Annotated in this window: 210 protein-coding genes, 1 other RNA gene and 3 pseudogenes (1 of these 214 running past the window's edge); 121 read left to right on the plus strand and 93 right to left on the minus strand. The window is 60.4% G+C overall.

All coding sequences use genetic code 11. The features are described from left to right. Nucleotides 1-62: 62 nt before the first annotated feature. The 10 genes and pseudogenes from atpG to ACQKEN_RS00050 all read left to right on the plus strand — a co-directional run bounded on the left by atpG (nt 63) and on the right by ACQKEN_RS00050 (nt 9362). Nucleotides 63-905, plus strand: coding sequence for a F0F1 ATP synthase subunit gamma (atpG, locus tag ACQKEN_RS00005; protein ID WP_427683759.1), 843 nt, complete (start codon nt 63-65; stop codon nt 903-905). 28 nt (nt 906-933) lie between these two features. Beyond that, nucleotides 934-2310, plus strand: coding sequence for a F0F1 ATP synthase subunit beta (gene atpD / locus ACQKEN_RS00010; RefSeq protein ID WP_037016914.1), 1377 nt, complete (start codon nt 934-936; stop codon nt 2308-2310). Between the two features lie 44 nt (nt 2311-2354). Further along, complete coding sequence (locus tag ACQKEN_RS00015) at nt 2355-2780, plus strand: F0F1 ATP synthase subunit epsilon (RefSeq protein ID WP_133774003.1); 426 nt, start codon at nt 2355-2357, stop codon at nt 2778-2780. Nucleotides 2781-2901: 121 nt separating this feature from the next. Continuing rightward, the gene (gene glmU / locus ACQKEN_RS00020; RefSeq protein ID WP_427682753.1) at nt 2902-4269 is read left to right on the plus strand and encodes a bifunctional UDP-N-acetylglucosamine diphosphorylase/glucosamine-1-phosphate N-acetyltransferase GlmU; all 1368 of its coding nucleotides are present in this window, start codon (nt 2902-2904) and stop codon (nt 4267-4269) included. 173 nt (nt 4270-4442) lie between these two features. Next, nucleotides 4443-5213, plus strand: coding sequence for a DeoR/GlpR family DNA-binding transcription regulator (locus tag ACQKEN_RS00025; RefSeq protein ID WP_206079319.1), 771 nt, complete (start codon nt 4443-4445; stop codon nt 5211-5213). A 9-nt stretch (nt 5214-5222) separates the two neighbouring features. Then, nucleotides 5223-7058, plus strand: coding sequence for a glutamine--fructose-6-phosphate transaminase (isomerizing) (gene glmS, locus ACQKEN_RS00030; protein ID WP_427682755.1), 1836 nt, complete (start codon nt 5223-5225; stop codon nt 7056-7058). Nucleotides 7059-7247: 189 nt separating this feature from the next. Then, nucleotides 7248-8024: pseudogene (locus tag ACQKEN_RS00035) on the plus strand (PAS domain-containing protein); the annotation flags it as partial. Between the two features lie 111 nt (nt 8025-8135). Further along, nucleotides 8136-8564, plus strand: a pseudogene (locus ACQKEN_RS00040) (methyl-accepting chemotaxis protein); the annotation flags it as partial. 70 nt (nt 8565-8634) lie between these two features. Beyond that, the gene (locus ACQKEN_RS00045) at nt 8635-8892 is read left to right on the plus strand and encodes a hypothetical protein (protein ID WP_427682756.1); all 258 of its coding nucleotides are present in this window, start codon (nt 8635-8637) and stop codon (nt 8890-8892) included. A gap of 125 nt (nt 8893-9017) precedes the next feature. Further along, nucleotides 9018-9362 carry a helix-turn-helix domain-containing protein gene (locus ACQKEN_RS00050; RefSeq protein WP_427682758.1) on the plus strand — a complete coding sequence of 115 codons (345 nt, stop codon included), beginning with the start codon at nt 9018-9020 and terminating at the stop codon, nt 9360-9362. A gap of 70 nt (nt 9363-9432) precedes the next feature. Here the strand turns inward: ACQKEN_RS00050 and ACQKEN_RS00055 are convergent, their stop codons facing one another. Together ACQKEN_RS00055 and ACQKEN_RS00060 are read right to left on the minus strand one after the other, a co-directional pair. Further along, a complete protein-coding gene (locus tag ACQKEN_RS00055) occupies nt 9433-10365 on the minus strand; it encodes a LysR substrate-binding domain-containing protein (RefSeq protein WP_427682759.1) in 933 nt (310 codons plus the stop codon). Between the two features lie 178 nt (nt 10366-10543). Then, complete coding sequence (locus ACQKEN_RS00060) at nt 10544-11467, minus strand: DMT family transporter (RefSeq protein ID WP_427682761.1); 924 nt, start codon at nt 11465-11467, stop codon at nt 10544-10546. 156 nt (nt 11468-11623) lie between these two features. Here ACQKEN_RS00060 and gcvA point away from each other — a divergent pair, with 156 nt between their 5' ends. The 9 genes from gcvA (at nt 11624) to ACQKEN_RS00105 (ending at nt 22219) form a co-directional block, all read left to right on the plus strand. Continuing rightward, on the plus strand, nt 11624-12532 hold the full coding sequence (gene gcvA / locus ACQKEN_RS00065; protein WP_427682763.1) for a transcriptional regulator GcvA: 909 nt from the start codon (nt 11624-11626) through the stop codon (nt 12530-12532). 415 nt (nt 12533-12947) lie between these two features. Beyond that, nucleotides 12948-13391, plus strand: coding sequence for a cupin domain-containing protein (locus ACQKEN_RS00070; RefSeq protein ID WP_427682765.1), 444 nt, complete (start codon nt 12948-12950; stop codon nt 13389-13391). Further along, nucleotides 13391-14899, plus strand: a complete 1509-nt coding sequence (locus ACQKEN_RS00075) for a methionine--tRNA ligase (protein WP_427682767.1) — start codon at nt 13391-13393, stop codon at nt 14897-14899. Before ACQKEN_RS00070 ends, ACQKEN_RS00075 begins: the two co-directional genes overlap by 1 nt. Before the next feature lie 20 nt (nt 14900-14919). After that, complete coding sequence (locus tag ACQKEN_RS00080; protein WP_427682769.1) at nt 14920-16044, plus strand: NAD(P)/FAD-dependent oxidoreductase; 1125 nt, start codon at nt 14920-14922, stop codon at nt 16042-16044. Then, a complete protein-coding gene (locus ACQKEN_RS00085; protein WP_427682770.1) occupies nt 16041-16988 on the plus strand; it encodes an ABC transporter substrate-binding protein in 948 nt (315 codons plus the stop codon). The genes ACQKEN_RS00080 and ACQKEN_RS00085 overlap by 4 nt, the downstream gene beginning before the upstream one ends. A gap of 54 nt (nt 16989-17042) precedes the next feature. Further along, a complete protein-coding gene (locus tag ACQKEN_RS00090) occupies nt 17043-18401 on the plus strand; it encodes a SidA/IucD/PvdA family monooxygenase (RefSeq protein WP_427682771.1) in 1359 nt (452 codons plus the stop codon). Beyond that, nucleotides 18398-19417 carry a 2,3-diaminopropionate biosynthesis protein SbnA gene (sbnA, locus tag ACQKEN_RS00095; protein ID WP_427682773.1) on the plus strand — a complete coding sequence of 340 codons (1020 nt, stop codon included), beginning with the start codon at nt 18398-18400 and terminating at the stop codon, nt 19415-19417. Before ACQKEN_RS00090 ends, sbnA begins: the two co-directional genes overlap by 4 nt. Further along, nucleotides 19410-20417, plus strand: a complete 1008-nt coding sequence (gene sbnB, locus ACQKEN_RS00100; RefSeq protein ID WP_427682775.1) for a 2,3-diaminopropionate biosynthesis protein SbnB — start codon at nt 19410-19412, stop codon at nt 20415-20417. The genes sbnA and sbnB overlap by 8 nt, the downstream gene beginning before the upstream one ends. Further along, nucleotides 20408-22219 (plus strand): FAD/NAD(P)-binding protein, encoded by a 1812-nt coding sequence (locus ACQKEN_RS00105; protein ID WP_427682777.1) that lies wholly within the window; start codon nt 20408-20410, stop codon nt 22217-22219. The genes sbnB and ACQKEN_RS00105 overlap by 10 nt, the downstream gene beginning before the upstream one ends. 36 nt (nt 22220-22255) lie before the next feature. Here ACQKEN_RS00105 and ACQKEN_RS00110 read toward each other — a convergent pair whose 3' ends face one another. From ACQKEN_RS00110 to lpdA, 5 genes are all read right to left on the minus strand, one after another. Beyond that, nucleotides 22256-22957 carry a substrate-binding periplasmic protein gene (locus ACQKEN_RS00110; RefSeq protein WP_427682778.1) on the minus strand — a complete coding sequence of 234 codons (702 nt, stop codon included), beginning with the start codon at nt 22955-22957 and terminating at the stop codon, nt 22256-22258. 221 nt (nt 22958-23178) lie between these two features. Continuing rightward, complete coding sequence (locus tag ACQKEN_RS00115) at nt 23179-24462, minus strand: hypothetical protein (RefSeq protein ID WP_427682780.1); 1284 nt, start codon at nt 24460-24462, stop codon at nt 23179-23181. Between the two features lie 13 nt (nt 24463-24475). After that, nucleotides 24476-25780 carry an O-antigen ligase family protein gene (locus tag ACQKEN_RS00120; RefSeq protein WP_427682782.1) on the minus strand — a complete coding sequence of 435 codons (1305 nt, stop codon included), beginning with the start codon at nt 25778-25780 and terminating at the stop codon, nt 24476-24478. 459 nt (nt 25781-26239) lie between these two features. Next, the gene (locus ACQKEN_RS00125) at nt 26240-27859 is read right to left on the minus strand and encodes a glucan biosynthesis protein D (protein WP_427682784.1); all 1620 of its coding nucleotides are present in this window, start codon (nt 27857-27859) and stop codon (nt 26240-26242) included. Between the two features lie 194 nt (nt 27860-28053). Beyond that, nucleotides 28054-29454: a dihydrolipoyl dehydrogenase gene (gene lpdA, locus ACQKEN_RS00130; RefSeq protein WP_427682786.1), complete on the minus strand. Its 1401-nt coding sequence runs from the start codon at nt 29452-29454 to the stop codon at nt 28054-28056. A gap of 421 nt (nt 29455-29875) precedes the next feature. On the opposite strand from lpdA, the gene hflK reads away from it, so the two are divergent. From hflK to cfaB, 5 genes are all read left to right on the plus strand, one after another. Then, on the plus strand, nt 29876-31843 hold the full coding sequence (gene hflK / locus ACQKEN_RS00135; RefSeq protein ID WP_427682788.1) for a protease modulator HflK: 1968 nt from the start codon (nt 29876-29878) through the stop codon (nt 31841-31843). A gap of 11 nt (nt 31844-31854) precedes the next feature. Next, nucleotides 31855-32886 (plus strand): protease modulator HflC, encoded by a 1032-nt coding sequence (gene hflC / locus ACQKEN_RS00140; RefSeq protein WP_427682790.1) that lies wholly within the window; start codon nt 31855-31857, stop codon nt 32884-32886. Continuing rightward, nucleotides 32883-33950: an SPFH domain-containing protein gene (locus ACQKEN_RS00145; protein ID WP_427682792.1), complete on the plus strand. Its 1068-nt coding sequence runs from the start codon at nt 32883-32885 to the stop codon at nt 33948-33950. Before hflC ends, ACQKEN_RS00145 begins: the two co-directional genes overlap by 4 nt. After that, nucleotides 33947-35902: a cation-translocating P-type ATPase gene (locus tag ACQKEN_RS00150; protein ID WP_427682793.1), complete on the plus strand. Its 1956-nt coding sequence runs from the start codon at nt 33947-33949 to the stop codon at nt 35900-35902. Before ACQKEN_RS00145 ends, ACQKEN_RS00150 begins: the two co-directional genes overlap by 4 nt. A gap of 277 nt (nt 35903-36179) precedes the next feature. Then, the gene (cfaB, locus tag ACQKEN_RS00155) at nt 36180-37367 is read left to right on the plus strand and encodes a C17 cyclopropane fatty acid synthase CfaB (protein ID WP_427682795.1); all 1188 of its coding nucleotides are present in this window, start codon (nt 36180-36182) and stop codon (nt 37365-37367) included. 52 nt (nt 37368-37419) lie between these two features. Here the strand turns inward: cfaB and cls are convergent, their stop codons facing one another. Beyond that, complete coding sequence (gene cls / locus ACQKEN_RS00160) at nt 37420-38859, minus strand: cardiolipin synthase (RefSeq protein ID WP_427682797.1); 1440 nt, start codon at nt 38857-38859, stop codon at nt 37420-37422. Between the two features lie 177 nt (nt 38860-39036). On the opposite strand from cls, the gene ACQKEN_RS00165 reads away from it, so the two are divergent. Further along, nucleotides 39037-39558: a DUF3617 domain-containing protein gene (locus ACQKEN_RS00165; RefSeq protein WP_427682799.1), complete on the plus strand. Its 522-nt coding sequence runs from the start codon at nt 39037-39039 to the stop codon at nt 39556-39558. Between the two features lie 244 nt (nt 39559-39802). Beyond that, complete coding sequence (locus tag ACQKEN_RS00170; RefSeq protein ID WP_427682801.1) at nt 39803-41041, plus strand: N-acetylmuramoyl-L-alanine amidase; 1239 nt, start codon at nt 39803-39805, stop codon at nt 41039-41041. Nucleotides 41042-41107: 66 nt separating this feature from the next. Here ACQKEN_RS00170 and ACQKEN_RS00175 read toward each other — a convergent pair whose 3' ends face one another. Further along, nucleotides 41108-41497 carry a glutamine synthetase gene (locus ACQKEN_RS00175; RefSeq protein ID WP_427682803.1) on the minus strand — a complete coding sequence of 130 codons (390 nt, stop codon included), beginning with the start codon at nt 41495-41497 and terminating at the stop codon, nt 41108-41110. A gap of 86 nt (nt 41498-41583) precedes the next feature. Here ACQKEN_RS00175 and zigA point away from each other — a divergent pair, with 86 nt between their 5' ends. After that, nucleotides 41584-42786: a zinc metallochaperone GTPase ZigA gene (gene zigA, locus ACQKEN_RS00180; RefSeq protein ID WP_427682804.1), complete on the plus strand. Its 1203-nt coding sequence runs from the start codon at nt 41584-41586 to the stop codon at nt 42784-42786. A 7-nt stretch (nt 42787-42793) separates the two neighbouring features. Here the strand turns inward: zigA and ACQKEN_RS00185 are convergent, their stop codons facing one another. Next, nucleotides 42794-43171 carry an NADH:ubiquinone oxidoreductase gene (locus tag ACQKEN_RS00185; protein WP_427682806.1) on the minus strand — a complete coding sequence of 126 codons (378 nt, stop codon included), beginning with the start codon at nt 43169-43171 and terminating at the stop codon, nt 42794-42796. 51 nt (nt 43172-43222) lie between these two features. Here ACQKEN_RS00185 and ACQKEN_RS00190 point away from each other — a divergent pair, with 51 nt between their 5' ends. Next, on the plus strand, nt 43223-44185 hold the full coding sequence (locus ACQKEN_RS00190) for a CobW family GTP-binding protein (RefSeq protein WP_427683761.1): 963 nt from the start codon (nt 43223-43225) through the stop codon (nt 44183-44185). 20 nt (nt 44186-44205) lie between these two features. Here the strand turns inward: ACQKEN_RS00190 and ACQKEN_RS00195 are convergent, their stop codons facing one another. Beyond that, nucleotides 44206-44598, minus strand: coding sequence for a DUF3301 domain-containing protein (locus tag ACQKEN_RS00195; RefSeq protein ID WP_074886003.1), 393 nt, complete (start codon nt 44596-44598; stop codon nt 44206-44208). Nucleotides 44599-44732: 134 nt separating this feature from the next. Between ACQKEN_RS00195 and pdxY the strand changes: the two genes are divergently transcribed. After that, nucleotides 44733-45599, plus strand: a complete 867-nt coding sequence (pdxY, locus tag ACQKEN_RS00200) for a pyridoxal kinase PdxY (protein WP_427682809.1) — start codon at nt 44733-44735, stop codon at nt 45597-45599. An 18-nt stretch (nt 45600-45617) separates the two neighbouring features. On the opposite strand, the gene ACQKEN_RS00205 is transcribed toward pdxY, so the two are convergent. Next, on the minus strand, nt 45618-46103 hold the full coding sequence (locus ACQKEN_RS00205) for an acyl-CoA thioesterase (protein WP_122534219.1): 486 nt from the start codon (nt 46101-46103) through the stop codon (nt 45618-45620). 318 nt (nt 46104-46421) lie between these two features. Here ACQKEN_RS00205 and ACQKEN_RS00210 point away from each other — a divergent pair, with 318 nt between their 5' ends. After that, the gene (locus ACQKEN_RS00210; protein ID WP_427682811.1) at nt 46422-48176 is read left to right on the plus strand and encodes a cation:proton antiporter; all 1755 of its coding nucleotides are present in this window, start codon (nt 46422-46424) and stop codon (nt 48174-48176) included. Between the two features lie 60 nt (nt 48177-48236). Here the strand turns inward: ACQKEN_RS00210 and ACQKEN_RS00215 are convergent, their stop codons facing one another. The 3 genes from ACQKEN_RS00215 to uvrD all read right to left on the minus strand — a co-directional run bounded on the left by ACQKEN_RS00215 (nt 48237) and on the right by uvrD (nt 52016). Continuing rightward, complete coding sequence (locus tag ACQKEN_RS00215; RefSeq protein ID WP_074885991.1) at nt 48237-48644, minus strand: SMI1/KNR4 family protein; 408 nt, start codon at nt 48642-48644, stop codon at nt 48237-48239. A 128-nt stretch (nt 48645-48772) separates the two neighbouring features. Beyond that, on the minus strand, nt 48773-49627 hold the full coding sequence (locus ACQKEN_RS00220) for a Tim44 domain-containing protein (protein WP_427682814.1): 855 nt from the start codon (nt 49625-49627) through the stop codon (nt 48773-48775). Between the two features lie 205 nt (nt 49628-49832). Beyond that, nucleotides 49833-52016 (minus strand): DNA helicase II, encoded by a 2184-nt coding sequence (gene uvrD, locus ACQKEN_RS00225; protein ID WP_133773942.1) that lies wholly within the window; start codon nt 52014-52016, stop codon nt 49833-49835. Between the two features lie 172 nt (nt 52017-52188). Here uvrD and ACQKEN_RS00230 point away from each other — a divergent pair, with 172 nt between their 5' ends. From ACQKEN_RS00230 to ACQKEN_RS00240, 3 genes are all read left to right on the plus strand, one after another. Next, entirely contained in the window at nt 52189-54255 is a 2067-nt protein-coding gene (locus ACQKEN_RS00230) for a putative bifunctional diguanylate cyclase/phosphodiesterase (protein ID WP_427682816.1), read from the plus strand. 117 nt (nt 54256-54372) lie between these two features. Beyond that, on the plus strand, nt 54373-55239 hold the full coding sequence (hexR, locus tag ACQKEN_RS00235; protein ID WP_065988147.1) for a transcriptional regulator HexR: 867 nt from the start codon (nt 54373-54375) through the stop codon (nt 55237-55239). A 109-nt stretch (nt 55240-55348) separates the two neighbouring features. Next, a complete protein-coding gene (locus ACQKEN_RS00240; protein ID WP_074885980.1) occupies nt 55349-55579 on the plus strand; it encodes a PA3496 family putative envelope integrity protein in 231 nt (76 codons plus the stop codon). Here ACQKEN_RS00240 and ACQKEN_RS00245 read toward each other — a convergent pair. Next, nucleotides 55533-56483: a LysR family transcriptional regulator gene (locus tag ACQKEN_RS00245; protein ID WP_427682818.1), complete on the minus strand. Its 951-nt coding sequence runs from the start codon at nt 56481-56483 to the stop codon at nt 55533-55535. The two genes, ACQKEN_RS00240 and ACQKEN_RS00245, sit on opposite strands and share 47 nt — an antisense overlap. A 195-nt stretch (nt 56484-56678) precedes the next feature. Between ACQKEN_RS00245 and ACQKEN_RS00250 the strand changes: the two genes are divergently transcribed. After that, nucleotides 56679-58094: an acetyl-CoA carboxylase biotin carboxylase subunit gene (locus tag ACQKEN_RS00250; RefSeq protein ID WP_074885974.1), complete on the plus strand. Its 1416-nt coding sequence runs from the start codon at nt 56679-56681 to the stop codon at nt 58092-58094. 103 nt (nt 58095-58197) lie between these two features. Beyond that, nucleotides 58198-60006 carry a sodium-extruding oxaloacetate decarboxylase subunit alpha gene (oadA, locus tag ACQKEN_RS00255; RefSeq protein ID WP_427682819.1) on the plus strand — a complete coding sequence of 603 codons (1809 nt, stop codon included), beginning with the start codon at nt 58198-58200 and terminating at the stop codon, nt 60004-60006. 132 nt (nt 60007-60138) lie between these two features. On the opposite strand, the gene ACQKEN_RS00260 is transcribed toward oadA, so the two are convergent. Genes ACQKEN_RS00260 through ACQKEN_RS00270 form a run of 3 tightly spaced genes read right to left on the minus strand, consistent with a single transcriptional unit; the run spans nt 60139 to nt 61908 of the window. Continuing rightward, nucleotides 60139-60810 carry a GNAT family N-acetyltransferase gene (locus ACQKEN_RS00260; protein ID WP_427682821.1) on the minus strand — a complete coding sequence of 224 codons (672 nt, stop codon included), beginning with the start codon at nt 60808-60810 and terminating at the stop codon, nt 60139-60141. A gap of 17 nt (nt 60811-60827) precedes the next feature. After that, nucleotides 60828-61274 carry an N-acetyltransferase family protein gene (locus ACQKEN_RS00265; protein ID WP_427682822.1) on the minus strand — a complete coding sequence of 149 codons (447 nt, stop codon included), beginning with the start codon at nt 61272-61274 and terminating at the stop codon, nt 60828-60830. Then, entirely contained in the window at nt 61267-61908 is a 642-nt protein-coding gene (locus ACQKEN_RS00270) for an FMN-binding negative transcriptional regulator (RefSeq protein ID WP_427682824.1), read from the minus strand. The genes ACQKEN_RS00265 and ACQKEN_RS00270 overlap by 8 nt, the downstream gene beginning before the upstream one ends. A gap of 89 nt (nt 61909-61997) precedes the next feature. Here ACQKEN_RS00270 and ACQKEN_RS00275 point away from each other — a divergent pair, with 89 nt between their 5' ends. Beyond that, nucleotides 61998-63545, plus strand: a complete 1548-nt coding sequence (locus tag ACQKEN_RS00275) for a PLP-dependent aminotransferase family protein (RefSeq protein WP_427682826.1) — start codon at nt 61998-62000, stop codon at nt 63543-63545. A gap of 91 nt (nt 63546-63636) precedes the next feature. Next, the gene (locus ACQKEN_RS00280; RefSeq protein WP_427682828.1) at nt 63637-64848 is read left to right on the plus strand and encodes a YeeE/YedE family protein; all 1212 of its coding nucleotides are present in this window, start codon (nt 63637-63639) and stop codon (nt 64846-64848) included. Between the two features lie 64 nt (nt 64849-64912). Here ACQKEN_RS00280 and tkt read toward each other — a convergent pair whose 3' ends face one another. Beyond that, on the minus strand, nt 64913-67024 hold the full coding sequence (gene tkt / locus ACQKEN_RS00285) for a transketolase (RefSeq protein ID WP_427682830.1): 2112 nt from the start codon (nt 67022-67024) through the stop codon (nt 64913-64915). Between the two features lie 269 nt (nt 67025-67293). On the opposite strand from tkt, the gene ACQKEN_RS00290 reads away from it, so the two are divergent. From ACQKEN_RS00290 to ACQKEN_RS00300, 3 genes are all read left to right on the plus strand, one after another. Next, entirely contained in the window at nt 67294-68160 is an 867-nt protein-coding gene (locus tag ACQKEN_RS00290; RefSeq protein WP_427683763.1) for a bestrophin family protein, read from the plus strand. A gap of 253 nt (nt 68161-68413) precedes the next feature. After that, nucleotides 68414-68788, plus strand: coding sequence for a type II toxin-antitoxin system RelE/ParE family toxin (locus ACQKEN_RS00295; protein ID WP_427682832.1), 375 nt, complete (start codon nt 68414-68416; stop codon nt 68786-68788). Then, on the plus strand, nt 68778-69083 hold the full coding sequence (locus ACQKEN_RS00300; RefSeq protein ID WP_427682834.1) for a helix-turn-helix domain-containing protein: 306 nt from the start codon (nt 68778-68780) through the stop codon (nt 69081-69083). The genes ACQKEN_RS00295 and ACQKEN_RS00300 overlap by 11 nt, the downstream gene beginning before the upstream one ends. 14 nt (nt 69084-69097) lie before the next feature. Here the strand turns inward: ACQKEN_RS00300 and ACQKEN_RS00305 are convergent, their stop codons facing one another. The 3 genes from ACQKEN_RS00305 to ACQKEN_RS00315 form a co-directional block, all read right to left on the minus strand. Beyond that, the gene (locus tag ACQKEN_RS00305; RefSeq protein ID WP_427682836.1) at nt 69098-70102 is read right to left on the minus strand and encodes an asparaginase; all 1005 of its coding nucleotides are present in this window, start codon (nt 70100-70102) and stop codon (nt 69098-69100) included. 30 nt (nt 70103-70132) lie between these two features. Continuing rightward, nucleotides 70133-71587, minus strand: a complete 1455-nt coding sequence (locus ACQKEN_RS00310; protein WP_427682838.1) for an alanine/glycine:cation symporter family protein — start codon at nt 71585-71587, stop codon at nt 70133-70135. A 199-nt stretch (nt 71588-71786) separates the two neighbouring features. After that, entirely contained in the window at nt 71787-73211 is a 1425-nt protein-coding gene (locus ACQKEN_RS00315; RefSeq protein WP_427682840.1) for an aspartate ammonia-lyase, read from the minus strand. A 211-nt stretch (nt 73212-73422) separates the two neighbouring features. Between ACQKEN_RS00315 and ACQKEN_RS00320 the strand changes: the two genes are divergently transcribed. From ACQKEN_RS00320 to ACQKEN_RS00340, 5 genes are all read left to right on the plus strand, one after another. Continuing rightward, nucleotides 73423-74334, plus strand: coding sequence for a LysR substrate-binding domain-containing protein (locus ACQKEN_RS00320; RefSeq protein ID WP_427682842.1), 912 nt, complete (start codon nt 73423-73425; stop codon nt 74332-74334). A 212-nt stretch (nt 74335-74546) separates the two neighbouring features. Then, on the plus strand, nt 74547-75038 hold the full coding sequence (gene purE, locus ACQKEN_RS00325; protein WP_074885928.1) for a 5-(carboxyamino)imidazole ribonucleotide mutase: 492 nt from the start codon (nt 74547-74549) through the stop codon (nt 75036-75038). 7 nt (nt 75039-75045) lie between these two features. Further along, complete coding sequence (locus ACQKEN_RS00330) at nt 75046-76128, plus strand: 5-(carboxyamino)imidazole ribonucleotide synthase (protein ID WP_427682844.1); 1083 nt, start codon at nt 75046-75048, stop codon at nt 76126-76128. A gap of 226 nt (nt 76129-76354) precedes the next feature. Continuing rightward, nucleotides 76355-76600 (plus strand): GlsB/YeaQ/YmgE family stress response membrane protein, encoded by a 246-nt coding sequence (locus ACQKEN_RS00335; protein ID WP_037016790.1) that lies wholly within the window; start codon nt 76355-76357, stop codon nt 76598-76600. Nucleotides 76601-76679: 79 nt separating this feature from the next. Beyond that, nucleotides 76680-77216 carry a DUF3299 domain-containing protein gene (locus ACQKEN_RS00340; RefSeq protein ID WP_427682845.1) on the plus strand — a complete coding sequence of 179 codons (537 nt, stop codon included), beginning with the start codon at nt 76680-76682 and terminating at the stop codon, nt 77214-77216. A 167-nt stretch (nt 77217-77383) separates the two neighbouring features. Here ACQKEN_RS00340 and ACQKEN_RS00345 read toward each other — a convergent pair whose 3' ends face one another. After that, on the minus strand, nt 77384-78295 hold the full coding sequence (locus ACQKEN_RS00345; protein WP_427682847.1) for a D-hexose-6-phosphate mutarotase: 912 nt from the start codon (nt 78293-78295) through the stop codon (nt 77384-77386). A 106-nt stretch (nt 78296-78401) separates the two neighbouring features. Further along, a complete protein-coding gene (locus ACQKEN_RS00350; protein ID WP_093466337.1) occupies nt 78402-78803 on the minus strand; it encodes an acyl-CoA thioesterase in 402 nt (133 codons plus the stop codon). 380 nt (nt 78804-79183) lie between these two features. Here ACQKEN_RS00350 and ACQKEN_RS00355 point away from each other — a divergent pair, with 380 nt between their 5' ends. Continuing rightward, nucleotides 79184-80479 (plus strand): MFS transporter, encoded by a 1296-nt coding sequence (locus tag ACQKEN_RS00355; RefSeq protein ID WP_427682849.1) that lies wholly within the window; start codon nt 79184-79186, stop codon nt 80477-80479. A 60-nt stretch (nt 80480-80539) separates the two neighbouring features. Here ACQKEN_RS00355 and ACQKEN_RS00360 read toward each other — a convergent pair whose 3' ends face one another. Next, nucleotides 80540-80893 carry a hypothetical protein gene (locus ACQKEN_RS00360; protein WP_427682850.1) on the minus strand — a complete coding sequence of 118 codons (354 nt, stop codon included), beginning with the start codon at nt 80891-80893 and terminating at the stop codon, nt 80540-80542. Beyond that, nucleotides 80881-81909, minus strand: coding sequence for a hypothetical protein (locus ACQKEN_RS00365; RefSeq protein WP_427682852.1), 1029 nt, complete (start codon nt 81907-81909; stop codon nt 80881-80883). Before ACQKEN_RS00365 ends, ACQKEN_RS00360 begins: the two co-directional genes overlap by 13 nt. 402 nt (nt 81910-82311) lie before the next feature. On the opposite strand from ACQKEN_RS00365, the gene ACQKEN_RS00370 reads away from it, so the two are divergent. The 7 genes from ACQKEN_RS00370 (at nt 82312) to ACQKEN_RS00400 (ending at nt 91417) form a co-directional block, all read left to right on the plus strand. Beyond that, entirely contained in the window at nt 82312-83292 is a 981-nt protein-coding gene (locus tag ACQKEN_RS00370) for a phosphate ABC transporter substrate-binding protein PstS family protein (protein ID WP_427682854.1), read from the plus strand. Nucleotides 83293-83477: 185 nt separating this feature from the next. Beyond that, entirely contained in the window at nt 83478-85763 is a 2286-nt protein-coding gene (locus ACQKEN_RS00375) for an ABC transporter permease subunit (protein WP_427682856.1), read from the plus strand. A 15-nt stretch (nt 85764-85778) separates the two neighbouring features. Then, a complete protein-coding gene (gene pstA / locus ACQKEN_RS00380; protein ID WP_427682857.1) occupies nt 85779-87449 on the plus strand; it encodes a phosphate ABC transporter permease PstA in 1671 nt (556 codons plus the stop codon). Between the two features lie 96 nt (nt 87450-87545). Further along, nucleotides 87546-88379: a phosphate ABC transporter ATP-binding protein PstB gene (gene pstB, locus ACQKEN_RS00385; RefSeq protein ID WP_065988194.1), complete on the plus strand. Its 834-nt coding sequence runs from the start codon at nt 87546-87548 to the stop codon at nt 88377-88379. Between the two features lie 51 nt (nt 88380-88430). Continuing rightward, nucleotides 88431-89189, plus strand: coding sequence for a phosphate signaling complex protein PhoU (phoU, locus tag ACQKEN_RS00390; RefSeq protein WP_133773894.1), 759 nt, complete (start codon nt 88431-88433; stop codon nt 89187-89189). Nucleotides 89190-89362: 173 nt separating this feature from the next. Continuing rightward, nucleotides 89363-90268, plus strand: coding sequence for a response regulator (locus ACQKEN_RS00395; RefSeq protein ID WP_427682860.1), 906 nt, complete (start codon nt 89363-89365; stop codon nt 90266-90268). A 240-nt stretch (nt 90269-90508) separates the two neighbouring features. Beyond that, nucleotides 90509-91417 (plus strand): peptidoglycan DD-metalloendopeptidase family protein, encoded by a 909-nt coding sequence (locus tag ACQKEN_RS00400; protein ID WP_427682862.1) that lies wholly within the window; start codon nt 90509-90511, stop codon nt 91415-91417. A gap of 95 nt (nt 91418-91512) precedes the next feature. Here the strand turns inward: ACQKEN_RS00400 and ACQKEN_RS00405 are convergent, their stop codons facing one another. From ACQKEN_RS00405 to phoB, 3 genes are all read right to left on the minus strand, one after another. Further along, nucleotides 91513-92853: a hemolysin family protein gene (locus ACQKEN_RS00405; RefSeq protein WP_122623573.1), complete on the minus strand. Its 1341-nt coding sequence runs from the start codon at nt 92851-92853 to the stop codon at nt 91513-91515. A gap of 100 nt (nt 92854-92953) precedes the next feature. Beyond that, nucleotides 92954-94213, minus strand: a complete 1260-nt coding sequence (gene phoR, locus ACQKEN_RS00410; protein ID WP_427683765.1) for a phosphate regulon sensor histidine kinase PhoR — start codon at nt 94211-94213, stop codon at nt 92954-92956. Between the two features lie 90 nt (nt 94214-94303). Next, the gene (phoB, locus tag ACQKEN_RS00415; protein WP_065988205.1) at nt 94304-94993 is read right to left on the minus strand and encodes a phosphate regulon transcriptional regulator PhoB; all 690 of its coding nucleotides are present in this window, start codon (nt 94991-94993) and stop codon (nt 94304-94306) included. A gap of 170 nt (nt 94994-95163) precedes the next feature. On the opposite strand from phoB, the gene ACQKEN_RS00420 reads away from it, so the two are divergent. Further along, nucleotides 95164-95544, plus strand: coding sequence for a COG4315 family predicted lipoprotein (locus tag ACQKEN_RS00420; RefSeq protein WP_427682865.1), 381 nt, complete (start codon nt 95164-95166; stop codon nt 95542-95544). Between the two features lie 36 nt (nt 95545-95580). Here the strand turns inward: ACQKEN_RS00420 and ubiA are convergent, their stop codons facing one another. Beyond that, on the minus strand, nt 95581-96471 hold the full coding sequence (ubiA, locus tag ACQKEN_RS00425; protein ID WP_427682867.1) for a 4-hydroxybenzoate octaprenyltransferase: 891 nt from the start codon (nt 96469-96471) through the stop codon (nt 95581-95583). Continuing rightward, nucleotides 96471-97049, minus strand: coding sequence for a chorismate--pyruvate lyase family protein (locus ACQKEN_RS00430; protein WP_427682869.1), 579 nt, complete (start codon nt 97047-97049; stop codon nt 96471-96473). The genes ubiA and ACQKEN_RS00430 overlap by 1 nt, the downstream gene beginning before the upstream one ends. Before the next feature lie 377 nt (nt 97050-97426). Here ACQKEN_RS00430 and ACQKEN_RS00435 point away from each other — a divergent pair, with 377 nt between their 5' ends. The 4 genes and pseudogenes from ACQKEN_RS00435 (at nt 97427) to ACQKEN_RS00450 (ending at nt 99939) form a co-directional block, all read left to right on the plus strand. Further along, a complete protein-coding gene (locus ACQKEN_RS00435; RefSeq protein ID WP_002555879.1) occupies nt 97427-97594 on the plus strand; it encodes a rubredoxin in 168 nt (55 codons plus the stop codon). A gap of 34 nt (nt 97595-97628) precedes the next feature. After that, the gene (locus tag ACQKEN_RS00440; RefSeq protein WP_427682871.1) at nt 97629-98777 is read left to right on the plus strand and encodes an NAD(P)/FAD-dependent oxidoreductase; all 1149 of its coding nucleotides are present in this window, start codon (nt 97629-97631) and stop codon (nt 98775-98777) included. Between the two features lie 188 nt (nt 98778-98965). Further along, nucleotides 98966-99235 (plus strand): annotated as a pseudogene (locus tag ACQKEN_RS00445) (HU family DNA-binding protein); the annotation flags it as partial. Nucleotides 99236-99564: 329 nt separating this feature from the next. Further along, nucleotides 99565-99939, plus strand: coding sequence for a helicase (locus ACQKEN_RS00450; protein ID WP_427682873.1), 375 nt, complete (start codon nt 99565-99567; stop codon nt 99937-99939). Nucleotides 99940-99960: 21 nt separating this feature from the next. On the opposite strand, the gene ACQKEN_RS00455 is transcribed toward ACQKEN_RS00450, so the two are convergent. The 6 genes from ACQKEN_RS00455 to exbB form a co-directional block, all read right to left on the minus strand. Beyond that, on the minus strand, nt 99961-101355 hold the full coding sequence (locus tag ACQKEN_RS00455; protein ID WP_427682875.1) for an HDOD domain-containing protein: 1395 nt from the start codon (nt 101353-101355) through the stop codon (nt 99961-99963). Between the two features lie 87 nt (nt 101356-101442). After that, on the minus strand, nt 101443-103518 hold the full coding sequence (recG, locus tag ACQKEN_RS00460) for an ATP-dependent DNA helicase RecG (RefSeq protein WP_427682876.1): 2076 nt from the start codon (nt 103516-103518) through the stop codon (nt 101443-101445). Between the two features lie 8 nt (nt 103519-103526). Further along, nucleotides 103527-104456: a hydrogen peroxide-inducible genes activator gene (locus ACQKEN_RS00465; RefSeq protein WP_065988216.1), complete on the minus strand. Its 930-nt coding sequence runs from the start codon at nt 104454-104456 to the stop codon at nt 103527-103529. A 91-nt stretch (nt 104457-104547) separates the two neighbouring features. After that, on the minus strand, nt 104548-105291 hold the full coding sequence (locus tag ACQKEN_RS00470; protein ID WP_074885868.1) for an energy transducer TonB: 744 nt from the start codon (nt 105289-105291) through the stop codon (nt 104548-104550). Next, on the minus strand, nt 105288-105713 hold the full coding sequence (exbD, locus tag ACQKEN_RS00475) for a TonB system transport protein ExbD (RefSeq protein ID WP_427682879.1): 426 nt from the start codon (nt 105711-105713) through the stop codon (nt 105288-105290). The genes ACQKEN_RS00470 and exbD overlap by 4 nt, the downstream gene beginning before the upstream one ends. A gap of 3 nt (nt 105714-105716) precedes the next feature. Next, on the minus strand, nt 105717-106694 hold the full coding sequence (exbB, locus tag ACQKEN_RS00480) for a tonB-system energizer ExbB (protein WP_427682881.1): 978 nt from the start codon (nt 106692-106694) through the stop codon (nt 105717-105719). A gap of 212 nt (nt 106695-106906) precedes the next feature. Here exbB and ACQKEN_RS00485 point away from each other — a divergent pair, with 212 nt between their 5' ends. Continuing rightward, complete coding sequence (locus tag ACQKEN_RS00485) at nt 106907-107767, plus strand: SDR family oxidoreductase (protein WP_427682883.1); 861 nt, start codon at nt 106907-106909, stop codon at nt 107765-107767. Between the two features lie 128 nt (nt 107768-107895). On the opposite strand, the gene ACQKEN_RS00490 is transcribed toward ACQKEN_RS00485, so the two are convergent. From ACQKEN_RS00490 to ACQKEN_RS00515, 6 genes are all read right to left on the minus strand, one after another. Beyond that, nucleotides 107896-108633, minus strand: coding sequence for a hypothetical protein (locus tag ACQKEN_RS00490; protein ID WP_427682885.1), 738 nt, complete (start codon nt 108631-108633; stop codon nt 107896-107898). Nucleotides 108634-108690: 57 nt separating this feature from the next. Next, entirely contained in the window at nt 108691-109071 is a 381-nt protein-coding gene (locus tag ACQKEN_RS00495; RefSeq protein ID WP_427682887.1) for a RidA family protein, read from the minus strand. 24 nt (nt 109072-109095) lie between these two features. After that, complete coding sequence (gene spoT, locus ACQKEN_RS00500) at nt 109096-111204, minus strand: bifunctional GTP diphosphokinase/guanosine-3',5'-bis pyrophosphate 3'-pyrophosphohydrolase (protein WP_427682889.1); 2109 nt, start codon at nt 111202-111204, stop codon at nt 109096-109098. Nucleotides 111205-111264: 60 nt separating this feature from the next. Continuing rightward, complete coding sequence (rpoZ, locus tag ACQKEN_RS00505) at nt 111265-111528, minus strand: DNA-directed RNA polymerase subunit omega (protein ID WP_025257879.1); 264 nt, start codon at nt 111526-111528, stop codon at nt 111265-111267. Nucleotides 111529-111658: 130 nt separating this feature from the next. Then, nucleotides 111659-112279, minus strand: a complete 621-nt coding sequence (gene gmk, locus ACQKEN_RS00510; protein WP_133774209.1) for a guanylate kinase — start codon at nt 112277-112279, stop codon at nt 111659-111661. Between the two features lie 13 nt (nt 112280-112292). Further along, nucleotides 112293-113156 carry a YicC/YloC family endoribonuclease gene (locus tag ACQKEN_RS00515; RefSeq protein WP_427682891.1) on the minus strand — a complete coding sequence of 288 codons (864 nt, stop codon included), beginning with the start codon at nt 113154-113156 and terminating at the stop codon, nt 112293-112295. Between the two features lie 288 nt (nt 113157-113444). Between ACQKEN_RS00515 and rph the strand changes: the two genes are divergently transcribed. Then, nucleotides 113445-114167 carry a ribonuclease PH gene (gene rph / locus ACQKEN_RS00520; RefSeq protein ID WP_427682893.1) on the plus strand — a complete coding sequence of 241 codons (723 nt, stop codon included), beginning with the start codon at nt 113445-113447 and terminating at the stop codon, nt 114165-114167. A 43-nt stretch (nt 114168-114210) separates the two neighbouring features. Beyond that, nucleotides 114211-114579 carry a DUF4870 domain-containing protein gene (locus ACQKEN_RS00525; RefSeq protein ID WP_065988228.1) on the plus strand — a complete coding sequence of 123 codons (369 nt, stop codon included), beginning with the start codon at nt 114211-114213 and terminating at the stop codon, nt 114577-114579. An 84-nt stretch (nt 114580-114663) separates the two neighbouring features. Here ACQKEN_RS00525 and ACQKEN_RS00530 read toward each other — a convergent pair whose 3' ends face one another. Beyond that, nucleotides 114664-115443: an exodeoxyribonuclease III gene (locus tag ACQKEN_RS00530; RefSeq protein ID WP_065988229.1), complete on the minus strand. Its 780-nt coding sequence runs from the start codon at nt 115441-115443 to the stop codon at nt 114664-114666. A gap of 82 nt (nt 115444-115525) precedes the next feature. Here ACQKEN_RS00530 and pyrE point away from each other — a divergent pair, with 82 nt between their 5' ends. Beyond that, on the plus strand, nt 115526-116167 hold the full coding sequence (pyrE, locus tag ACQKEN_RS00535) for an orotate phosphoribosyltransferase (RefSeq protein WP_427682896.1): 642 nt from the start codon (nt 115526-115528) through the stop codon (nt 116165-116167). A 12-nt stretch (nt 116168-116179) separates the two neighbouring features. Then, a complete protein-coding gene (locus tag ACQKEN_RS00540) occupies nt 116180-116791 on the plus strand; it encodes a DUF4124 domain-containing protein (RefSeq protein WP_427682898.1) in 612 nt (203 codons plus the stop codon). An 83-nt stretch (nt 116792-116874) separates the two neighbouring features. Here ACQKEN_RS00540 and argB read toward each other — a convergent pair whose 3' ends face one another. The 4 genes from argB to coaBC all read right to left on the minus strand — a co-directional run bounded on the left by argB (nt 116875) and on the right by coaBC (nt 122175). Further along, on the minus strand, nt 116875-117780 hold the full coding sequence (gene argB, locus ACQKEN_RS00545; protein WP_065988232.1) for an acetylglutamate kinase: 906 nt from the start codon (nt 117778-117780) through the stop codon (nt 116875-116877). A gap of 22 nt (nt 117781-117802) precedes the next feature. Further along, nucleotides 117803-120394: a phosphomannomutase/phosphoglucomutase gene (locus ACQKEN_RS00550; protein ID WP_427682900.1), complete on the minus strand. Its 2592-nt coding sequence runs from the start codon at nt 120392-120394 to the stop codon at nt 117803-117805. A gap of 110 nt (nt 120395-120504) precedes the next feature. Next, on the minus strand, nt 120505-120960 hold the full coding sequence (dut, locus tag ACQKEN_RS00555) for a dUTP diphosphatase (protein WP_265387661.1): 456 nt from the start codon (nt 120958-120960) through the stop codon (nt 120505-120507). Nucleotides 120961-120966: 6 nt separating this feature from the next. Next, the gene (gene coaBC, locus ACQKEN_RS00560) at nt 120967-122175 is read right to left on the minus strand and encodes a bifunctional phosphopantothenoylcysteine decarboxylase/phosphopantothenate--cysteine ligase CoaBC (protein ID WP_427682901.1); all 1209 of its coding nucleotides are present in this window, start codon (nt 122173-122175) and stop codon (nt 120967-120969) included. A gap of 131 nt (nt 122176-122306) precedes the next feature. On the opposite strand from coaBC, the gene radC reads away from it, so the two are divergent. Next, the gene (gene radC / locus ACQKEN_RS00565) at nt 122307-122981 is read left to right on the plus strand and encodes a RadC family protein (RefSeq protein ID WP_065988236.1); all 675 of its coding nucleotides are present in this window, start codon (nt 122307-122309) and stop codon (nt 122979-122981) included. Between the two features lie 252 nt (nt 122982-123233). Here radC and ACQKEN_RS00570 read toward each other — a convergent pair whose 3' ends face one another. Further along, nucleotides 123234-124823: an ABC transporter substrate-binding protein gene (locus ACQKEN_RS00570; protein ID WP_427682902.1), complete on the minus strand. Its 1590-nt coding sequence runs from the start codon at nt 124821-124823 to the stop codon at nt 123234-123236. 363 nt (nt 124824-125186) lie between these two features. On the opposite strand from ACQKEN_RS00570, the gene rpmB reads away from it, so the two are divergent. Both rpmB and rpmG read left to right on the plus strand, forming a co-directional pair. Beyond that, entirely contained in the window at nt 125187-125423 is a 237-nt protein-coding gene (rpmB, locus tag ACQKEN_RS00575) for a 50S ribosomal protein L28 (protein ID WP_037016669.1), read from the plus strand. An 11-nt stretch (nt 125424-125434) separates the two neighbouring features. Continuing rightward, a complete protein-coding gene (gene rpmG, locus ACQKEN_RS00580; protein ID WP_010225867.1) occupies nt 125435-125590 on the plus strand; it encodes a 50S ribosomal protein L33 in 156 nt (51 codons plus the stop codon). Nucleotides 125591-125668: 78 nt separating this feature from the next. On the opposite strand, the gene ACQKEN_RS00585 is transcribed toward rpmG, so the two are convergent. Beyond that, nucleotides 125669-126031, minus strand: a complete 363-nt coding sequence (locus ACQKEN_RS00585) for a cupin domain-containing protein (RefSeq protein ID WP_427682905.1) — start codon at nt 126029-126031, stop codon at nt 125669-125671. A 260-nt stretch (nt 126032-126291) separates the two neighbouring features. On the opposite strand from ACQKEN_RS00585, the gene ACQKEN_RS00590 reads away from it, so the two are divergent. Together ACQKEN_RS00590 and ACQKEN_RS00595 are read left to right on the plus strand one after the other, a co-directional pair. Then, complete coding sequence (locus ACQKEN_RS00590) at nt 126292-127785, plus strand: aldehyde dehydrogenase (RefSeq protein WP_427682907.1); 1494 nt, start codon at nt 126292-126294, stop codon at nt 127783-127785. A 109-nt stretch (nt 127786-127894) separates the two neighbouring features. Then, nucleotides 127895-129040 (plus strand): MFS transporter, encoded by a 1146-nt coding sequence (locus tag ACQKEN_RS00595; protein ID WP_427682908.1) that lies wholly within the window; start codon nt 127895-127897, stop codon nt 129038-129040. On the opposite strand, the gene ACQKEN_RS00600 is transcribed toward ACQKEN_RS00595, so the two are convergent. Then, on the minus strand, nt 129037-130611 hold the full coding sequence (locus ACQKEN_RS00600) for a phospholipase D family protein (RefSeq protein ID WP_427683767.1): 1575 nt from the start codon (nt 130609-130611) through the stop codon (nt 129037-129039). The two genes, ACQKEN_RS00595 and ACQKEN_RS00600, sit on opposite strands and share 4 nt — an antisense overlap. A gap of 104 nt (nt 130612-130715) precedes the next feature. Further along, entirely contained in the window at nt 130716-132143 is a 1428-nt protein-coding gene (locus ACQKEN_RS00605) for a PLP-dependent aminotransferase family protein (RefSeq protein ID WP_427682910.1), read from the minus strand. Nucleotides 132144-132321: 178 nt separating this feature from the next. On the opposite strand from ACQKEN_RS00605, the gene ACQKEN_RS00610 reads away from it, so the two are divergent. Further along, complete coding sequence (locus tag ACQKEN_RS00610; RefSeq protein WP_427682911.1) at nt 132322-132555, plus strand: DUF1127 domain-containing protein; 234 nt, start codon at nt 132322-132324, stop codon at nt 132553-132555. A gap of 35 nt (nt 132556-132590) precedes the next feature. Here ACQKEN_RS00610 and ACQKEN_RS00615 read toward each other — a convergent pair whose 3' ends face one another. Further along, nucleotides 132591-133901, minus strand: coding sequence for an NAD(P)/FAD-dependent oxidoreductase (locus ACQKEN_RS00615; RefSeq protein ID WP_427682913.1), 1311 nt, complete (start codon nt 133899-133901; stop codon nt 132591-132593). A 153-nt stretch (nt 133902-134054) separates the two neighbouring features. Here ACQKEN_RS00615 and ACQKEN_RS00620 point away from each other — a divergent pair, with 153 nt between their 5' ends. Continuing rightward, nucleotides 134055-134408, plus strand: a complete 354-nt coding sequence (locus ACQKEN_RS00620; RefSeq protein WP_427682915.1) for a YkgJ family cysteine cluster protein — start codon at nt 134055-134057, stop codon at nt 134406-134408. Between the two features lie 34 nt (nt 134409-134442). Here the strand turns inward: ACQKEN_RS00620 and dadR are convergent, their stop codons facing one another. Next, nucleotides 134443-134931: a transcriptional regulator DadR gene (gene dadR, locus ACQKEN_RS00625; protein ID WP_065988245.1), complete on the minus strand. Its 489-nt coding sequence runs from the start codon at nt 134929-134931 to the stop codon at nt 134443-134445. 154 nt (nt 134932-135085) lie between these two features. Between dadR and dadA the strand changes: the two genes are divergently transcribed. From dadA to ACQKEN_RS00655, 6 genes are all read left to right on the plus strand, one after another. Next, on the plus strand, nt 135086-136387 hold the full coding sequence (gene dadA, locus ACQKEN_RS00630; RefSeq protein WP_427682917.1) for a D-amino acid dehydrogenase: 1302 nt from the start codon (nt 135086-135088) through the stop codon (nt 136385-136387). Further along, nucleotides 136359-136712: a RidA family protein gene (locus ACQKEN_RS00635; protein WP_427682919.1), complete on the plus strand. Its 354-nt coding sequence runs from the start codon at nt 136359-136361 to the stop codon at nt 136710-136712. Before dadA ends, ACQKEN_RS00635 begins: the two co-directional genes overlap by 29 nt. A gap of 182 nt (nt 136713-136894) precedes the next feature. Beyond that, nucleotides 136895-137968 carry an alanine racemase gene (gene alr, locus ACQKEN_RS00640; RefSeq protein ID WP_427682921.1) on the plus strand — a complete coding sequence of 358 codons (1074 nt, stop codon included), beginning with the start codon at nt 136895-136897 and terminating at the stop codon, nt 137966-137968. Nucleotides 137969-138128: 160 nt separating this feature from the next. Further along, nucleotides 138129-138677 carry a cupin domain-containing protein gene (locus ACQKEN_RS00645; protein ID WP_037016647.1) on the plus strand — a complete coding sequence of 183 codons (549 nt, stop codon included), beginning with the start codon at nt 138129-138131 and terminating at the stop codon, nt 138675-138677. An 8-nt stretch (nt 138678-138685) separates the two neighbouring features. Next, the gene (locus tag ACQKEN_RS00650; protein ID WP_427682923.1) at nt 138686-138988 is read left to right on the plus strand and encodes a DUF2845 domain-containing protein; all 303 of its coding nucleotides are present in this window, start codon (nt 138686-138688) and stop codon (nt 138986-138988) included. 106 nt (nt 138989-139094) lie between these two features. After that, complete coding sequence (locus ACQKEN_RS00655; RefSeq protein WP_427682925.1) at nt 139095-141017, plus strand: acetyl-CoA hydrolase/transferase C-terminal domain-containing protein; 1923 nt, start codon at nt 139095-139097, stop codon at nt 141015-141017. Between the two features lie 456 nt (nt 141018-141473). Here ACQKEN_RS00655 and ACQKEN_RS00660 read toward each other — a convergent pair whose 3' ends face one another. The 4 genes from ACQKEN_RS00660 to rep all read right to left on the minus strand — a co-directional run bounded on the left by ACQKEN_RS00660 (nt 141474) and on the right by rep (nt 146006). Then, nucleotides 141474-142289 carry a sulfite exporter TauE/SafE family protein gene (locus tag ACQKEN_RS00660; RefSeq protein WP_427682927.1) on the minus strand — a complete coding sequence of 272 codons (816 nt, stop codon included), beginning with the start codon at nt 142287-142289 and terminating at the stop codon, nt 141474-141476. An 82-nt stretch (nt 142290-142371) separates the two neighbouring features. Next, a complete protein-coding gene (locus ACQKEN_RS00665; protein ID WP_427682929.1) occupies nt 142372-143256 on the minus strand; it encodes an MBL fold metallo-hydrolase in 885 nt (294 codons plus the stop codon). A 131-nt stretch (nt 143257-143387) separates the two neighbouring features. Next, the gene (locus ACQKEN_RS00670) at nt 143388-143957 is read right to left on the minus strand and encodes a xanthine phosphoribosyltransferase (RefSeq protein WP_427682930.1); all 570 of its coding nucleotides are present in this window, start codon (nt 143955-143957) and stop codon (nt 143388-143390) included. 39 nt (nt 143958-143996) lie between these two features. Beyond that, nucleotides 143997-146006 carry a DNA helicase Rep gene (gene rep, locus ACQKEN_RS00675; protein WP_074892658.1) on the minus strand — a complete coding sequence of 670 codons (2010 nt, stop codon included), beginning with the start codon at nt 146004-146006 and terminating at the stop codon, nt 143997-143999. A gap of 202 nt (nt 146007-146208) precedes the next feature. Here rep and ACQKEN_RS00680 point away from each other — a divergent pair, with 202 nt between their 5' ends. Further along, entirely contained in the window at nt 146209-147879 is a 1671-nt protein-coding gene (locus tag ACQKEN_RS00680; RefSeq protein WP_427682933.1) for a putative bifunctional diguanylate cyclase/phosphodiesterase, read from the plus strand. 166 nt (nt 147880-148045) lie between these two features. Here ACQKEN_RS00680 and ACQKEN_RS00685 read toward each other — a convergent pair whose 3' ends face one another. Then, on the minus strand, nt 148046-149428 hold the full coding sequence (locus ACQKEN_RS00685) for a NorM family multidrug efflux MATE transporter (RefSeq protein WP_427682934.1): 1383 nt from the start codon (nt 149426-149428) through the stop codon (nt 148046-148048). Between the two features lie 166 nt (nt 149429-149594). Here ACQKEN_RS00685 and ACQKEN_RS00690 point away from each other — a divergent pair, with 166 nt between their 5' ends. After that, on the plus strand, nt 149595-150515 hold the full coding sequence (locus ACQKEN_RS00690; RefSeq protein ID WP_108121193.1) for a LysR substrate-binding domain-containing protein: 921 nt from the start codon (nt 149595-149597) through the stop codon (nt 150513-150515). A gap of 219 nt (nt 150516-150734) precedes the next feature. Further along, nucleotides 150735-152711 carry a methyl-accepting chemotaxis protein gene (locus ACQKEN_RS00695; protein WP_427682936.1) on the plus strand — a complete coding sequence of 659 codons (1977 nt, stop codon included), beginning with the start codon at nt 150735-150737 and terminating at the stop codon, nt 152709-152711. Nucleotides 152712-152926: 215 nt separating this feature from the next. Here ACQKEN_RS00695 and ACQKEN_RS00700 read toward each other — a convergent pair whose 3' ends face one another. Continuing rightward, entirely contained in the window at nt 152927-154420 is a 1494-nt protein-coding gene (locus tag ACQKEN_RS00700; protein ID WP_427682938.1) for a YifB family Mg chelatase-like AAA ATPase, read from the minus strand. A 118-nt stretch (nt 154421-154538) separates the two neighbouring features. Here ACQKEN_RS00700 and ACQKEN_RS00705 point away from each other — a divergent pair, with 118 nt between their 5' ends. Next, nucleotides 154539-155084: an N-acetyltransferase family protein gene (locus ACQKEN_RS00705; protein WP_427682940.1), complete on the plus strand. Its 546-nt coding sequence runs from the start codon at nt 154539-154541 to the stop codon at nt 155082-155084. A 187-nt stretch (nt 155085-155271) separates the two neighbouring features. On the opposite strand, the gene ACQKEN_RS00710 is transcribed toward ACQKEN_RS00705, so the two are convergent. Next, entirely contained in the window at nt 155272-155556 is a 285-nt protein-coding gene (locus ACQKEN_RS00710; RefSeq protein WP_427682942.1) for an accessory factor UbiK family protein, read from the minus strand. Nucleotides 155557-155971: 415 nt separating this feature from the next. On the opposite strand from ACQKEN_RS00710, the gene glnK reads away from it, so the two are divergent. From glnK to ACQKEN_RS00730, 4 genes are all read left to right on the plus strand, one after another. Next, nucleotides 155972-156310 carry a P-II family nitrogen regulator gene (gene glnK, locus ACQKEN_RS00715; protein ID WP_002555808.1) on the plus strand — a complete coding sequence of 113 codons (339 nt, stop codon included), beginning with the start codon at nt 155972-155974 and terminating at the stop codon, nt 156308-156310. 34 nt (nt 156311-156344) lie between these two features. After that, entirely contained in the window at nt 156345-157682 is a 1338-nt protein-coding gene (locus ACQKEN_RS00720; protein ID WP_237250068.1) for an ammonium transporter, read from the plus strand. Nucleotides 157683-157931: 249 nt separating this feature from the next. After that, on the plus strand, nt 157932-158363 hold the full coding sequence (locus ACQKEN_RS00725) for a secondary thiamine-phosphate synthase enzyme YjbQ (RefSeq protein WP_285349477.1): 432 nt from the start codon (nt 157932-157934) through the stop codon (nt 158361-158363). Between the two features lie 93 nt (nt 158364-158456). Then, nucleotides 158457-158786: a hypothetical protein gene (locus tag ACQKEN_RS00730; RefSeq protein WP_192171409.1), complete on the plus strand. Its 330-nt coding sequence runs from the start codon at nt 158457-158459 to the stop codon at nt 158784-158786. A 224-nt stretch (nt 158787-159010) separates the two neighbouring features. On the opposite strand, the gene ACQKEN_RS00735 is transcribed toward ACQKEN_RS00730, so the two are convergent. From ACQKEN_RS00735 to lptM, 6 genes are read right to left on the minus strand one after another with little or no spacing between them, the layout of a single operon-like run. Next, the gene (locus tag ACQKEN_RS00735) at nt 159011-159706 is read right to left on the minus strand and encodes an HAD family hydrolase (protein WP_427682945.1); all 696 of its coding nucleotides are present in this window, start codon (nt 159704-159706) and stop codon (nt 159011-159013) included. Beyond that, nucleotides 159696-160601 (minus strand): tyrosine recombinase XerC, encoded by a 906-nt coding sequence (gene xerC / locus ACQKEN_RS00740; RefSeq protein ID WP_427682947.1) that lies wholly within the window; start codon nt 160599-160601, stop codon nt 159696-159698. Before xerC ends, ACQKEN_RS00735 begins: the two co-directional genes overlap by 11 nt. Nucleotides 160602-160603: 2 nt before the next feature. Then, nucleotides 160604-161341 (minus strand): DUF484 family protein, encoded by a 738-nt coding sequence (locus tag ACQKEN_RS00745; protein WP_427682949.1) that lies wholly within the window; start codon nt 161339-161341, stop codon nt 160604-160606. A 13-nt stretch (nt 161342-161354) separates the two neighbouring features. Then, nucleotides 161355-162185 (minus strand): diaminopimelate epimerase, encoded by an 831-nt coding sequence (gene dapF / locus ACQKEN_RS00750; RefSeq protein WP_427682950.1) that lies wholly within the window; start codon nt 162183-162185, stop codon nt 161355-161357. A gap of 4 nt (nt 162186-162189) precedes the next feature. After that, nucleotides 162190-163437, minus strand: a complete 1248-nt coding sequence (lysA, locus tag ACQKEN_RS00755) for a diaminopimelate decarboxylase (RefSeq protein WP_427682952.1) — start codon at nt 163435-163437, stop codon at nt 162190-162192. 9 nt (nt 163438-163446) lie between these two features. Continuing rightward, a complete protein-coding gene (gene lptM / locus ACQKEN_RS00760; RefSeq protein ID WP_037016591.1) occupies nt 163447-163608 on the minus strand; it encodes an LPS translocon maturation chaperone LptM in 162 nt (53 codons plus the stop codon). A gap of 288 nt (nt 163609-163896) precedes the next feature. Between lptM and cyaY the strand changes: the two genes are divergently transcribed. Next, the gene (gene cyaY, locus ACQKEN_RS00765; RefSeq protein ID WP_065987497.1) at nt 163897-164253 is read left to right on the plus strand and encodes an iron donor protein CyaY; all 357 of its coding nucleotides are present in this window, start codon (nt 163897-163899) and stop codon (nt 164251-164253) included. Then, nucleotides 164250-164483: a DUF1289 domain-containing protein gene (locus ACQKEN_RS00770; RefSeq protein WP_427682954.1), complete on the plus strand. Its 234-nt coding sequence runs from the start codon at nt 164250-164252 to the stop codon at nt 164481-164483. Before cyaY ends, ACQKEN_RS00770 begins: the two co-directional genes overlap by 4 nt. Nucleotides 164484-164651: 168 nt before the next feature. Here ACQKEN_RS00770 and ACQKEN_RS00775 read toward each other — a convergent pair whose 3' ends face one another. The 4 genes from ACQKEN_RS00775 to argH all read right to left on the minus strand — a co-directional run bounded on the left by ACQKEN_RS00775 (nt 164652) and on the right by argH (nt 169874). After that, on the minus strand, nt 164652-167501 hold the full coding sequence (locus ACQKEN_RS00775; RefSeq protein ID WP_427682956.1) for a class I adenylate cyclase: 2850 nt from the start codon (nt 167499-167501) through the stop codon (nt 164652-164654). Nucleotides 167502-167700: 199 nt separating this feature from the next. Further along, complete coding sequence (locus ACQKEN_RS00780; protein ID WP_074892677.1) at nt 167701-167952, minus strand: TIGR02647 family protein; 252 nt, start codon at nt 167950-167952, stop codon at nt 167701-167703. A 170-nt stretch (nt 167953-168122) separates the two neighbouring features. After that, nucleotides 168123-168416, minus strand: coding sequence for a hypothetical protein (locus tag ACQKEN_RS00785; RefSeq protein WP_427682958.1), 294 nt, complete (start codon nt 168414-168416; stop codon nt 168123-168125). Between the two features lie 63 nt (nt 168417-168479). Beyond that, nucleotides 168480-169874, minus strand: a complete 1395-nt coding sequence (gene argH / locus ACQKEN_RS00790) for an argininosuccinate lyase (RefSeq protein ID WP_427682960.1) — start codon at nt 169872-169874, stop codon at nt 168480-168482. A gap of 143 nt (nt 169875-170017) precedes the next feature. Here argH and ACQKEN_RS00795 point away from each other — a divergent pair, with 143 nt between their 5' ends. From ACQKEN_RS00795 to rsd, 8 genes are all read left to right on the plus strand, one after another. Continuing rightward, the gene (locus ACQKEN_RS00795) at nt 170018-171100 is read left to right on the plus strand and encodes a sensor histidine kinase (RefSeq protein WP_427682961.1); all 1083 of its coding nucleotides are present in this window, start codon (nt 170018-170020) and stop codon (nt 171098-171100) included. After that, nucleotides 171097-171843, plus strand: a complete 747-nt coding sequence (locus tag ACQKEN_RS00800) for a LytR/AlgR family response regulator transcription factor (protein ID WP_133773782.1) — start codon at nt 171097-171099, stop codon at nt 171841-171843. Before ACQKEN_RS00795 ends, ACQKEN_RS00800 begins: the two co-directional genes overlap by 4 nt. Nucleotides 171844-172003: 160 nt before the next feature. Beyond that, on the plus strand, nt 172004-172945 hold the full coding sequence (hemC, locus tag ACQKEN_RS00805; RefSeq protein ID WP_427682962.1) for a hydroxymethylbilane synthase: 942 nt from the start codon (nt 172004-172006) through the stop codon (nt 172943-172945). Next, nucleotides 172942-173715, plus strand: coding sequence for a uroporphyrinogen-III synthase (locus tag ACQKEN_RS00810; protein ID WP_427682964.1), 774 nt, complete (start codon nt 172942-172944; stop codon nt 173713-173715). Before hemC ends, ACQKEN_RS00810 begins: the two co-directional genes overlap by 4 nt. A gap of 49 nt (nt 173716-173764) precedes the next feature. Beyond that, nucleotides 173765-174907, plus strand: coding sequence for a uroporphyrinogen-III C-methyltransferase (locus ACQKEN_RS00815; RefSeq protein ID WP_427682966.1), 1143 nt, complete (start codon nt 173765-173767; stop codon nt 174905-174907). Next, nucleotides 174904-176151 (plus strand): heme biosynthesis protein HemY, encoded by a 1248-nt coding sequence (locus ACQKEN_RS00820; RefSeq protein ID WP_427682967.1) that lies wholly within the window; start codon nt 174904-174906, stop codon nt 176149-176151. Before ACQKEN_RS00815 ends, ACQKEN_RS00820 begins: the two co-directional genes overlap by 4 nt. A 251-nt stretch (nt 176152-176402) precedes the next feature. Then, on the plus strand, nt 176403-176930 hold the full coding sequence (locus ACQKEN_RS00825; protein ID WP_427682969.1) for a disulfide bond formation protein B: 528 nt from the start codon (nt 176403-176405) through the stop codon (nt 176928-176930). A 183-nt stretch (nt 176931-177113) separates the two neighbouring features. Further along, nucleotides 177114-177572 (plus strand): sigma D regulator, encoded by a 459-nt coding sequence (gene rsd, locus ACQKEN_RS00830; RefSeq protein ID WP_427682970.1) that lies wholly within the window; start codon nt 177114-177116, stop codon nt 177570-177572. 81 nt (nt 177573-177653) lie between these two features. Here the strand turns inward: rsd and ACQKEN_RS00835 are convergent, their stop codons facing one another. Further along, nucleotides 177654-178331, minus strand: a complete 678-nt coding sequence (locus ACQKEN_RS00835) for an FKBP-type peptidyl-prolyl cis-trans isomerase (protein WP_427682972.1) — start codon at nt 178329-178331, stop codon at nt 177654-177656. A 179-nt stretch (nt 178332-178510) separates the two neighbouring features. On the opposite strand from ACQKEN_RS00835, the gene ACQKEN_RS00840 reads away from it, so the two are divergent. Beyond that, on the plus strand, nt 178511-179539 hold the full coding sequence (locus ACQKEN_RS00840; RefSeq protein ID WP_427682973.1) for an AlgP family protein: 1029 nt from the start codon (nt 178511-178513) through the stop codon (nt 179537-179539). Here the strand turns inward: ACQKEN_RS00840 and ACQKEN_RS00845 are convergent. Continuing rightward, a complete protein-coding gene (locus tag ACQKEN_RS00845; protein WP_427682975.1) occupies nt 179536-180003 on the minus strand; it encodes a TIGR02444 family protein in 468 nt (155 codons plus the stop codon). The two genes, ACQKEN_RS00840 and ACQKEN_RS00845, sit on opposite strands and share 4 nt — an antisense overlap. A 46-nt stretch (nt 180004-180049) precedes the next feature. Here ACQKEN_RS00845 and ACQKEN_RS00850 point away from each other — a divergent pair, with 46 nt between their 5' ends. The 4 genes from ACQKEN_RS00850 (at nt 180050) to ACQKEN_RS00865 (ending at nt 186060) form a co-directional block, all read left to right on the plus strand. Next, on the plus strand, nt 180050-181960 hold the full coding sequence (locus ACQKEN_RS00850) for an ATP-binding cassette domain-containing protein (RefSeq protein WP_427682977.1): 1911 nt from the start codon (nt 180050-180052) through the stop codon (nt 181958-181960). A 139-nt stretch (nt 181961-182099) separates the two neighbouring features. After that, a complete protein-coding gene (locus ACQKEN_RS00855) occupies nt 182100-182726 on the plus strand; it encodes a LysE family transporter (protein WP_265387613.1) in 627 nt (208 codons plus the stop codon). 931 nt (nt 182727-183657) lie between these two features. Beyond that, nucleotides 183658-185550 carry an FTR1 family protein gene (locus ACQKEN_RS00860; RefSeq protein WP_427682979.1) on the plus strand — a complete coding sequence of 631 codons (1893 nt, stop codon included), beginning with the start codon at nt 183658-183660 and terminating at the stop codon, nt 185548-185550. 27 nt (nt 185551-185577) lie between these two features. Continuing rightward, nucleotides 185578-186060 carry a YaiI/YqxD family protein gene (locus tag ACQKEN_RS00865; protein WP_427682981.1) on the plus strand — a complete coding sequence of 161 codons (483 nt, stop codon included), beginning with the start codon at nt 185578-185580 and terminating at the stop codon, nt 186058-186060. A gap of 47 nt (nt 186061-186107) precedes the next feature. Here the strand turns inward: ACQKEN_RS00865 and elbB are convergent, their stop codons facing one another. Beyond that, on the minus strand, nt 186108-186788 hold the full coding sequence (elbB, locus tag ACQKEN_RS00870; RefSeq protein ID WP_427682983.1) for an isoprenoid biosynthesis glyoxalase ElbB: 681 nt from the start codon (nt 186786-186788) through the stop codon (nt 186108-186110). 132 nt (nt 186789-186920) lie between these two features. Beyond that, a complete protein-coding gene (locus ACQKEN_RS00875) occupies nt 186921-187550 on the minus strand; it encodes a DedA family protein (RefSeq protein WP_427683769.1) in 630 nt (209 codons plus the stop codon). A gap of 518 nt (nt 187551-188068) precedes the next feature. Between ACQKEN_RS00875 and ppk1 the strand changes: the two genes are divergently transcribed. Continuing rightward, the gene (gene ppk1, locus ACQKEN_RS00880; RefSeq protein WP_427682985.1) at nt 188069-190291 is read left to right on the plus strand and encodes a polyphosphate kinase 1; all 2223 of its coding nucleotides are present in this window, start codon (nt 188069-188071) and stop codon (nt 190289-190291) included. Here the strand turns inward: ppk1 and ppx are convergent. The 5 genes from ppx to ACQKEN_RS00905 all read right to left on the minus strand — a co-directional run bounded on the left by ppx (nt 190278) and on the right by ACQKEN_RS00905 (nt 194833). Then, nucleotides 190278-191780 (minus strand): exopolyphosphatase, encoded by a 1503-nt coding sequence (gene ppx, locus ACQKEN_RS00885; protein WP_427682987.1) that lies wholly within the window; start codon nt 191778-191780, stop codon nt 190278-190280. The two genes, ppk1 and ppx, sit on opposite strands and share 14 nt — an antisense overlap. A gap of 210 nt (nt 191781-191990) precedes the next feature. Then, on the minus strand, nt 191991-192725 hold the full coding sequence (locus ACQKEN_RS00890; protein WP_427682989.1) for an amino acid ABC transporter ATP-binding protein: 735 nt from the start codon (nt 192723-192725) through the stop codon (nt 191991-191993). Then, a complete protein-coding gene (locus tag ACQKEN_RS00895; protein WP_427683771.1) occupies nt 192712-193362 on the minus strand; it encodes an amino acid ABC transporter permease in 651 nt (216 codons plus the stop codon). Before ACQKEN_RS00895 ends, ACQKEN_RS00890 begins: the two co-directional genes overlap by 14 nt. Next, nucleotides 193359-194024, minus strand: coding sequence for an amino acid ABC transporter permease (locus ACQKEN_RS00900; RefSeq protein ID WP_427682991.1), 666 nt, complete (start codon nt 194022-194024; stop codon nt 193359-193361). Before ACQKEN_RS00900 ends, ACQKEN_RS00895 begins: the two co-directional genes overlap by 4 nt. Nucleotides 194025-194047: 23 nt before the next feature. Continuing rightward, on the minus strand, nt 194048-194833 hold the full coding sequence (locus tag ACQKEN_RS00905; protein WP_427682993.1) for a transporter substrate-binding domain-containing protein: 786 nt from the start codon (nt 194831-194833) through the stop codon (nt 194048-194050). A 266-nt stretch (nt 194834-195099) separates the two neighbouring features. Between ACQKEN_RS00905 and ACQKEN_RS00910 the strand changes: the two genes are divergently transcribed. The 7 genes from ACQKEN_RS00910 to ACQKEN_RS00940 all read left to right on the plus strand — a co-directional run bounded on the left by ACQKEN_RS00910 (nt 195100) and on the right by ACQKEN_RS00940 (nt 203191). Continuing rightward, nucleotides 195100-195804 (plus strand): FadR/GntR family transcriptional regulator, encoded by a 705-nt coding sequence (locus ACQKEN_RS00910; protein ID WP_427682995.1) that lies wholly within the window; start codon nt 195100-195102, stop codon nt 195802-195804. Between the two features lie 123 nt (nt 195805-195927). Continuing rightward, a complete protein-coding gene (gene trxA / locus ACQKEN_RS00915; protein ID WP_427682997.1) occupies nt 195928-196257 on the plus strand; it encodes a thioredoxin TrxA in 330 nt (109 codons plus the stop codon). A 228-nt stretch (nt 196258-196485) separates the two neighbouring features. Then, nucleotides 196486-197745, plus strand: a complete 1260-nt coding sequence (gene rho, locus ACQKEN_RS00920; RefSeq protein WP_037016529.1) for a transcription termination factor Rho — start codon at nt 196486-196488, stop codon at nt 197743-197745. Nucleotides 197746-197841: 96 nt separating this feature from the next. Continuing rightward, nucleotides 197842-199800 (plus strand): acyltransferase family protein, encoded by a 1959-nt coding sequence (locus ACQKEN_RS00925; RefSeq protein ID WP_427682999.1) that lies wholly within the window; start codon nt 197842-197844, stop codon nt 199798-199800. A 70-nt stretch (nt 199801-199870) separates the two neighbouring features. Continuing rightward, entirely contained in the window at nt 199871-201337 is a 1467-nt protein-coding gene (ubiD, locus tag ACQKEN_RS00930) for a 4-hydroxy-3-polyprenylbenzoate decarboxylase (protein WP_427683001.1), read from the plus strand. After that, a complete protein-coding gene (locus ACQKEN_RS00935; RefSeq protein ID WP_427683002.1) occupies nt 201337-202305 on the plus strand; it encodes a CDP-6-deoxy-delta-3,4-glucoseen reductase in 969 nt (322 codons plus the stop codon). The genes ubiD and ACQKEN_RS00935 overlap by 1 nt, the downstream gene beginning before the upstream one ends. Before the next feature lie 211 nt (nt 202306-202516). After that, complete coding sequence (locus ACQKEN_RS00940; protein ID WP_133774197.1) at nt 202517-203191, plus strand: gamma-glutamylcyclotransferase; 675 nt, start codon at nt 202517-202519, stop codon at nt 203189-203191. A gap of 162 nt (nt 203192-203353) precedes the next feature. On the opposite strand, the gene glpT is transcribed toward ACQKEN_RS00940, so the two are convergent. Then, complete coding sequence (glpT, locus tag ACQKEN_RS00945; RefSeq protein ID WP_192130697.1) at nt 203354-204703, minus strand: glycerol-3-phosphate transporter; 1350 nt, start codon at nt 204701-204703, stop codon at nt 203354-203356. Between the two features lie 361 nt (nt 204704-205064). On the opposite strand from glpT, the gene ACQKEN_RS00950 reads away from it, so the two are divergent. Beyond that, nucleotides 205065-205910 (plus strand): hypothetical protein, encoded by an 846-nt coding sequence (locus ACQKEN_RS00950; protein ID WP_427683004.1) that lies wholly within the window; start codon nt 205065-205067, stop codon nt 205908-205910. Here the strand turns inward: ACQKEN_RS00950 and ACQKEN_RS00955 are convergent. After that, entirely contained in the window at nt 205907-207049 is a 1143-nt protein-coding gene (locus ACQKEN_RS00955) for an acyltransferase family protein (protein ID WP_427683006.1), read from the minus strand. The genes ACQKEN_RS00950 and ACQKEN_RS00955 overlap by 4 nt on opposite strands. Nucleotides 207050-207367: 318 nt before the next feature. On the opposite strand from ACQKEN_RS00955, the gene ACQKEN_RS00960 reads away from it, so the two are divergent. Next, nucleotides 207368-207937, plus strand: a complete 570-nt coding sequence (locus ACQKEN_RS00960; protein WP_427683008.1) for an energy transducer TonB — start codon at nt 207368-207370, stop codon at nt 207935-207937. Nucleotides 207938-208002: 65 nt separating this feature from the next. Here the strand turns inward: ACQKEN_RS00960 and ACQKEN_RS00965 are convergent, their stop codons facing one another. Then, a complete protein-coding gene (locus ACQKEN_RS00965; protein WP_427683009.1) occupies nt 208003-208980 on the minus strand; it encodes an NADPH:quinone oxidoreductase family protein in 978 nt (325 codons plus the stop codon). Between the two features lie 135 nt (nt 208981-209115). On the opposite strand from ACQKEN_RS00965, the gene ACQKEN_RS00970 reads away from it, so the two are divergent. Further along, a complete protein-coding gene (locus tag ACQKEN_RS00970; RefSeq protein WP_122623502.1) occupies nt 209116-209526 on the plus strand; it encodes a flagellar basal body-associated protein FliL in 411 nt (136 codons plus the stop codon). 17 nt (nt 209527-209543) lie between these two features. On the opposite strand, the gene ACQKEN_RS00975 is transcribed toward ACQKEN_RS00970, so the two are convergent. Beyond that, nucleotides 209544-209993, minus strand: coding sequence for an EVE domain-containing protein (locus ACQKEN_RS00975; RefSeq protein WP_427683011.1), 450 nt, complete (start codon nt 209991-209993; stop codon nt 209544-209546). A 194-nt stretch (nt 209994-210187) separates the two neighbouring features. On the opposite strand from ACQKEN_RS00975, the gene ACQKEN_RS00980 reads away from it, so the two are divergent. Further along, a complete protein-coding gene (locus ACQKEN_RS00980) occupies nt 210188-210337 on the plus strand; it encodes a hypothetical protein (RefSeq protein WP_427683013.1) in 150 nt (49 codons plus the stop codon). A gap of 51 nt (nt 210338-210388) precedes the next feature. On the opposite strand, the gene ACQKEN_RS00985 is transcribed toward ACQKEN_RS00980, so the two are convergent. From ACQKEN_RS00985 to ACQKEN_RS01000, 4 genes are all read right to left on the minus strand, one after another. After that, nucleotides 210389-211018 carry a 5-formyltetrahydrofolate cyclo-ligase gene (locus ACQKEN_RS00985; protein ID WP_427683773.1) on the minus strand — a complete coding sequence of 210 codons (630 nt, stop codon included), beginning with the start codon at nt 211016-211018 and terminating at the stop codon, nt 210389-210391. A 100-nt stretch (nt 211019-211118) separates the two neighbouring features. Continuing rightward, a non-coding RNA gene (ssrS, locus tag ACQKEN_RS00990) (6S RNA) lies at nt 211119-211297 on the minus strand. Between the two features lie 31 nt (nt 211298-211328). Beyond that, nucleotides 211329-211652, minus strand: a complete 324-nt coding sequence (locus ACQKEN_RS00995; RefSeq protein ID WP_065987460.1) for a cell division protein ZapA — start codon at nt 211650-211652, stop codon at nt 211329-211331. Continuing rightward, entirely contained in the window at nt 211649-211858 is a 210-nt protein-coding gene (locus ACQKEN_RS01000; protein WP_037016503.1) for a TIGR02449 family protein, read from the minus strand. The genes ACQKEN_RS00995 and ACQKEN_RS01000 overlap by 4 nt, the downstream gene beginning before the upstream one ends. Nucleotides 211859-212007: 149 nt before the next feature. Between ACQKEN_RS01000 and ACQKEN_RS01005 the strand changes: the two genes are divergently transcribed. From ACQKEN_RS01005 to gcvH, 8 genes are all read left to right on the plus strand, one after another. Next, a complete protein-coding gene (locus ACQKEN_RS01005) occupies nt 212008-212565 on the plus strand; it encodes a YecA family protein (protein ID WP_108121163.1) in 558 nt (185 codons plus the stop codon). An 81-nt stretch (nt 212566-212646) separates the two neighbouring features. After that, nucleotides 212647-213981, plus strand: a complete 1335-nt coding sequence (gene pepP, locus ACQKEN_RS01010; RefSeq protein ID WP_427683775.1) for a Xaa-Pro aminopeptidase — start codon at nt 212647-212649, stop codon at nt 213979-213981. After that, entirely contained in the window at nt 213978-215165 is a 1188-nt protein-coding gene (ubiH, locus tag ACQKEN_RS01015) for a 2-octaprenyl-6-methoxyphenyl hydroxylase (protein WP_427683016.1), read from the plus strand. Before pepP ends, ubiH begins: the two co-directional genes overlap by 4 nt. 49 nt (nt 215166-215214) lie before the next feature. After that, nucleotides 215215-216435, plus strand: a complete 1221-nt coding sequence (locus ACQKEN_RS01020) for a 2-octaprenyl-3-methyl-6-methoxy-1,4-benzoquinol hydroxylase (RefSeq protein ID WP_427683018.1) — start codon at nt 215215-215217, stop codon at nt 216433-216435. A 271-nt stretch (nt 216436-216706) separates the two neighbouring features. After that, complete coding sequence (locus tag ACQKEN_RS01025; protein WP_427683020.1) at nt 216707-217708, plus strand: extracellular solute-binding protein; 1002 nt, start codon at nt 216707-216709, stop codon at nt 217706-217708. A gap of 140 nt (nt 217709-217848) precedes the next feature. Further along, nucleotides 217849-219465 carry an ABC transporter permease gene (locus ACQKEN_RS01030; protein WP_427683022.1) on the plus strand — a complete coding sequence of 539 codons (1617 nt, stop codon included), beginning with the start codon at nt 217849-217851 and terminating at the stop codon, nt 219463-219465. 154 nt (nt 219466-219619) lie between these two features. Continuing rightward, nucleotides 219620-220702, plus strand: coding sequence for a glycine cleavage system aminomethyltransferase GcvT (gene gcvT, locus ACQKEN_RS01035; RefSeq protein ID WP_427683024.1), 1083 nt, complete (start codon nt 219620-219622; stop codon nt 220700-220702). A 66-nt stretch (nt 220703-220768) separates the two neighbouring features. Further along, nucleotides 220769-221152 (plus strand): glycine cleavage system protein GcvH, encoded by a 384-nt coding sequence (gene gcvH, locus ACQKEN_RS01040; protein ID WP_427683026.1) that lies wholly within the window; start codon nt 220769-220771, stop codon nt 221150-221152. 98 nt (nt 221153-221250) lie between these two features. On the opposite strand, the gene ACQKEN_RS01045 is transcribed toward gcvH, so the two are convergent. The 3 genes from ACQKEN_RS01045 to ACQKEN_RS01055 all read right to left on the minus strand — a co-directional run bounded on the left by ACQKEN_RS01045 (nt 221251) and on the right by ACQKEN_RS01055 (nt 223034). Continuing rightward, entirely contained in the window at nt 221251-221568 is a 318-nt protein-coding gene (locus ACQKEN_RS01045; RefSeq protein ID WP_065987516.1) for a DUF2388 domain-containing protein, read from the minus strand. A 77-nt stretch (nt 221569-221645) separates the two neighbouring features. Continuing rightward, on the minus strand, nt 221646-222092 hold the full coding sequence (locus ACQKEN_RS01050) for an NfeD family protein (protein WP_427683027.1): 447 nt from the start codon (nt 222090-222092) through the stop codon (nt 221646-221648). A gap of 3 nt (nt 222093-222095) precedes the next feature. Next, nucleotides 222096-223034 carry an SPFH domain-containing protein gene (locus tag ACQKEN_RS01055; protein ID WP_265387586.1) on the minus strand — a complete coding sequence of 313 codons (939 nt, stop codon included), beginning with the start codon at nt 223032-223034 and terminating at the stop codon, nt 222096-222098. Between the two features lie 145 nt (nt 223035-223179). Here ACQKEN_RS01055 and ACQKEN_RS01060 point away from each other — a divergent pair, with 145 nt between their 5' ends. After that, entirely contained in the window at nt 223180-223950 is a 771-nt protein-coding gene (locus ACQKEN_RS01060) for a glucose 1-dehydrogenase (RefSeq protein ID WP_427683029.1), read from the plus strand. A gap of 14 nt (nt 223951-223964) precedes the next feature. Beyond that, complete coding sequence (locus ACQKEN_RS01065; RefSeq protein ID WP_427683031.1) at nt 223965-225014, plus strand: L-idonate 5-dehydrogenase; 1050 nt, start codon at nt 223965-223967, stop codon at nt 225012-225014. A gap of 286 nt (nt 225015-225300) precedes the next feature. On the opposite strand, the gene ACQKEN_RS01070 is transcribed toward ACQKEN_RS01065, so the two are convergent. After that, nucleotides 225301-226679, minus strand: the 3' portion of a protein-coding gene (locus ACQKEN_RS01070) for a GspE/PulE family protein (RefSeq protein ID WP_427683033.1). 406 nt of this gene lie beyond the right edge of the window; 1379 of the gene's 1785 nt are visible here — the last part of the coding sequence; its start codon lies beyond the right edge, outside the window; its stop codon occupies nt 225301-225303.

The following is a 226679-nucleotide window of genomic DNA, read 5'->3' on the forward strand; positions in this document are numbered from 1 at the left end:
GACGCCTCCGCCGAGCAGGCCGCGCTGTCCCTCGGTGCGACCCAGGCGCAAGTGATGAAGAGATTCGCAGCAAGATTGCGAGCATCAAAAGCACGCAAAAGATCACCAGCGCCATGGAAAAAGTGGCGGTCAGTAAAATGCGCAAGGCTCAAATGCGCATGGCTGCTAGCCGTCCTTACGCGGAGCGCATCCGCCAGGTGATTGGTCATCTCGCCAACGCTAACCCGGAATACCGTCACCCCTTCATGATCGAACGCGAAGTAAAGCGCGTCGGTTACGTCGTGGTGAGCAGTGACCGTGGTCTGTGTGGTGGCTTGAATACCAACCTGTTCAAGGCTTTGGTCAAGGACATGGCGAAGAACCGTGAAAACGGCGTAGAGATCGATCTGTGCGTGGTCGGCAGCAAAGGTGCGGCGTTTTTCCGCAACTTCGGCGGTAACGTTGTCGCTGCGATCAGCCACTTGGGCGAAGAGCCGTCGATCAACGATTTGATCGGCAGCGTCAAGGTGATGCTGGATGCCTACCTGGAGGGCCGTATTGATCGCCTGTCCGTGGTATCCAACAAGTTCATCAACACCATGACTCAGCAACCAACGGTCGAGCAGTTGATTCCGTTGGTCGCGACCCAGGATCAAGAACTCAAGCACCACTGGGATTACCTGTACGAACCCGACGCCAAAGAGCTGCTGGACGGCTTGATGGTCCGTTACGTGGAGTCGCAGGTCTATCAGGCGGTGGTCGAGAACAACGCGGCTGAACAGGCTGCGCGGATGATCGCGATGAAGAACGCCACTGACAACGCCGGTGATCTGATCAGCGATTTGCAGCTGATCTACAACAAGGCGCGTCAGGCAGCGATCACCCAAGAGATCTCGGAAATCGTCGGCGGCGCTGCCGCGGTTTAACGGTTCAAATATTCAGAGGATCCAGCTAATGAGTAGCGGACGTATCGTTCAAATCATCGGCGCCGTGATCGACGTGGAATTTCCACGCGACAGCGTACCGAGCATCTACAACGCGCTGAAAGTACAAGGCGCGGAAACTACTCTGGAAGTTCAGCAGCAGCTGGGCGACGGTGTAGTTCGTACCATTGCGATGGGTTCCACCGAAGGCTTGAAGCGCGGTCTGGACGTTATCGACAGCGGCGCAGCCATCTCCGTACCGGTCGGTAAAGCGACACTGGGCCGGATCATGGACGTACTGGGCAACCCGATCGACGAAGCGGGCCCGATCGAAACCGAAGAGCGCTGGGGCATTCACCGTCCTGCGCCTTCGTTCGCGGATCAGGCTGGCGGCAACGACCTCCTGGAAACCGGCATCAAGGTCATCGACCTGGTTTGCCCGTTTGCCAAGGGCGGTAAAGTCGGTCTGTTCGGTGGTGCCGGTGTCGGCAAGACCGTAAACATGATGGAACTGATCCGTAACATCGCCATCGAGCACAGCGGTTATTCCGTGTTCGCCGGTGTGGGCGAGCGTACCCGTGAGGGTAACGACTTCTACCACGAGATGAAGGACTCCAACGTTCTGGACAAAGTAGCACTGGTCTACGGTCAGATGAACGAGCCGCCGGGTAACCGTCTGCGCGTCGCCCTGACTGGCCTGACCATGGCTGAGAAGTTCCGTGACGAAGGTAACGACGTTCTGTTGTTCGTCGACAACATCTACCGTTACACACTGGCCGGTACTGAAGTATCCGCACTGCTGGGCCGTATGCCTTCTGCAGTAGGTTACCAGCCGACGCTGGCTGAAGAGATGGGCGTGCTGCAAGAGCGCATCACTTCGACCAAGGAAGGCTCGATCACTTCGATCCAGGCGGTATACGTACCGGCGGATGACTTGACCGACCCATCGCCAGCCACGACGTTTGCTCACCTGGACGCCACCGTCGTTCTGTCCCGTGACATCGCTTCCCTGGGTATCTACCCAGCGGTTGATCCACTGGATTCGACTTCGCGCCAGCTGGACCCGAACGTGATCGGTCAGGACCACTACGACACCGCCCGCGGCGTTCAGTATGTTCTGCAGCGTTACAAAGAGCTGAAAGACATCATCGCGATCCTGGGTATGGACGAGCTGTCGGAAACCGACAAGCAGTTGGTATCCCGCGCTCGTAAGATTCAGCGCTTCCTGTCGCAGCCGTTCTTCGTGGCTGAAGTCTTCACGGGTGCCTCGGGTAAATACGTTTCCCTGAAAGACACCATTGCTGGCTTCAAAGGCATCCTCGCCGGTGACTACGACCATTTGCCTGAACAGGCGTTCTACATGGTCGGCGGCATCGAAGAAGCGATCGAGAAAGCCAAGAAACTGTAATCCAGGCGCCCGGCAACGGGCGCTAATCAGGTTGAGGCAGGCAAATGGCTATGACAGTCCATTGCGATATCGTCAGCGCGGAAGGAGAGATTTTCTCCGGTCTGGTCGAGATGGTGATTGCACACGGTAACCTGGGTGATATCGGTATTGCTCCAGGTCACGCACCGTTGATCACTGATCTGAAGCCGGGTCCGATCCGCCTGATCAAGCAGGGTGGCGAAGCCGAGGTGTTTTACATCTCCGGTGGTTTCCTTGAGGTTCAACCGAACATGGTCAAAGTGCTTGCCGATACCGTGCAACGTGCTGCTGATCTGGACGAAGCCTCAGCTCAGGAGGCCGTCAAGGCTGCCGAGCGTGCTCTGAATGAAAAAGGCGCAGATTTCGATTACGGAGCTGCTGCTGCACGTCTGGCGGAGGCCGCAGCTCAGCTGCGCACCGTTCAGCAAATTCGCAAGAAGTTCGGCGGCTAACCCCGTCGGCTCGTTGCGCGATTGAGTAAAAGGGTAGCCTCGGCTACCCTTTTTCTTTTTTCGGCTTTCCCGCCTGAATCATCAGCCTGGCTAATGTGGCCTGCTCGTCTGGAATCCCTTCATGTCTCTCGATATCGTCATTCTTGCTGCGGGTCAGGGCACTCGCATGCGTTCAGCTCTGCCCAAGGTTCTGCACCCTGTGGCCGGTAAATCGATGCTCGGCCATGTTATCCACAGCGCACGCCAGCTTTCGCCACAGGGCATTCATGTGGTTATCGGCCATGGCGCCGAGCGGGTCCGCGATCAACTGGCGGGAGATGATCTGAATTTCGTGCTTCAAGACAAACAATTGGGCACTGGCCACGCTGTTGCTCAAGCGTTGCCCGCGCTGACGGCCGAGACGGTGCTCATTCTTTATGGCGACGTCCCGCTCATACAAGTTGAGACCCTGCACCGACTCCTCGCGCTGATAAATGATCAGCAGTTGGGTCTGCTGACGGTCGCGCTGGAAGACCCGACCGGTTATGGCCGCATCGTTCGTGACACGCAGCACCGCGTCAGCGCCATTGTCGAGCACAAGGATGCAACCGAAGCGCAGAAGACTATCAAGGAAGGGAACACCGGGATTCTCGCCGTACCGGGCAAGCGCCTGGCCGACTGGCTTGGCCGCCTTTCCAATAACAACGCTCAAGGTGAGTATTACCTGACCGATGTTATCGCAATGGCCGTCAGCGATGGCTTGGTAGTCGCCACCGCACAACCTGAAGATGCGATGGAAGTGCAGGGCGCCAACGATCGTAAGCAGCTTGCCGAGCTCGAGCGTCATTACCAGCAACGCGAAGCCCGCCGACTCATGGCGTTGGGCGTCACGCTGCGCGACCCGGCGCGCTTCGACGTTCGTGGCGACGTCACCGTTGGCCGCGACGTGATGATCGACGTAAACGTCATTCTTGAGGGGCGAGTCGTCATCGAAGACGACGTCTCGATCGGGCCGAACTGCGTGATCAAGGACAGCACCTTGCGCAAGGGCGCCATCATCAAGGCGAATAGTCACCTTGAAGGCGCGATCGTTGGCGAAGGCGCGGATGCAGGGCCTTTCGCTCGTCTGCGCCCGGGCAGTGTGCTCGACGCCCGTGCTCATGTGGGTAACTTCGTTGAACTGAAGAACGCTCATCTGGGCGAGGGCGCGAAGGCAGGTCATCTGACCTACCTGGGTGACGCCGTCATCGGCGCGCGCACCAACATTGGCGCTGGCACCATTACGTGCAACTACGATGGCGCGAACAAGCACAAGACGGTGATGGGCGAAGACGTATTCATCGGCTCGAACAACTCGCTGGTCGCCCCTGTGCATATCTCGTCGGGCGCTAGCACTGCCGCCGGCTCTACCATCAATCAGGATGTACCCGCCGAACAGCTTGCGGTCGCCCGTGCGCGCCAACGCAACATCGAAGGGTGGAAGCGTCCGGTGAAAATCAAGAAAGACTAAGTTATCCACAGATCAAATCGGCTGCTTGCCATTCAGGCAGCCGATACCGGTCTCTGAGCGGCAATCGTTCAAATGCATCCTCTTTCATCCACCGAATGCCCAATCCCTCTTGACGTATATCTTTCGATGAGCTTTCATTGCGTTCGTTAACTTTCGAAACGAAACTTAAGCCCATCATGTCGAAACGTAATACGCCTCAACGCCGCCATAACATTCTTGCTTTGCTCAATGAGCAGGGTGAAGTGAGCGTGGACGAGTTGGCAAAACGCTTTGAGACCTCCGAGGTGACAGTCCGTAAGGATCTGGCTGCGCTCGAAAGCAATGGGTTGCTGCTCCGTCGTTACGGCGGTGCCATCCCCATGCCCCAGGAATTGATCGGCGAACCCGGGCAGCCCGTTTCCAGGTTCAAACAAGCCATCGCCCGCGCGGCTGTTGCGCGCATCCGGGAACATGCACGGATCATCATCGACAGCGGCAGTACTACGGCTGCGATGATTCCGGAACTGGGTCTACAGCCGGGCCTCGTGGTTATGACCAATTCCCTGCATGTCGCCAATGCGCTGGGTGAATTGGAGCACGAACCGGTCCTGCTTATGACGGGCGGGACGTGGGACCCGCATTCGGAGTCGTTTCAGGGCCAGGTGGCTGAACAGGTGCTGCGTTCCTACGACTTCGATCAGCTGTTCATCGGTGCCGACGGCATTGATCTGACCCGCGGTACGACCACATTCAACGAACTGCTCGGCCTTAGCCGGGTGATGGCCGAAGTCGCCCGGGAAGTGATCGTGATGGTCGAGGCCGACAAGGTCGGTCGCAAAATTCCCAATCTGGAGCTGCCGTGGAGCAGCGTCCATACCCTCATTACCGATGACCGCCTGCCTCAAGAGGCACGCGAACAAATTCAGGCTCGCGGCGTAACCTTGATTTGCGCTGCTGTTTCCTAGGAGAAGACCATGTGTGGAATTGTCGGCGCTGTTGCTGAACGGAATGTCACTGCCATCCTGCTGGAGGGCCTCAAGCGCCTGGAATACCGGGGCTACGACAGTGCTGGCGTAGCGTTATTCAACAACGCCGGCGTGCTCGAGCGTCGCCGTCGGGTCGGCAAGGTCAACGAACTGGAGCGGGCACTCGCGGGCGAGCCGGTCACAGGCCGCCTCGGCATTGCCCACACCCGCTGGGCAACCCACGGTGCACCGCTGGAGCACAACGCGCACCCACATTTCTCCAACGAGCAACTGGCTGTGGTGCACAACGGCATCATCGAAAACCATGAGCCGCTTCGCGAGCGTTTGAAGGGTTTGGGTTACGTGTTCACGTCTGACACGGACACCGAAGTCATCGTCCACCTGCTGCACCATAAACTGCAGGACACACCCGATCTGGCCGCTGCCCTGAAGGCTACGGTCAAGGAACTGCACGGTGCTTATGGCCTGGCGGTAATCAGTGCAAAACAGCCGGATCGCCTGATTGCCGCTCGCAGTGGCAGCCCGCTGGTTGTGGGTCTGGGCCTTGGGGAAAACTTTCTCGCCTCCGATCAGCTGGCGTTGCGTCAGGTGACGGACCGCTTCATGTATTTGGAAGAGGGCGACATCGCCGAGATCCGTCGCGACAGCGTGCAGATCTGGGACGCATCCGGCCTCCCTGTCGAGCGTGAGATTGTTCAGTACCACGAGGGTGCAGAAGCGGCGGACAAAGGCGAGTACCGCCACTTCATGCTCAAGGAAATCCACGAGCAGCCAAAAGTGGTGCAGCGCACTCTCGAAGGCCGCTTGGGTCAGCAGCAGGTGCTGGTGCAGGCATTCGGGCCGCAAGCGGCGGAGCTGTTCGCCAAAGTGCGCAACGTGCAGATCGTCGCCTGCGGCACCAGCTATCACGCCGGCATGGTCGCGCGTTACTGGCTCGAGGGCCTGGCCGGCATACCCTGCCAGGTCGAAGTCGCCAGCGAATTCCGCTACCGCAAAGTCGTGGTCCAGCCGGACACGCTGTTCGTTTCGATCTCCCAATCCGGCGAGACCGCCGATACCCTGGCCGCGCTGCGTAACGCCAAGGAACTGGGTTTCCTTGCCAGCCTGGCGATCTGCAACGTGGGCATCAGTTCGCTGGTGCGTGAATCCGATCTGACCCTGCTCACTCAAGCCGGCCCGGAAATCGGTGTCGCGTCGACCAAGGCGTTCACCACCCAGTTGGTCGCGCTGATGCTGCTGACGTTGTCACTGGGTCAGGTCAAAGGCACTCTGGGCGCTGGTGTGGAAGCAGAACTGGTTGAAGAACTGCGCCGCCTGCCGACCCGCCTGGGTGAAGCGCTGGCGATGGACACGACGGTGGAAAAAATCGCCGAACTGTTTGCCGAGAAGAACCACACCCTGTTCCTGGGCCGTGGCGCGCAATTCCCGGTGGCGATGGAAGGGGCGTTGAAGCTCAAGGAGATCTCTTACATTCACGCCGAAGCCTATCCGGCCGGCGAACTGAAACACGGCCCGTTGGCACTGGTGGACAGCGACATGCCCGTCGTCACCGTCGCACCTAACAACGAGCTGCTGGAGAAGCTGAAATCCAATCTGCAGGAAGTCCGTGCACGGGGCGGCGAGCTGATCGTCTTCGCTGATGAACAGGCCGGGCTGGTCAATGGAGAGGGCACCCATGTGGTTTCCATGCCCCATATCCTCGACGCCCTGACGCCAATTCTGTACACCATCCCGCTGCAACTGCTTTCGTATTACGTGGCAGTGCTGAAGGGTACGGATGTGGATCAGCCGCGTAATTTGGCGAAGTCTGTGACTGTGGAATAAGTTATCCACAGTGTACTGCGGTGGTTCTTGGGAATAAGAGCAGTCGCAGGTTGTTAATGTGTAGGAAAAGGACGGCCTACAGATTGGACCCAATGCTTGATCTGCACCAGCCATCAGGCATGCTGGCCATGCTACTCAAGGTTTCCCTCGCCGCGTCGATAGCTTCTCAAGTCAACGCGAGCGGCCCCCATGTTCAACACCCGGTTAAAAGACAAAATCCAGCAATTGGAAAAACGGCTGGGGGCTCTTGAGCAGGTCAAGGCCACGCTGGATCTCGAAACCGTGTCGGTCACGTTGGATGCGGGAGGCGTCATCCTGGAGGTGAATGCTCTGTTTGAAACAGAGCTGGGATTCACCCAGGCTGAATTGTCCGGTCGTGCCCTGCGTGAATTAAGTCCGTCTGAACTGAGCGGTGACGTACATCAGCGGCGGGCTCTTGATGCAGTTGCCCAAGGCAAGCATTACAGCGGCACGTTGCGCCTGTGCAGCCGTGAAGGGCGACACGTCTGGCTACGGGCAATCGTTATCCCCTTCGCAGGAGACAGCGGCCGGGTCGAACGAATCGTTTTGTATTCAAGCGTGCTGACCAGGACCATTGAAGCCTCTAGGGAGAACGAAGCACTGGTGGGCGCTCTGATGCGCTCCACGGCCGTTATCGAGTTTTCTCTGGATGGGTTAGTGCTGACAGCCAATCAGAACTTTCTGGACGCTATGGGCTATACGCTTCCCCAAATCCTGGGCAAGCACCACCGAATCTTTTGCGCGCCATCCGACGCTCAGTCAGAAGAATATGATCAGTTCTGGGGGACCCTTAGACAGGCATCCTATGTCGCGGGAAGGTTTTGCCGGGTGGATAAATATGGCAACGAGGTATGGCTGGAGGCTTCCTACAATCCAATTGTGGATGCCAATGGCAAGCTGTACAAGATTGCCAAAATAGCCACCGTTATTACCGACCAGGTCACCCGCGAGCGCGCTGTCTCCGAAGCAGCCGGCATGGCCCACGGCACGTCGGTTCGAACCAATGCCAGCGCACAGCAAGGTCGCGAAGTCATTCAGAGCACCGTCACGACCCTCAATACGCTTTCGGCGCTGATGGACGATGCTGCCCATGGCATTGAAGCGCTGGATGCCCAGAGCCAGGAAATCGGCACCATCGTCAAAACCATCGGCAGCATCGCTGACCAGACCAATCTCTTGGCCTTGAACGCAGCAATCGAAGCCGCACGTGCCGGGGAACAGGGCCGGGGTTTTGCTGTAGTCGCCGACGAGGTCAGAAATCTGGCCCTTCGAACCACTAAAGCGACGGCGGAAATCTTCGAGGTCGTGAAAAACAATCAGGTTCTGGCGTCCAGCGCGGTGACCCTGATCGGAAACAGCAGACAGCAAGCCGGGGCGGCGCTGGGTTTGGCCAGTGAGGCGGACGAGGTGATCAAGGACATTCAGCAAGGTGCCAACAGTGTTGTGGTCGCCGTTGAGCAGTTCTCGGGTCAAGCCGGGCAGTAATGGTTGCTGCAATGCTTCACGTCTGCACCTCTGAGTGACCCCAAGGTAAAGCGCGATCCAGGTGATCTTTATGCTCGATGCTCTCAAGCAATCCATAAACGATCTGCATAAGGTCGACCGGCCCAGACTGGAAGATGAGTGCGACGCGCTACTCACTCGGATTGAGCAGGCACGAACAGAAGGGACTGTGACTGGCGAGCAGGCCACACAGCTGTTCTATGATGTCCGTAACGAACGTTCACGGTGCTTTCGTAGCGCAAGCCAGTGGCGCATGGGCAATCCCGCAGCTGAAGTCGCATCGCGCGAATCAGTGGGCATTCAAACATAAAGCTGACCACGATAAGCGTCAGGTCATATAACGCGCATTTAAGCGCGCATTATGGAGCTATCAGATCGTTTTAAAGCGCCAGCTGGTTTACCTTAAGCCTCATAAGGTTAACCTAGGTGCGTTTTATGGATGACTTCTTCCCCGTCGCCTGCTCCGATAGCCTCGCTAGAATCGGGCTTTTGGTAAAGGCTCGACGCTTATCACAAGGCTTGCGCCAGGCTGATCTCACTAAGGCAGTCGGCATCTCCGCGCACACGCTACGCAAAATCGAAAACGGCTCGGAGCGCGTCGATTTAAGATCGTTTATGTTGGTGCTGTGGCGCTTGGGCTTGAACGATCTGGTTTTCTCGCCATTGGACGGTATCGAAAAAACGTCGGAAATTATCCGCTATGCCAGCGACGAAGACGCAAAAGACAGCATCGCAGGGCGACGGGTACGGTTGGCGAAACCCAAGTCGGAGGACTTTTGATGTCTCGCGACTATATCTATGGTCAAGCATTGGCGCCGATCGACTGTCTGCTCAAGTCGCCGAACAACGATCAAGCCACCTGGCTCGCGCTTTCAATCTCCCGCACATGCCCCTTCGCGGTCTTACCCGCCTGCTGCACGGCCCATTTCATGAACTCCGCAATCGCCCACTCCTCGCGCCGTTCTTTCGCGCAATACACGAAATAGTCGAACTTGAGCTCTGCCGTGGCATTGGTGACCTGCACCAGCCTCTTGCTTTGCAGGGCCTCGGAAGCGAAGACGCTGTTGACCAGCGCGATGCCCTGGCCGGCGCAGGCCGCACTTATCAACAGGGACTCGTCGCCATAACTGGAACCCTGAATCATCTTGCGGTTGCTCATGCCGAACGCGTTCATCCACACCTTCCAATAATTGCGCTCGGTGTCCTGTAGCAGCGGGAACGTCAGGCAATCCTGCGGGCTCTCGATGTTGCGCTGGGTTCTGAGCAGATGCGGGCTGCACACGGGAATCAGATAGGACGACCACAAATGCGTGGCGTGGTTTTCGCAACTGGCTGCCATCTCGCGCTGAATGCAGATATCCACATGGCCGTGCTTGAGCTCAGAAAGACCGTTACAGATCTGAATCGAGATTTCGACGTTGGGGCAACGCTCCTTGAAACCACCCAGTGCCGGGATCAGCCACGAACTGGCGATGGTGGACGTTGTGCTGATCACCAGGCGCGTCTGACGTGGCGCCTTGAGTGCGGCGCGCGACCAGGCTTTTTCGATGACGTCGAAAGTGCCTGCGAGTTCGTCGAACAGGCTGCGTCCGGAAGGGGTGAGCTGGATGCCCTTGGCATCTCGCTCGAACAGGCGCCTGCCGATCTGGTCCTCCAGCCCTTTGATCTGCTGACTGATGGCCGCCGGCGAGACGCACAGCTGATCCGCTGCACGTTTCATACTCCCGGCCTTGCACACCTCGACGAACGTGCGGAGGGCTATCAACGGGATCGCTCTGCTCATCCTGCATACCTCGCCGTGAGAGTGCTGCCAGTGCGCCAAGTGACGAAAAAGCGTCTTGGAGTTGCCATCGGATAAATCCCCAAAGCGTTCTTATCACCCGACGCTGGATATTTCAGGCGCAGCCGGGCCCGGCCAGGTGTTCGTCCGGCGCCGAAATCAGGTGTGGATAACGTTGCTATCAGGTTGTGGCGGCGCGTTCCTGAGGAACAGGTGCCGGCTTCGGCTTGCTTTGGCTCAACACGAACCAGACCGCCAGGCAGATGAGGCCGCCGCCGTATAGGTGCCCGGCGGATACCTTTTCACCGAGGAACATCACACCCCAGAGGACGCCGAAGGGCGGAATCAGGAAAGTGACGGTCAGCGAGCGCACCGGCCCGATATCGGCGATCAGGCGGAAGTACAAAATGTAAGCGCAGGCCGTGCACACGAAACCAACCGCTGCCAGTGACAGCCATACGGTTGAGTCGCCCCACGTGGCCGGCGGGTTAACGGTTGCAGAGACGGCGAAGAAAGGCAGCAAAAACAGCGTTGCGCCAATCTGACTGCCGAACGCCACGAGCTTGGCATCCAGGCCTCCCCGGTCGCCGATCCACTGACGGGTCAGGAACCCTGCTGCGCCGTAGCAACTGGTCGCGACCAGGCAAGCGAGTGCGCCCATGACCACAGACGTGGTGAACGTCACCGGGCCTGTGGTGGTCAGCAACGTTATCCCCAGCAAACCGAGAAACACGCCGACCGCTTTTTTGGGTGTCAGGGAATCATTGAAAAACACTGAGCCTATTAATACGCCCATCAATGGAGTGGTCGCATTCAAGATGGCGGAATAACCCGCAGGTAATAACAGGGCCGCCATGCTGTACATCAAAAAGGGAATGCCGGAATTGATAATGCCGAGGATCAAAGTGGATTTGAACTTGCCGTTGAACTCATGCCGGGTTCTTAAAATAGCCAGAATAACCATTAAGCCAATGGCGCCGAGCAGTACCCGAAAAAAGGCGGTCGGCAATGCGCCCAGTACCGGGGCAGCCACGCGCATGAACAGAAAACTGGCTCCCCAAATGGCCGCCAGAACAATCAGTCGAACATAGTCGGAGACTTTCATTGCGCTTCCTTTCTTGATCCGTATCGCTGATCCGTTGACCGAGAAGTTGTTGATTGACGCTCGTCGAGTCAGGGTGTGATGATTTGAGCAGTGTCTGGGGCGGTGCTCAAGCGAGCTTTTCTTAAGCACATTAGATTTTCTTAACCGAGGTCAGGCATGAAATTTCCGCCCCTGCACGCGCTGTTGTGTTTTGAAGCGACGGGGCGCCACGCCAGCATGAAAGGCGCGGCGGGCGAGCTGTTCGTAACCCCTGCGGCCATTAGCCAACAGATCGCCAAGCTCGAAAAAGCCGTTGGTGTCACGCTGTTCATCCGCAATACAAAACGCCTGGAGCTGACCGCCGAGGGCAAGATTTACCTGCGGGCCATTCGCCCCGCGCTCGGGCAGATCTCCGACGCCACCCAGCGCCTGATGAGCGACAACGGCCCCAATACAATCACCGTCAGTTGCACCAGTGGCTTTGCCATGCAATGGCTGCTGCCCCGGCTGCCTGATTTTCAGGCCATCTGCCCCGGCATCGAGGTGCTGATCAGCACCACCAATAGGCTGGTTGATTTGCTCGGCGACGGCGTTGACTTCGCCGTGCGCCATGGCCTTGGGCGTTACCCCGGCCTGGAAGTGGAGATGCTGATCAACGACCGACTGCAACCTGTCTGCAGCCCTTCATTGCTGCCGGATTCCCGATATCTGTCGTCGCCCATTGATCTGAAAAGCTACAACCTCCTGCACGACGAACACCGCGAAGACTGGGCGTTATGGCTCCGTGCAGTGGGTATCGAAGACGGCGAGGCCGCGGTGCACAAAGGCTCGGTGTTCGTGGATTCCAACGGGGTCATCGAGGCCGCGCTGGCGGGAATGGGCATTGCGCTGGTACGCCGGTCGCTGATTCGGGAAGAGCTGGCGTCCGGCCGGTTGGTCGTGCCGTTTCGTGCGACGATCGACACGCCGATTGCCTATTACCTGGTGTATGACGAGACGGCCATTCTCCCCAGATCCAGCAAACAGTTTCGTGACTGGCTGGTGTCTCAGGCCACCGCCAGTCAGCGTGAGTTCACCACGCGATAGTTTGCGTTTACGCACCCTCGATTCTGCGTTGTAGCCATCGACGTTTTCCCGGTTAAAGCCGGTCCTACAGTGAGTACGCGGTGTGTCAGTAGGACTGGCTTCAGCCGGGAACAGGCCAGTACCTACACCCTCAATTTCTGCGGGGTAATGAAGTCTTGGTTAGTTATCAGGTCAGTTAAGTCCTGCTTCAGTGTCCGTGGGTGATACACCCACGCGGCTAAAGCCGGTCAACTTACTGATTATTCAAATAATTAAGCCAAGCACTGTTAAGTCAAACTTAACCGCTGATTGCGGATTTCTAGTTTGCCCCCTCGCGCACTTTTCTTCAGTTTATCCCTTAACTGGCACGTGCCCGTCAGCTCAGTCTGGCGCCGATAAAACAGCGAGCAGGATGCTCTGGCTGAAGGAAAACCTCATGACTGATTTCGATATTTTTCGCCCTATGGCGTGGGACAAACTGGTTCATGAATATGACCTGGATGGCGCGAGGTTACTGCCGTGGAACGGCTATCCGACGCCCATTGGTGGTGGCTGGTGCGTCGTGCGACCCCACACCAAATCCTTGTCGCACACGCAGATAGACCAGGAATTTTTTATCGGCATCAAAGGCACCGCACAGTTGATCGTGGGAGATCAGACGTACCCGTTCACTATGGGTGACATCGCCGCCATTCCCAAACACACCGATCACTATGTGTTCAACGACACGGACGAAGACTTCCATTTCTACGTGGTGTGGTGGGATCGCGATTCCGCCAACCGCTTCCTCGATGAGGACGCCCAGCAGGCGATGGCTGCCAACGAGTTTGCTCTGCAGCGGGCGACGGTTCATGACGTGTCCGATCAGAGGGCGTCGTAATGGGCAAGTTACTCGTTACGATCACGCCGCCGACGCCTAATGGTGATTTGCACATTGGTCATATGGCGGGGCCTTTTCTCGCAGCGGACATCTACACCCGCGCACAGCGCCAACGCGGCCACGATTGCACCCTCGTCTCATACTCCGATGACTATCAGTCCTACATGCTGCGTCGAGGTATCGAGCTGGACCGCGCGCCTCAAGCGCTGGCGCTTGAGAACACCGACAAGATCAACGACACGCTTGAGAAGATGGGCATCCAGGTGGATTTCTGGATGCGCCCGTACCGCAACAGCTACTTCAAGAACGCTGTCGAGGAGATGTACGAGTACGCGGTAAAGGCGGGGGCCATTTACAAAAAGGTCAGCCAGGAACCGTATTGCGAACACTGTGATAAGTGGGGCTACGAAGCGTTCGGGCGGGGTAACTGCGATCACTGTGGCTCGGACTCGGATGCCAGCCAGTGCGAAGAGTGCGCGCACACCCCCAATGCCTCGAAGATGAACAACTTCCGCTGCAAATTATGCGCGGCACCCATGATCTGGCGGCCGATAGAGCGTGAGTTTCTGGCGCTGTCCAACTTCCGCAACCACCTCAAAAGCACCTTCGAACATGCGCCGCTGCGGCCATTCATTCGCCGTTTTCTGGATGAAGAATTCGAAATCGGTCCTGTGGACTGGGGCGTTACCCGACCCCATGACGGCGGGCTGGACCTCAAACAAGATGGCAGCCGGCGCATACATACCTGGGTCATGGGGCTGTCGGGTTACCTGGCGGCCTTTCGCGAATACTTGAACGAACACAAGCTTGCGCCGTGGGAGTACGACGAATACTGCCGCTCCGGCAAAGGCCGGCTGGTGCATTTCCTGGGTTACGACTGCGCCTTCAGTCACATGATGGTTTACCCGTCTCTGCTGCAGACCATGCACGGCTATCGCATGCGCCAGACCTTCTACACCAACCAGTTTCTGACCTTGAACGGCAAGAACCTTTCCACCAGCCGCAACTATGCAATATGGGCGCGGGACTTGGTGGCAGAAGCCTGCACCGACAGCGCGCGCTTCTATCTGGCGCTGATCGCGCCGGAACAGGACACCGATGATTTCGATGTCGAGAAGTTCTCCGCCTGGCGTGAGCAAACCTTCAACGAAGTGCTGGTGAAGCTGGCCGCCCAGGCCGAGCGCGAACGGGTGGACGGCGACACCCTGAAAGTCAGTGCGGCGGACGCCGCGGCCCTCAAAATTCTGATAGCGCGCTGGTTCGAAGCGACGTCGGTGGATCACTTCAGCATGAAGGGACTCGCGGTGCTGCTGTCGGACATCATCAACGCCGCCCGTGATCGTCAAACCCTCGGCAAGCGGATTCTGCCGTACATGGCGCTGATCGGTGCCATCGGCGCGCCGGTGTTCCCGGATCTGGCGAAACAGATCCTGCGTCATTGCCGTTTTACTGAAAACGAAGTCCTGCAACAGCTGGTTTATGTCAGTGCGGTCGAGTACGAAATCTGACCGAGAGGCGCGCGACGACGATGAAAACTTCATTTGATGTGATCGTGATCGGAGCCGGCATCATGGGCGCTTCGATTGCAGCGGCGCTGGTCGAAAGCGGCCTCGATGTGGCGCTGATGGAGAAAGGCATCGCTGGCGCCCAGGGCGCAACGCGGGACACGGGCGGCATCGTTCGCGGTCTGGAGCTGGACGCCGCGCTGCGTCCGTTGACCCGGCGCGGATCACTTTACGGCAATCCAGGCATCGTCCACGCCCTCTACGAGAGCGCACTGAATCGCAGTGGCGTCGCTTACATCGCCAGCGCCGAAGTGTGTGGGCAATACCTGGAAGCGGTGGACAGCGAAGGGTCCGAGAGCATTGAGCTGCATGCTTCCGTCGACGCCCTGGATAACGGGCGTTTCTCGCCGTTTTGTGTCGGCGAATGCCTGCTTATCGAACGCAATGGCGGCACGGTCGATGCTCGCGTCGCGGTGTCGAATCTGTGCCGTTACGTCAGTGAAAAGGCGACGTACCTCGATCACCTGGCCGTCGACCGCTGCGTCGAACTGGACGGCTATGTTCAGGTTCATGCCGGCAAGCTGTGTCTGGAAGCGACATGGGTCGTCGATGCCTGTGGCGCCAGCGGTCCGTTGCCCCGGCCGAACAATGCGGTGCATGCGCGGACGATTCCGTTCACGCGCTTCGGCTGCGACCAGGCCCCGAGCATGCCGATTATCGCTCACCACCTGAATACCTACCTGCTGCCGCTGGGCCGCAATCTGGTGCAAGTGGGCGGCCAGCGGCGCCAGCGCGCAGAACATGCGGATCAGCTGAACATGTCGCCGCTGGATAACGAGCAGGACGTCATGGACCGCGTCTCTCGTCTGGGCTACGACCGGCACCACAATTTGCCGGTGGTCACACAGGTCGGCTGGGACGCATACACCGAAGACGGTCGCCCGCTGATTGGCCGCTCCAGCGCCAAGAGCCACCTGTTTCTCGCCACCGGGTTTTGCGGCATCGGCTTCAAAATGGCACCGAATGTTGCCGAGTTGCTGGCGTTCGAGCTGGGCGGATTGATGTCCGGTGTGTCGATGGATGCGGCTTACAAATCGGTCATGGAAGCGTTCCGCCCTTCGCGGTTCGCCGAGGTGGCGTTGTCATGATGCGCCTGGGTATCTGCGCGGCACTCGACGTCGGCACCACACTGCACGCGCGCGGTTTCTTGCGCAGCGTGTACCTGTCCAGCCATCTATTTCCCCATGTGCGCCGCGCGCGCCACTTCTACTTTGATGACGGCGCGAGCGCAGAGGGCGGCCGTGCGGCGGCCAGGTATTTCATCGACGCGAAGGTGGATGCTGTGATTGGGCATTTCGCGTCGGACTCAGCCGCCGTAGCGGTGGAAAGTTATGCACAGGCCGGGATTCCGCTGATCCTGCCCGCATCCACCTGCGCAGCCTTGACCCGCGCAGGGAACACCACGTTCCGCATTTGTGCGTCTGACCGACTCTTGGCCACGCGCCTGATTGAATTTGCCGAAACCCAAGGCTTGCACCGGCTGGCGCTATTCACCGACCCGAGCCTGCATGGGCGCCAGCAGATGCAGGAACTGCACGCGGCCGCGCAGTTATCCACAGTTGAGTTGGTAGATGATGCGAATAATGCCGACGCTGTAGTGTTTTGCGGACGTTTGCGAGCCAGCCGGCATTTCCTTGTGGATAAGCGCGCTGGTGGCTGTGAATTGCCGATTTTCTTCACCGACGACGCCGCTTCACCGGCGCTGGTGGAAGGCCTGGCGCGAACCGGGATTGTGTACGTCATCAGCTTTCCCATCGCGGGAGATTTGGCCGAGGCACAGTCATTGGATGCGACTTATCAACAGATCTACGCCGAACAGGCGCCGGTTTACGCCGTCGAGACGCTTGCAGCGTTTGCCCTGGTCGACCGAGCCGCCGCTGATCAGCGCGGACTGCTGGACGCGCTACGTTTTGATCACTTTGCCACCCCTGCCGGCCCTGTCAGTTTCAGCGACGGGGAGAACGATCATGCCCGGGTTTCGCTGTGGCTCTACACCGACGAGCACGTCCACGAGCGGCGTCTGCTGTGTTGAAGCGGTCTGCCCTAAAGCTCGTCACCTCTTTTGCAACTTTCAGGAAGAAAGACCATGACTCAGTATGAAATCGAAGGTGTGCGTGAAACGCTGGACGTCATCTCGGTAGGCTTCGGCCCGGCCGGTATCGCGCTGGCCTGTGCGCTGGAGGACGAAACAGAAGACGACGGTCGCAAGCCTTTCCAGCGCGTGCGCTTCTTCGAAAAAGGGCGTGACTCAACGTGGCACGGCGCGTTTCTGCTGGCGGGCACCGACATCAACCACCATGTCTTTCGAGACCTGGTGACGCCGCGCAATCCGCGCAGTCGTTTCTCCTTCGCCATGTACCTGAAGGAAAAGGGTCGTCTGCACACGTTCGGCCTGCTCGGGCGTCCGGCCAGCCGGGTCGAATGGTCCGACTACATCGCGTGGGTCGCTGCGCAACTCAAGGATTACGTTGCCTACGACGAAGGCGTACTCGACGTGTTGCCGGTGGCGGAACAGGGCATCCTGAAGGGCGTTGATGTCGTCACTGCAAAAGGCACGTATCGCACCAAACGGTTGGTGCTTTCCCATGGCAGCCTGCCCCGGATCCCGAACGCGTTCAGCCCGCATCTCGGCGGCCGGGTCTTCCACACGTCCCAGTACCTGAAAAACATCCACCTCGGCGGCGGTCCGATCGCCCAGCGCTGGCTGGTGCTGGGCTCGGGTCAAAGCGCGGGGGAGGCGGTCACGCACCTGCTCGGCGCCGCGCCCACCACGCAGGTGCATTCGGTGCACCGCGGCGTGGGTTTCAAGGTGGGGCAGCTGGGTCAGTTTCCCAACATGGCCTTCCTGCCAGAGCACATCGACTACTTCCACGACCTTGAGCCGGGCCGACGCAGCCGGGTGTTCGAAGAGATCCGGTCGACCAATTACGCAGGCATCGACGTCGACGAGAGTCAGGCGCTTTACTCCTTCCTGTACGAAGGCGAGGTGACGGGCCACCGACGTCTGAACCTGCATGCGTGGTCCGAAGTGGCCTCGGTGGAAAAAGTGGGCGACGCCTATTCGGTGGTGCTGCGTGACAGCAATACCGGCGTCGAAACCGTGCTCTACGTCGACGGCATTGTCTTGGGCACCGGCTACGAGCAGCTCGCAGTGCCGCCGCTGCTGACCCTGCTGCAACCCTGGCTGGTCCGCGACGAGGACGGTACGCTTGCGGTCGATCGGCATTACCGCGTCGCCCTGCAGCACAGCGAGAGCGTGCAGATTTTGGCTAACGGCACGTCGGAAAAGACCCACGGCATCAGCGACGCTCAGTCGTTTTCAATGGTTGCCGTACGGGCGCAGCACCTGACCGATGCGCTGCTGGCGACCCAGCCCCGGCAGCGTGCGCCGGTGGTGACCCTGCCGAGCTACACCCGGCCCGCGCCCGTCGAGGCACGGCCATGAACTTCATTTCCCACATCGTCGGCGATTCGAACTTCGTCAGGGTAAAAGGGCTGGGTTTTGAAAACCTGCACCTGAAGCTTGAGTCCTGCAACCCCGCGGGCTCGATCAAGATGAAGACGGCCATCGGCCTGATCGATTCCTACGCCGAGCGTCGACTTATCCACAAGGACACGGTGCTGATCGAGTCATCGTCCGGGAATCTCGGGGTGGCGCTGGCGATGATCTGTGCCGAGCGCGGCTATAAGTTCTGCTGTGTCGTTGATCCCAATACCAACCTGCACAACATCAAGATGATGGAAGCCTTTGGCGCACAGATCGTCATCGTCACCGAGCGCGACGACAACGACGGCTATCTGGGCACGCGCATCCGTTACATACGCGATGCCGTGGCCCGTGATCCCCGTCATCTCTGGCTTAACCAGTACAGTAACCCGGCCAACGCCAAGACCCATGAACACACCACGGCGCGCTCGATTCATATCGCCTTTCCGGCGCTGGACTATCTGGTGGTCGGCGCCGGCACGACCGGGACTTTGATGGGCTGCGTGCAGTATTTCCGCAAGCATTCGCCGCGCACCAAGATCATCGCGGTGGACAGCGCGGGTTCAGTGACCTTCGGTCAGGCCCCCGGCCCTCGTTTCATTCCGGGACTCGGCTCCAGTCAGATGCCGCCGATATTCCGCGCTCATCACTTGCACAAGCAGCAAGTAGTGGATGAGCGCGCCACCGTCGCCATGTGTCGCTGGTTGGCGAAATCCAATGGCGTGCTGGCCGGCGGTTCCACCGGGACAGTAGTGGCCGGGTTGGCAGCGCCCTCGCTGGGAATACCCAAAGACGCCGTTGTCGTGGCGATCTCGCCGGACGCCGGCGAGCGTTACCTGGAGACCATCTACAACGACGAGTGGGTCATGCAGAAGTTCGGGCGTGGCGAGCTGACTGCCCTCAGTTCGCAGCCGATCGCCCGGTATCTGAAGCAGTACGTCCACACCTTTGAAGGAGAAGCGCTGAATGTCTGACTTTCACGTGATCCCCGGCGCTGTGATCAAAGACATTCTCGACAGTCACGCCCACGACATGGTGCGGCGCATCGAGCAGGTGTATCTGCAGCACCATGACAGCCAGACCCTCAATCCGGACAGCTACTTTCTGCGTTTCCCTCAACAGCCCGCCAACCGGATCATCGCGCTGCCGGCGGCGCTGGAGGGAGAGGACGCCGTGGCGGGAATCAAGTGGATCTCTAGTTTTCCCGGCAATGTCGCGCAGCAAAAACCGAGAGCGTCGGCAGTGGTGATCCTCAATGACCGCGAGACCGGCTATCCCTACGCTTGCCTTGAAGGCGCGCAGATCAGCGCGGTGCGAACGGCCGCCTCGGCGGTGTCAGGCGCTTACTGGCTCAACGGTCAGTCACGTAAAGCGGCGTCAGTAGGATTTATCGGCGCAGGGGTGATTGCCCGCAACATCGCACGAATGCTCAGCGTCGAGGGATGGGACATCGGCCACGCCGTCGTGCACGATTTCGACGAGGCGTCTGCGGACGCTTTGACTGGCTTTATCGAAAACGCCGACTTATGCACAGCTCGGACTGACTCACTGGAGCAAGCGCTGGCAGCCGAGTTGGTGATCTTCGCCACCACGGCCGGCGAGCCGTACGTCAAACCGCCAATGGGGTTTCGCGCCGGCCAGGTCGTGCTGAACATCTCGTTGCGGGATATCGCCCCACAGCTGCTATTGGAGGCCAACAACTTGTGCGACGACGTCGAGCACTGCATGAAGGCCAACACATCGCCGCACCTGGCAGAACAATTGACCGGCGGCCGCGCTTTCATGAACGGCACGCTGGCCGGCCTCATCCGTGGCGAGGTCGAGCTTGATCCCGCAAAGCCCTCGATCTTCTCGCCTTTCGGCCTCGGCGTGCTGGACCTGGCGCTTAGCAAATTCATCGTTGACACCGCGCTGGCAGAATCCCGTGGCATCGCCATCGACTCGTTCTTTGGAGAAACCCTGAGATGGAACTGAGCACAGCGCTGCCGGGCGAAAAGTTATCCCCAAGTCTGGAAAAACCCGCTATCAGGATCGGCATCGTCGGTTGTGGCTCACGCGGGCTGACGGTGCTGGAGCGTATCTGTGCGCTGGCGGTCAACACGGCCCGGCGCATCGAAGTAAACGTATTTGACCCCCAGTCCCCGGGGCCAGGCTTGCACGCCGTCGAACAGCCCGAGTACCTGATGCTCAACACCGTTGCCTCGCAGATTTCGATGTTTCCGGACACGCCCGCGCTCGACGGACGCGAGGGACGCCAGGGACCCAACTTCTATGAATGGTGCCTGCGTTTTAAATCGGCGGAACGCAGCGTACAGCCCAATGAGTTCCTTCCGCGCCGCTGGCTGGGGGAGTATCTGGCGTGGACCTACGAGGAAGTCATTCGCAGCCTGCCGGCAAACGTGCGCGTCATTCATCATCCTCTCGCTGTGGATAACATAGAGCACACGGATATGGGGCAGTTTGTTCTGTCCACAGCAGAGGTGGAGTGTTCTGTGGATTGGCTGGCAATCACAGTGGGCCACGCGCAGCCGCTGCAATGTCCGAACGGATGGCTGCACTCAACCTCCGTCGCCTATTCACAATACGACTCGCTCGATTCCGAGTTATCCACAGAAGCGTTTGGTATTGAAGGGCTGGGTCTTACTGCGATGGATATTGTCGCGGGGCTTACGGTCGGGCGCGGAGGCCAGTTTCGCGAAGTGGCGGACGGCTTGCGCTATGTGCCGGGCGGAAGGGAGCCGACTATTTATATGTTCTCGCGTAGCGGTACGCCGTACCGCACTCGGCCGGACATCGTGCCCCATCGGACCTCAAATGCTGCGTTGATTTTCACATTGCCGGCCGTGGCACGTCTGCGTGCGGAAAACCCTGACGGCCTGGATTTCGAGCAGCAGGTCCTTCCGTTGATCAAAGCTGAAATGCTCGCGGAATACTTCGGGATGATTGCGTCCCAACAAGGCGAATCGGCAATCAAGATCAAAGCGGAGATTGCGCGCGCCCATTACATGGACCGGCTTGAGACCGTGTCGGCGGAAATGGCCGTACGTTTCTCGACGTTGCCGCTGGATGAGGCTGTGCATAACCCGCGTTTGTCGACCATGGATGCCGCGAATTATCCCCAAGCGATGCGTGCGTTTATCGAGCGCGACATCACGCAGAGTTGTTTGGGACTTGATGCAAGCCCGATCAAAGCCGCGATCGAAGTGTGGAGGAGTTGTCGTGAACAGCTCCGTCGGGTTGTGGATAACCGTGGGCTAACCACTGATTCATTCCGTGTCTTCTTCGAAGAGTACGCGCCCCATGTCAATCGAATGGTCGCCGGGCCGCAGAAGGAGCGTCATCAGGAACTGTTGGCCCTGGCCGATGCGGGAATCGTCCACTGGGTGCACCATTGTCAAGTTATCCACAGTGCTGACGGCGCCCCGGCCAAAATGGTTGTCATGGATAACCAAGCGACGCGTTCAAGTCCCCTGCAAGGCGTCATCAAGGCACATGTCAGCAATGCCTGTGACATTTCGTCGCTGCCCTCAATCATCCGCTCGCTGAAGAGCAACGGAATTATCCACAGCCTGAATGAAAATGGAGAGGGCGTGCTTGTCGACAGCGAAGGTAAGGCCCAACCCAATCTGTGGATAACCGGCCCTCTTGTCGAAGGCTCCACTTATTACAACCACTACGTCCCGTCCTCGGGCAGCTATTCCCGCGCCTTCGTCGACGCCGACCGAATCGCCCGCGAGATGTTGGGGCTGAATGTTGAGGTCAGGGCCATAGTTTGAGCGTTTTGCCAGCAGGACTGGCTTCAGCCGGCAAGATCACTTCGCCATCTGCGTCCCAGGCAGATACTTGCGTCGAATGCGCTCCAGTTCGCCCGTCTTGCTCAGGCTGTCGATCGCACTGTTGATCCGTGGCAACCACGAGGCGTATTGCGGCTGCAGCTTGAACACCAGCGGTGCTTCGCTGAGTCGTGCGCCCTGGGCGAACTGGCCGGGATCGAGCTCATTGCTTGAAATCAGCTCATCAAAAATGTCGTCGACCATGGCAATGGCGTCGACGCGTTTGTTCTGGAGCAGCTTGATCAGCGCTTCGTCCCTGGAGGTTTCCAGTCGGTTCAGGCGATGCTTCTCGATGGCCGGGTCCACGGCCCAGTAGTTATAGCCCCGGACCATGCCAATCGTAAGGTGCTCAAGTTGTGCGATGGGCTGGCCGCGCGCAGGATGGTCGGCGAGAAAGTACAGGTGCTCCTTGACCATGGAATAGGGCTTGGAGAACACGTATCGACGCTGCTCCTCGGGGCTGTTCCAGATCAGCGCGTCAGCGTAGTTGATATCGATCTCGCCTTTGCGCAGCATCGACTGCAGGCGGTTGACCGGGTAGGTGACGAAGGTAACGTCCAGGCTGGCCAGCTTCATCACACGTCGCGCGATGTCGATGGAGATCCCCACCAGATGGCCGTTCTTGTCCTCGTAGGCATAGGGCTTCCACTGGGCTCCGCCTGCGACGTACGGCTCAGCCACGGCTGGCAGCATGAGCAGCCCAAGCAAACAGCCAACGATGAATCTTCCTCGAAGCCCCATACGTTCCCCCCGGCAGCGTGTCTTGCCCAAGGTCGTAAGGTAGCAGTAAGACATGTCCAGTAAATGTCGTATTGCCAGTATCTGAATCTGCAGCACATAAAAAAACCCGCGCTGACAGGGTCAGGCGGGTTTGCACAGGTGCGGTCGTCAGGCGTCGCGGCTCAGAGGTCAGGGCTCAGACGAATGATTTTCGGAAACTCCGTCAGTGTCAGCCGGGCCGAGCAGCGCTGGGCATCGCACACCCACTGCTGCGGGGAGTCAGTCATGCCTTTGTCCGGCGTTTGCGTATCGAGCACGCGCACCGGCTTGTTTTTCATGGCTGGGGCGCTGATCGCGACTTCGTGTTCGCGACCGCTGACCCACGCCACCAGAATCCGCTCGCGGCCCTTGCTGAATGCCAGCTGGAAGACACCGTCGGACTGGAGGCTGTTGGTCGGCTCGTAGGTGAAATCAGGCAGGTAAGGACTGATGGCCTTGAGCACCGGATAAGCCGGTTTCGCGCGAAGGTCGGCATCGAGCAGGCCGAAGTTATGCTCCTGCTCGGTGCGGTTGGTGCCATCGTTGATCAGGTCATACCACCACATGCCTTTGACGTTCGGCACTGTGCGGATGAGGAAGTACGCACGCGCCAGATACGCGGACTGTCGTTCGGGGCTGACGCCGCAATTGCCATTGTGGCTCGGCCAACTCATCTCGGTCAGGTACAGCGGCACTGGCCTGCCGACCTTGGTGCTGATTCGGCGGTCCAGATCACGCATCCAACCGACCCAGCTTTCCGGCGTGTTGCGGTAGCTGCCTTCGCAGTGCACGTACGGGTGCAACGAGATGCCATCGGCATACTTCATCACCCCGGCCGCCAGGATGCGGTCGACGAAGCCACTCTTGATGCCCAAGTTCGTTACGGCGCCGGCGAGTACGAGCGCCTGGGGGTTGTTCTTGCGAATGATCGGTGCCGCTTCACGGACCAGCGTGACGTAGTCATTGCTCAGGCGAGGATCGGCCGGGCCGTCCAGGTCCCACTCGTTCCAGACCTCATAGAACCTGACCGGATTGCCCAGCTGGCGAGTCAGATAGTCCACGTATTTCAGGTACGGAATCTTGACCGCAGGTATGCGCGGCTTTGCGCCTCCCTGATACGAGCTGCCGTAGCCGAGAATGACCATTGGGGCGAGATTCAGTCCCTTGGCGGTGCTCAGCCATGCACGCCATGGCGCAATGATCTGCATCTGGCCCCGCACGGGTTCAGCGGTGGACCAGAAGGCGTCATCGCGAATGGACGTGACGCCAGCGTCGCTCGCCATCTGAAGGCTGCGCAGCGGTTGCCCGGTGTTATTCATTGAATGGGTGGCGACGCCGACGATAAAAGGCTCGGCCACGGCGACATTGGCAGCGCATAGGGCGGCCATCAGTGCCAGGCCGCTCAGGCCAATGCTGCGAAAGCTCATAGGATTGCCTCGGTCAACTCAGGCCCGGCAGGCCGTTCCACGTGGGCAACTCATGGGGCTTTGGGGCCCGCAGTCTTCCCCGAGATTTCATGGCCAGCGCATGGCCGATTGCCATGCCCAAGAACATGTTCGCGAGGGTAACTTCCAGCGTATCGGTCGTCCAGCTAACAATACAGATGCAAAAACTCGTCACCAGCAACGCCTGGCCATAACGGCTGACACTGTCGGCCAGTATGAAAAACAACGGGATGTGCAGGGCGTAGAGAAACAGTCCCATCAGGCCAAACGTCGCCCACAGATAAACCACGGTGCTGTCGGACACCATGAAGATGTCCGCGCCGGGAACCGGGAAGGCGGCCACGGCACTGCCAACCAGCCCGAAGCCCACACCCGTGAGCGTTCTGTCTTCCTCCATCAGCGTCCGAATGACGTTGGGCCAGGTGTTGATCAGCCGGTCGTAGATGGATGCGAGCGAACTGGTGGCCGAGATTTTGTTGGCATCGAAGTCGGTCATCATCGCCACGAAGGGCAGTGACATGCCGAGTACGACCGCGACAACGATGGTCGCCCGTGCCGTCCAGCGAAACCGCATGATCAGCAGCAGACCGGTCCCGCCGATAAACGCCAATGCTGGCGCCTTGCTGGTGGTCAATATCACGCCGGCGAGGCCTATCACGCAGACCAGCAACCCCAGCAACTTGGAGCGCAGGGTCGCCATCAGGTACAGGCTGAGAATCGAGATGATGATGGCCAGTGAGCTGGAGATTCGCGCGAATCCGGCCGGGCGGTCCATGTCTTCGGAGGTCCATGCGGTGTTGGCGCTCAGCTCGGTGCCGCCGACGGTGTAACTGTAGCCCTTCCACGGCAGACTGACATACCGGTCGAGGGCGATGCCGCCCAGCGAAGCCAGTAGGCAGAAGGCAATCGCCCACATGAACAGGCGCTTGTGGCGAATGATCTGGTCACCGCAGGCGATCCCGAAGAGCAGCGGGCTGATCCCGTACAGCGCGAACGCGAAATTCCCGGCCTGAGCGCCATTCAGCGCTGCCCATCCTGCCGACAGTAACAGCACCAGCAGGCTCAGCCAGACGCCCGGCCCGGCTTTGAAACTGCGCAGTTCCAGTGCGAAGAACAGCAGACACGCGACCTTTGGGGCGTAGAGCAATACGGAAATCCCTGCCTGATCCAGATAGAAACGCAGAGCTCCGTTGAAGGTCTCGACCAGCATCAGGCTAATCGCAACCAGCACGATCGCCATGGATTTCTCGAATGAAAGCAAAGAAGGTTTTTCAACGTAAACGGGGGAAGTCGACATCATGTGCAGCCCCTCGGGAGCATTTGTACGTGTGATAAGCGTTAGCGTGTGAGCAGGCCGCCGTGCGGAAGAAGCTACCGCCCACTCGCACGGCGTTGGCCGTCGATGGCGTGCAATTCGCGATGATTTGGGAGGTCGCAGCGGGGGAGGAGAAGGGCGTTTCGGTCCCCTCGCAAGCGGCGCGACAGGGATATATCAGCCGTAGATGGGAGGGCTGTCAATCAATTAGTCAAATTTACGGACATATTTAGCAGTGGCTCAATATCAGAATTCATAAGCTATTGATTTTTATGACGGATAGAAAATTGACGCTGTTAAAAAGAGAAAAAAATCGGGCTGCCTGGCGACTTTCTATGACTCATTTTCGTTACAAGTGCAGCGTATTCACCACTGAACATTCAGCGGCGAATACGCTATTCCGCGGGCAAGCCTGAATCCCGCAACGCTGTCAGCTGATCAAGCTCAGGTGTAGCGGCGCTTGTCCGGTGCGGGCGGGAAGTACTGGTACAGCCAGGTCTCACTCAGCGTGCGATCGCCAGTTTTGATGAACATGCGCATTTCCACCGGCTCCACGGAGTCGCTGGTCGGGTACCAATCGAACGTCACGCGGAACCCCTTGATGTCCGGCAGCACCAGCACATTGAAATCCTGCACTTTGCCGTGGGAGACGGTGACCACCGGCTCGATGCCCGAACCTTCCGGCAACCGGTCCAGCCCGCCGCCGTTGAAGTCCACGGCAAAACGCCGCGCCCAGACTTCCGGGTAGTGCTCACCCGGTGCCCAGCCTTCGATGAAGCCGCCCATGCCTGAACGCGTCGCGTGCACCTGTGCCAGCGGTGTGCTGACCGGGGGCAGCGGGCTCCAGTAGAGCTTATAACCGTAGTTCATCGACATGCCGGCCTTGACCGGCACTTTCGGATTCCAGAACGCAACGATGTTATCCAGGGTTTCGCCCGTGGTCGGCAGTTCCAGCAGATCGATGGAGCCCTCGCCCCATGCCGTCGTCGGCTCGACCCACAGGCTCGGTCTGCGGTGATACCAGTCCACGGTGTCCTGGTAGGTCTTGAAGTCGTGGTCGGTCTGCACCAGACCAAAGCCTTTCGGGTCTTTGTCGGCAAACGCATTGAACTGGATCTTGGCCGGGTTATTGAGCGGGCGGCAGATCCATTCGCCATTGCCGCGCCACATGGCCAGCCGGTCGGAGTCGTGGATTTCCGGGTGAAGGGTGTCGCACATGCGACGTTCGTGGGTGCCGCAGCTGAACATGCTGGTCATGGTCGCAATGCCCAACTGCTCGATGTCGGCCCGCGCATTGATGTGCGCGTCGATGTCCATCACCACGCGGTCAGCCTGGCAGTCGATGTCGAAGCGGTACGCCCCCGTTGCACTGGGAGAATCCAGCAGCGCGTAGACCACGAAGCGTGTGGCGTCTTTGGTCGGCTTCTCGAACCAGAACTGTGTGAAGTCAGGGAATTCTTCAGGGCTGTGGGCGTAGGTGTCGATCGCCAGACCCCGTGCGGAGAGGCCGTATTGCTTGTTGCTGTCGATGGCGCGGAAGTAGCTGGCACCCAGGAACGACAGGATGTCGTTGATGGCAATCTCGGGGGCTTTGAACAGCTTGAACCCGGCAAAGCCCAGGTCGCCCTTGAGCTGACTCTGGTCGATGCGACTGGCTTCGTAGTTGAACAGCTCAGGGCGGAAATGCACCTCGCGCGCCTGCTGGGTCGCCGGGTCAACGCTGTACATGCGCACCGGCGTCTTGAATCCTGCGCCGACGTGGAAGAAATGCACGTCCAGTTGGCCTTTCACGTCGTTCCACAGTGAGTGACCGGCGTCGTACTTGATCGCGTTGAACTGCTGAGGCGTCATGTTCGCCAAGGTAGGCGGCAGGTTCTGCTTGGTGCTGACGTAAGGCTTGCCGGCCATCTGTTTGGCGTTGTCCTGCAAGGACTTGAAGTCGAAGTGTTCGATGACGCCATCGGCCGCCGCAGCCAGCGCGCGTGCCGCGTAAAGACCTGAGGCGGGCAGCGCGCTATAGGCTGCCAGCGCCATGGACGCTTTCAAGAGATTCCTGCGATTCATATGGTGAAGCCTCTGAAGATGCTGTGCCTTCCTGCACAAAAAAGTGCGCTTTCCCAATCCTTGCTGAACGCAAATTACCAACAAACAGATAACAATCTCGGCATCTTGTTCGCGCAAAGGGAAAAAAATCGTTTCAGGGCACAACCGAGTTTGCTTCAAGGTGTTGCTCGTGCGGTCAAGTTTGGCGGCGCATTTCAAGCCTGCGTCATAGGCCCCCCGACACCCATGGCAGCCTGACGCAGCGCTTCGGACCGGGTCGGATGGGGATGGCTGGTCAGGGCGATGTCTTCGGCGGAGGCGGCGAACTCCATCGCCACGCAGTACTCCGCGATCATCTCGCTGACGCTTGGGCCGACGAGGTGTACGCCGAGAATCTCATCGGTGCGCTCATCCGCGAGCACTTTCGCGAAGCCGTCCGTTTCGTGATTGACCTTGGCGCGGCTGTTGGCGCTGAACGGGAATTTGCCCACTTTGTAAGCGCGACCCTCCTCCTTCAGTTGCTCTTCTGTCTTGCCAACACTGGCCAGCTCGGGCTGGGTGTAAATGACGTTGGGGATCAGGTTGTAATTCAGCTCGCCCTTCTTGCCGACGATGCGCTCGACACACACGGCGGCTTCGTCCTCTGCTTTGTGCGCCAGCATCGGGCCGGACGTGACGTCGCCAATCACCCAGATACCCTCCACCGCCGTGCGATGCCCGTTGTTGGGCAGGACGCCGCGCTTGTCCACTTCCAGGCCGACGGTTTCCAGGCCCAGCCCTTTCGTCACCGGGCGGCGGCCGATGGACACCAGCACGTAGTCCGCTTCAATCTGCTCGGCTTCACCACCGGCGGCGGGTTCGACGGACAGGGTGACGCCGGTTTCCGCAGCGACAGCAGAGGTGACCTTCGAGCTGAGTTTGAACGCCATGCCCTGACGCGACAGCGAGCGATGCAGCGTCTTGCCCGCCTCAAGGTCCGTGCCGTGGGCGACATGGTCGAGAAACTCGACCACTGTCACCTTCGCCCCAAGCCGGCGCCAGACCGAGCCCAGCTCAAGACCGATGACCCCCGCGCCGATCACCACGAGATGCCTGGGTACTTCGCTCAATGACAGCGCGCCGGTGGAATCGAGAATCCGTTTGTTGTCGATGGTCACGCCTGGCAGGGGCGTCGGCTCTGAGCCGGTGGCGATGATGATGTCCTTGGCGGTCAGCTCGGTTTCGGCACCTGCAGCGTCGGTGACGATGACCTTGCCGGGCCCTGAGAGGCGGCCCCAGCCCTTGATCCAGTCGGCCTTGTATTTGCGAAACAGAAACTCGATGCCCTTGGTCAGGCCAGTCACGCTTTCAGCCTTTTGCGCCATCATCTGGGTCAGGTTCAGCGTCGGTGTGACCTCGATGCCGAGCTTCTTGAATTCCTCGCCCGTTGCCGCCTCGTACAGCTCGGAGGCGTGGAGCAACGACTTCGAGGGAATGCAGCCCACGTTCAGGCACGTGCCGCCCAATGTTTCGCGGCCTTCGATGCACGCCACTTTCAAGCCTTTCTGGCCCGCATGGATTGCCGCGTTGTAGCCGCCGGGGCCGCCACCGATGATGACAACGTCGTACTGACTCATGAACGTACTCCTCGAGGAATCTCAGAATGGAGGGAAGCGTAGCCGTGTCTGAACAAATGTCGCGCGTTGCCCGGGCGGCTTAAATGATAGCTGTAATATTTCTCCCCGAGCACTTCAAAGTCAAGCGAGCGAGTTCGGTCACTGCACCGCGGGAAGTGTGTAGGACCGGCTTTAGCCGGGTAGGCACCTTCCACTATGTAAAGTGACTTAACTCGATACGATGGCAGGCGATGTCTACCTGTCTGCTGCCTGTCTGACCCCGCATCCAGCGCTGCGCAAACGAATAATCAGACGAAAATTTCACGACTTCTGTTATATCGTAACGCCCTGTGTCAGCGTGGCTTGAAGCAGTGTCACGCAACGCCACTGGGCGGGGCGGGAAGGGTGATGATTACAGCGTTAAACGGGCTTTGGAGTTGCAATGCGGGTTGATCTGGATGATGAGGGCGTTGCACCGGTGAGCCTGCCGCGATTTCAGCAGGCGGCTGTTCAATCGAGACGTCTTTCACGGCTGACGTACCTGACAGGAGCGATGGGCGTTATCGGCCTGGTGGTGTCGCTTTTCGTCGACCTTTTTTCTCCCAACTCGCTGTGGACGGCGGTGCTGACCAACAGCGCGGCCAGCCTGCTTGTGCTGGCGGCGGCATTGCAGTCGGCGCACGTAGTCAGCCAGTGGCGGGCCGGCGTTATTGCACCGCCCTCTGCAGCTGCCTCTGACGATGAAGCGCTGCTTCACGGCGAAGAGCTGGGCTGGTACGACCGCGTGCTCGGACGCATCAGCGGTGCCGGCACCTCAATGGTCGGCCAGGTGGGATTGCCAGTGTTCTGGCTGGCAGGCTGGGCGCTGCTGTCGCTGATCAGCATTGGCCTGATCTGGAACCTTGCGCTGTCGGGCAGTAATGTCGGCCTGGTCGGCAACGTGGTCGGCGGCCTGCTGCTGTTGGTCGCGTTCGCGCTGCTGGTGCTGGAGCGGCAATTCAGCAATGAGTCTGAGGCCAGTTGGCCTGAAGCCGAGCAGTTGGCGCAGATCACCAAGGTTGCCGTCGGTACGCTATTGGTCACGGCGTTCTGCCTGTTCTTCTCCTCCGTTGATCGTCTATGGCCCGCCCGGCTCGCGGTATTGATCGGCCTGTTGCCTGGGCTGGTTGCAGTCGAGTTCCTCATCCGCGCGCTCCTGTCCGTCTTCAGCCCGCGCAACGAACGCCTTGAACCACGCCTGATTGCCAGCAGCTTTGTCGCCGGCCTGTTGCGCTGGCCACCACGCCCGCTGTTGGCGCTGCAAAACGAATTGCACAACCGCTTCGGCATCGACCTGCGGCAGATCTGGGCGTTTACCTACATGCGGCGAGCCTTTCTGCCGGTGCTGGCGGTCATTGTCGGCCTCGGTTGGTTGCTGAGCGGTGTTCACGAAATTCCCATGCAGGGCCGTGGCATTTACGAGCGGTTTGGCAAACCGGTTGAAGTCTTGGGGCCAGGTCTGCATGCCGGTTTGCCCTGGCCGTTCGGAACAGTGCTGGCGGTGGAAAATGGCGTGGTCCACGAGCTGGCGACCAGCGTCTCGGAAGGAGCCGGTGTCGAGCAGACGCTTGACCCTGCCGAAGGCCCGCCGCCAGCCATTGCCAACCGGTTGTGGGACGCCACGCACATCAATGACAAATCGCAAGTGATCGCCAGCGGCTCGGGAGACAAACAGAGCTTTCAGATCGTCAACATGGACGTGCGCTTTGTGTATCGCATCGGTTTGACGGACGAAGCCGCGTTGGCCGCGACCTATAACAGCGCCGACATCCCCAGTCTTATTCGCAGCACCGCCAGCCGGGTGCTGGTGCACGACTTTGCCTCTCGCACCCTCGACGAATTGCTGGGCGAGCAGCGCAATGATCTGGCGGCTGACATCGGCGACGCCGTGCAGCGTGACCTGAAAAAACTCGACAGCGGCGTAGAAATCCTTGCGACCGTGGTCGAGTCAATTCATCCGCCAGCAGGGGCGGCCAACGCCTATCACGCTGTCCAGGCCGCGCAGATCAGCGCCCAGGCACTGATCGCCCGGGAGCGTGGCGCGGCGGCTGATCAGGCCAATGTGGCGCAGTTACACGCCAGCATGGCCCACGATCAGGCAGCGGCGACCTCGCGGGAAGTCATGGCCACCGCGCAAGGTGCGGACTTGCGTTTCAGCGCTGAACAGCAGGGCTACGCCAAAGCGGGCCAGGCGTTTCTTCTAGAGCAGTACTTCAGTCAGCTGACGCAGGGGCTGACCCACGCCAAGTTGCTGGTGCTGGATCACCGGCTCGGCGGCACCAGCGCGCCGACCATCGATCTGCGTTCCTTTACCCTCCCGGTCGACCCCGCAGCGTCGACCCCGTCAGCTGAACAGCCCTCGGCTGAATAAGGAGTCGTCTCTTGAGTCTGTTTCATTCCCACGATCATTCCGGTCATGACCATGCCGATCACGGCCATGGCGGCCACCATCACGGTCATCACCATGGCGAAGCCTCCGGCCCGACCGTGTTTCCGTGGCGTCGTGCTGCGTTGGCGGCGGTGCTGATTGCCTTCGCGGTCGCGGCCGCGAGTCTGGTGCAGGTGCGCTCCGGCGAGGCGACGGTCATCACGCGCTTCGGCAATCCGGCGCGGGTGCTGCTTGATCCGGGCCTGAGCTGGCGTTGGCCGGCGCCATTCGAAGCAGCGATCCCCGTCGACCTGCGTTTGCGCACCACCTCAAGCGGCTTGCAGGACGTCGGTACCCGTGACGGCCTGCGCATCATCGTTCAGGCGTACGTGGCGTGGCAGGTGCAGGGCGATCCGGACAACGTGAAGCGCTTCATGCGCGCCGTGCAAAACCAGCCCGACGAAGCCGCGCGGCAGATCCGCACCTTTGTCGGCTCGGCACTGGAAACAACTGCCGCAAGCTTCGATCTGTCGAGCCTGATCAACACCGACGCCAATCAGGTACGCATCGCCGATTTCGAAAACCAGCTACGTCAGCAGATCGACAAGCAACTGCTGACCACCTATGGCGTTCGCGTCCTGCAAGTGGGGGTCGAACGTCTGACGCTGCCGTCGGTGACCCTCAACGCGACGGTTGACCGCATGCGCGCCGAGCGCGAAACCATCGCCACCGAGCGCACCGCCATCGGCAAGCGCGAGGCGGCGCAGATCCGCTCTGCCGCCGAACGCGACGCGCGGATTGTCGAGGCCGACGCCACCGTGAAAGCCGCCGACATCGAAGCGCAATCCCGCGTCGAAGCGGCGCAGATTTACGGCCGCGCCTATGCCGGTTCGCCGCAGCTGTACAACCTGCTGCGCTCGCTGGACACCCTCGGCACTGTGGTGGGGCCGAGCACCAAACTGATTCTGCGCACCGATGCCGCGCCCTTCCGTGTGCTCGTAGACGGCCCGCCGACCTTGGATGGCAAGGCTGGAACGCAGCCATGAATGAGCAAGACGCGGCGCACATCGAGCGACCGGTGGTGAACAGCCCCTGGCTGCAGGCCAGCCGGCTGGCGTTTCTGGGGCTGTATGTCGTGACCCTGCTGGCGGCGCTCGGCTGGGCTGTCTCCAATGTGCGGGAAATCGATCCACAGAACCGCGCCGTGGTGTTTCGCTTTGGCGAGCTGGACCGCGTGCAGAACGCCGGCTTGCTGCTGGCCTGGCCACAACCGTTCGAGCAAGTGGTGCTGTTGCCTTCTGCTGACCGCGTGATAGAGCGTCATGTCGAGACGCTGTTGCGTTCACCCACGGCGTTGACAGCCGACAAGATCACCAGCTTTGCGACGCCGATGAGCGACGCGCTGGCAGGCTCGGGCTATCTGCTCACGGGCGACGCCGGCGTCGTGCAACTCGACGTGACGGCGTACTACAAAGTGACCGACCCACGAACGTTCGTGCTTCAAGGCGAGCATGTGCTGCCGGCGCTGGATCGCCTGGTCAATCGCAGCGCCGTCAGCCTCACGGCGGCGCGGGATCTGGACACCATTCTGGTGGCCCGTCCCGAGCTGGTGGGCTCCGACAGCCAGTCTGCCGAGCGTCGCGAACGTCTGCGTGGCGATCTGGTGCAGGGCATCAACACGCGGCTTGGTGAACTCGCTGCCACCGGCGTCGGCCTGGGCGTTGAAGTGGTGCGGGTCGACGTCCAGTCCAGTCTGCCGGCGGCTGCGGTGAATGCGTTCAACGCGGTGCTGACTGCGAGTCAGCAGGCCGATCAGGCGGTGGCAAACGCGCGCACGGATGCAGAGAAACTCAACCAGACCGCCAATCAGCAGGCTGATCGCACGTTGCAGGTCGCCCATGCCCAGGCGTCAGAACGGCTGGCCAAGGCGCAGACCGACACTGCGGCGGTGACGGGCTTGGCGCAGTCGATCCAGAACAAGAGCGATCCCGGATTGCTGCTGCGTATCTACCGCGAGCGGGTGCCTGCCATCCTGAAACAGGCGGGTTCAGTGACCACGGTCGACCCCCGCGACGATTCCCGCCTGATCATCCAGGGAGCTGACAAATGAGTAGCGAAGCCGTGCATAACCATTCCCACGACTCTTCTCACAAGCATGCCGCGCCCGTCGCGCCCGGCAGCATGCTCACCAGCCGCGAACAGCGCAGCGCCGCCCGACAGTTGACGCTGGCGATGCTTGCCCTGGGCTTGCTTGCGTTGGGGCTGGTCTGGCGATTCTTCTCGCCCGAGCAAGTCGGCGTCAGCCAGCTGCTGTTAGGCGCCGCCTCGCTGTTGGTGGCCATCCCGGTGGTCAGCGCCGGCTGGCACAGCCTGCGTTATCCCAGCCTGCACGGCATTACCGATCAACTGATTGCGCTGGCCATGCTCGGCGCCTGGGCGACGGGCGATCTGATGACCGCCGCGTTGCTGCCGATCATCATGATCTTCGGCCACGTGCTGGAGGAGCGCAGCGTGATTGGCTCCCAGGAAGCCATTCAGGCACTGGGCCGTCTGACCCGCAGCCATGCGCGATTGATCGATAAGGATGGCGTGATCCGCGAAGTCGACAACGGCACCCTGGTGGCGGGTGATCGCGTGGAAGTGCGCGCCGGCGACCGTGTCCCGGCTGACGGATTGGTGATCTCGGGGCAGGCCAGCCTCGACACGGCGCCCATTACCGGCGAGTCCGTCCCGCTTGAAGCGCGCGCAGGCATGGAAGTCTTCGGCGGCGCGATCAATCTCGACGGGCTGCTGCGTATCGAAGTGACGCGTATCGGCAACGAGTCGACCCTGGGCAAGGTTATCGCGCTGATGCAAAGCGCTGAACGCTCCAAACCGCCCATCACTCGACTGTTGGAAAAGTACGCCGGCAGCTACATGGTGCTGGTGCTGCTGATCGCGGCTGTTACCTGGTTCATCACTAATAACGCGCAGGCGATGCTGGCGGTATTGGTTGCTGCCTGCCCCTGCGCATTGGTGCTGTCAGCGCCAGCGACAGCCATCGCCGGTATTGCAGTCGCCGCGCGCCACGGCATCCTGATCCGCAGTTCGGCCTTTCTTGAAGAGCTGGCCGATCTGACTTCCTTGGTCGTCGACAAGACCGGCACGCTGACCTACGGCAGTCTGCGTCTGCAATCGGTCCAAGCCGAGGAGGGCGCGGGCGACGACGTTATCGAACTGGCGGCAAGCCTGGGTTCGGCAAGCAGCCACCCGGTGAGTCGCGCGCTGGCGACGTTGGTCGACAAAGATCATCTGCTCCCTCTGGACGACATTCGCGAGCGCCAGGGGCTGGGCGTCGTTGCGCAGACCGCCCGGGGTGAAGCGGCGTTAGGGCGGCCTGAGCTGTTCGCCCAGTTGGGCATTGCGACCTCGCCGATTCCCGATCACGACGGCCCGATTGCCGGCCTCGCGGTAGATGGGCACTTTCTGGCCTGGCTGCTGCTGGCCGACAGCCTCAAGCCCGAGGCCCGTCAGGCGCTGAGTGAGCTGCGCGAGCTGGGCCTGGGCCGGCAGTTGCTGCTGACCGGTGATCGCCAGAGTGTCGCCGACAGCCTGGGTCACGAGGTCGGCATCAGCGATATCCACGCTCAGGCGTTGCCCGAGGACAAGCTCAATCGGGTCATGAGCGAAATCAAAAAAGGCTTCCGTCCGATGGTCGTCGGCGATGGCATCAATGACTCCCTGGCGCTTAAGGCCGGGGTGGTTGGCGTCGCGATGGGAGCGGGCGGGGCGGACATCGCGTTGGCCTCCGCCGACATCGTGTTGATCGGCAGTGACCTGCGACGGTTGGGCACCTGTGTGCGGCTGAGCCGTCAGTGCCGCCACACCTTGCAGGTGAACGTGATCATCGGACTCGGCTGGACGCTGGCCATTGTCGCCATGGCAGCTTTCGGTGTGCTGGGTGCCGCAGGCGCCATGATTGCCGCGGTTTTGCATAACCTCAGCACGCTGCTCGTGCTGGGCAATGCGGGTCGATTGCTGCGTTTTCACGAGCCTATTGCGAAGTTTCACAATCCCTCCTAAGCCACATTCTCCGGCGCCAGCGCCGAAAGCGCCGGGTTAGAGGGCTCCACTAAGTATTAAAATTCGCTTGAGCTTTGAAGGACTCTGTTACAAATTAACTCCAGTCTTGTTCGGGGTGCTCCATTTGCAGGCGTCACATTGGCTCGAATTCTGGGGCACAGGGTTGTACCCGTTGTAGATTCGTTGTCGTTAAAACAAGCCGATCGCCTGACGGCTCCTGATCTGGAGTCGGTTATGGACTACCCTTTTCCGTGTGCCTGGATCAGGGGGATTTCATATGCTCGCGCAACTTCCACCGGCGTTACAGAACCTTCATCTGCCGCTGCGTCTCAAGCTCTGGGACGGCAACGAACTCGATTTGGGCAGTGATCCCCGCGTCACGATCGTGGTCAAGGACCCTTCCCTTGTTTCCGATTTCACCCACCCAAGTCTGGGCCTTCTTGGCAGTGCCTTCGTCGAGGGCCGGCTTGAGCTGGAAGGCTCGATCAGCGAAGTGGTCCGGGTGTGCGACGAGCTGACCAAAGCGCTGGTGGACGAAGAAGACGACAACAATCTCCCTGTGCGCACCGAGCACGACAAGGCCACTGACGCCGCGTCGATTTCCTACCACTACGACCTCTCCAACGACTTCTACCGGCTGTGGCTGGACCGGGAGATGGTCTACTCCTGCGCGTACTTCAAGACCGGCAGCGAGACGCTCGATCAAGCGCAACAGGACAAGTTTCATCATCTGTGCCGCAAGCTGCGCCTCAAACCGGGTGAGTACCTGCTCGACGTCGGCTGTGGCTGGGGAGGGCTGTCCCGCTTTGCCGCCAGTGAATACGGCGTCAAGGTGTTCGGCATCACGTTAAGCCGCGAGCAACTGGCGCTGGCCCGGGAGCGGGTGCGCGCGGACGGTCTGCAGGACCGTGTCGAGTTGCAGCTGCTCGACTATCGGGATCTGCCCAAGGACGGTCGTTTCGACAAGGTCGTCAGCGTCGGCATGTTCGAGCATGTCGGCCATGCCAATCTCGAGCTCTACGCGAAATGCCTGTTCGATGCGGTGAGGGAGGGCGGTCTGGTGATGAACCACGGCATTACCGCCAGGCACACTGACGGGCGGCCTGTCGGGCGTGGCGCGGGTGACTTTATTGATCGTTACGTGTTTCCCAACGGTGAGCTGCCGCACCTGTCGATGATCTCCGGATTCATCAGCGAGGCCGGTCTGGAAGTGGTCGACGTGGAAAGTCTGCGCCTGCACTACGCCAAGACGCTCGAACACTGGAGCGCCCGTCTGGAAGAGAAGCTCGACGTCGCCGCGGCGATGGTGCCGGAACAAGCGTTGAGGATCTTCCGGCTGTATCTGGCCGGCTGTGCCTACGCGTTTTCCAAGGGCTGGATCAACTTGCACCAGATCCTGGCGGTAAAACCGCATGCGGACGGCAGCCATAATTTGCCGCTGACGCGAGATGATGTGTACAGGTGATTGCCTGAAGCCTGTGGCAGTCAGCTCACTCCCACAGGCCTTGGATGCGCAATCAAAGAATGGGCGAAATCAGCCTGGCGACGCGCATTCCCAGCTGCTGCAAATGATGGGTTTCTTTGCTTTCTTCGCTTGAGATTTCGTGGGAGAGGGCGAAGTCATCGATCAGCATGGTTTCGACTTCGCGTGCGAAGTCCTCATCCACGGTCAGCAGCATGAGTTCGAAGTTGAGCCGGAACGAGCGGTTGTCCAGGTTGGCGCTGCCGATCGCCGAGATCGCGTTATCCACCAGCACCACCTTCTGATGCAGGAAGCCAGGTTTGTAGCGGAAGATGCGAACGCCTGCGCGGACTGCTTCAAACGCAAACAAGCTGGAGGCGGCATACACCGTGTAGTGGTCAGGACGCGATGGCAGCAGCAGGCGCACATCTACGCCGCGCAGTACTGCCAGTCTAAGCGCAGCGGAAACCGCCTCGTCGGGAATGAAATACGGTGTCGTGATCCACACCCGCTCGCTAGCCGCGTGAATGGCTTCGACGAAGAACAGCGAGCAGGTTTCCTGCGCATCGGCCGGGCCACTGGCGAGTAACTGGCACAGCACGCCGTCTTCCGGGTAACTGTCCGGCAGGATCAGCGGCGGGATTTCGCGGGTCGCCCAGAACCAGTCCTCGGCAAACGATTCTTGCAGACACGCCACGACAGGTCCGACCACGCTAACGTGGGTATCGCGCCACGGCGCCAGCGGCGGCTTGAGGCCCAGGTATTCATCGCCCACGTTGTGCCCGCCAACAAATCCTTTGACGCCGTCAACCACCACGATCTTGCGATGGTTGCGGAAGTTGATCTGGAAGCGTGTCAGCCAGCCGCCTCGTGTGGCGAAGGCCTTGATCTGCACGCCACCGGCACGCAGCTTGTCGATGTAGCGCGCCGGCAATGCATGGCTGCCGATCCGGTCGTAGAGCACATGAATCGCCACGCCCTCGGCGGCTTTCTCCAGCAACAGCCCTTGCAGGCGGCGACCCAGATCATCGTCGTGGATGATGAAAAACTGCACGAACACCACGTGTTTGGCGCCTTTTATGGCCTCGAAGATCGCGCCAAATGTTTCATCGCCGTTGATCAGCAGCTTTACTTCGTTGTTTGCCAGGCACGGCATGCGCCCCAGTTTTGGCATCGCGCGCAGGGAGCGATAAGCGTCCGAGCGCCGTGCTGCCACCGCTTCTTCAATCCATGGCTTCCAATTGAAATCGGCGATCGCCGCGCGCATTTCGGTGTTGGCCTGACGCCGCGCCTTGATGTAGGCGTCGAACGTACTCCGCCCGAAAACCAGATACGGAATCAGTGCGACATAGGGGATGAAAATGAGAGGCATCGCCCAAGCGATTGAGCCTTGAGCCGTACGCACAGTGAGTAAGGCGTGGATAGCTGCGACAATGCCCAGCAGGTGAGTGAAACCCAGCAAATAGCCAAAGAAATACGGGCTGTGGTAATCCATGCGCAACCTTGTGCCATAAGCTTATTGGTGTCTAACAGACCACACGGCGCCGGGATTGTCGCTATTTTATTGAGACTGCAACTGGCTGCCCGATCTGCCGTCTAACCGTCATCGTTCAGTGACCTGCACGCAGGTCGCCTCAAGAATGCCCAAGAGTCATTAAAGGAAACCCGATTCATGAAAAAGCGCGTACTGGCGTTGATGATTTGTCTGACTGCGCCCTTCGCCCAGGCACAGGTGTTGCAGCCCGGACTGTGGGAGCTGAGCTCCAGCAACATGCAGGTGGACGGCCAGCAGATGCCGGACCTGCAAGTAATGCTTTCGCAACTGCAAATGATGGCGCCGCAGCAGCGCGCAGCCATGGAGCAAATGCTGGAAAAACAAGGCGTTACTCTGGGCGGGAAGGGCGTTCGTATTTGCCTCACGCAGGAGCAGGTTAAGAATGAACAGATCCCTCTGACCGATCCGAAGTCTGGCTGCACCCAGCAGATCACCGAGCGCACCGGCGCCACCTGGAAATTCAAGTTCAGTTGCCCTCGCGCCCAAGGCACCGGGACTGCACAGTTTCTCAGTGACCGTGAATTCAACACCCATGTCATTGGCTCCTTCAACGCGACAGGCCAGCAGCAGAACGGCAGCATGGACACGCGCGCTGTTTGGCTGGGTCAGCAGTGCGGCACTGTTAAACCAAGAACCTGACACATCCTGCTCGTTAAGCGCCCTGACTCGTCAGGGCGTTTTTGTTTGTGCAAAGCGGTTCGTGTTCCACGTGGAACATGTTGTTGTTCCACATGAGCTTTGCGACGTTAGGCGTTGAACAAACTGATTAAAACCCCAGCCATTCTTATAAAAAGCTTCATCTTCGTCCGATATTCCGGCTGTTATATTGTAACTATTGTCCTCCATCTCTGAGCCGGGATGCTCTTCGCCTTCGGAACGTGCCATGCACCGACGTCAAATGCTGCTCAATATGCTTTTGGCCAGCGCCGCCTTTGCGCTTCCATTCTCAGTCAACGCGACGCAGATCCGAAACGCCCGCCTTTGGCGTTCCGATAGCAAGCTGCGTCTCGTGTTCGACCTGAGTGGCCCGGTGCAGTACAAGACCTTCACCCTCAGCGCGCCAGAGCGGATCATCATTGATGTCAGCGGCGCGCGGCTTGAGGGCAACTTCAGTCAGCTGGCGCTGGAAAACACGCCGATCAAATCCATTCGCTCCGGCCACTTCGGCCAGAGCGATACCCGCATCGTTCTTGATCTGACATCCCCCGTGCAGATCAACAGTTTCCTGCTGGGTCCAGAAGGCGCGCAGGGCAATCGGCTGGTTCTGGATCTGGGGCATGACGTACTTTCCCGTCCGCCGGTGCAGCTGGCCGCAGCCGCGCCGCTGGCGAAGGAGCCACCCACGCAGGCCACGGGAAGGGACCGTTCCAAACGCGACATCATGGTGGTCGTCGATGCAGGCCACGGTGGCAAAGACCCTGGCGCCGTTGGCTCGAAGGGTGAGCGCGAGAAAGACGTCGTGCTGTCCATTGCGCAGTTGCTCGCCAAGCGTTTGAAGCGCGAAAAGGGCTTTGATGTGCGCCTGGTTCGCAACGACGACTTTTTCGTGCCGCTGCGCAAGCGCGTGGACTTCGCCCGCAAGTACAACGCCGATATGTTCATCTCGGTTCACGCCGACGCCGCTCCTCGCCTCACGGCCTCCGGCGCGTCGGTGTTCGCGCTGTCGGAGAACGGCGCGACATCGGCGACGGCGCGCTTCATGGCCCAGCGTGAAAACGGCGCCGACCTGATCGGCGCGACCAGCCTGCTGAACCTGAAAGACAAGGACCCGATGCTGGCGGGCGTGATTCTCGACATGTCGATGAACGCCACGATCGCCGCGAGTCTGGATTTGGGTCACACCGTCCTGGGTAGCCTGGAAGGGATCACGACGCTGCACCAGAAACGCGTGGAACAGGCCGGTTTTGCGGTGCTGAAATCACCGGATGTACCGTCGATTCTGGTCGAGACCGGCTTCATCTCCAACAGCCGCGACAGTCAGCGCCTCGTCACCGCGCGCCATCAGCAGGCCGTGGCCGACGGTTTGTTCGATGGCATGAAGCGCTATTTCGAGCGCAATCCGCCGGCGGGCTCATACGTGGCCTGGCGGCAAGAGCAAAAGGCGAATGAGGCGTTGGTTTAAGGATCACGATGCTGAGCGCCGGGGAGAGCAGATTGCCTCTCCCCGGAAACGGGTCAGCCGCGCAGCTCACCGGCAACCCATCACCCGGTCGCAGGTGATCTTGGTCCTGCTCCCGCTCGAACTCGACACCCGGCTCATTGTCGTCCAGCCCACTTTCCGGGTATACCCCACCCAAGTCTCGCCGTTTGATGCCAGCCCGGTAAAAAACGTCAGCGAACCGTACCGGCTGTTGGTCTGTGCCCAGCGGCGATTGCCGACGCTTTCGAAGCCGCGCACAAACATGGTTTTCCCTGCCACCGCCACGCTGTACGTGTTGTTGTCGGCATCAATGCAGGCCAACAGCGTCGCGGTTCGCGTGCACAACGCCTTGTCCAGCGTGGGCGAGGGCGGCATAGCCAACGCCTGCGTGCTCAAGACCAGCAAGCACCCTGCAAACAACCGAAACAACCGAGTCATGAAGCTGCCTTAAAAAAGATTAGCGCCTGAGTATCGTTATACTATAACGTAAAAAGCGATCATATCCGCACTCTGGTGAAACCTTCATGAACCGCCTTCCCGTTACCGTTCTTTCCGGCTTCCTTGGCGCTGGCAAAAGCACGCTGCTGAATCACATCCTGCGCAATCGCGATAATTTGCGCGTCGCCGTGATCGTCAACGACATGAGCGAGATCAACATCGACGGGAGCGAAGTTCAGCGGGACGTCAGCCTCAATCGGGCGGAAGAAAAACTGGTGGAGATGAGCAACGGCTGCATCTGCTGCACCCTGCGCGAAGACTTGCTGGAAGAGGTCAGCCGGCTGGCCCATGAAGGCCGCTTCGACTATTTGCTGATCGAATCCACGGGCATTTCCGAGCCGCTTCCCGTGGCCGAAACGTTTACCTTTCGCGATGAACAGGGCCGGAGCCTGGCCGATGTCGCCCGACTCGACACCATGGTGACGGTGGTCGATGGCCTGAATTTTTTGCAGGACTTCAACGCCGCAGAAAGCCTGGCTTCACGAGGCGAAACCCTGGGCGAGGATGACGAGCGGGCAATCACTGATCTGCTGATTGAGCAGGTTGAGTTTGCGGACGTGATCCTTATCAGCAAGATCGACCTGATCAGCTCAACTGATCGCCGGGAGCTGATGGCGATCTTGCGGCGGCTTAACAGCCAGGCGGAGATTCTGCCGATGGTCATGGGCGCTGTGCCCCTGAGCAAGATCCTCGACACCGGCCGTTTCGACTTCGAGCGCGCGGCCCAGGCACCGGGCTGGCTCAAAGAGTTGCGCGGCGAGCACACGCCGGAGACCGAAGAATATGGCATTGCGTCCACGGCCTATCGGGCGCGTCGACCTTTTCACCCCCAACGCTTTTTTGACTTCCTGAATGCACCGTGGGAAAACGGGCGGCTGCTGCGCTCGAAGGGCTTTTTCTGGCTCGCCAGCAAACACGAGGATGCGGGCAGTTGGTCCCAGGCCGGCGGCTTGATGCGTCATGGTTTCGCCGGTCGTTGGTGGCGCTTCGTGCCCAAAGCTCAGTGGCCGCAGGACGATGAAAGCACGCAGGTGATCATGCGCAGCTGGGAAGCCGAGACCGGCGATTGCCGTCAGGAGCTGGTCTTCATCGGGCAGAACATCGACTTCGCTCGCCTGGCTGCCGAGCTCGATGAATGCCTGCTGACCGAGGCCGAGATGGCGGGCGGCATTGCAGACTGGCGCTCAATGCCAGATCCGTTTGGCGACTGGTACGGTGATGCAGCGTGAAAAACCGTCAGTCTTGCTGCGTTTTCCAGATGCCTTTGCTCTGCTGCTCGCAGAACGGTTTGAGAAACGCCGCGTCGCTGGCCACACCGTAATAGTGAATGTTCTGCCGATAAGGCATATTGGCCACCTGAGCGTTGCTGCACTGGCCAAATGACCCGGCAGGGCATTGCTCCAAGTAGGTGACCTCGGTTTTCTGATCCTTGAGCTGAGGTTTGCAGAATCCGTCGTGGAACAGATCTGGCGGGATGTTCAGATTTTCCTGACAGACTTTGACGTCCACGCGCTCGCCTTGGCTGTGCACAACGCACGACTCAGCCAAGACCTGCGTCGACGTCATCGCCATCAGCGCCCACGCCAGTCCCATGGGCCGCCAGATTGCTCGCATCAATTACCTCCGTCAGCGCTCATTTCAGGAGCGATCTCAAGAATGGCCGACATGCTGCAGAACATCCCCACTCATGTCATTGCAGGCCCGTTAGGTGCCGGCAAGACGAGCTTGATCAGGCATCTTTTGAAGCAGAAACCTGCGCACGAGCGCTGGGCTGTGCTGATCAATGAGTTCGGCCAGATAGGCCTCGATGCTGCGCTGCTGACGACCGGCGACGATGGTATCGCACTTGGTGAAGTGGCTGGCGGTTGCCTGTGCTGCGTCAATGGCGCGCCTTTCCAGATTGGCCTCGGCCGGCTGTTACGCAAAGCCAGGCCGGACCGCTTGCTCATCGAGCCCTCCGGACTGGGGCATCCGGTTCAGTTGATCAAGCAATTACATGAAGCGCCCTGGACCGGCGTGCTGTCGATCCAGCCCAGTGTCATGGTGCTCGACGCTCAGGCACTCGCCCACGGCAAAGTACTGCCTGACACCCAGCAAGAAGCTTTGGCGAATGCGGGTTTGTTGGTGCTGAACAAGTCTGACGGGCTGGACGCCGCGACGCGAAAGGCGATTGCCGATAGGCTGCCAGTCCGGATGCTGAGCTGGACTGAGCACGGGGCGTTGTCTCTGGATTCGTTGCCCGGCATCGACGTCAGCGCCCACGCTGGCTCCGACAATCCGGCCATCCCCCGGTCATTGGCGCAGCTCCCCTCAGCGTGGGCAGACCCGATGACGCCGGTCTGTCTGAGCCAGCAACAGGCGGACGGCTGGAGCATTGGCTGGCGCTGGCACCCTGAGCGGGTGTTCGATGCGGCAAAGGTGCAAGCCTGGCTGCAACCCTTGGGCTGGCGGCGCGCCAAGCTGGTTATCCACAGCGAAAAGGGATGGGTTTCAGGCAATGCGCTGAACGGTAGCATGTTGGAATGGGCGTCGAGTGAGTGGCGCAAAGACTCTCGCCTTGAGCTGATCTTCGACGGGCCTCAGGACGAGGCCGCTTTGCAGACCGCGCTGGCGGCCTGTCTGCTCTAAAGCGAGTTATCCACAGAGCATCACTGCTTCCACTTGTTGTGTTCCTGACGCCACTGGCTCAGCTGAATGATCTCGGCGGTGGGCTTCGGGTCTTTGATCTCGAACGGGTAGGGCGCCAGCTCGATCTGCGCCGCGTGGGCACCGAACATGGTGATCGTGCCGGGATGCCGATGCTCACCGGTGACCGTGAATTCGAAGTTATACACACGCGCCAGGCGCTTGCGGCCTTCATTGTCACGTTTGAAGGCGAGTCGCTTCAGCGCCACGTTGCCGTCGAGCAACTCGAGATCGAGTTTGGCGCAATGCTGTTTGACGCGTTCGAGCGCCCGTTCACGCAAGCCATGGGCGTGCCACAGCCAGGCGCCGGCAGTCGCCAGCAGCATGAGGACGAAAATGTTGCCCAGGGTCAGCATGGAAAAAGAACTCCAACAGAAGGCTTGCAGCTTAACTGCGTCGGGTGACAGACAGCCATAGCCCGAAAGTTTAATTTCGCTTCACTTCGTCCGGCATCGCCACTACTGTGCCTTCCCGGTCTCAGGAACCTGTCATGAAACGTACGCCCCATCTACTCGCCATCCAGTCGCATGTCGTGTTTGGTCACGCCGGCAACAGCGCAGCCGTGTTCCCTATGCAGCGTATCGGCATCAATGTCTGGCCGTTGAATACCGTTCAGTTCTCCAACCACACTCAGTATGGACACTGGGCAGGGGAAGTCCTGGCGCCGCAGCAGATCCCGGCGTTGGTCGAGGGGATTGCCGCGATAGGCGAGTTGGGGAATTGCGACGCGGTGCTGTCGGGTTATCTGGGGAGCGCAGCGCAGGGGCGGGCGATTCTGAGCGCCGTTGCACAGATCAAACGCGCCAATCCCCGCGCGCTGTATTTGTGTGATCCGGTGATGGGACATCCCGAGAAGGGCTGCATCGTGCCACAGGAGGTCAGCGATTTCCTGCTGGACGAAGCCGCTGCGGTGGCCGACTTTCTTTGCCCCAACCAGCTGGAGCTGGACAGCTTCTCCGGCCGTAAACCCGAATCGTTGCTCGACTGCGTGACCATGGCGCGAGCGTTGCTGGCCCGAGGCCCGAAGGCGGTAGTCGTCAAGCACCTGGCCTATCCGGGAAAGTCCGCGGACGGCTTTGAAATGCTGCTGGTGACCGAGCAGGAAACCTGGCACCTGCGCCGACCGCTGCTGGCATTCCCTCGGCAGCCTGTCGGCGTGGGCGACCTGACGTCCGGGCTGTTCCTGTCTCGGATTCTGCTGGGTGACGATCTGCGCAGCGCCTTCGAATTCGCGGCCTCAGCGGTGCATGAAGTGCTCCTGGAAACCCAGGCCTGCGGCAGCTATGAGCTGGAACTGGTGCGCGCGCAGGACCGAATCGCCCATCCGCGCGTCAAGTTCGAAGCGGTCCGGCTGTAAGCCGAAGCCCGTGCTGGCTTAAACCGGCTCATCCTTGATTTCACGATAACGCTTCTCCAGTTCCTGACGGATCTGGCGGCGTTGTTGTGCCTGCACGTAACGGCGCTTGTCTTCGCTGTTGGCCGGCGTTAGTGGCGGTACGCTGGCAGGTTTGCGCTGGTCGTCCACCGCGACCATGGTGAAGAAGCAGCTATTGGTGTGACGAACCGAGCGTTCGCGGATGTTTTCGGTCACCACCTTGATGCCTACTTCCATGGACGTATTGCCGGTGTAGTTGACCGATGCCAGGAACGTGACCAGCTCGCCGACGTGAATCGGCTCACGGAAAATCACCTGATCCACCGACAGCGTCACCACATAGCGTCCTGCGTAACGGCTTGCGCATGCGTAGGCCACTTCATCGAGGTACTTCAGCAGTGTCCCGCCGTGCACGTTGCCAGAAAAGTTGGCCATGTCCGGGGTCATCAATACAGTCATCGACAGCTGGGCGTTTCCGGGTTCCATAGCGTTGCTCACGGTCTAAAAGGGTCAGAAGGCACCTTGCTCGGGTGCTCGGGTGCGCGAATGCAGATTGGCGACAAAACCATCGATACCGGGACGCCAACGACCGCTCCGCCGTCACGCCCTGCACCCATCTGTTTCCATATATTGCACTGGCTTCTGCTGCTTTTGTGCGGTGTTAACCTGCGAAAGCCCTTGGATGGGGTAAATCCTGCGTCTCAGTCAGAATATTCAGGCTTCGTTGGCGAGTTTTCGTACAGCGGTCTTCTCTCTTTCAGGCGGATACGCGTATTTCATCGATTGCCAGCAGGAGCAGCGCCCGTGCATGCCATCAGTTTCATTCAAGACCTGGCTGTGATCATGCTCATCGCTGGCGTCGTAACGGTGGTGTTTCATCGGCTCAAGCAACCTGTGGTGCTCGGCTACATCGTCGCCGGCTTCATTATCGGCCCGCACACCCCGCCGTTCGGTCTCATTCACGACGAAGACACCATCAAGACCCTTGCCGAACTCGGCGTGATCTTTCTGATGTTCTGCCTTGGCCTGGAATTCAGCCTGCGCAAACTGTTCAAGGTGGGCGCAACGGCGTTCATTGCCGCGTTTCTTGAAATCATGCTGATGATCTGGATCGGTTACGAAATCGGCCAGTTCTTCGCCTGGAATACCATGGACTCGCTGTTCCTGGGTGCCATTCTGGCGATCTCGTCCACCACCATCATCGTCAAAGCGCTCAACGACCTGAAGATGAAAAACCAGCGCTTCGCCCAACTGATCTTCGGCGTGCTCATCGTTGAAGACATCCTCGGCATTGGCATCATCGCGCTCTTGTCAGGCATCGCCGTGAGCGGCACGGTCAGCTCAGGCGAGGTATTTTCCACGGTCGGCAAGCTGTCGCTGTTCATGATCGTGGCGTTGGTCATCGGCATTCTGGTCGTGCCGCGGGTGCTGGCCTATGTCGCGAAGTTCGAGAGCAACGAGATGCTGCTGATCACCGTGCTGGGTTTGTGCTTCGGGTTTTGCCTGCTGGTGGTGAAACTCGAGTACAGCATGGTGCTGGGGGCATTTCTCATCGGCGCGATCATGGCCGAATCCAGGCAACTGGCGAAGATCGAGCACCTGGTCGAGCCCATCCGTGACATGTTCAGCGCGATCTTCTTCGTCGCAATCGGCTTGATGATCGATCCGAACATTCTGCTCGATTACGCCTGGCCCATCGCGGTGATTACGGTCGCTGTGGTGTTGGGCAAGATGATTTCCTGCGGGCTGGGCGCTTTCATCGCAGGCAACGACGGCAAGACCTCGCTGCGGGTGGGGATGGGGCTGTCACAGATTGGCGAGTTCTCCTTCATCATCGCAGCGCTAGGTATGACGCTGCAGGTCACCAGCGACTTTCTCTATCCGGTCGCCGTGGCGGTCTCCGCAATCACGACGCTGTTGACGCCTTACCTCATCCGCGCAGCAGACCCGCTGTCCCACACGCTGGGCGCTATTGTTCCTGCACGCATGGCGCGGGTGTTTGGCCTGTACGGAGAGTGGCTGCGCAGTATTCAGCCGCAGGGGCAGGGCGCGGTGCTGGCGGCGATGATCCGGAAGATCCTGCTGCAAGTCGGGATCAATCTGGCGCTGGTCATCGCCATCTTCTTCACCGGGGCATTCTTCGCGGAGCGGATAGGCGTCTATTTCAGCGAATGGGTCAGCGATGTCGGGCAGCAAAAAGCCTGGATATGGGGCGCTTCATTGCTACTGTCGCTGCCGTTTCTGATCGCGGCTTATCGCAAGCTCAAGGCGCTGTCGATGCTGCTGGCAGAGATGAGCGTGAAGCCGGAAATGGCGGGCAGGCACACAGCGAGCGTCCGGCGGGTGATCGCCGAAGTGATCCCGCTGCTGTCATTGGTGGTGATTTTTCTGCTGATCGCATTGCTGTCATCCAGCATGCTGCCGACGCGCGAATGGTTAATGCTGATCGTCATCGTGGCGGCCGTGGTGGCTGCTGTGCTGTGGCGCTGGTTCATCCGTGTGCATACGCGCATGCAGGTCGCGTTGCTCGAAACTCTGGGCAATCATCCAGAGCCATGAGTGCTGAGTCAGCCTTGAGCTTTGTGGCTCAAGGCTGACTCAGGAAAGCATCTATGTTTCTCAGCTTTCCAGCCACACGTCACGCGCCCAGTGCCAGACGGATTCCCAGTTTTCTTCGGTGACGAGTTCTTCTTCGCCAGACCACAGCACCACAGTGCCGTCTTCTTCAACGCAGTAGTAATCCTCGCCGTCCTGACAAATCGGGATCAGCTCGCGGGGCACGCCGATGTCCCAGGCGGTCGCCGCCACCTCCGGCAGATACGTATGCGAGCCCGGATCAGTGACGGTGACAGGCTCAAGGCTGCCGTAAACCACGTCGCTGACGGTGAGCAAGAACTCCTTGAAGACGAAGGGGATATTGATGAACAGCTGCTCCTCAACTTCGACCAGCTGATCTTCATCAGGCAGTTCAAGCGGGACAGGGACCGGTTCATTGGCTTCACGGAGTTGTTCGATGACTTCTTCCACGACGTGGATCCTCTAACGATTTGCGCGGGTTATACAGTAGCTCAAAGGCATCGCCAAATTAACTTGGCTTCTATAGAAAGCAGAACCCCGGAACAAGTCCGGGGTTCATTTGCAGCAGCTCAGCGGTATTAGCCGTTCTGGCGGATACCTGCCACCAGCCAAGGCTGGTTGTCACCTTGGGCACGCTCCATGTTCCAGCTTTCGCTGAACACTTCGCCCTGATCGAAGCGCGACGTTTTCGACACACCGCTAAACGTCAGCGTGGCGATGGTCTTGTCGGCGCGATCGTCCAGACCGTCAAGTTGCACGGTGAGGTTGTCAATGAAGGTGGACTGGAAACCATCACCCAGATCGGCACGTTCTTTTTTCAGGAACTGCAGCATTTGCGGGGTCACGAACTCGGAGATCTTGTCCATCTCGTTCGCGTCCCAGTGCTGTTGCAGCGATTGGAAGTGGCTGCGGGCCGCTTCAAGGAAGCGTTCTTCGTTGAACCAGGCCGGCGCGTTGATCACCGGACGAGCTGCCGCTGCAGGAGCAGAACCACCGAAGATCGAATTCTGTGCCGGTTGTGGCTGTTCGAAGGTTTCACGCTGATAAGGAGCACCAGCAGGGGCCATCTGTGGCTGCTGTTTGCGTCGACGCGCCGCGATGAAGCGGAAGATCACGAAGGCGATGATCGCCATGATCAGGATATCGAAGAACTGCATGCCCTCGAAGCCACCGCCCATGAACATGGAAGCCAGAAGACCACCGGCGGCGAGACCGGCCAATGGGCCCAGCCATTTGGAAGCACCGCCCGCAGCAGGCGCAGGACGGCCAGCGGCGTTAGGTGCTGCGGCAGGAGCAGAAGGAGCTGTTTGACGCGCCTGGTGACTTGGCGCCGAGCCCATGCTCTTGCCACCACCGAAACGCGCAGCATTGACATCGAGGCTCATGGTGAGCCCGATCATCATTGCCAAAGCGATGCTAAGAAAACGTTGCATAAGGGAATTCCCGTTTGTGGATTGCACGCGCGCCATGTTGCACAGGACAAATGGGGATGACCAGCGGCCATATGTTTCCGGCTTTTGCGTGAATCTTCACCTGCCTGCCCTGCTTGGGTTGTAGGCAGGTGAAGAAAGTTCTGTAGGAAAGATGGGGGGTGGATGTGGGAATACAAGGGGTGCATCAACGCATCGTCGTTGCCGATCAAACTGGCTCGAGCTTCGCGTACCCCAGCATCAGCCACTTGCTGCCTTCCGAAAAATTCACCTGCACCCGCGCCTGAGCGCCTGAACCCTCGAAGTTGAGGATCACGCCTTCGCCAAACACCGCGTGCTGCACGTGCTGACCCAGGGAGAACTGGCTCTGCGGAATGGCTTCGCCGTCGAACAGACGACTCGGGGCCATGGTTTTGGAGCCGCCGAACGGACGGGTCACGCTGTTGGACAGCCGCACTTCCTGAATCAGATTGGGCGGGACCTCCCGAACGAAGCGCGAGACCTTGTTGTAGGTTTCGCTTCCGTAGAGGCGTCGGGTTTCTGCGTACGTCATCACCAGATGCTGCATGGCGCGAGTGATGCCCACATAAGCCAGACGACGCTCTTCTTCCAGGCGGCCCGGCTCTTCCAGGCTCATCTTGTGCGGAAACAGGCCTTCTTCCATCCCCACCAGGAACACGTACGGGAACTCCAGACCTTTGGCGCTGTGCAGCGTCATCAACTGAATGCTGTCTTCGTGCTCGTCCGCCTGCGTATCGCCTGCCTCCAGTGAGGCATGGCCAAGGAATGCAGCCAGCGGCGTCAGGTCTTCCTCTTCGTCGCTGTTCTCGAAAGCGCGTGCGGCGCTGACCAGTTCCTCAAGGTTTTCCACTCGGGCCTGGCCTTTCTCGCCTTTCTCTTCCTTGTGGTACGTGATCAGGCCGGACTGCTCGATGACCGTTTGGGTCATCAGATGCAGCGGCATGTCTGCGGCCTTGGCGGCGAGGTTTTCGATCAGTTCGATGAACGCCCCCAGTGCGCCAGCGGCACGACCGGTTAGGCCTTTGTTGGCGACCAGCAGGCGCATGGCTTCCCACATGGAAACATCGGCATGGCGCGCATGCTCGCGAATCGCTTCGACGGTTTTCTCACCAATGCCGCGGGGCGGAACGTTGATGACCCGCTCCAGCGCCGAATCATTACCGCGCCCGTCCAGCAGGCGCATGTACGCCATGGCGTTCTTGATCTCGGCGCGCTCGAAGAATCGCTGGCCACCGTAAATACGGTATGGGATGCGCTCGCGCAGCAATGCCTCTTCGAGGACCCGCGACTGGGCGTTGGAACGATACAGAATGGCGATGTCGCTGCGCGCCAGCCCGGTCTTGATCGCGCTCTCAATGGTCTCGACCACGTAACGCGCTTCGTCGTGTTCGTTGAACGCTGCATACAGATTGATCAGCTCGCCGTCGCCGACGTCCGTCCACAGCTCTTTGCCCAAGCGGCCGGTGTTATTGACGATCAAGCCGTTGGCGGCCTTGAGGATGCTCGCGGTGGAGCGATAGTTCTGCTCCAGGCGAATGGTCTCGGTGTCGGGGAAGTCTTCGGAATACTGATGAATATTCTCGATCTTCGCGCCACGCCAGCCGTAGATGGACTGATCGTCGTCGCCGACCACCATCAGGCTGTCGCCACCCTGTGCAAGCAGGCGCAACCAGGCGTATTGAACGGCGTTGGTGTCCTGGAATTCGTCCACCAGCACGTGACGGAAACGACGCTGATAGTGCGCAAGCAGGCTCGGATTGTCGCGCCACAGGTCCAGCGCGCGAAGCAGCAGCTCGGAGAAGTCGATAACGCCGGCGCGCTGACAGGCCGCTTCGTACGCCTCGTAGACCGACTTCATGGTCGTCAGAAACAGGTCGCCCGAGGCCTGAATGTGTTTCGGTCGCAGCCCTTCGTCCTTCTGGCCATTGATGAACCACTGCGCCTGCCGTGCCGGCCAGCGCTGCTCGTCCAGATTCAGCTCGCGCATGACGCGCTTGACCAGTCGCTGCTGGTCGTCGCTGTCGAGGATCTGGAAGCTCTGGTTCAGACCCGCTTCCTGCCAGTGCGCCCGCAGCAGGCGGTGCGCCAGGCCGTGGAAGGTGCCCACCCACATGCCGGCCGGGTTGATACCCATCAACTGCTCGATGCGATGGCGCATCTCGGCTGCGGCCTTGTTGGTGAACGTCACCGACAGGATCGAGTGCGGCGAGGCGTTCTCGACCTGAATCAACCAGGCGATACGGTGCACCAGCACACGGGTTTTGCCGGAACCAGCGCCGGCCAGGACCAACTGACGACCCACGGAGGCAGCTACGGCCTGGCGTTGGGCATCGTTGAGGGAGTTAAGCAGAAGGGAGAGGTCATCGCGCATCGGGGCATTCTAGGGTGCCGTGAGGGCATGGGCAAACCCTAACGCTGGCCGGTCGTGATGTTGTCGTCCCCATTTTTTGCCGTCTGTAGATTTTAATTGATGACTGTTTGGTCTCGACGGTCGCTTGTGTATCCTCCGCGAACGTTCAAGGCCACCAATTATAAGAAACGCCATGACCTTCAGCTCCGAAGCCCCGGCAGACTCCGTGGCGACACGTCGTGTCATCTGCAAGCAGTTTGCGAACCAGCTTGCCGCCGAGCGCACCCGCCTTCTTTATCAGGGATCGCTGCTGCCGACCCTGTTCATGTTCATCAATGGTTTGCTCTGTGCGTGGCTGCTTTGGAGCCCCGAGCGATACGTGCTGGTTGGCGTCTGGCTGGGATGGCTGTCAGCGCTGGTGTGCCTGCGCGTGCTGCAAGTCGCGGCGTTCAGGTCGGCATCACTCGATCGTCGATCGCAGCCGATCTGGAATCGCATGTTTCTGGCCGGCGCCTGCGTCAGCGGTTTCACCCTGTCCAGCGCCGCGCTGGTGTTGATGCCGGCGCAAAGCCTGGCTCAGCAGGCCTGGGTGTTCGGCCTGCTCGGCGCTGCGACGCTGTCTGCCAGTGTGGCCTATGCGGTGAGCATTCCGGCTTTTCTCACGTTCACGATGCCGTGCCTGCTGCCGCCCATCCTTTATCTGTTCTGGACCGGCGACCCTCAGTGCCATGGCTGGGGCTGGCTGGGACTGATCCTGCTGCTGGCGCTAATCGTGGTGGCCGCGCAGGTCAACCGTCTGATCGAGCGGGGCCTGATCCGCCGGTTTCAGAACGTGGCGCTCATTGAGCACCTGCAACAGGCCCAGGCCGAAAGCGACGAGCTTAATCGCGAGCTGAAGCGCCAATACGAGGAGCGTACGCGTTATCTGACCCATTACGATGAGCTGACCGGCCTTGCCAATCGGGCGCTGTTCAATGAGCGGCTGCGTGAGGCCAACCAGCGTGCGCGTCATGGCGGTCGCACGTTGGCGCTACTGCACATCAACCTTGATCGCTTCAAATTGCTCAACGACAGCCTGGGTCACGACATCGCTGATCAACTGCTGCGCCTCGTCGCGCGCCGGCTGAATGCCCACGTCGCAGACGCCGACACTGTCGCGCGGTTGTCGGCGGACGAGTTTGCCGTGCTGTTCGACAGCCACGGCAACCTGACCACGATGGCGCGAATCACGACGCGCTTGCTGGCGAAATTACGCTCGCCGATATCGGTGTCCGGCCATGAGCTGGTGATCAGTGCCTCGATCGGCATTGCGTTGCTGCCGGGCTCTGCCCGTGACATTCCCGCCCTGGTCAGCCAGGCGAATATGGCCATGCAGCACGCCAAGCACCTGGGCGGCGACAATTTCCAGTTCTACAGCGAGAGTCTTGAGGCAGGCACGCCTGGTCGTTTGCAGCTGGAAATCCAGCTGCGGCGCGCGATTGCAGAAGGGCAGCTGGAGGTTTTTTATCAGCCGAAGCTGGAGCTGGAAAGCGGGCGCCTCAATTCTGCGGAAGCACTGGTGCGCTGGCGTCATCCCGAGCGCGGTCTGATTTCGCCCGGCGAGTTCATCGGGCTGGCGGAGGAGACCGGCCTGATCGCCAACATCGGGGAGTTCGTGCTGCGCAAAGCCTGCCACCAGGCCTGTGAATGGCAGCGGGAGGGTCTCGCGCCGATCAGGGTTTCCGTCAATCTTTCGGTGCACCAGATGCGTCAGGGCAAGCTGGTCAGCCTTGTGCGGCAAGTGCTCGAAGAGACCGGGCTCAAGCCGGAATACCTGGAGCTTGAGCTCACCGAGAGTCAGCTGCTGGAGAGCGTCGAGCACATCATCACCACATTTCAGCAACTGCGCGCACTCGGCGTAAAACTGGCCATCGACGACTTTGGCACCGGCTATTCATCGTTGAGCTACCTGAAACGATTTCCGGTGCACTGCGTGAAGATCGACCAGGCCTTTATTCGTGGTTTGAATGAAGGGGCGGAAGACGCGGCGATTACCAAGGCGATTATCGCGATGGCCCACAGTCTTGACCTCAGGGTGGTGGCCGAGGGCGTTGAAGATTGCGAGCAACTGGAGTTTCTCAGGTCTCATGGTTGCGACGAGGTCCAAGGCTACTTGATCAGTCGGCCGGTGGAAGCCAGCGTCATGGGCGGCATCCTGCGCAGCCGGCAAACCGAAGCCTGGAGTCCTGTGCGAAAAGCCCTACACTACAAAGCGACCTGACCCTCAACACCGATCGGTTGACCGCGGGAAGATCGTTTAACTGTGCGGTTTGCAGGTCATGTAGTATAACTACAAGAAAGCTACAGCCCGGCCCATCCTTCATTTGAGTCCTGCCCTTTGAATCTGTTGCAGCACATCGCCCAGTCACGCCATCTCTTGCGCAAGTCGGAGCTGAAAGTAGCCGATCACGTGCTGCTTGATCCGGCGGCCGTGATGCACAGCTCCATGGCCGATCTGGCGCATGCGGTCGGTATCAGTGAGCCGACCATCGTGCGTTTCTGCCGCGCCATTGGCTGCACCGGTTTTCAGGATCTGAAACTCAAGCTGGCCCAGAGCCTCGCCGCCGGCGCGAGCTTCGGGCAGTTCGCCATCCACGAAGACGATTCCGTCGCCGATTACAGCCTGAAGATTTTCGACACCACGCTGCACACGCTGATAGAAGTGCGCGAAAAGCTCGACCCCCATGCCTTGCAGGCTGCGGTGACGGTCATGGCGGCGGCGCATCGGGTCGAGTTCTACGGTTTCGGCGCATCGGGTGCGGTCGCGGCTGATGCCCAGCACAAGTTCTTCCGACTGCTGCTGACGGCAGCGTCCTATTCCGATCCGCATATGCAGGCGATGTCGGCCGTGACACTCAAGCCTACGGACGTCGCGGTGTGTATCTCGCAGTCAGGTCGTTCGAAAGACCTGCTGATCACCGCCAATCTGGTGCGTGAAAGTGGTGCCAACCTGATTACGCTGTGCCCGAGCCAGACGCCACTGGCCGAGCTGTCCACGGTCAACCTCGCCATCGACGTGCATGAAGACACCGAGATCTACACGCCGCTGACCTCACGCATCGCGCATCTGGTGGTCATTGATGTGCTGGCGATGGGCGTCGCCATGGCGCGCGGTCCGAGCCTGGTCAATCACTTGAAAAGCGTGAAGCGCAGCTTGCGTAGCCTGCGGTTGTCGCCGAAGTCGATCAAATCGTCCGAAGATTGAGCCGATCCTGCACAGGGCTGAAACCTTCACCAACCTGTAACGCTTCCGACGTCTGATCGTCACCGCGCCCCGCCACTCTGTACTCCCGCACACGAATGGGAGACAGGATATGCCTCGGCACTACGATGACTCGCAGCAGCACAGCACCTCCAGCACCAAGACCCGCCGTCAGCAGGAAGACCAGCGCCGCATGGCGTTCCGGCGTGCGATCGAAAGCCATTCCGAAGAACGCCGCCTGAACCAGGAACTCTCGAACTACCTGGATGGCGCCACGGCCCACTTCTGGCAGAGCGCTAGCGCTTCGGAAGGTGGCCATCAAAGCGCGCGACCAGCTCGCTGATCTGCGTACGCTCCGTCCGAATGAATGACAGGAACGCGTGAGCCACCGGCGACAGACGTTTGTCCCGTGCCTGTACGACGCACCAGCTTCGGTACAGCGGCAATTCAGCCACTGGCAGCTCAACCAGCGTGCCAGTGGCAAGTTCCAGGCTCAGCGCATGGCGCGTCAGCAGTGCGACGCCAAGCCCCGCCACCACGCATTCACGCTGCGCTTCAGCCGAGGACACCTCCAGCGTGTGCTCGAAGTGAATGCGCTTCTCCTTGAAATATTCCTCGCACGCCTTGCGCGTCCCCGAGCCCTGTTCGCGGACCACCAGCGTTGCCGACTCCAGATCTTTCAACATTGGATTGGGCAACAGCGCCAACGGATGATCCGGCTGCGCCACGGCAATGATCGGGTTATTCAGAAAGGGCAAGAACTCCAGGCCCATGTCCTGCGGGACCATCGACATCACCACCAGGTCATCGCGGTTATCCGAGAGTCGCCGAATCACCTGCGCCCGATTGACGACCGTGAGGTTGAGCATGACTTCCGGGTACTTACGCTTGAAGGCCGCGAACAGGTGGGGCACGAAGTACTTGGCACTGGATTCGATCGCCAGTTTGAGCTGCCCCTGCAGCGAGCCCTGCATGTCGGAGAGCTGCATGTCGAGGTTCTCCAGCCGACCGAAGATGTCGCGGCTGGCGAGCTGCAGCGCCTCGGCTGCTTCCGTGAGATAGAGCTTTTTACCCACGTATTCGAACAGCGGCTGGCCGACCAGCTCTTCCAGCTGACGAATCTGCAGGCTCACCGCCGGCTGGGTCAGCGACATTTCTTCGGCTGCGCGACTGTAAGAGCGTAAATCACAGACCTCATTGAAGATCCGTAATTGACGCAACGTCATGCGCATCAATGACTTACGCATTTATCTACCTCTGGCTGCTTTGCTGATAGTGGTAACTATAAGGTTTTGCTTATGGTTCACCCAATATTTACTCATTTTTGTTAATTGCTGATTCGTCATAGGGTGGCTTGACCTGCGAGCAACATGCAGTAACGGAATGTCGCGCGGTATTGGCCAGCCATCTGGCCCGTCTGCTAATCGGTCGAGGAAATACCAGTGATAAAAAAAATCCTGATCGCCAACCGTGGGGAAATCGCTGTCCGGATCGTGCGCGCCTGCGCCGAAATGGGCATCCGCTCGGTGGCGATCTATTCCGACGCGGACCGTCACGCGCTCCACGTGAAGCGTGCCGACGAAGCGTATGGCATCGGCTCGGAGCCCCTCGAAGGCTATTTGAACCCGCGCAAGCTGGTGAACCTCGCCGTTGAAACCGGCTGCGATGCGTTACACCCCGGCTATGGGTTTCTGTCGGAGAACGCGGAGCTGGCGGATATCTGCGCCGAACGAGGGATCAAGTTCATCGGCCCGTCCGCTGAAGTGATCCGCCGCATGGGCGACAAAACCGAAGCTCGCCGCAGCATGATCAAGGCCGGCGTACCGGTGACGCCCGGCACGGAAGGCAACGTGGCTGACATCGCCGAAGCACTGGTGGAAGGCGATCGCATCGGTTACCCCGTGATGCTCAAGGCCACGTCGGGCGGCGGCGGTCGCGGCATTCGTCGCTGCAACAGCCGAGAAGAGCTGGAACAGGCGTTCCCTCGGGTCATTTCCGAAGCCACCAAGGCCTTCGGCAAGGCCGAAGTCTTTCTGGAAAAGTGCATCGTCAACCCAAAGCACATCGAAGCGCAGATCCTCGGCGACAGCTTTGGCAACGTCGTTCACCTGTTCGAGCGTGATTGCTCGATCCAGCGCCGCAACCAGAAGCTCATCGAAATCGCCCCGAGCCCGCAACTGACGCCGGAGCAGCGCGCCTACATCGGCGACCTCTCCGTACGCGCCGCCAAGGCCGTGGGCTATGAGAACGCCGGCACCGTGGAGTTTTTGCTCGCCGAGGGCGAGGTGTACTTCATGGAGATGAACACCCGCGTACAGGTGGAGCACACGATCACCGAGGAAATCACCGGGATCGACATCGTCCGCGAGCAGATTCGTATCGCCTCGGGGCTGCCGCTGTCGGTCAAGCAGGAAGACATCATCCATCGCGGTTTCGCGTTGCAGTTCCGCATCAACGCGGAGGACCCGAAAAACAACTTCCTGCCGAGCTTTGGCAAGATCACCCGTTATTACGCGCCCGGCGGTCCCGGCGTGCGCACCGATACGGCGATCTATACCGGCTACACCATTCCGCCGTATTACGACTCCATGTGCCTGAAGCTGATCGTCTGGGCGCTGACCTGGGAAGAGGCGATGGACCGCGGCCTGCGCGCGCTGGACGACATGCGTCTTCAAGGTGTGAAGACCACGGCCGCGTATTACCAGGAAATCCTGCGCAACCCGGAATTCCGCAGCGGCCAGTTCAATACCAGCTTCGTTGAGAGCCATCCCGAGCTGACCAACTACTCGATCAAGCGCAAACCCGAAGAGCTGGCCCTGGCCATCGCCGCCGCCATTGCTGCCCATGCGGGCTTATAAAAAAGCCAGCTGCAAGCGCTAAGCCGCAAGCTGCAAGTTGAAGCCGATCCGCTGTTACTTGCCGCTTGTAGCTTGCCGCTTGAAGCTAAAAGGAGATCCGAACATGTCCAAGAAAATCTTCGTCACCGACACCATTTTGCGCGACGCCCACCAGTCTCTGCTGGCGACCCGCATGCGCACCGAGGACATGCTGCCGATCTGCGACAGGCTCGACAAAGTCGGCTATTGGTCGCTGGAAGTGTGGGGCGGTGCGACCTTCGACGCCTGCGTGCGCTTCCTGAAGGAAGATCCGTGGGAGCGCTTGCGCCAATTGCGCGCGGCGCTGCCCAACACGCGTCTGCAGATGCTGCTACGCGGTCAGAACCTGCTGGGGTATCGCCACTACAGCGATGACGTGGTCAGGGCATTCGTCGCCAAGGCGGCGGACAACGGTATCGACGTGTTCCGTATCTTCGATGCCATGAACGATGTGCGCAATCTGCGCGTGGCGGTCGAAGCCGTGAAGGCGTCCGGCAAACACGCCCAGGGCACGATTGCTTACACCACCAGCCCGGTGCACACCATCGGCGCGTTTGTGGCGCAGGCCAAAGAGATGGAAGCGATGGGTTGTGATTCCGTCGCGATCAAGGACATGGCCGGTCTGCTGACCCCGTACGCCACGGGTGAGCTGGTCAAGGCATTGAAAGCCGAGCAATCCCTGCCGGTGTTCATTCACTCCCATGACACCGCGGGCCTGGCCGCGATGTGCCAGCTCAAGGCCATCGAAAACGGTGCCGACCACATCGACACCGCGATCTCCAGCTTCGCCTGGGGCACCAGCCACCCGGGCACCGAGTCGATGGTTGCGGCCCTTAAAGGCAGTGAGTTTGACACCGGCCTGGACCTGGAACTGCTGCAGGAAATCGGCCTGTATTTCTACGCGGTGCGTAAGAAGTATCACCAGTTCGAAAGCGAATTCACGGCGGTCGATACCCGTGTGCAGGTCAACCAAGTGCCGGGCGGCATGATCTCCAACCTCGCCAACCAGCTCAAAGAGCAGGGCGCTTTGAACCGCATGGGCGAAGTGCTGGCCGAGATTCCGCGGGTGCGCAAAGACCTGGGCTATCCGCCGTTGGTGACCCCGACTTCACAGATCGTCGGCACCCAGGCGTTTTTCAACGTGCTGGCCGGCGAGCGTTACAAAACCATCACCAATGAAGTGAAGCTTTACCTGACTGGCGGCTACGGCAAGGCGCCAGGGCAGGTGGACGAGACACTGCGCCGTCAGGCCATCGGCAGTGAAGAGCTGATCGACGTGCGTCCGGCCGACCTGCTCAAACCGGAAATGACCAGACTGCGCGGTGAGATCGGCGCCTTGGCGACCAGCGAAGAAGACGTGCTCACTTACGCCATGTTCCCGGACATCGGCCGCAAGTTTCTCGAAGAACGTGCGGCGGGCACCCTGGCGCCAGAGCCGCTGCTGCCGATTCCCGAGCCTGGCGCGGTGGCGAAATCAGGTGGCGAGGGCGTTCCGACCGAATTCGTCATCGACGTTCACGGCGAAAGCTACCGCGTTGATATCACCGGCGTGGGCGTCAAAGCCGAGGGCAAGCGTCACTTCTATCTTTCCATTGATGGCATGCCGGAAGAAGTGGTGTTCGAGCCACTCAATGAGTTCGTCGGCAGTGGCATCGGCAAGCGTGCGCAGGCCAGCAAACCGGGCCATGTCAGCACTTCCATGCCGGGCAACATCGTCGACGTGCTGGTGAAGGAGGGCGATGCCGTCCGCGCCGGTCAGGCAGTGCTGATCACCGAAGCGATGAAGATGGAGACCGAAGTCCAGGCTGCAATCGCTGGCAAGGTTGTGGCCATCCACGTCGCGAAAGGCGATCGCGTAAACCCGGGCGAGATATTGGTCGAAATCGAGGGCTGACACTGCCGCTGCACATTGACCGCCTGCCGCGCACAGACGCGGCAGGCTGAACGGTTACCTCTGGGGGAGCTCTCGTGGCTCCTCTTTTTTTGCCTGAAGCTGGGCGCCTCCGGCTGTTTCGTTTCGACGCACTCAGTTGCCGCGCAGTTGCTCCAGCGTTCTGATTTGCCGACCGTCCTTGAAGTTATCCACAGCCAGCCATGCTTCAAACGCTTGCTGTGCAGCCGGCCATTCGCTGTCGATCATCGAATACCAGGCGGTGTCGCGATTCTGCCCTTTGAACACCGAATGCTGGCGGAACGTGCCTTCGAAGCTGAACCCGAAGCGCTCGGCCGCGCGCCTGGAGCGGGCGTTGTTGGCGTTGCATTTCCATTCCAGACGGCGATTGCCCAGCGCAAAGGATTCCCTCGCCAGCAGGTACACCGCTTCCGTTGCCTTGGGCGTGCGTTGCATCGAGGCGCCGAAGGTCACATGGCCAATTTCGATGCGGCCCGCGCTCGGGAAGATGGACATCAAGCCCAGAAAGCCGTCGATGGCGCCGGTCTGTTGATCAATGACGGTGTAGAACCACGGGTCAGTCGAGCCTTCCAGGCCGGCGAGATAGTCATCGAATGCACTGCGCTCAGGAAACGGGCCCACGAACAGGTAATCCCACAATTTGCGGTCAGCGGCCGGACCTTCCAGCGCCTCCCACAAGCCATCACCATGGCGGGCGGCGTTGAGTTTCTCCAGACGAATAAAGTGTCCTTGCAGCGTGCGCGTGTCCGGCAGTTTGGCCGGTTGCCAGTGCGTGAGATCCGACATATCGAGGGTTCCTGGTCTTACAACGGTTTGCGAAATTGGATATAGCCCGGGCGCTCTGCGATGCGCTCGTAGAGCTGAATCGCGGTTGCGTTGGTTTCGTGGGTGAGCCAATGGACTTTGTCAGCGCCGTCCCTTTTGGCGGTCGCGTAGACGTACTCGATCAGTTGGCGACCAACGCCCGTGCCGCGCTGTTCCGGCACCACCAGCAAATCCTGCAAGTAGCAGGCATTGCTGATGCTCCAGTTCGAGCGGTGATAGATGAAATGCACCATGCCTACCGCCTTGCCGTCCTGCCAGGCGAGGGCGGCATTGGTGGGCTCGCTGTTGTCCAGAAACCGCTGCCAGGTGCTCTGTGTGACCGCATCGGCCAGCGTGGTTTTGTAGAAGGTCAGATAGGCATGCCACAACGGCAGCCAGGCATCGTGATCTTCGGCGGTGACGGGACGGATGTGGAGGTCAGACACGCGATGCTCCCTGGCTCATCAACTGAGCGATTTTCTGATCGGATGGGTCCTGGCTGAGTGCCAGGCCTTTGCTGACGCCGGCGATGTCTGCGGCGCTGCGGTTCTGGTTGAGCTTGCGTTTGCCCTCCAGCCGCTCGACGGGGATCGCGAAGCCGACGATGCCGTTGAGCATTTTTTCGATGTAATCGGCGGGTGCGTCGCTGACAGCCCAAGGCTCGGCGCGGCTGGCTTCGTGCTTGTCGGTCAGGCCGGTGACAACCCGCAACAGCCGTGCTGGATCAGTGAACACATCGGCGCGGCCATACGCGTGCACCGCCAGGTAATTCCAAGTGGGCACCACTTTGCCGTGCTCGGCCTTGGCGGCATAAAAAGAAGGGCTGATATAGGCGTCTGCACCCTGGAAAATCAACAATGCTTCGGCGCCCGTCTCCAGAGCCTTCCACTGCGGATTCGCCTTGGCCAGATGCCCATACAGCGTGCCTTGCGGACCTTGAGTCGGTTCGAGCAGCAAGGGGATATGACTCGCTTGCAAACCGGTCTCGTCAAACGTGACCAGCGTTGCCAGGCGCGTGGCTTCTATCTGCTTGTGCAGGCTGGCAAGGTCTTCATCTTTAAAATAGCTGGGCGTGTACATGAGATTTTCCTTGGCGGCTGAGCCAATCCTAGGCAGCCTAATGGTTCGTTGTAAGAGCCATTAATGGTCAATCTCATAGGGCCAATGCCATGCACGTACCCACGCCTGCGCTGACGTTCGATTTCGCCGGCATGGAGCTGAACCGCCGCCATGGTCTTAGCCGCCAGCTCTATCAGACCCTGCGCGAACGCATCCTCGACGGTCGCTTATCCGGTGGCACGCGCTTGCCGGCAAGCCGGGATCTGGCGTCGTCCCTCGGCATCTCCCGCAACAGCGTGGTGCGCGCCTATGACCAGCTCTACGCTGAAGGCTTTATCGAGAGCCGCGTGGGCGATGGTACATACGTGGCCCTGTTGAGGGAGAAACCGCTGGCTGCAAAAAAACTATCCACACACCTGTCCACAGGGTTATCACCAAGCTTATCAACAGGGTTATCCACAAAACCCCCGATTGTGGCGGCCGAATCGTCCAACAATGTTATCCACAGCACGGCAATGCATACGCTGGATCGGCATCATTTACGACCTCCAAAAAGCGGCCTGCCGAAGGCATTTCGAACAGGGGTTCCGGCATTCGATCTGTTCCCTTTCGACACGTGGGGCAAGCTGCACGCTGCTTTCTGGCGTAAACCAGGCCTGCAACATCTGGGCTACGGCGACCCGGCCGGCGAATGGCGACTGCGAGAGCTGATCGCTGCTTATTTGAGGACGTCCCGCGATCTGCGCTGCGCACCTGAGCAAATTGTGATCACCAATGGCGCGCAGCAGGCAATTACCCTTTGTGCACAGCTGCTGCTGGAGCAGGGCGACGTGGTAGCACTCGAAAACCCGGGGTACCGCGCGGCTGGCCATGCCTTCGGGGTGGCTGGCGCCAAGTTGCAGGGTATGCCGGTTGACGCCGAGGGCATGCGCAGTCCGGCTCTGGATGACTCAGGTTGCAAGTTGGCGTACGTGACGCCCTCTCATCAATACCCGCTGGGGGTGACGATGAGTCTGGCGCGGCGCCTGGAACTGCTCGCCTGGGCCGAGCGCAATCAGGGCTGGATCGTCGAAGACGACTACGACGGCGAATATCGCTACAGCGGCGCCCCGCTGGCGCCGTTGGCAGCGCTGGATCGGAGCGGCCGCGTGCTGTACGTCGGGACATTCGGCAAGGTGGCATTTCCGGCGCTGCGTCTGGGTTATCTGGTGTTGCCGCGCAACCTGGTGGAGCCCTTCAGCCGGCGCCGGGCCGTGGACATGCGTCATTCCGAGGTCGGCACGCAAATGGTCATGGCCGAGTTCATCGCAGCAGGCCACTTTCAGAGGCACATCCGTCGCATGCGCCGCGCTGCCTTGAGTCGACGTGACGCATTACTGGCCGACTGGCCCCATGAACTTGCGGGTTGCAGCCCGATGATCAAGCCGGTTGCAGGGCTTCATGTCACCGTCGCGGTGGACACGTTAGAGCGTGAGACGGAACTGGTGACCAAAGCAGAAAGCGTTGGCGTCGAGGTCGCGCCGTTGAGTGAGTATTGGCTACCGGAGTCAAAGACGCCGATGGATGATCGGGCCGGGCTGGTCCTGGGCTTTGCGGCGGTGCCCGAGGCCGATATCGCCTCGGCGCTGGCGCGGTTGCGAAGCGTCTGGCGGGTTTGATGGTGGTGAAGCCAATGGCGGCGTTGGCGCGTCACCAAGCAGGCACCGGCGTATACTCGCGCCCATCGCAATCCTTTTCCGAGATACGCCCATGAGTCTTCCCCTCTCTGTGGCGCCGCAGCGCAAGCTCGGCGCCCCGCTGATCGCCTTCCTCTTGTTGGTGGTCGGCGCTCTGTTTCTCCAATCGGCCGTTGGCGGCAGGCAAGTGCTGTTGCTGATCGTTGGCGCCGCGCTGGGCCTTACGCTGTATCACGCCGCTTTCGGCTTCACTTCGGCCTGGCGGGTATTCATCAACGAGCGACGCGGCGCCGGTCTGCGTGCGCAGATGGTGATGCTGGCCGTCGCGGTGGTGCTGTTTTTCCCTGCGCTGGGTGCCGGTACGCTGTTCGGCACGCCGGTCACCGGCCTCGTCGCCCCAGCTGGCGTGTCCGTTGTCTTCGGTGCCTTCATCTTCGGCATCGGCATGCAAATGGGCGGCGGCTGTGCGTCCGGCACGCTGTTCACCGTTGGCGGCGGCAATGCACGGATGCTGGTGACCTTGCTGTTCTTCATCATTGGCTCGCTGATCGCCACCCATCACGTCGATTGGTGGTTCTCGCTGCCGTCGTTCCCCGCCACCTCCATTGTCAAAAGCTTCGGCGTGATCCCTGCGCTGCTCATGAGCCTGGCGCTGTTCGCAGTCATTGCTTTTGTCACCGTCAAACTGGAAAAGCGTCGGCACGGAGAGCTGGAAGCGGCCGTCACCAGTGAGCACGTTGGCTTGCGCCGCTTCCTCCGTGGTCCCTGGCCGCTGGTGTGGGGGGCGGTAGGCCTGGCGCTGCTCAACTACGCCACACTGGCATTGGCAGGTCGCCCTTGGGGCATCACCTCGGCCTTTGCGCTATGGGGTGCGAAAGTCGCCGGTGGTCTGGGCGTGGATGTGGGCAGTTGGCCGTTCTGGCAGATGCCAGCGAATGCCAAGGCGCTGGCTGCTCCCGTATGGGAAGACATCACCACCGTCATGGATATCGGCATCATGCTGGGTGCGGCAGTGGCGGCCGGCCTTGCAGGACGATTCGCCCCGAGCCTGAAAATCCCGACACGCTCGCTGATCGCTGCAGTGCTTGGTGGACTGTTGCTCGGTTACGGTTCGCGCCTGGCGTACGGCTGCAACATCGGCGCGTACTTCAGCGGCATCGCCTCAGGCAGCCTGCACGGCTGGCTTTGGCTGATCGCTGCCTTTGCGGGCAACGCACTGGGCGTGCGGATTCGGCCGTTCTTCTTTGAGGGCGAACGTCGGCCCGCAGTTTTGACCGGGTGCTGATCGAGTGATCTGAAGGACGGAGGGCGCTTGCCCGCGAGGTGCGGGCAAACGCTCTTACACAGGATTAACCGGCGATCTGCTCGTTAGCCCGCTTGACGATATTCTCCGCGGTGAAACCGTACTTGGCCTGCAGCTTCTCGATGGGAGCCGACGCACCGAAGGTGTTCATCACAATCTTCGCGCCAGTCTGGCCGACGTACCGATCCCAGCCGACAGGCCCTGCCTGTTCCACCACCACCCTGGCTTTTACGTCCGGTGGCAGCACGCCGTCGCGATAGGCCTTGTCCTGGTCCTCGAAGAGCTCCCAGCTCGGCATCGACACCACTCGCGCCGCAACGCCTTGGGCTTTGAGCGTCTCGAACGCCTCGACGGTCATGCCGACCTCGCTGCCGGTGGCGATCAGGATGACGTCTACTTTGCCTTCCACCGCATCAGCCAGTACATAGGCGCCTTTGGTCAGGCCCTCGGCGCTGGCGTATTTCGAGCGATCAAGGGTTGGCAGCGGCTGACGTGACAGCACCAGGCAAGTCGGTCTGCTAGTTTGCGCCAGCGCGATTTTCCAGGCCTGCGCCGTTTCGTTGGCATCGCCCGGACGAATCGTCAGCACACCCGGCGTTGCGCGTAGTTGAGTCAGCTGCTCGATGGGCTGGTGCGTCGGGCCGTCTTCGCCGACGCCGATCGAGTCATGAGTGAATACGAACACCACTGGCAACTCCATGATCGACGCCAGACGAATCGGCGGCTTCATGTAGTCGCTGAAGACCAGAAACGTCGAGGTGTACGGGCGGATGTAGGACAGCGCCAAGCCGTTCGCAATCGAGCCCATGGCGTGTTCGCGCACGCCGAAGTGCAGGTTTCGACCGCCGTAATGGCCCGCTTCGAAGCTGCCCGCACCCTCAAATGTGAGGTTGGTTTTGGTCGACGGCGAAAGGTCGGCCGAGCCGCCGATGAGCCAAGGGATCTGCTCGGCGAAGGCGTTCAGCACCTTGCCACCGGAAGCGCGCGAGGCAATGCCTTTGGCGTCCGCTTCAAAATTCATCTGCTTGTCTTGCCAGCCTTCGGGCATTTCACCAGCACGCATGCGCTTGAGCTGGTCAGCGAGCTCCGGCTGGTCCTTTTCAAACTGGTTGAAGGTTGCGAGCCATGCGTCGTAATCGCTGCCGCTACGTTCCAGCAATGCATCCCGCAGGTATTGGCGAGCATCTTCCGGCACCAGGAAGCTGCTGTTTTCATCCCAGCCGTAGGCTTTCTTCGTCAGCTTGATTTCATCGTCGCCCAGCGGTTCGCCGTGGGCGGCAGACGTGTTGTGCTTATTGGGCGAACCGAAGCCAATGATGCTGTCGACCACGATCAGGGTCGGTGCATCGCTGGTGTGCTGAAAGGTCTGCAGCGCCTTCGCCAGCGCGTTGGCGTCATTGGCGTCTTTGACGTGCAGGGTTTTCCAGCCGTAGCCCTCGAAACGCTTCTGCACATCGTCGCTGTACGCCAGCTCGGTATGGCCTTCAATGCTGATGGTGTTGTTGTCGTAGATCCAGCACAGGTTCGACAGCTTGAGGTGGCCGGCAATCGACGCCGCCTCGGCGGTCACGCCTTCCATCATGTCGCCATCGCCACACAGCACGTAAACGCTGTAATCGAACAGCGTAGCGCCGGGCTTGTTGAAGTGCTCGCCCAGCCAGCGCTCGCCCATCGCCATGCCGACGCTGTTGGCGCAGCCTTGACCCAGCGGACCGGTGGTGGTCTCCACGCCGGTGGTCATGCGGTATTCAGGGTGGCCCGGGGTTTTGGAATCCATCTGGCGAAATTGCTTGATGTCCTCCAGGCTCACCGCGGGTTTGCCCGATGGTTTGCCATGCTCGTCGATCTCGACCACACCCGCCAGGTGCAGCAGTGAATAAAGCAGCATCGACGCATGACCGACCGACAGGACAAAGCGATCGCGGTTTGGCCAGTCAGGGTGTTCCGGGTGGTAGCGCAGGAAATCTTTCCACAGCGTGTAGCCGACAGGTGCCAGCGCCATCGGCGTGCCGGGGTGCCCGGAGTTGGCTTTTTGCACCGCATCCATGGCCAGGGTGCGAATGGTGTTGATGGTCAATTGGTCGCGGTCGGTGTGCGGCGTAAAAGCGCGCGCGGCGCCGGAGCGTTCGGTGGAGGGAGTATTGGCAGACGAGCTCATTAACGTTCTCCTCGTGACGGGTAGCGGAAGCATCCAGATAGGTGTTGAGCTCCCGGAGGCTGTGATCGTTCCATGAACAATCTGTCAGGCGACCCGGTGGAGAAGCGATTCAGCTTTCCGAGAGTATTTGGTTACATATAGCCTGTGGTCGTAACGAACGAACTTGCCCGCAGGCATTCGAAGCCTTGGGTCGAGCCTTTGCCGACTGATTCAACGTATTGCGACGGAGGTGGCTTTTGCAGGAATTGATCGTCAAGAAGTACCGGGCCATGATCCGGACGTTTACCTACATCGGTTGGTCCTTGTTCTGGCTGCTGATCTGGGATGTTGTCGTCACCGTCGACTTCATGCTGTTTCTCGATCGCAAGATCACCCTGCCATCGATGCCCCTGACCCTGCTGGGTTCTGCGCTGGTGGTGCTGACCAGTTTCCGCAACACCAGTGCGTACAACCGCTGGTGGGAGGCGCGCACCTTATGGGGCGCGCTGGTCAATAACTCTCGTAGCTTCGCCCGGCAGGTGCTGACGTTCATCGATGACGAGGACGGGCTGAACCCGGTCAAGGCCACGCTGTTGCGCCGGCATGTCGCCTATGTTGAATGCCTGTCGGCCCATTTGAAGGGCAGCGATTGCGGCGAGCAGGTCACCGCGATGATTTCCCGGGAAGAGTACGAGCGCCGCACGCGCACCAACAACTTCCCCAACGCGATTCTCAATGAGTCCGCTGCGATCATCTCTCAGGAATACAAGGCCGGCCGTCTGGACAGCATTCGCCTCGAACGGCTCGAAGCGACGCTGGTGGAAATCTCCAACAACCAGGGCGGAATGGAGCGCATCGCCAATACCCCGTTGCCTTACCCGTACGTCACGTTCCCGCGCCTTTTCATCACGCTGTTCTGCATCATCGTGCCCATCGGTCTGGTGGAAACGCTGGGATGGTTCACGCCGCTGGCGTCCACCGTGGTCGGCTTCATGCTGCTGGCAATCGAGAAAATCGGTACCGACCTGCAAAGCCCGTTCAAAGTCTCCGAGCACGAGATCCAGATGAAAGCGCTGTGCGAAAACATCTCCGGCAATCTTAACTCGATGCTGCAGGATGCAATGGATAAGCGACCGGTTGAGGTGGCTTATTCGTAGATATAGATATTCTCTGCGCCCCGGCCCTGCGAGGTCAGGATTGAGTGCTACATAGCGCTTGGGGCGTTTGTAATGACTGAGCCGCTAGCGGATGTGAAATGGCGTAAGACGTCGGCAAGCTGTATCACCTGGTGACGTTTGTCCCGGTGCAGATGATTTGTGTTGGCTATGGTTAAAGCCGTCGGGCGGGTTCATGGCGCTGACTACATAAATCATACCCGTAAGGGGTATACACTCAGAATCAGGTGATCGGATGGTGGTGCTGAAGCGAAGGGATTTCGCAAAGTGGCAAGCTGGCGAAAATCTTCCCGACAATGCGCTCTGCGATGCAGTTGCGGAGATGGAAAACGGTTTGGTCGATGCGGATTTGGGAGGAAGCTTGTACAAGAAGCGAGTCGCCCGGGCCGGCGGAGGAAAAAGCAGCGGTTATCGTACCCTGCTATCCGCGAAGTCGGGAGACAGCTACGTATTTCTGATCGGTTTTGCGAAAAGCGCTCGATCAAATATCACGGCTCAGGAAAAAAAGGCTCTGCGCTATGCGGGCAAAGTTTTCCTTGGCCTGCCTCAGGATGCAATGGTGCTGGCTTTGCGGGCTGGGACGTTAGAGGAGGTTCACTGTGACCAGTAAAATCATCGAGGCGCTACGGGGAGATATCGCCGAGCTTTATGCGGAAGGCGCAGTGGGCAAGATCACCCTGCGCGAGTTTGAGTCTATATGCCCAGCACCTGTCCGAGAGCTTAGCCCTGGGGATATACGGAGCTTGAGGCTGGCTTTGAAGTTCAGTCAGCCGGTGTTCGCGCTTCACCTGAACACCACAGCGTCCACGGTTCGCAAGTGGGAGCAGGGCGACAGCCGTCCTGCAGGGCCTGCCTTGAAGCTTCTGAATGTCATCGCGGATAAAGGCCTGCAGACGATTATCTAAGCGGCGCTACTCGCTCAGCGCAACTCCCCACACACATCCAGCTCAACCAGCTGCCGTATGTCATCCTCGTCCAGTCCCGCCCCCAGCAGCGCATGCAGCTTGCCGAACGCAGCTTCGCGGGTCATGCCGCCGCCGGACAGCACGCCGACATCCCGCAGCCGACTGCCAGCCTCATACACATCCAGCTCGACGCCGCCTTCGTGGCATTGGGTAATGGCCACGACCACGACGCCTTGCCGGTGAGCACGCTGCAGGCTGGCAAGGAATCCGGCGTTATCGCTGGGCCCTGTGCCGCTGCCGAAGCATTCCAGCACAAGACCTTGAATGCCGCTGTCGATCAATCCGTCCAGCTGAGCAGCGCCAATGCCGGGGAACAGGGGCAACACCGCAACATTCGCCAAATGCTTGGGCTGACGATAGTCCAGTGCCGCCGGCAATGCCGATGCGGCCTCACCACCCCGAGCGCGATTAAGTGCCGCGAAAGGGTTACGGCCGAAGCTGCGAATCTTCGCGCACCGCGTCGGCTCAAGCAGCTCCCCGTGGAAGTACAGATGCACTCCCGCGGCAAGCCCTTGACCCAAGGCCTGCAAGGCGCCGTTGACGTTTTCCCATGCGTCGCTGTCGGGAACGCCCGCTGGCAACATCGACCCGGTGAACACAACCGGTGCATTCAGGCCCAGCAGCTGAAAGCTCATGGCCGCTGCGCTGTAGGCCAGGGTGTCGGTGCCGTGCAGGATCAGCACGGCATCGCAGTGCTGAACTTCAATTGCGTCGACCACCGCCTCACGCAAGCGCTGCCAGTAGGCGGGCGTCATGTTGGCGCTGTCGATCAGGGGAGCCATTTCGCGGAACGACCACTGCGGCACCACCATTTCGGGCAGTGCAGCCAGTTGCTCAGCCATGCGCACTTCAAAGCCGGAAGCGGGTGCAAGCCCGTTTTCGCTGGCCTGCATGCCGATGGTTCCACCGGTATACAGCACCATCACCTGGCGGGCTGCTGTGTGGTTTTGGCGATTCATGCCTGTCTCCCTGGACCGACGTTCAAATGATCAATGCGCGTCTGCGACCGATTTGCCGCTGACCGTTGCCGAGGCTACCGCTGGCTGAGCGGCATCAGGCTTTGGCCAGGCTTTCAGGTCCAGGTCCAGATCGGGGAACTGGCTGGAGTCGAAAACCGGCGTCTTGATGCCGGCTTTACGCTGGGCATCGTAGTCGTTCAACACCCGCAGCGCGATTTTGAACAGCATCGCCAGCGCGATCAGGTTGACGAAGGCCAGCAGCGTCATAGTGATGTCGGCGAAGGCGAACACTGTGCCCAGATCCTCGACCGCGCCCCACAAAATCAGCGCGAGGACCAGAACGCGGTAGCCGAAGATCGCCTTGCGGTTCTCGCCCAGCAGGAAGCGCAGGCTGTTTTCACCCAAGTAGTAGTTGTAGAGAATCGAAGTGAACACGAACAGCGCCAGCGCCACACTGATGAACAGCTTGCCCCAGTCACCGACGACGGCGGCGAGGGAGTTTTGCGTCAGGGCAATGCCATCGCCTTCGAAGCCCGGCGTGTAGAAACCGGACAGCAGGATAAGCAATGCGGTACAGGTGCAGATGACGAAGGTGTCGAGGAACACGCTGAACGCTTGAACCACACCTTGTGCCACCGGGTGCTCGACCTGAGCCACCGCCGCCACGTTCGGCGCACTGCCCAGGCCGGCTTCGTTGGCGAAGACGCCACGTTTGACGCCCATGACAATGGCGCTGCCGATCAGGCCACCAAACACTTCATCCATGCCGAACGCGCTTTTGACGATGGTCATCAGCATCTGCGGCACGTGTTCGAACTGCACGCCGATGACATACAGCGTGACTGCGATGTAGACCAGCGTCTTGATCGGCACCAGCAGGTCGGCGACCTTGGCGATGCGCTTGATCCCGCCGACGAACACCAGGCCCAGCAGGATCGCCAGACCGACGCCGGCGTAGCCTGGCGAGATCTTGAACGCGTCGTTGAGCGAGTGGGTCACGGCGTGGGATTGCAGGCCGTTGAAGGCAAAACCGAAGGTCACCAGCAACAACACCGCCATGATCATGCCCAGCCAGCGTTTGCCCAGGCCGTGCTGAATGTAATACGACGGACCGCCGCGGTATTGGCCTTCGGCGTCGCAGCGTTTGTACAGCTGGCCGAGGGAGCATTCGAAAAAGCTGCTCGCCATGCCGACCAGCGCAGTGACCCACATCCAGAACACTGCGCCGGGGCCGCCCAGGGTGACGGCAATGCCGACGCCTGCGATGTTACCGGCGCCGACGCGGCCGGCAAGGCTGAGCATCAACGCCTGGAAGGAACTCAACTGGCCGGCGCTGCTGCGCAGACTGTCGCGAAACACCGCGAACATGTGAAAGAAGTGACGGAACTGAACGAAACGCGAGCGAATCGTGAAATATCCACCGAGCCCAACAATGAGCACGATCAGTACTTTTCCCGAGAGGAAGTCGTTGATGACTTCAAGCATTGGTGTTTCCTCGCTTTCTTAGAGGGTGCGCACTATACCGGCGCGCGTTATTGGAGTCTTTATCCGGTTTGCTACAAGCCCGAATGATGCTGGGCAAAAAAAAGGGCCTGGAAGCGTGTGCTTCCGGCCCTCAAAAGGGTGAGGGGTGTCTAGACCCTCAGCCTGGTGATCGTGTTGCAAGTGCTGCAGAGCCGGACAATCAAGCCTTCAAGGGCACGAGTCGCGGCGCAATCATGTTCTCGGGGCGCAGGATGTCCGCCAGCATGACGTCGTCCAGCAAGCCCTCTTCACGCACCAGCTCCAGCACGCCACGGCCGGTTTCAAGGGCGACGCGGGCGATGCGGGTGGCGTTTTCGTAACCGATGTACGGGTTCAGCGCAGTAACGAGGCCGATTGAGTGCTCGACCAGTTCGCGGCAGCGCACTTCGTTGGCGGTGATGCCGACGATGCAGTGCTCGCGCAGCATGTCCATGGCGCGCTGAAGCAGGCGAATCGAATCGAAGATCTTGTAGGCGATCAAAGGCTCCATCACGTTCAGCTGCAATTGACCGCCTTCGGCTGCGATGGTCAGCGCCAGGTCGTTGCCCATGATTTCAAAGGCGCACATGTTCACCGCCTCCGGAATCACCGGATTCACCTTACCCGGCATGATCGAGCTGCCTGGCTGACGGGCAGGGAGGTTGATTTCGTTGATGCCGGTGCGCGGGCCGCTTGAGAGCAGGCGCAGGTCGTTGCAGATTTTCGACAGCTTGACTGCGGTGCGCTTGAGCATGCCGGAGAACAGCACGAAAGCACCCATGTCGGAGGTGGCTTCGATCAAGTCTGCGGCCGGCACCAGCGGCTGGCCGCTGATGGTCGCCAGACGCTGAACGGCCAGGTGCTGATAACCCGGGTCGGCGTTGATGCCGGTGCCGATGGCGGTGCCGCCCAGATTGACTTCGGTCAGCAGCTCAGGCGCCAGGCTGCGCAAGCGGTTGAGGTCTTCAGTCAATGTAGTGGCGAAGGCGCGGAATTCCTGACCCAGGGTCATCGGTACTGCGTCTTGCAGCTGGGTGCGGCCCATTTTCAACACGTGGTTGAACTCATGACCTTTGGCCGCGAACGCTTGAATCAGGCTGTCGAGGCTGGCGAGCAGCGCGTCGTGGCCCAACAGCAAACCCAGGCGAATGGCCGTCGGGTAGGCGTCGTTGGTGGACTGCGCCATGTTCACGTCGTTGTTCGGGTGCAGGTATTTATATTCGCCCTTGGCATGGCCCATCGCTTCGAGCGCGATGTTGGCGATGACTTCGTTGGCGTTCATGTTGGTGGAGGTGCCGGCGCCGCCCTGAATCATGTCGACGACAAACTGATCGTGGAAATCACCGCGGATCAGTCGTGCGCAGGCTTCGCTGATGCCCGCATGCTTCTCGGCGCTCAAATGGCCCAACTGATGGTTTGCATCCGCCGCCGCCTGCTTGACCATCGCCAGCGCTACGACCAGCTTCGGGTAGTGCGAAAGCGGAACGCCGGAGAGGCGGAAGTTGTGCACTGCGCGCAGGGTCTGGATGCCGTAATACGCTTCAGCGGGTACTTCGAGAACGCCAAGCAAGTCTTTTTCGATGCGAAATGATGCAGCGGAGGACATGATAGAGAAAGTCTCAAGATGGGCACGGACTAAGCCGGAACGCCCTCGATACTAGGCCTGTGGGCTATTCTGGACCAATGCTGTAAAACGCTGCCCTATGCACAATCGGCATAATGCGGCTGTGACGCGGGGATTGTTACGAGCGTGTGAATCAGTGTATGAGGCTCTCGTCCGCACCCGCGAATGCGCAACTTTTAAGGCTGGAGAAACGATGAACCTGGAAAGCAAATGGCTGGAAGACTTCAGTGCGCTGGCCGCGACCCGCAGTTTTTCCCAGGCAGCGGAGCGTCGGTTTGTCACGCAACCGGCCTTCAGCCGACGCATTCGCAGCCTTGAAGCGGCCCTTGGGCTGACGCTGGTCAATCGCTCGCGCACGCCGATCGAGTTGACGGCGGCGGGGCAGTTATTCCTCGTCACCGCCCGAACGGTGGTCGACCAGCTCGGCGAGGTGCTGCGTCATTTGCACCATCTGGAAAGCGGGCAGGGCGAGGTCATGCAGATCGCCGCTGCGCACTCGCTGGCGCTGAGCTTCTTCCCGCGCTGGATCGCGCAACTGCGTAACGAAGGGCTGAATATCGCCACGCGCCTGGTCGCCACCAACGTCGGCGACGCGGTGCATGCGCTGCGTGAAGGCGGTTGCGACCTGATGCTGGCGTTCTACGACCCCGACGCTGCGCTGCAAATGGACGCCGAGATCTTCCCGTCGCTGCACCTGGGCGTGACCGAAATGCTGCCAGTCTGCTCGACGGACGAAGAGGGACGGCCGCTGTTCGATCTGGAAGGGGAGCAGAGCGTGCCGTTGCTGGCCTACAGCGCGGGTGCGTTTCTGGGTCGCTCGGTGAACCTGCTGTTGCGCCAGCGCAGCGTACGCTTCACGACGATTTACGAAACGGCGATGGCTGACAGCCTCAAGGGCATGGCGTTGCAGGGGCTGGGTATCGCGTGGGTGCCGCGGCTCAGCGTAACGGCGGAGCTTGAACGAGGCGAACTGGTCATCTGCGGCGGTACTCAGTGGCACGTCCCGCTGGAGATTCGGCTGTACCGCTGCGCCCTGGTTCGCAAGGCTAACGTGCGGCTGCTGTGGCGTAAGCTCGAAGGGGGCGCCGCGCAGACTGGCGCTTGACCTTCAAGTCAGTAAATCCGGGGGCTGACAGTGAAAACAGAGCGGCTGACAGGAGGTCGTCAGTGTTCTGTTAAACGGAACTCTTTGCGTTATACTGCGCGGCCTTTGGCCGGCTCGACTGGTCATAATTCGTACGACAAGCCACGCCGGTCCTCCTGCGTGGCTTGTTGTTTTTAGACGCGCCTGCGGGCGCCCGATGAAGAGGCACGACGATGAGCGCACTGGTTGGCGTGATCATGGGCTCCAAGTCCGATTGGTCCACCCTTAGCCACACCGCCGACATGCTTGAAAAGCTCGGCATTCCGTACGAAGTCAAAGTGGTTTCGGCGCACCGCACGCCCGATCTGCTGTTCAAGTACGCCGAAGAAGCCGAAGGCCGTGGCATCGAGGTGATCATCGCCGGGGCTGGCGGTGCTGCTCACCTGCCTGGCATGTGCGCTGCCAAGACTCACCTGCCTGTCTTGGGCGTTCCGGTGCAGTCTTCGATGCTGTCGGGTGTCGATTCGCTGTTGTCCATCGTGCAGATGCCGGCGGGCATTCCGGTCGCGACCCTGGCCATCGGCAAGGCTGGCGCGATCAACGCCGCGCTGTTGTCGGCCAGTATTCTGGGCGCCAAGCACCCACACTTCCACGCAGTGCTGAAGAAATTCCGCGCTGAGCAGACAGACAGCGTTCTGGACAATCCAGACCCACGCGAGGCCTGAGGTTTTCATGAAGATCGGCGTAATCGGTGGCGGCCAGTTGGGTCGCATGTTGGCACTGGCGGGCACCCCGCTTGGAATGAACTTCGCGTTTCTCGACCCTGCTCCGGACGCGTGCGCCGCTGCGCTGGGCGAGCATCTGCGTGCCGATTACGGCGATCAGGATCATCTGCGCCAACTTGCCGATGAAGTCGATCTGGTGACGTTCGAGTTCGAAAGCGTGCCCGCTGAAACCGTAGCCTTCCTGTCGCAGTTCGTACCGGTGTATCCGAGTGCCGAAGCCTTGCGCATCGCCCGTGATCGCTGGTTCGAAAAGAGCATGTTCAAGGATCTGGGCATTCCGACGCCTGCGTTCGCCGACATCCAGTCTCAAGCAGACCTGGATGCCGCAGTCGCCAGCATCGGCCTGCCGGCCGTCCTGAAAACCCGCACGCTGGGTTACGACGGTAAAGGCCAGAAAGTCCTGCGCACACCGCAAGACGTGATCGACACCTTCGCCGAACTGGGCAACGTGCCTTGCCTGCTGGAAGGCTTCGTGCCGTTCACCGGCGAAGTCTCGCTGATCGCCGTACGCGCCCGTGACGGTGAAACCCGCTTCTATCCGCTGGTGCATAACACGCACGACAGCGGCATCCTGCGCCTGTCCATCGCCAGCACCGACCACCCGTTGCAGGCATTGGCCGAAGACTACGCCGGTCGTGTGCTCAAGCAGCTGGATTATGTGGGCGTCCTGGCCTTTGAATTCTTCGAAGTCGATGGCGGCCTGAAAGCCAACGAAATCGCACCGCGCGTTCACAACTCCGGTCACTGGACCACCGAAGGCGCCGAGTGCAGCCAGTTCGAAAACCACCTGCGCGCCGTTGCTGGCTTGCCGCTGGGTTCGACCGCCAAGGTCGGTGAGAGCGCCATGCTCAACTTCATCGGTGAAGTGCCGGCAGTGGATCAGGTCATCGCTGTTGAAGATTGTCATCTGCACCACTACGGCAAAGCCTTCAAGGCCGGGCGCAAGGTCGGCCACGCCACCGTGCGCAGCAAAGACCGCGCAACGCTGGATCGTCAGGTGAAGCAGGTCGAGGCACTGATCAAAAACTGATCACCGCGGTGGCCAGTCTTGATCGCCTCTGTAGGAGTGAGCTTGCTCGCGATAGGATTTTGTCCGCGACATCATTGCTGTCTGACCCAGCGCGATCGCGAGCAAGCTCACTCCTACAGTGTCATGCACATCCTGTTGAACCATTCGTGATCGCCACCCCTCTCATAGCGTGTTGCCGATCGCCAGCTAGGCTCTCGGCATATTCATTCAAACAGAGGGACATGGCATGGGAATCATCGGAACCATCTTCATCGGCTTGATCGTAGGTCTGCTGGCGCGCTTTTTGAAGCCAGGCGACGACAGCATGGGCTGGATCATGACCATCCTGCTCGGCATCTGTGGTTCGCTGGCTGCCACTTATGGTGGTCAGGCGCTGGGTATCTACCGCGCAGGCGAGGGTGCAGGTTTCCTCGGTGCGCTCGTCGGCGCGATCATCCTGCTGGTGATCTACGGCATGATTAAAAAGCGTTAAGCACGCCTGGCCCTCTGCGCTATTGCAGCGCAGAGGGCTAGAATGCCCGGCATTCAACTCCTCTCGCCGAGCATCTCCAATGCGTCATCTCCTCTTCGTTTCACTGCTGCTGGTCTGCGGACTGGTGCGCGCCGCTGAATTACCCGAAACCGACTGGCTTGAACTGATGCCGAAGTCGGATCAGAAAGCCCTCGAAGCCATGCCCGAAATCGATCACAACTCGCCGGAAGGCCAGGGCACTTTTGACAGCAAGGGCGGCTTGAAGCAGAGCAAGGGCTTGCCTGCTGTCATGTACTCCACCAAAACCGTCCCGTCGATGAACGACAAAACCATCCGCCTGGGTGGCTATCCGGTTCCGCTGGAAACTGACGCTAAGGGCCACAGCACGCTGTTCTTCCTCGTCCCGTACCCGGGCGCCTGCATCCACGTGCCGCCACCGCCGCCGAATCAGCTCGTGTTGGTGCGTTATCCGAAGGGTTTGAAGATCTCCGACATCTACACACCGTTGTGGGTCATTGGCACGTTGAAGGTGGAGAAGGTCAACAATGATCTGGCAGACGCCGCATATGCGCTGGACGCGTCGAAAGTGCGTGTGGTGGTAGAGGCGGATTTGTAGGACTGGTCTTGGAATCCACTGTGGGACCGGCTTTAGCCGGGAAGGCGTCGGGTGTCACACCGCAAAATTCATGGTGTTCATGCAGGCCTCTTCCCGGCTGAAGCCGGTCCCACATGTGGAGCGCGTTCACTCAGTGGGACTGGCTTAGACGCCAATCCCACAGGCTGTCAGGCTTCTGCCAACGGCTCGGCCCAGATGCTGACGCTCAGCGCGTGCATATCACCGGGCTTGAGCGTCACGACGTCAGTCATGACGTTGGCCGTCTCAACGCACACCATGCTCTTCCAGCCATCAGGCTGCATGTCGTCGAAGGTTTTGGTCTTGTCGATCCACGGGTTCCAGACGATGGCTGATTGCGAACCCGCCGCCTGAATCTGAATCCGGCGCTTCCATTCCGGGTCGACCACTGAAATCAGGTTAGGCGTGTCCTGGTAAATACGGTCGGTCTCGCCGGTGAACCTGATGTCACCCACCTGGACATTCTGAGCGTCCCAGCTTTCCAGTGTGTTCAGGTACTCGACGCCATCCAGCCCTTCGATGCTGATCTGGCTCACATCACTTACCGCGAAATAACTGTGCAGCGCCTGACTGAGCGTGACGTCTTCAGCGCCAGCGTTGAAGCTCACCAGACTGACATTCAGCGCGGCATCCAGGCGGACGTGCAGTTTCAGGCCGACGGTATGCGGCCAGCCCGTCAACTGTCCTTCGGCCTGAGGCTGGATGAATTCGACGATCAATGCGTCGCCGTCCTCACCCACGCCCATCAACTCCCAGTCGATCGCCCGGACTTCGCCGTGGGCCTTTGCCGGCTCGTCGCTCGCGCGCATGGCCTGCACGCTTGACGGATTACGCTGAAAATTGCCAAACCATGGCCAGCAGATCGGCATCCCGCCGCGAATAGGCTTGCCCGATTTGAACACCGCGCCCGGGTTGGACCAGATCAACGGCTCATCGCCGTCCACCTGGTAACTGATGATGTGTGCGCCTTGTTGGGCGATCACCAATTCGGCCTGGCCGTGGCGGATGCGCCAGCAATTAAGCTCACCGAGCTGGAAGGATTCGACGTTTGACGTAGGCATAGCGGTTCTCACTCGAAGGACAGTGACTGAATCAGACTGCGCCAAGCTTGATGAGTTTGTTGCGCAAAGCCAAGGGCGGGCACGTCTGCCCACCCTGGCTCAAGGATCAGCGTCGAGCCGGCACTGAACGGGTACGGCCGCTGCCGTCGATGGCGACAAAAACGAACACGGCTTCGGTCACCTTGCGCCATTCGCTGGACAGCGGATCATCGCTCCATACCTCGACCATCATCTGGATCGAGCTGCGGCCGATTTCCAGGGTCTGGGTATAGAACGACAACTGCGCCCCCACCGCGACGGGCACCAGAAACGCCATGCGGTCGATGGCAACAGTCGCCACACGGCCACCGGCCACCTTGCTTGCCATCGCCGTACCGGCAAGGTCCATCTGGGCAACCAGCCAGCCGCCGAATATGTCGCCGAAGCCGTTGGTTTCGCGGGGCAGGGCGGTAATCTGCAGGGCAAGATCGCCCTGCGGTATCGGATCTTCTTGTTCGAGCTCAATCATTTTTGGGTCCCTCTGACCCATGACTCTACTAAGTCTGCATTTCGTTTAAAGGGAAACTCTGCGAAAACGACTTGGTTAAATGGCTTCGCACAACTTCCCTGAATAGACCGGTTGAGTCGCGGCCGGCGAGTATATCGGGCGCGCCGTCACGACACGACCGCCGCTTTTTCATGATGCCTTCACGTCATTGCAATCCATGTGCATTTGTACGCAATTTGCTATCGTGCCGGACCGACCTGGCGCATTACGCCATTTTTGGCACGCAATTTTGATGCCCGATTAACTTTTCGAGTCGAGAAATCGCGTGTGAAGCCGTTACCCACGGTTGAGTCACCGTTGATTTTTCGCCCAAAGAGAGCCTCAAAAGAGAAGCCATTGTTATGTCCTCCGTTCCTTTAAGCGCCACACAGCCTTCGCGCCCGCTGAACCGCAACGATTACAAGACCCTTTCATTGTCTGCCCTGGGCGGAGCGTTGGAGTTCTACGACTTCATCATTTTCGTGTTCTTCGCAGCCGTGGTAGGCAAGCTGTTTTTCCCCGTAGACATGCCCGAATGGCTGCGTTTGATGCAAACGTTTGGCATTTTTGCCGCCGGTTATCTGGCTCGGCCGCTGGGCGGCATCGTCATGGCGCATTTCGGTGATCTGCTCGGCCGCAAGAAAATGTTCACCCTGAGCATTTTCCTGATGGCCGTGCCGACGCTGATCATGGGCCTGCTGCCCACCTACGCGCAGATTGGCATCTGGGCGCCGCTCTTGCTGCTGCTGATGCGCGTCATACAAGGCGCCGCGATCGGTGGCGAAGTGCCTGGCGCGTGGGTATTCGTTTCCGAACACGTTCCCGCCCGTAACGTCGGTTACGCCTGCGGTACCCTCACGTCCGGCCTGACGGCCGGGATTTTGCTCGGCTCACTCGTCGCCACCTGGATCAACAGCGTGTACTCGCCCGTTGAGGTATCAGACTACGCCTGGCGGATTCCTTTCCTGCTCGGTGGTGTCTTCGGTCTGATGTCGGTTTACCTGCGCCGGTGGCTGCACGAAACCCCTGTGTTCGCCGAGCTTCAATTGCGCAAGCAACTGGCTGAAGAAGTGCCGCTAAAAGCGGTACTGCGTGATCACCGCGGTGCCGTAGTGTTGTCGATGGCGCTGACCTGGCTGCTGTCGGCAGGCGTTGTCGTGGTGATTCTCATGACTCCGACACTGCTGCAGACCAACTTTGGCTTCGCGCCAGCGCTCACGTTGAAAGCCAACAGCCTTGCCATTGTCTTTTTGAGCCTGGGCTGTATCGGCGCGGGCGCACTGGCGGATCGCGTTGGCGCTGGCTTGGTGTTCCTGTTCGGATCGCTGGGATTGCTGGTCAGTTCGTGGACCTTCTATCACACGGTCGGCACGCAGCCCGAGCTTCTTTATCCGCTCTACGCGATCACAGGGTTGTTCGTTGGCACCATTGGCGCCGTCCCATTCGTGATGGTCAAAGCGTTTCCACCGGTGGTTCGTTTTTCGGGGCTGTCCTTTTCCTACAACCTGGCCTACGCAATCTTCGGCGGGCTGACGCCGATGGTGGTGCAGGGGCTGAATAAGGTGAACCCGATGGCGCCCTCATGGTACGTGGCGGTCCTGTGTGCGTTGGGGATGGGGATCGGCGTGTATCTGCTGCGGCGTAAATCTGCCCAATGAGCATCTGATTCATGTCCAGGCCGCTCGCGAGGCCATTCTGGCCCGCGAGCGAATAACGCATTAGAGTTTAAATGCGTGGATCGTCGGGATTTTGCCGGCTGAGTTACCCGCGATCAGGATCTGACCGTCCTTCGGCTGGACGAAGCTGAACCCGTTGTTAGGGTAAAACTTCACGTTGTACAAGGTTCCGAATGTCGCTCCCGCCAATGTGGAGTCGACGCTTCCGTTATCGTTGAATCGGCCCAGTACAGGGCCGGCAGTGAATCCACCGCTGATCAGGATTTTACGTTGAGGCTCGGCACTCACCTCATACCGAGCCATGTACCACGCGTCGTTTGCGCCGTCGTAGAATTTATGTATGACCGGAACACCTTCGTTGAAGGTTTTATCAACGGAGCCGTCTAGCTGCAGCACCGTGACCATACCTTGGAATATCGATCCGTCGCAGAGCCGACTAACACTATCCTGTTGTCCTTGATATCGTCCACATAGATGCCTTTGAGGTAATAGGCTCGTTCTTCCGGAGTGTCATTCAACTCTACGACACCTTGCTCTCCAAAGTCTTGATCCAACCTACCCGATAGCGACACCTTCATCAAAATTCCGATAGATTTCCTAGTCGGTTGGTCGGCATATCCGCACGCATAAATGTTGCCAAGTTTATCTTGGGCGATAGCCGATAGGAAGATAGGTGTAGTGGGACGAACGGGATGCTGGATTTTCAAGACGCCTGCGTCTGCAAACGATGTATCAAGCGTGCCAGTGGGTGTGATTTTAATTAAGTAGCATTCGAGCTTATCTTCTTTCTCAGTGACTACAACGGCGTAAATATTGCCGTCAGCCTGTACAAAGCACGCATTTCCTTTTCCAAACTGTGAGCGGATCTTGGGGTCGCTGAAGCGGATCCTGAGCAGGTCGCTGATATTTAGCGGCGCGAAAAGAGCGTTAGAATTACCGTCTTTAGTCCATTGGGTAATGTAGGCGTCAGATCCTGTTGAGCCGTAAGAGTACCCCCACAGGGTGATGAGGCTTAGATCGTCTGGCGCATGAATCCCGAGAAGTACAGAGGTGCCTGTACGAGGGAAAGGCACGTTAACGACACCGGTTTGATCAGCTCCAAAGGTTTTGTCGAGTACCCCTTCACCGTCGAAACGGGCAAGGCAAGCAAGTGACTGATAGTCCGGATTATTTACACTATGTTTTTCAAAGTAGGTCGCCAGGTATTTGGGGGAATTATTGGCTGAAGGACACTGAATGACACCGCTCGCCCAGCCCTCTTGCGCCTTGAAGGGCAGATAGAGCCGTCCGCTATTCCCGAAGCTGGTGTCATATTTTAATTGCCCATAAAGACCTGCCTTAGGTTGATCATCATTGCGAATCAAGTAATCGTCGATTTTTCCATAAGGGTGCATGTTGTTTGGCGATTTCATGGCTATTTCCTTTTCTTCCGAGACCCGTAAGGCAATAACGAGTCACTGATTATTAATTTAGCAAGGCGCCTCTGGGTTCGTTAGTTGGATTTGAGATAAGCACTGCTGTTGATTATCGCGACTTTTCCAATTTCCTGGCGTGATGTTCTTTCACCCCTAGGGGTGCGCCCATCATTTTCAGGCTAGCCGTTTCAGGCGTTTGAACCCTGCGCGTGGATTATTTCGACGTCATCCATATCAAAGGCTTGTTAAGCTGTAACGCGCCAAATCTGCGGCGAGTGTTGAATTTGAAGTCTTCAAAAAAAGGTTGCTGGCATTCATCTCGATGTCACAATCCGGTCATAGATTGGTCACATGGCCAGCATCCACCGGCCAGCACTCTTACCTCGCCAGGAGCAAGGCATGACCTTCAGACGTTTGATGACTGCACTGACTTTTGTCGCTGCGGGCTTACCCACAGCGGCTGCGGTTGCGGCTGTCGACCCGGCGATCAAGCCCTACATCAAAACCAGCGGTGTTTCGGGCACCCTCTCAAGCGTCGGCTCCGACACCCTCGCCAACCTCATGACGATGTGGGCCGAGGCCTATAAGAAAGAATACCCAAGCGTGAACATCCAGATTCAGGCCGCCGGCTCCTCAACAGCGCCGCCCGCATTAACCGAGGGCACTGCGACGCTGGGGCCCATGAGCCGCAAGATGAAGGACGGCGAACTGTCCGCATTCGAGCAGAAGCACGGCTACAAACCGACGGCGATTCCCGTGGCCGTTGATGCGTTGGCAGTGTTCGTTCACAAGGACAACCCGATCAAGGGCCTGACGCTGCAGCAGGTTGACGCGATCTTCTCCGCGACCCGGCTGTGCGGCGCCAAGACCGATGCAAAAACCTGGGGCGATGTGGGCGTGACGGGGGATCTGGCCGGCAAGGCCATCCAGCTGTTCGGACGCAATTCGGTTTCCGGCACCTACGGTTATTTCAAGGAAGAGGCGCTGTGCAAGGGCGACTTCAAACCCAACGTCAACGAACAACCCGGCTCTGCTTCGGTGGTCAGCTCCATCAGCAACTCGCTGAACGGCATTGGCTATTCAGGCATTGGTTATAAAACATCCAGCGTGCGCACCGTACCCCTGGCAAAAAAAGAGGGCGGCGAGTTCGTCGAAGACAACGAAGTCAACGCGCTGAATGGCACTTACCCGCTGGCGCGCTTCCTTTATGTGTACGTCAACAAGGCGCCGAACAAACCGTTGAATCCGCTCGAAGCCGAGTTCGTCAGATTGATCCTGTCAAAACAAGGTCAGGAAGTTGTCATGAAAGACGGGTACATTCCGTTACCAGCCAAGGTCGTCAGCAAAGCCTTGGCTGATCTGGGGCTACAAGAACGGTAGCGAGCGCGCTGCCCAGACAACCCTGATGCGGGGTGACAGGTTCGTCCCGCCACAAACGACAAAGGCCTTATGGAACGAGGCTCGCAGAACACTGAACAGTCCGTTGCCCCGATTCAGGGGCGGCGGGCTTTTTTGCGTCACCTCGCTGTAATGTATTTGTCATACACAGCGGCTACGGTGTGCGCATGAATGATTTGGCCAATTCATCAATGACCGAAAAACCCCGTCCCGAGCGCATTGATTTCAATGCGCCCGAGCTGCAGCGCAAGCGCAGGATCCGTGCGCTCAAAGACCGCCTGACGCGCTGGTACGTGTTAGTGGGCGGTCTTGCCGTGTTGGCCGCCATCACCCTGATCTTCTTCTACCTGGCTTACGTCGTCGCGCCGTTGTTCCAGGGTGCGAAGCTGACGCGCAGCGATACTCAAACACCCGCCTGGCTGCAAGATGCCGGCAAGCCCATGGTGTTGGTCATCGAAGAGCAGAATCAGGTCGCCATGCGCGTGTCCGACAAAGGCGAAGCGCTGTTTTTCCACCTCAAGGACGGCGGCGAAATTTCCCGCGTGACCTTGCCGATCCCTGCTGGCGCGAAGGTCACGTCGGTAGCGCAGGATCAGCCCGGCAAGCCCCTGATCGCGATCGGCCTGTCCAACGGCCAAGTGCTGGTGTTCAAGCACGCTTACCCGATCAGCTATCCCGACAACAAAAAAACCATCACGCCCACGATTACCTATCCCTACGGTGAGACGCCGCTGGTACTGGACGAAGGAGGGCGGGCCCTCGAGCACGTCAATCTGAGTGCCAGCGACACGACCCTGATGCTGGCCGGTTCAACCGGTACGCAGCTGCACGTGTTGTCGCTGACCCAGTCCGAAAACCTGATGACGGGCGAGACCAACCGCGAGCAAAGTCGCATCGACCTGCCGCAGCTGTCAGCGGCCGTCAAAGCCATCTATATCGATCCGCGTCAGCAATGGCTGTACGTGATTAATGGTCGTGCGCTGGCGGATGTGTTCGACCTGCGCGATCGCACGTTGAACGGTCGCTACAAGCTGCTCGAGGACGCCAACGCCGAAACCACTGCCAGTACGCAACTGGTGGGTGGCATCTCGCTGGTGATCGGCAGCTCCCGAGGCAATATTGCGCAGTGGTTCATGGCGCGGGACGTCGATGGCGAGATGCGTCTGCAGCACATTCGTGACTTCAAAATGAGTGGCGCGCCGATCTCCCAGATCACCAGCGAGCAGCGCCGCAAAGGCTTCATCGCCATGGACACCTCCGGCAAGCTCGGCGTGTTCCACAGCACCGCTCACCGCACGCTGTTGATCGACCCGATTGCCAGCGGCCCGGCCGTGATGGGTCTGTCGCCGCGGGCGGATCGGATCATCGTTGAAGACAACGGCAAGCTGCTGCCCTTGAACCTGAACAACCCGCACCCGGAGATTTCCTGGAGCGCCCTGTGGGACAAGGTCTGGTACGAGAACTACGACGAACCCAAATACGTCTGGCAATCCACCGCATCCAACAGTGATTTCGAACCCAAGCTGAGCCTTGCGCCACTCACCTACGGCACGCTCAAAGCCGCGTTCTACGCCATGCTGCTGGCCGCACCGATTGCCGTCGCTGCGGCTATCTACACCGCTTACTTCATGGCGCCGCGCATGCGTCGCAAGGTCAAGCCGATCATCGAACTGATGGAAGCGATGCCGACGGTCATTCTCGGCTTCTTCGCCGGGCTGTTCCTGGCGCCGTATCTGGAAGGGCACCTGCCAGGCATCTTCAGCCTGCTGATCTTCACCCCCATCGGCATCTTGCTGGCGGGGTTTGGCTGGACGCGCTTGCCCGACTCGATTCGCCTGCGGGTGCCCGATGGTTGGGAAAGCGCGATTCTGATTCCGGTCATTCTGCTGATTGGCTGGGTCTCACTGAGCATGAGCCCGAACCTGGAGAACTGGTTCTTCGGCGGCGACATGCGCTCGTGGATCACCAACGACCTGGGCATCACTTACGATCAGCGCAACGCACTGGTGGTCGGGATCGCCATGGGTTTTGCGGTCATTCCCAACATCTATTCGATTGCCGAGGACGCCGTGTTCAGCGTGCCGCGGGGTCTGACGCTCGGCTCACTGGCCCTTGGCGCAACGCCGTGGCAGACACTGGTTCGGGTGGTGATTCTCACGGCCAGCCCGGGGATTTTCTCGGCGCTGATGATCGGCATGGGACGTGCTGTGGGCGAAACCATGATCGTGCTCATGGCCACCGGTAACACGCCGATCATGAACATGAACCTGTTCGAAGGTATGCGCACCCTGGCGGCCAACGTAGCGGTGGAGATGCCCGAGTCGGAAGTGGGCGGCAGTCATTATCGCGTGCTGTTCCTCGCCGCCCTGGTGCTGCTGATGTTCACGTTTGTCATGAATACCTTGGCAGAGCTGATTCGTCAGCGCCTGCGCAAGCAGTATTCGTCTCTTTAGGGCAGGTTGAAACCGATGAAGCAGACCTCCCTCAAGCGATGGTTCAACAGTGGCGGCCCCGGCGTCTGGTTAAGCGCGGGTGCGGTATCTATCGCGGTGATCATGACCATCGGTTTGCTCGCGGTGATCGCCGTGCGCGGGCTGGGGCATTTCTGGCCGGCCGATGTGATTTCCGCCCAGTACGACGTTCCCGGGCAGGAAAGCCACGTGCTGGTGGGCGAGCTGGTTCAGTCTGAACAAGTGCCGCGCGCCAGGCTCAAGGCCTCCGGGTTGCCAGTCCCTGATCAGGGGCCCGAGTTCATGACCCGCGATCTGTTCAAGGTCGGCAACCGGGATATCAGCCCCAGCGATTTCAGCTGGGTCATTGGCGAGTGGCTCAAGGATCAGCGCAAGCCAGCGGAGTTGATGACCCTGGAGCGCCGCGAGTGGGGCAACTTTTACGGCTATCTGCTCAACGTCAAGGAAGACGGCAAAGTCGTCGCACAAGGCGAAGCCGCATGGCCGCAACTGCAGGCGCGAATCGAGCGGGTGCAGGGCATTTCCGATCAACTGGACGACCTTGAGAAGGGCGAGATCGGGGCGATCAACCACGGCATCGAGCGGCTGCGTCTGCAGGCGCGCAAGCTGGAGCTCAGCGGCGAACTTGATGCAGCGGCTCAGGCCGACATGGCCACTGAGCGCGCTGAATACGACGCGCGCTACAAGGACGTTGAATCGCGGCTGGGCGCGTTGCACGCCGAATACAATCGCGACAGCCTGACGGCGCGTGACGCCAACGGCAAAGAGATCGAGATAAGCCTCGGCAAGGTGGTCCATGCGTATCAACCCAACGCCATGGGCACGATGACCAAGCTGGGGTTCTACTTTCAGAAGCTTTGGGAGTTCCTCAGCGACGACCCGCGCGAGGCCAACACGGAGGGCGGGATTTTCCCGGCGATCTTCGGCACCGTGATGATGACCCTGATCATGGCCGTCATCGTGACGCCCTTTGGCGTGCTCGCCGCTGTGTATCTGCGTGAGTACGCACGCCAGGGCGTGATGACGCGCCTGATCCGCATCGCCGTGAACAACCTCGCGGGCGTTCCGGCGATCGTCTATGGCGTGTTCGGGCTGGGCTTTTTCGTTTACGTGCTGGGCGGCTCTCTGGATCAGTTGTTCTTTCCCGAAGCCCTGCCGGCGCCGACGTTCGGCACGCCCGGCTTGCTGTGGGCGTCCTTGACGCTGGCACTGCTCGCCGTGCCGGTGGTGATCGTCGCCACCGAAGAGGGCCTGGCGCGTATCCCGCTGACGTTGCGCGAGGGCTCGCTGGCCTTGGGAGCGACCAAAGCCGAAACGCTGTGGAAGATCGTTTTGCCGATGGCCAGCCCGGCCATGATGACCGGGCTGATCCTGGCCGTGGCACGGGCGGCGGGTGAAGTGGCGCCGCTGATGCTGGTGGGTGTGGTCAAGATGGCGCCGTCGTTGCCTCTGGACGGCAATTACCCGTACCTGCACCTCGACCAGAAGATCATGCACCTGGGTTTCCATATTTACGACGTCGGCTTTCAAAGCCCTAATGTCGAGGCGGCGCGCCCGCTGGTGTACGCCACGGCGCTGCTGCTGGTGTTGGTGATTGCGCTGCTGAACCTGTCGGCGGTGACCATTCGCAACCGCCTGCGCGACAAGTACAAGGCTTTCGAAGACTGAGTCAGCTTCAAGCGGCTAGCTGTAAGCCGCATACCGTATCAGCACCACATTTGCAGCTTGCGGCTTAAGGCTTGCAGCTATGATCGGAGTGAGACCATGCAACACGAACCCCACGCCCACGGCATCAACATGTCGGCCCTGGGTCGCAAGCGCCAGGTACTGGATCTGGCGAACGAAGCCGTTGCGCTGGAAGTGCCGGGTCTGGATCTCTTCTATGGCGAGAAGCAGGCGCTGTTCGACATCCGTATGAACATCCCGAAACAACGCGTCACCTCGTTCATCGGGCCGTCCGGGTGCGGCAAGTCTACGTTGCTGCGCACCTTCAACCGCATGAATGATCTGGTGGACGGCTGTCGCGTACAGGGCGAGATCAAGCTCTATGGCCACGACATCTACACTAAGGGCGAGGACGTCGCCGAGTTGCGTCGCCGGGTCGGCATGGTCTTCCAGAAGCCCAACCCGTTCCCCAAGACCGTTTACGAGAACGTGGTCTACGGGCTGCGTATTCAGGGCGTGAACAAAAAGCGCGTGCTCGACGAGGCCGTCGAGTGGGCCTTGCGTGGCGCCGCACTGTGGGACGAGGTCAAGGACCGCCTGCACGAGTCGGCGCTCGGCCTCTCCGGTGGTCAGCAGCAACGTCTGGTGATCGCCCGCACTATCGCTGTTGAACCTGAAGTGCTGCTGCTCGATGAGCCGTGCTCCGCGCTCGACCCGATTTCGACCCTCAAAGTCGAAGAGCTGATCTACGAACTGAAATCCAAATACACCATTGTGATCGTTACCCACAACATGCAGCAGGCGGCGCGCGTGTCTGATTACACCGCGTTTCTGCACATGGGCAAGGTGGTCGAATACGGGGACACCGATACGTTGTTCACCAATCCGACCAAAAAGCAGACTGAAGACTACATAACCGGTCGTTACGGCTAGCACGTGTTTCGTCAGCCTTGAACCACCGCGCAATCAATCGGACGGACACTCATGATCAAAGACAGCCATACACATCACATCTCCCAGCAGTTCAACGCTGAACTGGAAGAAGTTCGCAGCCACCTGCTGGAAATGGGTGGTCTGGTCGAGAAGCAGGTCAACGACGCGGTCACCGCGTTGATTGAAGCCGACTCTGGCCTGGCCCAGCGGGTGCGCGAGGTGGACGATCGCATCAACCAGATGGAGCGCAACATCGACGAAGAGTGCCTGCGCATTCTGGCTCGCCGTCAGCCTGCCGCTTCCGACCTGCGTCTGATCATCAGTATCTCCAAGTCGGTCATCGACCTTGAGCGCATCGGCGATGAGTCCACCAAGATCGCCCGCCGTGCGATTCAGCTGTGCGAAGAGGGTGAGTCGCCGCGCGGTTACGTCGAAGTGCGCCACATCAGCGATCAGGTCAGCAAGATGGTGCGCGATGCACTGGACTCGTTCGCTCGCTTCGATGCCGATCTGGCGTTGTCGGTTGCGCAGTACGACAAGAACATCGACCGCGAATACAAGACCGCATTGCGTGAGCTGGTCACCTACATGATGGAAGATCCGCGCTCGATCTCCCGCGTGCTGAACGTGATCTGGGTCCTGCGCTCGCTGGAGCGCATCGGCGATCACGCGCGCAACATCTCCGAACTGGTGATCTACCTCGTGCGCGGTACCGACGTTCGCCACCTGGGCCTCAAGCGCATGCAGGAAGAAGTCAAAGGCCTGACCGCCGAAAGGATTAATGTTCTGGACACGCCTGACGATAAATAAGATTGCCTGAGAAAAAACGCCTGGCGACCGCCGGGCGTTTTTGTTTCTCCGGTTTGCCCATATTTTTCAAGTCACCCGCGAATAAAAGTCCCGGTGTCGTCAAACAGTTTGGCAGCTGGTCACCCGCCAGCGAATGCTCGCCATTTACGGTGAACACGCCATCAGGAGCGTCGATGAGTAAAGTCAGTGTATTGGTGGTGGATGACGCACCGTTCATCCGTGATCTGGTCAAGAAAGGACTGCGCAACGCGTTTCCAGGAATCGCTCTGGAAGACGCAGTGAACGGCCGCAAGGCGCAAGTGCTGTTAAGCCGTGAAGTCTTCGACCTGGTGTTGTGCGATTGGGAAATGCCCGAAATGTCCGGGCTGGAATTGCTGACCTGGTGCCGCCAGCAGGACAACCTGAAAACCATGCCTTTCATCATGGTCACCAGCCGGGGTGACAAGGAAAACGTGATTCAGGCGATCCAGGCGGGCGTCTCGGACTTCATCGGCAAGCCGTTCACCAACGAGCAACTGCTGACCAAGGTCAAGAAAGCGCTGCACAAGGTCGGCAAGCTTGACGCGTTGATGTCCAGTGGCCCGGCCCGCGTCAATGCGGCGTTTGCCAATGACTCGCTTGGCGCACTGACGGGTAATCGCCCTGAAACCGTTAGCGCTTCGCCCACTGCATCGGCAGCACCGCAGGCTGCTCAGCCTATGGTTCAGCCGATAGCTAAAGCCGCTCCTGCCGCTGCACCCACCGGTCGCGGTCAGGGTCAGTTGCGTCTTCCGAACGGGAACCAGCCCTGCGTGATCAAGGCGCTGACGCTCAAGGAAGCGTCGCTGCTGGTCCGTCGTGGCGAAGTCCTGCCGCAGATCCTCGAAAGCGCTGTGCTCGATCTGGAACAGGGTGAAAACGCCGAAGTAGCGCGTCTCAATGGCTATCTGCACGCGATTGCCGCGTTCGAGCAGAAGCCCGACAGCGAGTGGCTGCAAGTCACCTTCCGCTTCGTCGACAAGGACACCCAGAAGCTTGATTACCTCTCGCGCCTGATCGCCCGTGGCACAGCGCAGAAGCACTTCGTGCCGGGTGCCTGAGTCGCCGACCAGTTCGCTGCGCTCCCGCGCAGCGTCTGGAAGCGGTCTTATCAGCGGAGGCGAAGAACCGCCTGACGGAACGCACGCTCACCCTGCATAGAAATTGCAATCTCGATCGCGCCCTGTGCTGACGTGATTTCCTTGACGCTTCGTCTATTACCGATTGATTCGGATGAGTCCAATTGCGTCGGCATCGCTGTTAGGCTGGGCGCCAATCGTCCACTCACCAGGTCTATCCCGATGTTAGAGCGCGTGCTGGTTGTCTGTGCCTTACTGCTGGCTACGCAGACCGCCGGGGCAGTCACGATCTATCGGTTCACCGATGCCAATGGCGTGGTGTCGTTCACCGACCAGCCTGTGCGTGGCGCGCAGGTGATGAAGCTTCGCGAGCGCATGGTCGAGCGCATCGACAGCCAGGTGCGCCTGAGCGTCAAGAAAGCCAACGGCAGCGACAGCCTTTACGTGCGAAACGACCTTTACGCGCCTGTCGAAGTGGAGCTGCGTCTGGCCGGGGTGAAGAACGTCGTGGGCGTGTCGGACCAAGTCATTCGCCGCACCATCGCGGCGCGCAGCAACGAACGCCTCATCGCCCTCAGCCCGCAAGTCGCCAGCAAGGCCATGGCCTACAAGCCCAGCCTGCGATCAATCGTGGGCGACCCGCAGCGGGGCGTCTCGGCGAGTGGATTTGCCTATCGCTATCCATTGCCTTGGGTGGGCGGGCCGTTTCGCATCAGTCAGGGCGCCAACGGGTCCTACAGCCACATCGGGGCCAAGAGCCGCTATGCGATCGACATTGCCATGCCCGAAGGCACGCAGATTATCGCGGCTCGGGGCGGGACCGTGATCAAGACCGAGAATACTCAAACTGGCCGAGGCGCTAATCCGTCGGGCAATTTCGTGCGCATCCTGCACGACGACGGCACGATGGGCGTTTATCTGCATCTGCAGCAGGGATCGGTGAGTGTCAAGGAAGGCCAGCATGTGGCCGTGGGCGCGCCGCTCGGGCGTTCCGGCAACACCGGCAACAGCACCGGCCCGCATTTGCACTTCGTGGTGCAGCGCAATGTCGGGCTGGCGCTGGAGTCGATCCCGTACGAATTCTCGCAACCGGTCCAGAGCCTGCCCAACTTCGCGATTGGCGGGAATTGAAGAACTGCCGCTGACCTGTAGGAGCGTGGCTTGTCCCGCGATCTGGCGCGCAGCGGCAGCAAAAGGGCACATCCAGCATCCCGCCAGCGGCGTGGTCAATCCAGCTTCAACACCTTCGCCAGCACGATCTTCGGGCCTTTCATCTTTTTGATGATGATGCGCAGGCCTTCGACTTCCATGACTTCCTCTTCTTCAGGCACGCGCTTGAGGCTGTCGTAGATCAGGCCTGCCAGGGTTTCGGCTTCCACGTGGTCCAGATCGATGCCCAGCAGGCGCTCGACCTTGAACAGCGGCGTATCCCCACGTACCAGCAGCTTGCCCGGCTGATAAGCCAGGATCCCGCGCTCGGCCTTGCGGTGTTCGTCCTGAATGTCCCCCACCAGCACTTCCAGCACGTCTTCCATCGTCAGGTAGCCGATGATCTTGCCGTCGGCCTCTTCAACCAGCGCAAAGTGCGCGCCGCCCTGACGGAACTGCTCCAGCAGACGCGACAACGGCATGTGCTTGGACACCCGCTCCAGCGGCCGCGTGAGCTCGGCGAGGTTGAAGGATTCGGGAAGGTGATCCAGCGCCGCCAGCTCCAGCAGCAGGTCCTTGATGTGCAACAGGCCCACAAACTCATTGCGGTCCGAGTCGTACACCGGGTAACGGCTGAACTTGTGCCGACGGAACATCGCGAGGATTTCCTTGAGCGGGGCGTTGAATTCCAGCGAGACCATGTCTTCGCGGGAATTGGCCCAGTCCACCACTTCGAGCTCGCCCATTTCCACGGCGGAGGCCAGCACGCGCATGCCCTGATCGCTCGGGTCCTGACCGCGGCTTGAATGCAGAATCAGCTTGAGCTCTTCACGGCTGTAATGATGCTCGTGATGGGGACCGGGTTCACCCTGACCCGCGATACGCAGAATGCCGTTGGCACTGGCGTTGAGCAGGTAAATGGCCGGGTACATCGCCCAGTAGAAGAGGTACAGCGGCACCGCCGTCCACAGCGACAACAGCTCGGGTTTGCGAATGGCCCAGGATTTCGGCGCCAGTTCACCCACCACGATGTGCAGGTACGAAATCATGAAAAAGGCGCTGAAGAACGACACGCCTTTGACGACTTCAGGCGACTCCACGCCGACCGTCTCGAGCAACGGCGCCAGCAGGTGCGCGAACGCCGGCTCGCCCACCCAGCCCAGACCCAGAGATGCCAGCGTAATACCCAGCTGGCAGGCCGACAGATAAGCATCGAGTTGGCTGTGAACGGTGCGCAGAATGCGTCCGCGCCAGCCGTTTTTCTCGGCAATGGACTCAACGCGGGTGGAGCGCAGTTTGACCATGGCGAACTCGGCCGCAACGAAGAATCCGTTGAGCAGAACCAACACCATTGCGAAAAGAATCATGCCGAAATCGGCGAAGAGTGAAGCCAGGCTGATACCAGGGGAAGGGTCCATGATGGGGTTTTGCAGGTTCCGTTTTGAAGTGTGGAATGAAACAAGCCCTCACAATTGGAGGGCACAAGGGACCCAATTTAGCGGCTATCTACCGGCTTGCCTAGACTTTGGTCATCTGGGCCGGGGCAAAGTTGCAGATAAACACACTGCCCTTGCCGGGGACGCTGTTGATTTCCAGTGCCGCGCGGTGGCGCAGCAGCACGTGCTTGACGATCGCCAGGCCCAGGCCGGTTCCGCCGGTGTTTGACGCGCGGCTGGAGTCGACGCGGTAGAAGCGCTCGGTCAGACGCGGAATGTGCTTGCTGTCGATGCCTATGCCGGAGTCCTGCACGCTCAGGTGCGCGCCACGGCCGTCACTCCACCAGCGGACGCGGATCTTACCCTCGGCCGGCGTGTATTTGACCGCGTTGAAGATCAGGTTGGAAAACGCGCTGCGCAGCTCCGCCTCACTGCCCTTGAGGCTGACGTCGCTTTCCAGCTCCAGGCTGATCTGTTGATTCTTGCTCCCCGACAGCGCCTGAGCATCGTTGGTGATGCTTTGCAGCAGCGACGACACGGCCACGGGCTGGTTGTCTGACGGGTAATCGGTAGCTTCCAGCTTGGCCAGCAGCAAGAGGTCATTGAGCAGCGTCTGCATGCGCCCGCCCTGCTGATGCATTTGCTGCAATGCACGGACCCAGCGCGGATTCACCTCCTCGACGTTATCCAGCAGCGTCTCCAGGTACCCGCAGATGACCGTCAACGGTGTGCGCAGCTCGTGGGACACGTTGGCCACAAAGTCTTTGCGCATCTGCTCGAGCTGATGCATGCGCGTCACGTCGCGCACCAGCATCAGATGCTCGTTGTTGCCGTAGCGGGTGATCAGCATCTGAATGCGCAGGCGGTCGTTGACCGGCGAAGGAATCTCCAGTGGTTCAGCGTAATTGGCGTGCTCGAAGTACTCCTTGAAACGCGGGTGGCGCACAAGGTTGGTCACCGGCTGACCGCTGTCCTGGGGCGTTTTCAGGCCCAGCAAGGTTTCGGCCGCGCGGTTCCACCATTCCAGGTTGCCGTCGCTGTCGAGCATGATCACGGCATCTTTCAGCGCGGCGGTGGATTCCTGGACACGGTCGATCACCGCTTGCAAGCGGCCACGCACGCGCTGATCGCGCCGTTGCAGATGGTAAATGCTGTCGAAGACTTCACCCCACAAGCCATAGCCATCGGGCGGCGGCTCGTCGGGTTTGTGATGGCGAAGCCAGTCATGCAGGCGCAGCAGCTGTTTGAGGGTCCAGGCCAGATAAAGCCCCAGACCGGTTGCCAGACACCCGCCGTAATGCCCGCTGATCAAACCGGCCAGCAACGAGGCTGTGACCAACATCAGCAAGTGGCGGATCAGGGTGCCATGCCAGTTGTGATTCAATTAACGCGTCCTTGTCTTCAGCGGTTTGAATCGCTGCCAAACGCTTTTTCAGCTTTTGGTGGAGAAACGGTAGCCAGTACCGCGGACGGTTTGTACCAGATTTTCGTAAGCCTCGCCGAGGGCTTTGCGCAGACGCCGGATGTGGACATCCACGGTGCGCTCTTCCACGTAGACGTTTCCGCCCCAAACCTGATCGAGCAACTGCCCGCGGGTGTAGGCGCGTTCCTGATGGGTCATGAAGAATTGCAGCAGGCGGTATTCGGTCGGGCCCATCTCGGCAGGTGTGCCGTCGATGGTCACGCGGTGGCTGATCGGGTCCAGCAGCAGACCGCCCACTTCGATCGGCGATTCGCCATCGTTCGGGGCTGCCCGCCGCAGCACGGCCTTGAGCCGGGCGACCAGCTCGCGGGGGGAGAAGGGTTTGGTGATGTAATCATCGGCGCCGACTTCTAGGCCCTGGATCTTGTTGTCCTCTTCGCCTTTGGCCGTGAGCATGATGATCGGGATGTCACCGGTCAGCTCGTCACGCTTCAAACGACGGGCCAGCTCGATGCCGGATGTGCCGGGCAGCATCCAGTCGAGCAGGATGAGGTCCGGCTTGCGGTCGACGATAACGGCGTGGGCCTGTTGCGAATTCTCAGCCTCAATGCAGTCATAGCCGGCCATTTCCAGTGCGACGGCAATCATTTCGCGAATGGGCGCTTCGTCGTCGACGATCAGAATACTCCTGCCAGCCATGCCTCGAACCTCATGTCATTTAACTGTCTTGGGGCGCATTAGATAACGGAATTATTGCAGTCGTGTGACAGGTTAGTTCGAGCTAGGCGTATTCGCCGATCTAGCGCTAAGCTGGCGACTTGTCCTACAAGAAATGTCTATCCAGCGACAAACAAAAAGAGGATTCACCTATGGCTAAAATTTCTTCCGCTCTGACGCGCCTTTTAGCGGCAGCCGCGTTGGCGTCCTCCGGCATGGCATTCGCTGCCGCGCCTGCTATGACCACCGACGGCATGCTCACTGATCATAAAAGCATGACCCTCTACACCTACGACAAAGACACGTCGGCGGGCAAATCCGTCTGCAACGACCAATGCGCAACCAACTGGCCGCCGCTGATTGCCACAGCAAGCGACAAGCCTATGGGCGACTGGACCATCATCAAGCGCGATGACGGTGCTTCGCAGTGGGTTTACAAGGGCAAGCCGCTGTACACCTTCAAAAATGACAAAGCCGCGGGTGATAAAACCGGCGACGGCAAGGGCGACGTCTGGCACATCGCCAAGCCGTGATCTGAGCCTTTCGAGCGCTGCGTTGGTCCGAATCGGTCAGCGCAGCGCGTAGTCCAGCACGATACCCACAAAAATCGCCAGCCCCGCCCAATGGTTGTGCAGAAAGGCCTTGAAGCAGGCTTGCGGGTCTTTGTCCCGCGTCGACCAGAACTCCCAGGCAAAGCATCCCGCCGCTACCAGCAGGCCGATGAAGAAGTACAGGCCCAGCTCGAAGCGCGTACCCGCCAGCATCAGGCAGAACAACGCCAGGCATTGCAGCGTCAGGATGATCACCCGATCTGCGTCGCCGAACAGCACGGCGGTGGATTTCACGCCGATCTTCAAGTCGTCCTCGCGATCGGTCATCGCGTAATACGTGTCGTAACCCACCGTCCACAGCAGATTGGCGATGTAAAGCAGCCAGGCAGCAGCGGGCAGGTCGCCGGTCTCGGCCGTGAATGCCATTGGCATGCCCCACGAGAACGCTGCACCGAGCACCACTTGCGGGTAGTAGGTGTAGCGCTTCATGAAGGGGTAACACGCCGCCAGGGCCAGCCCGCCGAAAGACAGCCAGATCGTCGTAGGGTTGGTGAACAACACCAGCACAAAGCTCAGCGTCACCAGCACTGCGAACAGAACCAGCGCCTCTTTTGACGTCACCCTGCCACTGACCAAAGGCCGTTGCTCGGTGCGTTTGACGTGGCCGTCCACCTTACGGTCGGCGAAGTCGTTGATCACGCAGCCCGCCGCGCGCATCAGGAATACGCCGACGACGAAAATCAGCAGCGTGCTCAGGGACGGCGAGCCTTTGCCTGCGATCCAGACGGCCCACAGCGTTGGCCACAGCAACAGATAAATGCCGATGGGCTTGTCGATGCGCGTGAGCTGGACGAAGTCCCAGGCGCGCGGGTGCAGACGGTTCAGGGATTTGAGCAGCGACAGGTACATCAGCGGCCCTCTTGGGCGAGCAGTGGGAGGTGGGCTTCGATGGCGCGCCATGCGGTGGGCAGAAACACTTCCGCTACCAGAATGCTTAAAGTCCCACGGCTGAAACAGGAGCGACGTCCCCACAGGCCCTGCTGTGCGTCAGCCTTGGGCAGCCATTGCGCAGGATAGCGGCAGACCTGCAGCGGGCCGCGGGCGAAGGCTTTATCGCTGAACAGTAACTCGCCCAGCGACCGGGTACCGAGTTCGTCCATGTGCAGGCCGTCCTGCTCCAGCGCGCTGCGGGCGGCGACACTGCGGGCAAACACCCATTTTTCATCGCGGCCCAGCAGATACACCTCACGCACCCAGCCTTCGCTGCCCTCAGGCAAGTGCAGGGCGGCGCATTCATCAGCACGCAGGCGCTGCCAGCCTTCGAACTGCGGCTCGACGCAGAAGCGGTCGTCAGAGAGCCGGGTCAGGCGTCGGGTCAGGGAATCTTCGTGGAACAGCCACTCAAGAGCGAGGGGCGAGGGGGCTTCGATCAACTGATCGCGCAAAAGCCACTCGGGCGCTGGAAATGCAGGGGTTTGCTGGATCACGGGAGACAAACACAGGCGGCAATCGAGGCGGCGAGCTTAGCATGATTGCGATGTTTGACAGACGACCGGAGTACCCGCCATCTTTCGCTGACGCACCCGACGCCTTCCCGGCTAAAGCCGGTCCCACAGGGATATGCGGTGTATTAGTGGGACCGGCTTCAGCCGGGAAGAGGTCGGTGTGTGCGCCATCAATTTTGCGGTGCGGCCGCTGACGTCTTCCCGGCTAAAGCCAGTCCCACTAGAAAGTACCCGCGTTGAACATCAATGAAACTTGCGTCATCGCGCTGTGATCAGTAAAAGGCCTGACTCATTCGATAAACTTCGCGACGACAGCGGAGCGTCTGGGACGTCTAGCCTGAAACCAAGAGAACCGATCAATGAAAAAGTGGCAATGCATAGTCTGTGGCCTGATCTACAACGAAGCCGACGGTTGGCCGGATGACGGCATCGCGCCGGGCACGCTCTGGCAGGACGTGCCGGAAGACTGGCTGTGCCCTGACTGCGGCGTCGGCAAGATGGATTTTGAGATGATCGAAATCGGCTGATCCGCTGACTTCCACGCCCCCTCTGGAGAAATGAATGAACGCACCTGTCGTGATCATCGGTACCGGGCTGGCCGGCTATAACCTCGCTCGCGAATTTCGCAAGCTGGATGGCGAGACGCCGCTGTTGCTGATCACCGCCGATGACGGCCGTTCGTACTCCAAACCTATGCTCTCCACCGGCTTTGGCAAAAATAAAGAAGCCGACGGCCTGAGCATGGCCGAGCCGGGCGCCATGGCCGATCAGCTCAACGCCGAGGTGCGTACGCACACCCGCGTCAGCGGTATTGATCCGGGTCACAAGCGTCTGTGGATCGGCGAGGAGGCGGTGCTCTACCGTGATCTGATTCTGGCGTGGGGCGCCGAAACCGTGCGTGTGCCGGTGGCGGGTGACGCTGCCGACGCCATATTCCCGATCAACGATCTGGAGGACTACGCGCGTTTCCGGGCCGCAGCGGCAGGCAAGAAACGGGTGTTAATCCTCGGCGCAGGTCTCATCGGCTGCGAGTTCGCCAATGATCTGATCCTGGGCGGTTACGAAATCGACCTGGTTGCGCCGTGCGAGCAGGTGATGCCCACGTTGCTGCACCCTGCAGCTGCCGCAGCGGTACAGGCCGGGCTGGAAAGCCTGGGCGCGCGTTTTCACCTCGGCCCTTTGCTGACTCGGCTTGATCGTGCCGACATCGGGCTCGAAGCGCACCTGTCCGATGGCGAGGTGCTGCATTGCGATCTGGTGGTGTCGGCCATCGGCCTGCGTCCCCGCACTGATCTCGCCGCAGCGGCGGGCCTGGAAATCGGGCGTGGCGTGGTGGTCGATCGGCATTTGCAGACCTCCCACGCCAATATCTATGCGCTGGGTGACTGCGCTGAAGTCGATGGCCTGAATCTGCTTTACGTCATGCCGCTGATGAACTGCGCCCGAGCATTGGCGCAGACGCTCGCTGGCACGCCCACGCCCGTCAAATATGGCCCGATGCCGGTCACCGTGAAAACACCGGTTTGCCCGCTGGTAGTGTCGCCGCCGCCCAAGGGCTCGGACGGTGTCTGGACCGTGGACGGAGAGGGCGCCGATATCAAGGCGCTGTGCCGCGACAGCGACGGCAACCTGCTGGGTTACGCGCTAACAGGCGCTGCGGTGATGGACAAGCTCGCCCTGAACAAGGCTTTGCCCCCGCTGCTGGCATGATTAACAGTCGTTCTGTCGGATAAGCCATCTTTTAGTTGAAACAAACGTGGCCCACGTACTGGCGCGGGTCCCGGTGGCGTGCCATTCTCATTCCGGTCTGCCGCAACGTAGAGCTGTTGCGGCACCTGCTCGCTGTCCGCAAGGGCTGCACGGGACATAAAAACAAAAAACCGTAAAAGAGGCTTCATATGCGTAAACCAGAACTCGCAGCGGCTATTGCCGAGAAAGCAGATCTCACCAAAGAACAAGCCAATCGCGTCCTCAACGCCGTGCTCGACGAAATCACCAACGCGCTGCACAAGAAGGACAGCGTCACGCTAGTGGGATTCGGCACTTTCTTGCAACGCCATCGTGGCGCCCGCACCGGTAAGAACCCTCAGACCGGTGAGCCCGTCAAGATCAAGGCCAGCAACACGGTGGCATTCAAGCCGGGTAAGTTTCTCAAAGACAGTGTCAATCCGGACGCGGCAAAGCCAGCGAAACCAGCCAAGCCGGCTGCAGCCGCCAAAGATGCCAAGCCAGCCAAGGCCGCAGCGGCCAAGGCACCCGCAGCAAAGAAAAAGTAATTCGCTGAGCGCTCTGCGGAGGGCGAGCAGCACGGAGATGGGCATGCCGATCAGTCGGCATGTCCATTTTTTTATGCCCGATTAATCAACCCGCGCAGCCCTGCGCGTTGCGTCTGGCTCGCCACTTTGCGACCGACCGGTTCTGCTTGCTCACCGGTCAACCAAGCTCGCTACACTGCGGCTGGTCACTCTGACCGACGCTGATCCCATGAGGCCCATACATGAAGTTCCGTTTTCTACTCTGGATGTTGGGCCTGTTGATGGGCCGCGCGAGTCGCAATAATCCCGCTTTTCAGCAGCAACTCGCGGGGAAAGATCTGGCGTTCCAGTTGCAAACGGCTGATGGCAAGATCGCCCGGCATTTCATCGTGCGGCATCAACGCATCAAGAGCCGCGCCGGCACCTTTGCGGCGCCTGCTTTCGTGATTTCTTTCAAGGATGCCGATTACGGCTTCGCCACAATGCAGGCCCGGAACAAGCAGCTCGCGTTTATGCAGGGCATTCAGGACAAGAACATCTTGGTCACCGGCAACGCGGGTCTGGTGATGTGGTTTCAGGGCCTGACAAAGTATTTGAAGCCGAGGAAGAAGAAGTAGTCCTCCCCGGACACTTCTGGATTAACTGAACTGCGCGGCCAGTTCGCGCAACAGCACTTCGGCCTCCAGCACTTTCTTCACGACATCCTGAGCTTTCTCGCGGGACAGCTTCAGGCGCTCGAGCAACTCGTCCGGAATGCCTTCCAGAGGGCCGGAGCCGATGCCTTCCTTGCGCAGCAGTCTCACTGCCAGGCACACCAGGTTTGCATACTTGTAATGCTCACCTGCGTAATGCGGGTCATGCTGGAAGCGCAGGGCGATGACCAGCTCCTCCGGCATGTCCCAGTTGCGCATCAGCCAGGAACCGATCTGCTCGCGGGTGATGCCCAGCAGGTGCTGCTCGACGTAGCTGTGATGAAGATGCGGATTGACTTCGATCTGGCGGCAGATCAGCGAAAAGTGCGGCGGAAACACATGCGCCAGCAGCAGATAGCCGAAGTTGTGCAGCAAGCCGGCGAGGTACGTCAGGCCACTTTCCGGGCGCTCGGCACGGGGCATGGCGCGGGTCAGGCCTTCAATGATCGCAGCGGTGTAAATCGACTGCTGCCAGTAAGGGGTTGCTTGCTGCGGATGATCCTTGGGCAGCGCCAGGGTTTTGCCCAGCGCCAGGCCGAGCGCCAGATTGATCACCAGATCAAAACCCAACACGCGGACGATGGCATCCTCTACAGAGCGGATTTTGCCGGCCGAACCGTAATACGGGGAGGCCGCCCAGCTCACGACCTGTGCCGCCAGTGCCGGGTCGGTTTCCACCACGCCGGTAATATCGTCGATGGTTGCGTCAGGGTCGACACGCAGTTTGATGATCTTCTGCGCCGTATCGGCCAATGGCGGAATTTCCACCGTGGATTCCAGACGCTGCTGAATGCGCCGGGCGGTGAAATTCTGAACGGCTTTGGTGATCTCCTCGCGGTCGTCATCGGGACGCGTGAGGTTGGGCGTAACGGATGTCACCGGCTCGCCGAAGCGCGCAGCGCTGGCTTTGGTCAACAGCGTCCTGAAGTCTTCGCTGCTGATTTCCAGCAAGAGGCCCGGCTCACCGGAATCGATCAGCACAGTAGGACCGGACAGAATCCGCTCTTCATACAGGCAAGGCGAGCTGGTCAGCGAAGGCAGGCCAGGCAACGTACCCAGTTGGTGTTTTTGCAGCATCAGTTCGAGCGACTCTTTCGGAACCGCTTTCAACTTGCGGCCGGTCAACTCCGTGATGCGATTGAGGTCCAGCAATTGGTTTTGTGGAAACAGGATGAACAGCGCGCCGACTGAGTCGTCGACCAGAATGGCCTGCACTTTCTGATCAAGCGGAAGAGACTCGTCGTCTGTCACTTCACGGAAGTTGATAGCGGCTTTGCCCAGCAACTGCCGAATGACAGAAGGGCAGTGTGGGGTTGCGTCAATGTGGGCAACTTCTGTCATGGCCTGTATCCAGATTCCTACAATCGCTGAAGTATAACCAGCTTAGTTGTTATAGAGGTGAGACACCCTGTTATTGCGTTGACTGCTTCACACTTGACCGTATTGCTGGCCATGGCGCAGCCAGCGTTCCAGCAGCGGACTGACATGTTGCGGCCAGCGCTCGAGCAGCGCCTGGGCCGCGTCCCTGACTGCCGGCAGCAGATCTGCATCGCGCATCAGGTCAGCCACCTTGAACTGCAGCAGCCCTGTCTGACGCGTGCCGAGCATCTCGCCGGGCCCACGCAGCTCCAGATCCTTTTCGGCGATCACGAAGCCGTCGTTGGTTTCACGCATGATGCCCAGCCGTTGACGACCGATCTGCGAAAGCGGCGGGTGATACAGCAGCACGCAATGGCTGGCGGCGCTGCCCCGGCCGACCCGACCGCGTAATTGATGAAGCTGCGCCAGGCCCAGGCGTTCCGGGTTTTCGATGATCATCAGGCTGGCATTGGGGACGTCCACACCAACCTCGATCACCGTCGTCGCGATCAGCAGATTCAGATTGCCCTGCTTGAATTCGGCCATGACCGCGGCTTTTTCGGCGGGCTTCATGCGCCCGTGAATCAAGCCGACCTTGAGCTCGCCCAGCGCGCTGGTCAGCTCCTCGAACGTGGTTTCAGCGGCCTGACACGTCAGCTCTTCAGACTCATCGATCAGCGTGCAGACCCAGTACGCCTGCCGGCCTTCGGCGCATGCATTGCGTACGCGTTCGACGACTTCGATCCGTCGGCTGTCGACCACCAGCACGGTGTTCACCGGCGTACGACCGGGTGGCAGTTCGTCGAGGATCGACGTGTCGAGGTCGGCGTAGGCGCTCATCGCCAGCGTGCGCGGGATGGGCGTGGCGGTCATGATCAGCTGATGCGGGCACATCGAGCCGCCGACGCCTTTCTTGCGCAGGGCCAGGCGTTGCTGAACGCCGAAACGGTGCTGTTCGTCGATGATAACCAGCGCGAGATTCTTGAACTGCACCTCGTCCTGGAACAGAGCGTGGGTGCCGACGACCATGGGCGTGCCACCGGCGATCTGCGCCAGTGAGGCCGCACGCGCCTTGCCTTTGAGTTTGCCCGCGAGCCACGCCGTCTCGATGCCGAGAGGCTCCAGCCAGCGGGTGAAATTGATGAAATGCTGTTCGGCCAGAATCTCCGTAGGCGCCATCAGTGCGACCTGGTAGCCCGCTTCGAGGGCCTGCAACGCGGCGAGGGCTGCAACGACCGTCTTGCCAGCGCCTACGTCACCCTGAATCAAACGCAGCATCGGCTCGTGCTGACTGAGGTCATAGGCGATCTCGTTGCCGACGCGCTGCTGCGCACCTGTGGGCGGAAATCCGAGGTTGGCGAGGAATTTCTTCGGCAGACGCTTGGCCGGTGGCAGTGCAGGCGCGCGCTGCGAGCGCAGGCTTTCACGCAGGCGTTGCTGGGAAAGCTGGTGCGTCAGCAGCTCTTCGAACGCCAGTCGGTGCTGCGCCCAGTGATGGCCCAGCGCGAGCTCTTCAACGTCGGCATCGGCAGGCGGGTTGTGCAGGTAATGAATGGCGTCAGCCAGGGGCGCGAGTTGATAGTCGCGCGCCAGCTCATCCGGCAACCAGTCAGGCAGGCTCTTCGGGCCAAGCATCGACAGGCTCTGCTGACACAATTGCCGCAGGCGCTGCTGGGTGAGGCCTTCGGTCGTGGGGTAGATCGGCGTCAGCGTCTGCTCGACAGCCACCGGCTCGTCGCCGGTGATCGCACGGTATTCCGGGTGGTAGATCTCGAGCCCCGAAGCGCCGGGCCGGGCTTCGCCGTAACAGCGCACGTGGGTGCCGCGCTTTAGGCCGTCCTTCTGCGCGTTGCTGAAGTGATAAAAGCGCAGGCTCAGCACGCCGGTGCCGTCGCCCATCCTGACCAGCAAACTGCGGCGCTTGCCCATGACCACGTCGGCGCCGCTGACCACACCTTCGACTACCGCGTCCTGGCCCGGGCGCAATTCGCCGATGGGCACGACGCGAGTCCGGTCCTGATAACGCAACGGCAGGTGGAATAGCACGTCCTGAATGTTCTCAAGACCGACTTTCGCCAGCTTTTCAGCCATTGCCTCACCGACGCCTTTTAGCGCCGTGACCGAGACATGAGACAGCTCCGTCATACCGTCCCTTAACTCGCTTCAGCCTGAGCTTTAGGACGAGCGACGGAACACAGACGAATCGAGTCAGCGAGGATTTCGATGGCTTTCGGACGCGGGAAGCTGGCACGCCAGGCGATTGCCACTGTGCGGAACGGCACCGGCGGTGACAGCGGACGGACTTCGATCACGCCGGGGGCGTAATGATGGCTGTCGACGGCCGACATCGGCAGGATGGAAATGCCCAGCCCCGAAGCGACCATGTGCCGAATGGTTTCCAGCGAGCTGGATTCCACCGTGGTGTGCTTGGCAGCGTCGCCGCCCTTGACCAGCGTCGGACAGGCTTCGAGCACCTGATCGCGGAAGCAGTGGCCTTCGCCCAGCAACAGCAGGCTCTTGTCGTTCAGCGCCGAGGCATCGATGGTCTTTTTCTGGGTCCATGGATGATCGGCCGGCATCAACACGTAGAACGGCTCGTCGTACAGCGACAGCGTCAGGACATCGGCTTCGTTGAACGGCAGAGCGATGATGATCGCGTCGAGCTCACCATTGCGCAGCTTGTCACGCAGCACGTGAGTGAAGTTTTCCTCGATGTACAACGGCATCTGCGGGGCGACCCGGTGCAGTTGAGGAATCAGGTGAGGAAACAGGTACGGGCCGACGGTGTAGATCGCGCCGACTTTAAGCGGCGCGGTCAGTTGATTCTTGCCGGTCTGGGCCAGTTCACGAATACCCTGAGCCTGTTCGAGGACCTTCTGCGCTTGAGCCACGATGCCCTCGCCAACCGGGGTCAGACGTACGGCACTCTTGCTGCGCTCGAAAATCAGCACACCGAGTTCATCTTCCAGCTTCTTGACGCCCACCGACAGGGTCGGCTGGCTGACGTGACAACGTTCAGCGGCATGGCCGAAGTGCTGCTCTTGAGCGAGGGTAACGATGTAGCGCAATTCTGTGAGGGTCATAACGTGCGTCCATGAAGTTGCGGCCCCAGCATAGCGGGTGCAATCGATAGACGCACGTTATCAACCCGTCGCGGCTGACAAAATTCTGGTTTCAGCGTTTATCCAGGGAATAAACGAAGGGAGCGACCACTTCCAGCGACCCGTTCTTCAGCAATTCCGGCGGCGGCTTGGGCAATGGCTGCGCGCGGCGGATCATTTCCAGCGTCGCTCGATCCAGTGAAGCGCTTCCTGAACCGCCGGCCAATTCATAGGACAACACGCGGCCTTCGCCATCGACCACGAAGCGCAGACGACTGGTGCCTTGCATGCCCCGACGTCGAGCATCTTCCGGGTACCGCTTGAACTTGCTCAGGTGACTCAGCAACTCACCCTGCCAAGTGGGTAATGCATTGCTTGGCGGCGTGGGCGGAGCAGGTTGCGGCGATGCTGACTTCTCCGGCTTGGCGTTGGACGGCGGTGCGTCCAGCGGCTTGTCGTCGGCTGGCTTTTCTTCCTTCGGCGGCTCGACCTTCTTCACAGGCTTGGGCGGCTGTGGTTTGGGCTTGGGTTTGACCGGCTTGGGCACAGCGATCTCGGCCTTGGGCGCTTCGGCGACCGGCGGAATCGGCAGTTGTTCTTCAGGCGCAGGCGGCTGCGGCGGTTGCACGACTTTTGGCGGTGGCGGCGGGGCAGGCTCGGGAACGGGCGCGAGCTCGACCATCATCGCTGCCGGGGGCAACTCGATGGCCTGCGAAGAGGGCCAGCGCAATGCGACGACAATCGCCACGGCATGGACCGCCAGCACCAACAACAGACTACCGCTATAGCGCGTCAGCTTTTGGCGCGTATTGATCATTTCTTGCCGACCGTCTCGAGACCCACCAGGCCCACCTTCAGGTAGCCGGCGCCGCGCAGGGCATTCATGACGTCCATCAGATCGCCATAGTCGACGCCCTTGTCAGCCTGGAAGAAGATCGTGGTGTCTTTCTTGCCTTTGGTTTTGGCATCCAGCACCTGACCGATCTGCTCGCGGACCACTTTTTCATCGCCCAGATACAGGCTCTGGTCGGCTTTCACACTCAGAAAAATCGGTTTCTCGGGTCGGGGCACCGGTTTGGCGGTGGAGGCGGGCAGGTCAACCTTGATGTCCACGGTTGCCAGCGGTGCGGCAACCATGAAGATGATCAGCAGGACCAGCATGACGTCGATGAACGGCGTCACGTTGATTTCGTGGTTCTCGGCGAGCTCGTCATCGCCTTCCTTCAAATGCAGGCCCATGGTTTACCCCATCTTTACCATGTGCGGCGGTTGGCTGCGCTCGGCCGCAGGCTGGTGATCCAGATCGCGGCTGACCAGCAACAGAACCTGCGCCGAAGCGTCGGACACTTGCGCCTTGTAACCGGCGATGGAACGGGCAAAGACGTTGTAGATGACCACGGCCGGAATCGCTGCAACCAGGCCCAGCGCGGTGGCCAGCAAGGCTTCGGCGATGCCCGGCGCCACAACGGCCAGGTTGGTGGTCTGGGTTTTGGCGATGCCGATGAAGCTGTTCATGATCCCCCAGACGGTGCCAAACAGGCCCACGAAGGGCGCAGTCGAACCGATGGTGGCCAGCACGCCGGTGCCCATGCTCATGTTGCGGCCGCAAGCGGCGACCAGGCGTTCAAGGCGGAAAGCGACGCGCTCCTTGATGCCCTCCCGTTCGCGTGTATTAACCGACAGGCGCATTTCTTCCAGTGCGTCGTGCACCAGCATATGGGAAAGGGTCCCTTCTTTCTTCGCCCCTGCGCTGGCTTCGTCCAGGTTGCGCGCACGTTTCAGCGCAGCGATTTCCCTCCGCAGACGACGCTTGGCGCCCAGCAGTTCGAAGCCCTTGGCGATCCAGATGGTCCAGGTGATGACCGAAGCAATGGCCAGACCGATCATCACGGCTTTGACGATGATGTCCGCGTTCTTGTACATGCCCCATGGCGAGAGATCGTGGGACATGCCCAGGCTGTTATCTTCCGCAGCGGCGTCGAGCGATTCGGCCGGCGCAGATGCCGGGGTCAGTTCTTGAACGCCTGGCGCTGTAGCGGGGTCAACCGGTGTAGCGGCTGGCGCCTCGGCTTGTACGGCGGGCTTTTGTGCGGGAGCGTTGGAGTCGGCGAGCGCTACGGGCGTCAACATCAGGCTGAACAGCAGCGCGGCAATGGCGCGTCCTGCGCGTGGCAGACCTCGATTGGCAAGTGACGAAGCAGGGGTTTGAATAGATGTCATGCTGGCCCGACCTGATATGAAAATAGGTGTTCGTTCTGAGAGCGTCACGCTGGCGCGAGGCGAGCGGAGGAGAACAAAGGGTCGTCATTATTGCAAGTAATTCTTGTTAACAAAAGTAATAGCGTCTCTTTTTTCCTGAGAATGCTTCCCAATGGTCGGTTTTATAGCCCGTTTTACGGGCTGAAATTTAATGAGTGATGTGGAGATTGGACATGTCAGCGCCATCCGTTTTGATTGCTGGATGTGGCGACATCGGGAGCCGACTGGCTTCCCAACTGTTGCCTGATGACTGGACGGTGTACGGCCTGCGCCGCTCCGTTGAGAAACTGCCCGCAGGTGTGCTCGGCGTCAGCGGCGACTTGTTCGACGCCCGCATTCCTGCGCACTGGCCGGAAGGCCGGCTGGATTACCTGGTCTACTGCGCCACACCCACTGACCGGGATGAGGCGGGTTACCGCGCGGCTTATGTAGAGGGGCTTCGGCACGTACTGGGCTGGAGCGAGCGCAGCGGACAGCGACTGAAGCGGATATTTTTCGTGTCCAGCAGCAGCGTTTATGGTCAGCAGCAAGGCGAGTGGGTCGATGAAACGTCGCCCGTCGAAGCAACCGGGTACTCGGGACAGGTCATGCGCGAGGCAGAGCAAGTGGCGTTGGACAGCGGTATCCCGGCAACCATTGTCAGGTTGACCGGAATCTACGGTCCGGGCCGCAGCGATCTGATGAATCGGGTACGCCAGGGCTACAGCGTTGCGATCGATCCGCCGCTGTACGGCAACCGCATTCATGCTGATGACGCGGCCGGGCTGCTGGCGTTTTTGTTGCGAGCAGCATCGGACGAGATAGCGCTGGAAGACTGCTATATCGGCGTCGACGATGCACCCGCGCCGCTGGCCGAAGTGGTCGACTGGATGCGCCAGCGTCTGGGTGTCACAGAGTGGTCGGATGAGAACAACGTGCGCCGTGCCGGCAGCAAGCGCTGCAGCAATGCCCGCGCCAAAGCGCTGGGTTGGACGCCGCGTTATGCGACTTATAAAGAAGGGTATGAGGCGATGTTGGCAGACCAGCCGAACTAGTTCGCTCTGCCGCCGATTCGTAGGACCGGCTTTAGCCGGGAAGGCGTCAGTCTTACAGCCAGGAAATTGAGGTTATAGGTACTGGCCTCTTCCCGGCTGAAGCCGGTCCTACCATGCGTACGCGAGAGTCAGTTTTTCTCAAGCACCCAGCGCTGCTCGCCCGGGCGCAGGTCCGGCATTTCGGTTGCCTGGGCGTTGTTCACCGCCTGGAACAACTCCAGCTGTTTGCCATTGCGGACGAAGATCCACGGGTTGCCGCGCTCGTTCTTCTCCAGCCACATGCTGTCGTACTCACCGCTCATTGCGGCGCAATCGCCAGCCAGGCACAGCGCGTAGCGGTCATTACCCGGCAGGCCGCTGACGCTGCCATCTGGCATGAACTCAACCGTGCTGCCCTGGCCTTCACCATTGACGATGGTCCACTTGCCGCCGAGGTAGGCGGTGTAAAGTGCACGCTCGAAGCTGGTGCCGGGTTGCGCGCCGGCCGGGGGTGCTTCCTTGGGCGTGCGGAAATGCTGCTCGGGCCCGGTGTCGCTGGCGCGCTGCACCAGGTCGTCACCCTTGATGGTCAGCTCATCAGACGCATTGCCGTAGAAGTCGACGCGCAGCTTGCCGTCGGCATTGCTGGCGATCTTGCCTTCACTCAGCTCGAAGCCGTTGGAAGCAGTGGCCTGTCCGGCTTTGGTGTTGATGTTCCATTCCAGATTCGGGCCGTGAGCCAGCAGCGCCTGACGCAGATTACCGCCTTGGGCTGCTGCGTCGATGGCGGCCTGGTTGATCCAGGTGCCGTCCGGGCTTTTGTCGGAGTGGCTGGCGCAGCCGCTGAGCAGTACGGCCAGCAGCGAGAGGGCAAACGCAACGCGCATGGGTGCAGTCCTTCCTTTTGTGAGGAGGCGGAGCGTGCTTTAGCTCCGCACCGGGATTTACTCGATGACCAGAATGGCGTCCATTTCGACCTGCGCGCCACGCGGCAGCGCAGCAACGCCAATGGCGGCGCGCGCCGCGTACGGCTGCTCGAAATACTTGCCCATGATCTCGTTGACCTTGGCGAAGTGGCTCAGGTCGGTGAGGAAGATATTCAGCTTGACGATGTCCTTGAACGAACCGCCTGCGGCTTCGGCCACAGCCTTCAGGTTTTCGAAGACCTGAACGGTCTGTGCTTCAAAGCCTTCGACCAGCTCCATGGTCTTGGGGTCCAGCGGAATCTGGCCCGACATGTAAACGGTGTTGCCCGCCTTGATTGCCTGGGAATAGGTGCCGATGGCGGCAGGGGCTTTGTCGCTGGAGATGACGGTCTTGCTCATGAAAAACTCCTGTTTGCGGTTTGACTACGCGCGCATACGGGTGATGCGGATCACGCCGGCGAGTGCGCGCAGTTTCTTGATCACGCGGGCCAGGTGCACGCGGTCGTGCACGCTGACCACCAGTTGGACCACGCTGATGCGACCATCGCGTTCATCCATACTGATTTTTTCGATGTTGCCGTCCGCGGCATTGACGCTGCTCGCAAGCAGGGCGATCAAGCCGCGCTGATGTTCCAGTTCGACGCGCAGCTCGACATTGAACTCGCCGGTAACGTCTTTGGCCCAGGACAGCTGAATGCACTTTTCGGGGTTGTGGCGGACTTCCGTGATGTTCCGACAGTTATCCAGGTGCACGACCATGCCTTTGCCCGCTGACAAATGCCCGACGATCGGGTCGCCTGGAATCGGCGTGCAGCACTTGGCGTAACTGAGAACGAGGCCTTCGGTGCCACGGATCGCCAGAGGGCCTTCTGCGTTAGGCAGCTGATCGCCTTCACTGGCCAGCAGTCGGCGAGCGACCACATAAGCCATGCGGTTGCCCAGGCCGATGTCTTCGAGCAGGTCTTCGATGACCTCGACCCGATACTCGGCAAGGATGAGGCGCACGCGTTCGGCCGGAATCTTGTCCAGCGTGCTGTCGAAGCCGTTGAGCACTTTGTTCAGCAGGCGCTCGCCTAGATTGATCGACTCCGACCGACGCTGCAGTTTGAGCGCATGACGGATGTGGGTGCGGGCCTTGCCGGTCACGACAAAGTTGAGCCAGGCCGGATTCGGGCGTGCTCCCGGTGCACTGACAATCTCAACGGTCGAGCCGCTTTGCAGCGGTTCGGAAAGCGGGGCCAGCCGGCGATTGATCCGACACGCGATACAGCTGTTGCCGACATCGGTGTGGACGGCATAAGCAAAATCGACCGCCGTGGAGCCCTTTGGCAGCTCCATGATCCGGCCCTTGGGCGTGAACACGTAGACCTCGTCCGGGAACAGGTCGATTTTCACACTCTCGATGAATTCCAGCGAATTGCCCGCACGCTGCTGCATTTCCAGCACGCCCTTGACCCACTGACGGGCCCGCGCGTGGGTGCTCTTCGGTTGTTCATCGCCAGACGACTTGTACAGCCAGTGCGCGGCGATGCCGTTGTTGGCCATCTCTTCCATTTCGCGGGTACGAATCTGGATCTCGATGGGCACGCCGTGCATTCCGAACAGGGTGGTGTGCAGCGATTGATAGCCGTTGGCTTTCGGAATCGCGATGTAATCCTTGAAGCGGCCCGGCAGCGGCTTGTACAGATTATGTACAGCGCCGAGCACGCGATAGCAGGTGTCGACCTTGTCGACGATGATCCTGAACGCGTAGACGTCCATGATCTCGTTGAAGGCCCGGCGCTTGCCGCGCATCTTTTTATAGATGCCATACAAATGCTTTTGGCGACCGCTGACTTCGCCTTCGATGCCGTCAACGGCGAGGCAGTGGCTCAGCGACTCTTCGATCTTGTTGACCAGTTCCTTGCGGTTGCCGCGCGCGCGCTTGACCGCCTGGCCGATGCGCGAAGAGCGCATCGGGTACATCGCTTTGAAACCCAGGTCTTCGAATTCGATGCGCACGCTGTGCATGCCAAGGCGATTGGCGATCGGGGCGTAGATTTCGAGGGTTTCTTTGGCGATGCGACGGCGCTTTTCACCGGAGAGGACTTCCAGCGTGCGCATGTTATGCAGGCGGTCGGCGAGCTTGACCAGAATCACGCGGATATCCCGCGCCATGGCCATCGCCATCTTCTGGAAGTTTTCGGCCTGAGCTTCGGCTTTGGTCTCGAAGTTCATCTGGGTCAGTTTGCTGACCCCATCGACGAGTTCGGCCACCGTTTCGCCAAACTGCGCACAGAGCGCTTCTTTGGCGATGCCGGTGTCTTCGATCACGTCATGCAGCATGGCGGCCATCAGGCTCTGATGGTCCATGTGCATGTCGGCAAGAATATTGGCCACTGCCAGCGGATGCGTGACATAGGCTTCGCCGCTTCGACGGCGTTGGCCGTCGTGGGCTTGTTCGGCGTAGAAATACGCCCGGCGAACCAGGTTGACCTGGTCTGCGCCGAGGTAGGTCGACAGGCGATCGGCGAGGGCGTCTATGCTCGGCAAGATAAAACTCCTTGCCGAAGGCTGTGACCCTGCGCCTTGCTACGTCGACCAGGCATAGGCTTAGACGGCCTCGCTGGACTCGTCCTCGAATGCGGCGAACAGTGGTTCATCTTCAACGATTTCGGCTTCTGCGATAACAGCGTAATCCATCAGGCCTGCAGCGATTTCACGCAGGGCCACTACGGTAGGCTTGTCGTTTTCCCATGCCAGCTTTGGCTCTTTGCCACCGGTCGCCAGTTGACGCGAGCGCTTGGTGGCGAGCATGACCAGCTCAAAACGGTTATCTACATGTTCCAGGCAGTCTTCAACGGTCACGCGGGCCATGGGTATTCCTCGTAGCAAATGCGATATGCGCGGTGCCCGAATGGGCGAGCGGACTCGACAGTCTAAAAAATCACCAGCGTTTAGGGAAGCGCTGATTTTGAATGGATCGGTTTTGCCGCGTAAGAACCGGTCAGGCGAGCAGTTGAGCCAACAGCTCGGCGTGGCGCTGCTGTTGATGTTCCTGGCTCAGCAAGTTGGCGCGGAAGATCGCTTTCAGGTCTTCGAGTGCCGTGGCGAAATCGTCGTTGATCACAATGTAATCATATTCGGCGTAGTGACTCATCTCGCTGACGGCTTCGCGCATGCGGCCTTCGATGATCTCGTCGCTGTCCTGACCCCGATTGGTCAGGCGCTGGCGCAGCGCCTGCTGCGTCGGCGGCAGAATGAAGATCGAGCGGGCGTGGGGCATCAGTTTGCGAACCTGCTCCGCACCTTGCCAGTCGATTTCCAGAATCAGGTCATGGCCTTCGTCCAGCGTCTGCTGCAAACGGCTCTGCGAAGTCCCGTACATGTTGCCGAAGACTTCAGCCTGCTCGAGAAAGTCGCCGTGCTCGATCATGCGCACGAATTCGGCGCGGTCCACGAAGTGGTAGTTCACGCCGTCCACTTCGCCCGGACGCATGGCCCGGGTGGTGTGGGACACCGACACGCGGATCTGTGGTTGAGCGTTGATCAGGGCGTTGACCAGACTGGTCTTGCCTGCGCCCGATGGGGCGGAAATGATGTACAGGGTGCCGGTGCTGTGGGTCATGTCGGAGGTGGCCTTACTCAATGTTCTGCACTTGTTCGCGCATCTGCTCGATCAACACTTTGAGGTTGACGGCGGCTTGCGTGCTTCGAGGGTCAAAGGCTTTAGAGCCCAGTGTGTTGGCTTCGCGGTTGAGCTCTTGCATCAGGAAATCCAGCCGGCGCCCGGCTTGCCCGCCGGCCTTGAGTACGCGGCGCACTTCGGTGACGTGGGTGCTCAGGCGGTCGAGTTCTTCGGCAACGTCGCTCTTTTGCGCCAGCAGGACCATTTCCTGTTCCAGACGCTGCGGATCAAGCTCGGCCTTCATGTCGGCAAAACGATCGAGCACCTTTTGGCGCTGGGCGGCGAGCATCTGCGGCACGAGGGTACGCAAGGTCGCGACTTCAGTCTTGATCGAGGTGAGCCGTTCGTCGAGAAGCCTGGCCAGATCAGCGCCTTCGCGGGCACGACCGGCCTTGAGCTCTTCGAGCGCCTCGTTGAACAGGGCCAGCGCGTCGTTGTTCAGCGCTTGCGGATCGGCAGCATCGGCAACCAGAACACCGGGCCAGGCCAGCACTTCAAGCGGGTTCAGTGCAGCAGGCTGCTTGATCAGGCTGGCAACGACCTCTGCTGCCGCGACCAGTTGCCCGGCGCGTTCGCGGTTAACCTGCAGCGGTTTGCCTGCGGTCTCTTCGGTGAAGCGCAGGGTGCATTCGATTTTGCCCCGGGAAAGTCCCTGGCGCAGCGCCTCGCGCACGGCGCCTTCGAGGTCACGAAATGATTCCGGCAGGCGCAGATGGGGTTCGAGATAACGGTGATTGACCGAGCGCATTTCCCAGCTCAGCGTGCCTTGTGGGCCGGCTCGTTCAGCGCGGGCAAAAGCCGTCATGCTGTGCACCATGGGAAGTACCTCTATAAATTCAGGCGTTTGCGGATAGCCGGCCCGGGATGAATCCCTGGCAGAGTGTCGTGGAGAAACGACTGGCTATAAAGGCGCAGGATTGTAGCTCAGTGCAGGGTGTGCGCCCAAATGTGGCATTGTCGCAAGCGATACGCGGCGTTGTGATCGTGCGGCCAGGCGTGCAAATCTGCAGCGCCCGCCGTGAGCAATGTGTCATTAGATGTCCCAAGCCGTGCCTGCACCTCTATAATGCAGGCCAGTTTTCCGTCTCCAGTACAGGTATCCCAGATGAAACGTCCAAGTGGTCGCGCTGCCGATCAGCTTCGCCCGATCAATATCACGCGCAATTACACCAAGCACGCAGAGGGTTCTGTGCTGGTCGAGTTCGGTGATACCAAGGTGATCTGCACCGTCAGTGTTGAAAACGGCGTTCCGCGTTTTCTCAAGGGGCAGGGCCAGGGCTGGTTGACGGCTGAATACGGCATGCTGCCTCGGGCAACCGGTGAGCGTAACCAGCGCGAAGCCAGCCGTGGCAAACAGGGCGGCCGTACCCTCGAGATCCAGCGCCTGATCGGTCGCTCACTGCGCGCGGCACTGGACATGTCCAAGCTGGGTGAAATCACCTTGTACGTAGATTGCGACGTGATCCAGGCGGACGGCGGGACGCGCACTGCGTCGATTACCGGCTCCATGGTCGCGCTGATCGATGCACTCAAGTCGATCAAAAAGCGTGGCGGCCTCAAGGGCGGCGATCCGCTGAAACAGATGATCGCGGCCGTGTCGGTGGGCATGTATCAGGGCGAGCCGGTCCTGGACCTGGATTACCTTGAGGACTCCGCTGCCGAGACCGACCTCAACGTGGTCATGACCAACGCGGGCGGTTTCATCGAAGTTCAGGGTACTGCCGAGGGCGCGCCGTTCCAGCCTGAAGACCTCAACGCGATGCTTGCACTGGCTCAGAAAGGCATGAACGAAATCTTCGAATTGCAGCAGGCGGCACTGGCCGACTGATCGTTTCTACGTCAGAGCACTGCATCAAAACAGGGAAAGCATGATGATCGAGAGTCAGTCGCCGTTGCCAACGCCGAGTAAAGAAGTCCGTCAGTGGGCAATGCTGTGCCACTTCGCGGCATTTTTCGGCCTGATCTTTCCGTTCGGCAATTTGCTCGGGCCGCTGATCGTCTGGCAGCTCAAGAAAGAAGTCGATCCGTACATCGATGCTCAAGGCAAGGAAGCCCTCAACTTTCAGATCACAGTCGCCATTGCCGCGATGATCTGTTTTTTGCTGATGGTGGTGATCATCGGTTTTCCGCTGTTGATGCTGGTGGGCGTCGGCGCGCTGGTGCTGACGATCATCGCGGGCGTAAAGGTCAACGACGGCGTCGCCTACCGCTATCCGTTCACCTGGCGGTTGATCAAGTAAGCGCTTCCAGAGATCGGGCGATTGCCTGATCTGCGGACAAACAAAAGCCGACTTCACGTCGGCTTTTTTTTGAGCAACTGAACGTCAGATGGTGAGCGTCCAGTCGTAGTCCACGATCAGTGGCGCGTGTTGCGAGAAGCGCGGCTGGCGTGGAAGACGTGCACTGCGTACGAAACGGCGCAGGCCCGGGGTCAGCAGCTGATAATCGAAGCGCCAGCCCAGATTGAGCATCTCGGCCTGTTCGTTATCCGGCCACCAGCTGTACTGATCGCCCTCACGGCTGACTTCGCGCAGGGCATCGACATAACCCATGTTGCCAACGATCTCGTCCATCCACGCACGCTCTGGTGCGAGGAAGCCGGGAGATTGCTGGCTGTCGCGCCAGTTTTTGATGTCCAGCTTCTGTTGCGCCACGTACAGCGAGCCACAGTAAATGTACTCGCGACGTTTGCGTCGCTGCTTGTCGAGGTACTTGCCGAAGTCGTCCATGAGCTTGAATTTCTGATTCAAGTCTTCATCGCCGTTCATCCCGGAAGGGAGCAGCAAGGTCGCGATACTGACTTTGTCGAAATCTGCCTGCAGGTAACGCCCGTAACGGTCAGCCGTCTCGAAACCAAGACCGTTGATGACCGCCTTCGGTTGCAGCCGCGAGTAAAGCGCCACGCCACCCTGGGCAGGCACTTCGGCTTCGCAGGCATATAGGAAGTAGCCGTCCAGTTGGAAGGCTGGGTCGTCCAGTTCAAAGGCGGAGGCGCGGGTGTCCTGAAGGCAGATGACGTCGGCATTCTGAGCTTGCAGCCAACTGAGCAAACCACGCTCGACTGCAGCCTGAATACCATTAACGTTCACACTGATGATCCGCATAAATGGCCCCAAAAATCACGTGCGTGTATGATACCCGAGCTCTACCTAATTAGCTAAATCCGTGGTATTCGGGGCTTTTTTCATGCAGGCGTATCAACGCGATTTCATTCGTTTTGCCATCGATCGCGGAGTTTTGCGCTTCGGTGAGTTCACGTTGAAGTCTGGGCGCACCAGCCCTTACTTCTTCAATGCCGGTCTTTTCAACAGTGGTTCGGCCCTTGCCCAACTGGGTAAGTTCTACGCCGCCGCCGTGGTTGAAAGCGGTATCTCCTTCGATGTTCTGTTTGGCCCGGCCTACAAGGGTATTCCCCTTGCAGCGGCGACTGCCATGGCCCTTGCCGAGCAGCACAGTCTCGATCTCCCCTGGTGCTTCAACCGCAAAGAGGCGAAGGCGCATGGCGAAGGCGGCAGCCTGGTTGGCGCGCCGTTGACCGGCAATGTGCTGATCATCGACGACGTCATCACCGCAGGCACCGCTATTCGCGAGGTCATGCAGATCATTCAGGCCCAGGGCGCGAACGCTGCCGGCGTGCTGATCGCGCTGAACCGCCAGGAGCGTGGCAACGGCGAGCTGTCTGCCATTCAGGAAGTCGAGCGTGATTTCGGCATTCCGGTGGTGAGCATCGTATCGTTGAATCAGGTGCTGGAATTCCTGGCCGACGATCCTCAGCTCAAGCAGCATTTGCCTGCCGTCGAAGCGTACCGGGCCCAATACGGAATCTGAGCCTCCAAAAGGATGCGGTTTATGCTCAAACTGGGCACGTTGGGTTTTTGTCTGTCGCTGGGTTTGGGTTGCATCGCGAACGTTCATGCGGACGACGCCCCGGGCATCGTGCTGTATCGCTACGTCGACAGTCGCGGCGTGACCGTGCTTGATCGTCAGGGCGTGCCCCCCGAGTACGTCGGCAAGGGTTATGAAGTGCTTAACCAGCGCGGTCGCGTGGTGCAGACGATACCGCCTGCACCCTCCGCCGATGAATTACGCGACGCCCAGGCCGCCAAGCTTCAGTCCGACGCCGACGCGCATTTGCTGCGGCTGTACACCAGCGTCGAAGACGTCGACCGGGCGAAGAATCGTCGACTCGCCGAACTCGACGGGCTGATCGTCGTGGCGCAAGGCAACATCCAGAACCTCGTTACCCAGCAAGGCTCGCTGCAGACACAGGCGGCTGATCAAGAGAGGGCAGGGCATCCGGTGCCGAAGACGCTGCTTGATCAGATGGACGATTTACGCGATCAGCAACAAAACCTGAAAGTCGACATCCTGCGGTACCAGACGGCGCGAGCCCAGGCCGAGACCGAGTTCGCGCAGGATCGCGCCCGTGTGCAAAAACTGCTCGGTCGGTGATCACCGCTATGGGTGCGACTAAAAACCAGCCATAAAAAAGCCCCGCCCGGGAGTAAGCCGGGCGGGGCTTTTTACAGCTGCAATCAGTGACGCTTGCGATTGCTGATCAAGGTGCCGACGCCGGTATCGGTGAAGATCTCCAGCAGGACGGCATTGGGCACACGGCCGTCGATGATGTGCGAGGTGTTCACCCCGCCCTGAACCGCTTCCAGCGCGCAGCGGATCTTCGGCAGCATGCCGCCGTAGATGGTGCCGTCTGCGATCAGGCTATTCACCTGCTCGGTGGTCAGGCCTGTCAGCACTTTGCCTTCCTTGTCCATCAGGCCGGCGATGTTGGTCAGCAGCATCAGCTTTTCGGCCTTCAAGGCTTCAGCGACTTTGCCTGCCACTAGGTCGGCGTTGATGTTGTAGGACTCGCCATCGGCCCCCACACCAATTGGCGCAATCACCGGAATGAAATCGCCCTTCACCAGCATGTTAAGCAGGTCGGTGTTGATGCCGACCACTTCACCCACGTGACCGATGTCGATGATTTCCGGCTTGAGCATGTCCGGGGTCTGGCGCGTGACGTTCATCTTTTTCGCACGGATCAGCTGCGCGTCTTTGCCGGTCAGGCCGATGGCGCTGCCGCCGTGCCGGTTGATCAGGTTGACGATGTCCTTGTTGACCTGGCCGCCCAGCACCATTTCCACCACGTCCATGGTTTCTGCATCGGTCACACGCATGCCGTCCACGAAATGGCTCTCAATGGACAGGCGCTTCAGCAGGTCGCCAATCTGAGGGCCACCGCCGTGAACCACGACCGGGTTGATCCCCACCGCCTTCATCAGCACGATGTCGCGGGCGAAGCCGGTTTTCAGCTCGTCACTCTCCATGGCGTTGCCGCCGTATTTGATGACAAGCGTCTTGCCGACAAAGCGTCGGATGTAGGGCAACGCTTCGGAGAGGACCTTGGCGGCATTGGCTGCGGCATCACGTTCGAGGGTCATTTGGGCTCCACTCAAAATAGGGTCAAAAAGGAAGTTCTAGATCCGGTGCTACGTGTTTCAACTGGGTGTGAAAGACGTCCTTGATCCGTTGCAGCTCGAGCTCGGTTTCGGCTTCGAAGCGCAACACCAGCACTGGCGTGGTATTGGACGCGCGAACCAGGCCCCAGCCTTTCGGATAATCAACCCGCACACCATCAATGCTGGTGAGGTTGGCGTTGCCCCACTGCGCGTCGCGCTCCAACGCTTCCATGAGGCTGAACTTGCGGGTCTCGGTGACTTTGATGTTTATCTCAGGCGTTGATAGATCGTTTGGAAAGGTCTGAAAAAGCTCCTCGGCGCTGAGTTTTTCCTGGCTGAGGATTTCCAGCAGACGCGCCGCGCTGTAGATGCCGTCGTCGAAACCGTACCAGCGCTCCTTGAAGAAGATGTGTCCGCTCATCTCGCCTGCGAGCAGCGCGCCGCTTTCCTTCATCTTCTTCTTGATCAGCGAATGCCCAGTCTTCCACATAACCGGGCGGCCGCCGTATTCGTGGATCAACGGTATCAGGCGGCGCGTGCATTTGACGTCGAAAATCACATCGGCCCCGGGATTGCGCTTGACCACATCGCGGGCAAACAGCATCAGCAGGCGGTCAGGGTAGATGATGGTGCCGGTATTGGTGACGACACCGACACGATCAGCATCACCGTCGAAGGCCAGGCCCAGATCGGCACCGGTTTCACGGACCTTGGCGATCAGGTCCTGAAGATTCTCCGGCTTGCCCGGATCAGGGTGATGGTTGGGGAAATTGCCGTCGACTTCGCAGTACAGCGGGATGACTTCGCAATTCAGTGCTTCGATCAATTGCGGGGCGATGACGCCGCCTACACCGTTGCCGCAGTCCACCACCACTTTCATGCGCCGCGCGAGCACGACATCGCCAATGATCTGGCTGGCATAACGGTCGAGGATATTGACCTTGATGATGCTGCCTTTGGCAGATGGCAGGTCATTGGCCTTGATGCGTTCGTGCAGGGCCTGGATCTGCTCGTCTGCCAGGGTGTCGCCGGCGATGACGATCTTGAAACCGTTGTAATCCTTCGGGTTGTGGCTGCCCGTCAGCATGACGCCTGTTTTGCCCGCCAGCACGTGGGTGGCGTAATACAGCGCGGGGGTGGGCACCATGCCGATGTCGCTGACGTGGCAGCCGCTGTCATGCAGCCCCTTGATCAAGTCCGCGACCAGCTCAGGCCCCGAGAGTCGTCCGTCGCGGCCTACCGAAACATGCGGCTCGCCCTGCGCCAGACTTTCCGCACCGACGGCTCGGCCGATCCAGTAGGCGGTTTCGGCGCTCAGCGTATCGCCAACAATGCCGCGAATGTCATAGGCGCGAAATATCGTGTCGGGAAAGGGCGGGGCGCTGGACGCGCTGCTGATCATGGCGTGGGAGGGCTCCGGCTGCGGGCGTTCCTGGGGGTCATCGATCAAGTCGAGGTCAAGAATATCGGTGTCCTGGAAAAGCGGGTCGGTCAGGTGGTCGTCCTCCGACACGACGGGAAGGGGCGGTGCGGGACCGTTCAGCGATGACCCGGTTGTCGATGCGTGATCCGCCGGCGCAGCGCCCGTCGGACTATTGCGCAGCGAGAACCGCGCCATGCTCTGAGCGAGCCCGTTCAACGCGGGCAGGCTCAAGCTGAAGGCCTTGACGGCCTTGCCTCCGGAGAGTTCTTGCAGCAATTGCTCAAGCTGTCGCGCGTCGGCAGCGACCCGGCGCTTGAGCGCACTCTCGTTCAGGTACAACCCCAACAGCATCGCGCCGGCGGCAACCATCAAGGCGAGCAGCAGCATCAGCCAGGGCGTCGAGCCTTGCAGTGCGGGACCTGCGGCAAACGTCAGTTTCCAGTTGGGGTAGCCGGTAGAAAATTCCTGGGGACGGCTGCCATCGTCCTCGCCACGGGTGAGAAAATTCTGCGCGGTGGCGGTACCAAACTGTTGAGCGAGCACTACCTGACCGACATCGGCGGGTGTCTCGGGGAGTGCGTTGATCAGGCGCTGCGGATTAAACGCCAGCAATAGGGTGCCGGTGATCGGCGCGTCTGGCGCGGTGCGCAGGGGCGCGGCGCTGTAGATCAGCCATTTGTCGCCGACCTTTCGTGCTTCGGGAGCAGGCGTTTCGCCTTTGCCGGCCTTGGTCAGCATGTCCAGTGTGGCGAAGCTGACAGGGAGCGCGCTTTCGGTGTCTACGCCGTTGAACCCTACAGGGTTGAGCCGCGCACCCACCACGCCGTCGCGGTACCGCAGCTGATTCTGCGCGCCTTCGATGAACGTCGGATTGTTACTCAACAGGGCTTGGCTCAGCGCGGCGTCCATTGCAGCGGCCTGGGTGTCGGCGTTGATCTGGCGCAGTGCCTTGTTGACGGCCCCTGCCTGCGCGCTGCCCCAGGCCTGAACCAGCTGCTCCTGTTGCTGCGGCTGGCTTTGAATGGCAAGCCACACCAGCACCATTGCCGCGACCAGGCCGATGAGCGCAGGAATGAGGCCGGGACTCGCGAGGCTCAGATGGGCGTCTTTGCCCGTCGGGACAGTCGTTTCCGTGGTGGGGGTCGCTTTGGCCGTGCGTTTGATGCCTTTCAAACTAACTCTCCCTGCTGGGTCGTCCTGACGCGTTCTTGTTGTTTTCGCACCGCTCAAAGCCCGTCAGGCCACAAGCGACGCGTTAGCCAAAGTGAGTGTTTGTGGCCGGATCAGTGGCTGCCGGAGTGACCGAAGCCGCCTGCGCCGCGCTGACTTTCATCGAACTCTTCGACGATTTCAAAGTGCGCCTGCACCACTGGCACGAGTACAAGCTGAGCCAGACGCTCGCCGATGGAGATGTTGAAAGCGGTCTGGCCGCGGTTCCAGCAGGAGACCATCAGTTCGCCTTGATAATCGGAGTCGATCAGGCCCACCAGGTTGCCCAGCACGATGCCGTGCTTATGGCCCAGGCCAGAGCGCGGCAGAATCAGCGCAGCCAGGCCAGGGTCTGCGATGTATATCGACAACCCGGTGGGAATCAAGAGGGTCTGGCCGGGTTCGAGCAGGGTGTCTTCTTTCAGCATGGCGCGCAGGTCCAGGCCTGCCGAGCCTGAAGTGGCGTAAGCCGGAAGCGGGAATTCGCTGCCGATGCGAGGGTCGAGGATCTTGGCTTGTAGAGCGTGCATTCGTGATTAAACCTGGTTCATGCGATCGGCGATAAAAGTCACCAGCTGCCGCGCGATCTTGGCTTTGCTGGTCTGGGCGAAGAGCGTCGCTTGCAACGCTCGGTCGATCACGCTGCAGGCGTTTTCTTCGCTGTTGAAGCCAATGCTGGGATTGGCGACGTCATTGGCGACGATTAGATCAAGGTTCTTGTCCTTGAGCTTGCGTGCGGCGTAATCAAGCAGGTGTTCGGTTTCGGCCGCGAAGCCGACGCTGAACGGGCGATCCTGGCGCTGGGCAATGGCGGCGAGAATGTCCGGGTTGCGGACCATCTGCAGCAGAAGACCATCACCGGTCGTGGGATCTTTCTTCAATTTTTGTGTGGCGACGACTTCCGGCCGGTAGTCCGCGACGGCTGCGGAGGCGATGAAGAGATCGCAAGGCATGGCGTCTTCGCAGGCGGCGAGCATGTCGCGGGCACTGACAACGTCGACGCGCGATACCCGGTCAGGCGTCTGCAGGTTCACGGGGCCGGTGATCAGGGTGACGCGCGCGCCCGCTTCGGCAGCGGCCTCGGCCAGGGCAAAGCCCATTTTTCCGGAACTGTGATTGGTGATGTAGCGAACCGGGTCAATGTTTTCCTGAGTCGGGCCGGCGGTGATCAACACGTGCTTGCCGGTCAGCGTCAGGCGCTGGAAGCAATCGGCGGCCGATTGCGCCAGATCATTGGGTTCGAGCATGCGCCCGTAGCCGACGTCTCCACAGGCCTGGCTGCCGCTGGCCGGGCCGAACATGCGCAGACCGCGCTGTTCGAGCAGCTGCAGATTGGCCTGCACGGAGGGGTCGCGCCACATGGCCTGATTCATCGCGGGCGCGACGGCGACGATAGCGTCGGTCGCCAACACCACGGTGGTCAGCAAATCATTGGCAATGCCTTGGGCCAGGCGGGCCATAAGGTCGGCGGTACCCGGTGCGATGAGGATCATGTCGGCCCATTTGGCCAGCTCGATATGGCCCATGGCGGCTTCGGCTGCGGGGTCGAGCAAATCCAGGTGGACGGGGTGGCCGGACAAGGCCTGCATGGTCAGCGGGGTGATGAATTCAGCGCCGCCTTTGGTCATGACGACGCGGACTTCTGCACCGTGGTCGCGCAAACGGCGGACCAGTTCGGCGCTCTTGTAGGCCGCGATGCCACCGCCGACGCCGAGAACGATGCGTTTTCGATACAGCCGCTGCATAGGCCTGCCTTTAGGTCGGTTAACACGCGGCAATCATTGGCCTCCCCAGGCCTGACTGTCGCGCAAAAAAGAGCGGCTAAGATAGCACAGCGACCGCACGGGAACAGCGGCGCCACAGACAGGGAGCTGCTATGAGTATTCGCGATTGGCCGGCGGCAGAGCGTCCGCGGGAGAAGCTGCTGGAACGGGGGGCGTCGAGCTTGTCAGACGCTGAATTGCTGGCAATTTTCTTGCGCACGGGCGTCTCGGGCAGAAGTGCCGTGGACCTGGCCCGGCACCTTTTGAATCAGTTCGGCAGCCTGCGCGCGTTGCTGGAGGCCAACCTGACGGCGTTCAGCAGCGAGCTGGGTCTTGGGCCCGCCAAGTTCGCGCAGTTGCAGGCGGTCATGGAAATGGCCCGGCGCAACATGGGCGAGGATTTGAAGCGCGACTCTGTGCTGGAAAACCCGACCCAGGTGCGTCGCTACCTCAAGGCGCTGTTACGGCACGAGCCCCATGAAGTCTTTGGCTGCCTGTTTCTTGACAGCAAGAACCGGGTTCAGACGTTCGAAGTGCTGTTTCACGGCTCGATCAACACGGCGCATGTTCACGCGCGGCAGGTGGTCAAGCGGGCACTGGCCCACAACTCGGCAGGATTGATCCTCTGTCACAACCACCCTTCCGGCGTCAAAGACGCCAGCGAAGCCGACATCGACCTGACGCGGCATCTGAAACAGGCGCTGGCGCTGGTGGACGTGGTGGTGCTGGATCACTTGATCATCGGCGACGGCGATCCGTTGTCGATGGTTGAGTATGGTTTGATGTAGCGCCCGCGACGGAGGGTTGCCGCCGCATGTGGACTGGCCATGCCCCGAGTTGTAGGACCGGCTTCAGCCGGGAAGGCGTCGGCAGTTACACCGCAAAACTAACGGTGTGCGAACCGGCCTCTTCCCGGCTAAAGCCCGTCCCACTAAAAGCGTCGTGCGCATCCAGCGGCATCGGCGGTGACCTCGACAGTGGGACCGGCTTTAGCCGGGAAGGCGTCAGCAGTCACACCGCACATCTATGGTTTTTGCGAATTACTTCACGGTCACCTTTGAGAAGTCCTGCCGACCAAACGGGCTCACGCTGTAACCCTCAACATTCTTGCGAGTCAGCGCGTAGGCCGTTGGATGCGCGAGCGGCAACCACAATGCCTGCTTCTGGATCTGCTCCTGAGCCTGGTGATACAGCTTGCTGCGCTGGGCCTGATCGGTCACCGCCTTGCCCTGGCTGATCAGCTTGTCCAACCCTTCATCGCAGTAGCGCGCGAAGTTGGTCCCGGATTTGACGGCGGCGCAGGAGAATTGCGGCGTCAGGAAGTTATCCGGATCGCCGTTATCACCCGCCCAGCCCATGAACAGCAGGTCATGCTCGCCTGTTTTGGCGCGACGGATCAGCTCGCCCCATTCGATAACTTTGATCTCTGCCTTGATGCCTACAGCCGCCAGATCGTTCTGCAGCAACTGCGCGCCGGCGTTCGGATTGGGGTTGAGCAAGCTGCCTGACGGGCGAGTCCAGATTGTCGTCTTGAACCCGTCTTTCAGACCGGCCTTGGCCAGTAGGTCCTTGGCCTTCGCAACGTCATGTTTGTAGCCGGGCAAGTCGCTGGCGTAACCCCACGTTGTAGGCGGATACGGACCGTTGGCCGGGGTTGCCGAGCCTTCGAACACCGCTTTCAGGTAAGTGTCTTTGTCGAACGCCAGGTTGATTGCCTGACGGACTTCCGGCTTGTCCAGCGGTGGATGCTGGCTGTTGATCGCAAGGAAAGCGGTCATGAAGGCGGGCGTTTTTTCGACCAGCAGGCTTGAATCCTTCACGGCTTCTGCGACATCAAGGGGCTTGGGCGACAGGGCAACCTGGCACTCATTGCGACGAATTCGTTGAAGGCGAACGTTGGCGTCCGGCGTAATCGCATAGACCAGCGTATCGACGGCGGGCTTGCCGGCGAAGTAATCCGGATTGGCCTCGTAACGCACCACCGAGTCTTTCTGGAAACGCTTGAAGACGAACGGACCGGTGCCGATCGGCTGGCTGTTGAGCTTCTCCGGAGTGCCGGCCTTCAACAACTGCGCGGTGTACTCGGCGGAATAAATAGAAGCGAAGCCCATGCTGAGCGTCGCCAGAAATGTCGCGTCCGGGTGGTCCAGGGTGATGCGTACGGTGGAGGCATCAGTCGCTTCGACTTTCTTGATCAGCGATGGCCATTGCATCGACTGCGCGTGGGGGAAGCCCTGCGCAGCGACCTTGTTCCATGGATTGGCCGGATCGAGCATGCGCTGGAAGCTGAACACCACATCGTCAGCGTTAAGCTCGCGCGTCGGAGTGAAGTAATCGGTGTGATGGAATTTCACGCCGGCACGAAGTTTGAAGTCATAGGTCAGCCCGTCAGGCGACACGCTCCAGCTCTGCGCCAGGCTCGGTACCAGCTTGGCGTCCTTGGCGTCATAGTCCACCAGGCGGTTCATCAGCACGTCCGCCGAAGCATTGGTAGTGGTCAGCGAGTTGTACTGCACCACGTCGAAGCCTTCGGGGCTGGCTTCCGTGCAGACGCTCAGCGTCATTGCCGCCTGGGCCATCAATGGCGTGGACAGGGACGCGAGCAACAGGGGTAGAACGGCTAGGCGCATGGCGATTTTCCTTTCAGAGATAGCCCATCTGCCGGCGCAGTCTGGAGAGTCAGTAACCCTAGACCATCGATTGGTGCAGAACAATCGCCGCGGCGCGACGAGTGGTATATTTCCCGCCGCGCCTAACGCCGCTGGCCTTGTCGGGTTCAAAGCCTGTGCTTTCTGGCAGGCAATTCGTGGTTTGTGTTGTTGCACCGGGGGCTTTCTGGTATAAAGCAGCGCTCTTTTCTAGGGGCCCGCTGCCTTCACCGCAGGTGTGGCCGGTAAGACCCCTGAAGAAACGCGGCGCCTGGCGCCAAATGACTGAGAGATTAAGCGGCCAACCCATGCCGGGTTGGGCATGTGGTTTTAGAGGGCTGAGGCATGTCGAGAGTATGTCAAGTTACCGGTAAGGGTCCGGTAACCGGGAATAACATTTCCCACGCAAACAACAAAACCCGTCGTCGTTTCCTGCCAAACCTGCAGCATCACCGCTTCTGGGTTGAAGAAGAGAAACGCTTCGTACGTCTGCGCGTATCTGCTAAAGGCATGCGTATCATCGACAAGCGTGGTATCACGGTTGTTCTGGCCGAAATCCGCCGTGCTGGCGCGAAGGTCTAAGGGAGAAAATCATGCGTGAATTGATCCGTTTGGTGTCGACCGCTAACACCGGCCACTTCTACACCACCGACAAGAACAAGCGCACGACTCCGGACAAAATCGAAATTAAAAAATTCGATCCGGTTGTTCGTAAGCACGTGATCTACAAAGAAGCCAAAATCAAGTAATTGGTTTTTGCGTCTTACAAAAAAGCCCGCAGCGATGCGGGCTTTTTTGTGGCTGAAGGAAAGCTGGCCACAGAACCCTCAAGCCTTCTGTTCGAACACCACATAGATCTTGCGGCAGGCTTCCAGCACTTCCCACGTCCCTTTAAAACCTGCGGGAATCACGAAACGGTCACCGGCGCGCAGGGTTTTCGACTTGCCGTCTTCGTCACGAAGGACGGAGACGCCCTGCACGATTTCACAGTACTCGTGTTCGGTGTAATTCACGTTCCATTGGCCGACTTCCCCTTCCCAGACGCCTGCATTCAGCTGTCCGCACGGGCTGTTGTAGTGGTTGTAAACCGTCTGGTTTGGCTCGCCCTTGAGAATCTTTTCAGCGGCAGGCGTGAAACGCTCCGCTGCAGTAGTGGCTTCGCTGAAGTCGACGATGCTTTCGATGCTCATATCTGATTCCTGAAAGTGGGCGCTGCGTGATTGTTGCTTGCCGGGGACCGGATGGAAAGCGCGGGCAAGCCCGGGCGGCTGTTGAATAAAATGCACGATCCGGCCAGATTTCGCCCACTTATGTCCAATATATTGGAAATTCGGCCAATGCTGGTTTAGGGTGGCGAATGCCTTCGGCCGATCCGATGACGCGTCAGGCCCTGTCCTGAAGCCCGATTCGAGTGCGAAGACGCGCCTATTTCATAAGAGGAGGACGTTTCATGACCACCCTGACTCATGCTGACTGGGAACAACGCGCCCAGGATCTGAAAATCGAAGGCCGTGCTTTCATCAACGGTGAATACACAGACGCCGCATCCGGCTCGACGTTCGACTGCATCAGTCCGGTCGATGGCCGCTTCCTCGCCCACGTCGCCAGTTGTGACGCCGCCGACGCGCAACGCGCCGTCGAAAACGCCCGGGCTACGTTCAATTCCGGCGTCTGGTCGCGATTGGCGCCGGCCAAGCGCAAGGCCGCCATGCTTCGTCTGGCCGAGCTGATCAACGAGAATGTCGAAGAGCTCGCGCTGCTCGAAACACTCGACATGGGCAAGCCCATCAGCGACTCCTACGGCATCGACATTCCCGGCTCCGCTCAGGCGTTGAGCTGGAGCGGCGAGGCCATCGACAAGCTCTACGACGAAGTAGCGCCCACCCCGCACGATCAACTGGGCCTGGTGACTCGCGAGCCGATTGGTGTGGTGGCGGCCATTGTGCCGTGGAATTTCCCGCTGCTGATGGCTTCCTGGAAGCTCGGTCCTGCGCTGTCGAGCGGCAACTCGGTGATCCTCAAACCGTCGGAAAAATCCCCGCTGACCGCGATCCGCGTCGCTCAGCTCGCCATTGAGGCCGGTATTCCGGCTGGCGTGCTGAACGTGCTGCCGGGTTACGGCCACACGGTGGGTAAAGCACTGGCGCTGCACATGGACGTCGACACGGCGGTATTCACCGGTTCGACGAAGATTGCCAAGCAATTGCTGATCTACTCGGGCGAATCGAACATGAAGCGCGTCTGGCTGGAAGCTGGCGGCAAGAGCCCGAACATCGTCTTTGCCGATGCGCCGGATCTGCAAGCTGCGGCGGAATCTGCGGCCAGCGCCATCGCTTTCAACCAGGGCGAGGTCTGCACGGCCGGCTCCCGTCTGTTGGTCGAGCGCTCGATCAAGGAGAAATTCCTGCCGATGGTGATCGACGCGCTGAAAGCCTGGAAGCCGGGCAACCCGCTTGATCCGGCAACCACGGTCGGCGCGCTGGTCGACACCCAGCAGATGAACACCGTCCTTTCTTACATCGAAGCCGGCCACACCGATGGCGCCAAGCTGGTCGTTGGTGGCAAGCGCATTCTTCAGGAAACCGGCGGCACCTACGTTGAGCCGACGATCTTCGACGGCGTGACCAACGCGATGAAGATCGCGCAGGAAGAGATCTTCGGACCGGTGCTTTCTGTGCTGACCTTCGATACCGCTGAAGAAGCCATTCAGATTGCCAACGACACGCCTTATGGCCTGGCCGCGGCGGTGTGGACGGCCGACTTGTCCAAGGCGCATCTGACTGCGAAGGCGTTGCGCGCGGGCAGCGTGTGGGTCAATCAGTACGATGGCGGCGACATGACCGCGCCGTTTGGTGGCTTCAAGCAGTCCGGCAACGGGCGCGACAAGTCGCTGCATGCGTTCGATAAATACACCGAGCTGAAAGCGACCTGGATCAAGCTGTAACAGGCCGCGCGCGCTTCAACACTCAGTCGCTGTAAAAAACCAACGCAGCCGGGCTTTCCTCAAAGCCCGGCTGTTTTGTTTCGTCCTTTTGAGCCACAGGAGCGTGGTGATGCGTTGGGGTACTTATTTCGCTGTGCTGGCCTCGGTATTGAGCGTCGGCCTGGCGCTGGGCGTGAGCATGCCGCTGGTGTCGCTGCGGCTGGAAGCCTGGGGTTACGGCGCGTTTGCCATCGGCGTCATGGCTGCGATGCCTGCGATCGGCGTGTTGCTGGGTGCCAGCCTTGCCAGCCGACTCGCTTCAAGATTCGGCACCGCCAACCTGATGCGGCTCTGCCTGTGGGCTGGGTCATTTTCAGTGGGTTTGCTGGCGTTACTGCCCAATTACTGGATCTGGCTGGTCCTGCGCCTGATGCTCGGGACGATCCTCACGATTGTGTTCGTGCTCGGGGAAAGCTGGATCAACCAGCTGGTGATCGAACGGCTGCGCGGCAAGCTGGTGGCGCTGTACGGCAGTTCCTATGCGCTTAGCCAGCTGGGCGGACCGGTGCTGCTGGGCTTCATTGGCACGGAAGCAGATTACGGGTTCTGGGTCGGGACCCTGTTGCTGGCGGTATCGCCGTTTCTATTGCTGGGCAGAACCGGTGCGCCGAGCGCGGAAGCCAGCCATGTAACGCTGCGCGATCTCGGCGGGTTCTGTCGGAGTTTGCCGGCGATTGCATGGGCCATCGCGTTATTCGCCGGGTTTGAAGCGATGATTCTGACCTTGCTACCGGTGTATTGCCTGCAGCAGGGTTTCACGCCTGAAATTGCCCTGGCGATGGTCAGCACCGTGGTGGTGGGTGATGCGCTTCTGCAACTGCCGATTGGTGCGCTGGCTGACAGGGTGTCCCGTCGGCGGCTGTTTTCCGGGTGTGCGCTGGTGCTGATGGTGTCGAGCCTGGCGATCCCGCTGCTGGTCGACACAATCGCCATCTGGCCGCTGTGGGTGTTGTTCGGTGCCAGTGCGGGTGGGCTGTTCACGCTGTCGCTGATCCTGATTGGCGAGCGCTATCGCGATGACGCCCTGGTGCGCGCCAATGCCCACGTCGCTCAGCTATGGGGGATCGGTTGCCTGCTCGGTCCGTTGGCGGCAGGCGCTGGTAGCCAGTGGGTCAGCGGTCAGGCGCTGCCGTTGCTGATGGCGGCAGGCGCGCTGGGGTTGGTGATCCTGTCCCAGCGTCCCAAGGCGTTTGGCGCGCAAGCGGTGGCGGCTTAAAGCATCTTTTCTAGCCCGACCGCCGTGCTGAACCAGGCGTTCATCCGCCGCCACCAGTCGCCAGGCTCTTTGGACAGCGTGTGGATTTTGCCGTTGTCCTCGGTCACCCACACCAGCCGGTCGTTCTCCAGCTTGACCTGATAGCTGATGGCCGGCGCCATACCCTGAAGCGCCAGTTCGCGCAGGTATTCGGTCAGCTCGGGGCTGTCGACCAGCACGCCGACTTCGGTGTTCCACAGCACTGAACGTGGGTCGAAATTGAACGAGCCCACGAACATCTTCTGCCGGTCAAAGATCATCGCCTTGCTGTGCAGGCTTGATTCCGAGCCGCCCTTGATCAGGTTTGTGTGCAGAAATGCAGGTCCGCTGCCCTTGGCGTTGCTCGGGTCTCCTGGCTGGCGGCGCAGCTCGAACAGCTTCACGCCGTGCTCCAGTAGCGCTCGGCGGTAAGGCGCGTAACCTCCATGCACCGCCGGTACATCGGTGGCCTCCAGCGAGTTCGTCAACAGGTTCACTGACACGCCTTTATCCGAGAGCCCGGTCAGGTAGACCAAGCCTTCTTGCCCGGGCACGAAGTAGGCAGAGATCAGCATCAGTTCCTTATGCACGTTGCCCAGATCAGGGCTGAGTTGGGTCGCCAACAGCAGGTGCGGGTCAGGCTCGCCCCGTGACAGCACCTTGGTCGGCGCGTCCCACAAGGCCTGGTTGTGCGCCCAGATCAGCTCATTGAGCCAGGTTTTCATGCGCGGGTGAGCCCGATAGTCCATCAGCCGTTCATACAGGGCCTTTTTGTCCACGTGCGCCTGATCCAGCGACTCGGCCAGACGCACGCGCGCCTTGGCCAGATCCTTGCGGTCGGGCGGCCAGTAGAGGAAGTCGTTGATCGGCTTGCTGAGCGTGCTGTTCCAGTACTGATCGAAGCTGTGACCCAGCTGTTCGGCGACCGGGCCCACGCTGAGCATGTCGATGTCGGTGAAATTCAGATTGGGTTCGGCGTCGAAATACTCATCGCCCAGATTGCGCCCGCCGACGATGGCCACGGCGCCGTCGGCCAGCCACAGTTTGTTGTGCATGCGTCGATGCTGTTGGGACAGATTGAACAGCCGGCCCAGATTACGGGTGGCGCCCATGCTGCGGCCCAGATTGAGCGGATTGAACAGGCGGATCTGAATGTTCGGGTGCGCAGCGAGTGTGGCGATGACTTCATCCAGCCCGTCGCTGGTGGTGTCGTCCAGCAGGATGCGCACGCGAACGCCGCGATCGGCGGCTTTGAGCAATTCATCAACCAGCGCCCGGGTGCTCAAGCCGTCGTGAACGATGTAGTACTGCAGGTCCAGGCTGGTTTTGGCGTTGCGAATCAGCTCGGCGCGGGCCATGAAGGCTTCGGTGCTGTTGGGCAGCAGGCGGAAGCCCGAGCGACCTTCGTGAGGTGCAGCCTGGGCCATGATCGAGCGACCGAACGAAGACTGCGCCGCTGGCAGCGCCTGACTCGGGCCGTCGGGGGCGGACGTGTGTGCGCAACCGCCGAGGGCTAGGGCCAGGAGGAGGGGCACCGCCCGTAAGTTTGTCAACGCGGTCATCCGAAAATCAGTCATGGCGATGTGACCGCACTTTTTCTAAAAGGTTAAAAGTTGAAAAAGGTTAAAAACTGCAAAAGTTTAAAAGCTGCAAATGGTTATGCAGGCTCGACGCGCTGCATGAGCTGCGCCGTGGCAGCGCCGACCTTGCGCACCGCGTCTTCGATTTGCGCGGTCGGCTTGGCGGCAAAGTTCATGCGCAGGCAGTTTCTGTATTTGCCGGACGCCGAAAAGATGCTGCCGACGGCAATCTGTACGCCTTGCCCCTGCAACGCGCGGTTCAGGCGCAAGGAGTCGAAATCTTCCGGCAGCTCGATCCACAGCATGAATCCGCCCTGGGGACGACTCACGCGGGTACCTTCCGGGAAGTAGCGCGTCACCCAGCCGGTCATCAGGTCGCGACTGCGCTGGTACTGGCCGCGCATGCGGCGCATGTGCGGCTCGTAGTGCCCGGCCTTGAGAAAATCGGAAATCGCCAGCTGCGGCTGGGTCGCGGTCGAACCGGTGCTGATGTATTTCATGTGCAGGGCGCGATCAAGGTATCGACCGGGCGCGACCCAGCCGACGCGCAAACCCGGCGCCAGCGTTTTGGAAAACGAGCTGCACAGCAGGACGCGTCCGTCTTCGTCGAAGGATTTGATCGTGCGCGGGCGAGGGTAGGTGTAGGCCAGGTCGCCATACACATCGTCTTCGATGATCGCCACGTCGAAGCGTTGCGCCAGGGTCAGCAGTGCGCGTTTGCGGTCCTCCGGCATGATGTAGCCCAACGGGTTGTTGCAGCTCGGCGTCAGCTGTATGGCCTTTATCGGCCACTGTTCCAGCGCCAGCTCCAATGCGTCGAGGCTGATGCCGGTAAGCGGATCGGTGGGGATTTCCAGGGCTTTCATGCCGAGCCCCTTGAGCGCCTGCATGGCGCCGTGAAAGCTGGGCGAGTCGACTGCGACGATGTCGCCCGGCTCGCAGACCGAACGGATGCAGATGGCCAGTGCTTCCTGGGCGCCGGTGGTGATCACCAGATCGTCCGGATCGATGTTGGTGCCGGAATCCAGCAGCAGCCGGGCGACTTGTTCCCTCAGGCAGCGCCGGCCGTGGATATTGTCGTAATACAGCCCGGGCATGTCAGAGCGGCGGCTGATCCTGCCCAGCGCCTGGGTCAGTGGGCGCAGGGTCGGGCTGGTGACGTCGGGCATGCCGCGACCCAGCTGTACGACGTCAGGGCTGGGGGCGGCTCGCGCCAGTTCCAGCACCTGATCCCACTGAGAGATTTCCACCGGGCGCTGAGCGGGGCGGCCTATCGCAGGCAGGGCGGGCGTTTTGCGGCCAGCCGGTACGAAGTACCCGGACTTGGGGCGTGGTAGCGCGAGGCCGTTGTCCTCCAGCAATCGATACGCCTGCTGCACCGTGCTCAGGCTGACACCATGCTCAAGACTCAATGCACGCACCGAAGGCAGCCGGTCGCCGGGGCGATAAAAACCGTTTTCGATGCGCGTGCCGAGCAATTCGGCGAGGTTGACGTAGAGCGTCACGGCGTACTCCCATAAAGTGATGTGATCGGCAGACCGATACAGATGTTGGGAAAATACAGCATTCAGCGCCGGATGAAACCGATCTGTATGCAAAGAATAATAATTCTTTGGATCTGTAATGGTTTTCCATACAGACACATCATGAATCCACTCGAAACCCACCATGAGGTGTCTGAAAATGAGCGGAATAAGTGATGTTCGGTTAACGCTGTATGCAGGTGAGCTGGTCCGTGAGCATGAAGCGGGCTCGCGCATCAACGCGCCGGAAGGGCTGGGAATGTGGGGTCTGTTTCAGCATCGCCGAGCCAGTCGGCGCGCGTTGTTGAAACTGACTGACGAGCAACTGAAGGATGTTGGCTTGAGCAGTGAGCAAGCGCGCCATGAGGGGCTCAAGGCTTTCTGGCGCGAATGAGGCCTTTGACAGTCGGCCTCACAGGGCGAGTCCGGTTACACCAGCTCTTTGAAGCGGTGCCACAACATCCCCAGCGCCAGCAGCGGCGAACTCAAATGTTTACCGCCCGGGAAGGTGATGTGAGGGACTTTGGCAAAGAGCTCAAACCCGCCACTGTGTTGGCCGATGATGGCCTCAGCCAGTAACTTGCCCGCCAGATGCGTTGCGTTCAGCCCGTGCCCCGCATACGCCTGGGCGTAGAACACGTTTGGATGCGTGTGCAGTCGCCCGATCTGCGGCAAGCGGTTGGCGCCGATACCGATCATTCCGCCCCACTGAAAATCGATCTTCACGTCTTTGAGTTGTGGGAACACCTTGAGCATCTTCGGCTGCATGTACGCGGCAATGTCACTCGGGTCCCGGCCTGAGTAGTGACAAGCGCCGCCGAACAGCAGGCGCCGATCAGCCGACAGCCGAAAATAATCCACCGCCACGCGCTGATCGCACATCGCGGTATTGCGTGGAATCAGTTGGCTGGCGAGTTGTTCACTCAGCGGCTCGGTGGCGATGACGTAACTGCCTGCGGGCAAAACCTTGCCGCTCAACTCCTCGTCGAGTCCGTTGAGATACGCATTGCAGCCCAGCACCAGCGTACTGGCGAGCACCAGGCCGTGGGCTGTATGAATATTGACCTCTGCCCCGTATTCCAGCCGCGTCGCTGCCGAGTGTTCGAACACCTGTACGCCCAACGACTGGGCGATCGCGGCTTCTGCCAGCGCCAGGTTCAGCGGGTGCAGATGGCCCGAGCCCATGTCCAGCATGGCGCCGGCGTAGTTGGGTGAGCCAATGACGCTGTTCATGTTGCTCGCATCAATCAGCTCAAGCGTATGCCGGTAACCCAGGCTGCGCAGCTCTTCGGCGTCTCTGGCAAAGCCCTCGAATTCCTTGGGCTTGTTCGCCAGGTCGCAATAGCCCCAGGTCAGATCGCAGTCGATCTGGTATTTGTTGACACGCTCGCGGACGATTTCCACCGCTTCCAGGCCCATCAGCTTAAGCTGACGAACGCCGTCCTCGCCGATGACATTGCTGAACTGGTCCACATCATGGCCGACGCCGCGGATCAGTTGCCCGCCGTTGCGACCGCTCGCGCCCCAGCCGACCTTGTGTGCCTCCAGCAGCACCACTTTCAAACCGCGTTCAGCCAGCTCGATCGCTGTGTTCAGCCCGGAAAACCCGCCGCCGATGATGCAGACGTCGGTTTTGACCTCGCCGTGCAGGGCAGGGTAATCAGGTTGAGTATGGCGGGTGGCAGCGTAGTAAGAGGCCGCGTGATCAGACAATCCGGGCTGGGGAGACCGAGCATTCATGTTGAATATCCCGAGAGCACTGTTTGGAAAATTTTACGGAGGGTAGCGGGGTCAGGGTGCCCGGGCAAGAAAATGCCAGCGGATGATCACCCGGGTGTCAGTCGCAGAGGCACTGGGGCACAATCACCGCCTTTCACAGGGGAAACTGCCGCCATGAGCTGCAACAGCGAGAAAATCCGCGATCTGCGGCGGCAGATTCCGTCGTTCGAGTGCGTGCCGGGGTGCCACGACTGCTGTGGGCCGGTGACCACGTCGTCCGAAGAAATGTCGCGTTTGCCGCGCAAGACGCCAGCCGAGCAGGAAGCGGCGCTCAACGAGCTGAACTGCGTGCATCTGGGGCCCAACGGCTGCACGGTGTATGACGAGAGACCGCTGATCTGCCGTCTGTTCGGCACCACCAAAACCCTGCCATGCCCCAACGGCCGCCGACCTGAAGTCCTGATCCACCCTCGCGCCGAGAAGCAGGTGCATGAGTTCATCGCCTCAACGCGGCAGGTGCTGGTTTAACGGCGACCGGACTTTCTGAATCAGCTACGGGTCCCTATTCCGGGATCGGCAGGCACAAACTCTCCTTCACCTCTTCCATCACGATGTAGCTCTTGGACTCCCGCACGTGGGGCAGCTTGAGCAGGATGTCGCCCAGCAGCTTGCGGTACGACGCCATCTCGGAAATCCGCGCTTTCACCAGATAGTCGAAATCCCCTGACACCAGATGGCATTCCAGCACATGGGGCAGTTTGAGCACCGCGCGGCGGAATTCTTCAAAGGTGTCGCCCGACTTGTAGTCCAGGCTGATCTCGACGAACACCAACAAGCTGGCTTTGAGGTTCTGCGGATTGAGGCGCGCGTTGTAGCCCATGATGATGCCTTCACGCTCCAGCCGCCGGACCCGCTCCGTACACGGCGTGGTAGACAGGCCGACGCGTTCGCCCAGTTCGGTGAAGGAGATCCGGCCATCGTTTTGCAGGATGCGCAGGATATTGCGATCGATCTTGTCCAGCTCGCGTTTGGACTGGTGCTGGGTGCGCATTGATAAGCCCTCTGCCAAAGCGTCGGTTGCCGGGAAGAAATGCCGAATATAGGCGTTTATATAGTCAAAAGCACTGCTCAAGCCTTTTTATACTGCGCACATCCTTGCTTAAAACTTGAAAACGTCAGCGGATATCCGCGATGAGGGAATCAACATGCGCGTCCTGGTCCTTGGAAGTGGCGTAATCGGTACCACCAGTGCGTACTATCTGGCGCGTGCGGGCTTCGAGGTGACGGTCGTGGATCGTCAACCGGCCGCTGCCATGGAAACCAGTTTCGCCAACGCCGGGCAGGTCTCGCCGGGCTACGCCTCGCCATGGGCCGCGCCGGGTGTGCCGCTCAAGGCGCTCAAGTGGTTGCTGCAGCGCCATGCGCCGCTGGCCATCAAGGCGACAGGCGATATCGACCAGTACCTGTGGATGGCGCAGATGCTGCGCAACTGCACTCAGAATCGCTATGCGGTGAACAAAGAGCGCATGGTTCGCCTCTCCGAATACAGCCGCGACTGCCTCGATGAGCTGCGTGCCGAGACCGGCATTGCGTATGAGGGCCGCAGCCTGGGCACGACCCAGTTGTTCCGCACTCAGGAGCAGCTGGATAACGCCGCCAAGGACATCGCCGTTCTCGAACAGGCCGGCGTGCCCTATGAAGTGCTCGACCGCGAAGGCATTGCCCGGGTCGAGCCGGCCCTGGCCAGTGTCAGCAACATCCTCAGCGGCGCACTGCGCCTTCCGAACGATCAGACCGGCGACTGCCAGTTGTTCACCACGCGTCTGGCCGAGATGTGCGTGAAGCTGGGCGTTGAGTTCCGCTTCGGCCAGTCCATCGAGTCCATTGATTTTGCCGGTGACACCATCAATGGCGTGCGCATCAACGGCAAGCTCGAAACGGCTGACCGCTATGTCCTGGCGCTTGGCAGCTACTCGCCGCAACTGCTCAAGCCCCTCGGCATCAAGGCGCCGGTTTATCCGCTCAAGGGCTACTCGTTGACGGTGCCGATCACCAATCCGGCGATGGCGCCGACGTCGACCATTCTCGACGAGACCTACAAGGTCGCGATTACCCGCTTCGACAATCGCATCCGCGTGGGTGGCATGGCCGAGATCGCAGGCTTCGACCTGTCGCTCAATCCTCGTCGCCGCGAGACCCTGGAGATGATCGTCAACGACCTCTATCCTCACGGCGGCGACCTGCAGCAGGCCAGCTTCTGGACCGGCCTGCGCCCGACCACGCCGGACGGGACGCCGATTGTGGGTGCTACGCCGTATCGCAATCTGTTCCTCAACACCGGCCACGGTACGTTGGGTTGGACGATGGCCTGTGGATCAGGCAGATTGCTGGCTGACCTGATCGCACGCAAAACGCCACAAATCAGCGCTGAGGGCCTCGATATTTCTCGTTACGGCAGTTCCAAGGAGATCGCAAAACATGTCCATCCAGCGCCAGCTCACCAATGAGCGCATGAGCCAGTTGGTCGTCCATAACGGCACCGTTTACCTTGCCGGGCAAGTGGGCGACGACATGGCCGCGGGGATCGAGCAACAGACCCGCGAGACGCTTCACAACATCGAGCGATTGCTGGACCTGGCCGGTACCGACAAGACCCGCATCCTGTCGGTGACGATTTACCTTAAAGACATCGACGCGCACTTTGCCGGCATGAACAGCGTCTGGGACACGTGGCTGCCGAAAGGCCTCGCCCCCGCTCGTGCGACGGTTGAAGCCAAACTGTGCGAGCCGGAGATTCTGGTTGAGCTGTCGGTGATTGCGGCGCTGCCGTAGCTCACTTATATGCCCCTGTGGGAGCGTGGCTTGTCCCGCGATCTGGCGCGAAGCGTCAGCAAAACGGTGTAAATGCATCGAATCGGGCGGGGAGAGTCCGGTATTTTGTGGCCAGTTTCTGGCCGATCGCGGGACAAGCCACGCTCCTACCTCTATCCATCTACTGACCAAGAAGCCCCGCCATGCGTCCAGCCCGCGCCCTTATCGATCTTCAAGCCTTGCGCCACAACTACCAATTGGCGCGCGATACCGCTGGCGCTAAAGCGCTCGCCGTCATCAAGGCGGATGCCTACGGCCATGGCGCTATCCATGTTGCGCAGGCGCTGGAGTCGGAGGCCGACGGCTTTGCCGTGGCGTGCATCGAAGAAGCGCTGGAGCTGCGTCAGGCCGGGATCAAGGCCCCGATTCTGCTGCTGGAAGGTTTTTTCGAGGCCGACGAACTGGCACTGATCGTCGAGCATGATTTCTGGTGCGTGGTGCATTCCCTTTGGCAACTCGATGCCATCGAGCAAACCGCCCTCGGCAAGCCGCTGAACGTGTGGCTGAAGATGGACTCGGGCATGCACCGCGTCGGCATTCACCCCGCGGATTTTCAGGCGGCGCATCAACGGCTGCTGAACAGTGGCAAAGCCGCGAAGATCGTCTTGATGACCCACTTCGCCCGCGCCGACGAACTCGACAGCGTGCGCACCGACGAGCAAGTGGCAATGTTTCAATCGGCCCGTGCCGGCCTGACCGCCGAAGTCAGCCTGCGCAATTCCCCAGGCGTCATGGGCTGGCCCAGCGTGCCGAGTGACTGGGTGCGTCCGGGCATCATGCTCTACGGCGCGACGCCGTTCGAACAGCCGCAATCGGTCGCCGATCGTTTGCAGCCGGTGATGACCCTGGAGTCGCGTGTCATCTGCGTGCGCGATCTGCCTGTCGGTGAACCAGTGGGCTACGGCGGTACATTCGTCGCCGAGCGCAACATGCGCATCGGTGTGGTCGCGATGGGCTACGCCGACGGCTATCCGCGTCAGGCGCCCACCGGCACCCCCGTGATGGTCGACGGTCATCACAGCCAGTTGCTCGGGCGCGTGTCGATGGACATGCTCTGCGTCGACCTGACCGACGTGCCGGGCGCAGGGCTGGGCAGCCGCGTCGAGCTGTGGGGCAAGAACATCCTCATCAGCGACCTTGCGGCCGGTGCGGGCATGATCCCGTACCAGATTCTGTGCAATCTGAAACGCGTGCCCAGGCTCTATATCGGGGCCTGATCCCCGCTCGCCAATCCCCTGAAAATCACCCTGTTACGGCCAGTCACGGCCGCCAGTCCCTTTGCTGATCCGGCCGTGGGCTCAAGTGTTGTAAATACTGAACGCTGTTGCCATGATGGCGGCCACTTGACCCAACTTGATCATCAGGAGGACTCCCGCATTGGACGTCGGTGAACGACTGCAATCCATTCGTAAACTCAAAGGCCTGTCCCAGCGTGAGCTCGCCAAACGAGCGGGCGTGACCAACAGCACCATCTCCATGATCGAGAAGAACAGCGTCAGCCCCTCGATCAGCTCGCTACGCAAGGTGCTGGGCGGCATACCGATGTCCATGGTGGAGTTCTTTTCCGAAGAGCTCGAACCCGAAAACCCGACCCAAGTGGTCTATAAAGCCAGTGAACTGATCGATATCTCGGACGGTGCCGTGACCATGAAACTGGTCGGCAAATCCCATCCGAGCCGTGCCATTGCGTTCCTTTCCGAGGTCTACCCGCCGGGTGCCGACACGGGCGTCGAGATGCTCGTGCACGAGGGCGAGGAGACCGGGATTCTGGTTGAGGGCCGTCTTGAACTGGTGGTCGGCCTGGACACCTACGTGCTGGAAGAGGGCGACAGTTACTACTTCGAGAGCTCTCGACCCCATCGCTTTCGCAACCCGTTCGACGTTCCTGCGCGACTCATCAGCGCTGCCACGCCGGCGAATTTCTGATCAGCGACATGATTAACCGACAACTGATCTTCCTCGGGCTGGCCGTTTTGCTCTTCGCCGATGCTGCAAGCGCGACGATGCGCTGCGGCACGGCGCTCATCAGTCTGGGGGACACCGCCGACGTGGTCCGTCAGAAGTGCGGAGCGCCTGACAGCAGCGTTGATCAGATGCCTGCGCTCAGGAGCAACGGGGTTCCGAAACTCGGCACTGCGAAGGTCAGTTTGTGGGTGTACGGCCCTCGCAACGGCGCCAGACAACACCTGCGGTTTATCGAGGACAAGCTGGTAGAGATCGAGACGAAGCGGGATTGAGTCGCCGACTGGCAGTCGTTGTGTGAGGGCGCCAGCGGTGCAATGCAGCAAATCCCCCGAAGGCCCGGTCCAACCCCCATCAAATAACAAAATCAGGAGAGGCCGGATGCCGCATTCCTGCTCGATCGAGCAAGCTGTCGATCACGTGCTGGCCGAGTTGCCGGCGCATGTTCATATGGGTATGCCGCTGGGGTTGGGCAAACCCAATCGCTTTGCCAACGCGTTGTACGCCCGAATCAAATCGCTGCCCGATCGGCAACTGACCATCTACACCGCCTTGTGCCTCGGGCGACCCGATGGCGGCGACGGTTTGCAGGGACGGTTTCTGGAGCCTTTTCTGGAGCGCGTCTTCGACGATTACCCGGAACTGGATTTCCTCTCCGATCTGCGCAGGGACGACCTCCCACCCAACATTCACGTCCAGCAGTTCTTCATGCAGCCCGGCAGCCTGCTGGGCAGTGTCGAAGCGCAGCAGGATTACGTCAGCAGCAACTACAGTCACGCCGCGCGGGACATCAATGCCAACGGCCTGAATCTGATCGCGCAACTGATCGCCCGTGACCCGCAACGACCTGATCACCTCAGCCTGAGCTGCAACCCCGACATCACCCTTGACCTGCTGCCTATGGTGGAAAAACGCCGCGCGGCGGGCGAGCGCATTCTCATGCTGGGCCATGTCCACTCGGATCTGCCGTACATGCAGGGCGGTGCCGAGGTCAGCGTCGACACCTTCGACCTGCTGATCGAGCACGAAGAGCGCAGCACGCTGTTCTCGACGCCGAACATGCCGGTCGGTGTTCAGGATCACTTCATTGGCTTGTACGCGAGTACGCTGGTGCGCGACGGCGGCACGTTGCAGATCGGCATCGGTTCGATGGGCGACGCCTTGACCGCCGCCTTGCTTGCACGCCAGGCCGATAACGAAACCTACCGCGCGTGCCTGGCCGAGCTGGACGGCATCTCGACCTGGAAGCCGTTGATCGAAGCGCAAGGCGGGGTGATGCCTTTCGCCACCGGGCTTTATGGCTGCAGCGAGATGCTGGTCAACGGTCTGCTGGTGCTGCTGGACGCGGGAATCATCCGGCGCAAGGTGTACGCCGACGTCGAGCTGCAGCAAATGGCCAATGACGGGGTGCTCGACGAGTCGGTTTATAGCGACGGCGTGTTGATTCACGGCGGTTTCTTTCTTGGGCCACGCAGTTTCTACGAGCGGCTGCGGGAATTCACGCCGGCGCAGATCGCGCAGATCAACATGACTGCGATCAGCTACATCAACGAGCTTTACGGCAACGAAACCCTCAAGCGTCTGCAACGGCGTGATGCGCGATTCATCAACAGTTGTTTCACCGTGACGTTGCTGGGGGCAGCGGTTTCAGATCAGTTGGCCGATGGCCGGGTGGTCAGCGGTGTTGGCGGGCAGTACAACTTCGTCGCTCAGGGCCATGCGCTGGAAGGCGCGCGTTCAGTGCTGATCTTGCGCAGTTGGCGTGAGTCGGGTGGGGAGGTCAGTTCCAATATCGTCTGGGACTATGCGCACGCGACGATCCCGAGGCATCTGCGCGATATCGTCGTCACCGAATACGGCATTGCCGACCTGCGTGGCAAGACCGACTCTGCGGTGATCGAGGCGCTGCTCAACATCAGCGATTCACGCTTCCAGCCGGGCCTGATCGATCAGGCGCAAAAGGCCGGCAAGCTGCCGAAGGATTTCCGCCTTGATCCGTTGTTCAGCCAGAACACGCCCGAGCGGTTGAAAGACATCCGCAACCAATTCCCGTCGCTGTTCATCGAGTACCCACTGGGCAGCGATTTCACGGACGAGGAGCGCGATTTGTTGCGCGCGCTGAACTGGTTGAAGAGCAAGTTCAAGCTCACGGAAATCATCGAGCTGGGCAAGGCCACGCTGGAAGCCCCTGACGCGAGCGCGTATCCGGAGCACTTGCAGCGCATGGGACTGGATCATCCACAGGGACTGCGAGAAGAGCTGTATCAGCGACTGGTGTTGGCGGGGTTGCAGGCCACGGCTTAGGCCCGATGCATTCTTGGGAATGCAGGAGTGACCGGGGTGGCGCTCCACCTTGCTCGCGATTGCGTTTAGTCAGGCAATGGTGGTGTGACAGACCCACCGCGTTCGTCCGGATGCGGCCCAGACCAAGCGCGCTCCTACCCCGATCTATGTCAGTCGCAGCACGTCCGGCGTATGCAAATAATCGGTAGGAGCGTGGCTTGTCCCGCGATCTGGCGCGCAGCGGCAGCAGGCCTGCCACCGATTTTTCCTGATCCACCGCGTGCACAGATTCCACGACCGGTTCCCGGCCGATCGCGGGACAAGCCACGCTCCTACACTGGGATTTGTGTCCAACCCAGATGTTTGGCACGCCGCGAACCTGTAGGAGCGCGCTTGGTCTGGGCCGCATCCGGACGAACCCAGTGGGTCAGCCGACATGGGTGTCCTAGACCCACCGCCTTCACGAACTGCACCCGCTCAGCCGAGGGTTTTGATCACCAGCAGCACGGCGGCAAAAAAACCGCTGACGGCAAACAATTGCTGCAATCTCGGGCCGGCGAGGTAGCGGCTTACCTGTCTGCCGGCCATCAGTCCGGCGACGGCCCCGACGGCGAACGGCAGCCCCACTGACCAGTGCATCGCGCCGCTGACGCTGGCCGTGATCACACTGCCCGTCGAAACCAGTGCGATCACCGCCAGCGACGTGGCGACAATGCTCTTCATTTCAAGGTCCGTGTAACGGGTCAACGCCGGCACGATGACAAAGCCGCCGCCCACACCGAGCAAACCCGATAGCAGCCCGGCCAATGCGCCGGTCGCCGCCAGTGAGCGTGCGCATGGCAAGGTCCAGCGCAGCCGACCCACCAGCGGATTGACCACGCAGGGCCTGAATGCCCCACGATCCGGCGGCTTGCCGTGGCGCAGTTCGTGAGCGGCTTTGCGGTAGATCCGCCCGCACACATAAAAAAGAATCAGCGCAAACCCCAACGCCAGCGGCGCATTGGGCAGTTGATGCGCGAGCCACAGGCCTACCGGCGACAGCGCAATACCAATGGTCGCGATGAAAATGGCCGCGCGGTAACGGACGATGCCTTGGCGCAGCCCAAGCGCTGCACCGACCGCCGAAGCCAGCCCGACTGCCAGAAGGCCCACCGGCGCAGCTTCAATCATCGTCAGGCCCAGCCCGAAAACCAAAAGCGGCACTGCAAGAATGCCGCCACCCGCGCCTGTCAGTCCCAACACCGCGCCAATGATCGTACCGAGGCCGGCTCCGATCAGTTCATGTTCATTCATGTTAAGTGAGCAAGTCCCGTGGGTCTGTCAGGAGGTGGCTGTTTAGTATGTGAGCGCGCTGGATCGGCGCGCCCGGCAGGATTCACAGCGCATTGATCGGGACCTTCAGGTAGCGCACGCCGTTGTCTTCCGCCTCCGGCAGATTGCCGCCGCGCATGTTGATCTGCACCGAAGGCAGGATCAGCATGGGCATGTCGAGGGTGGCGTCGCGCTTTTCGCGCATCTCGACGAAGGCGTCCTCATCGATGCCTTCGCGCACATGGATGTTGCTGGCGCGTTGCTCGGCGACGGTGGTCATGAACATCAGCTCTCGGCCGTTCGGCAGGTAGTCATGGCACATGAACAGACGCGTCTGCGGCGGCAGGCTGAGAATCCGGCCGACCGAGCGATACAGCGTGCGCGCATCGGCGCCAGGGAAGTCGCAACGGGCGGTGCCGTAGTCGGGCATGAACAGCGTATCGCCGACAAACGCCACGGCTTCGTTGCCCGCTTCGATCACGTACGTCATGCACGCTGGTGTATGGCCAGGGGTGTGCATGGCTCGGGCCTGCAGCGTGCCGATCTGAAAATGCGAGTCGTCTTCCAGCAGCCGGTCGAACTGGCTGCCGTCCCGGGCAAAGTCACCTTTGGCATTGAATAGCGTACCGAAGACTTTCTGCACGCGTGTGATGTGGCTGCCAATGGCGACCGTGCCGCCGAGCTGTTCCTTCAGGTAGGCCGCCGCCGAGACGTGATCGGCGTGGACGTGGGTTTCCAGAATCCACTGCACCGACACGCCCAGCTCGCGAACCCTGTCGATCAGCTTGTCCGCGGACTGCGTGCTTGTGCGCCCGGATTTCGGGTCGTAATCCAGCACGCTGTCGATCAGCGCGGCTTGAAGCGTAGAGCGGTCAATGACCAGGTAACTGATGGTCGAGGTCTGCGGATCGAAGAACGCCTCTACGCTCAGTTTTTCGCCAATGATCATGGTGCTCTCCTTTGTTGCCGATGCAGGAATGCTGCGGTGTGTCTGTGATGCGCAGGTCGACGGTCACGGCGTCTTCGCGGGCAAGCGCGCGCCTACAGGACGTGCGGCGTGCCAAATGCAGGCTTTGGGTATCAAACGAACGTCACAACGCCATCTTTCAACGACTGCACGCGCGCCAGTGACTCTACACGATAGCCCTGACCGTCCAGTTCGGCGCGGCCGCCCTGGAACGACTTCTCGATCACGATACCCAGGCCGGCGACGGTGGCGCCCGCTTGCTTGATGATCGAAATCAGCGCCTGAGACGCCTTACCGTTGGCCAGGAAGTCGTCGATGATCAGCACCCGATCACTGCTGTTCAGGTGACGGGTCGAAATGGCGATGGTGCTTTCGGTCTGCTTGGTGAACGAGTAAACCGACGCGGAAAACATGTTTTCGGTGAGGGTCAGCGACTGATGCTTGCGCGCGAAGATCACCGGAACGCCCATCTTCAAACCGGTCATGACCGCAGGGGCAATACCCGACGCCTCAATGGTGACGATTTTGGTGATGCCGGAGCCTGCGAACAGCGTGGCGAATTCGTCGCCGATCTGCTGCATCAGCACCGGGTCGATCTGATGGTTGAGAAACGCGTCGACCTTCAATACCTGATCGGAAAGCACGATGCCTTCGTCGCGAATTTTCTTGTGCAGTGCTTCCACGTGGGTGGTCCTCAGAGCGCGATATGCGCGAAATGAACGTTATCTTTTCAGCATGGCGCGTATGTCCGCCAGGGCTGTATTGCCGCGTACGGCTTTGACTTCAACGGGCGTGTCATCGTTGCCTTCCCAGGCGAGATCGTCCGGCGGCAGTTCGTCGAGGAACCGGCTCGGCAGGCAATCGATGATTTCGCCGTACTGCTTGCGTTTTGCGGCGAAGGTGAACGCCAGCGTCTGCCGCGCGCGGGTGATGCCCACGTAGGCCAGGCGGCGTTCTTCTTCGATGGTATCGGCCTCGATGCTGGAGCGGTGCGGGAGGATTTCCTCTTCCATGCCCATGATGAACACGTACGGAAACTCCAGACCCTTGGAGGCGTGCAGCGTCATCATCTGCACGCCTTCAGCGCCGTCTTCCTCTTCCTGCTGACGTTCCAGCATGTCGCGCAGGACTAGCTTGCCGATGGCCTCCTCAATGGTCATGCCGCCTTCTTCATCTTTCTCCAGCGTGTTTTTCAGCGCTTCGATCAGGAACCACACATTGCCCATGCGGTAGTCGGCAGCCTTGTCGCTGGAGCTGTTCTGACGAATCCAGTTTTCGTAATCGATGTCCATGACCATGCTGCGCAAAGCGGCGATCGGGTCCTGCGTTGCGCATTGCTGGCGCACGCCATCCATCCAGTGCTTGAAGCGTCTGAGGCGGTCGGTGAAGCGGGCGTCCAGATGCTCGCCCAGGCCGATCTCGTCGGTGGCGGCGTACATCGACACCTTGCGCTCGGTCGAGTAGTTGCCCAGCTTTTCAAGGGTCGTCGAGCCGATTTCCCGGCGCGGCACGTTGATCACGCGCAGGAAGGCGTTGTCGTCGTCGGGGTTTACCAGCAGGCGGAAGTAGGCCATCAGGTCTTTCACTTCCTGGCGGCCGAAGAAGCTGTTGCCCCCGGACAGCCGATACGGAATCTGATGGTGCTGCAGCTTTAGCTCGATCAGCTTGGCCTGATAGTTACCGCGATAGAGGATCGCGAAATCGCTGTACGGCCGGTCGGTGCGCAGGTGCAGGCTGAGGATTTCGATGGCCACGCGTTCGGCTTCGGCGTCTTCGTTCTTGCAACGAATCACGCGGATTTCGTCGCCGTGACCCATCTCGCTCCAGAGTTGCTTTTCGAACGCGTGGGGGTTGTTGGCGATCAGCACGTTGGCGCAGCGCAAGATGCGGCTGGTGGAGCGGTAGTTCTGCTCCAGCATCACCACTTTCAACGACGGGTAATCGTCCTTTAGCAGCATCAGGTTTTCCGGCCGCGCGCCGCGCCAGGCATAGATCGACTGGTCGTCGTCACCCACAACGGTGAACTGGCAGCGCGTGCCGATGAGCATCTTCACCAGCAGGTACTGGCTGGCGTTGGTGTCCTGGTATTCGTCGACGAGCAGGTAGCGCACCTTGTGCTGCCACTTTTCCAGAATGTCGGCGTGCTCTTCGAACAGCTTTACCGGCAGCAGAATCAAGTCGTCGAAATCCACCGCGTTGTACGCTTTCAGCGTGCGCTGGTAGTGGCTGTAGACGATGGCGGCGGTCTGCTCCTTGGGGTTGCGCGAATTGGCGAGGGCCTCGGGCGGCAGGATCAGTTCGTTTTTCCAGGCGCCGATCATGTTCTTGATCTCGTCGACGCCGTCGTCGCCCGAGTATTCCTTCTGCATGATGTCGGTCATCAGCGCCTTGACGTCGGTCTCGTCGAAGATCGAGAACCCGGGCTTGTAGCCCAACCGGGCGTGTTCCTTGCGGATGATGTTCAGGCCCAGGTTGTGGAACGTCGAAACGGTCAGGCCGCGCCCCTCGCCGCTGCGCAAAAGGGTCCCCACGCGCTCTTTCATCTCCCGCGCTGCCTTGTTGGTAAAGGTCATGGCGACGATGTACTGGGCACGGATGCCGCAGTTCTGGATGAGGTGGGCAATCTTGCGTGTGATCACGCTGGTCTTGCCGGAGCCTGCGCCGGCGAGCACCAAAAGAGGGCCGCCGACGTAGTTCACGGCTTCCTGTTGCCGGGGATTGAGTCGGGACATGGGGAAAAATGGGGTCGCCTGGAAAAGGGGCGGGCATTTTAACAGGGTCAGCGGATTGTGCAGCCACCGTCCGACACTGTGATGCGCCGCGCTATCTATATTTCGCCGTTTTGTTACATTTGCGTATTGCGGATGATTCTCGCGTTTGACGACCCTCATTCGGGGGTGCGCCAAGGTCTTTACGTTTGTGTGGGGAGTTAGCTTGTCTACGCCTGTCGAACCCTTGCGTTTGCTGCTTCTGGCGGAATCGCCCGAATGGCCGGCATCGTTGCGCGAGTGCCTGGCGCCGCTCGGAAACGCCGCTGTCCTTGACTGCGCGCCGAGCTGGAACGCCGTTGGCGATCAAACAGACCTCGCAGCCCCCGGAATCCTTTTCACCACTGAAGCCCTTCAGCCCGCCGCCGGCCAATGCAGCTGGCCCACCGTATTGCTTTTCGAGACGGAGCCGGAGCAAGAGCCCGTCGGCGTCAGCGACTGGCTGGTGCGCGACGCCCTTACCCCCCAGGCCTTGCGCCGCTGTTTGCGTCACGTGCGCGAACGGGGTGTGCTGGAAACCACGCTCAATCGCCTTGCCGAGCAGGACCCTCTCACCGGTATCGCCAACCGCCAGGGCTTTCAGACGCTGTTGGCCGCCCGGCTGGCCGAATTCGATGGTCGTGGCCTGGCGTTAGGGCATCTCGACCTGGACAACTTCCGGCGTGCCAACGACGCGCTGGGTCATCAGGCGGGGGATCGGCTGATCCTGCAAGTGGTGGCGCGGTTGAAAGGCCAGCTGGAGGCGTGCGATCAACTGGCGCGATTAGGCAGCGATGAATTTGCCCTGCTGATCGACACTCGACGCGCCCCAGAGCGCGCAGAGTCCATTGCCGAGCGCATCACCGAAGCCCTGTCCGAACCGTACTGGGTCGATGGCGAAAGCCTGTTGATCGGGTGCAGCCTGGGCATCGCTTATGCCCGCCTCAACGGTGGCGCCGATCCGTTGATGTGGCACGCGCACATCGCCATGCAGCAGGCAAAGGGCACGCAGGGCTGTACCTTTCACGTCTTCAACGAACGCATCAACCGCAATGCCCGCAGCCTCGCTGACCTCGAAAGTGAGCTGCGCCGCGCCTTGCGCCGCGACGAGCTGGAGCTGCATTACCAGCCGCGCTTGTGCCTGAATACCGGGCACATTCTGGGGCTGGAGGCACTGGTGCGCTGGCGCCACGCTGAACGCGGTTTGCTACCACCGAGTGAGTTTGTGCCGCTGGCCGAGCAAAGCGGGCTGATCGTGCCGCTGGGTTATTGGGTCATTGCCCGGGCCCTGCGGGACATGCAGACCTTACGCGAGACAGGCGTACCGCCGCTGCACATGGCGATCAACCTGTCATTCCGCCAGTTTCAGGACAACCAGTTGCTTGCGACGCTCAGCCGCTTGATCGCCGATCGGGGCATTGACGCGCAATGGCTGGAATTTGAACTGACCGAGACGGCCGTCATGCGCCGCAGTGACCTGGTCAAACAGACCATGGACGCGCTGGGCCGGCTGGGTGTGCGCTTCTCGCTGGACGATTTCGGCACTGGGTTTTCTTCCTTCGTGCATCTCAACAGCCTGCCGATCACGCTGTTGAAGATCGACAAGAGCTTTGTCGGTGAAATGGAGCAGCGCGAGGAAAACCGCAAGCTGGTCCACGCCATGATCAACCTGGCCCACAACCTCAGCCTCGAAGTGGTGGCCGAAGGCGTCGAAACCCCTGAGCAACTGGCATTGCTGCGCAGCTTCAACTGCGACCAGGCTCAAGGTTTTTTGATCAGTCACCCGCTGGCGTTGCCGGAGCTGATGGATTATCTGGCGATGGATCAGGTGCAGAGAAAGGGACTGCAGGGGATTTAAGGAGTAGTCGTGCACAGCCCGTAGGAGCGTGGCTTGTCCCGCGATCGGCTGCGCAGCAGTCGTAAATCTGACGACTCCGTTTGTCCTGATGCACCGCGCTCGCTTGTTTTGCTGCCGCTGCGCGGCAGATCGCGGGACAAGCCACGCTCCTACAGGTCTGAGTCGCTTAACCCATAACCACAACGCCCGTCGCCTCTTTGCGCAGCAGCCTCGCGGTCTTGCGCTCGAATGCCCACGTCAGTGCAACCGCTGAGCAGAGCAGGCCGATCGCCAACCCCCACCACACGCCTACCGCGCCCTGGTTAGCCAGAAACCCGAGGCCCCACGCCAACGGCGCGCCGACCACCCAGTAACTCGCCAGCCCGATCAGGAACGTGGTTTTTGCGTCCTTGAATCCCCGAATCGCGCCCATGGCGATGGTCTGCGTGCCGTCGAGAATCTCGAACCAGGCGGCGATGGCCAGCAGCTTCACCGCCAGCTCGACCACACCCTGGTATTTCGGATCGTTGACGTCCACGAACAAGCCGATGACGGCGTGGGGCGCGACCCAGAACAGAATGCCGAACGACAGCATCAACAGCCCGCCAAACCCGATCCCCATGCGTCCGGCAGTGCGTGCCAGCAGCAGGTTCCCGGCGCCGTAGTGCAAGCCGATGCGCATGGTCACTGCGTAGGAAATCCCGACCGGCACCATGAACGCCATAGACACCGATTGCAGGGCGATCTGATGCGCGGCCATCTGGGTGCTGCCCATGGCGCCCATGCAGAACGCCGCAAACGTAAACAGCCCGACCTCAACCGCGTAGGTGCCACCAATAGGCAGGCCCAGACGCCACAGTTCTTTCAGGCAACTGCGCGAGAGCTTCATCAGTTCTTTGTGAAGGGGATACGCCGCGTAGGCGCTGTGATAGCGAATGTGCAAGACCAGGGCGATGGCCATGGCGTTGGTGACAATGGCCGTGACCAGACCGATGCCCATCAGGCCCCAGTGCGGCAGCCCGAACAGCCCGTGGATAAAGGCGTAGTTGAGCCCGAAGTTCAGCGCCACGCCCACCAGGCTGATCACCATTACCGGGGTCGCACGCCCCAATGCACTGGTGAAACCGCGCAGCGCCATGAAGCTCAACAGGCCGGGCAGCGCCAATGGCAGCGTGATCAGAAATTCGCTGGCCATGTGAACGTTGGCTTCATCTTGACCAAACTGCAGCAGAATCGGTTCGAGGTTCCACAGGATCAGCGCGGCAATCAGCGCCATCCCCCATGCCAGCCACAAACCGGCCTGGGTCAGGCGAGTCACACCCGCATGATCATTCGCGCCTTTGCGGATCGCCACCAGCGTACCAACGGCGGCCATGACGCCCACGCAAAAGAACGACACGAAGTTGTAGCTGGCTGCGCCCAGCCCGCCACCGGCAAGGGATTCCGGGCCCAGCTTGCCCATCATCACGGTGTCGGTGAACACCATCAGCATGTGCGCCATCTGCGAAGCAATCAGCGGCCCGGCCAGACGCAGGATGATCCACAGTTCTTTGAAGGCGTGCTGGTGCATGGTCTTTGCGCTCGGGTTTGCGGGTGTTGGCAGGCCGGTCATTGTGGGGATTCGGGCGAGGATGCACAAAGGGATAAATCCGATCATTGGCATGAGTAAAACTCATCCTGTGGTGTTCTGCGATAGAGTGGCCTCAGTCGCCGTCCAGCCTGAGGAATCCCCATCGATGTCTCGCACGCTCCCGCCTCTGTATGCCCTGCGCGCGTTTGAAGCCGCTGCGCGACACAGTTCGTTCACGCGTGCCGCTGAAGAGCTGTCGATCACCCAGAGCGCGGTCAGTCGGCATATCCGCACGCTTGAAGAGCATTTCGCTTGCCGTCTGTTTCGCCGCAACGGTCGTAATCTGCAACTCACCGAGGCCGCCCGCGAATTGCTGCCGGGCGTGCGGGAAGGCTTTTCAGCCCTGGAGCGAGCGTGCAGCGCGTTGATGGCGGAGGAGGGCATCTTGCGCATGAAGGCCCCATCGACCCTGACCATGCGCTGGCTGCTGGCGCGGCTGAGTCGTTTTCGCCATCTGCAGGTGGGCAACGAAGTCCAGCTGACCAGCGCCTGGATGGACATCGACAGCGTCGACTTCACCCAGGAGCCGTTCGATTGCGCAGTGTTGCTCAGCCATGGCCATTTTCCGCCGGACTGGGAAGCGACCTACCTGTTCCCGGAATGGCTGATTCCCGTGGGCGCGCCGACGCTGCTGGATGATGCGCCGTGGGATGCCGAGCGCCTGGCCGGCGCCGAACTGTTGCACCCCACGCCCGACCGTCGCGACTGGCGCCGATGGCTGGAGCGCATGGATTTGTCTGACCGGGTTTCCCTCAAGGGAGGGCAGGTCTTCGACACGCTGGAGTTGGGCATGATTGCAGCGGCTCGGGGTTACGGTGTTTCCATGGGCGATCTGCTGATGGTGGCGGAGGATGTCGCTCAGGGTCGGCTCAGCCTGCCGTGGCGCACCGCAGTGGTCAGCGGCGAAAACTACTACCTCGTCTGGCCCAAGACTCGCCCGGGCGGCGAGCGTATGCGGCGGCTGAGCGACTTTTTGCAGGGCGAAGTACAGGCGATGGAATTGCCAGACGTGACGATTCTGGAGTGAACCGTGGGGCGCTCCCTCACCGAGGGAGGGTGCCGTAGACCGCTAGCGACGGAATTAATTCCGTCCTCAAACGGTGTAGGACTCAAGTATTTCGTTTGTCAGCCGAAGCTGTAATTGCGAGCCGGTTCTCCTCAATCGGTTCATCAATCCTCTCTATTAGATTCGTCCGAATGGTGTTCCTGAGATCAGGACGGCCCAGTCGTTCGGCAAGGAGCTCCAATGTCTCAGCCTCGCGCCCGAATTGCTTCGCAACTCGGCATCGCCCTGGCCGTTATTCTGGCCGTCGTCATCAGTGGCAGCACGCTGTTCGCCCTGCGCTCACTGGACTCGGCAAACCTGGTTATTCGCGAAGAGCACATGGGCAGCGAAGCCCGATTGCTCGCCGACCAGTTGAACACGTTCCACAGCACCCTGCGTGACAGCACCCAGCGTTTGAGCGGCCTGTTCGAGAAGCGTTTCTCGGGCGGCCTGAGCGTGCAGGCTGATCAGCAGGTTGCGGTCGCGGGCGTGCAGACCCCTTCGTTACTGCTCAACGGCAATGCGCTGAACAACGACTTCACCGAAGTCGACGACTTCAAGAAAATGACGGCCGGCGTGGCGACGGTCTTCGTTCGCAGCGGCGACGACTTTGTGCGCGTCAGCACTTCCCTGAGCAAACAGGACGGCTCACGCGCCCTCGGCACCTCGCTGGATCACAAGCATCCGGCCTACGACAAGCTGCTAGCCGGCCAGGGATACGTCGGTCGCGCGCTGTTGTTCGATCGTCTGTACATGACGCAGTACAGCCCGGTGCGTGACGCCAGCGGCAAGGTCATTGCCGTGCTGTTCGTCGGTTTCGACTACACCGACGCGCAGAAGGCGCAGTTCGACAACCTGAAAAACTTCCGCATCGGTTCCACCGGCTCGCTGGCCCTGCTCGATGAACAGAACAAATGGCTGGTGCCGCCTGCGGGCGTGAAGGACCTGGATCAGGCAGCCACCACGCTGGCTGAGTTCGGCAAGACGCCGAGCGTCGGGCGTTTCTGGCAGGACGCCGGTGAAGATTTCTATACCGTCGGCGAGAAGTTTGCCGGCGGCCCTTGGACGGTTCTGGCGACGATGCCCAAGGATGAGATCAGCGCAGTGACCTGGAGCGTCGGCACGCAATTGGCCATCGGCAGTCTGCTGGCGATGTTGATCGCTGTCGGTGCCGCGATCTGGCTGTTGCGCAGCAAGCTGCGGCCGCTGTCGGCGTTGGTCAGTCAAGCCGAAGCCCTCGGCGCAGGTGATCTGAGCGCACGTCTGAACATTTCCAGCCATGACGAAATTGGTCAGTTGGCAGGCAGCTTCAACAAGATGGGCCAAGCGCTGGAAACCATGGTGTCCCACATCCGCACGGCCGCGCTGGAAGTGAGCAGTCGTGCCAACGCATTGTCCGGCCTGTCGGGCGGCGCTTATGAAGGGATGGAGCAGCAATCCGGCGAAATCACCAGCATGGCCGGTGCAGTGGAGGAGTTCAGCGCCACGGCCCTGACCATCGCCGACAACATGGGCACCACCGAACGCATGGCGCAGGGCAATGCTCAGCAGACCCGCATCGGTCGCACGTCCATGGAAGAGGCGTCGGCCTCGCTGGAGCAAATCGCAGGCTCGCTGAGCAGCACCGCGACGGTGATCGATACCTTGGGCCAGCGCTCGCAAGAGATCGGCGGGATCGTCAGCGTCATCACCTCGATCGCCGAGCAGACCAACCTCCTGGCCCTCAACGCAGCGATCGAGGCCGCACGCGCCGGCGAGCAAGGCCGTGGTTTTGCGGTGGTAGCAGATGAAGTCCGCAGCCTGGCATCACGTACGCGTCAGGCCACCGATGAAATCTCCGGCATGATCAGCAGCATCCAGCAAGAGACCAGCAATGCCATCAACACCATGCAGCAAGGCAACGCGCTCATGCAGGAAGGCCTGTCGCGCAACGCCAAAGTCGCGGCAGCGCTGGCCCAGATCGACGAACAGAGCCGCTCGGCCGGCGAGCAGTTCACATCCATCACCACCGCCACCCAAGAGCAGAGCAACACCGCCACGCTGCTCAGCGCCAACCTGCAAAGCATCGCCCTGGCGAACAGCGAGCAACGCGAAGTCGTGTCCAACCTGGCGATCACGGCTCAAGAGCTGAATGCGGTCGCGTCCGACTTACAGAAGGAAGTAGATCGGTTTCGGTGAGGCTGGGGCGCTGTCGACTTGCCTGACTTTGGGGGGCGTTCGTTTTTTTTTCAAGCGCCCCATCTCCCGATAGTCAGCGGCGACAAGCGTTTGTAGGAGCGCGCTTGCCCGCGAATGCGGTGGGTCAGATTGCACCGATGGCAACTGAAAAGACGCGTTCGCGGGCAAGCGCGCTCCTACAATTGATCTCCTTACACCCACGGTGTATTCGAGCTTTAGTTCGACGAAGGCCGATACTGCAGTGCCTCGGCGATATGGCATCGGGCGATTGCGTCTACCTTCTCCAGATCCGCCAGCGTGCGCGCAACCTTCAGCAGACGATGTGCAGCGCGCAGGGAGAGGTTCAGGCGTTCGCAAGCGTTCTCGAGCCAGGCTTCGTCTTCCGGCAGCAGCGCGCAGTGCTGGCGCAGCGCAGGAAGATCAAGGAATGCGTTGGCGCAGCCCTGGCGTCGTTGTTGGCGCTGGCGTGCATCGGACACCACCTCCGCTGCGCTGGCGCTTTCACTCTTGCAGTCAGGCGTGGCCGCTAAAGACGTAGTTTCCCGAGCAACGGTCAGGTGCAAATCGATCCGGTCAAGCAATGGGCCGGACAGCTTGTTGCGGTAGCGCTGAATCTGATCGGTGGAACAGCGGCAGCGCCCGGTCGGCTCGCCGTGATAACCGCAGGGGCAGGGGTTCATCGCTGCGACCAGTTGAAAGCGCGCCGGAAAGCGCACCCGATCCCGCGCGCGGGAAATCACGATATGGCCAGATTCGAGGGGTTCGCGTAGCACCTCCAGCACACGCCGATCAAATTCCGGAAGCTCGTCCAGAAACAACACGCCGTGGTGCGCGAGGGTGATCTCGCCAGGTTGCGGGCGACTGCCGCCCCCGACCAGCGCAGGACCCGACGCCGAGTGATGAGGCTGGCGGAAAGGGCGCTGGGGCCAGCTGGTCAGCGGCGCGTGACTGGCGACCGATTGAATCGCCGCCACCTCCAGCGCTTCGAGCTCATCCAGCGGCGGCAGCAGCCCTGGCAAACGGCTTGCGAGCAGCGTTTTGCCAGTGCCGGGAGGGCCGCTGAACAGAAGATTGTGTGCGCCGGCTGCGGCCACCAGCAGAGCGCGTTTGGCGGCGGTCTGGCCTTGAACCTCACTCAAGTCGGGATAAGGCTGCGTCTGCAGGATCAGGCCATTGGATTTATAGGGCGGGATGACCGTGTGCCCATTCAGGTGGGACACCAGCTCCAGCAGATGACTGACCGCGATTACCTTCAGGCCTGACGCCAGACACGCTTCCTCGGCATTCACCGCCGGGACGATCAACGTGTGCCCCGCTTCCCGCGCAGCAAGCGCCGCCGGGAGCACGCCCTGCACGGGCCGAATTGCACCCGATAACGCCAGCTCGCCCAGACACTCAATGCCCTCCAGTGCAAGGGTCGGCACCTGCGCGCTGGCGGCCAGCAACCCAAGCGCAATGGCAAGATCGAAGCGCCCGCCGTCCTTGGGCAAATCGGCAGGGGCAAGGTTTAGCGTGATGCGTCGCGCCGGAAATTCCAGTCGACAGTTAAGGATCGCACTGCGCACCCGATCCTTGCTTTCCTTCACCGCGCCCTCTGGTAGGCCCACCAGCGTCAAACTGGGCAGCCCGTTGGCGAGATGGGTTTCGACGGTCACGGCAGGCGCTTCGACACCAACCTGGGCACGGCTCAGAACAATCGCGAGGGACATGTCTTTCCTTGAAGGCAGCACCGCTTCCTGCGGCGAGCTGAAGGATAGTCATTGCCCTGAAGCTTGGCCCCGTGCATGTTCTACGGCATGTGTATGAATCGAAGGAGTGAGGTGAATCATGACCAGAACTGGAATGCAGCCTGCACGTCCGGGAGAAATTCTCACCGAGGAATCTCTCAAACCGTTGTCAGCTGCGGACAACACTTTGGTCACCTTTGCCTCGGCGCGAGCCGGTGACTTCGAAGCGCTTGTTGCCATCCGGATTGAGGCCATGCGTGAGAGCCTTGAGCGCATTGGGCGTTTCGATCCCGTGCGCGCCCGGGAACGTTTCCGGGAAGGTTTTTCTCCCGAATTTACCCGCCACGTTGAGGTTTCCGGCGAGCGGGTGGGTTTTGTCGTGGTCAAGCCGCGTATCGACGGGTTGTTGCTCGATCACCTTTACATCAAGCCAGGCGCACAGGGATCAGGAACAGGTTCGATTGTCCTTCGTCAGATCTTCATGGAAGCGGACGCGGCGGTGCAGACTTTATACGTTGGGGCTCTGAAGGAAAGCGCTTCAAACCGGTTTTACATTCGGCATGGGTTTCAGTTCGTCGAGGCTGGCGAGTTCGATAATTACTATGTTCGGCACGCTGCTCAAGGCTGCCCGCCAGTGGGTGGCTGAACAAAGCCTTCATAGGACAGCGCCGACAGGCGTTACGGCCGGCGCCCGGTCTTGAGACCACCCGGAGTTCTGGCTGAACTTACGGTTCTTACGACCTGCGCAAAGCAGAGATCGAGCGGGGTGAGGCGATCAAAGCCCAGGTTCAGCGCATTGCGCACTGCGCCTGAGCAACATCAGCATCCAACGCTCAACCCTGCGGCTCAGCCCTTGACGCCTTCGGCTGTGTCGCCAACTGCGCTTCCATCTCCGCCATCTTCGCTTCCAGTGCCTCAAGACGGGCGCGGGTGCGGGCGAGGACGATCATCTGGCTGTCGAATTCTTCCCGGCTGACCAGGTCCAGCTTGCTGAAGCCGCTTTGCAGCAGCGCCTTGAACTGGGTTTCGAATTCGCTGCGTGGAACCGGGGTTTCGCCGCTGAACAGGCGGGAAGCGTGGCCGCTCAGGGCGTCGAGAAAAGCTTTGGGGGCGAGCATGATGATATTCCGGAATCAGATGGGACGAGTGTAGCACGCAGCTTTTGGCCACTTGGGGCTGGGCATGGGCTGCACGCTTTTCGCGCATGACCTCGGGCACGTGCGCACCGTTGTTGTGCGGCGATGGCAATCGACGACTACGCTGAAGCATGAATTATCGGTCGAAGTGCCGAAATTCTTGCCGATCGGTGAGATGGCAAGCTTTCTGCTTAGTGGCTTGTAACCCATGCACTGATGCAGTCGCTGTGACGAATGCAGTGCGGCAGGCGGAGCGGGGAATGTTTCGTCAGAAGCGGTTTTCTGGAGTTGGTCAGGTCTCTTGCGGACACGACGCGTTACAAAGCCAGACACTGCGCTTAGACTTGAGTCGGGTTTGTTTTCCTGGGGCAAGTCCACCAATTCGGGAGAAAGTTTCATGAAGCTAGTCACTGCCATCATCAAGCCGTTCAAGCTGGACGACGTACGCGAGTCGCTGTCCGAAATCGGCGTGCAGGGCATCACGGTTACTGAAGTCAAAGGCTTCGGACGTCAGAAAGGCCACACCGAGCTGTATCGCGGTGCGGAGTATGTAGTCGACTTCCTCCCCAAGGTGAAGATCGATGTTGCGATCGACGACAAGGATCTGGACCGCGTTATCGAAGCGATAACCAAAGCGGCCAACACCGGCAAGATCGGTGACGGAAAGATCTTCGTGGTCAATCTGGAACAGGCCATCCGCATCCGTACCGGCGAAACCGATACCGACGCAATCTAAGCCGCCAAACCCCAACGCCCCAGGAGAAAACAATATGACTCTGCGTCAATTCGCAGGGCTAGGAGCCCTGTTGTCCCTCGTAACCCCTGGCTTGGCCATGGCGGCAGACGAAGTGGCAGCCCCCGTACTCAATTCCGGCGACACCGCCTGGATGCTGACCTCCACCGCGCTGGTGCTGTTCATGACCATCCCCGGTCTGGCGCTGTTCTACGGCGGCATGGTCCGCTCGAAAAACATTCTTTCCGTGATGATGCAGTGCTTCGCCATTACCGGCCTGATCAGCATCCTGTGGGTCGTTTACGGCTACAGCATGGCGTTCGACACCACCGGGATGGAAGCCAACGTCGTCAACTTCAACTCCTTCGTCGGCGGTCTGTCGAAGGCGTTCCTGGCAGGCATCACCCCTGCGAGCATCACAGGCCCTGCGGCGCTGTTCCCGGAAGCCGTTTTCGTGACCTTCCAGATGACCTTCGCCATCATCACCCCGGCCCTGATCGTCGGCGCCTTCGCAGAACGCATGAAGTTCTCCGCGATGCTGATCTTCATGGGGATCTGGTTCACCCTGGTTTACGCGCCAATCGCGCACATGGTCTGGAGCGGCGTCGGTGGTCTGTTGTGGGACTGGGGCGTGCTCGACTTCGCGGGCGGCACCGTTGTTCACATCAACGCCGGTGTGGCTGGCCTGGTAGCGTGCCTGGTACTGGGCAAGCGCAAAGGTTTCCCGACCACCCCGATGGCTCCGCACAATCTGGGTTACACCCTGGTCGGCGCGGCCATGCTCTGGGTCGGCTGGTTCGGCTTCAACGCAGGTTCCGCGGCTGCGGCCAACGGCACCGCCGGTATGGCCATGCTGGTTACCCAGATCGCTACCGCTGCTGCAGCGCTGGGCTGGATGTTCGCCGAATGGCTGACTCACGGTAAGCCAAGCGCTCTGGGCATCGCCTCGGGTGTGGTTGCCGGTCTGGTTGCTGTCACTCCGGCTGCCGGTACTGTCGGCCCGATGGGCGGCCTGATCATCGGTCTGGCGGCAGGCGTGGTCTGCTTCTTCTGCGCCACCAGCCTGAAACGCAAACTGGGCTACGACGACTCCCTGGATGCTTTCGGCGTTCATGGTATCGGCGGTATTCTCGGCGCGATTCTGACCGGCGTGTTCGCAGCCCCTTCGCTGGGCGGCTTCGGCACCGTGACCGACATCGCGGCACAAGTCTGGATTCAGTGCAAAGGCGTCGGCTTCACCGTCATCTACACCGCAATCGTGACCTTCATCATTCTCAAGGTGCTCGACATGGTCATGGGCCTGCGTGTCACCGAAGAAGAAGAAGCGGTTGGCCTGGATCTGGCGCAACACAACGAACGTGGCTACAACTTGTAATCCACCCATGAAAAAATGCCCGGGTCTCCGGGCATTTTTTTGTCTGGCGTTTGTCGATAGGGATGTCCGCACAGGGGGCAGGCGCTCCAGGCAGGAACATCCGCAGCAATGTGCGGCCAAACCCGACGATTCCGGAGGCTTGCGAGGGCATAAACGCCCTTGTTCAGCGCTCTTGAAAATCGTCGCTCATTACGCACTTTGTTTTTTTTTCCAGCGCGTTAGAATGCGCGCCGAAGGGCGGAGAACGGTATGTGGCAACAGACCTTGATCACGCTGCGGGCAAGGCCTCGTGGTTTCCATCTGGTGACTGACGAGATCGTCGCGGGCCTTCGTGAATTACGCGAATGCCGCATCGGCCTGCTGCATGTCTGGTTGCAGCACACTTCGGCCTCGTTGACCGTCAACGAGAACGCAGACCCGGCGGTACGTCGCGATTTCGAGCGTTTCTTCAACCGTCTGGTGCCCCAGGGGCGCGACGGCTACGAGCATGACGACGAAGGGCCCGATGATTTGCCGGCGCACTTCAAAGCCAGTCTGCTTGGCTGCCAGCTTACATTACCGGTTACAAATGGACGGCTGGCGTTGGGCACATGGCAGGGTATTTATCTGGGCGAGCACCGCGATGCAGGCGGTGCCCGTAAAGTCCTCGTCACGCTTCAGGGTGAGGGGCACGACCGCTGAGAGTACGCGGTAGTTGAATTTTTTCCGGCTGTCCAAGAAATCAAGCCCGGCTGGGCTATAACTAATCTGCTTTCGCAAGTCATGAGGTAGAACATGAGCGACGACGACATCGAAGAAGGTCTGGAAGACGATCTGGAAGAAGGGGAGGACGGTGAGGGGCTTGCAGCGGCTTCCGATGAAGATGTAGTGGAGGTCGATGACAGCGCTGAAGTCTCTGCGACTCCGGCCAAAGGCAAGGCCAAGGCTGCCGTCTCGGTTGACGAATTGCCGAGCGTGGAGGCCAAGAATAAAGAGCGTGATGCTCTGGCTCGCGCGATGGAAGAGTTCCTGGCTCGCGGTGGCAAGGTCGTGGAAGTGGAGGCCAACGTGGTCGCCGATCCGCCCAAGAAGCCCGACAACAAGTACGGCAGCCGCCCTATCTAAGGGACTGGCTGTGCGCCTGATGAAAAACCCGCTGTCGCTGCGGGTTTTTTATTGCCTGCGATTCGGGTGGTTTAGTTGTCAGGTACTGGCATCGGGCAATGCTGTGGGAGCGCGGTTGCCCGCGAATCGCGATGTGCCTGATATAAATGTGTAGCTGACACACCGCAGTTCGCGGGCAAGCGCGCTCCTGCAAAGAGCGGTGTGGACGAAGCAGGAAGTTGTGATCAAGCCCAGCGGGCCAGCGCCTCTGGTAATTGCGTCAGACTGCTGATTTCAGCGTCCGGCGCTCTTTCAGCCTCCCAGACCTTACCGCCGGGGTTGTACCAGATGGCCCGCATGCCGGCCTTTTGAGCACCGGCGATGTCGTCACCGGGGTGATCACCAACATGCACGGCCTGGCTGGCATCGGCTTTGCCGCGCTTCAGCGCTTCGACGAAAGGCGCAGGGTCGGGTTTGCCGATGCCCAGGTCTTCGGCGCATAGCGCGAAGGCGAAATAGTCGGCCAGGCCAAGGCGGCGGACGTCGGCATTGCCGTTGGTCACGACACCCAGCGTGTAAGACTTGGTCAGGATCTCCAGGGTCGGAACCACTTCAGGGAAGATGTCCAACTGGTGTCGCCCCTGAAGAAACACTTCAAAGCTCTGGTCCGCCAGTTCATGGGCTTGGGCATGATCATACCCGGCATCCTCAAGGGCGTGAAAAAGCACCGTGCGGCGCAACGCACTGATCCGGTGCTTGAACGTCGGATCCTCTTCGATGAGTCGCGAGCGAATCTCCCACAGATGCTCGACCGGAACCGGCCCGAGTTTTGGTGCGTTGGCAGCCAGCCACTCACGCAGCTTGGCTTCGGCACTGACAATCGCCGGTGCGGTTTCCCACAGCGTGTCGTCCAGATCGAAGGTGATCAGCTTAATGCTCATTGTCGGCGTTACCTTTGCGCTTGGCCCGTGGATGGGCGCTGTCATACACCGTGGCCAGATGCTGGAAATCCAGATGGGTGTAAATCTGAGTGGTGGCGATGTCGGCGTGGCCCAGCAGTTCCTGCACAGCGCGCAGGTCCTGGGACGACTCCAGCAAGTGACTGGCGAATGAATGACGAAGCATGTGCGGGTGCAGGTTCTGGCCCAACTCGCGTTCGCCGGCGGCCTTGACCCGCAGTTGGATCGAGCGCGGCCCCAGACGGCGACCTTGCTGGCTGACGAACACCGCGTCGTCCTGCGGATTGGCCAGCGCCCGTTGCTTGAGCCATTCCTCCAGCGCTTCCCGGGCCTTTCGGCCGACCGGTAAAACGCGGCTTTTGCTGCCTTTGCCGAGGACCTGCACGAGACCGTCCGCCAGATCCAGGTCTGCACAGTTCAGCCCGGTCAGCTCTGACAGGCGCAGGCCTGAGGAATAGAACAGCTCGAGGATGGCCTGATCGCGCCGGGCCAGAAAATCGTCTTCGACCCCGCCTTCAAGCAGTTGCAGGGCGCGGTCGGCATCGAGAGTTTTCGGCAAGCGACGCTCGCCCTTGGGCGGTGACAGGCCATTGGCCGGATCGTGATCGCAGAACCCTTCGCGGTTGAGGTTGTGATAAAAGCCGCGAACGGCTGACAGCAGCCTAGCCAGGCTGCGCGAGGATTGGCCCTGCTGATGAAGGCGAGCGACTAGGCTGCGCATGGCCTGAATATCCAGCGCCTTCCATGTGTCGATGTGCTGCTTTTCGCAGAACGCCAGGACTTTATTCAGGTCGCGGCGATAGGCTTCAAGCGTATGGCTCGACACTTGGCGCTCACTGCGCAGGTGCGTGCAGTAAGCGTCCAGTTGCCGCTCCATGACTAGCGAACCGAACGCAGCGAATTGGTGAAGCGTGGCAGCAGGCGGCTGAGCACATCGGCGATGTAACCGAGAAACAGCGTGCCGACCGAGCTTTTGTAATGCTGCGGATCACGGCTACCGATCGCCAGAACGCCGTGCAGGCCTTGGTGGCTGAGGGCGGCCAGAGCCGTTGAGCCGACTTCCTTGGTTTGCTCGCTGCCAAACAGAAACTCGAGTTCATGTTCACGCAGTGCGCCGCACAGGGTCTTGCCGCCGGACATCAGCCCGCCAATGGCTTTCTGCGCGTCGGCGGCGCTGACCCAGCGGCCGACGGTCATTGGGTTGTCGCTGAACAGGATAAGGCTGACGAAGGGCACCTGAAATTCCTGGCGCAAGCTGTCTTCCACGCAGATGACGATCTCTTCCAGACTGGTCGCGTCCATCAGATCAAGAATCAGCCGCCGGGTTTTTTCAAACAGCCGGTCGTTGTCCCGGGCCACGTCCATCAGTTGAGAAAGCCGGTGACGCATCTCGATGTTGCGCTCGCGCAGCAGTTTGAGCTGGCGCTCGACCAGCGAGACAGTGTCGCCCCGTTGGTGCGGCACGCGCATCATCGCCAGCAGTTCGTCGTGCTCGGCGAAGAAGTCAGGATGTTGTTGCAGCCAGGCCGCGACCGCCTCGGCTTCAAGGGCAGGCACTGCGTCCTCGGCAGGGGACGGGCCGGGCGTGTCGTTTGAAGTCTGAGGCTGGTCGGTCATTGGATACTCTCACTCATAGACGTACTTGGCCTTCGTAAACCCGGACAGCCGGGCCGGTCATCACCACCGAATGGCCGGGACCGGCCCACTCGATGGACAGGCGTCCGCCCGGCAGGTCGATCAGCATTGGCGAATCCATCCAGCCCTGAGTAATGGCCGCGACCGCTGCTGCGCAGGCACCCGTGCCGCAGGCCTGGGTTTCCCCGGCGCCTCGCTCCCACACCCGCAATTGCGCGCGCTGGCGATCGACAACGTGGAGAAAGCCCACATTTACCCGGGCCGGAAAGCGCGGATGGTTCTCGATCTTCGGCCCCAGCACATGCACAGGTGCGTTGTTGATGTCGTAGACGCGCAGCACGGCGTGGGGGTTGCCCATGGACACGGCGGCAAGCTCGACAGTCTCGCCATCGACATCAAGGGAATAACTGGGGGCCTGCTCCGGCGCATCGAACGGGATGTCCGCCGGCAGCAGACGCGGCGCGCCCATATCCACGCTGATCTGGCCGTCGTTGCGGATGTCCAGCTCGATGATGCCGCCCTTGGTCTCGACGCGGATCTGCTTCTTGGCGGTCAGCCGCTTGTCCAGCACGAAACGGGCGAAGCAGCGCGCACCGTTGCCGCATTGCTCCACTTCAGAGCCGTCGGAATTGAAAATCCGGTAGCGGAAGTCCACGTCCGGGTTATTTGGCGCCTCGACCAGCAGCAGCTGATCGAAACCAATACCGGTGTGGCGATCGCCCCATTGCTTGGCGTGCTTGGGCAAAATGTGGGCGTGTTGGCTCACAAGGTCCAGCACCATGAAATCATTGCCCAGGCCATGCATCTTGGTAAAACGCAGCAGCATGGGATTACTCCGGCAGCAGGCTTTCGCCGGCAAACAGCTCAGTCACGGTTTCACGGCGACGCACTTCGAAGGCTTGCTCGCCATCCACAAGCACCTCGGCCGTACGTCCGCGGGTGTTGTAGTTGGAGCTCATCACGAAGCCATAGGCACCGGCCGAATGCACTGCCAGCAGATCGCCTTCAGCCAGTGCGAGTTCGCGCTCCTTGGCCAGGAAATCCCCGGTTTCGCAAATCGGGCCGACGATGTCGTAGATGCGTTTGGCGCCGTCGCGGGGTTTGACGGCTGTTACGTCCATCCACGCCTGATACAGCGCGGGACGGATCAGATCGTTCATGGCTGCGTCGACGATGGCGAAGTCTTTGTGCTCGGTGTGCTTGAGGTACTCGACGCGCGTCAGCAGCACGCCGGCATTGGCGACGATGAAGCGGCCGGGCTCGAACATCAGCGCCAGATCGCGGCCATCGAGGCGTTCACGCACAGCCTTGATGTAATCGCCCGCCAGTGGCGGCTCTTCGTCGCGATAACGCACGCCCAGACCGCCGCCCAGGTCGATATGTTTCAGCAGAATGCCGCAATCGCCCAGTCGGTCGACCAGATCAAGCAAGCGATCCAGTGCATCAACGAAAGGCGAGAGCGTGGTCAGCTGGGAGCCGATGTGGCAGTCGACGCCGATGACGTCGAGGTTCGGCAGCTGCGCGGCGCGGATGTAAACGTCTTCGGCGTCCGCGATGGCGATGCCGAATTTGTTTTCCTTGAGGCCGGTGGAGATGTAGGGGTGGGTGCCGGCGTCGACGTCCGGGTTGACGCGCAACGACACCGGAGCGCGCACGCCCAGTTCGGCGGCGACGACTTGCAGGCGTTCGAGTTCGTCGGTGGACTCGACGTTGAAGCAATGCACGCCGACTTCCAGCGCACGACGCATGTCATCGCGGGTCTTGCCGACGCCGGAGAAGACAATCTTGTCGGCCTGACCGCCAGCCGCCAGTACACGCTCCAGTTCGCCGCGGGACACGATGTCGAAACCGGCGCCCAGACGCGCCAGGACATTGAGAACGCCCAGGTTTGAGTTGGCTTTTACGGCGAAGCAGACCAGGTGCGGCATGCCGCTCAGGGCATCAGCGAAGGCGCGGTACTGCGCCTCGATATGCGCGCGGGAATAGACGTATGTCGGCGTGCCGAAGCGTTCGGCGATGGCAGACAACGCCACTCCTTCCGCGAACAGCTCACCGTCGCGGTAGTTGAAGGCGTCCATGACTGATTCCTAGTAGGTCGAAGTCTGATGCTTGTGCGAGTGCGACTTGGTCTGGCTGGAGCCGTCGGACGAGTCGTCGTCGGGCAGATACAGTGGACCTTTCTGACCGCAGGCAGAGACCAGACACGCAACTGCAAGCAGTGCGGCCAGGGAGGAAATCAGGCGCTTCATGGCGAAATCCTTTGTATAAGCATTAATTGCGCCCGAGTATACCGACCACCCGACAGATTGCCTATGCGCTGGAGTTCCCGTCCGGCGGGGGTTTGACGCCGCTGCGCAATTAGACGGCGCAGCGCGCGCGGATTTCTGACGCAGCCTGCGGTGGGGCGAGACGCTTGCTGCCTTCCCGGACAAAGCCGCTCTCACAATTACACTTGGGCGGGTAGGCTTTGCATTTGCCGGGGAGCGACCGTATCGTGCGTCGCTGCGCCATCCGCCGACACTTTTGAGGTTCATGCAATGAGTTTGACCGAAGCCCGTTTTCACGACCTGGTCGATGCCACCCAAGAAAAGCTGCAGGACATCTTCGACGAGAGCGGTCTGGATCTGGACCTTGAGAGCTCGGCCGGTGTGCTGACCGTGAAGTTCGAAAACGGCTCGCAGTTCATTTTCAGTCGTCAGGAGCCCTTGCGTCAGCTGTGGCTGGCGGCTGCGTCGGGTGGCTTTCACTTTGATTACGACGAAGAAGCGAAGCACTGGATCTGCGACAAGAGCGAAGAGCTGTTGAGCGAGATGCTCTATCGTCTGGCGAAACAGCAGGCCGGCGAAGAGATCGACTTCGACGCCCTCGACGGCAACGATGGCAACCGCCAGTGACCGTTAACGCAACGCCGGTCAAACCGCCAAAACCGCTGTTCAGCAACGTCAGCCCGGCGGTGCCGTCGCCGTGCATCAGCATCTGCCGGCTCGACGAAGACAAAGTCTGCACGGGGTGTCAGCGCCACGTCGAGGACATTCGCGAGTGGCGGGCGGCGACCGATGAGCGACGCCGCGAGATCGTGCGGCAGGCGGATCAGCGTCGCAGTACGACTTCCGGTCGCGTTTAGGTCACGGCCCCCCTTGGAAAAGTTGAATCTGTAGGAGCCGGCTTGCTGGCGAACAGGATTTGGCATTTACCCTTGCAGCGTCTGACTAAACGCCTTCGCCAGCAAGCCGGCTCCCACAAAGCCCGGTCCTGTCGCGATGCCGGGCCTGATGTCTAGCCGCAACTGGCATCACGCCTCATCCATCGCGGCATTCAGTGACTGTTCCAGCTGGGCTTTGTAGCGCAGGAACAGGATGGTTTGCCCGCGCGTATCCCCCAGTATCCCGGACAGGTCCAGATCCGTGATGTAGCAACGGTAACGTTGCGTCTCGCGGCGCTGGTCGAGAATCCGCCGCGCCACGACGCTGAACATCTGATCGCCATACTCCAGTTCGGAAAACTCCATCCCGTCGCAATACAGCGTCACGCTGACCTGGCCGGGGGATGCCTCCTCGATAATCGCCTGCACGTCAAAAAACGATTTGTCGTTGAGCATCGCCGGGGTAGGACGGTGCTCAACGCGGCGGGCCCGCCCTGATCCATCAGGGGTTATGCGGTAATACAAAGCCTCCGGCGACGTTGATTCCAGCGGGTTATCCAGGGGCAGCAACGTCACGCGCCGGTACATCAGCGATTGAAAAAAGCGTTGAAGCGGCACCAGCAGGCTTGATTCAGTGTGGTAAGGCACCTGCTGATGCCATAGCGCATTGCGCTCATCGAGCACGTACAGGTCGGCATTGGGCTCGTTGATCCGGTAGAACACCTGAATGCACTCGGGCTGGCCGTGCGGGATGAACAGCGACAAGTCCGAGTCGTCCAGTGCCTGGGGGTCCAGATGAATCGGGCTGTAGGCGGAAAGCTCTTCTCCCAGGTAGTCGTACAGCGCCGGCAAATGCTCCAGCACCACATGACTGACCTGGCCGGGGATCATTTCCAGGACGTGATACCGCTGCTCGACCTGGATGAGATAGCGATGATTCAGGCGCCGGTCCAGCAGCAGTTGCGCGGTGCCGATGAGCTCCTCCACGCGCTGGGCGATGGCCTGCGCGCGGTTGTGACAAAAGCAGCGCACGCGGATGACAGGCCCTGCGGACTTTTCCGGCAGGCTGTTGAACAATTCTGTCAGGCAGTCCAGTAGTGCGTGGGGACCGTCGAAGCGATTGACCAGCACCTCGTTCCAGCTATTCAGGGTGATCTGATCGAAGGTCAGCACCAGATTTTCGCGGACACCCGCGTAGCTCAGCGAGTCGGTTCGCTCGGTGGTCATCAGGATGTTCAGGTCTTTGTGATGTCGGAGTGGATCGACGCCGACGTTGACCAACAGCAGAATTTCGCGGGGTACGCTCGGGCTCAACAGTACCTCTTCATCAACCATTGCGAGCGGCAGCGCAATGCTCTGCTGCAACGCGCCTTGCAGGTTGAACAGCTCGAACTCGGTCAGATCGCTAATGCCGGGGTGGAGCGCAAGCCGCGTGCTGCTGTCGATGACGTTGTTGCGATGGCACCACGTGAGCAGTTCCAGTAGCTCGCGACTGCGCTTGATCGGCGCAAACGTCTCCAGCTCGTGGGCACTCAGACTGCCGTTATAGAGACACCAATGGTACCTCCCGGGCTCGCGCTTGTTCGGTAACTGCGCCAGCGTCAGCGTGTCTTCCGCCAGATCCGGCGCAATGCCCGGGTTGAGAAATTCCACCTTGCCGGCTTTGCGTTCGAAGGCTGCGTACAGACGCCGCCCGAGCACATTCAAGTCGCGTTTGTTGATCGAATTGACTGCTTTTTCCGCGCGCGCGAACTGGGTCAGAAAGCGGTAACTGAAGTTGAGCTCGGCGACCAGTGCGCGGCGCTCGCTCGCAACCTGACGCACTTTCCACTGGCTACGGCTGTCGAGCAGCGCCAGCTGGCGCTCATCCCAATGCCACTCATTGACCAGCCGTTCCAGCAGCAGGCGCTGCCAACCGTTGCTGCGGTGGCGAGTGCCACCTATGAGTTTCTTGTTCACCTTCAGGTACAAACTGCGGCGTACCAGCTCGAGCCGTTCGGGCTCACCCCGCGCCAGCAGGTATTCCTCAATGCGCCGGTACACCATCACGTATGGGTCCAGTTCGTCGAGGTCGGCGTGGTTGGCGAACACGGCTTTCTTGAAGCGCATGCTCAGGCACTGCACCTGCGGGTGTTCGCTGGCATAGACTTCGGTGAGCAGCAGCTTGAGCACCGATTTGTAGGGCGATTCGATACCTTTGAACAGCTGCCACAGCCCTGCGCCGATGAACTCGCCCGGCGGGATATGCGACATGTTGCCGAGGTCCAGCACTTCGTCAGCGCGAATAAAGCGTTTCGACAGCAGGGTATGGGTGTATTCCGCGTAGCGCGTTTCCTCATAGACCGGCACCAGCCACCACATCGGGGTCCGCCCGGCCAGCCAGATGGCGGTGCGATAAAACTCGTCGAGCAGCAAATAATGCTGCGTCGTGCCGCAGTCCTCGCCGCTCAGTTGCGCGTCGCGCTCGCCAACGACAAAACGTTCCGGATCAACGAGAAAGAAGTGCGCCTCGGCGCCCATGCTTGCGGCCCAGCTTTCGAGGGACTGGCACTTCCTGCGCAGCTCCTGGATTTCGTCTGCCGACAGCAGTGGGTCGTGGCAGATCCACACGTCCATGTCGCTCTGGTCGGCCTGGGCGAGGGTGCCAAGGCTGCCCATCAGGAAAATGCCGTGAATCGGCTGCGGCGGATTCACCCGGCGTGGTTTGTAGGAGAACGACCGCGTCAGGCGTTGCGCTTCAGCAAGGGCATGGGCGTCAGGCTCGTAATGGGAAACGCCAGCGGGGGTCGAGCCCGACACATAGCCCGGCAACAGAGGATGATTGACGTGGAAAAACAGCGGCAGCAGCGAAAGTACGCTTTGCTGGCGCGTCGACAGGCCTTCGTACGCGCGCGCCAGTCGACTCTCGCTCAGGGCCAGGAAGCGGCTGCGTAACTGGGCGAGGACCTTGCGATCAATGCCCTCATCCAGATCCGGGCGAATTTCGAAACTACGCGTCATCGCGACTCGAAGCCGGCGGGCGGCACTGCATGAAGTGGGGGGTGTAGCGATAATCAAGACAGCTGGGCGTCTAACCTGTAAGGCTCGGCTGCGCGTCTTTTTTATGGCGCCATTATTTTATCGGCGCAGCATCGTCGAAATGGAGGATTCGCGAAACCTTTATTTGATGCGTCCAGGCAAAGGTTTCGCGAGGACGAAATCAGGCAGCTTCCTGGCTGGTGGCAAGAATGATCAGCAGCGATTGAGCGTGGTCGGCGGCATCCAGCCCCAGGCTGGTCAAGTAGCCTCCGTCGTGTTGCGTGGTGAGGCCTTTGTCGAAGAGTCGTTGGGCGGCGGCGATGGCCGTGGGGGCCGCTGAGTGATGGTGAACTTTCAGACCCTCTTTGGTGTTGCTCAGATTGAACAGCGACAGGATTTCCAGCTCGGCAACCAATTCAGGGGTAAACGACATAGGTGCTCCAGACTTTTTCCAGTGGATACACCGCGATCAGAATCGCAGGCGTGACGGCCCCATCGCCATATGGCAGCGAGGCTGTTGGAGTGTAGTCAGGTCTGGGGATTTTGCAGGAAGTATCTGGCCGGTCGTCAGGTCAGTTGAGCGACCGGCATGTGTGGCGGGTTTTACTCGTCGTCCGCCAGTCGCACGCCCGGCGGCATTTCGGGCAGTGCACGCAGCGCCGCTTCGTACCAGACGGTATTGAACGGACGATCTTCGGCCAGGATGCCGTCGATCTCCAGCGCCAGAATGTGGGCCATCATCTGCAGAATCTCTTCGCGCTCGATGCCCACCAGGGTCAGCTTGTTGAACGTGGCTTTGGCCGCCGGCGGATTGTCGCTCTCGATCTGATTTTCGATGGCTTCAATCAGCGTCGCTTCAGCGAACTCTTCGTCGTCGTTTTCGATGTTGTCGCTCATGTTGTTCTCGATGTCCTGCCAATTGAATGGAATCGCCCGCGCTGGGCGACCCCGTTTATGGGTTTAGCGGGTGGCGAGCAAATGCCGGCCACGCACGACCGCCGCCTTGACCTGCTCCGGCGCCGTACCGCCGACGTGGTTGCGGGCATTGACCGAACCTTCGAGCGTCAGCACCGCAAAGACATCCTGTTCGATCTGGTCGCTGAACTGACGCAACTCGTCCAGCGTCATCTCGGCCAGGTCCTTGCCGGTCTCAACGCCATGTTTCACCGCGTGACCGACGATCTCGTGGCAGTCACGGAATGGCAGGCCACGACGTACCAGGTAATCGGCGAGGTCGGTGGCGGTAGAGAAACCGCGCAGCGCAGCCTCGCGCATCATGGCGTGCTTGGGTTTGATTGCCGGGATCATGTCGGCGAAGGCCCGCAGCGAATCGCGCAGGGTGTCTGCAGCGTCGAACAGCGGCTCCTTGTCTTCCTGATTGTCCTTGTTGTAGGCCAGCGGCTGGCCCTTCATCAAGGTCAACAGGCCCATCAATGCGCCAAACACGCGGCCGCTTTTGCCGCGGACCAGTTCGGGCACATCTGGGTTTTTCTTTTGCGGCATGATCGAGCTGCCGGTGCAGAAGCGATCGGGCAGATCGATGAACTGAAATTGCGCGCTGGTCCACAGCACCAGCTCTTCGGAGAAGCGCGACAGGTGCATCATCGCGATGCTCGCGGCGGAGCAGAATTCGATGGCGAAGTCGCGATCGGAGACGCTGTCCAGCGAGTTACCGCCAACGGCTTCGAAACCCAGCAGTTGGCAGGTCAGTTCGCGGTCGATCGGGTACGTAGTGCCGGCCAGCGCGGCGCTGCCCAGTGGCATGCGGTTGGTACGCTTGCGGCAATCGACGAGACGCTCGTAATCGCGGCTGAGCATTTCGAACCACGCCAGCATGTGGTGGCCGAAGGTCACCGGTTGCGCGGTCTGCAGGTGAGTGAAGCCCGGCATGATGGTCTCGGCTTCGCGCTCGGCCAGCCCCAGCAGGCCTTCTTGCAGGCGGGTGATTTCAGCCAGAATCAGGTCGATTTCATCACGCAGCCACAGGCGGATGTCGGTGGCGACCTGATCGTTACGGCTGCGTCCGGTGTGCAGCTTTTTACCGGTGACGCCGATGCGATCGGTCAGGCGCGCTTCGATGTTCATGTGCACGTCTTCAAGGTCCACGCGCCAGTCGAACGTGCCGGCTTCGATCTCGCCCTGAATGCTCTTCAGCCCGTCGATGATGGTGTCGCGCTCGGCGTCGGTGAGCACGCCGACCTTGGCCAGCATCGTGGCGTGGGCGACGGATCCCATGATGTCATGGCGATAAAGGCGCTGATCGAAGGTGACGGAGGCGGTGAAGCGTGCGACGAAGGCGTCGACGGGTTCACTGAAGCGGCCGCCCCAGGACTGGTTGGTCTTGTCGGTGCTCATGATTCGCTCGCTGCTGTGGTGGCTGAAACTGATGAAAAACCGGCGCCGGCCGATTCTAAAGACGCGGGCGATGATAACAGCATTGCCGTTTATTTATCCCCGGCGGCTTGCCCGCAACGGTATGAGCGAAGAGACTGGCGGCCATGCAAAACGAGCGCAAACAACCGGGGCAGAGCAGTGCGCCCGGCAAAGAGTTCTTCCTTCCGGAGCTGTGCCTGCCCCAGGCGTTGCTCATGCTGGTCGTGCTGGCGGAGTTGCTGGTCTTCGTACTTGTGCTCATCGAACCCATGCGGCCGGATTTCGACTGGGTGCGGCTGGCGCTGATTTCTCTTTTTGTGCAGTGGATCGTGCTGCTGTCCGCTGCACTGCTGTGTGGCTTGCGCCCTTGGCTGGCGCGCCTGCGTGCTGGTGTAGCCGGCTGTATCGGTTGTCTGCTGGTGGTGGCAGTGACGCTGATGTGCACCGCTGTGACTGACTACTACCAGGTCAATCCCCCGACGTCGTTCGATGGCGTCGTCGAGCGGTACCTGCGCTACGCACTGATCGCCTTGATCATGTCCGCGCTGATGCTGCGCTATTTTTACCTGCAGAGTCAGTGGCGCAAACAGCAGCAGGCCGAGCTTCAGGCCAGGATCGAGTCCCTGCAGGCGCGGATCCGTCCGCACTTTCTGTTCAACACGCTCAACAGCATCGCCAGTCTGGTCACCAGCGATCCGGTCAAGGCAGAGCAGGCGGTGCTTGATCTGTCGGACCTGTTCCGGGCCAGTCTGGGCAAGCCAGGGAGCCTGACGACATGGCGCGAAGAGCTTGAATTGGCGAAACGCTATTTATCGATTGAGCAATATCGACTTGGCGAGCGTCTACAGTTGGACTGGGCCGTGAGTGCAATTCCCGACGACTTGCCGATTCCCCAGCTAACCTTGCAGCCATTGTTGGAAAACGCGTTGATTTACGGCATCGCGCCCCGTGTTGAAGGCGGCGTGGTCAGAGTTGAGGCGGACTACGAACGGGGAGTATTTATATTGCGCGTCAGTAATCCTTACGATGAGGTCGTCTTACGGCAAAATCCAGGCGGCACTCAACAGGCCTTGGCAAACATCGGCGCTCGACTCACGGCACTTTTCGGCCCTCTCGCCAGTCTGAGCGTGGAGCGCCGAGACGGTCGTCACTTCACCTGTCTACGCTATCCTTGTGCGAGACTCACGCAGGAAGCCAGAGCAATATGAATGTCCTGATCGTTGATGACGAACCCCTAGCCCGAGACCGCCTGAGCCGTATGGTAAGTGAGCTCGAGGGTTACAAGGTTCTGGAACCCAGCGCCACAAATGGCGAAGAAGCATTGCAGCTGATTGAAAATTTGAAACCCGACGTGGTGTTGCTGGATATCCGCATGCCTGGCCTGGACGGACTTCAGGTCGCGGCCAAGCTATGCGAGCGCGACACCCCGCCTGCCGTCGTTTTCTGTACGGCCCACGATGAATTTGCGCTGGAAGCTTTCCAGGTCAGTGCCGTGGGTTATCTGGTCAAACCGGTTCGTTCCGAGCACTTGCTCGAGGCGTTGCGCAAGGCCGAGCGGCCTAATCGTGTGCAACTGGCGGCGATGACCCGGCCTGCTGCAGAAAGCGGCACCGGCCCGCGCAGCCACATCAGCGCACGTACCCGGAAGGGCATTGAGCTGATCCCGCTGGCCGAGGTGATCTATTTCATCGCTGACCACAAGTACGTGACCCTGCGCCACGAAGGTGGCGAAGTGCTGCTGGATGAACCGCTTAAAGCCCTTGAAGACGAGTTCGGCGACCGGTTCGTACGCATCCACCGAAACGCGCTGGTCGCCCGGGAGCGCATCGAGCGCCTGCAGCGCACGCCATTGGGCCACTTCCAGTTGTTCCTGAAGGGGCTCAACGGCGATGCGTTGATCGTCAGCCGCCGGCACGTTGCCGGTGTGCGCAAGATGATGCAGCAGTTGTAAGGGAGTGCCGCGAGGAGCATGCCGTCATGCGGGCGACACGCCGTCGCATGGCGTACGCAGGTTGATTGAGATCATGATGCGCGCAGATTGAATACAGCCATTCGGCCCGATCCGGCCGAGCTGTTATTATTCGCCGCATTCACTCAGCACGGACCGGTTCATGTCTTCTCGCGAAATCCGCATCGCCACCCGCAAAAGCGCTCTGGCCCTCTGGCAAGCCGAATACGTCAAGGCGCGTCTGGAGCAGGCTCATCCCGGTCTGATCGTGACGCTGGTGCCGATGGTCAGTCGCGGCGACAAACTTCTGGACTCGCCGCTGTCGAAAATCGGTGGCAAAGGCCTGTTCGTCAAGGAGCTGGAAACAGCCCTGATGGAGCACAGAGCCGATATCGCCGTTCACTCGATGAAAGACGTGCCGATGGACTTCCCCCAGGGTCTCGGGCTGTTCTGCATCTGCGAACGCGAAGACCCACGCGACGCCTTCGTTTCCAACACCCACGCCAGTATGGATGAGTTGCCCGCCGGCGCCGTGGTGGGGACGTCGAGTCTGCGCCGGCAGGCTCAATTGCTGGCGCGTCGGCCTGACCTGAAAATTCAGTTCTTGCGGGGCAATGTCAATACGCGCCTCGCCAAGCTGGACGCGGGTGAGTACGACGCGATCATCCTTGCCGCCGCCGGCCTGATCCGTCTGGGTTTCGAAGACCGAATTACCGCCCCCATCAGCATCGACCACAGCTTGCCCGCAGGCGGGCAGGGCGCGGTGGGCATTGAATGCCGCAGCGTCGATATCGAACTTCATGCCTTGCTGGCCCCGTTGCACCATGACGACACTGCCGTGCGGGTCACCGCTGAGCGTGCGCTCAACAAGCACCTCAACGGGGGGTGCCAGGTGCCAATTGCCTGCTACGCCGTGCTGGAAGGCGAACAACTCTGGTTGCGCGGGCTGGTGGGCGATCCCTCCGGCACAGTTCTGCTGCATGCCGAAGCGCGTGCGCCACAAGTGGACGCTCAAGCGTTGGGCGTACAAGTGGCCGAAGCGCTGCTGGAGCAAGGTGCGGCGAAGATTCTCAAGGCGGTCTACGGCGAGGCTGGCGACGAGTGAAGGCCTGGCGTTTGCTGCTCACGCGTCCTGCTGAAGAATCGCGGGCCCTTGCGCAGACGCTGGCTGAGGTGGGCGTTTACAGCGCCAGTCTCCCCTTGCTGGAGATCGAGCCTCTGCCGGTTTCAGAAGCCAGCCGTTCGATCATTTTCGACCTCGCGGCGTACTGCGCCGTCATCGTCGTCAGCAAACCGGCCGCGCGTCTTGGGCTGGCGATGCTTGACGAAGTCTGGCCGCAGCCGCCCATGCAGAAGTGGTTCACCGTCGGCGCTGCAACCGCGCAAATCCTCGATGACTATGGTCTGCACGTGTTCTTCCCCGAGCATGGCGACGACAGCGAAGCGCTGCTCGACCTGCCGCAGTTTCAACAAGCTGTCTCGGGATACGATCCCAAAGTGCTGATCATGCGCGGCGAAGAAGGGCGCGAGCTGTTGGCCGAGCGGTTGCGGGAGCGTGGTGTAGTGGTTGATTACCTTCCGCTGTATCGTCGCCACCTGCCGCAATACCCGGCTTTCGTGCTGCCCGACACGGTTAAAGCGGAACGCTTGAATGGGCTGGTGGTCAGCAGTGGACAGGGTTTCGAGCATCTGCGGGAGCTGGCGGGCGACGCCTGGCCTACGCTTGCGCAGATGCCTTTGTTTGTACCAAGCCCCCGGGTCGCCGAAATGGCGCGTGCCGCCGGGGTTCTTAACGTAGTGGACTGCCGTGGCGCCAGCGCCCCGGCCTTGCTGGCAGCATTGCGCGAACACCCCGCGCCTGCCTCACAGGCGTAATGGTCGATCAGTCGGATTACGCGACGCCCAACATGCAAAGGATGGATACGTGAGCGAAACAGTCTTGCCAAAAGATGACGTTGAACCGGTACTGGCCAGATCCGAGCCGCTACCGGATCCAGCGTATAAAGAACCGTCAAATCGCCGAGGCAGCAACGGGCTCGCCATACTGGCGCTGTTGCTGGGCGCAGCGGGCGTTGCCGTTGGCGGCTGGAGCGTTTGGCAACTGCGCGCCATGCAGGCCGGCCATCAGGAGCAGTCGGGGCAGTTGCAGGACATCGGCTCGCAGACCCAAGCCCTCAAGCAGAGCGAGCAGCAAATCGCTGCACGGCTGGCGCAACTGCCACCGGCTCAAGAGCTGGAAGATCGCCGTCGCCTCGTCACGCAACTGCAGGGTGATCAGCAGCGCCTGAGCCAGCGTGTAGAGACCGTGCTCGGCGCCAGCCGCAAGGACTGGCGTCTGGCCGAGGCCGAGCACTTGCTGCGCCTGGCGAGCCTGAGGCTGTCTGCGCTGCAAGACATCAACAGCGCTGCAGCGCTGGTGCAGGGCGCTGACGAGATTCTGCGCGAGCAGGACGATCCCGGCGCTTTTGCGGCCCGCGAGCAATTGGCCAAAAGCCTGACCGCGCTGCGCAGCGTTGATCAACCGGATCGTACTGGACTGTTTCTGCAATTGGCAGCAGTGCGTGATCAAGTGGCGCAGTTGAATGAGCTGGCGCCGGAATATGTCGACAAGGGCGATTCGCTGTTCGGTTTGACCGATGGCAGCGAGGGCAGCTATTGGGCCAAGTGGTGGGACAAGATCTCGCAGTTCGTCCGTATCGATTTCCACGCCGACAAAAACATTCGGCCGTTGCTGGCAGGTCAGAGCCTGACCCAGGTTCGTCTGGCGTTGAGCCTGGCAATCGAGCAGGCGCAATGGGCCGCGCTTAACGGCCAGGCGCCGGTTTACGAAAAGGCCATGGCTGAAGCTCGAAGCGTTCTGGACAACAATTTCAATCGTGATAGCCAGCAGAGCAAGGCGCTCGGTCAGCGTCTGGAGGAGCTCGGCAAACAACCGGTTTCCGTGGCGACCCCTGATTTGACACAAAGTCTGGCTGCGGTTCAGGCCTACCTCGAACAGCGTCATACGCCTGTGGGCGGTGCGCTGGAGAAACGCACTGACGAGGCGCAGCCTGGGAAACAGCCATGAAGCGCGCTTACGTCGTTCTCTTCGTACTGGTGGTGGCCGCGGCGCTGATCGGTGTCGCGATCTCCCGCCATGCGGGTTACGTGCTTATCTCCTACGACACCTTCCGCTACGAATCGAGCATCTGGGCAGCGCTGGCGTTACTTGTCGCCGTCCTGTTCATTCTGTGGCTGGTGCGGGTGGTTATTGCGTTGCTGACGACCTCCGGTGGAGTGGTCAATCCCTGGTCTCGTCGCAACCGCAGCCGTCGCGTGCAGAACGCGATAGAGCAAGGGCAGATGGACCTCGCCGAAGGGCGCTGGGCCAGCGCTGAACGCAACTTGCATCGTGCCGCCGAGGCGGAACGTCAGCCATTGCTCTATTACCTTGGCGCCGCCCGGGCAGCGAATGAGCAGGGCCGTTACGAGGAAAGCGACAATCTGCTTGAGCGCGCGCTTGAGCGTCAGCCGCACGCGGAGCTCGCCATTGCGTTGAGCCACGCGCAGTTGCAGGTGGATCGCGGTGATCTCGACGGAGCGCTGGTTACCTTGCAGGCCATGCAAGAGCGTCATCCGCATAACCCGCAGGTATTACGTCAGTTGCAGCGCCTGTATCGCGAGCGCGGTGAGTGGGCGGACTTGGTTCGTCTGATGCCGGATCTGCGAAAAGACAAGGTGCTTCCGGCGCAAGAGCTGGCTGAACTGGAGAGACGTGCCTGGGGCGAGAATCTCTCGCTGGCGGCCCATCGTGAATCCGCTAGCGATACCGTAGCCACAGGCCTGCCATCACTGGAAAGTGCCTGGCAGCAACTGACCTCTGCTCAGCGCCAGGAACCCGCGCTGGTATTGGCGTACGCCGAGCAGCTGCGTCGTCTCGGCGCCGATGTCCAGGCCGAGGAAGTTTTGCGCACGGCCATGAAGCGTGACTACAACACCCATCTTGCGCGCTTGTATGGACTGGTGCGCGGCGCCGATCCCGCCAAACAATTGCAGACTGCCGAAGGTTGGCTGAAAAGTCATACCGATGACCCAGGCTTGCTGTTGACGCTGGGTCGTCTGTGCCTGCAAAGCAGCTTGTGGGGTAAGGCGCGTGATTATCTCGAGTCGAGCTTGAGGTTGCAGCGCAACCCGGAAGCCTGCGCGGAGCTGGCGCGTCTGCTGGCGCAACTGGGCGAGACCGATCGCAGCAATCAGCTGTTTCAGGAAGGTCTGGGTCTGCTGGATGAGCGTTTGCTTGCACGTCCGTTGCCGGCGCTGACACGCGTTTAGATTAAAGTCAGGCGTCAACGTGAAGAGGCCCGCCAGCGGGCCTCTTCCGTGTCTGATTCGCTGATTGGTGTAGGACCTTTCTGTGCTTGGTGTGGCCTGTTGAGAGGATATTCAGGCTACCGGTATAACGTCTTAAACACGGCGTCGGGATTTACCTACATCAACAAAGAAATATCCTCCGTTGGGTGCCTTGAAAGCGACTCGCGCTTTCCTCTACCGTAGCCGCCTTCGTCTTTTGTTACGGATTTTCCATGCAGCTGGCTCGTACGCGCTCCTTGTTCTCTCTGGCGTTTCTGGCCTGCGCATCGATAGTGGGAGCGACGGTTTATCTCGGCCCTGTGGTTGATGCGGCGCCATGCCCGATGTGTCTGCTTCAGCGAGTGCTCATGGCGTTATCCGCGGGTGTGTGCCTGCTCGCGGCCCTGCACGCGCCGGGTAAATCCGGCTGGCGTATCTACGCGGGCTTTCTTTTACTGTTTTCCGCTTTGGGGGCGAGCGTCGCGGCACGTCAGGTCTGGTTGCAGGCTTCGCCGCCCGAGAACATGGCGGCATGCATTGAAAACCTTCACTACCTGCTGGAAACGCAAACCTACGTGAAAGTCATGGCGATGGTGCTGGCGGGAAGTGCAGGGTGCTCCGAGATCAACTGGTCGCTGTTCGGCATCAGCTTGCCCGAGTGGAGCTTGCTGGCATTTTCCGGCTTGTGCCTGTTCGCGCTGTATTACCTTTTTATCGAGTTCCGTCGATTCAGATCAATGGATCTGGGAACTCCGGATTAAACACTTGTATGAACTTTGTGTCCTGCGTACCTTGATGGGCTAGTCATGCGGGCATAATCTGGGCCGCACGCATCATCGGATCAATGTTGCTGTTGACGCTTTTCCGGGCCGGATCCGGCATGTTTCGGATCCGAACCGGAAAGCGCCTGAAGCAGCATGCCCCTGAAGGGAAGAGAAAACATCATGCTGGAAAGTTGTCAGAACGCTCAGGAACGCTGGGGTGGGGTCCACAAGCTGATTGACCGCTGGTTGCTGGAGCGCAACGAGCTGATCAAGGCTTACGACGCTCTGGGTGCAGAGCCGGGATCGTTCTCTGAGAAGCGCGCGCCCTTGCAGGACTTCTGCGGCACATTGGTCGATTACGTGTCGGCTGGCCATTTCGAAATCTACGAGCAACTTACCAGCGAAGCCAAGGCTTTCAATGATCAGCGCGGCCTCGACCTGGCTGACACGATCTATCCTCGTATCGACGTCATCACCGAGAAGCTGCTGGCGTTCAACGATCTCTGTGATGAAGGCAAGTGCGTCACCGAGAAATTCAAGGAGCTGGGCGGCTTGCTGCACGAGCGCTTTGAACTGGAAGACTGCCTGATCGAGGTGCTGCACAACGCGCACAAGGAACAGGTAGAGGAAGAGGTCTGAGAAGGCCGCTGGTGTAAGAAAGGGTGCCTTGGGCACCCTTTTTTTATGGTCTTTCGCGGCGAGCCACGGACACTGTCGGCGTTACTGCGACACCCCGATCAGCTCGATTTCGAAAACCAGTGGCGTATACGGATCGATCAGATCGCCTGCGCCTTCTGCGCCATATGCTTGAGCCGAAGGGATGACCAGCCGCCATTTGGCACCCACCGGCATGTCGGCCAGGGCGGTGGTCCAGCCGGCGATGACGCTGTCCAGACGGAACCATTGTGGCTGCTGACTCTGATCGAAGATCGTGCCGTCAGGCAGGCGGCCCACATACTTCACCTGCACACGGCCATTGATGTCGGGTTTGGGGCCGTTGCCCGGCGTCAGCTCGGTCATCAGGATGCCGTCCGCGAGCTGGCGAACGCCCGGTTTGGCCTTCTCGGCGTCCATGAACTTGCGCTCGTCCTTCAGCGCCGCTTCAGTCTGCGGTTCGGTCTGGCCGGAGTTTTCAGCCTGGGCGAGGGCGGCGTCGTGGTCGCTGAGAATCTGCTCCATGCGTTCCTGCTTGATCGCCAGCGGCTTGCCTTGATATGCCGACTGCAGGCCTTCAAGCAGCGCGGGCAACTGCAGATCGGGGGCTTCCTGACGCAGGCGCTCGCCCAGGCTTGCGCCAAGGCTATAGGAAAGATCGTGGGTGTTGTCGGACGCCGGAGCATCGGTCGCGTGAGCAAGGGGTACCAAGAGGAACAACGACATAAACAGGTAGCGCGACATGAATGCTCTCCGGCCTGGGAAGTGAGCGATTATGCCAGCGCTGAAGCCCGAGCGTGACGGGTATTGCCGCGTTTTTCGGCGTCTTGCAACAGAGCGGGGATTGTAGTGTCAAGATGCCCTAGCGGCGGTGCGGGCGGAGGTCTAGTATGGCCGCACTCAAATCAGCCAGGAGGTAAGTCATGTCGGCCACCAAGAAGCCAGTAAACACTCCGTTGCATTTGCTTCAACAGCTGTCGGGCAGCCTGCTCGAACATCTCGAAAACGCCTGTTCTCAAGCATTGGCTGACGCTGAAAAACTGCTCGCCAAACTCGAGAAGCAACGTGGCAAGGCGCAGGAAAAACTGCACAAGTCGCGCACCAAGTTGCAGGACGCTGCCGCCGCCGGTAAAGCCAAGGCTCAAGGCAAGGCCAAAGACAGTGTGGCCGAGCTTGAGTCGTTGCTCGACGCGTTGAAAGATCGTCAGACCGAAACCCGCAGCTACATCCTCAACCTCAAGCGTGATGCTCAGGAAAGCCTGAAGCTGGCCCAAGGCATTGGCCGCGTGAAGGAAGCCGTTGGCAAAGCGCTGAACGATCGCGCTGCAAAAGCCCCGGTTCAGGCTGCTGCCAAGCCTGTCGCGCCAAAATCACCTGCGAAGGCATCTGCAAAACCTGCGGCCAAAGCTGTGCCGGTTAAGCCTGCTGCTAAAACTGCAGTCAAAGCTGTCGCTGAAAAAACCGTTGCCAAAGTGACTGCGAAAACCGTTGCTGCCAAGCCTGCTGCGAGCAAGGCACCTGCTGCCAAGCCAGTTGCCAGCGCTGCGAGCAAGCCAGCTGCTAAAACCGCCGTTGCTGCGAAATCGGCCGCCAAGCCCGCCCTCAAGACCACCTCTGCCAAACCGGCCGCCGTGAAAGCCGCTGCCAAACCTGCCCCGGCTAAAGCGCCTGCTGCAAAGCCAGCCGCCAGTGCCGCCGCCAAACCTGCTGTGAGCAAAGTAGCAGCCAAGCCTGTCGCCAAAGCGAGCCCGGTTGCCAAGCCGGCCGCCAAGCCAGCAGCGACCAAGCCTGCTGCCGCGAAGCCAGTCGCAGCGAAGCCTGCGGCAAAACCGGCTGCCAAGCCTGCCGTCTCCACAGCCGCCAAGCCAGCGCCTGCTGCTCCGGCAGCGTCCCCTGCGCCAGCCGCTCCGGCCGCGCCAGCTGCTGATTCGACGTCGAACAGCGCGTCCTAAGCGATATCGGTCCCGGCGCGAAGCAGAATCTGCAACGCGTCGGGACTGGCTTGATCAGCACCTCCCGCCAGCGCTTGCAGCCACACACCTGTAGGTTGAGCGTCTCGCTCAGGCCAGTCTCTGGTCAGCCGTTGCAACCGCACCAGCAGCTCACGCTCGGCATCAAGCTCCAGAATTTTCAGCCTGTCCCGTAAAGCCGTGAGTTCTTCGTCTTCTGTCGCGTCGGCCTTCCAGCGTGTCCGAACATCCCTCAGTGGCCCCACCACCTTCTCGTGCCACGGGTCGGCCAATTGTCCGATTTGTCGCGCCCGGTCCGGGTCGAACTGCACACCACGGCGGTCCATCCAGACGCCGCACAGCAGCGCGCAGACATTGGCGCCACTGGCCTGCAGGGTGAGACATGCCTGCTCAACGCCTGGGCGAGCATAGAAATCGAGGGTGAAACTCCATAGGTCCGAAAGCATCGTCATCTACCTGTTTTGGGCGAAGCTGGTAGACTCCGCCGCCATTATGATCAGACTTCAAAGCCTTACCTTACAGCGTGGTCCGCAACGTCTGCTAGAAGACGCCGAGCTGACCCTGCACGCCGGCCAGAAAGCCGGCCTGATCGGCGCCAACGGCGCCGGTAAATCCAGCCTGTTCGCGCTACTGCGGGGTGAACTGACCCCCGACAACGGCGACTGCCTGCTGCCTGCCGATTGGCGCATCGCCCACATGCGTCAGGAGGTCGATACCCTCGATCGTCTGGCGGTGGACTACGTACTCGACGGCGATCTGCGCTTGCGCCAGGTGCAGCATGACCTCGCGGCTGCCGAGGCCGCCCAGGACGGCGCCGCGCAGGCGCGTCTGCATTCGGAACTCGACAGCGCCGATGGCTACACCGCCGATGCGCGGGCGCGCAAGTTGCTGGCAGGTTTGGGCTTCACCAACGAGCAGATGGAGCGCCAGGTCAGCGACTTCTCCGGTGGCTGGCGGATGCGTCTCAACCTGGCGCAGGCCTTGATGTGTCCCTCGGACCTGTTGCTGCTCGATGAGCCGACCAACCACTTGGATCTCGATGCCATTCTCTGGCTTGAAGACTGGCTCAAGAGCTATCAGGGCACGCTGCTGCTGATCTCCCACGACCGCGATTTTCTGGATGCGGTTGTCGATCACGTTGCCCACGTCGAGCAGAAAAAGATCACGCTTTATCGCGGCGGTTACAGCGCTTTCGAACGCGCCCGTGCCGAACGCCTGGCCCAGCAACAGCAGGCCTACGACAAGCAACAGGCCCAGCGCGCGCACATGGAGAAATTCATCACGCGCTTCAAGGCCCAGGCCACTAAAGCCAAACAGGCCCAGAGCCGGATCAAGGCGCTTGAGCGAATGGAGGAGCTGTCGGCGGCCCACGTCGATTCTCCGTTCGACTTCACCTTCCGCGAATCGACCAAGATCTCCAGCCCGCTGATGGACCTGTCTGACGCGCGACTGGGCTATGGCGACAAAGCCATCCTGCAAAAGGTGAAGCTGCAACTGACGCCGGGCGCACGTATCGGCTTGCTGGGCCCGAACGGCGCCGGTAAATCCACGCTGATCAAAAACCTCGCGGGCGAACTCGAGCCGTTGAGCGGGCGCATGGTGCGTGGCGAAAACACGGTGGTCGGCTACTTCGCTCAGCATCAGCTCGACTCTCTGGACTCTAAGGCCAGTCCGTTGTTGCACCTGCAGCGTATCGCGCCCACCGAGCGCGAACAGGCCTTGCGGGATTTCCTTGGCGGTTTCGATTTCCGGGGTGCGCGACTCGACGAGCCGGTGCTGAACTTCTCCGGTGGCGAGAAAGCGCGACTGGCGTTGGCCCTGATTGCCTGGGACAAACCCAACCTGCTGCTGCTGGACGAACCGACTAACCACCTGGATCTGGAAATGCGCCTGGCCTTGACCATGGCGCTTCAGGAATTCAGTGGCGCGGTGCTGGTGGTCTCCCACGATCGGCATTTGCTCAAGAGCACCACTGACAACTTCCTCCTCGTCGCCGATGGCCTGGTTCAGGAGTTCGATGGCGATCTGGACGACTACGCCCGTTGGCTGGTGGACTACCGCCTGCGCAATGCACCGACAAGTAATACGCCGGTGAACGTCGACAAGACCGACAAGAAAGCCCAGCGACAGCAGGCCGCCGCGTTGCGCCACCAACTCGCGCCGCACAAGCGCGAAGCCGACAAGCTTGAAAAAGAGCTCGGCACGTTGCACGAGAAACTGGCAAAGATTGAAGTGGCCCTGGGTGACAGCGGCATTTACGAGGCGGCCAACAAAGATAAATTGCGCGACCTGCTGGCTGATCAGGCCAAGCTCAAATCCCGTGAATCCGAGCTCGAAGAAGCGTGGATGGAAGCGCTGGAATTGCTGGAGTCGATGCAGGCCGAGCTGGAAGCGTTGTCCTGATGGCGTGACCTGCGTTAGCCGTGCAACGCAGGCGACCGGAACAGCTGTCGGCCAAGTCGCCGCAACAGTCAGAAATGACTGGCCTTCGAAGGCCCGTAAACACTAGGTTAGGCGAAGATTTCGTTGCCTGAGGTGCGTGATGTCGCTCGAAACATGGTTGGCGTTCTTCGCCGCTTGCTGGGTTATCAGTCTGTCACCGGGCGCGGGCGCTATCGCCTCGATGTCCAGCGGGCTGCAATACGGGTTCTGGCGCGGCTACTGGAACGCGCTGGGCCTGCAGGTCGCCCTCGTCGTGCAGATCGCTGTAGTCGCCGCCGGGCTTGGCGCGGTACTGGCCACTTCGGCGTTGGCGTTTACCCTGATCAAATGGTTTGGCGTCGCCTACTTGGTGTATCTGGGCATCAAGCAATGGCGTGCGCTGCCGAGCGATTTGGCGGATGAGTCGGCTGTGCGCCCGGTGGGCAAGCCGCTGGTGCTCATGGCCCGCGGGTTTCTGGTGAACATCAGCAACCCCAAGGCGCTGGTGTTCATCCTGGCGATCCTGCCGCAGTTCATCGACACGCACCTGCCGCTGCTGCCGCAATACCTGATCATCGCCGCGACCATGGTCTGCGTGGATCTGATCGTCATGGCGGGCTACACCGGCCTGGCCTCGAAAGTGCTCCGCGCCCTCAAAACCCCCAAACAGCAACGCCGGATGAATCGCACATTTGCCGGATTGTTCGTCAGCGCCGCGGCATTCCTCGCCACCTTGCATCGCGCCTGATTCGGCAAAAGCCCGCTCCACAGTCGAGTAACAGCCGATCTAATTGGATGCGTGCGGTGTTTTGTAGGACCGGCTTCAGCCGGGAAGAGGCCGGTATCGACACCCTCACCTTTGCGGTGTGACGGCTGAAGTCTTCCCGGCTAAAGCCGGTCCCACTAAAAGCATCGCGCTCGTCCAGTGGAAATGGCAGTGCTTGCTCGGGAATGCATTGTGTCAGCCACCCTCGATGTCACAGGCCTACCGCGTTCGCGACCGTCGTAACCTCCGATTGCTCCTACAAGGTATTTGCGTCCAGCGCGGATGTCGGGCGCGCACACGAAATTGTAGGAGTGAGCTTGCTCGCGAAAGCGGTGTGTCAGCCACCGTCGATGTCACAGGCCTACCGCCTTCGCGACCGTCGTAACCTCCGATTGCTCCTACAGGGGATTTGCGTCTAACGCTGACGTCGTGCGCGCACACGAAATTGCAGGAGTGAGCTTGCTCGCGAAGGCGGTGTGTCAGCCACCGTCGATCTCACAGGCCCACCGCGTTCGCGACCGTCGTAACCTCCGATTGCTCCTACAGGGGATTTGCGTCTAACGCTGACGTCGTGCGCGCACACGAAATTGTAGGAGTGAGTTTGCTCGCGAAGGCGGTGTGTCACCCACCGTCGATCTCACAGGCCCACCGCGTTCGCGACCGTCGTAACCTCCGATTGCTCCTACAGGGGATTTGCGTCCAACGCTGACGTCGTGCGCGCACACGAAATTGTAGGAGTGAGCTTGCTCGCGAAAGCGGTGTGTTGGACAACAGGGTTAACAGGGGGAGTGACGTCTTCCCGGCTAAAGCCGGTCCCACAATTGAGTCACGGTTATCAATGCAGCGCTTGAGTCCTCCGTGCCGAACATGAACAATGGCAACCCTTCGCATTCCTATTTGAGATCCACCCCCCATGTTCCGCTCCCGCTTTTTGACCTGCCTGAGCCTCGTGCTGTTGAGCCTGTTCAGCGTCGGTGCCTGCGCAGCGCCTGCCGAGGACGCGGCTCAGGCTTTGCATTTGCTCGATTACGTCGGGGCGGACTACCCGGCGACGGTCGCGGACGGCAAGGTCGTGGATGACGCCGAGTACCGCGAGCAGTTGGAGTTTCTCGCGGCGCTGCAGGGCACGATCGCCGCGTTGCCGGCCAAGCCGGAGCGTTCAGAGCTGGAGCAGGGCGTCTCAGCGCTGTTGAATGCGGTCAATCAGAAGCAGGACGGGGCCCAAGTGGCCCGTCAGGCGCGTCAGCTCGGTGCGAAGCTGGCAGTGGCGTACGAAGTCAGCCAGGCGCCGGTGATTACCCCGGATCCCGCACGTGGCGCGCCTTTGTATGCGCAGTATTGTTCGGTGTGCCACGGCGATGCCGGCGCAGGCGACGGTCCGGCCGGGATTGGTCTTTCACCGCCACCGGCCAACTTGCGTGACGCAGCCCGTCTCGACCGCCTGAGCCTCTACGACATCTACAACACCCTCGGGCTGGGCATTGAAGGCACTGAAATGCCAGCGTTCGCGGACCAACTGGATGACCGCCAGCGTTGGGACGTTGCCACTTACATCGCAGGCTTCAGTGCGGATTCCTCTGCGAAGCAGGACAAACCTTACAACCTCGCTGATCTCGCGCGGCAAACGCCCACTGAGGTCAGTGCCGCCGAAGGTCCGCAAGCCGCGGCTAGCTTCCGTGCCCAGCGCGCGCAGCCGCCTCAGGTTCAACGCGGCCCGGCTCAGCTGCTCGATTACACCAGCGCAACCCTGGACAAGAGCCTTGCCGCGTACCAGGCCGGCGATCGTGAGCAAGCGTATGACCTGGCCGTTGCGGCGTATCTGGAGGGTTTTGAGCTGGTCGAAAGCTCGCTCGACAACGTCGATGCCACCGTGCGCAAGGACACCGAAAAAGCGCTCATGGCCTATCGGCAGTCGCTTCAGGACGGCCTGCCCGCAGCGCAAGCGGCGCAGAAGCTCGCGGATGCCAAGGTCAAGCTCAAGGAGTCGGCCGATCTGCTCGGCAGCAATGGCCTGAGCACCTCATTGAGCTTCATCTCGGGCTTGCTGATTCTGCTGCGCGAAGGACTGGAAGCGATTCTGGTGCTCGCCGCCATTCTCGCGTTCCTGCGCAACACCGGTCAGCAGTCGGCTGTGCGCAGCGTTAACGTCGGGTGGGGGCTGGCGTTGCTGGCGGGCCTGGGCACGTGGGCGCTGGCAGCGTACGTCATTGATGTCAGTGGTTCGCAGCGCGAGCTGCTGGAGGGCGCGACCGCACTGTTCGCCAGCGTCATGGTGCTGTGGCTGGGGGTGTGGATGCACGACCGGCGTCATGCCGCGGCCTGGCAGGATTACATCAAGAGCAGCCTCGTTGGAGGCGGTGGCCGTTTCGGCTTTGCGGTCCTGGCGTTCTTCTCGGTCTACCGCGAGCTGTTCGAAGTCATTCTGTTCTACGAAACCCTGTGGCTGCAGGCAGGGCCCGCCGGCCACAACGCCGTTTTGGCCGGCGGCGCCACGGCGCTGGTACTGCTTGTCGGCCTGGCGTGGGTGATCCTGCGGGGTTCGGCGAAGCTGCCGCTGACGCTCTTCTTCGGCATCAACGCTGCGCTGCTGTGTGCGTTGTCGGTGGTGTTCGCCGGCCATGGCGTCAAGGCGCTGCAGGAAGCCGGTATTTTTGGAACGCGTCCGGTGCCGTTCTTCGATTTCGACTGGCTGGGTATTCACGCCGACGCCTATTCCCTGGGTGCGCAAGCCATAGCGCTTTTGGCGATTGTGGTGCTGTATGGTCGCAGTCGAATCGCTGAGAAGCGCCGCGCGGCCGTTGCCTAAATTCACTTTCTGAAATCGGAGTCGCGTATGCGCGTCTGGATCGATGCCGACGCCTGCCCCAAGGCCGCCAAGGACCTCGTCATCAAGTTCGCCCTCAAGCGCAAGTTCGAGGTCGTGATGGTGGCGGGGCGGAGCCAGATCAAGCCGAGCCTGACCCTGGTGAAGCTGATCGTTGTGCCCAGCGGCCCCGATGCGGCTGATGATTATCTGGTCGACCACGCCGTGCCCGGGGAACTGGTGATCTGCAGCGATGTGCCGCTGGCTGATCGGCTGGTGAAGAAGGGTGTTGCAGCGCTCGATCCACGGGGCAAGGAGTTCGATGCGCATAACATGGGCCAGCGCCTGGCCATGCGTAACCTCTTTACGGACCTGCGTGAGCAAGGGCAGGCCAGTGGCGGGCAGGGCGCTTATGGCGAGCGGGAGAAACAGGCGTTTGCCAACTGCCTCGACCGGATCCTGACGCGGTTGGCGCGAGAGTATCCCGCGCAGCCCACAGGCGAACACCCTTAGGGCTGAAGGCGGGTGAGCGGTAAGTGCATCACCAGCCCCTTTTTGAATCAGTCGGGAAGGCGATCCTCGTTTTCCTGCACCAGCTCCAGCACCCGATCCACCAGCTTGTTGATCCCGGATGCCGCCTCACCAATAGACTTGGCGACCATGTAAGCGGGTGTGCTCACCAGTTTGCGGTCCTTGTCTTCGACGATCTCCGTCACCTCGCACTCCTGATGAGTGCCGCCCATTCGGGTGATCGCTGCGGCGGTGTCGGCGTCGTTGCCGATCGTGCAGGTGACGCCTGGCCCATAGATTTTGGCGGCCAGCGCCGGTGAGACGCAGATGAGCCCGATGGGTTTGCCGGCTGCGGCGAACGCTTCGGCCATCGCCAGCACTTCAGCCTGGACCTTGCAGCCAGCGCCTTGAGTGGAAAAGTTAGACAGGTTTTTCGCGGCACCGAAGCCGCCAGGGATGATCAAGGCATCGAATTCGGTGACGTCGGCTTCGCGGATGTCTTCGATGGCGCCACGGGCAATGCGGGCTGATTCGACCAGCACGTTGCGCGACTCGGGCATCTCTTCGCCGGTCAGATGGTTGATGACGTGATGCTGCGGGATATTGGGTGCAAAGCACTTCACGACTGCGCCGCGCTGATCAAGGCGCAGCAACGTCAGCACGCTTTCGTGGATTTCAGCGCCGTCGTAAACGCCACAGCCAGAAAGAATAACGGCTACTTTTTTGGTCATTCGCGTGTTCCTCTCTCGGTTGCTCCGGCCCAGCCGGTTACGCAGGTCAGCATTGCGCTGATGTCGCAAGCCATGAACCTAGGACAACGCCGTCAGCGAATGTCTCCAGCGTCGTGGGCATGCGCCGAGGGTTTACTCGTCAGGGGTGTGCCTGGCGTTTGCGTTGACTTCGGCATTGGCCGCGACGGCCAGCTTCTCTTCTCGGGCGATACGTGCGTTTTTGATGCGCCGGCGAATCCACAGCAGCACACCAATCACCAGCAATGCGCCCAAGACCCACAGCTCGTACTTCTTGACGTTGCCCAACAGGCCTTCAAGCACCGAACCGAACTTGTACGCCGCGGCGCCCAGTGCCGCTGCCCACACCGCTGCGCCGATGCCGTTGAGCAACAGGTAGCGCCCCGGTGGATAGCCGGACAAGCCGATGGCCACCGGCATGACCGTGCGCAGGCCATAAACGAAGCGGAAGCTCAGCACCCAGATGTCGGGGTGGCGCCGGATATGTTCCAGCGCGCGGTCGCCCATCAACTGCCAGCGAGGTTTGCGCGCCAGAAGCTTGCGGCCATGCTTGCGTCCCATGAAATACCAGAGTTGGTCGCCTGCATAGCTGCCGAAGAAGGCAACCACCACGACCAGATTAATATCCATGTATCCGCGGAACGCGAGAAAGCCGGCAAGCACCAGAATGGTCTCGCCTTCAAAAAAGGTCCCGAGGAAAAGGGCGAAATAGCCAAATTCTTGTAAAAAATGCTGGAGCATTATTTGGGTGCTGGCGAAATGAACGCGCAGCCTAACGCGCCCAAGTCATTCAGGAAAGTATGCAAATGTGTCACCGCGTTAAAGTTTCCTACATTCAGCAGCGATTATTCGCTTGGGGAGGGGGGTTGTATCGCACGTGTTACGTCGCAATTACACCTGTCACGCGAGTGTCATAATCGCCGCTTATAAATGTCACGCTTGCCCGGCTGTATGGGCTCGGAACCCTTCGTCGCACGTTGTCCGATGTTGAGTATCACCCGGATGTCTGCAGGTCAGGGCTTGCACCGTACGGAGAAATCCGTAGCGTGGAGAGTCAAACCGCTCACAGCATCTCGCCTGACGCCGGTCGCCCCGCCGCTCGATATCGAGTCAGGCTGCAAACATCTTCAGAACCGCCGCGGCCCGGGCGTGACCGTTGCCCCACGCTGTACGTCACCACTGTTGTGGCGCACGCGGCATTCCGACATCGGCCGTATGCGCGGCCCAACTGTTACAAGGCCAATTGCCTTACAGGATTATTCATGAGCACCGAAGGATCTACCGAAGCCGCAGTCGAGCTTGACCCGCAGCCCGTCAACCAGGAAGTCACGCCTGTGGTCGAGCCGACCATTGAAGTGGTCCCAGCGCTGGAGACGCATCATCCGGCCCCGCATGTCATCGCGGTCCCCAATCTGGATGACAGCAGCCTCTATATTCATCGCGAGCTGTCGCAGCTGCAGTTCAACATTCGCGTGTTGGAGCAGGCGCTGGACGAGTCCTATCCGTTGCTTGAGCGGCTCAAGTTCCTGCTGATCTTCTCCAGCAACCTCGACGAATTCTTCGAAATCCGCGTTGCCGGGCTCAAGAAGCAAATCACCTTCGCTCGCGAACAGGCCGGCGCTGATGGGCTGCAGCCTCATCAGGCGCTGGCTCGCATCAGCGAACTGGTTCACGGCCACGTGGATCGGCAGTACGCCATTCTCAACGACATCTTGCTGCCTGAGCTGGAAAAGCATCAGGTGCGCTTCATCCGCCGTCGCAACTGGAACGCCAAGATCAAGGCCTGGGTGCGTCGTTATTTCCGTGACGAGATCGCGCCGATCATCACGCCGATCGGTCTGGACCCGACGCACCCGTTCCCGCTGCTGGTGAACAAGTCGCTCAACTTCATCGTTGAGCTGGAAGGCATTGACGCCTTCGGCCGTGACTCGGGCCTGGCGATCATTCCGGCACCGCGCCTGCTGCCGCGCATCATCAAGGTGCCGGAAGACGTGGGCGGCCCGGGGGACAACTATGTGTTCCTGTCCTCAATGATTCATGCTCACGCCGATGACCTGTTCCAGGGCATGAAGGTCAAGGGCTGCTACCAGTTCCGTCTGACCCGAAACGCCGATCTGGCCCTCGACTCCGAAGACGTCGAAGACCTTGCCCGCGCGCTGCGTGGCGAGCTGTTCTCTCGTCGGTACGGCGACGCGGTGCGTCTGGAAGTGGCGGATACCTGCCCGAAACTGCTGTCGGACTACCTGCTCAAGCAATTCAACCTGAGCGAGAGCGAGCTGTATCAGGTCAATGGACCGGTGAACCTGACGCGGCTATTCAGCATCACGGGCCTGGACAGTCATCCCGAGCTGCAGTACATGCCGTTCACCCCGGCGATTCCGAAGTTGCTGCAGAACAGCGAGAACATTTTCAACGTGATCAGCAAGCAGGACATTCTGCTGCTGCACCCGTTCGAGTCCTTCACACCGGTTGTCGATCTGCTGCGCCAAGCGGCGAAAGACCCTCACGTGCTGGCCGTGCGTCAGACGCTGTACCGCAGTGGCGCCAATTCGGAAATCGTCGATGCGCTGGTGGATGCCGCGCGCAACGGCAAGGAAGTGACCGCCGTCATCGAGCTGCGTGCACGTTTTGACGAAGAGTCGAACCTGCAACTGGCCAGCCGCCTGCAAGCGGCCGGCGCCGTGGTGATCTACGGCGTGGTCGGTTACAAGACCCACGCCAAGATGATGCTGATCCTGCGCCGTGAAGCCGGCGAGATCGTCCGTTACGCGCATTTGGGTACGGGCAACTATCACGCTGGCAACGCGCGTCTGTATACCGACTACAGCCTGCTGACCTCGGACGATGCGTTGTGCGAAGACGTCGGCAAGCTGTTCAGCCAGTTGATCGGCATGGGTAAGACGCTGCGCATGAAGAAGTTGCTGCACGCGCCGTTCACCCTGAAGAAAGGCATGCTGGACATGATTGGCCGGGAGACGCAGTTCGCGTCCGAGGGCAAGCCTGCGCACATCATCGCCAAGTTCAACTCGCTGACCGACCCGAAGATCATTCGCGCGCTGTACAAGGCCAGCCAGACCGGGGTCAAGATCGACCTCGTCGTGCGCGGCATGTGCTGCCTGCGCCCTGGCGTGCCCGGCGTGTCCCACAACATTCAGGTGCGCTCGATCATCGGCCGCTTCCTTGAGCACACGCGGGTGTTCTACTTCCTCAATGGCGGCGACGAGCAGATGTTCCTGTCCAGCGCCGACTGGATGGAGCGCAACCTCGACAAGCGCGTCGAGACGTGCTTCCCGGTGGAAGGCAAGAAGCTGATCTTGCGTGTGAAGAAAGAGCTGGAAGGGTACCTGACCGACAACACCCATAGCTGGCTGCTGCAGCCGGACGGGCGCTACATTCGCAGCACCCCGACCGGCAACCAGAACGCCCGCAATGTGCAGGCGAGTCTGTTGGAAAAACTCAGCAACCCGGTCCTCAGCGTACGTTGAGGATGATGCCGACTCGGGTCAGCCACTCCGCTTCGAGCGCGAAGTCGGCCTGAGTCAGCTGGTTGTTTTCCAGCCAGCCATCCGGGAACACGATGTCCAGGTGGTTATCGTTGGCGGTCAGCACAGGCTGCGGCATCTCTTGGGTGCCGCGAATGTGGTGAAACAGAATCGCAAAACGCAGCAGCACGCACAGACGAATCAGCTTCACGCCTTCGTTGCCGAACTCGGCAAACTTGTCCTTGGGAATATTGCGACGATGACCGCGCACCAGCAGCGCGAGCATTTGCTGGTCCTCGCGCGAGAAACCGGCCAGGTCCGAGTGCTCGATCAGGTAGGCGCCATGCTTGTGGTAGTGATAGTGGGCGATGTCCAGACCCACTTCGTGCACTTTGGCGGCCCAGCTCAGCAGTTCGCGATACGCATTGTCCTCAAGCTCCCACGCCGTCGCTACTTGCTCCAGCGCTGACAGCGCCTTGCGCTCCACACGGGCGGCTTGTTCGAGATCAACGTGGTAGCGCTCCATCAGCGAGCTGAGGGTGCGTTCGCGCACGTCTTCGTGGTGATGACGGCCCAGCAGGTCGTACAGCACGCCTTCACGCAGCGCGCCTTCGCAGTGGTCCATGCGCTTGAGGTCGAGGGCGTCGAAGATCGCTTCGAGGATCGCGAGGCCCGCCGGGAAGATCGCCCGACGATCAGGCTTGAGGCCTTCGAAATCGATCTTGTCCACTTCGCCCAGCTTCATCAGCTTGCGCTTGAGCCAGGCCAGGCCTTCGGCGTTGACCTCACCATTACCGTGGCCGCCTGCCTTCAGCGCCAGGCCGATGGCGCGAATGGTGCCGGAAGAACCGATGGCCTCATCCCACGTCAGGCGATGCAGCGCGTGCTCGATGCTCATGATTTCCAGCCGCGCGGCGGTGTAAGCCTGGGCGTAGCGCGCCGGGGTGATCTTGCCGTCCTTGAAATAACGCTGAGTGAAGCTGACGCAGCCCATCTGCAGGCTTTCGCGCAACAGTGGCTCGAAGCGCTGGCCGATGATGAACTCGGTGCTGCCGCCGCCAATGTCGGCGACCAGGCGTTTGCCGGGCGTGTCGGCCAGGGTATGGGAAACGCCCAGGTAGATCAGTCGCGCTTCTTCACGTCCGGAGATGACTTCCACCGGATGACCGAGGATTTCTTCGGCGCGATGGATGAATTCGTTGCGATTGCGGGCTTCGCGCAGGGCGTTGGTGCCCACGATGCGCACGGCGCCGGGCGGCATACCGTTGATCAGTTGGGAGAAGCGCTTGAGGCAGTCGAGCCCGCGCTGCATGGATTCTTCGCTGAGGCGGCGGTCGTCATCGATCCCCGCGGCCAGCTGCACTTTCTCACCGAGCCGCTCAAGGATGCGAATTTCGCCCTGATTGGCTTTGGCGACAACCATATGGAAGCTGTTGGAGCCCAGGTCGATCGCGGCGATCAGCGAGAGGTTTTTGGCTGTGGATAGCGGCATGGTCAAAAGGTCTCGGTCGATAACTCCGACATCGTGCCACGATCCATCACCGTCGCCAAACCGGCAACGTATTTGCGCGGTATTAGCAGGACCGGCTTTAGCCGGGAAGAGGCCTGCTTGTGCGCCGTCAATGTTGCGGTGTGACACCTGACGTCTTCCCGGCTAAAGCCGGTCCTACAATATGAGCCAAAGCCGGCCCTGCACCCGGACTCACCCCTGCTCAACCGACCCGATGAAATTCGCCAACTCGGGCGTCTTCGGGTTGGCCATCAATTCTTTCGGGTCGCCGACTTCATGGACCTTGCCCTGATGCATGAACACCAGCTTGTCGCCTACTTCCCGGGCGAAGCGCATTTCGTGGGTGACCATGATCAGCGTCATGCCGTCTTTGGCCAGCTCGCGAACGACCGCGAGTACTTCGTTAACCAGCTCCGGGTCGAGCGCCGAGGTGATTTCATCGCACAGCAGCACTTTGGGCGACATCGCCAGCGCACGCGCAATCGCCACCCGTTGCTGCTGACCACCGGACAGTCGGTCAGGGAAGGCGTCGAATTTCTCGCCCAGGCCCACGCGATTGAGCATTTCCTTTGCCAGCTTCGCCGCTTCGGCTTTGGAAGCTTTCTTCACCACCTGCGGCGCGAGCATCACGTTCTCGCCCACCGTCAGGTGCGGAAACAGGTTGAATTGCTGAAATACCATGCCGACTTTCTGCCTCAGGCTGCGCAGATCAGCCCGCGCGGCGTCGAGGTATTCGCCGTCGACCTCGATCACCCCGTCGTTGATCGACTCCAGCCCGTTGAGCGTGCGCAGCAGCGTGCTCTTGCCCGAACCGCTGCGCCCGATGATCGCCACGACCTGGCCTTCCTCAACGCTGAGGTCGATGCCCTTGAGCACATGGTGGTCGCCGTAATACTTGTGCAGGGCGGAAATTCTAAGCAGAGGCATGAAGTCTCCTTTCCAGGTAGCGCGCGCTGAGCGACAACGGATAGCAAAGCAGGAAGTAGCCCAGGGCAACGAAGCCGTAGACCATGAAAGGCTGGAACGTGGCGTTGGCGAGCATGCCGCCGGTTTTGGTCAGCTCGGTGAAGCCGATGATCGACGTGACCGCCGTGCCTTTGACCACCTGCACCGAGAACCCCACCGTCGGCGCCACCGCGATGCGCAATGCCTGGGGCAGAATCACATAGCGCAGTTGCTCGAACGGCGTCAGCGCCAGGCTCGCGGAAGCTTCCCACTGGCCGTTGGAAATCGACTCCACGCAGCCCCGCCAGATCTCAGCCAGGTACGCACTGGTGAACAACGTCAACGCCAGCGCCGCCGCCAGCCAGGGCGAAATGTCGATGCCCATCAGCGCCATCCCGAAGAACACCAGAAACAGCTGCATCAACAACGGCGTGCCTTGAAACAGTTCGATGTAGCAGCGCGCGAATCTGCGCGGCATTGCCTTCTCGGAGATGCGCAGGGTCATCACCAGCAACCCGATCACGCCGCCGCCGATGAACGCCACCAGCGACAGCGCCAAAGTCCATTGCAGCCCGGTCAGCAAGTTGCGCACGACGTCCCAAAGGGTGAAGTCCATCAGCGGCTCCTCGCGATATAACGTCGGCCGATCCAGGCCAGCAACTGACGCACCAGCAGCGCCATGCACAGGTAGATCAGCGTGGTAATGATGTACGTCTCAAACGCGCGAAAATTGCGCGACTGAATGAAATTCGCGGCAAAGCTCAGCTCCTCGGTGGCGATCTGCGAACAGACTGCCGAGCCGAGCATCACGATGATGATCTGGCTGCTCAACGCCGGCCAGACTTTGCCCAGCGCCGGGACCAGCACGACGTGGCGGAAGGTCTCGAAGCGGGTCATCGCCAGCGCGGCCGACGCCTCGATCTGGCCGCGCGGAATCGCCTGCACGCCCGCACGGATGATCTCCGTCGAATAGGCGCCGAGGTTGATGACCATCGCCAAGACGGCGGCTTGCCATTCCGATATCTGCAGGCCCAGGGACGGCAGCCCGAAGAAGATGAAAAACAGCTGCACCAGAAACGGCGTGTTGCGGATCAGCTCGACATAGACACCGAAAATGGCCGAGAACGGCTGTATTTTCCACGCCCTGACAATCGCCCCGACGATGCCGAGACTGACGCCGAGCAGGGTGCCGATCGCGGTCAGTTCCAGCGTGAACAGCGCACCGCGCAGCAGCAGGTCAGCGTTTTGCAGGACCGGGATAAAGTCGAACTGATAAGCCATTTAAGCGCCTCGGCGGTCGATGATCAGAGGTCGGCAGGCAATGGCTGCTTGAGCCAGGTCTGCGCGTTCTTTTCCAGCGAACCGTCTTTCTTTGCCGCTTCGAGTATCTCGTTCACCTTGGCGAGCAACTCGGGCTGACCTTTGTTCACACCCACGTAGACCGGCGAGTCCTTGAGCTTCACTTTCAGCTCAGGGATGCGCTTGGGGTTCTTCTCGCTGATGGCGACCATCACCACGTTGCCGCTGGCGATCAGGTCGGTCTGCTTGGCCAGGTAGGCTGCGATGGTCGAGTTGTTGTCCTCGAAGCGTTTGATCGTCGCTTCCTTCGGCGCAACGGCGGTCAGCTCGATGTCCTCGATGGCGCCACGGGTCACGCTGATGGTTTTGCCTTTCAGGTCGTCCACGATTTTGACCGCGTCTTCAGGCGGGCCGAAGACCGCGAGGTAGAACGGGGCGTAGGCGCGGGAGAAGTCGATGACCTTTTCGCGATCCGGGTTTTTGCCAAGGCTGGAGATGACCAGGTCAACTTTGCCAGTGGTCAGGTACGGGATGCGGTTGGTGCTGTTGACCGGCGTCAGTTGGAGTTTGACCTTCAATTGGTCGGCAATGAGCTTTGCCGTGTCGATGTCCAGTCCACGGGGCTGCATGTCGGGGCCGACCGAACCGAATGGCGGGAAGTCTTGCGGAACGGCGACTTTCAGCGTGCCGCGAGCGGTTACATCATCCAGACCATTAGCGTGGGCGGGGGCCTGGCCGAGCATGAGGCTGGCAAACAGGGCGGCGAGCAGGGCGCTGTAACGCTGGGTCATGTGGTGTCTCCGAATCGATCAGTGTGTAGGCGAAGCCCGAGTAATGGCCAAGCACCAGTGCACAGCCCATGCCAGCCGCTGATTTGCGACCATGGAATGCGGGCCGCAGGCTTGATCCGGTCTAACTGGTCTGAACAGTGAGTCGGCGCGCCGCCCTGCTTTGGCGCGCTTGAAAGGCCCGGCGCCCCTCGCTTGGGCGTCACTTGCCGGATGCCTTCGATGGCGATACAAGGGATTTTTCCTACGGTTTCCACACCTTGATCGCCATGCATACGAGCCCTGTCGCAGTGCCTGAAGCCGCCTTCCAGGCGATCCGCAAATTGATCGCCGAGCAGGGCTATGTGCCCGGCGACAGCCTGCCATCCCAGCGGGATCTGGCGATTCGTCTGGGCGTCAGTCGTGCTTCGTTGCGTGAGGCGTTGTCGTCATTGAGCGCCCTGGGGCTGGTCAGTGTGCAGCCCGGCAAAGGCGTATTCGTACAGGCGGTTTCTGAACCACAACGGAGCACGGGCGGATTTTCCTGGCCGTATGCAGCGCACGCCTCGCCTGCGGAGACCTTTCAGCTGCGCTATGCGCTAGAGGGTTTTGCCGCCGGGCTTGCAGCGGTCACGCTGACGGCCGACGAGCGCGATGTACTGGAAGACAACGTCGAGGCCATGCGCCTTGAACTCAAGGCAGGGGATTTTGAATGCGCGGCCCGGCTGGACTTTGATTTCCACCGGCGCATCCTCGTCGCCAGTGGCAATCAGGCGATTCTGGGGATCATCACGACCAGCGCCGATATTTTTCTGGAGAGCCAGAAACTGCCTTTTATTCGCGCGGGCAGGGCCATGGAAACCTGGCAGGAGCACCGCAAGATCCTCCGAGCGCTGGCGCGAAACGCGTCTGGCCCGGCGCAGAAGGCCATGCAGGAGCACATCCGCGGCGCAGCCTTGCGTACCGGCATTGTGTTCGTCGCGCCCTCCGGCTGAATACTGTCGATTGAGGTAACCCTGGCGAGCCATAGCGAGAGACAATTAACCCCGGCTTCCTGTCTCCGCGTGACACAGTTATGATGGCCCACGTTTTTTTGCCTATGACCTCGGAGAAATCTCATGAGTAGCGACCTGATCAAACACGTCACCGACGCGACCTTCGAAGCCGATGTCCTGAAGGCCAGCGGCCCTGTACTGGTCGATTACTGGGCTGAATGGTGTGGCCCGTGCAAGATGATTGCCCCGGTCCTGGATGACATCGCCGGCACTTACGAAGGCAAGCTGACCATTGCCAAGCTGAACATCGACGACAATCAGGAAACCCCGGCCAAGCACGGCGTTCGTGGTATCCCGACCCTGATGCTGTTCAAGGACGGCGAAGTGGCGGCGACCAAGGTCGGCGCACTGTCCAAGTCCCAGCTGCAAGCGTTCCTCGACGCCAACATCTGATGACGATATAGCCCCGCAAATTGCGGGGTTTATTTCTGGCGTCGTACTAGACGCTCAGAAAATCAAGTGGTACATTCGGCCCCGCAACGGCTTCTCCGTTGCCCCCTGCTAGCCGTCGCCGACCGTCTCCTTTCGATTTGCACGCGATCCTGTCGCCTTCTCTGCGGCGCGGCCTCATTAAGCCAAAAGCTTAATTTCCCCCTCCATACATGATTACGTCATTCCTATATGAACCTGACTGAACTCAAGCAAAAGCCTATTACCGATCTGCTCGAAATGGCCGAACAGATGGGCATTGAAAATATGGCCCGTTCGCGCAAGCAGGACGTGATTTTCTCCCTGCTGAAGAAGCACGCGAAAAGCGGCGAGGAAATCTCGGGTGACGGCGTGCTGGAGATCCTCCAGGATGGCTTCGGCTTCCTTCGTTCTGCAGACGCCTCCTACCTTGCCGGCCCAGACGACATTTACGTCTCGCCCAGCCAGATCCGCCGTTTCAACCTGCGTACGGGCGACACCATTGTCGGCAAGATCCGTCCGCCGAAGGAAGGCGAGCGTTACTTCGCACTGCTCAAGGTCGACACCATCAACTTCGACCGTCCAGAAAACGCGAAGAACAAGATTCTGTTCGAAAACCTGACGCCGCTGTTCCCGACCATTCGCATGAAGATGGAAGCCGGTAACGGTTCCACCGAAGACCTCACCGGTCGCGTCATCGATCTGTGTGCCCCGATCGGTAAAGGTCAGCGCGGTCTGATCGTTGCTCCGCCTAAAGCGGGCAAGACCATCATGCTGCAGAACATCGCGTCGAACATCACGCGCAACAACCCTGAAGTCCATCTGATCGTTCTGCTGATCGATGAGCGTCCGGAAGAAGTGACCGAAATGCAGCGCACCGTGCGCGGCGAAGTGGTTGCTTCCACCTTTGACGAGCCACCGACCCGTCACGTGCAGGTCGCCGAAATGGTGATCGAAAAGGCCAAGCGCCTGGTCGAGCACAAGAAAGACGTGGTCATCCTGCTCGACTCCATCACCCGTCTGGCTCGCGCCTACAACACCGTCATTCCGAGCTCCGGCAAGGTCCTGACCGGTGGTGTCGATGCGCACGCTCTCGAGAAGCCAAAGCGTTTCTTCGGTGCGGCACGTAACATCGAAGAAGGCGGCTCGCTGACCATCATCGCCACCGCGCTGGTTGAAACCGGCTCGAAGATGGATGAAGTGATCTACGAAGAATTCAAAGGCACCGGCAACATGGAGCTGCCTCTGGATCGCAAGATCGCGGAGAAGCGCGTCTTCCCGGCCATCAACATCAACCGTTCCGGCACACGCCGCGAAGAGTTGCTGACGGCCGACGACGAGCTGCAGCGCATGTGGATCCTGCGCAAGCTGCTGCATCCTATGGATGAAGTCGCAGCCATCGAGTTCTTGATCGACAAGCTGAAACAGACCAAGACCAACGATGAGTTCTTCCTGTCGATGAAGCGCAAGTAACACCCTGCGCTGAACTGACCGTAGAAAAATGGTGTCCTTCTGGACACCATTTTTTTTGACCTTTTCTGTAGATATCTCCCGTAGACAAGGAGCGTCATGCACACGTTTGGCAATCGTCGCGATATCGATGGACTGCGGGCACTGGCCGTGGTCCCGGTGCTGTTGTTTCACTTCGGCCTTGGCCTGAGCGGCGGCTTCGTCGGCGTCGACGTATTTTTCGTCATTTCCGGCTACCTGATCACGTCCATCATCTTCCGTGAGATCAACGCCGGGCGGTTCAGCTTCGTCGATTTCTGGGCCCGTCGTGCGCGGCGTATTGTTCCTGCCGTGACCGTTGTCGTGCTGGCCACATTGGCGTTTGGCTGGATATTGCTGACGCCCAAGGACTACGCCGAGCTGGGCCGGGAAGTGCACTATCAGTCGATGTTCATGTCCAACCTGCTGTTCATGCGGCAGGACGGCTACTTCGATTCCGCCTCAGACTTCAAACCGCTTCTTCACACCTGGTCGCTGGCGGTGGAAGAGCAGTACTACATTTTCTTTCCATTGCTGATGGTGCTGGCGACGCGGTACGTGCGGCACTGGCGCTGGTTGCTGCTCGGCTTGCTGGTGCTGTCGTTCGGGCTGAACATCTGGGCGATCAAGCACAAACCCGAGGCTGCGTTCTTTCTGCTGCCGATGCGTGCATGGGAACTGCTGTGCGGTGCCATGCTGGCCGTCGCTCCTGCGCCTAAACGCCCGCTGCCGAACGGGTTGTACCAGACGATCAGCCTGAGCGGCTTTGCTGCAGTCGTGCTGGCGATGCTCAGCTTCGACAAAACCACGCAATTCCCCGGCTGGGCGGCGCTATTGCCTGTGCTTGGCACCACGGCGATGATCTGGGCCAACGGTCATTCCGCGTCATGGGTCGGGCGTTTCCTTAGCATCAAGCCGCTGGTGGCGATCGGGCTCATCTCCTACTCGCTGTACCTGTGGCATTGGCCTATCCATGTCTACGCCAACGCGATCTCCGTCGACGGTATTTCCGACCTGGAAGCGATCGGCTGGATCCTTCTGGCGGGCGCCCTTGCCTGGCTGAGCTGGCGCTTCGTTGAGCTGCCGTTCCGTGAACGCCGCGTGCTCGGCGGCCGTAAGCCAGTGCTGATTGGCGGCTTGATTACCTTGGCCGTTTTAGCGCTGGTAGGGCAGGCGGTACGCTCCAGCGATGGTGTGCCGCAACGCATGTCAGGTCAGGCGCTTGCGTATGCGCAGTCGCAGGAATGGAGCGCCGGGCAGATGGACTGCTTCCTGCTCGGTTCCAGGCACAGCAAAGGTCTGGACAAGCTCTGCCGGGCGGGGGGCAATGCCGATGCCGCGCCGTCCCATCTCATCTGGGGCGACAGTCATGCGGCGGCCTTGTGGCCGGGCGTCAGAATCGCGGCCGAGCAAGCGCACGTGCCTGTCTGGCTGGCCAGCATGAGCGGATGCCCGCCGCTTGTCAGCACCGCAATAAGTAAGCGCTGTCAGGACTTCAACGCCCTGAACGTCGAGCGCGTCCGAACGCAGAAAATTCCCGATGTCACCTTGGCCGCGCGCTGGAGCCTGTACATCTATGGCCTGGAAGACGGCAACAAGAGCAACGTGCTGCTGAAAAACGAATCCATTGCACGAAACGAAGCGTATTTTGCCGACGCCTTGAAGGCGCAGATCGCTGAACTGCGGGCCGCTGGCGCTCAGGTCTGGCTGTTCAAGGAAGTGCCGCAGCAGCGCAAGGGCGCCATCGAGAGATTGAGCAGCCTGGCCAGGGTCGGGCGTTCGGCTGCAGAGGTTGGGCGTCCGGCGGCGGAGCTTGACGCGCGACAGGCGTTCATCAATCAGCTGTTCGCCACGCTCCGCCAAGCGGATGCGGGCGTTCACCTGATTGATCCAAAACCGCTGCTGTGTGAGGGCGGCCTGTGCCGTGCCGAAGTTGACGGGCGTTCGCTGTACAAGGACGAGGATCACCTGTCGGATCTGGGCGGCGAGAAGATGCAGCCGCTGTTCACGCCGATATTCAGCGAAACACCGCGCATTTGAGTTGGACACAAGCTGCCCTCTGCGGTCAGAGCAGGTAGGATGTGCATCTATTTGGTGAGTGGCCGGGTTAATGAAATTCAAGGACCTACGGGATTTCGTGCAGCAGCTTGAGCAGCGCGGAGAGTTGAAACGCATTCAGGTACCCATTTCCCCTGTACTGGAAATGACCGAAATCTGCGACCGGACCCTGCGCAACAAGGGGCCGGCGCTGCTCTTCGAAAAGCCGACGGGTTTTGATATTCCGGTGCTTGGCAATCTGTTCGGCACGCCCGAGCGCGTGGCCATGGGCATGGGCGCCGAATCGGTGTCCGAACTGCGAGAAATCGGCAAGCTGCTGGCGTTCCTTAAAGAGCCCGAGCCGCCCAAAGGCTTGAAAGACGCCTGGTCCAAGCTGCCCATCTTCAGAAAAGTCATCGCCATGGCGCCGAAAGTCGTCAAGGATGCCCCGTGTCAGGAGATCGTGATCGAGGGTCATGACGTCGACCTCGGCATGCTGCCGGTGCAGACCTGCTGGCCCGGCGATGTCGGACCGCTGATCACATGGGGCCTGACGGTTACCCGCGGCCCCAATAAGGAACGGCAGAATCTGGGCATCTACCGCCAGCAGGTGATCGGCCGCAACAAGGTGATCATGCGCTGGCTAAGCCATCGCGGCGGCGCGCTGGATTTCAAGGATTGGTGCGACAAACACCCGGGTCAGCCATTCCCGGTGTCCGTGGCGTTGGGCGCCGACCCCGCCACCATTCTCGGCGCCGTCACGCCAGTGCCTGACAGCCTGTCCGAATACGCATTCGCCGGCTTGCTGCGTGGTAACCGCACCGAACTGATCAAGTGCCGTGGCAACGACCTCCAGGTCCCGGCCAGTGCGGAGATCGTCCTCGAAGGCGTGATCCATCCCGGCGAAATGGCCGATGAAGGTCCGTACGGCGACCACACTGGCTACTACAACGAGGTCGACAGCTTCCCGGTCTTCACGGTCGAGCGCATCACCCACCGCATCAAGCCGATTTACCACAGCACCTACACGGGCCGGCCGCCTGACGAGCCTGCCATTCTGGGCGTGGCGCTGAATGAAGTGTTCGTGCCGATCCTGCAGAAGCAATTCCCCGAGATCGTCGACTTCTACCTGCCGCCCGAGGGTTGCTCTTACCGCATGGCGGTCGTGACGATCAAGAAGCAGTACCCCGGCCATGCCAAGCGCGTGATGTTGGGCGTCTGGTCGTTTTTGCGACAGTTCATGTACACCAAGTTCGTTATCGTCACCGACGACGACATCAATGCCCGTGACTGGAATGACGTCATCTGGGCGATCACCACGCGCATGGACCCCAAGCGCGACACGGTGATGATCGACAACACGCCAATCGACTACCTCGATTTCGCCTCGCCGGTTTCCGGACTGGGCTCGAAAATGGGGCTCGATGCCACCCATAAGTGGCCGGGCGAAACCACCCGTGAATGGGGTCGTGCCATCGTCAAAGACGAAGCAGTGACCCGCCGGATCGATGAAATCTGGACTCAGCTGGGAATTGATTGATGCGTGTAACCTTGCAGCCATCGGGCGCAATCATCGAGACATTGCCAGGCGAGCGTATCCTCGACGCCGCTCAGCGCCTGGGCTACGAATGCCCTCAGAGCTGTCGCAACGGCAATTGCCACATCTGTTCCGCGCTGCTGGTTGAAGGCAGCGTTGAGCAGGCGGGAGAGATCCGCAACCACGGCGAAATCTACACATGCCTGGCGGTACCGCAGGAAGACTGCGTTGTGCTGTGGGACAGCGTGCTTGCGCTCGGTGAGTTGCCGGTGCGCACGTTCGCCTGCCAGGTCAGTGAGTGCGTTGAAGTCGGCGGCGATGTCTGGCGGGTGATGCTGCGTGCGCCTGCGGGCAAACCACCGCGCTATCACGCCGGTCAGTACTTGATGATCCACCGGGACGACGGCGAAAAATCGGCGTTTTCCATGGCGTCTGCGCCTGAGAGCGGCCGAGAACTGGAAATTCACGTGCTTGCCCGCGAGACGAGTGCGCAAAATCTGATCAAGCAGCTGCAGCGGGAGGGTATGGCGCGGGTCGAATTGCCGTTCGGCGATACCCATCTGGGCGAGTTGCCCGACGGGCCGCTGGTATTGATCGCGGCAGGCACCGGTATGGGGCAGATGCAGAGCCTGATCGAGCATTGCCGCTCCAAGGGTTTTCCGTATCCGGTGCACGTGTATTGGGGAATGCGCCGTCCGGAAGATTTCTATCAGCTCAAGCATTGGGATGAGTGGAAGACGCTGCCTAATCTTTTCCTGCACAAAATCGTCAGTGATCTGTGCGGTTGGGAAGGGCGCTGCGGCATGCTGCACGAGGCGGTCTGCGAGGACTTCAGCGACCTGAAGTCGCTTTATGTCTACGCCAGCGGTTCGCCGGCGATGGTCTATTCGACCCTCGATGCGCTGGTGCTGGCCGGCATGGATGCGCATCAGATGTGCGCGGATGTTTTCGCGTATGCGCCGAGGCCCTGAAGCGCAGCCACTCGCCGAGCCGGATGTGGACAGCGTATTGCATGACTGTTTGTCAGATATCGGTTTTTCCGGCGTGACCCATGCGCCGGTGGCCGAGTCACACCGTCACACTGCCTGCGATGCCGTCTGATTGTTCATTCGTTGTTGCCAGACCCGTTTCATGAGTGTTCAGCGTTGCACCGGCGTCAGCCTTGCCGGTGGGGGGAACCAGATGGGGAATCAAATCAATATTCTGGCGGAAGCCGTCCATGACGGCCTGGGCTTGTCCTACCCGCCGGTCATCGATCTTGGGCCGAAACTGAGCCGCGACCAGTTACTTGCCTCCATCCATGCCACGATGAGCCGCCATCAGGGCGGTCCGATCTGGTTGTTCGCGTACGGATCATTGATCTGGCGACCCGAGTGCAGCGCCGTCGAGCGTCAGCGCGGTCGGGTCCATGGCTATCATCGCGGACTCTATCTCTGGTCCCACGAACACCGTGGCACCCCCGAGCAGCCAGGGCTGGTATTCGGTCTGGATCGCGGCGGCTCCTGCAGCGGATTCGCCTACCGATTGCCCGAAGACAATATCGACGAATCCTTGCTGGCGTTGTGGCAAAGGGAAATGCCGTTCCCGTCCTATCGCCCGCACTGGCTCAACTGTCGACTTGAAGACGGCACCAAGGTGCAGGCTCTGGGATTTGTACTGGAGCGGCATCTGCCCAGCTACGCCGGCAACCTGCCCGACAGTGTGCTTACCCAAGTGCTGGCCAATGCCAGCGGGCGATTCGGGACCACCTGGGAATACGTCGAACAAACCATCCGCGCACTGCGCACCCACGCCATGCCGGACTTGAGCCTGGAAGCGCGGTTCAAGCGGTGCAGGCCGGTGTTGTTGGCGATATAACCGCCTGACCTGCTTACGTTGGCTCTGCCTGATGGGCACGCCTCAGCGCTTCACCTGCAGGAGCGCGCTTGCTCGCGAATGCTTTGTGTCAGTCAGTAAATCCATCTCAGACAGATCGCAATCGCGGGCAAGCGCGCTCCTACATTCTCGCTGAGAAAGATGCTAAGCCATTTCCTCTCGCGACTGGCTCGCCACCCGCGTATGCCGCAGCGTCGGTATCAGGAACGCTATTGCGAGGATGCAAGCGGAGACCAGCAGCACGAAGCCGCCGTCCCAGCCGAAGTGGTCGACGGTGTAACCCATCAGCGCGCTGGCGGCGACCGAGCCACCGAGGTACCCGAACAGACCTGTGAATCCCGCTGCCGTACCGGCGGCTTTCTTCGGTGCCAGTTCAAGGGCCTGCAAGCCGACCAGCATGACCGGGCCGTAGATCAGGAAGCCGATCGAAACCAGAGCAATCATGTCGACGGTGGGGTTGCCTGGCGGGTTGAGCCAGTAGACCAGCGTCGCAACGGTCACCATTGCCATGAACACAATGCCGGTCAGGCCACGGTTGCCACGGAAGATCTTGTCGGACATCCAGCCACACAACAGCGTGCCCGGAATGCCTGCCCACTCATAGAAGAAGTACGCCCAGGACGTCTTGTCGACGTCGAAGTGCTTGGCTTCTTTCAAGTACGTTGGTGCCCAGTCCAGCACGCCGTAGCGCAGCAGGTAGACGAACACGTTGGCCAGCGCGATGTACCAGAGCATTTTGTTGCGCAGGACGTATTTGACGAAGATCTCTTTAGCGGTGAATTCCTCTTCGTGGCTCGCGTCGTAGCCTTCCGGGTAGTCGTTCTTGTAGTCCTCGACTGGCGGCAAGCCCACGGACTGCGGGGTATCGCGCATGGTGACGAAGGCGAACAGGGCGACAAACAGGGCAACCGCCGCAGGCACATAAAACGCGGCGTGCCAGTCGTTGGTCCAGCCAAGTCCGAGCAGGAACAGCGGGCCGATCAAGCCACCGCCGACGTTGTGCGCCACGTTCCACACCGACACTACGCCACCACGTTCCTTCTGCGACCACCAGTGCACCATCGTGCGTCCGCTCGGCGGCCAGCCCATGCCCTGGGCCCACCCATTGATGAACAGCAGTATGAACATGATGGTCACGCTGGACGTCGCCCAGGGCGCGAATCCGAACACGAACATCACCAGCGCGGAAATCACCAACCCGAATGGCAGGAAGTAACGCGGGTTTGAGCGATCCGACACCAGCCCCATCAGGAACTTCGACAGCCCGTATGCAATGGCAATCGCCGAGATCGCAAGCCCCAGTTGACCGCGGGTGTATCCCTCATCGATCAGGTAAGGCATGGCCAGCGAGAAATTCTTGCGCAGCAAATAGTAGCCGGCGTAGCCGAAGAAGATGCCGGCGAAAATCTGCCAGCGAAGGCGGCGGTAGGTGGAGTCGACACGCTCCTCAGGCAGCGGAGCCTGATGGGCGGCAGGACGAAAAAAGGCAAACATCGGGACACTCCATTTATTTTTTTGTTATGCGAATCCGAATATTACATTTTCGTTACAGAAAATAGGAAGGCTTCTCATCGGATAATAAGGCCGTAAATATGGGGCGAGAGGGAATTCCTTTGCGAACATCGCCTTTGTTCAGTGCTGCCCCTGGGTGCGTTTCGGTGCGTGGGACAGGTAAAGTGCGCGCTCATGGGCTCAAGATTGGCAAACCGACATGCAGTCACCCCCGCTTGGGATTCGGAATCAAAAAATCATCATTCTGTGCCGCGATGTCGGCGGATACCTTGGTCGGCTGAGCACCTTCCTCGGCAAGTCGAACGACGTTGTGTTCATTGACCTGACCCAAGGTGGGAAGGAGATGTCCTGGCTTCCGGGAAAAATGCGGCGATGGCTGAAGAAGTACCTGATCATTCGACGTGCCCACGCTGAGATCCGGGCAGCAGGGCACGTCGACGCATTGCTGGTGGTGAACCCGAGTCAGCTGGATCAGGGCCTGGTCCTGCAGGCGCAATCCGCCGCGAAGCTGACCATTGCGTACCTGTCAGACGGCATCGCACGGCTGGCCATGCCGCTCGATCAACTGGCGACCTTTGACAAGGTCTACACCTTCGATGGCGCTGACGCCCGCGAATACCAACTGCGCAAGCTCTACAACTACATCTACGAAGAACACGCCGATTTCAAAACGACGTCCGACTTCAAGGCTTTCGTGGTGATGGGCGGCAAGCACCGCGTTGATGTGCTCGGCCGGGTGGCTCAAGCGTTTGAACAATTGGGCTACAGCAGTACCTGCAAGTTTCTGGTGCAAAGCAAGCCTGTGCCGGGAGCCAGTCCATTACTGACTTTCTTTCGCCAGCGCATGGGCATCGATGAAACGGCCGAATACGTCAGGCGTTCGGAAATACTGATCGACATCGTCCGGCCGGGCCACGCGGGTTTGAGCTTCCGTTTTTTCGAAGCGCTGCTCTATCGCAAGAAAATGATCACCAACAATGCATCGGTGGCGGATTACGACTTCTACGATCCTCGCAACATCTTGATTATCGACAGCGATCACCCCGTGATCCCTGAATCGTTCATCAGCGGCGAATACGTGGACCCGCCCGAAGAGGTCGTGCAGCGGTACAGCATGGCCAGCTGGACTAACGAGGTTTTCAGTTCGCCGCCGGCCGGCCCGAATCGATTACCCATTACCGAATCTTAAGCGTCCGGCAGGGCCGCTTTGGCGCTCGGCGTTGCCTTGCGCAGGAACGGATGCTCGATGCACCAGTACGTCGCGACGCTGATACTGCTGGTCAGCAGGATGATCAGCGGTAAGTACAGTGCGTAGCTGAGCGGATCCGGTGTGGCGAAGTCATACGCGCCCATCAGGCTGAATACGCTATAGATGACGATGCCGTGCAGCAGGTAAATGCTGAAGCTGGCCTCGCCCAATATCTTCAACCCTCGAAGCTCCAGCACCCCGTGCAAGCTGTTGCCGAGCACAAACAGCGCAAACGGGACGCCGAGGATCAGCATTTGCAGGGTCGAGTACGATTTGAGCTTCATGCAGATCAGCAGTACCGCCACTGCAACCAACGTGCAGCGCACGCCCGTAAAGTCGATTCGCCATTGGCGCATCCGGTCTTCAAAGACCGCCACCGCAATGCCGACAGCAAACAGTTTGATGAACCGGTTGTGAAAGTGATGGTGGTATTCGCCCCACAGGCACGCCAGCGCAATCAGCGCGACGAGGACGGCCATGCCGGGGAGCTTGCGCCGAAGCAGGCAATACAGCACCGGCAGCGACAGATAGAAGACCGCTTCATAGAGCAGCGTCCACTGCACCGAGGCGTTGATACGCACGGTGTCGGGAAAGCCATTGATGGGGCTCCCGATGAAGATCACCCACCGACCGAGCGCTTTGATCGTTTCCATGACCGGCGCATTGACGCCTGCAGATTGATACAGCGCGATGGCCATAATCAGCGCAACGCTGAACAGGTACATCGGGAAGATTCGTCGCACCCGTGACGCCAGGATCAGCCGCCATTTCGGCTCGCTGCGGTAGATCTTCGCGGTAAACAAATACCCCGTGATCATGAAAAACAGCGACACCGGCACCGTGCCCATGTTGTTCAGCACGCGGCTTTCCGTGGTTTCCCATACCCCGTTGACGTGCCAGTAATAACTGACGATGAAGTGATGAACGATAACTGCGGTTGCGAGCACGCCCCGCAGCCCGTCCAGCGACGAAACGCGGTGGAGCGCGTCTCGGGAGAGGATCGGCAGGCGTTGGGTGGCGACGCAAAATATCGCGATCGACAGCGCGTACAGCGAGATCAGAATCAGAGTGACGGTCATCAATACGGGTCCGCAGTTCGTATGGGAGTCGATACCGAATGACTCGGTGTTCGGTATGTATCGGCCGTGAAATATACGGAACACATTAGGTGCCGTCGCGGGTTGTTTAGCGACGTGTTGATTTTGGGATCGGTCCTACGCAGCCCTGGGAAGTCATGAGCTATTGCCGCAGCAGGCCCGCGCACAAAATGCGCGCCAGTCTTTTGCTCCCACGCAGAAGGCAGACTGGAACGGGCGCGGGTGACGACAGTGATGAGCAGATGGGTGGCGTGCGTGATGTGTGCGATTTGTATCGCAGCGAGCGCGGACGAGGGCAGTGTGGCGTTTGATTACCGCAGGGCACCCGCCTGGCCGTATTCGCTTTCAAAATCCGGAATATCCGGGTGGGTCGTCTACGACCTGAAGGCGCACCATGACGGACGGGTTTCCGAGCCTGAGGTGCTGGACAGCTCGCATCCTCTGTTTTCCCTCTCCGTCGTAAACGTGGTGCCAACGTGGCGCGTAAAACCCTGGGTCGTCAGTGAGCAGCGTCCGGCAGTCATTTCGCTGCGTCAGGAGCATTACTTCGTCCACCCGCGTGAAGGAAATGCTCACGTGCCTTGGTTGCATCGGAGTCTGCGCCACCTGTCCTGCGCGAAATTCAACAAACGCTTCGAAGACTTCCAGCAGAACGCGTCTGATCTTGAACAGGTGGAGATGAGCGTGTTCCGGCACACCTACAGCGTGCTCGCGAGGGTGGCGACTTACAGAAAGCTGTCCGACGAGCAAAGGTTCGCGCTGGGGGATGCGCTGGCCGATGCAGTTCCGGAGGTCATTCAGCGATGCCGGGCGAATCCGGAACTGCGTTACAAGGACGTGTTGCCTGATCAAGTGAGGATGATGCTGTGAGCGCGTGCAGAGAACTCCGCAAAGTCAGCTTCGTTTCTTCAGAACGCGGTCGATCCCGATGCACGCTACCTGACGCTCACCACCAACTTGCCCATCGCTTTACGCTGCGCCAACGATTCAATGGCTTCCCCCGCCTGCTCCAGCGGGTAAACCTTCGACACCAACGGCTTCAGCTTGCCCTCGCTGAACCAGGTGAACAGTTGCTGGAAATTCGCCGCATTGTCCTGGGGCTGGCGTTGGGCAAATGAGCCCCAGAACACACCCACAACCGAAGCACCTTTCAATAGCGCGAGATTGACCGGCAGTTCGGGAATGCGACCACTGGCGAACCCGACGACCAGCAATCGGCCGTTCCAGGCGATGCCGCGAACGGCTTGATCAAAAAGGTCACCGCCCACAGGGTCATAGATCACGTCGACACCGTTACCGTTGGTGAGGCGTTTGATTTCATCCTTCAGATTGCTTTCGCTGTAGTTGATCAACTCGTCGGCGCCTGCGGTTTTGGCGACCTCCAGTTTTTCTGCGCTGCTGGCGGCGGCGATCACGCGAGCACCCATGGCTTTGCCGATCTCAACCGCGGCCAGGCCGACGCCTCCGGAGGCGCCGAGGACGAGCAGCGTTTCGCCGGCCTTGAGATTGGCGCGCTGTGTGAGGGCATGCATGGACGTGCCGTAGGTCATGCTGAAGGCGGCGGCGGTGGTGAAGTCCATCGCTTCGGGAATGGGCAGGACGTTGTAACCGGCCACGGCGATCTGTTCAGCAAAACTGCCCCAGCCGGTCAGCGCCATCACCCGGTCGCCGACACGAACATGGCTGACCTTTTCACCGACAGCCGTCACAACGCCCGACGCTTCACCCCCGGGCGAAAACGGAAAAGGCGGCTTGAACTGGTATTTGCCTTCGATGATCAGTGTGTCCGGGAAGTTGACACCGGCAGCGTGCACGTCCAGAAGAATCTCGTTCTTCTTCGGCTCCGGGCCAAGGATGTCCTCCAGCACCAGATCTGCAGCGGGACCGAAGGCTTTACAAAGCACGGCTTTCATCGAGGGCTATTCCTTTTTCGGGGGTGGCCGATAAGTACAGGTAGCGAGGTTGTGGGGTCAATGAGCATGCCCCGGCCTGATAGGTGTGCATAAGCTGAAGTAAGCTATGCGGCAAAGCGGATTGAGGAGCGGACTGTGAAAGCGTGGATTGTGATGTTGATGGCATTGTCGATGCCTGTTGTGGCGCTGGCCGAAGAGGGCGGCGAGAAAGAAGATCCGAACAAGGTTTCCTACGTGGCGTTGACGCCACCCTTCGTGGGCAACTACTCACTGGACGGCAGCCCGAAACTGCACGTCTATAAGGCCGACGTCGCCTTGCGCGTGACCGGCGCCGAAGCGCAGAAACTGGTGAAGCAGAACGAGCCGCTGATTCGCAATCAACTGGTGGCGCTGTTCACCCAGCAAACGGTCGACAGCATGGGCAACGTCGATGCCAAAGAGAAGTTGCGTCAGGAAGCCCTGAAGCAGACCCAGCAGGTGCTGACCCAGGAAACCGGCAAGCCTGTGGTTGATGATCTGCTGTTCAACAACTTTATCGCCCAGTAACACGCGGCCTTCTGAACTCAGCGCAGGCCCAGCACGGCGGCCCATTGTTCGTCCGTCACTGGCATGACGGACAAGCGGCTGCCTTTCTGCACCAGAGGCATGTGCTCCAGCGCGGCTTGTTGCTTCAGAAACCCCAGCCCCAGCACGTTCGGAAACGCCTCGACGAATCCCACATCAAGCGCGCTCCAGGGATTTTTCTCCTCGGTGGCCTTGGCGTCGAAATAGTGGCTTTTTTCGTCCAGCGCCGTGGGATCGGGATACGCGGCCTTGACGATTTCTCCGATGCCGGCGATTCCGGGCTCGGGGCAGCTGGAATGGTAGAAAAAGAACTGATCGCCCACGGCCATTGCCCGCAGAAAGTTGCGGGCCCGGTAGTTTCGGACACCGTCCCAGCGTGTCTGCCCGAGCTTTTTCAGCCCGCTGATCGAGAGCTCGTCGGGCTCGGATTTCATCAGCCAATAGGCCATTTATAAGGCTCCTGAACAGGTCTTGGGAAAGTTGTCCTACGCTTTGATGACAAACCGACAGTCGGCTGGCGTCAGTATTTGCGTGTTGCGTCACGTTGCCGCAGAATGCCGGCATTTTAAGGGCTGCACGACTTGGCAGCCTTGTTTAAACGCTATCGAGTTCAGATTCTGATTCGTTACAAAGGGGACGATGAATGCGACGCAAGCCGGATGTACTGTGGATATTGGCAATTTTGTTCGGCTTGGGAATCGTCACCACCGGTTACGCGCAAAGTCTGTGGGCCGCCAAGGCAGACGCGCCGGTTGAAATCACTCAGCAACAACAGTCACAGCTGCGCCGCTAAACCGCTTTTTCGCAGCGCGCTTTTCTTGCAGAAGCGCGCACTGCTGACGATTCACTCCGCCATATACCAACGCTTATCCGTCACCGTTCCTGCCAACGGAACATCCCAACTGGCAGCCGCCAGCTTCCCGACTTTCTGACACTCGTGGGCCAGTCCCAGCAATACCGGCTTGCGCCAGCTTTTGCGACGCGCGAGATAAGCGAGACTGCGGTCGTAAAAGCCGCCACCCATACCAAGACGTCCCCCTTGCGGATCGAATCCCACGAGCGGCATCAGCACCAGGTCCAGCGTCCAGATCTTGCGCTGTCGCCTGGCATTGATACGTGGCTCCGGGATGCGGAACCGGTTCGGCCTGAACGTCTCCCCGGAGCGCACGCGCTGAAACACCATTTTGGTTCGCGGCCAGGCGCTGAGCACCGGCAGGTAGGTGGTCTTGCCGCGTTTTTGAGCGGCACGAAGCAGCAGGCGCGGGTCGATTTCACCGTCCATCGGAAGGTAGAGAGAAACGTGTCGGGCGCGGCGAAACAATGGGTTTTGCGCAAGTTGACGGTACAAACCCTGCGCCGCCTGTCGCTGTTCTGCACGGCTGAGCGCGCGACGATTATGGCGAAGCAGGCGACGCAACTGTGGCCGGGAGAGGCTTGAAGGATCTGGGAGAGGAGCGGCCCCGGATGAGGTCATGCTGGCGGGTCCGTGAGGCTTTGAAGGTGATGTCGTGTAATCAGGCAGATTCACGATGCCCACCGCCAGACGGGGCGCCTGGCGATGGGTGGAAGGTTCGAGACTCCCCGACGAACCGCTGTCGGTGTAGCCCTTGAACCCGAAAGTTCAAGGTGGAGATTGCAGGAGGTTTTAAGGCTTTCCGTCGAGCGGACATGCACACCAACCCCAACGTGCAACCCCCGTGGTTGTGCGTATCGGCTCAGGGACATGACCGACTGGCAAGCACTCCAGGGAGCGGTCGCAAGTATACCGAATCATGTCCGAACAATCAGCCTTGTGCTTTATCCGAATCCGTGGCAAGGACCAGGTCTACGCGGTCCAGCAAATCGCGAACCTGCTCGCTGTTGGCACCATTGGCCTGGGCCTTTGCGGGTGGCAGTTCCTGTTTGTGCAGAAGGTCGTGGGTAATGTTCAGTGCGGCCATCACCGCAATCCGGTCTGCGCCGATGACTTTGCCGCTGCTGCGGATCTCGCGCATTTTGCCGTCCAGGTAGCGCGCAGCGCTGACCAGATTGGTGCGCTCCTCTTGCGGGCAGATGATTGAATATTCTTTGTCGAGGATTTGCACGGTGATGCTGTTGCCATTACTCATGAGTCTTGCTCCAGGGCCTTGAGGCGCGAAATCATGGACTCGACCTTTTGCCGGGCGATTTCGTTTTTTTCAATGAGTTGAGCGCGTTCCTCGCGCCAGGATTTTTCCTGAGCTAATAGGAGTCCGTTTTGACTTTTTAGTTGCTCGACACGATTGATCAATAACTCCAGTCGGGCCATCAGCGCTTGCAGGTCGTTGTCTTCCATTGTTTTCCACTGATTACTTTCAGATGAGTGGTGCAGGCGCTGGCGTCTGGATTCGCCCCGGACATCGCCTGATAGCTTGGGCGCGTCTGCCGGTGCTACGATACAAGGCCTTCATTCTAGACATTGCGCCGCCTGGCGCCTAGTTGCCCATGCCTATTCAGAATTCCCCGTACAACGGCTTCGCCACCCTGCTCACCAGCAGTGGTCATCACGTATCTCCCGCCGAATTGCACGGCCTTTTGCTGGGCCGCAGTTGCGCCGGCGCAGGCTTCGATGCAGAAGAGTGGCTGGCCGACGCTCACCTGCTGCTGGAAACAGAGCCTGACGACAAAGTGCGGCAGGCCCTGATCGGCCTGCAGGCAATGGTCAAAAGCGAACTGACCGGCGACGACATGACTGTCGTGTTGCTGTTGCCTGGCGATGATGAGCCTCTCGCTGCACGCACCGCCGCCATGGCCCAGTGGTGTCAGGGTTTCCTCAGCGGCTTCGCCCGGGTGGGTGGTCAGTCACTGAGCGATGATGCCAGGGACGTACTGCAGGATTTGGCCGCCATCGCTCAGGTTCATGACGCGCTGGACGAGTCCGAAGACGGCGAGAGCGACTACATGGAAGTGATGGAGTACCTGCGCGTTGCGCCGTTGCTGCTGTTCACCGAGTTCAACCAGAAAACCGAAGCTGAAGACGAAGCCAAGCCGTCTTTGCACTGACAGCGCGTCATTGCTGCTTCGGCCACGCCGTCTTTGCGCGGCGAAGGCCGAAGCGCACCTCCCGGAGAACCGCACTTGCCCATGATTCATATCCCGAAAGCCGAATATGCCCGCCGCCGCAAGGCGTTGATGGAGCAGATGGAGCCCAACAGCATCGCCATTCTGCCCGCGGCGGCTGTGGCGATTCGAAACCGGGACGTTGAGCATGTGTACCGCCAGGACAGCGACTTTCAGTATCTCAGTGGCTTCCCGGAGCCTGAAGCGGTGATCGTCCTGATACCCGGGCGTGAGTACGGTGAGTACGTCCTGTTCTGTCGCGAGCGCAATCCCGAGCGCGAGTTGTGGGACGGCCTGCGCGCTGGTCAGGACGGCGCGATGCGCGAGTACGGCGCCGACGATGCCTTCCCGATCACCGACATCGACGACATCCTGCCCGGCCTCATCGAGGGTCGCGATCGGGTGTACTCGTCCATGGGCAGCAATCCTGAATTCGATCGCCATGTGATGGAGTGGATCAACGTCATCCGTTCCAAGGCGCATCTGGGTGCGCAGCCGCCGAAAGAGTTCGTTGCCCTGGATCACCTGCTGCACGACATGCGCCTGTATAAATCCGCGGCTGAAGTGAAAGTGATGCGCGAGGCCGCGCAAATCTCGGCCCGTGCCCACGTGCGGGCGATGCAGGCCAGTCGCGCCGGGCTGTACGAGTTCAGCCTGGAAGCGGAGCTGGATTACGAATTCCGCAAGGGCGGCGCGAAGATGCCGGCCTATGGCTCCATCGTCGCGTCGGGGCGCAACGCCTGCATCCTGCACTATCAGGAGAACGACGCGCCGCTCAAAGACGGTGACCTGGTGCTGATCGACGCCGGTTGCGAGATCGACTGTTACGCCAGCGATATCACCCGCACGTTTCCGGTGAGTGGCAAATTCTCCGCTGAGCAAAAAGCGATCTACGAAGTGGTACTCAAATCCCAGGAAGCAGCATTTGCGGCGATCAAACCCGGCAATCACTGGAATCAGGCCCACGAGGCTACGGTTCGGGTCATTACCGACGGCTTGGTAGAACTTGGACTGCTGCGAGGCGCGGTGGATGAACTGATTGCCGCCGAAGCGTACAAAGCTTTTTACATGCACCGCGCCGGACACTGGTTGGGCATGGACGTGCACGACGTCGGCGAATACAAGGTCGGTGGCGAGTGGCGTGTGCTGGAGGCCGGGATGGCGCTGACCGTCGAGCCCGGCATTTATGTGTCCCCGGACAATCAGACCGTCGCCAAAAAATGGCGCGGGATTGGCGTGCGAATCGAGGATGACGTCGTGGTGACCAAAAAAGGCTGTGAAATCCTGACGGGCGATGTGCCGAAGACCGTGGCCGAGATCGAGGCCTTGATGGCCGCCGCACGAACGCAAGCCGCATGAGCCGCTTCAATCTGGCCATCGTAGGTGGCGGACTGGTGGGTGCAAGCCTGGCGCTCGCCCTGCAAGCCGGGGCAAAAGCGCGCGGCTGGAAAATCGTCCTGATCGAGCCGTTTGCGCCCGGCGACACCTATCAGCCCAGCTACGACGCGCGCTCTTCCGCGCTGTCGTTCGGCGCGCGGCAGATTTACGAGCGCCTGGGCCTGTGGCAGCAAATCAGCCGCCGCGCCGAGCCGATCCTCAACATTCACGTTTCCGACAAAGGCCGGTTCGGCGCTGCGCACCTGTCTTCGATGGAGGAAGGCGTTCCGGCGCTGGGCTACGTGGTTGAAAACGCCTGGCTGGGCCAATGCCTGTGGCAGGCCCTGGACAAGGACGTGATCAGTTGGCGTGTGCCGGCCGAAGTCACGCACATGCAGGCGCTGCCCGACGGCTACCAACTGACGCTCAACGATGAAACGCAGCTCACTTGCGACCTGGCGGTGCTGGCCGACGGCGGCCGTTCCAGCCTGCGCGAGCAGTTGGGTATTGCCGTGCGACACACGCCGTACGATCAGAGCGCGCTGATCGCCAACATCACACCGGGCGATGCCCACGCTGGTCAGGCTTTCGAGCGATTTACCGAAAATGGCCCTATGGCGTTGCTGCCGCTTCCGGATAACCGCTGCGCATTGGTCTGGACGCGCACCGGCAATGACGTCCAACGCCTGATGGCGCTGGACGACCGAAGCTTCCTGGAAGAATTGCAGGGCGTCTTTGGTTACCGGCTGGGTGCGCTCAAGCAAGTGGGTGCGCGTCACAGCTATCCGCTGGCGTTGATCCAGGCCGAAGAGCAGATCCGCTCCCATCTGGTGGTGCTCGGCAACGCCGCCCATAGTCTTCATCCGATTGCGGGGCAGGGCTTCAATCTGTCGCTGCGCGATGCTGCGTCCCTGGCCGAAGCGCTGCTGGCCAGTGAAGCGCCATTGGGCGAGCTGTCGACGTTACAGGCCTACCGCGCACGCCAGAGGGTTGATCAAAAACTGACCGTCGGCTTTTCCGATCAAACGACCCGGCTGTTCAGCAGTCAGCAGTCCCTTGTGACGGCGGGCCGTAATCTAGGCCTCCTGGGCCTGGATCTGTTGCCTTCAGCCAAGAGCTGGTTCGCCCGTCAGGCCATGGGGCTGGGGACGCGAAGCGATGTCTGAACACTCCATTCATTCGTGGTTTTTGCCACAACCGAGAACGATTTAAAGCATGGAAACGCGCGCAGATCTGCTGATTGTCGGGGCCGGAATGGTGGGGAGCGCGCTTGCGCTGGCGCTGCAAGACAGCGGGCTGAAGATTCTTGTGGTAGACGGCGGTCCCCTGACGGTCAAGCCGTTCGTGGCCGATGCGCCATTCGAGGCTCGGGTCAGCGCGCTGTCCATCGCCAGTCAGCGCATTCTCGAACGGCTCGGCGTCTGGGAGGGCATCGTTGCGCGGCGCGTCAGCCCCTACAGCGACATGCACGTGTGGGATGGCAGCGGCACGGGCAAGGTGCACTTTTCTGCATCTAGTGTTCATGCTGAAGTGCTCGGGCACATCGTCGAAAATCGCGTGGTGCAGGATGCGTTGGTCGAACGTCTGCATGGCAGCGAAATCGGTTTGTTGGCCGATGCGCGTCTGGAGCAGATGCGTCACTCCGGCGATGACTGGCTCCTGACGCTGTCCGACGGCCGCACGTTGCGCGCGCCGCTGGTGGTCGCGGCCGATGGCGCCAATTCGACCGTGCGACGCATGACCGGCACCGCAACGCGGGAGTGGGACTACCTGCATCACGCCATCGTGACGAGCGTGCGTACAGCGGAGTCCCATCGCAAAACCGCGTGGCAGCGCTTCACTGACGACGGCCCGTTGGCTTTTTTGCCGCTGGATCGAGAGGGTGAGCATTGGTGCTCCATCGTCTGGTCGGTGACGCCGGAGCAATCCGAGCGTTTGATGAAGCTCGACGACGAACGTTTCTGCCGTGAGCTGGAGAATGCCTTCGAAGGCTGTCTCGGGCAGGTGATTTCTGCCGATCCGCGTGTTTGCGTCCCGCTGCGTCAACGCCACGCCAAGCGCTATGTGGCACCCGGCCTTGCGCTGATCGGCGATGCCGCGCACACCATCCATCCTTTGGCGGGGCAGGGCGTCAACCTTGGCTTTCTCGACGCAGCAGTGCTGGCCGAAGTGCTGCGCGGTGCGGTCGAGCGCGGGGAACGCCTGGCCGATGAGCGTGTGTTGAGCCGTTACGAGCGTCGGCGCATGCCGCATAACCTGACGTTGATGGCGGCGATGGAAGGCTTCGAGCGACTGTTCCAGGCCGACGCGCTGCCGGTTCGGCTATTGCGTAACGCCGGGCTGAAGATGGTCGATCATTCGGCTGAAGCCAAAGCATTGTTCGTGCGCCAGGCCTTGGGCCTGACCGGGGATCTCCCGGCCCTTGCAAAGCTCTGACGGCACAGCGTTTTTTTGTAGGAGCGAGGCTTGTCCCGCGATCGGCTGCGCAGCAGTCGTAATTGGCCGGCTGGTTTATCAGGCTTAACCGTGGTGCAAGGGTTAGCTGCCGCTGCGCGCCAGATCGCGGGACAAGCCACGCTCCTACAGATATTGGATTACCCCTCGCAACATCCGGTAACGCCTCAATCCTGACTTCGGTTGAGATGGCAGATGCGATTCACTACCATTTCGCCTCGTTTTTCCCCTCTCTCGAATCAGGAGAACCTGCATGCAGGCGAGCAAGCGTCTTTTGGCTGCCCTGGCATTAATCATGCTCGGCAGCACCGCCCAGGCCGCAGATGAAGTGGTGGTGTATTCCTCCCGAATCGATGAGCTGATCAAACCGGTGTTCGATGCCTACACCGCCAAGACCGGCGTGAAGGTCAAGTTCATCACCGACAAGGAAGCGCCGCTGATGCAGCGCATCAAGGCCGAGGGCCAGAACGCAACGGCTGACCTGCTGCTCACCGTCGACGCAGGCAACCTCTGGCAAGCTGAACAGATGGGCATCCTGCAGCCGTTCACTTCACCGGTCATCGATGCCAACATTCCCTCGCAATACCGTTCTTCCACCCACAGCTGGACCGGCCTGAGCCTGCGCGCGCGGACCATTGCGTACTCCACCGACCGCGTCAAACCTGAAGAACTTACCACCTACGAAGCGCTGGCCGACAAACAGTGGGAAGGGCGTCTGTGCCTGCGTACCGCCAAGAAGGTCTACAACCAGTCGCTGACCGCCACGCTGATCGAAACCCACGGCGCCGAGGCATCGGAGAAGATCCTCAAGGGCTGGGTCAATAACCTGTCGACCGACGTGTTTTCCGATGACATCGCGGTGCTGGAAGCCATCAACGCCGGCCAATGCGACGTCGGCATCGTCAATACCTATTACTACGGTCGCTTGCACAAGGACAATCCGGATCTCGCCGTGCGCCTGTTCTGGCCCAATCAGTCGGACCGGGGCGTGCACGTCAATCTATCCGGCATCGGCCTGACCAAGTACGCGCCCCACCCCGACGCGGCCAAGGCGCTGGTGGAATGGATGACGGGCCCCGAAGCCCAGACGATATTCGCCGGCACCAACCAGGAATTCCCGGCCAACCCGAAAGTGGCGCCGTCTGAAGAAGTGGCGAGCTGGGGCGCATTCAAGGCGGACACTATTCCGGTTGAAGTGGCGGGTCGGCGGCAGGCCGAGGCGATTCGTATGATGGACCGTGCGGGCTGGAACTGACCGCATCCAGGCAGCACCCGTCTCTAGGAGCGCGCTTGCCCGCGAAGGCTATATGTCTGTGACATAAAAGGTGCCTGACACCTTTTCATCGTGGCCAAGCGGGCTCCTGCAGCCGATCTCTCACTCTATGAGTATTCTCCTTGGCCCACTCCCCCCAGCGTCGCTGGTACCCCCTGGTGTTCACCATCGCCGCGCTGGTGCTGCTGCCGTTAAGCGTGTTGCTGTTCTCCTGGCAAACCATCGATCAGCAGATCTGGTCCCACCTCTGGGAAACCCAGATGCCACGGTTGCTGGGCAACACCTTCACGCTGGTGCTCGGCGTGGGCCTGGGCGTCACGCTGCTGGGCGTGAGTCTCGCGTGGCTGACGGCGCTGTGTGAGTTTCCGGGGCGGCGCTGGCTCGACTGGGCGCTGATGCTGCCGTTTGCCATCCCGGCGTATGTGCTGGCGTTTGTCTTTGTGGGTTTGCTGGATTTCGCAGGCCCGGTGCAGACGCTATTGCGCGAGTGGTTCGGCTCCGGCCTGCGTCTGCCGCGAGTGCGTTCTACCGGCGGTGTGATTATCGTGTTGGTGCTGGTGTTTTATCCCTACGTGTACCTGTTGGCGCGTACGGCTTTTCTGGCGCAGGGCAAAGGCCTGATGGAGGCGGCGCGCATTCTGGGGCAGTCGCCGTGGCAAGCGTTCTGGCGCGTGGCATTGCCCATGGCGAGGCCGGCGATCGGTGCCGGTGTCGCGTTGGCGTTGATGGAAACCCTGGCGGATTTCGGCGCGGTGTCGGTGTTCAACTTCGACACCTTCACCACCGCGATCTACAAAACCTGGTACGGCTTCTTCAGCCTGTCGAGCGCCGCGCAACTGGCGAGCCTGCTGCTGCTGGCCGTCATGCTCCTGCTGTACGGCGAGCATCGCGCACGGGGGGCGAGCCGGCCGAGCAACGAGCGCCCGAGGGTCATGGCGCTGTATCACCTGCATGGATTAAAAGCCGCCGCCGCCAGCACATGGTGTGGGCTGGTGTTCGCCTGCGCGTTTGTGGTGCCGCTCCTGCAGTTGATTGTCTGGGTCTGGCAACGCGGGCGTTTCGACCTCGACGAGCGCTACGCCGGGTTGATTCTGCACACGCTTTATCTGGGCGGCATCGCTGCGCTGGTCACGGTGTGCGTCGCGATGATCCTCGTGTTTGCCCGGCGGCTCGCCCCCACACGCGCCATTCGCTCGGGCGTCAGCGTCGCCAACATTGGCTATGCGCTGCCCGGCTCGGTGCTGGCGGTGTCGATCATGCTGGCGTTCAGTTATCTGGACCGGGAACTGGTTGTGCCGTTATCCAGCTGGCTGGGCGGCGCTGGCAGGCCGTTGCTGCTGGGAAGCCTGGGGGCGCTCGTGCTTGCTTATCTGGTGCGCTTTATCGCGGTCGCATACGGGCCGCTCGAGAACAGCCTGTCGCGCATTCGCCCGTCACTGCCCGAAGCCGCGCGCAGTCTGGGTGTCAGCGGGCCACGATTGTTTTTCAGGATTTATCTGCCGCTGCTCATACCCGGCACGTTGAGCGCTGCGCTGCTGGTCTTCGTCGACGTCCTCAAGGAAATGCCCGCCACGCTGCTCATGCGCCCTTTTGGCTGGGACACGCTGGCCGTGCGTATCTTCGAAATGACCAGCGAAGGTGAGTGGGCACGTGCGGCGTTGCCTGCGCTGACGTTGGTGCTGGTCGGACTGCTCCCGGTCATCGGTTTGATCAGACGTTCGGCCAAGCCGATTGGTTAGGTGCGGGGTCCTAACCTTGCGGCTACAATGCGCCGCAATCGACTCGGTCTGTCAGACAATTCCACAAATTAGCAAAGGTTTCAGACCCCAATTCACGGGGGATTTGCGGGATTGTCAGGGACTGCGTCTTCGCCACGCCCGGAAGGAGAAACCCATGGGACAGCGTACGCCCCTCTTTGACCTGCACCTCGCGCTCGGCGCGAAGCTGGTCGATTTTGGTGGTTGGGACATGCCCTTGCACTACGGCTCCCAGGTCGAGGAGCACCATCAGGTGCGCCGGGACTGCGGAATTTTCGACGTGTCGCACATGCATGTGCTCGACGTATCCGGCAGTCAGGCCAAGCCCTGGCTGCAGCATCTGCTGGCCAACGACGTCGGTAGGTTGCAACAGACCGGGCAGGCGCTTTACAGCGCGATGCTCGACACCCATGGCGGCATCGTCGACGACATGATCGTTTACCAGACCGACGAAGGTTATCGACTGGTGGTCAACGCAGCGACCGGCGACAAGGACCTGGCCTGGATGAACGCCAACCTGGCCGGCTACGACGTGCGCATCAAGCACCGCTCGGAGCTGGCCATGCTCGCCATTCAGGGCCCTAACGCCCGGCAGAAGATCGGCGAACTGGTCAATCAGGAACGCACCGCGCTTATCCACACCCTCAGACCTTTCGAAGGCCAGCAAGAGGGCGAGTGGTTCATTGCCCGTACGGGCTATACGGGTGAAGACGGCCTGGAAATCATCCTGCCAGCCACTGAGGCCTGTGCCTTTTTCAATGACATGGTCGGCGCCGGCATCTCACCGATTGGATTGGGCGCCCGCGATACGCTGCGCCTGGAAGCGGGCATGAACCTGTACGGTCAGGAAATCGACGAGCAGGTGTCGCCGCTGACCTCCAATATGGCCTGGACGGTCGCGTGGATGCCTGAAGACCGCACGTTCATCGGGCGCGCTGCACTCGAAGCAGAGCGCACGCGAGGGATTCCCTCCAAGCTTGTAGGGTTGGTCCTTGAAGAACGGGGCGTTTTGCGCGCTCATCAGGTCGTCCGAATAGCGGAAGTTGGCGAAGGAGAGATCACCAGTGGTAGTTTCTCTCCTACGCTAAGCAAGTCGATTGCGCTGGCGCGAGTGCCGATGGCCACCGCTGACCGTGCCGAGGTTGAAATCCGGGGCAAGTGGTACCCGGTCCGAGTGGTTCGACCCGCATTCGTGCGTCACGGCAAGGCCCTGATATAACCCTGATATTGAAGCCATCCCTGGCGGGTTTTTCCGCTGACCTGATGAAGTAGAGAGGAGAAGAACATGAGCACTATTCCCGCCGAACTGCGTTTTGCCGAGAGCCACGAGTGGGCCAGGCAAGAGGGAGATCTGATCGTTGTCGGTATCTCTGATCATGCGCAGGAAGCGCTGGGTGACGTCGTGTTCGTCGAGCTGCCTGAGGTAGGGAAAGTTTTCTCGGCCGCAGGTGATCAGGCAGGTGTCGTTGAGTCGGTAAAGGCTGCGTCTGACATCTACTCGCCAGTGGCGGGCGAAGTCGTCGAAGTCAACGAAGCGCTGGCCGGGGAGCCAGAGGCATTGAACAACTCGCCTTACGATTCGTGGATCTTCAAGGTCAAGCCTGCCAATGCCGCAGACCTGGGCAAGCTGCTCGACGCAGCCGGCTACAAGGCGCTGATCGGCGAATAAGCCGATCAGTCAGATGCAAAAAAGCCGCTCAGATGAGCGGCTTTTTTTTGGGGAGCGAGATTGGCGTTGTGCCGCCGACTCATCCCGACGGGTCCGCCTTATTGCTCGGCAACCAGATTCTTCGCCAGGATGGCGTTTGCCAGGTCCATGTCCGATGCCTTCAGAGCCGGATTGTCTTTGCGTACTTGATCCATGGCTGCTTCCAGATATGGGCCACGGATTTCGCCATTGCTGGCCACGAAGCTGCCAGCGTCGTCTTGTGCAGCGACGATCAGCTTGTGGTGACGGAAGGTGAGATAGGTGGAACCGGTTGTGGCACCAGATGAAAGCACATCCCGCAGAAAACCGTCGGCCATTGCTGAACCGACCGGCAGGGAAAGCAAGGCTAACGTGGCTACAGCAAGTTTAAGACGCATGACGGGTACTCCGATGTTGGTTTGTTCTGAAACGATTTGATACGCCATCTCCCGTTCTAGTTCCCATGCGCAGGGCCTCATATAGCCTCGACCTGCAAAATCGTTCCATCCTGCGCGATCACCCGGACCTGTTCGCCGGCCGGCGTATCCGGGCCGGTGACCATCCAGACGCCGTCGCCGACTTTGATTTTGCCGCGGCCGCTGACAATGGCGTCGTGTACGGCAAACGTGTGCCCGATCAATTCCGAACCGCGCATGTTCAGGCCAGGCTGGTCCGACCTGCGCTGAACACTGCGCTGACGCCGCCACCAGTACAGCGCCGTCAGGACCGATAGCACGGCGAACAGCAGGAACTGCACTTCCCAGCTTAAGCCCGGCAGGATGTAAGTGAGGACGCCGACGCCCGCCGCAGCGACCCCGATCCACAGCAGATAACCGCCCGCGCCGAACACTTCCAGGATCAGCAGCACAGCGCCGAGCCCCAGCCAGTCCCAAAACGACAGATCGTGCAGATAATTCCACATGGCTCACACTCGCTTGCCGGCTTCAGGCTTGGGCGTGTCGAACGATGCCTTGACGATCTCGCCAATGCCGCCAATGGCGCCGATCATCTGACTGGCCTCCAGCGGCATGAGGATGACCTTGCTGTTATTGGCCGACGCCAGTTTCCCCAGCGCATCAATGTATTTCTGCGCGACGAAATAATTGATTGCCTGCACGTCACCTGCCGCGATGGCTTCGGAAACCACTTGGGTTGCGCGTGCCTCAGCCTCGGCCTGACGCTCGCGGGCTTCGGATTCCAGAAAGGCCGCCTGGCGCTCACCCTCGGCTTCCAGAATCTGCGCCTGCTTCTTGCCCTCGGCGGTGAGAATGGCGGACGCGCGAAGGCCCTCGGCCTCAAGGATCTGCGCCCGCTTGATACGCTCGGCCTTCATCTGACCCGACATCGCCGCCATGAGGTCGGCGGGCGGGCTGATGTCCTTTATTTCAATCCGGGTGATCTTGATGCCCCAAGGGGCGGTGGCTTCATCAACGATCCGCAGCAGGCGCTCGTTGATGCCGTCACGCTGGCTGAGCATCGCATCCAGCTCCATCGAACCCAGCACGGTGCGGATATTGGTCTGCAGCAGGTTGCGGATAGCGTGTTGCAGGTTGTTGACCTCGTAGGCGGCCTGGGCGCAGTTGACCACTTGATAGAAACACACGGCGTCGATCTGCACCGTGGCATTGTCGGACGTGATGACCTCCTGGGGCGGGATGTCGAGCACGGTCTCCATCATGTTCAACTTGTGCCCGATGCGGTCCACCAGCGGCACGATGATGTTCAGTCCGGGCTTAAGGGTGTTGGTGTAGCGCCCGAAGCGTTCGACGGTCCACTGGTAACCCTGGGGCACCACTTTGAAGCCCATGAAGACGATGGCGATGGCCAGCGCCACGAAAAGTAAAACCACACTACCGGTTTGCATAACGGATCCCTGTTGATGACGATGAGAAGTTGATAGGGCAGAGTACGGTGACTGCCTTATGCGCCGCGAACCTTTCTTGTACCACTGGAAGAATAGCTGGGGCAGCACATTGAGACTTAAGCCACAAAAACAATAGGAGGGCGTCATGGCTGTTCTGGAAAGTTTTCGTCTCGACGGCAGGGTGGCTCTGATCACGGGCTCCAGCGCGGGCATCGGCCTGGCGATTGCCCGGGGCCTTGCCGAAGCAGGCGCGACGGTCGTGCTCAACGGCCGCAATGCCGAGACGCTGCAATCGGCCGCCCAGGCGCTGGCGGCCGAGGGGCATGGGGTTCATACCCAGCGTTTTGACGTGACGGACAGCGCGGCGGTCGCCGCTGCGGTTCAGGCAATCGAAGAGCGCGTCGGACCGCTGGAAATCCTGGTCAACAACGCTGGCATACAACGCCGTGGGCCGCTGGCGGAGTTCGCCGAGGCGGACTGGCACGAGCTGATGCGCACGAACCTGGACAGCGCGTTTTTCGTCGGCCAGGCCGTCGCGCGGTGCATGATCCCCCGTGGGCGCGGGCGCATCATCAACATCTGTTCGGTGCAGAGCGAGCTGGGCCGCCCGGGTATCGCGCCGTACACCGCAAGCAAGGGCGCGCTGAAGATGCTGACCAAGGGCATGGCGATCGATTGGGGCCCGTTCGGTCTCAACGTCAACGGCATCGGGCCGGGCTACTTCAAGACCGAGCTGAACGCTGCGCTGGTGGCCAACACCGAATTCAGCGACTGGCTGGTGCAGCGCACGCCGAGCCGTCGCTGGGGCGAAGTGTCGGAGCTGGCGGGCGCGGCGGTGTTTCTGGCCTCGGACGCGGCCAGCTTCGTCAACGGCCACATCCTTTACGTCGACGGTGCCATCACGGCATCGCTGTAATCCGGAGAATGACCATGCAAGCGATTGTCTGCCATGCCGCGAAAGACCTGCGTGTCGAGCCCGGCAACGAAGCGTTGCCGCTTTCTGCCGGCCAGCTGCGCGTACGCGTGGCTCGCGGCGGTATCTGCGGCTCGGATCTTCACTATTACCAGCACGGCGGCTTCGGTGCGGTCCGGCTGAAAGAGCCGATGGTCCTCGGCCATGAAATCTCGGCGGTCATCGAGGAAGTCGGCGACGCGCAGAGCGCTTTCAGCGTCGGACAACGAATTTCCGTATCGCCGTCACGGCCGTGCGGCGACTGCAAATACTGTCACGAAGGCCTGCCCAACCATTGCCTGAACATGCGCTTTTACGGCAGCGCGATGCCGTTTCCGCATATTCAGGGCGCGTTCCGCGAGCATCTGGTGATCGAGTCAAGCCAGGCCCATCTGCTGGCGCCAACCACGACGCTGGCTGAAGGCGCACTGGCCGAGCCTCTGTCGGTCGGGCTTCACGCGATCCAGCGCGCCGGCGGTGTGTTCGGCCAGCGCGTGCTGGTGACCGGCTGCGGCCCGATTGGCAACTTGTTGATCGGCAGCCTGCGCGCGGCGGGTGCGTTGCAGATCATTGCCGCAGACCTTAGCGACAGCGCCTTGGCGTGCGCGCGCCGCATGGGCGCCAGCGAAACCCACAATCTGCGCGACGAGCCCGAAGCACTGGCGCGCTATACCGCCGACAAGGGTTATTTCGACGTGATGTTCGAGGCCTCCGGCAGCGCCCACGCCTTGCGCGATGGCCTGACGTGCATGCGCCCGCGCGGGATTGTGGTGACGGTCGGGCTCGGCGGCGATGTGGCGATTCCGCTGAACCTTGTGGTGGGCAAGGAAATCGACCTGCGCGGCACCTTTCGCTTCCACCCCGAATTCGCCCAGGCGGTGGACTTGCTCAATCGCAAGGTGATCGACGTGACCCCGGTGATCTCTCATACCATTGCATTTCAGGACGCGGTGCAGGCGTTCGAACTGGCGGGGGACAAACAGCAGGCGATGAAAGTGGTGCTGGATTTCGGGGTGCCGGACCAGTGAAAGCACGGCGTTTATGAAGGTCTGACCGGGGATTGCCGGCGCGTAAACCTGTAGGAGCGCGCTTGCCCGCGAAGACGTCAGATCGTCCAATACAAAGGTAAGTTGATCCACCCGGCTCAGTAGGAGCCGGCTTGCTGGCGAACGCGTTATGTCAGTTACGAATGCATCGACTGACACGCCTCATTCGCCAGCAAGCCGGCTCCTACAGCGATTGCGGTGTGTCCGTTAACTCGGTGATGAGTCATCTGACGCTTCCGCGGGCAAGCGCGCTCCTGCAGTCGGCGGGCTAGCGCTGCTCGCTCTGCGGTGTCACGCGCAGCACCTCTTCAACCGTCGTTAGCCCCGCCGCGACCTTTTGCGCGCCTGACAAGCGCAGGCTGCGCATGCCGTCCTTGAAGCCCTGGCGACGCAACGTCGTCAGGTCCAGGTCCGCCGTGATCAGCGACTTCACGGCGTCGGACATCAACATGATCTCGTACACCCCCGCCCGCCCGCGATAACCCGTGTCGCGGCACTCCGCGCAGCCCACCGCCCGGTGCGCGCCGCTCGGCACTGGCGCCTGCCACGGCCGCGTCAGAGTCTGCCAGTCAACCTCATCCATTTCGATCGGTGCCTTGCAGTGCGGGCACAGCGTACGCACCAGACGCTGGGCCATCACGCCGAGGATCGTCGCCTTGAGCAGGTAATGCGGGACGCCCAGCTCCAGTAGACGGCTGATAGCGCTGGGCGCGTCGTTGGTGTGCAGCGTCGACAGCACCAAGTGACCGGTCAATGCCGCCTGAATCGCCATTTCTGCGGTTTCCAGGTCGCGAATCTCGCCGATCATGATGATGTCCGGATCCTGCCGCATGAGCGCGCGCACACCGCTGGCGAAGGTCAGATCGATGTTGTGCTGTACCTGCATCTGGTTGAACGCCGGCTCAACCATCTCGATCGGGTCCTCGATGGTGCAGAGGTTCACCTCCGAAGTCGCCAGCATCTTCAGCGTCGTGTACAGCGTGGTGGTCTTGCCGGAACCGGTCGGCCCGGTCACCAGAATGATGCCGTTAGGCTGCCGGGTCATGCCTTCCCAGCGACGCAGGTCATCGCCGGAGAACCCGAGCTGGTCGAAGTCCTTGAGCAGCACTTCCGGGTCGAAGATACGCATCACCATCTTTTCGCCGAAGGCCGTGGGCAGCGTCGATAACCGCAGCTCAACCTCGCCGCCGTCTGGCGTCTTGGTCTTCACCCGGCCGTCCTGGGGCTTGCGCTTCTCGGCCACGTTCATCCGGCCCAGACTTTTCAGGCGGCTGGTGACGGCCATCGCGACCTGCGGCGGGAATTGATACACGTTGTGCAGCACGCCGTCGATGCGGAATCGGACGGTACCGGCCTCGCGACGGGGCTCGATGTGAATATCGCTCGCCCGCTGCTGGTAGGCGTACTGGAACAGCCAGTCGACGATATTGACGATGTGCGCGTCGTTGGCGTCCGGCTCCTGATCGCTGGCGCCCAGCTTGAGCAGCTGTTCAAAGTTGCCCATGTTGCTGATTTTTTGATCGCTGGCGCTCGCGCCGCTGACCGATTTCGCCAGCCGGTAAAACTCGACGGCCAGTTTCTGCACGTCGACGGGATTGGCGACGACGCGCTTGATCGGCATCTTCAACACGTGGGTGAGGTCGGCTT

It is taken from the genome of Pseudomonas sp. NPDC078416 (assembly GCF_050268485.1).
Classification (GTDB): domain Bacteria; phylum Pseudomonadota; class Gammaproteobacteria; order Pseudomonadales; family Pseudomonadaceae; genus Aquipseudomonas.

Bases quoted from the DNA above. Each gene is read 5' to 3' on its own strand.
- ACQKEN_RS01060 (WP_427683029.1), top strand. From the start codon at position 223,180: ATGGCTGTTCTGGAAAGTTTTCGTCTCGACGGCAGGGTGGCTCTGATC.
- ACQKEN_RS00495 (WP_427682887.1), bottom strand. From the start codon at position 109,071: ATGAGCAAGACCGTCATCTCCAGCGACAAAGCCCCTGCCGCCATCGGC.
- ACQKEN_RS00660 (WP_427682927.1), bottom strand. From the start codon at position 142,289: ATGAATGAACATGAACTGATCGGAGCCGGCCTCGGTACGATCATTGGC.
- ACQKEN_RS00320 (WP_427682842.1), top strand. From the start codon at position 73,423: ATGAACCTGGAAAGCAAATGGCTGGAAGACTTCAGTGCGCTGGCCGCG.
- ACQKEN_RS00280 (WP_427682828.1), top strand. From the start codon at position 63,637: ATGAGTCTTCCCCTCTCTGTGGCGCCGCAGCGCAAGCTCGGCGCCCCG.
- recG (WP_427682876.1), bottom strand. From the start codon at position 103,518: ATGACGGAGCTGTCTCATGTCTCGGTCACGGCGCTAAAAGGCGTCGGT.
- ACQKEN_RS00840 (WP_427682973.1), top strand. From the start codon at position 178,511: ATGTCGGCCACCAAGAAGCCAGTAAACACTCCGTTGCATTTGCTTCAA.
- alr (WP_427682921.1), top strand. From the start codon at position 136,895: ATGCGTCCAGCCCGCGCCCTTATCGATCTTCAAGCCTTGCGCCACAAC.
- ACQKEN_RS00050 (WP_427682758.1), top strand. From the start codon at position 9,018: ATGGATGACTTCTTCCCCGTCGCCTGCTCCGATAGCCTCGCTAGAATC.
- ACQKEN_RS00170 (WP_427682801.1), top strand. From the start codon at position 39,803: ATGCACCGACGTCAAATGCTGCTCAATATGCTTTTGGCCAGCGCCGCC.
- ACQKEN_RS00570 (WP_427682902.1), bottom strand. From the start codon at position 124,823: ATGCGCCTAGCCGTTCTACCCCTGTTGCTCGCGTCCCTGTCCACGCCA.
- tkt (WP_427682830.1), bottom strand. From the start codon at position 67,024: ATGAGCTCGTCTGCCAATACTCCCTCCACCGAACGCTCCGGCGCCGCG.
- ACQKEN_RS00710 (WP_427682942.1), bottom strand. From the start codon at position 155,556: ATGCTCGCCCCCAAAGCTTTTCTCGACGCCCTGAGCGGCCACGCTTCC.
- rep (WP_074892658.1), bottom strand. From the start codon at position 146,006: ATGTCCCGACTCAATCCCCGGCAACAGGAAGCCGTGAACTACGTCGGC.
- rsd (WP_427682970.1), top strand. From the start codon at position 177,114: ATGCTGGAAAGTTGTCAGAACGCTCAGGAACGCTGGGGTGGGGTCCAC.
- ACQKEN_RS00205 (WP_122534219.1), bottom strand. From the start codon at position 46,103: ATGGAACCCGGAAACGCCCAGCTGTCGATGACTGTATTGATGACCCCG.
- ACQKEN_RS00175 (WP_427682803.1), bottom strand. From the start codon at position 41,497: ATGACTCGGTTGTTTCGGTTGTTTGCAGGGTGCTTGCTGGTCTTGAGC.
- ACQKEN_RS00290 (WP_427683763.1), top strand. From the start codon at position 67,294: ATGATCCGGACGTTTACCTACATCGGTTGGTCCTTGTTCTGGCTGCTG.
- ACQKEN_RS00395 (WP_427682860.1), top strand. From the start codon at position 89,363: ATGAGTAAAGTCAGTGTATTGGTGGTGGATGACGCACCGTTCATCCGT.
- ACQKEN_RS00955 (WP_427683006.1), bottom strand. From the start codon at position 207,049: ATGACCGTCACTCTGATTCTGATCTCGCTGTACGCGCTGTCGATCGCG.
- ppx (WP_427682987.1), bottom strand. From the start codon at position 191,780: ATGCCGCTATCCACAGCCAAAAACCTCTCGCTGATCGCCGCGATCGAC.
- gcvT (WP_427683024.1), top strand. From the start codon at position 219,620: ATGGGACAGCGTACGCCCCTCTTTGACCTGCACCTCGCGCTCGGCGCG.
- dadR (WP_065988245.1), bottom strand. From the start codon at position 134,931: ATGCGCACCCAGCACCAGTCCAAACGCGAGCTGGACAAGATCGATCGC.
- ACQKEN_RS00420 (WP_427682865.1), top strand. From the start codon at position 95,164: ATGGCTAAAATTTCTTCCGCTCTGACGCGCCTTTTAGCGGCAGCCGCG.
- xerC (WP_427682947.1), bottom strand. From the start codon at position 160,601: ATGGAGCGGCAACTGGACGCTTACTGCACGCACCTGCGCAGTGAGCGC.
- ACQKEN_RS01025 (WP_427683020.1), top strand. From the start codon at position 216,707: ATGCAGGCGAGCAAGCGTCTTTTGGCTGCCCTGGCATTAATCATGCTC.
- ACQKEN_RS00315 (WP_427682840.1), bottom strand. From the start codon at position 73,211: ATGTCCTCCGCTGCATCATTTCGCATCGAAAAAGACTTGCTTGGCGTT.
- ACQKEN_RS00865 (WP_427682981.1), top strand. From the start codon at position 185,578: ATGCGCGTCTGGATCGATGCCGACGCCTGCCCCAAGGCCGCCAAGGAC.
- sbnA (WP_427682773.1), top strand. From the start codon at position 18,398: ATGAACTTCATTTCCCACATCGTCGGCGATTCGAACTTCGTCAGGGTA.
- ACQKEN_RS00690 (WP_108121193.1), top strand. From the start codon at position 149,595: ATGTCTCGCACGCTCCCGCCTCTGTATGCCCTGCGCGCGTTTGAAGCC.
- ACQKEN_RS00055 (WP_427682759.1), bottom strand. From the start codon at position 10,365: ATGAGCAGAGCGATCCCGTTGATAGCCCTCCGCACGTTCGTCGAGGTG.
- ACQKEN_RS00985 (WP_427683773.1), bottom strand. From the start codon at position 211,018: ATGACCTCATCCGGGGCCGCTCCTCTCCCAGATCCTTCAAGCCTCTCC.
- ubiD (WP_427683001.1), top strand. From the start codon at position 199,871: ATGAAATTCAAGGACCTACGGGATTTCGTGCAGCAGCTTGAGCAGCGC.
- glmU (WP_427682753.1), top strand. From the start codon at position 2,902: ATGTCTCTCGATATCGTCATTCTTGCTGCGGGTCAGGGCACTCGCATG.
- ACQKEN_RS00925 (WP_427682999.1), top strand. From the start codon at position 197,842: ATGCACACGTTTGGCAATCGTCGCGATATCGATGGACTGCGGGCACTG.
- uvrD (WP_133773942.1), bottom strand. From the start codon at position 52,016: ATGCGCGATGACCTCTCCCTTCTGCTTAACTCCCTCAACGATGCCCAA.
- ACQKEN_RS00105 (WP_427682777.1), top strand. From the start codon at position 20,408: ATGGAACTGAGCACAGCGCTGCCGGGCGAAAAGTTATCCCCAAGTCTG.
- rpoZ (WP_025257879.1), bottom strand. From the start codon at position 111,528: ATGGCCCGCGTGACCGTTGAAGACTGCCTGGAACATGTAGATAACCGT.
- ACQKEN_RS00245 (WP_427682818.1), bottom strand. From the start codon at position 56,483: ATGCGTAAGTCATTGATGCGCATGACGTTGCGTCAATTACGGATCTTC.
- ACQKEN_RS00405 (WP_122623573.1), bottom strand. From the start codon at position 92,853: ATGGACCCTTCCCCTGGTATCAGCCTGGCTTCACTCTTCGCCGATTTC.
- ACQKEN_RS00015 (WP_133774003.1), top strand. From the start codon at position 2,355: ATGGCTATGACAGTCCATTGCGATATCGTCAGCGCGGAAGGAGAGATT.
- cfaB (WP_427682795.1), top strand. From the start codon at position 36,180: ATGCTCGCGCAACTTCCACCGGCGTTACAGAACCTTCATCTGCCGCTG.
- ACQKEN_RS00585 (WP_427682905.1), bottom strand. From the start codon at position 126,031: ATGAGCATCGAAAGCATCGTCGACTTCAGCGAAGCCACTACTGCAGCG.
- exbD (WP_427682879.1), bottom strand. From the start codon at position 105,713: ATGGGCCTGCATTTGAAGGAAGGCGATGACGAGCTCGCCGAGAACCAC.
- ACQKEN_RS00730 (WP_192171409.1), top strand. From the start codon at position 158,457: ATGAGCGACGACGACATCGAAGAAGGTCTGGAAGACGATCTGGAAGAA.
- ACQKEN_RS00800 (WP_133773782.1), top strand. From the start codon at position 171,097: ATGAATGTCCTGATCGTTGATGACGAACCCCTAGCCCGAGACCGCCTG.
- ACQKEN_RS00340 (WP_427682845.1), top strand. From the start codon at position 76,680: ATGCGTCATCTCCTCTTCGTTTCACTGCTGCTGGTCTGCGGACTGGTG.
- glmS (WP_427682755.1), top strand. From the start codon at position 5,223: ATGTGTGGAATTGTCGGCGCTGTTGCTGAACGGAATGTCACTGCCATC.
- ACQKEN_RS00515 (WP_427682891.1), bottom strand. From the start codon at position 113,156: ATGGTGCACAGCATGACGGCTTTTGCCCGCGCTGAACGAGCCGGCCCA.
- gcvH (WP_427683026.1), top strand. From the start codon at position 220,769: ATGAGCACTATTCCCGCCGAACTGCGTTTTGCCGAGAGCCACGAGTGG.
- glnK (WP_002555808.1), top strand. From the start codon at position 155,972: ATGAAGCTAGTCACTGCCATCATCAAGCCGTTCAAGCTGGACGACGTA.
- ACQKEN_RS00220 (WP_427682814.1), bottom strand. From the start codon at position 49,627: ATGCAACGTTTTCTTAGCATCGCTTTGGCAATGATGATCGGGCTCACC.
- dapF (WP_427682950.1), bottom strand. From the start codon at position 162,185: ATGCTGCTGCGTTTTACCAAGATGCATGGCCTGGGCAATGATTTCATG.
- argB (WP_065988232.1), bottom strand. From the start codon at position 117,780: ATGACCCTCGAACGTGATGCCGCAGCCAATGCCGCCAAGGTCCTCTCC.
- ACQKEN_RS00785 (WP_427682958.1), bottom strand. From the start codon at position 168,416: ATGAGCGACAACATCGAAAACGACGACGAAGAGTTCGCTGAAGCGACG.
- ACQKEN_RS00195 (WP_074886003.1), bottom strand. From the start codon at position 44,598: ATGCTGACCCTGGGCAACATTTTCGTCCTCATGCTGCTGGCGACTGCC.
- ACQKEN_RS00075 (WP_427682767.1), top strand. From the start codon at position 13,391: ATGGGCAAGTTACTCGTTACGATCACGCCGCCGACGCCTAATGGTGAT.
- ACQKEN_RS00900 (WP_427682991.1), bottom strand. From the start codon at position 194,024: ATGGCTTATCAGTTCGACTTTATCCCGGTCCTGCAAAACGCTGACCTG.
- ACQKEN_RS00530 (WP_065988229.1), bottom strand. From the start codon at position 115,443: ATGCGGATCATCAGTGTGAACGTTAATGGTATTCAGGCTGCAGTCGAG.
- ACQKEN_RS00440 (WP_427682871.1), top strand. From the start codon at position 97,629: ATGAACGCACCTGTCGTGATCATCGGTACCGGGCTGGCCGGCTATAAC.
- elbB (WP_427682983.1), bottom strand. From the start codon at position 186,788: ATGACCAAAAAAGTAGCCGTTATTCTTTCTGGCTGTGGCGTTTACGAC.
- rho (WP_037016529.1), top strand. From the start codon at position 196,486: ATGAACCTGACTGAACTCAAGCAAAAGCCTATTACCGATCTGCTCGAA.
- ACQKEN_RS00125 (WP_427682784.1), bottom strand. From the start codon at position 27,859: ATGAATCGCAGGAATCTCTTGAAAGCGTCCATGGCGCTGGCAGCCTAT.
- ACQKEN_RS00735 (WP_427682945.1), bottom strand. From the start codon at position 159,706: ATGAGCATTAAGCTGATCACCTTCGATCTGGACGACACGCTGTGGGAA.
- ACQKEN_RS00910 (WP_427682995.1), top strand. From the start codon at position 195,100: ATGCATACGAGCCCTGTCGCAGTGCCTGAAGCCGCCTTCCAGGCGATC.
- ACQKEN_RS00090 (WP_427682771.1), top strand. From the start codon at position 17,043: ATGACTCAGTATGAAATCGAAGGTGTGCGTGAAACGCTGGACGTCATC.
- ACQKEN_RS00165 (WP_427682799.1), top strand. From the start codon at position 39,037: ATGAAAAAGCGCGTACTGGCGTTGATGATTTGTCTGACTGCGCCCTTC.
- ACQKEN_RS01045 (WP_065987516.1), bottom strand. From the start codon at position 221,568: ATGCGTCTTAAACTTGCTGTAGCCACGTTAGCCTTGCTTTCCCTGCCG.
- gcvA (WP_427682763.1), top strand. From the start codon at position 11,624: ATGAAATTTCCGCCCCTGCACGCGCTGTTGTGTTTTGAAGCGACGGGG.
- ACQKEN_RS00980 (WP_427683013.1), top strand. From the start codon at position 210,188: ATGCGACGCAAGCCGGATGTACTGTGGATATTGGCAATTTTGTTCGGC.
- lpdA (WP_427682786.1), bottom strand. From the start codon at position 29,454: ATGAGTCAGTACGACGTTGTCATCATCGGTGGCGGCCCCGGCGGCTAC.
- cls (WP_427682797.1), bottom strand. From the start codon at position 38,859: ATGGATTACCACAGCCCGTATTTCTTTGGCTATTTGCTGGGTTTCACT.
- ACQKEN_RS00230 (WP_427682816.1), top strand. From the start codon at position 52,189: ATGACCTTCAGCTCCGAAGCCCCGGCAGACTCCGTGGCGACACGTCGT.
- ACQKEN_RS00745 (WP_427682949.1), bottom strand. From the start codon at position 161,341: ATGACCGACCAGCCTCAGACTTCAAACGACACGCCCGGCCCGTCCCCT.
- ubiA (WP_427682867.1), bottom strand. From the start codon at position 96,471: ATGTACCTGTCGCTGCTCAAATCCCTGAACCGTCTGCACCCGCGCGCC.
- rph (WP_427682893.1), top strand. From the start codon at position 113,445: ATGAAACGTCCAAGTGGTCGCGCTGCCGATCAGCTTCGCCCGATCAAT.
- ACQKEN_RS00190 (WP_427683761.1), top strand. From the start codon at position 43,223: ATGCTGCAGAACATCCCCACTCATGTCATTGCAGGCCCGTTAGGTGCC.
- hflK (WP_427682788.1), top strand. From the start codon at position 29,876: ATGCGGGTTGATCTGGATGATGAGGGCGTTGCACCGGTGAGCCTGCCG.
- ubiH (WP_427683016.1), top strand. From the start codon at position 213,978: ATGAGCCGCTTCAATCTGGCCATCGTAGGTGGCGGACTGGTGGGTGCA.
- ACQKEN_RS00595 (WP_427682908.1), top strand. From the start codon at position 127,895: ATGCGTTGGGGTACTTATTTCGCTGTGCTGGCCTCGGTATTGAGCGTC.
- ACQKEN_RS00705 (WP_427682940.1), top strand. From the start codon at position 154,539: ATGACCAGAACTGGAATGCAGCCTGCACGTCCGGGAGAAATTCTCACC.
- pyrE (WP_427682896.1), top strand. From the start codon at position 115,526: ATGCAGGCGTATCAACGCGATTTCATTCGTTTTGCCATCGATCGCGGA.
- ACQKEN_RS00345 (WP_427682847.1), bottom strand. From the start codon at position 78,295: ATGCCTACGTCAAACGTCGAATCCTTCCAGCTCGGTGAGCTTAATTGC.
- ACQKEN_RS00525 (WP_065988228.1), top strand. From the start codon at position 114,211: ATGATCGAGAGTCAGTCGCCGTTGCCAACGCCGAGTAAAGAAGTCCGT.
- ACQKEN_RS00700 (WP_427682938.1), bottom strand. From the start codon at position 154,420: ATGTCCCTCGCGATTGTTCTGAGCCGTGCCCAGGTTGGTGTCGAAGCG.
- ACQKEN_RS00400 (WP_427682862.1), top strand. From the start codon at position 90,509: ATGTTAGAGCGCGTGCTGGTTGTCTGTGCCTTACTGCTGGCTACGCAG.
- ACQKEN_RS00260 (WP_427682821.1), bottom strand. From the start codon at position 60,810: ATGTCGGATCTCACGCACTGGCAACCGGCCAAACTGCCGGACACGCGC.
- argH (WP_427682960.1), bottom strand. From the start codon at position 169,874: ATGAGCACCGACAAGACCAACCAGTCCTGGGGCGGCCGCTTCAGTGAA.
- ACQKEN_RS00355 (WP_427682849.1), top strand. From the start codon at position 79,184: ATGTCCTCCGTTCCTTTAAGCGCCACACAGCCTTCGCGCCCGCTGAAC.
- ACQKEN_RS00465 (WP_065988216.1), bottom strand. From the start codon at position 104,456: ATGACCCTCACAGAATTGCGCTACATCGTTACCCTCGCTCAAGAGCAG.
- ACQKEN_RS00665 (WP_427682929.1), bottom strand. From the start codon at position 143,256: ATGATCATTGGCGAAAAACTGAGCGTAGAGGCGTTCTTCGATCCGCAG.
- ACQKEN_RS00270 (WP_427682824.1), bottom strand. From the start codon at position 61,908: ATGTACACGCCCAGCTATTTTAAAGATGAAGACCTTGCCAGCCTGCAC.
- ACQKEN_RS00455 (WP_427682875.1), bottom strand. From the start codon at position 101,355: ATGACAGAAGTTGCCCACATTGACGCAACCCCACACTGCCCTTCTGTC.
- ACQKEN_RS00655 (WP_427682925.1), top strand. From the start codon at position 139,095: ATGCCGCATTCCTGCTCGATCGAGCAAGCTGTCGATCACGTGCTGGCC.
- ACQKEN_RS00635 (WP_427682919.1), top strand. From the start codon at position 136,359: ATGTCCATCCAGCGCCAGCTCACCAATGAGCGCATGAGCCAGTTGGTC.
- ACQKEN_RS00070 (WP_427682765.1), top strand. From the start codon at position 12,948: ATGACTGATTTCGATATTTTTCGCCCTATGGCGTGGGACAAACTGGTT.
- ACQKEN_RS00780 (WP_074892677.1), bottom strand. From the start codon at position 167,952: ATGTCGTTTACCCCTGAATTGGTTGCCGAGCTGGAAATCCTGTCGCTG.
- ppk1 (WP_427682985.1), top strand. From the start codon at position 188,069: ATGAGCACCGAAGGATCTACCGAAGCCGCAGTCGAGCTTGACCCGCAG.
- ACQKEN_RS00295 (WP_427682832.1), top strand. From the start codon at position 68,414: ATGGTGGTGCTGAAGCGAAGGGATTTCGCAAAGTGGCAAGCTGGCGAA.
- dadA (WP_427682917.1), top strand. From the start codon at position 135,086: ATGCGCGTCCTGGTCCTTGGAAGTGGCGTAATCGGTACCACCAGTGCG.
- ACQKEN_RS00620 (WP_427682915.1), top strand. From the start codon at position 134,055: ATGAGCTGCAACAGCGAGAAAATCCGCGATCTGCGGCGGCAGATTCCG.
- ACQKEN_RS01000 (WP_037016503.1), bottom strand. From the start codon at position 211,858: ATGGAAGACAACGACCTGCAAGCGCTGATGGCCCGACTGGAGTTATTG.
- ACQKEN_RS00610 (WP_427682911.1), top strand. From the start codon at position 132,322: ATGAGCGGAATAAGTGATGTTCGGTTAACGCTGTATGCAGGTGAGCTG.
- ACQKEN_RS00150 (WP_427682793.1), top strand. From the start codon at position 33,947: ATGAGTAGCGAAGCCGTGCATAACCATTCCCACGACTCTTCTCACAAG.
- pstB (WP_065988194.1), top strand. From the start codon at position 87,546: ATGCAACACGAACCCCACGCCCACGGCATCAACATGTCGGCCCTGGGT.
- ACQKEN_RS00850 (WP_427682977.1), top strand. From the start codon at position 180,050: ATGATCAGACTTCAAAGCCTTACCTTACAGCGTGGTCCGCAACGTCTG.
- ACQKEN_RS00820 (WP_427682967.1), top strand. From the start codon at position 174,904: ATGAAGCGCGCTTACGTCGTTCTCTTCGTACTGGTGGTGGCCGCGGCG.
- glpT (WP_192130697.1), bottom strand. From the start codon at position 204,703: ATGTTTGCCTTTTTTCGTCCTGCCGCCCATCAGGCTCCGCTGCCTGAG.
- ACQKEN_RS00115 (WP_427682780.1), bottom strand. From the start codon at position 24,462: ATGAGCTTTCGCAGCATTGGCCTGAGCGGCCTGGCACTGATGGCCGCC.
- ACQKEN_RS00435 (WP_002555879.1), top strand. From the start codon at position 97,427: ATGAAAAAGTGGCAATGCATAGTCTGTGGCCTGATCTACAACGAAGCC.
- ACQKEN_RS00470 (WP_074885868.1), bottom strand. From the start codon at position 105,291: ATGATCAATACGCGCCAAAAGCTGACGCGCTATAGCGGTAGTCTGTTG.
- ACQKEN_RS00650 (WP_427682923.1), top strand. From the start codon at position 138,686: ATGATTAACCGACAACTGATCTTCCTCGGGCTGGCCGTTTTGCTCTTC.
- ACQKEN_RS00080 (WP_427682769.1), top strand. From the start codon at position 14,920: ATGAAAACTTCATTTGATGTGATCGTGATCGGAGCCGGCATCATGGGC.
- ACQKEN_RS00615 (WP_427682913.1), bottom strand. From the start codon at position 133,901: ATGAATGCTCGGTCTCCCCAGCCCGGATTGTCTGATCACGCGGCCTCT.
- ACQKEN_RS00335 (WP_037016790.1), top strand. From the start codon at position 76,355: ATGGGAATCATCGGAACCATCTTCATCGGCTTGATCGTAGGTCTGCTG.
- ACQKEN_RS00995 (WP_065987460.1), bottom strand. From the start codon at position 211,652: ATGAGTAATGGCAACAGCATCACCGTGCAAATCCTCGACAAAGAATAT.
- ACQKEN_RS00540 (WP_427682898.1), top strand. From the start codon at position 116,180: ATGCGGTTTATGCTCAAACTGGGCACGTTGGGTTTTTGTCTGTCGCTG.
- ACQKEN_RS00485 (WP_427682883.1), top strand. From the start codon at position 106,907: ATGTCAGCGCCATCCGTTTTGATTGCTGGATGTGGCGACATCGGGAGC.
- ACQKEN_RS00905 (WP_427682993.1), bottom strand. From the start codon at position 194,833: ATGACCCAGCGTTACAGCGCCCTGCTCGCCGCCCTGTTTGCCAGCCTC.
- ACQKEN_RS01050 (WP_427683027.1), bottom strand. From the start codon at position 222,092: ATGTGGAATTATCTGCACGATCTGTCGTTTTGGGACTGGCTGGGGCTC.
- phoB (WP_065988205.1), bottom strand. From the start codon at position 94,993: ATGGCTGGCAGGAGTATTCTGATCGTCGACGACGAAGCGCCCATTCGC.
- lptM (WP_037016591.1), bottom strand. From the start codon at position 163,608: ATGAAGCGCCTGATTTCCTCCCTGGCCGCACTGCTTGCAGTTGCGTGT.
- ACQKEN_RS00240 (WP_074885980.1), top strand. From the start codon at position 55,349: ATGCCTCGGCACTACGATGACTCGCAGCAGCACAGCACCTCCAGCACC.
- gmk (WP_133774209.1), bottom strand. From the start codon at position 112,279: ATGACCCACAGCACCGGCACCCTGTACATCATTTCCGCCCCATCGGGC.
- purE (WP_074885928.1), top strand. From the start codon at position 74,547: ATGAGCGCACTGGTTGGCGTGATCATGGGCTCCAAGTCCGATTGGTCC.
- ACQKEN_RS00965 (WP_427683009.1), bottom strand. From the start codon at position 208,980: ATGAAAGCCGTGCTTTGTAAAGCCTTCGGTCCCGCTGCAGATCTGGTG.
- exbB (WP_427682881.1), bottom strand. From the start codon at position 106,694: ATGACATCTATTCAAACCCCTGCTTCGTCACTTGCCAATCGAGGTCTG.
- ACQKEN_RS00305 (WP_427682836.1), bottom strand. From the start codon at position 70,102: ATGAATCGCCAAAACCACACAGCAGCCCGCCAGGTGATGGTGCTGTAT.
- lysA (WP_427682952.1), bottom strand. From the start codon at position 163,437: ATGGACGCCTTCAACTACCGCGACGGTGAGCTGTTCGCGGAAGGAGTG.
- ACQKEN_RS00720 (WP_237250068.1), top strand. From the start codon at position 156,345: ATGACTCTGCGTCAATTCGCAGGGCTAGGAGCCCTGTTGTCCCTCGTA.
- rpmB (WP_037016669.1), top strand. From the start codon at position 125,187: ATGTCGAGAGTATGTCAAGTTACCGGTAAGGGTCCGGTAACCGGGAAT.
- ACQKEN_RS00145 (WP_427682792.1), top strand. From the start codon at position 32,883: ATGAATGAGCAAGACGCGGCGCACATCGAGCGACCGGTGGTGAACAGC.
- ACQKEN_RS00685 (WP_427682934.1), bottom strand. From the start codon at position 149,428: ATGCACCAGCACGCCTTCAAAGAACTGTGGATCATCCTGCGTCTGGCC.
- ACQKEN_RS00890 (WP_427682989.1), bottom strand. From the start codon at position 192,725: ATGCCTCTGCTTAGAATTTCCGCCCTGCACAAGTATTACGGCGACCAC.
- phoR (WP_427683765.1), bottom strand. From the start codon at position 94,213: ATGTTGGTCACAGCCTCGTTGCTGGCCGGTTTGATCAGCGGGCATTAC.
- ACQKEN_RS00855 (WP_265387613.1), top strand. From the start codon at position 182,100: ATGTCGCTCGAAACATGGTTGGCGTTCTTCGCCGCTTGCTGGGTTATC.
- ACQKEN_RS00935 (WP_427683002.1), top strand. From the start codon at position 201,337: ATGCGTGTAACCTTGCAGCCATCGGGCGCAATCATCGAGACATTGCCA.
- zigA (WP_427682804.1), top strand. From the start codon at position 41,584: ATGAACCGCCTTCCCGTTACCGTTCTTTCCGGCTTCCTTGGCGCTGGC.
- trxA (WP_427682997.1), top strand. From the start codon at position 195,928: ATGAGTAGCGACCTGATCAAACACGTCACCGACGCGACCTTCGAAGCC.
- ACQKEN_RS01020 (WP_427683018.1), top strand. From the start codon at position 215,215: ATGGAAACGCGCGCAGATCTGCTGATTGTCGGGGCCGGAATGGTGGGG.
- hemC (WP_427682962.1), top strand. From the start codon at position 172,004: ATGTCTTCTCGCGAAATCCGCATCGCCACCCGCAAAAGCGCTCTGGCC.
- ACQKEN_RS01005 (WP_108121163.1), top strand. From the start codon at position 212,008: ATGCCTATTCAGAATTCCCCGTACAACGGCTTCGCCACCCTGCTCACC.
- ACQKEN_RS00795 (WP_427682961.1), top strand. From the start codon at position 170,018: ATGCAAAACGAGCGCAAACAACCGGGGCAGAGCAGTGCGCCCGGCAAA.
- ACQKEN_RS00950 (WP_427683004.1), top strand. From the start codon at position 205,065: ATGTCCTGGCTTCCGGGAAAAATGCGGCGATGGCTGAAGAAGTACCTG.
- ACQKEN_RS00835 (WP_427682972.1), bottom strand. From the start codon at position 178,331: ATGTCGCGCTACCTGTTTATGTCGTTGTTCCTCTTGGTACCCCTTGCT.
- pepP (WP_427683775.1), top strand. From the start codon at position 212,647: ATGATTCATATCCCGAAAGCCGAATATGCCCGCCGCCGCAAGGCGTTG.
- pstA (WP_427682857.1), top strand. From the start codon at position 85,779: ATGAAGCAGACCTCCCTCAAGCGATGGTTCAACAGTGGCGGCCCCGGC.
- ACQKEN_RS00365 (WP_427682852.1), bottom strand. From the start codon at position 81,909: ATGAAATCGCCAAACAACATGCACCCTTATGGAAAAATCGACGATTAC.
- ACQKEN_RS00940 (WP_133774197.1), top strand. From the start codon at position 202,517: ATGGGGAATCAAATCAATATTCTGGCGGAAGCCGTCCATGACGGCCTG.
- ACQKEN_RS00725 (WP_285349477.1), top strand. From the start codon at position 157,932: ATGTGGCAACAGACCTTGATCACGCTGCGGGCAAGGCCTCGTGGTTTC.
- ACQKEN_RS00860 (WP_427682979.1), top strand. From the start codon at position 183,658: ATGTTCCGCTCCCGCTTTTTGACCTGCCTGAGCCTCGTGCTGTTGAGC.
- ACQKEN_RS00490 (WP_427682885.1), bottom strand. From the start codon at position 108,633: ATGCGCGTTGCGTTTGCCCTCTCGCTGCTGGCCGTACTGCTCAGCGGC.
- ACQKEN_RS00275 (WP_427682826.1), top strand. From the start codon at position 61,998: ATGCACGTACCCACGCCTGCGCTGACGTTCGATTTCGCCGGCATGGAG.
- oadA (WP_427682819.1), top strand. From the start codon at position 58,198: ATGTCCAAGAAAATCTTCGTCACCGACACCATTTTGCGCGACGCCCAC.
- pdxY (WP_427682809.1), top strand. From the start codon at position 44,733: ATGAAACGTACGCCCCATCTACTCGCCATCCAGTCGCATGTCGTGTTT.
- coaBC (WP_427682901.1), bottom strand. From the start codon at position 122,175: ATGCAGCGGCTGTATCGAAAACGCATCGTTCTCGGCGTCGGCGGTGGC.
- ACQKEN_RS00590 (WP_427682907.1), top strand. From the start codon at position 126,292: ATGACCACCCTGACTCATGCTGACTGGGAACAACGCGCCCAGGATCTG.
- ACQKEN_RS00350 (WP_093466337.1), bottom strand. From the start codon at position 78,803: ATGATTGAGCTCGAACAAGAAGATCCGATACCGCAGGGCGATCTTGCC.
- ACQKEN_RS00775 (WP_427682956.1), bottom strand. From the start codon at position 167,501: ATGACGCGTAGTTTCGAAATTCGCCCGGATCTGGATGAGGGCATTGAT.
- ACQKEN_RS00825 (WP_427682969.1), top strand. From the start codon at position 176,403: ATGCAGCTGGCTCGTACGCGCTCCTTGTTCTCTCTGGCGTTTCTGGCC.
- radC (WP_065988236.1), top strand. From the start codon at position 122,307: ATGAGTATTCGCGATTGGCCGGCGGCAGAGCGTCCGCGGGAGAAGCTG.
- ACQKEN_RS00375 (WP_427682856.1), top strand. From the start codon at position 83,478: ATGAATGATTTGGCCAATTCATCAATGACCGAAAAACCCCGTCCCGAG.
- dut (WP_265387661.1), bottom strand. From the start codon at position 120,960: ATGCACGCTCTACAAGCCAAGATCCTCGACCCTCGCATCGGCAGCGAA.
- ACQKEN_RS00060 (WP_427682761.1), bottom strand. From the start codon at position 11,467: ATGAAAGTCTCCGACTATGTTCGACTGATTGTTCTGGCGGCCATTTGG.
- ACQKEN_RS00450 (WP_427682873.1), top strand. From the start codon at position 99,565: ATGAAGTTCCGTTTTCTACTCTGGATGTTGGGCCTGTTGATGGGCCGC.
- ACQKEN_RS00310 (WP_427682838.1), bottom strand. From the start codon at position 71,587: ATGCTTGAAGTCATCAACGACTTCCTCTCGGGAAAAGTACTGATCGTG.
- ACQKEN_RS00120 (WP_427682782.1), bottom strand. From the start codon at position 25,780: ATGATGTCGACTTCCCCCGTTTACGTTGAAAAACCTTCTTTGCTTTCA.
- ACQKEN_RS00370 (WP_427682854.1), top strand. From the start codon at position 82,312: ATGACCTTCAGACGTTTGATGACTGCACTGACTTTTGTCGCTGCGGGC.
- ACQKEN_RS01055 (WP_265387586.1), bottom strand. From the start codon at position 223,034: ATGCAAACCGGTAGTGTGGTTTTACTTTTCGTGGCGCTGGCCATCGCC.
- ACQKEN_RS00185 (WP_427682806.1), bottom strand. From the start codon at position 43,171: ATGCGAGCAATCTGGCGGCCCATGGGACTGGCGTGGGCGCTGATGGCG.
- atpD (WP_037016914.1), top strand. From the start codon at position 934: ATGAGTAGCGGACGTATCGTTCAAATCATCGGCGCCGTGATCGACGTG.
- ACQKEN_RS00085 (WP_427682770.1), top strand. From the start codon at position 16,041: ATGATGCGCCTGGGTATCTGCGCGGCACTCGACGTCGGCACCACACTG.
- rpmG (WP_010225867.1), top strand. From the start codon at position 125,435: ATGCGTGAATTGATCCGTTTGGTGTCGACCGCTAACACCGGCCACTTC.
- phoU (WP_133773894.1), top strand. From the start codon at position 88,431: ATGATCAAAGACAGCCATACACATCACATCTCCCAGCAGTTCAACGCT.
- ACQKEN_RS00045 (WP_427682756.1), top strand. From the start codon at position 8,635: ATGCTCGATGCTCTCAAGCAATCCATAAACGATCTGCATAAGGTCGAC.
- cyaY (WP_065987497.1), top strand. From the start codon at position 163,897: ATGAGTTTGACCGAAGCCCGTTTTCACGACCTGGTCGATGCCACCCAA.
- ACQKEN_RS00975 (WP_427683011.1), bottom strand. From the start codon at position 209,993: ATGGCCTATTGGCTGATGAAATCCGAGCCCGACGAGCTCTCGATCAGC.
- sbnB (WP_427682775.1), top strand. From the start codon at position 19,410: ATGTCTGACTTTCACGTGATCCCCGGCGCTGTGATCAAAGACATTCTC.
- ACQKEN_RS00845 (WP_427682975.1), bottom strand. From the start codon at position 180,003: ATGCTTTCGGACCTATGGAGTTTCACCCTCGATTTCTATGCTCGCCCA.
- ACQKEN_RS00330 (WP_427682844.1), top strand. From the start codon at position 75,046: ATGAAGATCGGCGTAATCGGTGGCGGCCAGTTGGGTCGCATGTTGGCA.
- ACQKEN_RS00695 (WP_427682936.1), top strand. From the start codon at position 150,735: ATGTCTCAGCCTCGCGCCCGAATTGCTTCGCAACTCGGCATCGCCCTG.
- ACQKEN_RS01065 (WP_427683031.1), top strand. From the start codon at position 223,965: ATGCAAGCGATTGTCTGCCATGCCGCGAAAGACCTGCGTGTCGAGCCC.